Source organism: Maribacter spongiicola (assembly GCF_004364165.1).
GTDB classification, from domain to species: domain Bacteria; phylum Bacteroidota; class Bacteroidia; order Flavobacteriales; family Flavobacteriaceae; genus Maribacter; species Maribacter spongiicola.
The window spans coordinates 1,153,156-1,383,841 of record NZ_SOAY01000010.1 but is presented as its reverse complement, the minus strand read 5'-3'; the positions used below and the strand labels follow the sequence as shown (position 1 = coordinate 1,383,841).

Annotated in this window: 227 protein-coding genes, 2 tRNA genes, 1 other RNA gene and 2 pseudogenes (2 of these 232 running past the window's edge); 78 read left to right on the top strand and 154 right to left on the bottom strand. The window is 35.4% G+C overall.

Annotated elements, in window-relative coordinates; genetic code table 11:
- Nucleotides 1-746: the 3' portion of a DMT family transporter gene (locus CLV90_RS06490; protein ID WP_243835274.1), read on the top strand. It extends 85 nt beyond the left edge of the window; only the last 746 of its 831 coding nucleotides appear in the window; the start codon falls outside the window, past its left edge; the stop codon is at nucleotides 744-746.
- Between the two features lie 62 nt (nucleotides 747-808).
- Here the strand turns inward: CLV90_RS06490 and CLV90_RS06485 are convergent, their stop codons facing one another.
- Nucleotides 809-1,003 carry a hypothetical protein gene (locus tag CLV90_RS06485; RefSeq protein ID WP_133686653.1) on the bottom strand — a complete coding sequence of 65 codons (195 nt, stop codon included), beginning with the start codon at nucleotides 1,001-1,003 and terminating at the stop codon, nucleotides 809-811.
- A gap of 268 nt (nucleotides 1,004-1,271) precedes the next feature.
- Here CLV90_RS06485 and CLV90_RS06480 point away from each other — a divergent pair, with 268 nt between their 5' ends.
- Nucleotides 1,272-1,808 carry a lipid-binding SYLF domain-containing protein gene (locus tag CLV90_RS06480; RefSeq protein ID WP_133686652.1) on the top strand — a complete coding sequence of 179 codons (537 nt, stop codon included), beginning with the start codon at nucleotides 1,272-1,274 and terminating at the stop codon, nucleotides 1,806-1,808.
- Between the two features lie 59 nt (nucleotides 1,809-1,867).
- Here the strand turns inward: CLV90_RS06480 and CLV90_RS06475 are convergent, their stop codons facing one another.
- Together CLV90_RS06475 and CLV90_RS06470 are read right to left on the bottom strand one after the other, a co-directional pair.
- Complete coding sequence (locus CLV90_RS06475; protein ID WP_133686651.1) at nucleotides 1,868-2,686, bottom strand: SDR family oxidoreductase; 819 nt, start codon at nucleotides 2,684-2,686, stop codon at nucleotides 1,868-1,870.
- Between the two features lie 220 nt (nucleotides 2,687-2,906).
- The gene (locus CLV90_RS06470; protein WP_133686650.1) at nucleotides 2,907-4,082 is read right to left on the bottom strand and encodes an aldose epimerase family protein; all 1,176 of its coding nucleotides are present in this window, start codon (nucleotides 4,080-4,082) and stop codon (nucleotides 2,907-2,909) included.
- A 376-nt stretch (nucleotides 4,083-4,458) separates the two neighbouring features.
- On the opposite strand from CLV90_RS06470, the gene CLV90_RS06465 reads away from it, so the two are divergent.
- Both CLV90_RS06465 and CLV90_RS06460 read left to right on the top strand, forming a co-directional pair.
- Nucleotides 4,459-5,151, top strand: a complete 693-nt coding sequence (locus tag CLV90_RS06465; RefSeq protein ID WP_133686649.1) for an NUDIX hydrolase — start codon at nucleotides 4,459-4,461, stop codon at nucleotides 5,149-5,151.
- Nucleotides 5,152-5,223: 72 nt separating this feature from the next.
- Nucleotides 5,224-6,246: a LacI family DNA-binding transcriptional regulator gene (locus tag CLV90_RS06460; RefSeq protein WP_133686648.1), complete on the top strand. Its 1,023-nt coding sequence runs from the start codon at nucleotides 5,224-5,226 to the stop codon at nucleotides 6,244-6,246.
- A 57-nt stretch (nucleotides 6,247-6,303) separates the two neighbouring features.
- Here CLV90_RS06460 and CLV90_RS06455 read toward each other — a convergent pair whose 3' ends face one another.
- The 4 genes from CLV90_RS06455 to uxaC all read right to left on the bottom strand — a co-directional run bounded on the left by CLV90_RS06455 (nucleotide 6,304) and on the right by uxaC (nucleotide 10,515).
- Nucleotides 6,304-7,599 carry a TRAP transporter large permease gene (locus CLV90_RS06455; protein ID WP_133687038.1) on the bottom strand — a complete coding sequence of 432 codons (1,296 nt, stop codon included), beginning with the start codon at nucleotides 7,597-7,599 and terminating at the stop codon, nucleotides 6,304-6,306.
- Nucleotides 7,599-8,057, bottom strand: a complete 459-nt coding sequence (locus CLV90_RS06450; RefSeq protein WP_243835273.1) for a TRAP transporter small permease — start codon at nucleotides 8,055-8,057, stop codon at nucleotides 7,599-7,601. The genes CLV90_RS06455 and CLV90_RS06450 overlap by 1 nt, the downstream gene beginning before the upstream one ends.
- A 5-nt stretch (nucleotides 8,058-8,062) precedes the next feature.
- Nucleotides 8,063-9,040: a TRAP transporter substrate-binding protein gene (locus tag CLV90_RS06445; protein WP_133686647.1), complete on the bottom strand. Its 978-nt coding sequence runs from the start codon at nucleotides 9,038-9,040 to the stop codon at nucleotides 8,063-8,065.
- A 71-nt stretch (nucleotides 9,041-9,111) separates the two neighbouring features.
- Nucleotides 9,112-10,515 carry a glucuronate isomerase gene (gene uxaC / locus CLV90_RS06440; protein WP_133687036.1) on the bottom strand — a complete coding sequence of 468 codons (1,404 nt, stop codon included), beginning with the start codon at nucleotides 10,513-10,515 and terminating at the stop codon, nucleotides 9,112-9,114.
- A 565-nt stretch (nucleotides 10,516-11,080) separates the two neighbouring features.
- Here uxaC and CLV90_RS06435 point away from each other — a divergent pair.
- The gene (locus CLV90_RS06435; protein ID WP_133686646.1) at nucleotides 11,081-11,302 is read left to right on the top strand and encodes a hypothetical protein; all 222 of its coding nucleotides are present in this window, start codon (nucleotides 11,081-11,083) and stop codon (nucleotides 11,300-11,302) included.
- Nucleotides 11,303-11,434: 132 nt separating this feature from the next.
- Here CLV90_RS06435 and CLV90_RS06430 read toward each other — a convergent pair whose 3' ends face one another.
- From CLV90_RS06430 to CLV90_RS06410, 5 genes are read right to left on the bottom strand one after another with little or no spacing between them, the layout of a single operon-like run.
- Entirely contained in the window at nucleotides 11,435-11,710 is a 276-nt protein-coding gene (locus CLV90_RS06430) for an ATP-dependent Clp protease adaptor ClpS (protein ID WP_133686645.1), read from the bottom strand.
- Between the two features lie 20 nt (nucleotides 11,711-11,730).
- A complete protein-coding gene (prmA, locus tag CLV90_RS06425) occupies nucleotides 11,731-12,567 on the bottom strand; it encodes a 50S ribosomal protein L11 methyltransferase (RefSeq protein ID WP_133686644.1) in 837 nt (278 codons plus the stop codon).
- 15 nt (nucleotides 12,568-12,582) lie between these two features.
- Nucleotides 12,583-13,332, bottom strand: coding sequence for a triose-phosphate isomerase (gene tpiA / locus CLV90_RS06420; RefSeq protein WP_133686643.1), 750 nt, complete (start codon nucleotides 13,330-13,332; stop codon nucleotides 12,583-12,585).
- 39 nt (nucleotides 13,333-13,371) lie between these two features.
- A complete protein-coding gene (locus CLV90_RS06415) occupies nucleotides 13,372-14,469 on the bottom strand; it encodes a BT_3928 family protein (protein ID WP_133686642.1) in 1,098 nt (365 codons plus the stop codon).
- Nucleotides 14,470-14,477: 8 nt separating this feature from the next.
- Complete coding sequence (locus CLV90_RS06410) at nucleotides 14,478-15,023, bottom strand: DUF1599 domain-containing protein (protein ID WP_133686641.1); 546 nt, start codon at nucleotides 15,021-15,023, stop codon at nucleotides 14,478-14,480.
- Between the two features lie 103 nt (nucleotides 15,024-15,126).
- On the opposite strand from CLV90_RS06410, the gene folP reads away from it, so the two are divergent.
- The 3 genes from folP to CLV90_RS06395 are packed head-to-tail and all read left to right on the top strand — an operon-like array spanning nucleotide 15,127 to nucleotide 17,588.
- Nucleotides 15,127-15,951 carry a dihydropteroate synthase gene (folP, locus tag CLV90_RS06405; protein ID WP_133686640.1) on the top strand — a complete coding sequence of 275 codons (825 nt, stop codon included), beginning with the start codon at nucleotides 15,127-15,129 and terminating at the stop codon, nucleotides 15,949-15,951.
- 54 nt (nucleotides 15,952-16,005) lie between these two features.
- A complete protein-coding gene (locus CLV90_RS06400) occupies nucleotides 16,006-16,791 on the top strand; it encodes a diadenylate cyclase (RefSeq protein WP_133686639.1) in 786 nt (261 codons plus the stop codon).
- Complete coding sequence (locus CLV90_RS06395; protein ID WP_133686638.1) at nucleotides 16,791-17,588, top strand: DUF3667 domain-containing protein; 798 nt, start codon at nucleotides 16,791-16,793, stop codon at nucleotides 17,586-17,588. Before CLV90_RS06400 ends, CLV90_RS06395 begins: the two co-directional genes overlap by 1 nt.
- Here the strand turns inward: CLV90_RS06395 and CLV90_RS06390 are convergent, their stop codons facing one another.
- Both CLV90_RS06390 and truA read right to left on the bottom strand, forming a co-directional pair.
- Nucleotides 17,589-19,355: an ABC transporter ATP-binding protein gene (locus CLV90_RS06390; protein WP_133686637.1), complete on the bottom strand. Its 1,767-nt coding sequence runs from the start codon at nucleotides 19,353-19,355 to the stop codon at nucleotides 17,589-17,591.
- On the bottom strand, nucleotides 19,348-20,097 hold the full coding sequence (truA, locus tag CLV90_RS06385; protein WP_133686636.1) for a tRNA pseudouridine(38-40) synthase TruA: 750 nt from the start codon (nucleotides 20,095-20,097) through the stop codon (nucleotides 19,348-19,350). The genes CLV90_RS06390 and truA overlap by 8 nt, the downstream gene beginning before the upstream one ends.
- A gap of 135 nt (nucleotides 20,098-20,232) precedes the next feature.
- Between truA and CLV90_RS06380 the strand changes: the two genes are divergently transcribed.
- Nucleotides 20,233-20,727 carry a metallophosphoesterase family protein gene (locus CLV90_RS06380; RefSeq protein ID WP_133686635.1) on the top strand — a complete coding sequence of 165 codons (495 nt, stop codon included), beginning with the start codon at nucleotides 20,233-20,235 and terminating at the stop codon, nucleotides 20,725-20,727.
- A 44-nt stretch (nucleotides 20,728-20,771) separates the two neighbouring features.
- On the opposite strand, the gene CLV90_RS06375 is transcribed toward CLV90_RS06380, so the two are convergent.
- The 3 genes from CLV90_RS06375 to CLV90_RS06365 form a co-directional block, all read right to left on the bottom strand.
- On the bottom strand, nucleotides 20,772-21,632 hold the full coding sequence (locus CLV90_RS06375; protein WP_133686634.1) for a hypothetical protein: 861 nt from the start codon (nucleotides 21,630-21,632) through the stop codon (nucleotides 20,772-20,774).
- Nucleotides 21,633-21,749: 117 nt separating this feature from the next.
- On the bottom strand, nucleotides 21,750-22,247 hold the full coding sequence (locus tag CLV90_RS06370) for a DM13 domain-containing protein (protein WP_133686633.1): 498 nt from the start codon (nucleotides 22,245-22,247) through the stop codon (nucleotides 21,750-21,752).
- 264 nt (nucleotides 22,248-22,511) lie between these two features.
- Nucleotides 22,512-22,922 (bottom strand): DUF4293 domain-containing protein, encoded by a 411-nt coding sequence (locus CLV90_RS06365; protein WP_133686632.1) that lies wholly within the window; start codon nucleotides 22,920-22,922, stop codon nucleotides 22,512-22,514.
- 195 nt (nucleotides 22,923-23,117) lie between these two features.
- Here CLV90_RS06365 and rho point away from each other — a divergent pair, with 195 nt between their 5' ends.
- Both rho and CLV90_RS06355 read left to right on the top strand, forming a co-directional pair.
- On the top strand, nucleotides 23,118-24,764 hold the full coding sequence (rho, locus tag CLV90_RS06360; protein WP_133686631.1) for a transcription termination factor Rho: 1,647 nt from the start codon (nucleotides 23,118-23,120) through the stop codon (nucleotides 24,762-24,764).
- Between the two features lie 192 nt (nucleotides 24,765-24,956).
- A complete protein-coding gene (locus CLV90_RS06355; RefSeq protein ID WP_133686630.1) occupies nucleotides 24,957-25,634 on the top strand; it encodes a hypothetical protein in 678 nt (225 codons plus the stop codon).
- A gap of 932 nt (nucleotides 25,635-26,566) precedes the next feature.
- Here CLV90_RS06355 and rpsT read toward each other — a convergent pair.
- From rpsT to proS, 4 genes are all read right to left on the bottom strand, one after another.
- The gene (gene rpsT, locus CLV90_RS06350) at nucleotides 26,567-26,818 is read right to left on the bottom strand and encodes a 30S ribosomal protein S20 (protein ID WP_036152561.1); all 252 of its coding nucleotides are present in this window, start codon (nucleotides 26,816-26,818) and stop codon (nucleotides 26,567-26,569) included.
- A gap of 47 nt (nucleotides 26,819-26,865) precedes the next feature.
- Nucleotides 26,866-26,937: transfer RNA gene (locus CLV90_RS06345), tRNA-Glu, on the bottom strand.
- A 41-nt stretch (nucleotides 26,938-26,978) separates the two neighbouring features.
- A tRNA-Glu gene (locus CLV90_RS06340) sits at nucleotides 26,979-27,050 on the bottom strand.
- A gap of 78 nt (nucleotides 27,051-27,128) precedes the next feature.
- Nucleotides 27,129-28,604 (bottom strand): proline--tRNA ligase, encoded by a 1,476-nt coding sequence (gene proS / locus CLV90_RS06335; protein WP_133686629.1) that lies wholly within the window; start codon nucleotides 28,602-28,604, stop codon nucleotides 27,129-27,131.
- A gap of 138 nt (nucleotides 28,605-28,742) precedes the next feature.
- Between proS and CLV90_RS06330 the strand changes: the two genes are divergently transcribed.
- Entirely contained in the window at nucleotides 28,743-30,056 is a 1,314-nt protein-coding gene (locus tag CLV90_RS06330; RefSeq protein WP_133686628.1) for a hypothetical protein, read from the top strand.
- A 33-nt stretch (nucleotides 30,057-30,089) separates the two neighbouring features.
- Nucleotides 30,090-31,595, top strand: coding sequence for an OmpP1/FadL family transporter (locus CLV90_RS06325; protein ID WP_133686627.1), 1,506 nt, complete (start codon nucleotides 30,090-30,092; stop codon nucleotides 31,593-31,595).
- A 48-nt stretch (nucleotides 31,596-31,643) separates the two neighbouring features.
- Here CLV90_RS06325 and CLV90_RS06320 read toward each other — a convergent pair whose 3' ends face one another.
- Complete coding sequence (locus CLV90_RS06320; RefSeq protein ID WP_133686626.1) at nucleotides 31,644-33,080, bottom strand: T9SS type B sorting domain-containing protein; 1,437 nt, start codon at nucleotides 33,078-33,080, stop codon at nucleotides 31,644-31,646.
- Between the two features lie 124 nt (nucleotides 33,081-33,204).
- A complete protein-coding gene (locus CLV90_RS06315) occupies nucleotides 33,205-35,007 on the bottom strand; it encodes a T9SS type B sorting domain-containing protein (protein ID WP_133686625.1) in 1,803 nt (600 codons plus the stop codon).
- Between the two features lie 134 nt (nucleotides 35,008-35,141).
- Here CLV90_RS06315 and folE point away from each other — a divergent pair, with 134 nt between their 5' ends.
- The gene (gene folE, locus CLV90_RS06310) at nucleotides 35,142-35,822 is read left to right on the top strand and encodes a GTP cyclohydrolase I FolE (RefSeq protein WP_133686624.1); all 681 of its coding nucleotides are present in this window, start codon (nucleotides 35,142-35,144) and stop codon (nucleotides 35,820-35,822) included.
- A gap of 14 nt (nucleotides 35,823-35,836) precedes the next feature.
- Nucleotides 35,837-37,315, top strand: coding sequence for a cysteine--tRNA ligase (gene cysS, locus CLV90_RS06305; RefSeq protein ID WP_133686623.1), 1,479 nt, complete (start codon nucleotides 35,837-35,839; stop codon nucleotides 37,313-37,315).
- Between the two features lie 2 nt (nucleotides 37,316-37,317).
- Here cysS and CLV90_RS06300 read toward each other — a convergent pair whose 3' ends face one another.
- Nucleotides 37,318-38,241: an AraC family transcriptional regulator gene (locus CLV90_RS06300; protein ID WP_243835272.1), complete on the bottom strand. Its 924-nt coding sequence runs from the start codon at nucleotides 38,239-38,241 to the stop codon at nucleotides 37,318-37,320.
- Nucleotides 38,242-38,436: 195 nt separating this feature from the next.
- Between CLV90_RS06300 and exaC the strand changes: the two genes are divergently transcribed.
- The 7 genes from exaC (at nucleotide 38,437) to CLV90_RS06265 (ending at nucleotide 44,237) form a co-directional block, all read left to right on the top strand.
- Nucleotides 38,437-39,960, top strand: coding sequence for an acetaldehyde dehydrogenase ExaC (gene exaC, locus CLV90_RS06295; RefSeq protein WP_133686622.1), 1,524 nt, complete (start codon nucleotides 38,437-38,439; stop codon nucleotides 39,958-39,960).
- Nucleotides 39,961-39,972: 12 nt separating this feature from the next.
- A complete protein-coding gene (locus tag CLV90_RS06290; protein ID WP_133686621.1) occupies nucleotides 39,973-40,347 on the top strand; it encodes a DUF779 domain-containing protein in 375 nt (124 codons plus the stop codon).
- Between the two features lie 102 nt (nucleotides 40,348-40,449).
- Nucleotides 40,450-40,683 (top strand): membrane protein insertion efficiency factor YidD, encoded by a 234-nt coding sequence (gene yidD, locus CLV90_RS06285; RefSeq protein WP_407943373.1) that lies wholly within the window; start codon nucleotides 40,450-40,452, stop codon nucleotides 40,681-40,683.
- A 318-nt stretch (nucleotides 40,684-41,001) separates the two neighbouring features.
- The gene (gene lgt / locus CLV90_RS06280) at nucleotides 41,002-41,964 is read left to right on the top strand and encodes a prolipoprotein diacylglyceryl transferase (protein ID WP_133686620.1); all 963 of its coding nucleotides are present in this window, start codon (nucleotides 41,002-41,004) and stop codon (nucleotides 41,962-41,964) included.
- A gap of 2 nt (nucleotides 41,965-41,966) precedes the next feature.
- A complete protein-coding gene (locus tag CLV90_RS06275) occupies nucleotides 41,967-42,458 on the top strand; it encodes a DUF192 domain-containing protein (protein ID WP_341777683.1) in 492 nt (163 codons plus the stop codon).
- A 31-nt stretch (nucleotides 42,459-42,489) separates the two neighbouring features.
- Nucleotides 42,490-43,014 (top strand): GNAT family N-acetyltransferase, encoded by a 525-nt coding sequence (locus CLV90_RS06270; RefSeq protein ID WP_133686619.1) that lies wholly within the window; start codon nucleotides 42,490-42,492, stop codon nucleotides 43,012-43,014.
- Entirely contained in the window at nucleotides 43,011-44,237 is a 1,227-nt protein-coding gene (locus CLV90_RS06265) for an ATP-binding cassette domain-containing protein (protein WP_133686618.1), read from the top strand. The genes CLV90_RS06270 and CLV90_RS06265 overlap by 4 nt, the downstream gene beginning before the upstream one ends.
- A 74-nt stretch (nucleotides 44,238-44,311) precedes the next feature.
- Here the strand turns inward: CLV90_RS06265 and secDF are convergent, their stop codons facing one another.
- From secDF to CLV90_RS06250, 3 genes are all read right to left on the bottom strand, one after another.
- A complete protein-coding gene (secDF, locus tag CLV90_RS06260) occupies nucleotides 44,312-47,290 on the bottom strand; it encodes a protein translocase subunit SecDF (protein ID WP_133686617.1) in 2,979 nt (992 codons plus the stop codon).
- Between the two features lie 109 nt (nucleotides 47,291-47,399).
- Nucleotides 47,400-48,017 carry a hypothetical protein gene (locus CLV90_RS06255; RefSeq protein ID WP_133686616.1) on the bottom strand — a complete coding sequence of 206 codons (618 nt, stop codon included), beginning with the start codon at nucleotides 48,015-48,017 and terminating at the stop codon, nucleotides 47,400-47,402.
- A 136-nt stretch (nucleotides 48,018-48,153) separates the two neighbouring features.
- On the bottom strand, nucleotides 48,154-49,080 hold the full coding sequence (locus CLV90_RS06250; protein WP_133686615.1) for a malate dehydrogenase: 927 nt from the start codon (nucleotides 49,078-49,080) through the stop codon (nucleotides 48,154-48,156).
- Nucleotides 49,081-49,370: 290 nt separating this feature from the next.
- Between CLV90_RS06250 and CLV90_RS06245 the strand changes: the two genes are divergently transcribed.
- Nucleotides 49,371-49,748 carry a hypothetical protein gene (locus CLV90_RS06245; protein ID WP_133686614.1) on the top strand — a complete coding sequence of 126 codons (378 nt, stop codon included), beginning with the start codon at nucleotides 49,371-49,373 and terminating at the stop codon, nucleotides 49,746-49,748.
- Between the two features lie 183 nt (nucleotides 49,749-49,931).
- Here CLV90_RS06245 and CLV90_RS06240 read toward each other — a convergent pair whose 3' ends face one another.
- Nucleotides 49,932-50,948, bottom strand: coding sequence for a DUF6588 family protein (locus tag CLV90_RS06240; RefSeq protein WP_133686613.1), 1,017 nt, complete (start codon nucleotides 50,946-50,948; stop codon nucleotides 49,932-49,934).
- A gap of 71 nt (nucleotides 50,949-51,019) precedes the next feature.
- The gene (gene gyrB / locus CLV90_RS06235; protein WP_133686612.1) at nucleotides 51,020-52,960 is read right to left on the bottom strand and encodes a DNA topoisomerase (ATP-hydrolyzing) subunit B; all 1,941 of its coding nucleotides are present in this window, start codon (nucleotides 52,958-52,960) and stop codon (nucleotides 51,020-51,022) included.
- 418 nt (nucleotides 52,961-53,378) lie between these two features.
- On the opposite strand from gyrB, the gene CLV90_RS06230 reads away from it, so the two are divergent.
- Nucleotides 53,379-53,564, top strand: a complete 186-nt coding sequence (locus tag CLV90_RS06230; RefSeq protein WP_133686611.1) for a CsbD family protein — start codon at nucleotides 53,379-53,381, stop codon at nucleotides 53,562-53,564.
- Nucleotides 53,565-53,645: 81 nt separating this feature from the next.
- On the opposite strand, the gene asnB is transcribed toward CLV90_RS06230, so the two are convergent.
- The gene (asnB, locus tag CLV90_RS06225; RefSeq protein WP_133686610.1) at nucleotides 53,646-55,319 is read right to left on the bottom strand and encodes an asparagine synthase B; all 1,674 of its coding nucleotides are present in this window, start codon (nucleotides 55,317-55,319) and stop codon (nucleotides 53,646-53,648) included.
- Nucleotides 55,320-55,564: 245 nt separating this feature from the next.
- On the opposite strand from asnB, the gene CLV90_RS06220 reads away from it, so the two are divergent.
- Nucleotides 55,565-56,104, top strand: coding sequence for a DUF2911 domain-containing protein (locus CLV90_RS06220; RefSeq protein ID WP_133686609.1), 540 nt, complete (start codon nucleotides 55,565-55,567; stop codon nucleotides 56,102-56,104).
- Nucleotides 56,105-56,170: 66 nt separating this feature from the next.
- Here the strand turns inward: CLV90_RS06220 and CLV90_RS06215 are convergent, their stop codons facing one another.
- From CLV90_RS06215 to CLV90_RS06200, 4 genes are all read right to left on the bottom strand, one after another.
- Complete coding sequence (locus CLV90_RS06215; RefSeq protein ID WP_407943372.1) at nucleotides 56,171-57,796, bottom strand: amidohydrolase; 1,626 nt, start codon at nucleotides 57,794-57,796, stop codon at nucleotides 56,171-56,173.
- A 99-nt stretch (nucleotides 57,797-57,895) separates the two neighbouring features.
- A complete protein-coding gene (locus CLV90_RS06210; RefSeq protein WP_133686608.1) occupies nucleotides 57,896-58,324 on the bottom strand; it encodes a hypothetical protein in 429 nt (142 codons plus the stop codon).
- Between the two features lie 81 nt (nucleotides 58,325-58,405).
- Nucleotides 58,406-60,220 (bottom strand): DUF885 domain-containing protein, encoded by a 1,815-nt coding sequence (locus CLV90_RS06205; RefSeq protein WP_133686607.1) that lies wholly within the window; start codon nucleotides 60,218-60,220, stop codon nucleotides 58,406-58,408.
- A gap of 77 nt (nucleotides 60,221-60,297) precedes the next feature.
- Nucleotides 60,298-61,059, bottom strand: a complete 762-nt coding sequence (locus CLV90_RS06200) for an NYN domain-containing protein (RefSeq protein ID WP_133686606.1) — start codon at nucleotides 61,057-61,059, stop codon at nucleotides 60,298-60,300.
- Between the two features lie 317 nt (nucleotides 61,060-61,376).
- Here CLV90_RS06200 and CLV90_RS06195 point away from each other — a divergent pair, with 317 nt between their 5' ends.
- The gene (locus CLV90_RS06195) at nucleotides 61,377-62,159 is read left to right on the top strand and encodes an NIPSNAP family protein (RefSeq protein WP_133686605.1); all 783 of its coding nucleotides are present in this window, start codon (nucleotides 61,377-61,379) and stop codon (nucleotides 62,157-62,159) included.
- Here CLV90_RS06195 and CLV90_RS06190 read toward each other — a convergent pair.
- From CLV90_RS06190 to CLV90_RS06175, 4 genes are all read right to left on the bottom strand, one after another.
- On the bottom strand, nucleotides 62,156-63,262 hold the full coding sequence (locus tag CLV90_RS06190) for an OmpA family protein (protein WP_166638541.1): 1,107 nt from the start codon (nucleotides 63,260-63,262) through the stop codon (nucleotides 62,156-62,158). The genes CLV90_RS06195 and CLV90_RS06190 overlap by 4 nt on opposite strands.
- A 130-nt stretch (nucleotides 63,263-63,392) precedes the next feature.
- Entirely contained in the window at nucleotides 63,393-65,405 is a 2,013-nt protein-coding gene (locus CLV90_RS06185) for an NHL repeat-containing protein (protein WP_133686603.1), read from the bottom strand.
- Between the two features lie 155 nt (nucleotides 65,406-65,560).
- Nucleotides 65,561-67,312 carry a TonB-dependent receptor gene (locus CLV90_RS06180; protein WP_133686602.1) on the bottom strand — a complete coding sequence of 584 codons (1,752 nt, stop codon included), beginning with the start codon at nucleotides 67,310-67,312 and terminating at the stop codon, nucleotides 65,561-65,563.
- Nucleotides 67,313-67,343: 31 nt separating this feature from the next.
- Complete coding sequence (locus CLV90_RS06175; RefSeq protein WP_133686601.1) at nucleotides 67,344-70,361, bottom strand: tetratricopeptide repeat protein; 3,018 nt, start codon at nucleotides 70,359-70,361, stop codon at nucleotides 67,344-67,346.
- A 155-nt stretch (nucleotides 70,362-70,516) separates the two neighbouring features.
- Between CLV90_RS06175 and CLV90_RS06170 the strand changes: the two genes are divergently transcribed.
- The 4 genes from CLV90_RS06170 to CLV90_RS06155 all read left to right on the top strand — a co-directional run bounded on the left by CLV90_RS06170 (nucleotide 70,517) and on the right by CLV90_RS06155 (nucleotide 75,336).
- Nucleotides 70,517-71,200 (top strand): cell division ATP-binding protein FtsE, encoded by a 684-nt coding sequence (locus CLV90_RS06170; RefSeq protein WP_133686600.1) that lies wholly within the window; start codon nucleotides 70,517-70,519, stop codon nucleotides 71,198-71,200.
- A gap of 12 nt (nucleotides 71,201-71,212) precedes the next feature.
- Nucleotides 71,213-71,689 carry an SRPBCC family protein gene (locus CLV90_RS06165; protein WP_133686599.1) on the top strand — a complete coding sequence of 159 codons (477 nt, stop codon included), beginning with the start codon at nucleotides 71,213-71,215 and terminating at the stop codon, nucleotides 71,687-71,689.
- A gap of 54 nt (nucleotides 71,690-71,743) precedes the next feature.
- On the top strand, nucleotides 71,744-72,556 hold the full coding sequence (locus tag CLV90_RS06160) for an amidohydrolase family protein (protein ID WP_133686598.1): 813 nt from the start codon (nucleotides 71,744-71,746) through the stop codon (nucleotides 72,554-72,556).
- A 149-nt stretch (nucleotides 72,557-72,705) separates the two neighbouring features.
- On the top strand, nucleotides 72,706-75,336 hold the full coding sequence (locus CLV90_RS06155; protein WP_133686597.1) for an MGH1-like glycoside hydrolase domain-containing protein: 2,631 nt from the start codon (nucleotides 72,706-72,708) through the stop codon (nucleotides 75,334-75,336).
- A gap of 2 nt (nucleotides 75,337-75,338) precedes the next feature.
- Here CLV90_RS06155 and nhaD read toward each other — a convergent pair whose 3' ends face one another.
- From nhaD to CLV90_RS06135, 4 genes are read right to left on the bottom strand one after another with little or no spacing between them, the layout of a single operon-like run.
- Entirely contained in the window at nucleotides 75,339-76,643 is a 1,305-nt protein-coding gene (gene nhaD / locus CLV90_RS06150; protein ID WP_133686596.1) for a sodium:proton antiporter NhaD, read from the bottom strand.
- Between the two features lie 9 nt (nucleotides 76,644-76,652).
- The gene (locus CLV90_RS06145) at nucleotides 76,653-77,720 is read right to left on the bottom strand and encodes a mandelate racemase/muconate lactonizing enzyme family protein (RefSeq protein ID WP_133686595.1); all 1,068 of its coding nucleotides are present in this window, start codon (nucleotides 77,718-77,720) and stop codon (nucleotides 76,653-76,655) included.
- Complete coding sequence (locus tag CLV90_RS06140; protein WP_133686594.1) at nucleotides 77,717-78,790, bottom strand: DUF1611 domain-containing protein; 1,074 nt, start codon at nucleotides 78,788-78,790, stop codon at nucleotides 77,717-77,719. Before CLV90_RS06140 ends, CLV90_RS06145 begins: the two co-directional genes overlap by 4 nt.
- A gap of 8 nt (nucleotides 78,791-78,798) precedes the next feature.
- Complete coding sequence (locus CLV90_RS06135) at nucleotides 78,799-79,860, bottom strand: pyridoxal-phosphate dependent enzyme (protein ID WP_133686593.1); 1,062 nt, start codon at nucleotides 79,858-79,860, stop codon at nucleotides 78,799-78,801.
- Between the two features lie 266 nt (nucleotides 79,861-80,126).
- On the opposite strand from CLV90_RS06135, the gene CLV90_RS06130 reads away from it, so the two are divergent.
- Entirely contained in the window at nucleotides 80,127-81,032 is a 906-nt protein-coding gene (locus tag CLV90_RS06130; RefSeq protein WP_133686592.1) for a serine hydrolase, read from the top strand.
- Nucleotides 81,033-81,060: 28 nt separating this feature from the next.
- Nucleotides 81,061-83,880: a hypothetical protein gene (locus CLV90_RS06125; protein WP_133687031.1), complete on the top strand. Its 2,820-nt coding sequence runs from the start codon at nucleotides 81,061-81,063 to the stop codon at nucleotides 83,878-83,880.
- 5 nt (nucleotides 83,881-83,885) lie between these two features.
- On the opposite strand, the gene CLV90_RS06120 is transcribed toward CLV90_RS06125, so the two are convergent.
- The 5 genes from CLV90_RS06120 to CLV90_RS06100 form a co-directional block, all read right to left on the bottom strand.
- Entirely contained in the window at nucleotides 83,886-84,431 is a 546-nt protein-coding gene (locus tag CLV90_RS06120; protein WP_133686591.1) for a cupin domain-containing protein, read from the bottom strand.
- A 74-nt stretch (nucleotides 84,432-84,505) separates the two neighbouring features.
- Nucleotides 84,506-85,318, bottom strand: coding sequence for a helix-turn-helix domain-containing protein (locus CLV90_RS06115; protein ID WP_133686590.1), 813 nt, complete (start codon nucleotides 85,316-85,318; stop codon nucleotides 84,506-84,508).
- An 85-nt stretch (nucleotides 85,319-85,403) separates the two neighbouring features.
- The gene (locus CLV90_RS06110) at nucleotides 85,404-88,031 is read right to left on the bottom strand and encodes an MGH1-like glycoside hydrolase domain-containing protein (RefSeq protein ID WP_133686589.1); all 2,628 of its coding nucleotides are present in this window, start codon (nucleotides 88,029-88,031) and stop codon (nucleotides 85,404-85,406) included.
- A 322-nt stretch (nucleotides 88,032-88,353) separates the two neighbouring features.
- Nucleotides 88,354-88,728: a VOC family protein gene (locus CLV90_RS06105; protein WP_133686588.1), complete on the bottom strand. Its 375-nt coding sequence runs from the start codon at nucleotides 88,726-88,728 to the stop codon at nucleotides 88,354-88,356.
- 36 nt (nucleotides 88,729-88,764) lie between these two features.
- Nucleotides 88,765-89,673, bottom strand: a complete 909-nt coding sequence (locus CLV90_RS06100; RefSeq protein ID WP_133686587.1) for an NAD(P)/FAD-dependent oxidoreductase — start codon at nucleotides 89,671-89,673, stop codon at nucleotides 88,765-88,767.
- A 175-nt stretch (nucleotides 89,674-89,848) separates the two neighbouring features.
- On the opposite strand from CLV90_RS06100, the gene CLV90_RS06095 reads away from it, so the two are divergent.
- A complete protein-coding gene (locus CLV90_RS06095) occupies nucleotides 89,849-90,223 on the top strand; it encodes a Fur family transcriptional regulator (protein WP_133686586.1) in 375 nt (124 codons plus the stop codon).
- 23 nt (nucleotides 90,224-90,246) lie between these two features.
- On the opposite strand, the gene CLV90_RS06090 is transcribed toward CLV90_RS06095, so the two are convergent.
- From CLV90_RS06090 to CLV90_RS06070, 6 genes and pseudogenes are all read right to left on the bottom strand, one after another.
- Nucleotides 90,247-90,564, bottom strand: coding sequence for a hypothetical protein (locus CLV90_RS06090; RefSeq protein WP_133686585.1), 318 nt, complete (start codon nucleotides 90,562-90,564; stop codon nucleotides 90,247-90,249).
- Nucleotide 90,565: 1 nt separating this feature from the next.
- Nucleotides 90,566-91,852, bottom strand: coding sequence for an APC family permease (locus CLV90_RS06085; RefSeq protein ID WP_133686584.1), 1,287 nt, complete (start codon nucleotides 91,850-91,852; stop codon nucleotides 90,566-90,568).
- Nucleotides 91,853-91,876: 24 nt separating this feature from the next.
- A pseudogene (locus CLV90_RS19530) lies at nucleotides 91,877-92,083 on the bottom strand (GNAT family N-acetyltransferase); the annotation flags it as partial.
- The gene (locus CLV90_RS19525) at nucleotides 92,080-92,424 is read right to left on the bottom strand and encodes a GNAT family N-acetyltransferase (protein ID WP_279586543.1); all 345 of its coding nucleotides are present in this window, start codon (nucleotides 92,422-92,424) and stop codon (nucleotides 92,080-92,082) included. The gene CLV90_RS19525 and the pseudogene CLV90_RS19530, both read right to left, overlap by 4 nt.
- A 59-nt stretch (nucleotides 92,425-92,483) precedes the next feature.
- Complete coding sequence (locus tag CLV90_RS06075) at nucleotides 92,484-94,754, bottom strand: ATP-binding protein (protein ID WP_133686583.1); 2,271 nt, start codon at nucleotides 94,752-94,754, stop codon at nucleotides 92,484-92,486.
- A gap of 251 nt (nucleotides 94,755-95,005) precedes the next feature.
- Nucleotides 95,006-96,148, bottom strand: a complete 1,143-nt coding sequence (locus CLV90_RS06070) for a histidine decarboxylase (RefSeq protein ID WP_133686582.1) — start codon at nucleotides 96,146-96,148, stop codon at nucleotides 95,006-95,008.
- Between the two features lie 168 nt (nucleotides 96,149-96,316).
- Here CLV90_RS06070 and CLV90_RS06065 point away from each other — a divergent pair, with 168 nt between their 5' ends.
- Nucleotides 96,317-96,769 (top strand): Lrp/AsnC family transcriptional regulator, encoded by a 453-nt coding sequence (locus CLV90_RS06065; RefSeq protein WP_133686581.1) that lies wholly within the window; start codon nucleotides 96,317-96,319, stop codon nucleotides 96,767-96,769.
- A 54-nt stretch (nucleotides 96,770-96,823) separates the two neighbouring features.
- On the opposite strand, the gene CLV90_RS06060 is transcribed toward CLV90_RS06065, so the two are convergent.
- From CLV90_RS06060 to CLV90_RS06030, 7 genes are all read right to left on the bottom strand, one after another.
- The gene (locus CLV90_RS06060; protein ID WP_133686580.1) at nucleotides 96,824-97,468 is read right to left on the bottom strand and encodes a hypothetical protein; all 645 of its coding nucleotides are present in this window, start codon (nucleotides 97,466-97,468) and stop codon (nucleotides 96,824-96,826) included.
- A 3-nt stretch (nucleotides 97,469-97,471) separates the two neighbouring features.
- Nucleotides 97,472-97,714, bottom strand: coding sequence for a hypothetical protein (locus tag CLV90_RS06055; protein WP_133686579.1), 243 nt, complete (start codon nucleotides 97,712-97,714; stop codon nucleotides 97,472-97,474).
- Nucleotides 97,715-98,070: 356 nt separating this feature from the next.
- Nucleotides 98,071-98,838: a DUF6090 family protein gene (locus CLV90_RS06050; RefSeq protein ID WP_208295099.1), complete on the bottom strand. Its 768-nt coding sequence runs from the start codon at nucleotides 98,836-98,838 to the stop codon at nucleotides 98,071-98,073.
- Between the two features lie 299 nt (nucleotides 98,839-99,137).
- Complete coding sequence (locus CLV90_RS06045; RefSeq protein ID WP_133686577.1) at nucleotides 99,138-99,791, bottom strand: hypothetical protein; 654 nt, start codon at nucleotides 99,789-99,791, stop codon at nucleotides 99,138-99,140.
- Nucleotides 99,792-99,872: 81 nt separating this feature from the next.
- Nucleotides 99,873-100,556 carry a haloacid dehalogenase type II gene (locus CLV90_RS06040; protein WP_133686576.1) on the bottom strand — a complete coding sequence of 228 codons (684 nt, stop codon included), beginning with the start codon at nucleotides 100,554-100,556 and terminating at the stop codon, nucleotides 99,873-99,875.
- A 52-nt stretch (nucleotides 100,557-100,608) separates the two neighbouring features.
- A complete protein-coding gene (locus CLV90_RS06035) occupies nucleotides 100,609-101,685 on the bottom strand; it encodes an L-dopachrome tautomerase-related protein (RefSeq protein WP_133686575.1) in 1,077 nt (358 codons plus the stop codon).
- A gap of 333 nt (nucleotides 101,686-102,018) precedes the next feature.
- A complete protein-coding gene (locus CLV90_RS06030) occupies nucleotides 102,019-103,107 on the bottom strand; it encodes an endonuclease/exonuclease/phosphatase family protein (RefSeq protein ID WP_133686574.1) in 1,089 nt (362 codons plus the stop codon).
- Between the two features lie 846 nt (nucleotides 103,108-103,953).
- Here CLV90_RS06030 and ypfJ point away from each other — a divergent pair.
- Nucleotides 103,954-104,850, top strand: a complete 897-nt coding sequence (gene ypfJ / locus CLV90_RS06025) for a KPN_02809 family neutral zinc metallopeptidase (protein WP_133686573.1) — start codon at nucleotides 103,954-103,956, stop codon at nucleotides 104,848-104,850.
- A gap of 36 nt (nucleotides 104,851-104,886) precedes the next feature.
- Here ypfJ and CLV90_RS06020 read toward each other — a convergent pair whose 3' ends face one another.
- The 11 genes from CLV90_RS06020 to aceB all read right to left on the bottom strand — a co-directional run bounded on the left by CLV90_RS06020 (nucleotide 104,887) and on the right by aceB (nucleotide 114,359).
- Entirely contained in the window at nucleotides 104,887-105,237 is a 351-nt protein-coding gene (locus tag CLV90_RS06020; RefSeq protein ID WP_133686572.1) for a DoxX family protein, read from the bottom strand.
- A gap of 29 nt (nucleotides 105,238-105,266) precedes the next feature.
- Complete coding sequence (locus CLV90_RS06015) at nucleotides 105,267-105,932, bottom strand: peroxiredoxin-like family protein (protein WP_133686571.1); 666 nt, start codon at nucleotides 105,930-105,932, stop codon at nucleotides 105,267-105,269.
- Between the two features lie 18 nt (nucleotides 105,933-105,950).
- Nucleotides 105,951-106,598 (bottom strand): DsbA family oxidoreductase, encoded by a 648-nt coding sequence (locus CLV90_RS06010; protein WP_133686570.1) that lies wholly within the window; start codon nucleotides 106,596-106,598, stop codon nucleotides 105,951-105,953.
- 51 nt (nucleotides 106,599-106,649) lie between these two features.
- Entirely contained in the window at nucleotides 106,650-107,309 is a 660-nt protein-coding gene (locus CLV90_RS06005) for a hypothetical protein (RefSeq protein ID WP_133686569.1), read from the bottom strand.
- 74 nt (nucleotides 107,310-107,383) lie between these two features.
- Nucleotides 107,384-107,698 (bottom strand): EthD family reductase, encoded by a 315-nt coding sequence (locus CLV90_RS06000; protein ID WP_133686568.1) that lies wholly within the window; start codon nucleotides 107,696-107,698, stop codon nucleotides 107,384-107,386.
- Nucleotides 107,699-107,765: 67 nt separating this feature from the next.
- Complete coding sequence (gene gap / locus CLV90_RS05995; RefSeq protein ID WP_133686567.1) at nucleotides 107,766-108,761, bottom strand: type I glyceraldehyde-3-phosphate dehydrogenase; 996 nt, start codon at nucleotides 108,759-108,761, stop codon at nucleotides 107,766-107,768.
- Between the two features lie 57 nt (nucleotides 108,762-108,818).
- Nucleotides 108,819-109,553 (bottom strand): SDR family oxidoreductase, encoded by a 735-nt coding sequence (locus CLV90_RS05990; protein ID WP_133686566.1) that lies wholly within the window; start codon nucleotides 109,551-109,553, stop codon nucleotides 108,819-108,821.
- Nucleotides 109,554-109,717: 164 nt separating this feature from the next.
- A complete protein-coding gene (locus tag CLV90_RS05985; protein WP_133686565.1) occupies nucleotides 109,718-110,269 on the bottom strand; it encodes a carboxymuconolactone decarboxylase family protein in 552 nt (183 codons plus the stop codon).
- Nucleotides 110,270-110,343: 74 nt separating this feature from the next.
- Nucleotides 110,344-110,907: a TetR/AcrR family transcriptional regulator gene (locus tag CLV90_RS05980; protein WP_133686564.1), complete on the bottom strand. Its 564-nt coding sequence runs from the start codon at nucleotides 110,905-110,907 to the stop codon at nucleotides 110,344-110,346.
- 149 nt (nucleotides 110,908-111,056) lie between these two features.
- Nucleotides 111,057-112,688, bottom strand: a complete 1,632-nt coding sequence (locus CLV90_RS05975; protein ID WP_133686563.1) for an isocitrate lyase — start codon at nucleotides 112,686-112,688, stop codon at nucleotides 111,057-111,059.
- A gap of 72 nt (nucleotides 112,689-112,760) precedes the next feature.
- Nucleotides 112,761-114,359: a malate synthase A gene (gene aceB / locus CLV90_RS05970; RefSeq protein ID WP_133686562.1), complete on the bottom strand. Its 1,599-nt coding sequence runs from the start codon at nucleotides 114,357-114,359 to the stop codon at nucleotides 112,761-112,763.
- A 127-nt stretch (nucleotides 114,360-114,486) separates the two neighbouring features.
- Between aceB and CLV90_RS05965 the strand changes: the two genes are divergently transcribed.
- Nucleotides 114,487-115,965, top strand: a complete 1,479-nt coding sequence (locus CLV90_RS05965) for a helix-turn-helix domain-containing protein (protein ID WP_133686561.1) — start codon at nucleotides 114,487-114,489, stop codon at nucleotides 115,963-115,965.
- Between the two features lie 36 nt (nucleotides 115,966-116,001).
- Here CLV90_RS05965 and CLV90_RS05960 read toward each other — a convergent pair whose 3' ends face one another.
- Entirely contained in the window at nucleotides 116,002-117,264 is a 1,263-nt protein-coding gene (locus CLV90_RS05960; protein ID WP_133686560.1) for a serine hydrolase, read from the bottom strand.
- A complete protein-coding gene (locus CLV90_RS05955; RefSeq protein WP_243835271.1) occupies nucleotides 117,264-120,239 on the bottom strand; it encodes a PEP/pyruvate-binding domain-containing protein in 2,976 nt (991 codons plus the stop codon). The genes CLV90_RS05960 and CLV90_RS05955 overlap by 1 nt, the downstream gene beginning before the upstream one ends.
- Nucleotides 120,240-120,455: 216 nt before the next feature.
- Between CLV90_RS05955 and CLV90_RS05950 the strand changes: the two genes are divergently transcribed.
- Nucleotides 120,456-120,761 carry a hypothetical protein gene (locus CLV90_RS05950; RefSeq protein ID WP_133686559.1) on the top strand — a complete coding sequence of 102 codons (306 nt, stop codon included), beginning with the start codon at nucleotides 120,456-120,458 and terminating at the stop codon, nucleotides 120,759-120,761.
- 139 nt (nucleotides 120,762-120,900) lie between these two features.
- Nucleotides 120,901-121,650, top strand: coding sequence for a polyphosphate--glucose phosphotransferase (ppgK, locus tag CLV90_RS05945; RefSeq protein ID WP_133686558.1), 750 nt, complete (start codon nucleotides 120,901-120,903; stop codon nucleotides 121,648-121,650).
- An 83-nt stretch (nucleotides 121,651-121,733) separates the two neighbouring features.
- Here ppgK and CLV90_RS05940 read toward each other — a convergent pair whose 3' ends face one another.
- From CLV90_RS05940 to CLV90_RS05915, 6 genes are all read right to left on the bottom strand, one after another.
- Nucleotides 121,734-122,633 (bottom strand): DUF6503 family protein, encoded by a 900-nt coding sequence (locus CLV90_RS05940; protein ID WP_133686557.1) that lies wholly within the window; start codon nucleotides 122,631-122,633, stop codon nucleotides 121,734-121,736.
- Between the two features lie 35 nt (nucleotides 122,634-122,668).
- Entirely contained in the window at nucleotides 122,669-123,457 is a 789-nt protein-coding gene (locus CLV90_RS05935) for an SDR family NAD(P)-dependent oxidoreductase (RefSeq protein ID WP_133686556.1), read from the bottom strand.
- Between the two features lie 292 nt (nucleotides 123,458-123,749).
- Complete coding sequence (typA, locus tag CLV90_RS05930; RefSeq protein ID WP_133686555.1) at nucleotides 123,750-125,552, bottom strand: translational GTPase TypA; 1,803 nt, start codon at nucleotides 125,550-125,552, stop codon at nucleotides 123,750-123,752.
- A 105-nt stretch (nucleotides 125,553-125,657) separates the two neighbouring features.
- Entirely contained in the window at nucleotides 125,658-126,203 is a 546-nt protein-coding gene (locus CLV90_RS05925) for a hypothetical protein (RefSeq protein ID WP_133686554.1), read from the bottom strand.
- Nucleotides 126,204-126,255: 52 nt separating this feature from the next.
- Nucleotides 126,256-126,837: a hypothetical protein gene (locus tag CLV90_RS05920; RefSeq protein ID WP_208295098.1), complete on the bottom strand. Its 582-nt coding sequence runs from the start codon at nucleotides 126,835-126,837 to the stop codon at nucleotides 126,256-126,258.
- An 89-nt stretch (nucleotides 126,838-126,926) separates the two neighbouring features.
- Nucleotides 126,927-127,493, bottom strand: a complete 567-nt coding sequence (locus CLV90_RS05915; RefSeq protein ID WP_133686553.1) for a hypothetical protein — start codon at nucleotides 127,491-127,493, stop codon at nucleotides 126,927-126,929.
- Nucleotides 127,494-127,576: 83 nt separating this feature from the next.
- Between CLV90_RS05915 and kdsA the strand changes: the two genes are divergently transcribed.
- Both kdsA and CLV90_RS05905 read left to right on the top strand, forming a co-directional pair.
- On the top strand, nucleotides 127,577-128,395 hold the full coding sequence (kdsA, locus tag CLV90_RS05910; RefSeq protein ID WP_133686552.1) for a 3-deoxy-8-phosphooctulonate synthase: 819 nt from the start codon (nucleotides 127,577-127,579) through the stop codon (nucleotides 128,393-128,395).
- 55 nt (nucleotides 128,396-128,450) lie between these two features.
- A complete protein-coding gene (locus CLV90_RS05905; RefSeq protein ID WP_133686551.1) occupies nucleotides 128,451-128,690 on the top strand; it encodes a hypothetical protein in 240 nt (79 codons plus the stop codon).
- A 29-nt stretch (nucleotides 128,691-128,719) separates the two neighbouring features.
- On the opposite strand, the gene CLV90_RS05900 is transcribed toward CLV90_RS05905, so the two are convergent.
- Nucleotides 128,720-129,100, bottom strand: coding sequence for a DUF1801 domain-containing protein (locus CLV90_RS05900; protein WP_133686550.1), 381 nt, complete (start codon nucleotides 129,098-129,100; stop codon nucleotides 128,720-128,722).
- Between the two features lie 135 nt (nucleotides 129,101-129,235).
- Here CLV90_RS05900 and CLV90_RS05895 point away from each other — a divergent pair, with 135 nt between their 5' ends.
- Nucleotides 129,236-129,880: a DUF1361 domain-containing protein gene (locus CLV90_RS05895; protein ID WP_133686549.1), complete on the top strand. Its 645-nt coding sequence runs from the start codon at nucleotides 129,236-129,238 to the stop codon at nucleotides 129,878-129,880.
- A gap of 51 nt (nucleotides 129,881-129,931) precedes the next feature.
- Nucleotides 129,932-130,840, top strand: a complete 909-nt coding sequence (locus CLV90_RS05890; protein ID WP_133686548.1) for a phospholipase A — start codon at nucleotides 129,932-129,934, stop codon at nucleotides 130,838-130,840.
- A 145-nt stretch (nucleotides 130,841-130,985) separates the two neighbouring features.
- Here the strand turns inward: CLV90_RS05890 and CLV90_RS05885 are convergent, their stop codons facing one another.
- Nucleotides 130,986-132,191 carry an NAD(P)-dependent oxidoreductase gene (locus CLV90_RS05885; protein WP_133686547.1) on the bottom strand — a complete coding sequence of 402 codons (1,206 nt, stop codon included), beginning with the start codon at nucleotides 132,189-132,191 and terminating at the stop codon, nucleotides 130,986-130,988.
- 176 nt (nucleotides 132,192-132,367) lie between these two features.
- Between CLV90_RS05885 and ssrA the strand changes: the two genes are divergently transcribed.
- Nucleotides 132,368-132,767, top strand: a transfer-messenger RNA (tmRNA) gene (ssrA, locus tag CLV90_RS05880).
- Between the two features lie 180 nt (nucleotides 132,768-132,947).
- On the opposite strand, the gene CLV90_RS05875 is transcribed toward ssrA, so the two are convergent.
- Entirely contained in the window at nucleotides 132,948-133,352 is a 405-nt protein-coding gene (locus CLV90_RS05875; protein WP_133686546.1) for a response regulator, read from the bottom strand.
- 578 nt (nucleotides 133,353-133,930) lie between these two features.
- Here CLV90_RS05875 and CLV90_RS05870 point away from each other — a divergent pair.
- The 4 genes from CLV90_RS05870 to CLV90_RS05860 all read left to right on the top strand — a co-directional run bounded on the left by CLV90_RS05870 (nucleotide 133,931) and on the right by CLV90_RS05860 (nucleotide 136,904).
- Nucleotides 133,931-134,161, top strand: coding sequence for a hypothetical protein (locus tag CLV90_RS05870; RefSeq protein ID WP_133686545.1), 231 nt, complete (start codon nucleotides 133,931-133,933; stop codon nucleotides 134,159-134,161).
- 394 nt (nucleotides 134,162-134,555) lie between these two features.
- The gene (locus tag CLV90_RS19205; protein WP_166638540.1) at nucleotides 134,556-134,732 is read left to right on the top strand and encodes a hypothetical protein; all 177 of its coding nucleotides are present in this window, start codon (nucleotides 134,556-134,558) and stop codon (nucleotides 134,730-134,732) included.
- A gap of 285 nt (nucleotides 134,733-135,017) precedes the next feature.
- Nucleotides 135,018-135,224 (top strand): hypothetical protein, encoded by a 207-nt coding sequence (locus CLV90_RS05865; RefSeq protein WP_133686544.1) that lies wholly within the window; start codon nucleotides 135,018-135,020, stop codon nucleotides 135,222-135,224.
- Between the two features lie 315 nt (nucleotides 135,225-135,539).
- Nucleotides 135,540-136,904: an exonuclease domain-containing protein gene (locus CLV90_RS05860; RefSeq protein ID WP_133686543.1), complete on the top strand. Its 1,365-nt coding sequence runs from the start codon at nucleotides 135,540-135,542 to the stop codon at nucleotides 136,902-136,904.
- Nucleotides 136,905-137,253: 349 nt separating this feature from the next.
- Here the strand turns inward: CLV90_RS05860 and CLV90_RS05850 are convergent, their stop codons facing one another.
- Genes CLV90_RS05850 through CLV90_RS05825 form a run of 6 tightly spaced genes read right to left on the bottom strand, consistent with a single transcriptional unit; the run spans nucleotide 137,254 to nucleotide 143,746 of the window.
- Nucleotides 137,254-138,663 carry an MBL fold metallo-hydrolase gene (locus tag CLV90_RS05850; protein ID WP_133686541.1) on the bottom strand — a complete coding sequence of 470 codons (1,410 nt, stop codon included), beginning with the start codon at nucleotides 138,661-138,663 and terminating at the stop codon, nucleotides 137,254-137,256.
- A 55-nt stretch (nucleotides 138,664-138,718) separates the two neighbouring features.
- Entirely contained in the window at nucleotides 138,719-140,467 is a 1,749-nt protein-coding gene (locus CLV90_RS05845) for a SulP family inorganic anion transporter (protein WP_133686540.1), read from the bottom strand.
- Between the two features lie 55 nt (nucleotides 140,468-140,522).
- Complete coding sequence (locus CLV90_RS05840) at nucleotides 140,523-140,867, bottom strand: TfoX/Sxy family protein (RefSeq protein WP_133686539.1); 345 nt, start codon at nucleotides 140,865-140,867, stop codon at nucleotides 140,523-140,525.
- A gap of 3 nt (nucleotides 140,868-140,870) precedes the next feature.
- Nucleotides 140,871-141,644: an SOS response-associated peptidase gene (locus CLV90_RS05835; RefSeq protein WP_133686538.1), complete on the bottom strand. Its 774-nt coding sequence runs from the start codon at nucleotides 141,642-141,644 to the stop codon at nucleotides 140,871-140,873.
- Between the two features lie 28 nt (nucleotides 141,645-141,672).
- The gene (locus CLV90_RS05830; RefSeq protein WP_133686537.1) at nucleotides 141,673-142,458 is read right to left on the bottom strand and encodes an aldose epimerase family protein; all 786 of its coding nucleotides are present in this window, start codon (nucleotides 142,456-142,458) and stop codon (nucleotides 141,673-141,675) included.
- Complete coding sequence (locus CLV90_RS05825; protein ID WP_133686536.1) at nucleotides 142,451-143,746, bottom strand: M20/M25/M40 family metallo-hydrolase; 1,296 nt, start codon at nucleotides 143,744-143,746, stop codon at nucleotides 142,451-142,453. The genes CLV90_RS05830 and CLV90_RS05825 overlap by 8 nt, the downstream gene beginning before the upstream one ends.
- 132 nt (nucleotides 143,747-143,878) lie before the next feature.
- Here CLV90_RS05825 and CLV90_RS05820 point away from each other — a divergent pair, with 132 nt between their 5' ends.
- Nucleotides 143,879-144,121, top strand: coding sequence for a type II toxin-antitoxin system ParD family antitoxin (locus CLV90_RS05820; RefSeq protein WP_133686535.1), 243 nt, complete (start codon nucleotides 143,879-143,881; stop codon nucleotides 144,119-144,121).
- Nucleotides 144,108-144,401 carry a type II toxin-antitoxin system RelE/ParE family toxin gene (locus CLV90_RS05815; protein WP_133686534.1) on the top strand — a complete coding sequence of 98 codons (294 nt, stop codon included), beginning with the start codon at nucleotides 144,108-144,110 and terminating at the stop codon, nucleotides 144,399-144,401. The genes CLV90_RS05820 and CLV90_RS05815 overlap by 14 nt, the downstream gene beginning before the upstream one ends.
- Nucleotides 144,402-144,410: 9 nt before the next feature.
- Here CLV90_RS05815 and CLV90_RS05810 read toward each other — a convergent pair whose 3' ends face one another.
- Nucleotides 144,411-145,652, bottom strand: a complete 1,242-nt coding sequence (locus tag CLV90_RS05810) for an ABC transporter permease (RefSeq protein ID WP_133686533.1) — start codon at nucleotides 145,650-145,652, stop codon at nucleotides 144,411-144,413.
- A 3-nt stretch (nucleotides 145,653-145,655) separates the two neighbouring features.
- On the opposite strand from CLV90_RS05810, the gene CLV90_RS05805 reads away from it, so the two are divergent.
- Nucleotides 145,656-146,891 (top strand): exo-beta-N-acetylmuramidase NamZ family protein, encoded by a 1,236-nt coding sequence (locus CLV90_RS05805; RefSeq protein ID WP_133687029.1) that lies wholly within the window; start codon nucleotides 145,656-145,658, stop codon nucleotides 146,889-146,891.
- On the opposite strand, the gene CLV90_RS05800 is transcribed toward CLV90_RS05805, so the two are convergent.
- The 4 genes from CLV90_RS05800 to CLV90_RS05785 all read right to left on the bottom strand — a co-directional run bounded on the left by CLV90_RS05800 (nucleotide 146,880) and on the right by CLV90_RS05785 (nucleotide 149,726).
- Nucleotides 146,880-147,734: a sterol desaturase family protein gene (locus CLV90_RS05800; RefSeq protein WP_133686532.1), complete on the bottom strand. Its 855-nt coding sequence runs from the start codon at nucleotides 147,732-147,734 to the stop codon at nucleotides 146,880-146,882. The two genes, CLV90_RS05805 and CLV90_RS05800, sit on opposite strands and share 12 nt — an antisense overlap.
- Before the next feature lie 194 nt (nucleotides 147,735-147,928).
- A complete protein-coding gene (locus CLV90_RS05795; RefSeq protein ID WP_133686531.1) occupies nucleotides 147,929-148,429 on the bottom strand; it encodes a hypothetical protein in 501 nt (166 codons plus the stop codon).
- 55 nt (nucleotides 148,430-148,484) lie between these two features.
- On the bottom strand, nucleotides 148,485-149,183 hold the full coding sequence (locus CLV90_RS05790) for a tRNA-uridine aminocarboxypropyltransferase (protein WP_133686530.1): 699 nt from the start codon (nucleotides 149,181-149,183) through the stop codon (nucleotides 148,485-148,487).
- Between the two features lie 51 nt (nucleotides 149,184-149,234).
- Entirely contained in the window at nucleotides 149,235-149,726 is a 492-nt protein-coding gene (locus tag CLV90_RS05785) for a YkgJ family cysteine cluster protein (RefSeq protein ID WP_133686529.1), read from the bottom strand.
- Between the two features lie 75 nt (nucleotides 149,727-149,801).
- Here CLV90_RS05785 and CLV90_RS05780 point away from each other — a divergent pair, with 75 nt between their 5' ends.
- Both CLV90_RS05780 and CLV90_RS05775 read left to right on the top strand, forming a co-directional pair.
- Nucleotides 149,802-150,515: a class I SAM-dependent methyltransferase gene (locus CLV90_RS05780; RefSeq protein WP_133686528.1), complete on the top strand. Its 714-nt coding sequence runs from the start codon at nucleotides 149,802-149,804 to the stop codon at nucleotides 150,513-150,515.
- Between the two features lie 45 nt (nucleotides 150,516-150,560).
- Complete coding sequence (locus CLV90_RS05775) at nucleotides 150,561-151,472, top strand: hypothetical protein (protein ID WP_133686527.1); 912 nt, start codon at nucleotides 150,561-150,563, stop codon at nucleotides 151,470-151,472.
- Nucleotides 151,473-151,488: 16 nt separating this feature from the next.
- Here CLV90_RS05775 and CLV90_RS05770 read toward each other — a convergent pair whose 3' ends face one another.
- Nucleotides 151,489-152,121 (bottom strand): 7-carboxy-7-deazaguanine synthase QueE, encoded by a 633-nt coding sequence (locus CLV90_RS05770; RefSeq protein ID WP_133686526.1) that lies wholly within the window; start codon nucleotides 152,119-152,121, stop codon nucleotides 151,489-151,491.
- A 171-nt stretch (nucleotides 152,122-152,292) separates the two neighbouring features.
- Between CLV90_RS05770 and CLV90_RS05765 the strand changes: the two genes are divergently transcribed.
- From CLV90_RS05765 to CLV90_RS05740, 6 genes are all read left to right on the top strand, one after another.
- The gene (locus tag CLV90_RS05765) at nucleotides 152,293-153,798 is read left to right on the top strand and encodes a helicase HerA-like domain-containing protein (RefSeq protein ID WP_133686525.1); all 1,506 of its coding nucleotides are present in this window, start codon (nucleotides 152,293-152,295) and stop codon (nucleotides 153,796-153,798) included.
- Nucleotides 153,799-153,801: 3 nt separating this feature from the next.
- Nucleotides 153,802-154,356 (top strand): hypothetical protein, encoded by a 555-nt coding sequence (locus CLV90_RS05760; protein ID WP_133686524.1) that lies wholly within the window; start codon nucleotides 153,802-153,804, stop codon nucleotides 154,354-154,356.
- Nucleotides 154,357-154,421: 65 nt separating this feature from the next.
- The gene (locus CLV90_RS05755) at nucleotides 154,422-155,261 is read left to right on the top strand and encodes an alpha/beta fold hydrolase (protein WP_133686523.1); all 840 of its coding nucleotides are present in this window, start codon (nucleotides 154,422-154,424) and stop codon (nucleotides 155,259-155,261) included.
- 57 nt (nucleotides 155,262-155,318) lie between these two features.
- Nucleotides 155,319-155,570 carry a DUF7218 family protein gene (locus CLV90_RS05750; RefSeq protein WP_133686522.1) on the top strand — a complete coding sequence of 84 codons (252 nt, stop codon included), beginning with the start codon at nucleotides 155,319-155,321 and terminating at the stop codon, nucleotides 155,568-155,570.
- Nucleotides 155,571-155,572: 2 nt separating this feature from the next.
- A complete protein-coding gene (locus tag CLV90_RS05745; RefSeq protein WP_133686521.1) occupies nucleotides 155,573-155,998 on the top strand; it encodes a VOC family protein in 426 nt (141 codons plus the stop codon).
- 10 nt (nucleotides 155,999-156,008) lie between these two features.
- Complete coding sequence (locus tag CLV90_RS05740) at nucleotides 156,009-156,851, top strand: transporter substrate-binding domain-containing protein (RefSeq protein WP_133686520.1); 843 nt, start codon at nucleotides 156,009-156,011, stop codon at nucleotides 156,849-156,851.
- 4 nt (nucleotides 156,852-156,855) lie between these two features.
- On the opposite strand, the gene CLV90_RS05735 is transcribed toward CLV90_RS05740, so the two are convergent.
- Nucleotides 156,856-157,827, bottom strand: a complete 972-nt coding sequence (locus tag CLV90_RS05735; protein ID WP_133686519.1) for an aldo/keto reductase — start codon at nucleotides 157,825-157,827, stop codon at nucleotides 156,856-156,858.
- A gap of 69 nt (nucleotides 157,828-157,896) precedes the next feature.
- Between CLV90_RS05735 and CLV90_RS05730 the strand changes: the two genes are divergently transcribed.
- Nucleotides 157,897-159,414: a hypothetical protein gene (locus tag CLV90_RS05730; protein ID WP_133686518.1), complete on the top strand. Its 1,518-nt coding sequence runs from the start codon at nucleotides 157,897-157,899 to the stop codon at nucleotides 159,412-159,414.
- Between the two features lie 5 nt (nucleotides 159,415-159,419).
- Here CLV90_RS05730 and CLV90_RS05725 read toward each other — a convergent pair whose 3' ends face one another.
- Nucleotides 159,420-161,153 carry an alpha/beta hydrolase-fold protein gene (locus tag CLV90_RS05725; RefSeq protein ID WP_133686517.1) on the bottom strand — a complete coding sequence of 578 codons (1,734 nt, stop codon included), beginning with the start codon at nucleotides 161,151-161,153 and terminating at the stop codon, nucleotides 159,420-159,422.
- Nucleotides 161,154-161,247: 94 nt separating this feature from the next.
- On the opposite strand from CLV90_RS05725, the gene CLV90_RS19200 reads away from it, so the two are divergent.
- Nucleotides 161,248-161,415 (top strand): hypothetical protein, encoded by a 168-nt coding sequence (locus tag CLV90_RS19200; RefSeq protein WP_166638539.1) that lies wholly within the window; start codon nucleotides 161,248-161,250, stop codon nucleotides 161,413-161,415.
- Between the two features lie 51 nt (nucleotides 161,416-161,466).
- Here the strand turns inward: CLV90_RS19200 and CLV90_RS05720 are convergent, their stop codons facing one another.
- From CLV90_RS05720 to CLV90_RS05710, 3 genes are all read right to left on the bottom strand, one after another.
- A complete protein-coding gene (locus tag CLV90_RS05720) occupies nucleotides 161,467-162,351 on the bottom strand; it encodes a bifunctional 5,10-methylenetetrahydrofolate dehydrogenase/5,10-methenyltetrahydrofolate cyclohydrolase (RefSeq protein ID WP_133686516.1) in 885 nt (294 codons plus the stop codon).
- Between the two features lie 45 nt (nucleotides 162,352-162,396).
- Entirely contained in the window at nucleotides 162,397-163,734 is a 1,338-nt protein-coding gene (gene ffh, locus CLV90_RS05715) for a signal recognition particle protein (RefSeq protein ID WP_133686515.1), read from the bottom strand.
- 233 nt (nucleotides 163,735-163,967) lie between these two features.
- Nucleotides 163,968-165,740, bottom strand: a complete 1,773-nt coding sequence (locus tag CLV90_RS05710) for a hypothetical protein (RefSeq protein WP_243835269.1) — start codon at nucleotides 165,738-165,740, stop codon at nucleotides 163,968-163,970.
- 91 nt (nucleotides 165,741-165,831) lie between these two features.
- Here CLV90_RS05710 and CLV90_RS05705 point away from each other — a divergent pair, with 91 nt between their 5' ends.
- From CLV90_RS05705 to CLV90_RS05695, 3 genes are all read left to right on the top strand, one after another.
- Complete coding sequence (locus tag CLV90_RS05705; protein ID WP_133686514.1) at nucleotides 165,832-166,359, top strand: RNA polymerase sigma factor; 528 nt, start codon at nucleotides 165,832-165,834, stop codon at nucleotides 166,357-166,359.
- A 232-nt stretch (nucleotides 166,360-166,591) separates the two neighbouring features.
- Nucleotides 166,592-167,503, top strand: coding sequence for a FecR family protein (locus CLV90_RS05700; protein WP_133686513.1), 912 nt, complete (start codon nucleotides 166,592-166,594; stop codon nucleotides 167,501-167,503).
- Nucleotides 167,484-170,003, top strand: coding sequence for a TonB-dependent receptor (locus CLV90_RS05695; RefSeq protein ID WP_133686512.1), 2,520 nt, complete (start codon nucleotides 167,484-167,486; stop codon nucleotides 170,001-170,003). The genes CLV90_RS05700 and CLV90_RS05695 overlap by 20 nt, the downstream gene beginning before the upstream one ends.
- Here the strand turns inward: CLV90_RS05695 and CLV90_RS05690 are convergent.
- Nucleotides 169,994-170,911, bottom strand: a complete 918-nt coding sequence (locus CLV90_RS05690) for a Brp/Blh family beta-carotene 15,15'-dioxygenase (RefSeq protein ID WP_133686511.1) — start codon at nucleotides 170,909-170,911, stop codon at nucleotides 169,994-169,996. The two genes, CLV90_RS05695 and CLV90_RS05690, sit on opposite strands and share 10 nt — an antisense overlap.
- A gap of 77 nt (nucleotides 170,912-170,988) precedes the next feature.
- Here CLV90_RS05690 and CLV90_RS05685 point away from each other — a divergent pair, with 77 nt between their 5' ends.
- Nucleotides 170,989-171,726, top strand: coding sequence for a bacteriorhodopsin-like (locus CLV90_RS05685; RefSeq protein ID WP_133686510.1), 738 nt, complete (start codon nucleotides 170,989-170,991; stop codon nucleotides 171,724-171,726).
- A 73-nt stretch (nucleotides 171,727-171,799) separates the two neighbouring features.
- Here the strand turns inward: CLV90_RS05685 and argS are convergent, their stop codons facing one another.
- On the bottom strand, nucleotides 171,800-173,581 hold the full coding sequence (argS, locus tag CLV90_RS05680; RefSeq protein ID WP_133686509.1) for an arginine--tRNA ligase: 1,782 nt from the start codon (nucleotides 173,579-173,581) through the stop codon (nucleotides 171,800-171,802).
- 116 nt (nucleotides 173,582-173,697) lie between these two features.
- On the opposite strand from argS, the gene CLV90_RS05675 reads away from it, so the two are divergent.
- The 3 genes from CLV90_RS05675 to CLV90_RS05665 are packed head-to-tail and all read left to right on the top strand — an operon-like array spanning nucleotide 173,698 to nucleotide 176,076.
- On the top strand, nucleotides 173,698-174,123 hold the full coding sequence (locus tag CLV90_RS05675) for a hypothetical protein (RefSeq protein WP_133686508.1): 426 nt from the start codon (nucleotides 173,698-173,700) through the stop codon (nucleotides 174,121-174,123).
- 1 nt (nucleotide 174,124) lies between these two features.
- The gene (locus CLV90_RS05670) at nucleotides 174,125-174,637 is read left to right on the top strand and encodes a DUF1648 domain-containing protein (protein ID WP_133686507.1); all 513 of its coding nucleotides are present in this window, start codon (nucleotides 174,125-174,127) and stop codon (nucleotides 174,635-174,637) included.
- Nucleotides 174,637-176,076: an SDR family oxidoreductase gene (locus CLV90_RS05665; protein WP_133686506.1), complete on the top strand. Its 1,440-nt coding sequence runs from the start codon at nucleotides 174,637-174,639 to the stop codon at nucleotides 176,074-176,076. Before CLV90_RS05670 ends, CLV90_RS05665 begins: the two co-directional genes overlap by 1 nt.
- 12 nt (nucleotides 176,077-176,088) lie before the next feature.
- Here CLV90_RS05665 and CLV90_RS05660 read toward each other — a convergent pair whose 3' ends face one another.
- The 41 genes from CLV90_RS05660 to rpsL all read right to left on the bottom strand — a co-directional run bounded on the left by CLV90_RS05660 (nucleotide 176,089) and on the right by rpsL (nucleotide 204,211).
- Entirely contained in the window at nucleotides 176,089-178,263 is a 2,175-nt protein-coding gene (locus tag CLV90_RS05660) for a xanthine dehydrogenase family protein molybdopterin-binding subunit (RefSeq protein ID WP_133686505.1), read from the bottom strand.
- 3 nt (nucleotides 178,264-178,266) lie between these two features.
- The gene (locus CLV90_RS05655; protein WP_133686504.1) at nucleotides 178,267-178,758 is read right to left on the bottom strand and encodes a (2Fe-2S)-binding protein; all 492 of its coding nucleotides are present in this window, start codon (nucleotides 178,756-178,758) and stop codon (nucleotides 178,267-178,269) included.
- A 9-nt stretch (nucleotides 178,759-178,767) separates the two neighbouring features.
- Nucleotides 178,768-179,379, bottom strand: coding sequence for a hypothetical protein (locus CLV90_RS05650; RefSeq protein WP_133686503.1), 612 nt, complete (start codon nucleotides 179,377-179,379; stop codon nucleotides 178,768-178,770).
- 90 nt (nucleotides 179,380-179,469) lie between these two features.
- Nucleotides 179,470-180,399, bottom strand: a complete 930-nt coding sequence (ctlX, locus tag CLV90_RS05645) for a citrulline utilization hydrolase CtlX (protein WP_133686502.1) — start codon at nucleotides 180,397-180,399, stop codon at nucleotides 179,470-179,472.
- A 42-nt stretch (nucleotides 180,400-180,441) separates the two neighbouring features.
- On the bottom strand, nucleotides 180,442-181,356 hold the full coding sequence (locus tag CLV90_RS05640) for a dimethylarginine dimethylaminohydrolase family protein (protein WP_133686501.1): 915 nt from the start codon (nucleotides 181,354-181,356) through the stop codon (nucleotides 180,442-180,444).
- A 93-nt stretch (nucleotides 181,357-181,449) separates the two neighbouring features.
- Entirely contained in the window at nucleotides 181,450-182,736 is a 1,287-nt protein-coding gene (locus CLV90_RS05635) for a citrate synthase (protein WP_133686500.1), read from the bottom strand.
- A gap of 114 nt (nucleotides 182,737-182,850) precedes the next feature.
- Complete coding sequence (locus CLV90_RS05630; protein ID WP_133686499.1) at nucleotides 182,851-184,386, bottom strand: glycogen synthase; 1,536 nt, start codon at nucleotides 184,384-184,386, stop codon at nucleotides 182,851-182,853.
- A gap of 118 nt (nucleotides 184,387-184,504) precedes the next feature.
- Nucleotides 184,505-185,797: a phosphopyruvate hydratase gene (gene eno, locus CLV90_RS05625; protein ID WP_133686498.1), complete on the bottom strand. Its 1,293-nt coding sequence runs from the start codon at nucleotides 185,795-185,797 to the stop codon at nucleotides 184,505-184,507.
- 102 nt (nucleotides 185,798-185,899) lie between these two features.
- The gene (gene carA / locus CLV90_RS05620) at nucleotides 185,900-187,027 is read right to left on the bottom strand and encodes a glutamine-hydrolyzing carbamoyl-phosphate synthase small subunit (RefSeq protein WP_133686497.1); all 1,128 of its coding nucleotides are present in this window, start codon (nucleotides 187,025-187,027) and stop codon (nucleotides 185,900-185,902) included.
- Nucleotides 187,028-187,122: 95 nt separating this feature from the next.
- The gene (gene rplQ, locus CLV90_RS05615; RefSeq protein ID WP_133686496.1) at nucleotides 187,123-187,653 is read right to left on the bottom strand and encodes a 50S ribosomal protein L17; all 531 of its coding nucleotides are present in this window, start codon (nucleotides 187,651-187,653) and stop codon (nucleotides 187,123-187,125) included.
- A gap of 59 nt (nucleotides 187,654-187,712) precedes the next feature.
- Nucleotides 187,713-188,705 carry a DNA-directed RNA polymerase subunit alpha gene (locus tag CLV90_RS05610; RefSeq protein WP_133686495.1) on the bottom strand — a complete coding sequence of 331 codons (993 nt, stop codon included), beginning with the start codon at nucleotides 188,703-188,705 and terminating at the stop codon, nucleotides 187,713-187,715.
- Nucleotides 188,706-188,722: 17 nt separating this feature from the next.
- Nucleotides 188,723-189,328: a 30S ribosomal protein S4 gene (rpsD, locus tag CLV90_RS05605; RefSeq protein ID WP_133686494.1), complete on the bottom strand. Its 606-nt coding sequence runs from the start codon at nucleotides 189,326-189,328 to the stop codon at nucleotides 188,723-188,725.
- Between the two features lie 89 nt (nucleotides 189,329-189,417).
- The gene (gene rpsK, locus CLV90_RS05600) at nucleotides 189,418-189,810 is read right to left on the bottom strand and encodes a 30S ribosomal protein S11 (protein ID WP_027064807.1); all 393 of its coding nucleotides are present in this window, start codon (nucleotides 189,808-189,810) and stop codon (nucleotides 189,418-189,420) included.
- A 9-nt stretch (nucleotides 189,811-189,819) separates the two neighbouring features.
- Nucleotides 189,820-190,194: a 30S ribosomal protein S13 gene (rpsM, locus tag CLV90_RS05595; RefSeq protein WP_133672059.1), complete on the bottom strand. Its 375-nt coding sequence runs from the start codon at nucleotides 190,192-190,194 to the stop codon at nucleotides 189,820-189,822.
- Between the two features lie 2 nt (nucleotides 190,195-190,196).
- On the bottom strand, nucleotides 190,197-190,313 hold the full coding sequence (gene ykgO, locus CLV90_RS05590; RefSeq protein ID WP_013305171.1) for a type B 50S ribosomal protein L36: 117 nt from the start codon (nucleotides 190,311-190,313) through the stop codon (nucleotides 190,197-190,199).
- Between the two features lie 8 nt (nucleotides 190,314-190,321).
- A complete protein-coding gene (gene infA, locus CLV90_RS05585; protein WP_013305172.1) occupies nucleotides 190,322-190,537 on the bottom strand; it encodes a translation initiation factor IF-1 in 216 nt (71 codons plus the stop codon).
- Nucleotides 190,538-190,540: 3 nt separating this feature from the next.
- Nucleotides 190,541-191,884, bottom strand: coding sequence for a preprotein translocase subunit SecY (gene secY / locus CLV90_RS05580; protein ID WP_133686493.1), 1,344 nt, complete (start codon nucleotides 191,882-191,884; stop codon nucleotides 190,541-190,543).
- Between the two features lie 14 nt (nucleotides 191,885-191,898).
- Complete coding sequence (gene rplO, locus CLV90_RS05575) at nucleotides 191,899-192,351, bottom strand: 50S ribosomal protein L15 (RefSeq protein ID WP_133686492.1); 453 nt, start codon at nucleotides 192,349-192,351, stop codon at nucleotides 191,899-191,901.
- Nucleotides 192,352-192,364: 13 nt separating this feature from the next.
- Nucleotides 192,365-192,544, bottom strand: a complete 180-nt coding sequence (rpmD, locus tag CLV90_RS05570; protein WP_133686491.1) for a 50S ribosomal protein L30 — start codon at nucleotides 192,542-192,544, stop codon at nucleotides 192,365-192,367.
- 10 nt (nucleotides 192,545-192,554) lie between these two features.
- On the bottom strand, nucleotides 192,555-193,079 hold the full coding sequence (gene rpsE / locus CLV90_RS05565; RefSeq protein WP_058103817.1) for a 30S ribosomal protein S5: 525 nt from the start codon (nucleotides 193,077-193,079) through the stop codon (nucleotides 192,555-192,557).
- Between the two features lie 9 nt (nucleotides 193,080-193,088).
- The gene (rplR, locus tag CLV90_RS05560) at nucleotides 193,089-193,445 is read right to left on the bottom strand and encodes a 50S ribosomal protein L18 (RefSeq protein ID WP_133686490.1); all 357 of its coding nucleotides are present in this window, start codon (nucleotides 193,443-193,445) and stop codon (nucleotides 193,089-193,091) included.
- Between the two features lie 11 nt (nucleotides 193,446-193,456).
- Entirely contained in the window at nucleotides 193,457-193,999 is a 543-nt protein-coding gene (gene rplF / locus CLV90_RS05555; protein ID WP_133686489.1) for a 50S ribosomal protein L6, read from the bottom strand.
- Nucleotides 194,000-194,018: 19 nt separating this feature from the next.
- Entirely contained in the window at nucleotides 194,019-194,417 is a 399-nt protein-coding gene (rpsH, locus tag CLV90_RS05550) for a 30S ribosomal protein S8 (protein ID WP_133686488.1), read from the bottom strand.
- A gap of 66 nt (nucleotides 194,418-194,483) precedes the next feature.
- On the bottom strand, nucleotides 194,484-194,753 hold the full coding sequence (gene rpsN, locus CLV90_RS05545) for a 30S ribosomal protein S14 (protein WP_133686487.1): 270 nt from the start codon (nucleotides 194,751-194,753) through the stop codon (nucleotides 194,484-194,486).
- A 1-nt stretch (nucleotide 194,754) separates the two neighbouring features.
- Nucleotides 194,755-195,306, bottom strand: a complete 552-nt coding sequence (gene rplE, locus CLV90_RS05540; RefSeq protein WP_133686486.1) for a 50S ribosomal protein L5 — start codon at nucleotides 195,304-195,306, stop codon at nucleotides 194,755-194,757.
- 2 nt (nucleotides 195,307-195,308) lie between these two features.
- Complete coding sequence (gene rplX, locus CLV90_RS05535; protein WP_133686485.1) at nucleotides 195,309-195,623, bottom strand: 50S ribosomal protein L24; 315 nt, start codon at nucleotides 195,621-195,623, stop codon at nucleotides 195,309-195,311.
- A 13-nt stretch (nucleotides 195,624-195,636) separates the two neighbouring features.
- Complete coding sequence (gene rplN / locus CLV90_RS05530; RefSeq protein ID WP_027064819.1) at nucleotides 195,637-196,005, bottom strand: 50S ribosomal protein L14; 369 nt, start codon at nucleotides 196,003-196,005, stop codon at nucleotides 195,637-195,639.
- A gap of 3 nt (nucleotides 196,006-196,008) precedes the next feature.
- Nucleotides 196,009-196,266 carry a 30S ribosomal protein S17 gene (rpsQ, locus tag CLV90_RS05525; RefSeq protein ID WP_027064820.1) on the bottom strand — a complete coding sequence of 86 codons (258 nt, stop codon included), beginning with the start codon at nucleotides 196,264-196,266 and terminating at the stop codon, nucleotides 196,009-196,011.
- A 12-nt stretch (nucleotides 196,267-196,278) separates the two neighbouring features.
- Nucleotides 196,279-196,470 carry a 50S ribosomal protein L29 gene (rpmC, locus tag CLV90_RS05520; protein WP_027064821.1) on the bottom strand — a complete coding sequence of 64 codons (192 nt, stop codon included), beginning with the start codon at nucleotides 196,468-196,470 and terminating at the stop codon, nucleotides 196,279-196,281.
- Between the two features lie 12 nt (nucleotides 196,471-196,482).
- Nucleotides 196,483-196,911, bottom strand: coding sequence for a 50S ribosomal protein L16 (rplP, locus tag CLV90_RS05515; RefSeq protein WP_027064822.1), 429 nt, complete (start codon nucleotides 196,909-196,911; stop codon nucleotides 196,483-196,485).
- Nucleotides 196,912-196,931: 20 nt separating this feature from the next.
- Nucleotides 196,932-197,648 (bottom strand): 30S ribosomal protein S3, encoded by a 717-nt coding sequence (gene rpsC, locus CLV90_RS05510; protein WP_133686484.1) that lies wholly within the window; start codon nucleotides 197,646-197,648, stop codon nucleotides 196,932-196,934.
- 1 nt (nucleotide 197,649) lies between these two features.
- Nucleotides 197,650-198,057 (bottom strand): 50S ribosomal protein L22, encoded by a 408-nt coding sequence (gene rplV, locus CLV90_RS05505; protein WP_133686483.1) that lies wholly within the window; start codon nucleotides 198,055-198,057, stop codon nucleotides 197,650-197,652.
- Nucleotides 198,058-198,060: 3 nt separating this feature from the next.
- Nucleotides 198,061-198,339: a 30S ribosomal protein S19 gene (rpsS, locus tag CLV90_RS05500; RefSeq protein ID WP_133686482.1), complete on the bottom strand. Its 279-nt coding sequence runs from the start codon at nucleotides 198,337-198,339 to the stop codon at nucleotides 198,061-198,063.
- Nucleotides 198,340-198,353: 14 nt separating this feature from the next.
- A complete protein-coding gene (gene rplB / locus CLV90_RS05495) occupies nucleotides 198,354-199,178 on the bottom strand; it encodes a 50S ribosomal protein L2 (RefSeq protein ID WP_133686481.1) in 825 nt (274 codons plus the stop codon).
- 9 nt (nucleotides 199,179-199,187) lie between these two features.
- Entirely contained in the window at nucleotides 199,188-199,478 is a 291-nt protein-coding gene (rplW, locus tag CLV90_RS05490; RefSeq protein ID WP_027064827.1) for a 50S ribosomal protein L23, read from the bottom strand.
- A gap of 4 nt (nucleotides 199,479-199,482) precedes the next feature.
- Entirely contained in the window at nucleotides 199,483-200,115 is a 633-nt protein-coding gene (gene rplD / locus CLV90_RS05485; protein ID WP_133686480.1) for a 50S ribosomal protein L4, read from the bottom strand.
- A 5-nt stretch (nucleotides 200,116-200,120) separates the two neighbouring features.
- The gene (gene rplC / locus CLV90_RS05480; RefSeq protein ID WP_133686479.1) at nucleotides 200,121-200,738 is read right to left on the bottom strand and encodes a 50S ribosomal protein L3; all 618 of its coding nucleotides are present in this window, start codon (nucleotides 200,736-200,738) and stop codon (nucleotides 200,121-200,123) included.
- Between the two features lie 144 nt (nucleotides 200,739-200,882).
- Nucleotides 200,883-201,188 (bottom strand): 30S ribosomal protein S10, encoded by a 306-nt coding sequence (rpsJ, locus tag CLV90_RS05475; protein WP_007094989.1) that lies wholly within the window; start codon nucleotides 201,186-201,188, stop codon nucleotides 200,883-200,885.
- 9 nt (nucleotides 201,189-201,197) lie between these two features.
- Nucleotides 201,198-203,330 (bottom strand): elongation factor G, encoded by a 2,133-nt coding sequence (gene fusA / locus CLV90_RS05470; RefSeq protein WP_133686478.1) that lies wholly within the window; start codon nucleotides 203,328-203,330, stop codon nucleotides 201,198-201,200.
- Between the two features lie 6 nt (nucleotides 203,331-203,336).
- Entirely contained in the window at nucleotides 203,337-203,813 is a 477-nt protein-coding gene (rpsG, locus tag CLV90_RS05465) for a 30S ribosomal protein S7 (protein WP_133686477.1), read from the bottom strand.
- A 23-nt stretch (nucleotides 203,814-203,836) separates the two neighbouring features.
- Entirely contained in the window at nucleotides 203,837-204,211 is a 375-nt protein-coding gene (gene rpsL / locus CLV90_RS05460) for a 30S ribosomal protein S12 (protein ID WP_027064832.1), read from the bottom strand.
- A 400-nt stretch (nucleotides 204,212-204,611) separates the two neighbouring features.
- Between rpsL and CLV90_RS05455 the strand changes: the two genes are divergently transcribed.
- The 6 genes from CLV90_RS05455 (at nucleotide 204,612) to rlmB (ending at nucleotide 214,273) form a co-directional block, all read left to right on the top strand.
- The gene (locus CLV90_RS05455) at nucleotides 204,612-207,842 is read left to right on the top strand and encodes a SusC/RagA family TonB-linked outer membrane protein (protein WP_133686476.1); all 3,231 of its coding nucleotides are present in this window, start codon (nucleotides 204,612-204,614) and stop codon (nucleotides 207,840-207,842) included.
- Nucleotides 207,843-207,854: 12 nt separating this feature from the next.
- Entirely contained in the window at nucleotides 207,855-209,522 is a 1,668-nt protein-coding gene (locus CLV90_RS05450) for a SusD/RagB family nutrient-binding outer membrane lipoprotein (RefSeq protein ID WP_133686475.1), read from the top strand.
- An 11-nt stretch (nucleotides 209,523-209,533) separates the two neighbouring features.
- The gene (locus CLV90_RS05445; protein WP_133686474.1) at nucleotides 209,534-210,460 is read left to right on the top strand and encodes a hypothetical protein; all 927 of its coding nucleotides are present in this window, start codon (nucleotides 209,534-209,536) and stop codon (nucleotides 210,458-210,460) included.
- A gap of 170 nt (nucleotides 210,461-210,630) precedes the next feature.
- Nucleotides 210,631-212,037, top strand: a complete 1,407-nt coding sequence (locus CLV90_RS05440; protein WP_133686473.1) for a PQQ-dependent sugar dehydrogenase — start codon at nucleotides 210,631-210,633, stop codon at nucleotides 212,035-212,037.
- Between the two features lie 78 nt (nucleotides 212,038-212,115).
- Entirely contained in the window at nucleotides 212,116-213,462 is a 1,347-nt protein-coding gene (locus tag CLV90_RS05435) for an arylsulfotransferase family protein (RefSeq protein WP_133686472.1), read from the top strand.
- Between the two features lie 76 nt (nucleotides 213,463-213,538).
- Nucleotides 213,539-214,273 carry a 23S rRNA (guanosine(2251)-2'-O)-methyltransferase RlmB gene (gene rlmB, locus CLV90_RS05430; RefSeq protein WP_133686471.1) on the top strand — a complete coding sequence of 245 codons (735 nt, stop codon included), beginning with the start codon at nucleotides 213,539-213,541 and terminating at the stop codon, nucleotides 214,271-214,273.
- Nucleotides 214,274-214,280: 7 nt separating this feature from the next.
- On the opposite strand, the gene CLV90_RS05425 is transcribed toward rlmB, so the two are convergent.
- On the bottom strand, nucleotides 214,281-215,027 hold the full coding sequence (locus CLV90_RS05425) for a rhomboid family intramembrane serine protease (RefSeq protein WP_133686470.1): 747 nt from the start codon (nucleotides 215,025-215,027) through the stop codon (nucleotides 214,281-214,283).
- Nucleotides 215,028-215,165: 138 nt separating this feature from the next.
- Between CLV90_RS05425 and CLV90_RS05420 the strand changes: the two genes are divergently transcribed.
- Nucleotides 215,166-216,443, top strand: coding sequence for a replication-associated recombination protein A (locus CLV90_RS05420; RefSeq protein WP_133686469.1), 1,278 nt, complete (start codon nucleotides 215,166-215,168; stop codon nucleotides 216,441-216,443).
- Here CLV90_RS05420 and CLV90_RS05415 read toward each other — a convergent pair.
- The 7 genes and pseudogenes from CLV90_RS05415 to CLV90_RS05385 all read right to left on the bottom strand — a co-directional run bounded on the left by CLV90_RS05415 (nucleotide 216,440) and on the right by CLV90_RS05385 (nucleotide 222,066).
- Nucleotides 216,440-217,342, bottom strand: a complete 903-nt coding sequence (locus tag CLV90_RS05415; protein WP_133686468.1) for a hypothetical protein — start codon at nucleotides 217,340-217,342, stop codon at nucleotides 216,440-216,442. The two genes, CLV90_RS05420 and CLV90_RS05415, sit on opposite strands and share 4 nt — an antisense overlap.
- Before the next feature lie 77 nt (nucleotides 217,343-217,419).
- On the bottom strand, nucleotides 217,420-218,862 hold the full coding sequence (locus CLV90_RS05410) for a DUF5723 family protein (protein ID WP_133686467.1): 1,443 nt from the start codon (nucleotides 218,860-218,862) through the stop codon (nucleotides 217,420-217,422).
- Complete coding sequence (locus tag CLV90_RS05405; protein WP_133686466.1) at nucleotides 218,859-219,404, bottom strand: hypothetical protein; 546 nt, start codon at nucleotides 219,402-219,404, stop codon at nucleotides 218,859-218,861. The genes CLV90_RS05410 and CLV90_RS05405 overlap by 4 nt, the downstream gene beginning before the upstream one ends.
- 52 nt (nucleotides 219,405-219,456) lie before the next feature.
- Nucleotides 219,457-220,146, bottom strand: coding sequence for a YjjG family noncanonical pyrimidine nucleotidase (locus CLV90_RS05400; protein WP_133686465.1), 690 nt, complete (start codon nucleotides 220,144-220,146; stop codon nucleotides 219,457-219,459).
- Nucleotides 220,139-221,434: a polysaccharide deacetylase family protein gene (locus tag CLV90_RS05395; protein WP_133686464.1), complete on the bottom strand. Its 1,296-nt coding sequence runs from the start codon at nucleotides 221,432-221,434 to the stop codon at nucleotides 220,139-220,141. The genes CLV90_RS05400 and CLV90_RS05395 overlap by 8 nt, the downstream gene beginning before the upstream one ends.
- Nucleotides 221,435-221,596: pseudogene (locus CLV90_RS05390) on the bottom strand (JAB domain-containing protein); the annotation flags it as partial.
- Nucleotides 221,597-221,826: 230 nt separating this feature from the next.
- Nucleotides 221,827-222,066: a helix-turn-helix domain-containing protein gene (locus CLV90_RS05385; protein ID WP_133686463.1), complete on the bottom strand. Its 240-nt coding sequence runs from the start codon at nucleotides 222,064-222,066 to the stop codon at nucleotides 221,827-221,829.
- A gap of 65 nt (nucleotides 222,067-222,131) precedes the next feature.
- On the opposite strand from CLV90_RS05385, the gene CLV90_RS05380 reads away from it, so the two are divergent.
- Nucleotides 222,132-222,722 (top strand): hypothetical protein, encoded by a 591-nt coding sequence (locus tag CLV90_RS05380; protein WP_133686462.1) that lies wholly within the window; start codon nucleotides 222,132-222,134, stop codon nucleotides 222,720-222,722.
- A gap of 207 nt (nucleotides 222,723-222,929) precedes the next feature.
- On the opposite strand, the gene CLV90_RS05375 is transcribed toward CLV90_RS05380, so the two are convergent.
- A complete protein-coding gene (locus CLV90_RS05375; RefSeq protein WP_133686461.1) occupies nucleotides 222,930-223,295 on the bottom strand; it encodes a helix-turn-helix domain-containing protein in 366 nt (121 codons plus the stop codon).
- A 319-nt stretch (nucleotides 223,296-223,614) separates the two neighbouring features.
- Between CLV90_RS05375 and CLV90_RS05370 the strand changes: the two genes are divergently transcribed.
- The 3 genes from CLV90_RS05370 (at nucleotide 223,615) to CLV90_RS05360 (ending at nucleotide 226,849) form a co-directional block, all read left to right on the top strand.
- Complete coding sequence (locus CLV90_RS05370) at nucleotides 223,615-224,874, top strand: tyrosine-type recombinase/integrase (protein ID WP_133686460.1); 1,260 nt, start codon at nucleotides 223,615-223,617, stop codon at nucleotides 224,872-224,874.
- A complete protein-coding gene (locus tag CLV90_RS05365; protein WP_133686459.1) occupies nucleotides 224,867-225,832 on the top strand; it encodes a tyrosine-type recombinase/integrase in 966 nt (321 codons plus the stop codon). Before CLV90_RS05370 ends, CLV90_RS05365 begins: the two co-directional genes overlap by 8 nt.
- Nucleotides 225,833-225,943: 111 nt before the next feature.
- Nucleotides 225,944-226,849, top strand: a complete 906-nt coding sequence (locus CLV90_RS05360) for a site-specific integrase (RefSeq protein ID WP_243835268.1) — start codon at nucleotides 225,944-225,946, stop codon at nucleotides 226,847-226,849.
- Nucleotides 226,850-227,384: 535 nt separating this feature from the next.
- On the opposite strand, the gene CLV90_RS05355 is transcribed toward CLV90_RS05360, so the two are convergent.
- From CLV90_RS05355 to CLV90_RS05345, 3 genes are all read right to left on the bottom strand, one after another.
- Nucleotides 227,385-228,482 carry an adenylate/guanylate cyclase domain-containing protein gene (locus tag CLV90_RS05355; protein WP_133686458.1) on the bottom strand — a complete coding sequence of 366 codons (1,098 nt, stop codon included), beginning with the start codon at nucleotides 228,480-228,482 and terminating at the stop codon, nucleotides 227,385-227,387.
- 544 nt (nucleotides 228,483-229,026) lie between these two features.
- The gene (locus CLV90_RS05350; RefSeq protein ID WP_133686457.1) at nucleotides 229,027-230,283 is read right to left on the bottom strand and encodes an alpha/beta hydrolase-fold protein; all 1,257 of its coding nucleotides are present in this window, start codon (nucleotides 230,281-230,283) and stop codon (nucleotides 229,027-229,029) included.
- 81 nt (nucleotides 230,284-230,364) lie between these two features.
- A protein-coding gene (locus CLV90_RS05345; protein WP_208295097.1) for a leucine-rich repeat domain-containing protein crosses the window boundary here: on the bottom strand, nucleotides 230,365-230,686 show its end. It continues 590 nt past the right edge of the window; the window shows 322 of its 912 coding nt (coding positions 591-912); the start codon falls outside the window, past its right edge; its stop codon occupies nucleotides 230,365-230,367.

Genomic DNA, 230,686 nt, shown 5'->3' with positions numbered 1-230,686 from the left:
CCACCTTTGAAATCGTATTTTTTAGAACCATAGGGTCACTAGTTCTTGCTACAGCCTATATTTTGATAAAGGGCATACCTATACTAGGCAACAATCGTAAATTCATGATGTTTAGAGCATTTGCCGGCATAATAGCTATGAGTTTATTCTTTATGTCATTGAAATATTTACCTGTCGGTACCGCTGTATCCCTAAGATACCTTGCACCTATCTATGCCGCAATTTTTGCTGTTTTCTTACTCAAAGAAAGATTAAAACCTATTCAATGGTTTCTATTTCTATTTGCTTTTGCAGGAGTACTGGTTTTAAAAGGATTTGATCAAAATATAAACACTACAGGTTTACTTCTAGTTTTAGCTGCTTCTGTGTTTAGCGGTTTAGTATATGTAATTATTAGAAAAATAGGCAATAGCGACCATCCTTTGGTAATCGTTAACTATTTTATGTTCGTTGGTACTATAGTTGGCGCACTTTTAAGTATTAATAACTGGGTAACACCAATGGGTAGTGATTGGCTTTTACTTTTAAGCTTAGGCGTATTCGGTTTTTTTGGTCAAGTATTTATGACCAAAGCCTTTCAGATAGCTAAAACAAATTTGGTAGCACCTCTAAAATATATTGAAGTGATATTTACTATTATGGTTGGCATTTTCTGGTTCGGAGATATTTATTCTCTATGGAGTTTATTAGGCATATTAATGATTGTTACCGCGTTAATCACTAACGTAATAATTGGAAAAAGATAGCTAAAAAAAAAGCTACCAATTACGATGAATTGGCAGCCTATAGTTATGGTCAGAAATTTCAATTATTTGCGAGCGGTATCTTGCTCAGCTAGGCTATTATTTACATCTTTCAATGAATTAACAATAACAGAATTAACCTCTCCTTCAATTTCTTCTGAATAGTTGAAATAGTAGATGGCAGTAATCATCAATGCAAATGCTATTAAAAAGTTTGCAATCATCTTAGAATCTAAAAAGTTCTCGTTATTCTCCATCATCTTGAGTTTTAATATTTGATGAATATAGAACATCTAAATTAAATTAACAAATTTTTAAGAAATCGATTTGTAAGATAATCTCCATTCAATGAAACAGTTATGACATCATTAAAATTAAAATTTTCTAAATTTAACTTACAATTAACTGATTCACATATATTTAACACCTTTTTGAATCAAAATTTATAGGTTTTAAGACAATCTAGACCCTTACTTAAATCTACCTTTGGTGTAGGAAAAAAATAATTAATTATAAAATCTAGAACAAATGAAAATTTTAAAATCAATAACAGCAGTAGCCTTTTTATTCTTAGCTGTTGGTGTAAATGCACAAAATACGAAGGATAAAAAAGTTATAAAAGATGCTGACAAAGCAAAAGAGAAATTAATGACTATGGAAGTTGGTTTAGACCAGTTCTTCACTAACTCTGCTGGGTATGTAATATTCCCAAATGTTGGTAAAGGTGGTTTTATCATAGGTGGAGCATCAGGTAATGGTGTAGTTTATGAAAATGGAGCAAAAGTAGGAATGGCAGATTTGAAAAAATTAAGCGTAGGTTTACAAGCCGGTGGACAAGCGATTACAGAAGTTATATTTTTTGAAACAGCAGGTGATTTGGCTGAGTTTAAAGATGGAGATTTTGAATTCTCGGCAGAAGCTTCAGCTGTTGCTTTAAAATCTGGAATTGCAGTAAATGCTAAGTATAAAGACGGAGTCGCCGTTTTCGCTTTACCAAAAGCAGGATTAATGGCAGATGCATCTGTTGGCGGACAAAAATTTGATTACAAGCCAATGATGAAATAATTCATCACTACATGATATAAATAGAAGCCACCCAATTGGGTGGCTTTTTTAGTTTTCATTTACCCATTCGCAGTAAACCCAGGGTAACAGGTCATGCCGCCATCTACAAAAATAGTGGTCCCGTTGATGTATTCAGATTCATCTGATGCTAACCAACTAGCCACACTACCAATATCTTCTGGCACTCCTATTTGTTTATAGGGTATTAATTTCAACATGCCATCTCTGCCCTCTTGGGTACTCCACACATCCTTATTGATATCTGTTTTTATGGCACCTGGTGCGATGGAGTTACATCGAATTCTATCTGGACCATATTCTTGACAAATGGTTTGCATTAACATGACCAATCCGCCTTTTGAGGCTGCGTAGTTTGCATGACCTGCCCACGGGATAACTTCATGAACAGAACTCATATGAATTATTTTCCCTAACGATTTAGAAACCTCTGGGCGCATTCCTCTTCTTTTAAATTCAATAATCGCTTCTTTAGCACACAGAAACTGACCGGTAAGGTTTACATCAATGACTCTTTGCCAATCTTTCAATGGCATTTCATGAAGTGGGTGATCCAACTGTAAGCCTGCATTGGCAACACAAACATCTACAGTACCAAATTCAGATACCGTTTTCTTGAACATGTTTTTAACCTCATCTTCTTTACTAACATCACATTTAACTACAATGGCATTGCCAGCATCTGAGCTTTTACTGATCCAGTCTGCAACCTCTTCAGCTTCTTCTTTACTACTATGGTAATTAATAACAATATTGGCACCTTCCATTGCCATAGCTTTTGCAACGGCTTCGCCGATACCATCGCTAGAGCCAGTGACTATACACGTTTGCCCTTCTAATCTTTTATTTGGTTTTTGCATGATGTTTCTTTTTAGATGAATAAATATATCTTGTATTCATGATTTTAATTATCTCAAAAACCAAAATTACTAGCACAACGAATCCATGTAAAAATTACAACTTACAAAAGGAAATTACGGTAGAAATAGAAAAATTTCTCCATTTAGGTATCTCAAAATACTCACTAAAATTATCGTAGTACTACAAACTACAGCAACAATCTAATTTCAACTGTGCTACCTATTTTGCGGAAAATTTAAAAGTTGTTTTAGTGATATACTTTTCACCTGGTTTTAGTATTGTACTTGGAAATTGCGGTTGATTTGGAGAATCCGGATAATGCTGTGTTTCAAAACACAATCCGCTTCTTTTTGCATAAGTACCACCACCTGGCACAGGTAAAGTTCCGTCTAAAAAGTTACCTGTATATAATTGCATACCAGGTTGATCGGTCAACACTTCCATTAAGCGCCCAGACCCAGCGTGATATGCTTTTGCAACAGAACGATATCCTTTTTCTTGACTATTAAGCACCCAACAATGATCATAACCTGCCCCTAATTTAATCTGTTCATTATCTGCATTAATTGCATCACCTATAAATCGCATCTTTCTAAAATCAAAAGGAGAATTTTCTACAGAAGCCAAATCACCTATGGGTATTAGTGCTGGGTCAACAGGCACGAATTTATCTGCATCAATTTCTACTTCATGATCTAAAATTAATTCAGAAAAATTTCCTGATAGATTAAAATAAGAATGTTGCGTTAAATTAACAATTGTAGTTTTATCTGTAGTAGCTTCATACAAAACATCTAAACTATTGTCTTTATTTAATGTATAGGTTACTGTTATTTTTAAGTTCCCAGGAAAACCCTCTTCCATATCTTTACTTAGGTAGCTTAATGTTAAAGAGACAAACGAATCTGATTCTTTTACCTCTTCTACTTCCCAAACAACCTTATCAAACCCCATTAATCCACCATGTAAAGAATTTTCTCCATTATTCTTTGCCAAAGTATAATCTACACCTTCTAAACTAAATTTTCCTTTTGCAATTCTATTTCCATAACGACCAACAAGAGCTCCGAAAAAAGGGTTCTCTTTTTCATATTGCTGAAGGTTGTCAAAACCAAGAGTTACATTTTTCATATTACCTTCAGAATCGGGAGTAATAATTTCTGTAATTATACCTCCGTAAGTAATAATAGTGACATCAATACCTTCTTTATTTCGCAGTTTAAACTGGGTTACTTTTTCATTATTAGTGGTTATACCAAAACTACTTTTCTCGATTTGCATGACACTTTCTTTTTTCGTGACTACGTTATTCTTTTCTTTCTCGTTACAAGACAAATACGCTATCAAAATAATTAAACTTACTATTGAAAGTATGGTATGTTTTACTAATCTCATACTATTTTGGCTTGATGAATTTTAAATATATCGATAAACTTTATTTTGACCTAAATACATTTAATTCTTCATGATAGATTATAACAAGTTAGTTTGAAAAGATTATAAATTAATTTAAGTTCATTAAAAATTTTTGAAATTAGATAAAATACACTAATGAAGTAATACTCAAAATTTGATGCGCTCTGTATTTTACACTTACTGACGTAATATTACAACAGCCTTTTGTTAAGACTTAATTCTGCAATACACATCAAAAAATTCATTAACCTATTTAATAATAGGTAACTATATAAAAAAATGCGCAAACCTTTTCGCATTTAAAACAGTTTTGTTTGATTCAATCTTACTAATTTAGGCACGGAAAAATTAAAAAATGGTTTTGAATAATTATTGCAAAGAAGACAAAGTCTTACTTGCTGTAGATTGTATTATATTCGGATTTTATCAAGAAGAATTAAAAATTTTACTGGTTCAAAGGGACTTTGAACCAGCAAAGGGAGAATGGTCCCTTATAGGCGGATTTCTTAAAAAAGAGGAAGATTTAGATGCAGCAGCTACAAGAATTCTTAACCATTTAACGGGTTTGAATAATATTTACATGGATCAGGTTCACTCGTATTCTAAATTAAACCGCGACCCGGAAGAAAGAACTATATCGGTATCATACTTTGCGTTAATTGATGTTGCACATCATTGTAAAGATCTTTTAAAGCAAAACCCAATTAAATGGTTTGATCTTAAAGATTGTCCTGAATTGATTTTTGACCATAATGACATGGTAAAAGATGCTCTCAAATTACTTCAAAATAAAATTAGCAATAAACCCATCGGATTCGAACTTTTACCCGAAAAGTTTACCATGCGCCAACTTCAAAAAATGTATGAGGCTATTTTAGATACTGAATTGGATAAAAGAAATTTCATCAATAAATTTAATTCTTTCGATCTTTTAAAGAAAACGAACGAAAAAGATATGAGCTCTTCTAAAAAAGGAGCTTTTCTATTTGAAGTAGATGAAGATAAATATCAAAAGAAAATTGAAGAAGGTTGTAGTTTTAAAATTTAATAAAGCTATAAATTTTATAGCCGTTTAAATATGCCTTATAATTCAATATCGTAAATTAGCCTACACTTATCTATGAGCAAGAAAGCTACCATTTACGATATTGCAAAAGAGCTGAATATTACCGCAGCCACTGTTTCTAGGGCTTTAAACAATAATCCTAAAATAAGCGAGAAAACTCGTGATCTTGTTCTAGCCGCAGCAACAAAATTAAATTACAAACAAAATAGGCTTGCGGTGGCACTTAAAAGTGGTAAGAGTAACAACGTAGGCGTCGTTGTACCTTTCATTAATAAAAACTTTTTTGCCTCTGTAATTCGCGGTATTGAAGAAGAACTCTACCCTAAAGGATTTCACGTTATCATCTCTCAAACCCATGAGGAAAATGATCGTGAAAAAAAGATTATTCAAAATTTGATAAATGCTCAGGTCGATGGCATTCTAGTGTCTACCTCTTTTACAAATGAGAATAAAAATCAATTACATCAGGTTTTAAAAAAATCTTCTCCCTTCATATTTTTTGATCGTGTTTTACATTTTGATGATATAAGTACGGTAACCATAGACGATTATCAAGGTGGCTTTGATGCAACCGAACATTTAATAAACCAAGGCTGTAAAAAAATAGCCCATTTTAATGTAAACCAAAATATTGAACTGTATAATAACAGGTTTAAAGGCTATAAAGATGCACTTTCCAAACATGGTATAGCTTATAATAGTGACTACGTAATTACGATAAAAAACGATATGGAAGCAGGTAAAGAAGCTGCTGAAAAACTCATGAACTTACCTGTACCACCCGATGCTATTTTCTCTTCTACAGATAATGGATTGTTGGGAGCTGTAAAATACCTACAGAGTATAGCTGTAAAAATACCAGAAGATTTTTGTGTAGTAGGATTTAGTAATGAACCCTTTACTCAATTTTTAGAACCCTCTATTAGCTCTGTAGATCAGTCACCCGTAGAAATGGGAAAAATGGCTGCAAAAGTATTCTTAGAGCAGATAGAAAGTAAACAAGACGTGAAAATTCATAAAGACGTTGTGCTACCTGCTAAATTGATTGTTAGAAAATCATCTAACAAACACAAGTAAATTATAATTACATCTACCTACAATTTCAATTCAGCTTTTAATAATAATAGCGCAATGCTACAAATCAAATAAACTTGGTAGCCATAAGCTCAATTCCGGAATATAAGTAACTAAGAATAGCGCAACAATCATTGCTATAAATAACGGCAGCAAGGGTTTAAAGACCTTTTCTATAGTAGTTTTAGCCACACCTACCCCAACAAACAACACCGAACCTACAGGCGGTGTGCACAAACCTATGCAAAGATTCAATACCATGATGATTCCGAAATGTACTGGGTCTAGTCCTAATTTTGTAACGACAGGTAAGAATATCGGAGTAAAGATTAGCACGGCTGGAGTCATGTCCATAAAAATACCTACAAACAATAAAAGCAAATTGATAATCAAAAGAATGACAATCTTGTTATCACTTAAACTTAAGAGTCCGCTGCTAATATCTTGCGGAATATTTTCATAAGACAATGCCCAAGACATACACATAGACGAACCGATGAGTAACATAACTATTGCTGTAGTTGCTGAAGAATCTAATAATATTTGCGGCAATTTCGGCAAGGTAATCTCCTTGTATATGAAACCAAGAATTAAACTATATAATACTGCAATAGCAGATGCCTCTGTAGCTGTAAAAATCCCCGTAACTATACCTCCTATTACTACTACAAGCATAAAAAGGCTAGGCAGAGCATCAATAAATGTTTTACCTACTTGTTTTAAGCTGCTGCGTTTACCAACTTTATATTTCTTCTTTTTTGCCCAAAAAGATGCTACAATCATAAGAAATAGTCCTGTCATAATTCCGGGGATATATCCTGCCAAGAACAATGCTGCAATAGATGCGCCACCACTCGCCAAGGAGTATACAATTAATACATTACTAGGAGGAATTATTAAACCTGTTGTAGCAGAAGTGATATTTACAGCAGCACCGAATTCTTTAGAATAGCCTTCCTTTTCCATCTCAGGCCCTAAAATGCTTCCCATTGCAGATGCAGATGCCATTGCAGAACCCGCAATTGCTCCCATTAACATCGCTGCTATGACGTTTATTAAAGCCAATCCGCCAGGAAAAGAACCTACTAAAGTCTTTGCAAAAGCAATAAGTCTATGGGCTATACCTCCTTTATTCATGAGTTCTCCCGATAGTACAAAGAAAGGAATTGCCAATAAGGCAAAACTATCTAAACCGGTTGCCATACGCTGCGATACCGTAGTGAATGCCGGCATTGCCGGTATACTCACCAACATGGTCAATAAAGATGAAATGGCGATACTCCAAGCTACAGGTGTACCTATAGATAACAAACAAATAAAGCTTATTACTAAGACAAGAATAGGTAGATGCTCCATCATGAGTTGCTGTTTTTTAGGTCAGATATTTTGTAATACATAATTAACAAACCACTAATAGGGATTATGAGATAAACTAGTGCCAATGGTAATTGTAATGCTGGTGATTGTTGCCCTAAAACATAAGAGATATAGACCAACCTTGACCCGCCAATTACAAAAGCGAAAAAGACAAATAATATAATTAAAATGGTTACTATTATCTTCAATTTCTTCTGTGTTTTCTTACTCTGTCGCAATGGTAAAATATCTATAGCCACATGCAGGTTTCGCCCAGATACATATGCAGCACCAAGAACGCCGATCCAAATCATAAGATAACGAGCTAATTCATCTGTAAATGAACTCGGGTTACCGGTTACATATCTTGTAAATACTTGCCATAATACGTTTATGACCATAACCGACATGATCAGTACCAATGTCTTGCCCAAAACGGAATCTATTTTGTTTCGCATAGTAATTAGTTGGTTTCTTGAATTTGTTTGATAAGCGAATACATTTCCTTATCCTCTTTATATCCTTCAAAAATGCTTTTTACTTTTTCCGCAAAAAGTGTTTTATCTGGTCTGATGATTTGTACACCTGCTTTCTGAACTTCTCGCAAAGCTTCCTCTTCTGCTTCTGCCCAAAGAATACGCTGATATTTAACCGATTCTTTCACCGATTCATTTAGCCACTTCTTTTCTTGTTCGTTCAGCTTATCATAGACATAAGTCCCAATTAATAAAACATCTGGTAGTACTGTATGTTCATCTAGTGAATAATATTTACAAACTTCATAATGTCTGGACAGGTAAAAACTTGGCGGATTATTCTCTGCCCCATCAACAACACCTTGCTGTAAAGAGGTATACAATTCTCCCCATGATATAGGTGTAGGAGAACCACCTAGCGCTTTCACCATATTTACGGCAGTTGCACTTTCCATCACTCTTATTTTTTCACCGATAAGATCATCTGGTTTTTCAATAGGCTTATTCATGGTATAAAAACTACGGCTACCGGCATCATAATACCCTAAGCCTTTTAACCAATATTTCTCACCTTCGTTTAAAAGCATTTCACCAATTGGTCCGTCAAGAACATCAAAAGAGTGTTGACGATCTCTAAAAAGAAATGGTAAACCTAGCACCTTCATTTTAGGTGCAAAGTTCTCTAAAACGCCTACAGAAACCTTGGTCATATCTAAGCTACCGATCTGTAAAAGTTCAAGACATTCTCTTTCGGTACCCAATTGTTGACTAGGGTAAATTTCAAGTTTCAATTTACCACCAGACCGCTCCAACAAATCTTCACCCATTTTCACCATCGCCTTGTGTACCGAATGGCTAACATCTAGACCATGACCTAAACGCAATGTCTTTACTTCAGTCTGTATTTCACAACCTAAAAAGGTTAAGACCATAATAAAGAGCGATAGTATTTTTATACTTTTCATAGTGTTAGATTAAACGGCTTTTGATTTCCGTAATTTTTAAATGAACAACTTCTGTCTTAGGGAACGAGGGATTAAAATTTGAAATATTCCTTTGCATTATTATAACTAATATCTTGTATAATTTGCCCCACCAATTCAAAATCTTGGGGTAATTCTCCTCGTTGCATTTCTTGACCAAAAAGATTACACACAATTCGTCTAAAATATTCATGCCTAGGGTATGAAAGAAAAGATCTTGAATCTGTCAACATCCCTATAAAACAACTAATTAATCCCATATTAGACAATGCATTGAGTTGTCTGGTCATACCATCTTTTTGATCCATAAACCACCAACCAGAACCAAACTGCATTTTACCTTTTACCTTACCATCATTGTAATTACCGATCATTGTCGCTAGAACTTCATTATCTGACGGATTTAGATTGTATAATATAGTTTTAGTAAGCTTGTCTTTAGAATCTAAAGCATTTAAAAAGCTGGAAAGGGTTCTTGCCTGAGAATAATCTCCGATAGAATCCCAACCTGTATCCGGACCTAAAATACGGGTCATTCTTGCATTATTATTTCGTAATGCGCCAAGGTGAAATTGCTGTATCCATCCACGAGAATGGTATTGTTCACAAAGAAATAATAATATCGCAGTTTGAAATTTCTCATCTTCCTCTAAGGACAATTGCTTTTTCTCTTTTCTTTTTTGAAAAATGTTTTCAATTTCAGCATCTGTAAATGTTCTAAACGGAACATAGCTTAAGCCATGATCGGATAGTGTACAACCATTTTCAGCAAAATAATCTAACCTTACAGAAAGCGCATCACACAAAGATTTATAAGAGTCGATGTTTACGTTACTAACAGCAGAAAGTTTTTCTAAATATTCAAGATATATATCATTAGAAATAACTACAGCTTTATCTGGTCTAAATGCTGTACTCACTGTTGTATTGAAATTACTATTCCTTATTTTAACGTGATGATCTAAGCTATCAATAGGATCCTCAGTAGTACAAATAACCTCTACGTTCATCTTTTTAATTAAACTTTGACAGCTATATTCTGAAGTTTGAAGTTTTGCGGTAGTCTCATCATAAATATCACTAGCTGTATCGGCATTTAATAACAAATCAATATCAAAATAACGTTGAAGTTCTAAATGCGTCCAATGATACAATGGGTTTCTCAATGTATAGGGCACCGCTTTACCCCATTCAAGAAATTTCTCTTTATCTGGAGCGTTACCTGTAATGTACTTTTCATCAATACCAAATGTTCGCATCGCACGCCATTTATAATGGTCGCCATCATTCCAGATTTTTGTTAGGTTTTCAAACTGACGATTATTTGCTATCTCATTCGGAGGTAAATGGCAATGGTAATCTATGATAGGCATTTGAGAAGCATAATCATGAAAAAGCCTTTGTGAAAATTTATTTTCCAGCAGAAAATCATTAGTTATAAAGGTTGTATTTTTCACCATAGCATTTCTAGTTATTTTTGGTTCTGATTACATAGAGAATTTCACCATTCTATGACTATAATTCTTCAAAATTCAATGTGATTATATTAAAAAGCTGGTAATTTTATGTTCAACATTAAGAATTAAAACAAACACAACATATAATAGCACATCTTTTACTAGTTCTACAATTGCATAAAATGAACTTGAAAATAATAATTGAAGATTAATTAAATTTTATGCAATCGATTACACAAATATATCGAATTTTAAATATTTAGCAAGTAAACCAATTAAAATTTACATTAATAATCAATTTGCACACTTCAAATTGGGCGATTTACAAATTAAAATGAAAAACTCTTGAATGAAACACAATGTAAATGATACAAATTCGAAAAAGGGACAAATTTTACAAAATGAAAAGCTAAAATTTACATTAGAACAGAAAATTACTCTCTAAACACCCCATTTACGTTAAATTGTTCATAAATACTATTATCTAATTGCCCTATAAGCATATACAATTGACAAAGAATTGCGTAATTTGAATATTATGTTAACTTTGAAAAAAAAGCAGCACATGGAGTTACTTGAAAAAGCTCAGGAATTTATAGGTCGGAAAATGAGTAATATGTCTACTAGTGACCGAGTAGAAGCGTCGAGAGAGGCAAAAGCACTTATTTTAAGTATTAATGAAATATATAAGGAAACTAAGGATTCTTCTTTGATGGATGTAATGAAAGAAGTTACAGTCAAAAAGAAAAAGATTGAAAAACGATTGAACGGAGTACCTTTAGTATAAGTTTGATTACTGTAAAACTTTTTGAAATTTCTTTTAAGAGTTTAATTGAAATAAAAAAATCCCTTGAACATGGTTCCAGGGATTTTTTTATTTCAATACTATTTTACACTACTATAAATTATGAAGCCTGATTTAAACAATTTCTGCACTTAGTCCCGCTTGTAATAATTTAGAACATTGTGGTTTCAATTCTTCATACTCACCAGTCTTAACCGTACACTTACCTTTGTAATGCACTATTAAAGAACATTGTTCAGCCTGTTCTGGTGAATGCTCACAAACAGACATTAATGTATTTATAACATGGTCAAACGTATTGACCTCATCATTAAAAAGAACGATTTCATTTTGTTGAACCGTTTCTTCTTCTAAAAGTAATTCTTCGGAAATTTCTTCTCTTGTGCTCATCATATTCCAATTAATACCTTCTAATTTACATATTTTGCGGCAACCCAATTATTACGTTCAAGGTTTTTTTCGAATTTTAACGCTAAATCAGCGCATTTTTGCGAAATCATTTCTAAGTCTTCAGTATAAAAACCACTTAATAACAAAATACCACCTGCATTTAAAGATTTCACATAGCTCGGTAAATCTGCTAACAAAATGTTTCTATTGATATTTGCAATGATCAAATCATACTTCTTCCCCTCTAGTAATGCCACATCACCTTCATAAACAGCAATGAAATCCATTTTATTACGCTCAACATTCTCCTTCGCGTTTAAATAACACCAATTATCAATGTCGATGGCATCAATAGTAGTAGCTCCACGCATACCCGAAAGAATCGCTAAAACCCCTGTACCACTACCCATATCTAACACCGTTTTACCTTTTACATCTAATTGTAAAATATGCTGTAGCATCATATGGGTTGTTTCATGATGACCTGTACCGAAACTCATTTTAGGTTCAATAACAATGTCATAATCTACATCAATAGCCTCATGAAAAGGGGCTCTTATCATACAAATATCATCAACAATTATAGGTTGAAAATTTTGCTCCCAAGTAGCGTTCCAGTTCTCTTGCTCTATTTCTTTATAATCGTAAGTAAATGCATATCTCGGATTCTGTAGTAGTGGAAGATCCGCTAACATACTTTCAGACCAATCAGTTTTTTGAATGTATGCCAACACATCATCATCTTCTTCAACAAAACTTTCAAAACCAGCTTCACCCAACTCTGCAATGAGAAGGTCTGAAGCCGGATCTTTAGGTTTTACCGTAAAACGGTATTCAATATATACTGTATCGCTCATTTTTAAATACTTCGCTTAAATAGCTTTAATAATTGCAATAAAATCGTCGGCAACTAATGAAGCACCACCAATTAAACCACCATCAACGTCTGGTTTAGAAAAAATCTCTTCTGCATTACCTGGCTTAACACTACCACCGTAAAGAATAGTTACATTATTAGCTATAGTAGCATCAAATGCTTCTGAAATAGTTTTACGAATAAATGCATGCATTTCTTGCGCTTGTTCAGGAGAAGCAGTCTCACCCGTACCAATTGCCCAAACTGGCTCGTATGCCAAAACAATATTAGTCCAAGCTGATGGCTCTAAATTAAATAGTACATTCTTTAACTGACTTTCAACCAGTTTAAAGTGATTTCCAGATTTACGATCTTCTAATTCCTCACCGAAACAAAACATAACACGTATACCTTTGTCCAAAGCGGTTGCTACTTTCTTTGAAAGAATTTCATCATCTTCTCCAAAATAAGCTCTTCGTTCGGAGTGACCTATAATTGCAGTATCAATACCAATATTCAATAACATATCTGCAGAAATTTCACCTGTAAAAGCACCACTTTCTGCAAAATGCATATTCTGTGCGATAACTTCAATTTTAGAACTTTCTAAAGCACGTACGGCACTAGCCAAGTTTACATATGTTGGTGCAACCATAACCTCTGCATTCGTATCTGGCAATTTTGCCGCCAACTCTGCCAAAAGTGTTTCAGTCTCTGCCAAATTCTTGTTCATTTTCCAGTTACCTGCTACTATCTTTGCTCTCATGTTGTTTTTTTTCTAATTATACTATTTCAGTTTATTATTTTAATTGAAGATTAAATCTTCTAAGTCGTTGTAATGTACTTTCTGTTTTATGGTTCCTTTTTCTAGAACCAACACTCCGGGGTTTGATCTTACAATAGTTTTCAGTGTCGTCTCATCGGTAAAGTAAAAATCAAAACCTAGGTTGTTCTCTTTTACTAAAGCATCAGTTTGATCTGGGCCAGAGGCTGACATACCTATAACTTTATATCCAGCTTTTATAGCCTTGTCGGTTACTGTTTTAATATTCTTGAATTTTTCTAAATTCGATTTTCTTAAATCGTAGGCTATGACCATAACCAATTTAGGTTCTTGTAATAAAGAAGCGGCAAAATCTTCACCTTCTTGCTCTATGGTAAAATCATGAACTGGAGGTTCATAACCAGCCTGAATCTCTTCGGTTTCAACATCTATAAACTCACCATCTACAGTTGGGTAATCTCCTGTAGTCACATGAATTTCTTCAGTACCATTTACATCAAACTTCCATCTGTATTCGAAAATAGCTTTTGGGGCATCATCTGGTGTACTCATACCATCTTCGATGTTCTTACCTATTTCATAAGGTCTAAAATCTATTACTGGCAAGTGGTTTAATACATAATACACGTAACCAACACAAGCAAAAAACGATACTGCTAGAACTGTCGTCAAGACTTTCGAATTTACCAACGGTGTTATATATTTTCTACCGGCATATATAATTAAAATAAGTACTAACAGCACTACATCTTTGGTAAAAGACTCCCAAGGTGTCAGCTTTATAGCATCACCAAAACAGCCACAATCAGTTACTTTATTGAAATAAGCAGAATAAAAGGTTAAAAATGTAAAGAACACAATCATGGCAATCAGCGTCCATATGGTAAATTTTCGTTTGTATCCCATTATTAGCATAACACCAACCATGACCTCAACAATCACCACTAAAATTGAAATTGCCAAAGCAAAAGGAGTTAGAAAAGGTAAGTCTAATACTCCCTGGCTAAAATATTCTTCTAACTTAAAAGAAAACCCAACAGGATCATTCAGTTTTATAAATCCGCTTATAATAAAAAGTATACCAACAAAAATTCTTACGACACCTACTAAATACTTCATTCTTATTATTATTTTGATTCTGAACCTAAATGTATCAATGCAAAAACCGCATAATTAATCATGTCTTGATAATTGGCATCTATACCTTCGCTTACCAAGGTTTTGCCTTTATTATCTTCAATTTGCTTAACACGAAGTAATTTCTGCAAAATTAAATCTGTAAGAGAACTCACTCTCATATCTCGCCAAGCTTCACCATAATCATGGTTCTTGTTTAACATCAATTCTTTGGTAATCTTAATATGCTTTGCATATAATTCTACCGCTTTTTGGGTATTTAAATCGGGTTGATCTGCAACACCCAGTTCTAATTGAATTAATGCCATTACCGAATAATTGATAATACCGATAAACTCTGAACGTTCACCTTCATCAACCTTACGAACATCGTTCTCTTGAAGACTGCGTATGCGTTGTGCCTTAATAAATATTTGATCTGTTAGCGATGGTAATCTTAAAATTCGCCATGCGCTACCATAATCTGTCATTTTTTTCTGGTACAGATTTAAACAAACCTCAATAACCTCATCGTATTCCTTTGCCGTATCTAGCATGTAATTCTATCTAATTTGTGTAAATTTCGCTTAAAAAATTGGAACCATCAAGATTGACGGTTTAAACTTGGAAAATGCCACAAATTCCTTTTAAAAATTGATAATGACGATAAATTGCAACGGTAAACTTTTATCATTAGAGCAGCCCAAGGTAATGGGTATTTTGAACGTTACTCCCGATTCCTTTTTCGACGGCGGAAAATACAAAAACGAAAAGAGTATACTAAATCAGGTTGAAAAAATGCTGAACGAAGGTGCTAGTTTTATTGACATTGGCGCTTATAGTTCAAGACCAGGTGCTTTAGAAGTTGATGAAGCTACCGAGTTAAAACGGATAGTACCAATTGTAAGTTTAATTCTTAAGAATTTTCCAGAAAGTATACTCTCTATTGATACGTTTAGAAGTAGTGTTGCAAAAGCATGTATTGAAAATGGCGCTGCCATAATTAATGATATTTCTGCGGGATTGCTGGATGATAAAATGCTAAGTACTGTTGCAAAATTACATGTACCATATATTATGATGCATATGCGTGGCACACCACAAAACATGCAGCAACAAACAGATTACAAAGATATTTTGAAAGAGGTTCTTTCATTTTTTTCTGAAAGATTGGTGGCTGCTAAAGCATTAGGAATAAAAGATATTATCATTGACCCAGGTTTTGGCTTTGCAAAGAATTTAGAACAAAACTATGAGCTTTTGAATCAAATGGAAGTCATGAATATCATTGAACACCCAATATTAGCAGGAATTAGCAGAAAATCAATGATTTACAAAACATTGGACACCACTGCCGACCAAGCATTAAATGGCACAACGGCATTACATATGGTCTGCTTGCAAAAGGGAGCAAAAATATTACGAGTTCATGATGTTAAAGAAGCTGTGGAATGCGTAAAACTATATGAACAATTAAATGCCTAAGTTTATATTAATTTGTTGTTATCAATTTTCTTAATTTTACTAAAACGGTACTGATTGGATTTTTTAAATTTTATTGACTTTAAGATTACAGATGTTTTAGACATCATATTTGTTGCCGTACTGCTATACTACATCTACAAACTAGTTAGAGGATCGGTTGCCATCAATATTTTTATCGGTATTGTTATCGTATGGGCTTTTTGGAAACTGACCGAATTGCTAGACATGCAGATGATCAGTAGTATGGTCGGTGCATTTATGCAAGTCGGACTTATTGCACTGATTATAGTTTTTCAGCAAGAGATTAGAAAGTTTCTTTTAATGATCGGCTCTACCAATTTCGCGAACAAGAGAAATTTTGTAAAGCATTTTAAATTCTTAAAGCAAGAAGGCTTATCGACAGACACAGATGTTGATGCCATTTTAAAAGCATGCGAAAAAATGGCTAGTACCAAAACAGGTGCTATTTTGGTTATTGAACGTAGCAACTCCTTAGATTTTATAAAGAGTACAGGCGATCGAATGAATATTGAAATTAACCAACCTATTCTTGAAAGTATCTTTTACAAGAACAGTACACTACATGATGGAGCGGCTGTTATTGTTGGTAATTATATAGTTGCTACGAGAGTAATTTTACCAGTTTCTAACGAGCGTAATATTCCGCTGCGTTTCGGGTTACGACATAGAGCTGCTGTAGGAATAAGTGAAAAGACCGATGCCTTAAGTATTGTAGTAAGTGAAGAAACCGGATTAATCTCTTATATAAAAAACGGAGAATTTGTGCTGTACGATTCCATCACCCAATTAGGGAATATGCTTAAACAAGATTTAATATAGTGGAATGCAAAAACTGCCATACCAACCTAAGAACCGATTTCAGTTATTGTCCCGATTGTGGTGCTAAGGTAATTCGAAACAGACTTACGGTCAAGAATCTTATTAGTGATGCCACTGAACGTTTTTTCAATGTTGACAATACCTTTCTTATCACCTTTAAACACCTTTTTACAAAACCAGATGAAGTTATTGGTGGGTACATTAATGGTGTTAGAAGGAAATACTTAAACCCTATCAGCTATTTTACAATAGCCATTACTTTTGGAGGATTATTTGCTTATGTATATTCTGAGTTTTTCCCAAATGCTCTAGATTTTGATTTTCTTTATAAATCTGGAGATTCAATTACCGAAGCAGAAAAATTAGGACAGGATTTTCAAAAACAATGGAATGCTTACCTAATAAAATATCAAAGTCTCTTTTACATGGCTATGCTGCCATTTTTGGCATTAATTTCTAGACTAGTGTTTATCAATAAAAAGCAATTTAATTTAAGTGAGCATTTTGTAATTAACATTTATGCTTACTCACATTTATCTATAATTATAAATATTGCCTACTTACTGACCATTTGGAACTCTAAAATTATTTATTATGTTTCTATGGGTAATATGATATTCCAAATAGGATTCTTTACTTGGGTATTTTACAAACTATTTAATCTGACCATAAAGCAAACCATATTAAAACTATTTCTGTTCCTAATTTTAATAGGCATCTTATTTACAATTATTACAATTGGTATAGGCATTTATTTAGCTTTTTTCACTGATACCTTTCAGAAAATGGCTCCATAATTAAGCTACCTCCTCAGCTAAGAACTGAGCTTCATAAAGATTACTATAGTAACCACCTTTTTTAAGCAGTTGTTTGTGTGTACCTGTCTCTACAATATTACCGGCATCCATCACAATAATTTTATCGGCTTTTTTAATAGTAGCTAAACGGTGGGCAATAACTATTGAAGTTCTCCCTTGCGTAATTTTATCAGTCGCCGACTGAATTAACTGCTCAGAATACGTGTCTACAGATGATGTAGCCTCATCTAAAATTAGAATACTGGGATTACTCACATAAGCTCGTAAAAATGCAATTAATTGACGCTGACCGCTTGAAAGCATGGTACCTCTCTCTTTTACATTATACTGATAACCGCCTGGCAAACTCGTTATAAACTCATCTACACCAATAGCTTTAGCTGCATTCTCTATATCAGAAACACTTATTGCAGAGTTTTTTAAAGAAATATTATTTGCAATCGTATCTGCAAACAAAAAAACATCTTGCAATACCACCGCTATATGCGAACGTAATGAAGACAAATTGTACTCTTTAATATCTACACCATCAACCAAAATAGAACCAGAGTTAATCTCGTAAAATCTATTCAATAAATTAATAATTGTACTCTTACCTGCACCGGTAGCACCTACAATAGCAACTGTTTCTCCTGCCTTTACATCAAATGAAATTCCGTGTAAAACCTCTTCATCTTCCAAGTACCCAAAATGAACATCATCAAATTTGATATCGCCATTAACTACATCTTTCTCAAAAGAACCTACATTTTGAATATGACTATCGGTATCTAAAATTTTAAAAACTCTGTTCGCGGCAACCATCCCCATTTGTAGGGTATTAAATTTATCTGCAATTTGACGAAGTGGTCTAAAAAGCAAATCGATCAACATAATAAAAGCGAAAATAGTACCAGCTATATCCGTAGATATATTAGCAACATTTTGCAATCCGCCATACCAAACAATTAATCCTACGGTAAGTGAAGAAACAATTTCAGCAATCGGGAAGAAAATGGAGTTATACCAAACTGTTTTCAGCCAAGCTTTTTTATGCTTTTCGTTAATTTCCCTAAACTTATCGCTCTCAATTTTTTCACGAGTAAATAGCTGAACTATTTTCATACCCGTAATACGTTCTTGCACAAAAGAATTCAGATTAGAAACCTCTGCCCTAACTTCTGTAAAAGCTACTTTCATAGCTTTTTGAAACCATCTTGTAGCGTACATTATTATAGGTAATAGGGCAAAAACTATTAAAGCGAGTTTCCAATTTATGAATAGCATAACAATGGCAGCAACTACCATTTTCAGCAAGTCTGCAACAATAACGAAAAAACCTTGACTAAATATCTCGCCAATTCGTTGCATATCTGCAACAGCTCTCGTTACCAATACGCCCAACGAAGAATTATCAAAATACTTCATTTTAAAAGAAAGCATTTTCTTGAAGAGACTTATACGAACATCTTTAATAACAGATTCGCCTAACCAGTTTGCATAATAATTAAAAGCCAATTGACAAATTACTTGACCAAGCAACACCACCAACATAGCAATGGTTAAGTAAAGCAACATTTCTGCATTGCTTTCTTTTATGGCTTCATCAATAATTTTCTTTACAATTAAGGGAGTAAGAATCGCAAAACAAGACAATAATATGGCAGCCAAAGCAACACCATAAAAAGTAATCTTGTACGGTTTTGTATAGGCGAGTAAGCGTTTAAAAAGACGAGTGTCAAATGCTTTGCCAGAATCCTTATCCATTCTTTAAAATAGTATTGGGGTAAACAATAGAGGTCAAATATAATCCTTTTGCAGGAACAGAAACGCCTGCTTTTGTTCTATCCTTGCTTTTTAATATGGTATTAACATAGTCTGCAGGGTATTTACCCAATCCTACATTAATTAATGTTCCAACAATGGCCCGAACCATATTACGCAGAAATCGATCTGCTGTAATCGTAAAAATAAGCTTATCATTTTTTAGCTCCCATTTTGCCTCTCTTAGGTCGCAAATATTAGTATAAACATCTGTATTCGACTTAGAAAAACATTCAAAATCTTTTTTACCCAACAACAACGCTGCAGCACTATTCATTTGCTCTATATCTAGGTCTTTCTTTACAAAATGAGCTAAATCTGTAGAAAAAGGATCTTTCTTTTTATCGATATGATATTCATAAGTCCTTGCCGTAGCATGAAAGCGTGCGTGTGCATCATCTTCTACTTCAAAAATTCGATCAACCGCAATATCGTTTGGTAAGAAAGAATTTAATCTAAAAATATATTCAGGAATATTCTCAAGAACATCAACATCAAAATGGGCGTACATTTCTTTGGCATGAACACCAGTATCTGTACGACCTGCACCCATAAGCGAAACAGGCAAGTTTAAGAGTTTAGACATGCCGTTCTCAAGCACTTCTTGAACAGTTATGGCATTAGGCTGATTTTGCCAGCCATGATAAGCTTTACCGAAGTATGAAAATTGAATGAAGAATCTCAAAAGTATGTGCTAGTTTTGTACTTCGCAAAGGTATTAAAAAGGATACGTTTTAACATTCGATCCAGCAAAGTCAAATAAGAATATTAGTTGCTCGATAAAACGAATATATTTCCCCAATCAAATTGAATTCTAAAAATGACCAAAATCCTCTTACTTTCTGATACTCATTCTCATATTGACGATGCCATATTAAAGCATGTAAAATGGGCAGATGAAGTATGGCATGCCGGTGACATAGGGTCTTTAGAGGTTACCGATGCCATTGCTAAATTAAAACCTTTAAAAGGGGTGCATGGTAATATTGACGACCATATAATTCAAAAAGAATTTCCTGAGAACAACCGTTTTTTTTGTGAAGGCGTAGATGTTTTTATAACTCATATAGGAGGATACCCACCTAAGTATAATATGAGAACTCGAGATATGATCAGAGATAATCCGCCGAAATTATTCATTTGTGGGCATTCGCATATTTTAAAAGTAATGATGGATAAGAAATTGGGAGTATTGCATATGAACCCAGGAGCATGTGGAAAGCACGGTTTTCACCAAGTACGCACCATGTTACGTTTTGTTATAGAAGGTGATAATATTAAAGACCTAGAAGTTATAGAGCTAGGAAAAAGATAAAAATACAGGATGTTCCTCTCTATCCACATCCTGTATTCAGCTAATCAATATTCAAACGAAACGCCTAAAGAAAATGTACCACCATCATAAATATTCTTACGCTCAACTAAAAAGCCAGCATAATCAGAATATTGGGCGACCACATTAAAATGATTAGTTACTTTATACATAGAAGTGACACCATAATTGGTAAAAGTAGTACCCTCGCCAAACAAGAACGATCCGCTTTGCACATTGTTTTCTGAAGATAATCGCTCTTGAATTTTTAGCTTACCGATTAGGTAGAGTTTGTCAAAAAACAAATGACCCAGTTCTACCCCAGCCTGAAATTGATTACTAAAATCTTCTGTTCTAAAATTAACACTTGAGAAAGCAGAAGCGTAAGTTTTACCATTTTTAAAGCCGTGCGAAGCCGCAAGGGTTGTCCACACATTAAACTCACCATCAGAAATTGGCAGGTTAATTTCATCAAACTCACCAAGTGCATTCGCATTCTTAGATTGTGCAAAATTACTACCATCGTTAGTCGGTATATCTAATGCTACTTGCAAAGACAACGGGAAGCTTTTTAATAGTTTATACTTTACCCCTAATTGAATATTACCTACACCGCCAACAGTTTCCGTCGTACTAAAACTGTTTAAACGTACCAATGGCAAATCAACAATCGCCGTAAACCTATCTGAAATTCCGTATTCACCATAAATTAATAGTGCACTGGTATTAAAAGTACTTCCTTGATCAGCCAATCTACCTTCTGTAGTATAATACTTATTTGACGAGAAATGTGCCGCCGATGCCTGAAGATAAAATCCTTTAGTCTCTCTTGTCCATCCACTTTGCGCTTGGGCATAAAAAGTGAAGACGCAACAGCATATAAATATGATGTTTTTTATTTTTTTCATAATTCTGTTATATTAAAGTAAAGCGGGTTGTTTTAAACCACATAATAAAAAAAGCCTTTGGGAGACATAGAAAAACAGAATCATGTGTCTCTATTCCCAAAGGCAGTAAAAATTATATTAGTTTAAAGCAACATTACCAAATGGTATGTTAGCTGTAGCACACCAAAGAACAATGTGTGTATATTTAGCATCGGGTGTTTCGCTCAATTTAATAAACATCTCACCGTTATCGGCTACATTACCAATAAGCATTAAATCTGGATTTCCGTTAGCTGGATCTGGCGTAAAAACTGCAGAAGTCGATAAAAAGATACCAACTGTACCAGTACCTAATTCAGTAGTAAAATCATCTCCAAAACGAACAAAATTTGTATCATTGGTATCGACACCTACCTCTACTAAGCCTTGTGTTGGTGTACCACTCTCTGCAACTAGGTTACCACTTAAGGTTACCATTAAATCGCCGACAGGTAATGACGAATCTACTTCTACCGTTTCTGTTTCAACTACAGTTTCAGTAACTGTCACTACTTCACCATCATCATCTGAACAACTGATAAAGAAAGTTGTCATAACACTAGCTAATACTACAAGAGTAAATTTTCTGTTTTTCATAATCGTAATTTTTAAAATGTTTAGTTTATAAAACAGTGTAACTAACGACTATCGTTAGCCTTGCTGTTTCTTGGGACAAACATAGAAATGTGGTATCACGAAGAATTCAAGAAAAAGTAAAGAGTGTATCACAGCAGATAGAAAAACTGCGATGTTTCTGTGATAATTAAAGAAAGGTGTGTTATTAGTTTAAAAAGTAAGGACATAAAAAAACCCGGAAACTACCCCGGGTTTTAACGCACTAATACTACTAAGATTATAGGTTTAACGCAAGCGATCAACAGATTTTACAAGATCTTCATCCTTTTTTATAGCCTTGTTAGCAAGAACCAAAAAAATGATAGAAAATACTGGAATCAGCATCCCAATACCCTTCTCAGAAACCAAAGTCTCTCCGGATAAGTTTAGTGATCGGTAAACGAAAAATCCTAATAAAAAAACATTCAATATCATGTTCAGCCTGTTTATTACAAACTGAGATTTTCTATTTTTAAATTGTACCATAGCCCATATTGCTAGAACAGTACTTACATAAAAGGCAATAGAAATAAGCATTTCATTATTTGCAAATACTTCAGTACCATCTACATGTATCCATAGGTTAAAGAAGAACGGTAGAATACCCGTAAGTATTGCTACAACTATCAAATAAAGGCTCTGTATTCTTTGAATCATAAATTAATTACCACTTTACACTGCAAAAATACATGTCTTTTCAAAAAATATACCCCTTTTATTCAAAATAATTTGTAATATTGCTACGTTATCACGTCATAACACCTACCAATCAAGGAAAACATTCCTATAGATTATCCAAATTAATATTTACTTCTTACAATACAAACTACTTATAATTTATTCTACTACTTAATGTTTGAGATTTCAGATTTAAAATCAAAAAAGCTACCTGAATTACAGGAAATTGCGAAAGGACTTAAGGTTCCCAAATTCAAAACCTTAAAAAAACTAGATTTAGTTTATCAAATTTTGGACGTACAAGCTGCGAATCCGAAAGTTGCTGCGGCGATTGCTCCTGCAACCACGGAAGTAGCTAGTAAACCTTCTGCAGAAAAACCGCATCCGAAGCCAAAGCCAAGACCTAGACCTCGTGTTGAAAAAAATACGAACAAAGAAACTAAAGCTCCAGAAAAAGTGGCTGCAGAAAAGGTGGCACCTGCAAAGGTCAATGTAGCTAAAACAGAAAATTCTCAAGAAAGTGTTTCTAAGGAACCTGTTGAACAAAAAAGGCCAAGACCAAGACCAAAAGCTGCAAACCAGCCTAACAAAAAGAATTCGCCTCAGAACAACAATCATAAAAATAAACCTAATCCGAGACCGACTCACGACAAAAGTAATTTTGACAAAGATCTAAAGAATAGGTATAAAGAACCTGAGTATGAGTTTGACTCTATTATCGCCAGTGAAGGTGTTTTAGATATCATGCAAGATGGATACGGATTTCTACGTTCATCTGATTACAACTACTTATCATCACCTGATGATATTTATGTTTCCCAATCGCAAATACGTCTTTTCGGATTAAAAACAGGAGATACCGTATTAGGTAACGTAAGACCCCCAAAAGAAGGAGAAAAGTATTTTCCACTTATTAAGGTGAATAAAATTAACGGAATAGACCCACAAATAGTTCGCGATCGTGTGTCATTCGAGCATTTGACTCCGTTATTCCCACAAGAAAAATTTAATTTGGCAGAACGCCAAAGCTCAATATCGACGCGTATTATCGATTTGTTCTCCCCTATCGGAAAAGGACAAAGAGGTATGATCGTATCTCAACCAAAATCTGGTAAAACCATGCTTTTAAAAGATATTGCCAATGGTATTGCTGCGAATCACCCAGAAGTTTATCAAATTATATTATTAATTGATGAACGACCAGAAGAGGTTACCGACATGCAACGTAATGTACGCGGCGAAGTTGTAGCTTCAACTTTTGACAAAGAACCAACAGAGCACGTACGTGTCGCTAATATTGTTTTAGAAAAAGCTAAGCGCTTGGTAGAGTGTGGTCACGATGTTGTAATTCTTCTAGATTCGATTACACGTTTGGCAAGAGCATACAATACAGTACAACCAGCATCTGGTAAAGTATTAAGTGGTGGTGTCGATGCCAATGCTTTACACAAGCCAAAAAGATTCTTTGGTGCTGCCCGTAATATTGAAGGTGGTGGTTCTCTTACGATAATTGCTACTGCATTGACAGAAACTGGATCTAAAATGGACGAGGTTATTTTTGAAGAATTCAAAGGCACAGGTAACATGGAACTTCAATTGGATCGTAAGATTGCAAACAGAAGAATTTTCCCTGCCATTGATCTTACATCTTCTAGTACACGTAGAGACGACATATTATTAGATGAAGCGACGCTACAACGCATGTGGATCATGCGTAAGTACCTTGCAGACATGAACCCGGTAGAAGCGATGGAGTTTATCGAACAACGCTTTAAACAAACTAAAAACAACGAAGAGTTCTTGATGACTATGAATCAATAGACCAATTCTAACAAATAATTTAAAATCCCGATTTTTAGATAAAATCGGGATTTTTTTTGTTTTAAGCATTCTTATTGATGCTCAATACATTATACCCACCGCTATTATTTTTTTAATATCTTTAACATGTTAGAAAAGAACTCTCCCCCAGTCTTTTACCAATTTTCGTATTACTAATTTAATCCTTAGAAAATGAAAAGACCGACCACTATCATCAGTAAAATATTATGCATAATGCTGATTTCATCAGTAATTGGCTGCAATCAACAGCAGAAAGAAAAGAAAGATGAAATTATTGAGCCAACAATTGTCAAAGCTCCAGACCACATCATTTCATTAAAACAAGCTGATGCAATTTATGATAACTACTCCCAACATAGGGTACAAATTATTGAAGATTACGAAAACCAAAAAAGACCGACAGAAGAAAAATTTGAAGCATCTCGTTTTGTAGATTTTGACTACGAAACACTCAAACAATATATGGCTTATTTAGATCAAGAGGCAGCTGCAGCTGGTGTTCACAAGATTACCAAGCTAAGATTATATTTTGCCAATTACCCTAACGAAGAAAAATTTTCAAACGGAAAACCGGTTATACACAAAAGACAGAACAGCATATTTATGGTACCTACACTAGAAGATGGTGGTATTAATTATGGCTTCTATATTGGTGAAAACGGCAAAGCTGAACTTATTAAAGACTGGAAAGCCAATATGAAAGACGGTTTAGGAAACCACATTAATAAAAAAGAAAACGCTTATGCAGGTTTCGCTCCTACTTTCACTTTAAACTCCAGCCTACAAGGCAGCAAAAGTCTTGCTTTTAATTTCGGACAAGGTGGACCGCCTCCAAAAACTGACTTTTAATCCATAATTCATGAAAATTTGGACTTTTGTTCAGGAGAACTATTATATGCTAATATATGCGTTGACCCTGTTTGTCTCACTATCGACTTACCGTAAGTATTACGACACAGCGCTAAAGTACTTTCCAATGATAATTACCTACACCCTACTTAATGAAATACTGGGTTATCTCGTTAGAACTTATGATGATATATCATTTTTCAACGAAATGAAATACAGCAATTATAATGATGTTATTTACAATATATACGCCATTATCTTCTTTTGCTTCTTTTATCACGTTTACCGGAAGCTTATAGCAAATGTCAAGTATAAAAAGTGGATAACCTACGGAACTTTTATAATGCTAACGAGCTACGTTATTAGCGCACAATTTCAAAACCCTTTAGACACAAATCTTTTTTATGCGCTAGGTATTGGATCTTACATTTTAGTGTTTTGTGTTGCGTTGTACTTTAAAGACATAAAAGAAAAAAATCATAATTTAATACAACCACACAATTTAATGTTTTGGGTAAGCATTTCATTAATTTCATTTTACTCTGTATTTCCCATTATATACATTATAGGTTACACTGACTACCAAATTTGGGAAACTTACGGGTTGCGATCAATTTTAAGAGCTCTTATTGTTATTATGTATTCTTTGTTAATCGTAGGGTTTTTAAAGGGCAGAAGACTTGCGTTTAAATAAAAATTTAGAAATGCTAACTATTTATTCTTTACTCGAAATGTCTTGTTAGTTTTTGAGAATACATAATAGCAAAATTACTTCAATGCAGCGAGGTAGTTATGTACATCTGAATACTTGGTGGTCACCTTTACCTTACATAGTAAGATTTCGAATCTTGATGCTATGTCATTATTAAAAAAATAGCAACAAAAAAAGCCTTCCAAATTGGAAGGCTTTAAAATATTATAATAGCAGAAATTTACAACGCAGCTACGTGCTTTGCCAATTTACTTTTTAAGTTGGCAGCTTTGTTATCATGTATAATGTTACGTTTAGCTAAACGATCGATCATACTAACAACACTTGGAAAAAGAGCCTCTGCATCTTTCTTAGATTCTTCTGCACGCAATCTTTTGATAGCATTACGTGTAGTTTTATGCTGATATCTGTTACGCAAGCGAACCGCTTCGTTTCTTCTAATTCTCTTTAATGCCGACTTGTGATTTGCCATTTTATTCTTTGTTATAATATTTTCGGATTTACATCCATTTAATTTTGTAGTCCGTAGGGGAATCGAACCCCTGTTACCAGGATGAAAACCTGGCGTCCTAACCCCTAGACGAACGGACCATTATGTCAATACTTGGAAATACATCCAACGGTTTAATTAGTAGTCCGTAGGGGAATCGAACCCCTGTTACCAGGATGAAAACCTGGCGTCCTAACCCCTAGACGAACGGACCATACTTTGCGCAATTGCGGATGCAAAAATACAAATATTTTTTACTATCACAACACCTACTTATTATTTTTTAAAAAAATTAATAAGCTTTAGCAAATAACACTCTTTTATTTGACGGTTTACCCGTTACCATACAAGTACCTTCTTCTTCTTTTGCATCGATGGGAATGCAACGTATAGTTGCCTTTGTCTCATTTTTAACACGTTCTTCAGTCTCTTTACTACCGTCCCAATGTGCAGAAATAAATCCACCTTTTTCTTTTAAAACTTTTTTAAATTCATCGTAAGAATTTACTTCAGTAATATGATTAGTTCTATAATCAAGTGCTTTTTGGTACATATTCTGCTGAATATCTTCCATCAAAAACTCAATTTTAGCAACAACATCTGTTGCCGCAACGGTCTCTTTTTGCAAAGTATCTCTTCTAGCCAGCTCATAAGTACCATTTTCAAGGTCTCTTGGTCCAATGGCCAACCTTACCGGTACTCCGCGAAGCTCATACTCATTAAATTTAAAACCAGGTTTGTGCGTATCTCTATTATCAAATTTTACAGAAATACCCTTAGCTCTTAATTCTTTCACTAACGGATTAACCGTCTCAGAAATTTGATCTAATTGGTCTAATCCTTTATAAATTGGCACAATAACAACTTGTATAGGTGCCAATTTCGGAGGAATCACCAATCCGTTATCGTCACTATGTGTCATGATCAATGCCCCCATTAATCGTGTTGAAACTCCCCAAGAGGTAGCCCAAACATATTCTTTACCACCCTCTTTAGTTGCAAATTTAACATCGAAGGCTTTTGCGAAATTCTGACCTAAAAAGTGAGAAGTACCAGCTTGTAACGCCTTACCGTCTTGCATTAAAGCTTCAATACAATACGTTTCAATAGCACCTGCAAAACGTTCGCTTTCTGTTTTAGTACCTTTTATAACAGGTACCGCCATATGGTTTTCTGCAAAATCGGCATAAACGTTCATCATTTGTTCTGCCTCTTCAATTGCTTCTTTTTCGGTTGCATGCGCCGTATGGCCTTCTTGCCATAAAAACTCTGCCGTTCTCAAAAACAATCTCGTACGCATTTCCCAGCGAACAACATTTGCCCATTGATTAATAAGCAATGGTAAATCTCTATAAGACTGTATCCATTTTTTATAGGTATCCCAAATGATGGTTTCAGAAGTAGGTCTAACGATTAGTTCTTCCTCTAATTTAGCATCTGGATCTACGATTATACCGCTTCCGTCCTCAGCATTTTTTAACCTATAATGCGTAACTACAGCACATTCTTTAGCAAAACCCTCAACATGGCTTGCCTCTTTACTTAAATATGATTTAGGTATAAACAACGGAAAATAAGCATTCTCATGACCAGTTTCCTTAAACATCTTATCTAAACCTGCTTGCATTTTCTCCCAAATACCATAACCATATGGTTTAATTACCATGCAGCCTCGTACACCAGAGTTTTCGGCTAAATCTGCCTTAACCACTAATTCGTTATACCATTTGGAATAATCCTCGCTTCTCTTCGTCAAATTTTTACTCATTATCTGGACTTTGGCACAAATTTTGTGAATATTAGTATATAATAATTGAGTAAAACTAGTTATTTTTAATATGTTCAACAATATAATTTTGATCCGATGATATATTCTATACCCCACAACAAACTTCGAAACATAACAATGTTGGTAACCTTAGCTGTTATTACAGCTTCTTGCGGTTCATATCAACAATCATCTTACTACGATAATGATGGCATTTATCCTGATGATGCTTCAACTACGGTAGAAAGACAACCTCAACAAAGAAATTATACACAGAATAATCCTGAAACGGATACTTATACGAACTATTTTGGTGAAAAAGCAAATCAATATGGCGAAATATTAGATGAAGAAATTTTTACTGATGTAGATTCTTATTCTAGTAATGATTTAAATCAAGATGTTCAACAAGATCAATTAACAGATTATTACGCCACTGCAAATGACTATGAAGGTTATGGCAGCTGGGGAAGTAATAATGCTGATGTAAGCATTTACATTCATAATAACGGATGGAATAACTGGAACAACGGTGGTCTTTACGGATGGGGCTGGAACAATGTTGGTTATGCAGGTTTTTATGGTAGTGGCTGGGGTCAACCATGGGGATGGAATAGATGGAACAGATGGAACAATTGGGGTTATGGCGGATTCGGATTCGGTTGGAACAACTGGGGATATGGCGGTTTTGGTTTCGGATGGAATAATTGGGGCAATGGTTGGAATAACTGGGGATATGGTAATGGCTTTAATTATGGTTATGGTTATGGTTACGGTAACAGATATTATAATAGAAACAACCGTTTCACGAACAGAAGCTATGCAGTTAACAATTCAAGAAGAGGAAATTATACGAGAACAAATTCAAATAACAGCGGCATCTCTTCAACAGCAGCAAGAGGGCGTTCCAATGTAAATACAAGAGGAGATTCACCAAGATATAGAAATAGTACTGCACGTTCAACCACAGCTAGAAGTTCGGCAAACACACGTAGTTCAAGAACTTATTCTGGCAATTCGACTACAAGAAGAACCATAGGGGTAGATCAAAACAGAGCCTATAGAACAAGTAGAAGCACAAGAGCCATACCAAGATATAGTAGCTCTTCAAGAAACTATAGCAGCAGATATAGTAGCAGCCCTAGAACTTATAGTTCTGGCACGGCAAGATCAAGCAGCAGAGTTGCGGTACCAAGAACTTCCACTTACAGAAATTCTGGAAGCAGCTCAAGAAGTTATTCTTCAGGTAGAAGTTCTGGCAGCAGTTCTAGAAGCAGTAACTACAACTCTGGCAGAAGTAGCTCTAGAAGTAGCAATTATAGCTCCGGCAGAAGTAGCTCAAGCGGTAGTTCTTACAGAAGCTCAGGTAGCAGCTCTAGAAGTTCAAGCAGCGGTTCTTCATCAAGATCCTCTGGCTCTTCTAGTAGAAGTAGCAGCCGTGGAAGAAATTAAAATTTAAACTTACCTTAAAATTGAATCATTGCTATGAAAAGATATTTAACTTTTGTATTACTAGTGGCATGTGCTGTTGGTAGTGCACAAAACATAAACGAAGCCTTGCGATATGGCACAGAAAACCTTCAAGGTACTGCCCGTTTTCAAGCTATGGGTGGCGCATTTGGCGCATTAGGCGGAGATTTATCGTCATTGAATGTAAACCCCGCAGGGTCAGCAGTTTTCAATAATAGCCTTTTTACAATTTCGGGATCAAACTACAATACAAGTAATGATGCCAGCTATTTTGGTAACGTTTTAAATACTAAAGATAATAACGTCGAATTGAATCAATTAGGTGGTGCATTTGTATTTAAAAATACAGATTTAAATTCTGATTGGAAAAAATTTACCCTGGCTTTCAATTATGACTTGGTAAATAATTTCGACAATGAATATTATGTATCAGGTCGTAGCAATCAAGGTATAGATAGTTATTTTTCTGAATATGCACAGGGTACACCATTTGGATCTATTCTTTTACAAGACAACGAATTTCTAGAAGAAGCATATCTTGATATTGGTTCAGCACAAGGTTTTAGAGACCAACAAACATTTTTAGGCTACTATGGTGGTATTCTTGATCCAGAAACTGAAGATGACAATACTACAAGTTATACTAGTAACACTCTTTATGATACCGTTGATCAAGATTTCTTAAGAAGAACTACTGGTTACAATAGTAAGTTCACCATTAACGCAGCTTCACAGTACAAAGAGAATATTTATTTGGGAGCTTCTTTAAATTTTCACAGCGTTCTTTACACACAATATGATCAATTTAGTGAAGGTGGGTACTTACCCAATTCTGAAATTCAGAGAACAACTTTTGACAACTATCTACAGACAGAAGGTAATGGCTTCTCTTTTAGTTTAGGCGCAATTGCGAAATTGAATGAGAATGTACGATTAGGTGGTAGTTACCAATCGCCAACTTGGTATCATTTAGAAGATGATTTTTCTCAACGTATAAATTCAGATTTAGCTGATGAAGATATTAATTTCATCAATTTTAATGTGGTGAATTTATTCGAAAGATATACAATTAAAACTCCGGCTAAGGCTACGGGTAGCTTAGCTGTAATATTTGCAAAAGACGGATTATTAAGTTTCGATTATAGTTACCAAGATTTTTCAAATTCAGAGTTAAGACCTTCAAACGACCCTAGTTTTCAGACCGTGAATTCTCAAATTGCGAGTGATTTAGGTGCTGTTTCTACATTTAGACTTGGTGGTGAGTATAGAATTCAACAAGTAAGCCTAAGAGCAGGGTATCGATTTGAACAGAGTCCGTATGCAAACGGAAACACCATTGGCGATTTAAACGCTGTTTCTGGTGGAATTGGTTATAATTTTGGCGGAAGTAAATTAGATTTTGCTTTAAGCCGCTCTCAACAAGATATTAGCGAAAGACTATTCAATGCTGGTATTATGACACCTGCCATAATAGATAGAAGTATGACCAATGCGACATTGAGTTACACGATAAATTTTTAGAATTAAAAAAGTAGGTATAAAAAAGGGGAGCAATTTGCTCCCCTTTTTTTATCTTTTTAATGAAAAATGTGTCTTTCTGGTTTTTGCTACTAGTAGATTATCTTCCATATCACCATATTCAAAACGAAACCAATAATCTGTGGAAGTCATTTGCTGTCCGTTATAATTTCCGTCCCAACTATCATTTGCGCCAAGCTGCTTTAACAACTTACCATATCGATCAAAAATATATACAACAGGATTGTTTAGTGTTTCAATTCCCTCTACATTCCAATCATCATTTATTCCATCACCATTTGGAGTAAAAAATTTAGGATATCCGACTACCAAGAACTCTATAGGATCGGTAATTCCGCATCCGTTCTTATCATTAATAATAACCGTATTCAATCCCGGAGGTACATTCATAAATACAGCATCATCTTGAAAAGTTCCGTCGTTAATGGCATATTCATAATCTCCATCACCTTCAATAAAAAATTCAATATTATTTTGATCAGGATCAATAGATAGGTTACTATCCAATGTTTCTACACGGTCTAAAATAGGTGTTCCAAAAAAGGTGACTAAAACCCCACTATCATCAGCCACTGTTGGTGGTGTACCGGTTATGGTAGTAATTGTAGCAAAATATCGACCAGAATTAGGACTAATAATAACCAATTCCGCTCCAAAATCACCAGAACCGGATAGGGTATCATCTACCACCCCATCATCTTCATAATCAACCGTCCACTCTACGCTAGCAATATCCGCCCCTGCAGGTGAATTTAATGCACTAATCGTTATTGGGTCATCACCCTCACAAGCAATGATATCCAATCCTAAAAACTCGTCACGCAAAGTACAATCTAAAGCAGTTTCTTGACTATCGTTTACTGAACTACCTGTAAAGGTTAGCATAAAAGGTTCAGGGTCTCCGGTAAAATTATCGGCAAAATTATTTATCAATATGTAATAAATTTCACCAGGTATTACATCCAAATACTCATCATAAGTGTTCTGACTACCCGTTAATGATGCACGACCTTCTTCACCGCTTTCAGGGTTAACCCCTAGTCCCGTAAAATTAGTATCGTTAACCTCATAATTACAACGAATTGGTTGTGCTGTACCATTACTAATATCGGCACAATCTACATCTGGACCATAAACAGCAAAATCCCACTCGGCAGTTGGTGTAGAGCCCGAAGTTGCCAAAGCTTCAATATCAAAACCTACTTGACCACCTGTACCAGCCCTAAAAACGAACCAAGAAGTATTAAACTCAATATTTGCGTTAGAAAGACTACCTTTCTCTAAACAACCAGTTTGCAGTATTACGTCTGGATCAAAATCATCAACATCACCAGTTCCACCGGCAAGACCCATAATAGGTTGATCGGCACAAACTGGTATTGCCGTTCTACAATCGGCTGAATTTTGTGCAGTTAAGTTCCAATAAAAAAGAAACAAACAGCATATAGAACAAAGAAGTGTTCTCATAAAAGTGTAGCTTATTAGTATACGTGATGTATATTATAACTACACATGACCTGCTTTAGTATCTTATAACGGATATTCTTGCGTTTAATCGATAAAATACACTTTTTACGCCTAAAGAATAGGCTTAACGCTTTAAAGAGAAGTGATTATTGATATAAGATGCGTTTGTATTTTCGCCTAAAGAATTGGTGTAGGTAAGTTTGAACCAATAGTCAGATTCTGGCAATAACGTACCATTAAAAGAACCGGACCAACCCGCTGAATTTTCGAATATTTGATACAGTAATTTACCATAGCGGTCATATATCGTTATCACAGGATTATCTAGGGCTGACAAGCCGTCTACTTTCCAAGTATCATTTACGTTATCTCCATTGGGAGTAAAAAACTTTGGAAATCCGACCACTACAATATCTCTAGAATCAGCACCACAACCATTGACATCACGAACTGTAATCGTGTGTTCACCAGGGAATAGATTATTGAATACTCCGCTATTCTGTGGCGTTTCATTATCAACTTGAAACTCAAAATCTCCATTCTCTTCTAGATAAACATTGACCACATTCGAAGCATCATCTTCATATTCAATAGTAATATCTGAAATTATTGGCGGACTAGAAAAAACCACAGTAACCGACCTAACAGTTATACATTGTATTGATCCTTGAATATTAGTCACAGACAAGGTGTATACACCCGGCTCTGCAACTGTAATTAAAGAAGTGGTTTGCCCTGAGCTCCATTCATACGTAAAATCGCTATCCGGTATACGCTGCCCTATAGTTACAATAGGTTCGTCGCCACAAATAAATACTTCTGTCTCAAAATCTAAAACAGGTAATTCAATTCCGTTTACCTCAAAAGTTTCAGAAGCATCAAAGCACATTGAGTTTTCTATTGATGTTGTTCTTACATATATCGTTTGCAAAACTTGTGTTGGAATAAATTCTTTTGAAAGTGCGTTGGCACCATCAAAAGCATCCTCAAAGCTTTCATGATATGACACTCTAAAATCTAACGGACTCTGAGACCCTAAAGCCTCAGCATCTTTAGCATTAAAATCAATAGCTGTGCCATCTAAACATGCCGTTTCATCTTCTAAAGAAAAGGTTTCTGGCGAAGGTGCATAAGCGACTTGGGTTTCGCTAATTAAATTATTACCTAAAGGTCGCACTACTAAAACACGGTACATACCAGAAACAGCAATAGAAAGTTCTGGATCATTTTCCCCAGGCATGCGTTGATAACCTGTACCAGCATCTAAGTACCACTCATAATCTAAAGCATCGATAGTGGTCGCATCTAAAACTACCGTATCATTATCACATGCTATAATTGGTGGGCCTAATAAATTATCTATAATATCACAATCTAGAGCAGAATTTGGAAATTCAACAAATATGTTTCCTGAAAACTGAATAGAAAATCCTGAATTATTGTTACTAAAATTATTGATCATCAATAGATATTCTTCCCCAGGTTCAACACCTAACCAATCATCATACTGTATATTATCTATGCCTGTAGGATCTTCTCCCACCCCTATAAAACTACTATCATCAGAATTATCGAAGTAATTACATCGAACAGGCTCACCTAATGAATTACAATCATTTGTTCTATATAAGGCAAAATCCCAATCTTCTGTAGTATCAAATCCGATATTGAAACCTAATTGACCTATTTCACCTATCTTAAATTTGTACCAAGCAGAATTTGTTTCTATAGTACCACTACCTTGCGTAATACAGCCAGATATAGTAGCTCCGTTGAAATCATCGATACCGTACCCATCAGTACCACCGTTTACCGGTGTATTATAACAAATAGGTACAGCATTGGAGCAATCGGCAGCTACTTGCGCAAAACAGGCGAAGATGCCAAAAAAGCACATTAATAAAATCGATATACCATACTTGATCATAGGGAACTTCTGATTTGCAAAAATAAAATTAACCAGACCTTAACGTTATGGCTAATTTATGTTGTGTAATGCCCGTTATTAGTTATAAAGTGGCACATATTGTATATCTTTGCAGCTTCTAAAAGATTGAAAAAATGAAAATTGAGGATACACTGGAAAATCAATTTGATGAATTAGGAAACGATCACATTTCCACATCAGAAGATACTCCATTACGTTCAGATGCTTTTGATTTGGATGATGCCGAAAAAATTGAACGCATTCGCGAAAACGTACGCGAAATCATGCTTACGTTAGGTTTAGATTTAACCGATGATAGTCTGAAAGGAACTCCGAATAGAGTTGCTAAAATGTACGTGAACGAAATATTCGGTGGCTTAAACCCTGCTAGAAAACCTAAAGCTTCTACTTTTGACAATAAGTACAAGTACGGTGAAATGTTGGTTGAAAAGAACATTACTTTATATTCTACTTGCGAACATCATTTACTACCTATTGTAGGTCGCGCTCATGTTGCCTACATCTCTAACGGTACCGTTGTAGGTCTCTCTAAAATGAACCGTATAGTTGATTACTATGCCAAACGTCCTCAAGTTCAAGAGCGTTTAAACATTCAAATTGTCAGAGAATTACAAAAAGCCTTAGGTACTGAAGATGTTGCTTGTGTTATTGATGCAAAACACCTTTGTGTAAATTCTAGAGGAATTCGAGATATTGATAGTAGTACCGTTACTGCCGAATACGGCGGTAAATTCAAAGAAGAATTGGTACGCCGCGAGTTTTTGAACTACCTTAACCTAGACACTCATTTTTAATAGCATATAGCTTCATGCAATTGTACGAAAATCAGGAAATTAAAGTATACAATTCCTTATCAGGAAAAAAAGAAGTTTTCAAACCCATAAACGAAGGCCATATAGGCATGTATGTTTGTGGACCAACCGTGTACAGCAATGTACATTTAGGAAACTGTAGAACTTTCATGTCTTTTGATATGATTTTCAGATACTTTAGACATCTTGGCTACAAAGTACGCTATGTTCGTAATATTACCGATGCCGGCCACTTAGTTGATGACGCGGAAGATGGCGAAGATAAAATTGCAAAAAAGGCAAGATTAGAAAAACTAGAACCAATGGAAGTTGTACAGCGTTATACTGTAGACTTTCATAATATATTAGAGAAATTTAATTTCTTACCACCTAGCATTGAACCCACTGCTACAGGTCATATTATAGAACAGATTGAAATAATTAAGGATATTCTTGAAAAAGGATTTGCCTATGAAACTAATGGTTCTGTATATTTTGACGTCGCTAAGTTCAACCAAGAGTATGAATACGGTAAATTAAGCGGCCGTAAGCTTGAAGACATGATCGCTAATACTCGTGATCTTGCTGCTCAAGACGACAAGCATAATCCTCAAGATTTTGCTTTATGGAAAAAAGCAGAACCACAGCATATCATGAGATGGCCATCACCATGGGGCGACGGTTTCCCAGGATGGCATTTAGAATGTACCGCCATGAGTACAAAATACTTAGGTGAAACATTCGATATACACGGTGGTGGCATGGATCTTAAATTTCCACATCACGAATGTGAAATAGCTCAGGCCGAAGCTTGTAATGGTCAAAGTCCTGTAAACTACTGGTTACATGCCAATATGTTGACCTTAAACGGAAGAAAAATGGCCAAATCTACTGGTAACAGTATTTTACCAGGTGAGATATTTTCTGGTGAAAACGAGATTCTTAGCAAACCCTTCTCCCCTTCTATGGTGCGTTTTTTTATGATGCAGGCACATTATACCAGTATTTTAGATATGAGTAATGATGCATTATTGGCATCTGAAAAAGGTTTCAATAAATTGATGGAAGCTATTAATTCACTAAAATCTTTGAACACCGGTAAGACTACCGATTTTGATGTTGCAGCTTGGAAAGCATCTTGCTATGCTGCCATGAACGATGATTTTAATTCGCCCATCTTAATTGCGAAACTTTTTGATGCCGTTAAGCACATTAACCTTATTAAAGAAGGTACTGAATCTATTACCGTAGAAGACAAACTTGAATTGGAGAACACCATACACGGTTTCGTTTTTGATGTTTTAGGTTTGGAGAATAAAAGTAGTTCTGATGCCGATACCGAAAAATTAGGTGGTGTAGTTGAGTTATTAATCGAATTACGTAAATCAGCAAGGGAGAATAAAGATTTTGCCACATCTGATCAAATACGTGATCAATTAGCAGCACTAGGTATTCAATTAAAAGACGGTAAAGAAGGTACTACGTATAGTCTTTAAGTTTAATCTAAAAATCTAGATTTCTGAATTTTAGACTGGTATTCACCAGGAGCTATCTGTTGCCTTGTTTTAAAAACTCTATTAAAGTAAGATCTACTTTCAAATCCGCAATCGAGATATACATCTTTGATGCTACGCTTGGGATCTTGCAATAAACCAACAGCTAATTTTATGCGCTCGTTATTTATAAACTCTACCGGAGAGATACCCAACTCTAGTTTAAAGGTTCTATAAAAATGAGACGGACTCATACAAGCTATCTTGCTAAGACTATCTACGCTTAGAGATTTATGTACATTATCTCTAATGTAACGTATAACTTCTGTTAGCCTACTTTCTTTTTTAACCGATAAAGTAGCATTGCTATAAATTTTTCGCTCATTAGTCTGTAGAATTCTAATGATTAATTCACGCAACATATTATCTACAAACAAATCTTTAGATGGGTGCTCTTCAGAAAACAGAAATAAAAGCCGCTGTATAATTTGAAATATGCCTCTGTCATTTACAAAATGGAAATTGTAATCCATTAATTCCCATGCATCCTTATTACTTTTAGGCATGTTCTCATTCATGAATTGCAATACCTTATTTATTTTATCCTCAGAAATAGCCATTGCCAAACATCTAGTTGGGTTCTTCGCCATTGCTTCGGGGAAATCAATACACATACCTTCATTCGCCGGTAAAACCAAAGATTCACCTGGCAAAAAATCAAAAGATTCATAATCGCGCAAGTGCATGATCTTCTTTCCTTGAATCATACTCGCCAAAACAGGCTGTTCAAATTTTAAAAGAACACTTGCAGCTTGCTCATGAGTTTCAAAAACATGCATAGCCGCATTATTCATCGTATAAGAGGTTTGGTTCTCTACCATGGTCTCTAAACGTCTTCCTTTTAAGAAATTCTCAGCTAAACGAATCACACTTATATTGATTTAATTTTAAGGAATTTACAAAAAAATATACTTAAAAAAATCATAATATCATTAAATGATAGAATAGTTCACACTATTCGTAGAATGCGTCAGATAATTTCAAAAACTGAGAAGTACATTTAGAATATCGTATCGGTAGTACCTATATGAGCTTACTTCTATTATTAACTTAAATCATATACTATGAGCACAACAGAGACTGTAGAAAAAGACGTACTTCAAAAACCCGAATTCAAAAACCAATATGAAAACTTCATTGGCGGTAAATGGGTTGCACCAAGCAAAGGAGAATATTTTGACAACATCTCACCAGTAGATGGTAAATCATTCACCAAAATACCTAGATCTACCGCAGAAGATATTGATATGGCAATTGATGCCGCTTGGGTAGCAGCAAAGTCGTGGAACGCATCTTCAGCAACAGAAAGAAGTAATATGCTTTTGAAAATTGCCGATAAAATTGAGCAAAATTTAGAAGTACTGGCAAGGGCTGAAACTTGGGATAATGGTAAAGCAATTCGCGAAACCCGTGCTGCCGATTTACCTTTGGCAGTAGATCATTTTAGATATTTTGCAGGTGTAATTAGAGCAGAAGAAGGATCGGTCAGTGAACTAGATTCTAATACAGTTGCACTAAACGTCACCGAACCATTAGGCGTCGTGGGTCAAATTATACCATGGAATTTTCCCTTATTGATGGCCACTTGGAAATTGGCTCCGGCTCTGGCTGCCGGTAACTGCGTAGTTTTAAAACCGGCAGAACAAACACCTGTAGGTATACTAATTTTAATGGAAATCATTGAAGGCATACTACCTGACGGTGTTTTAAATATTGTCAACGGATTTGGTGCCGAAGCAGGTAAACCTTTAGCTTCTAGCCCAAGAATTGACAAAATTGCTTTTACCGGAGAAACTACAACCGGACAATTAATTATGCAATATGCATCTAAAAATATTACTCCCGTAACCTTAGAATTAGGTGGTAAATCTCCGAATGTATTCTTTGAAAGCATTATGGATGCCGATGATGAGTTCTTTGACAAGTGTCTGGAGGGTGCCAATATGTTTGCTTTAAACCAAGGCGAAGTTTGTACTTGTCCGTCTCGTATGTTGGTGCAAGAAAGTATTTACGATAAGTTTATAGAACGTGTAATCGAACGTACCAAAGCTATTAAAATGGGACACCCATTAGACCCTAACACTATGATGGGCGCACAGGCTTCTAACGACCAATTTGAAAAAATTCTTAATTACATACAAATAGGTAAAGAAGAAGGTTGTGAAGTTCTAACTGGTGGTGAGCAAGCATATAATGAAGGTTTAGAAGGCGGCTACTACGTTCAGCCGACGATTCTAAAAGGCAATAATAAAATGCGTGTTTTTCAAGAAGAGATTTTTGGACCTGTACTCTGTGTAACTACTTTCAAAGATGAAGCAGAAGCGATTGAAATTGCAAATGACACTTTATATGGTTTAGGTGCCGGCGTTTGGACAAGAGATACACACCAAGCATATCAAATTTCTAGAGCTATTAAAGCAGGTAGAGTTTGGGTAAACTGCTATCACTTATACCCTGCACATGCACCTTTCGGTGGATACAAAAAATCAGGTATTGGTAGAGAAAACCACAAAATGATGTTGGCACATTACCGTCAAACCAAAAACATGCTTATCTCTTATGATAAGAAAAAAATGGGATTCTTTTAAAAACGAATTACGATGGAAACAAAGAGAGTATTGGTAACCGAAAAAGCGGCTGAAATAATAGCTCAGCTGAAGGACAAACATGGCGAACTCATGTTTCACCAAAGTGGTGGTTGTTGCGATGGCTCTGCGCCGATGTGCTTTGAAAAAGGTGAATTAATGCTCGATGACAATGATGTTTGCCTAGGCAGTATTGAGGGTTGTGACTTTCATATGTCAAGAGACCAATTTGAGTATTGGAAACATACTCAACTCACAATTGATGTTACGCCAGGTATAGGTTCAAGTTTTTCATTAGAAATACCCATGGGCATTCGATTTTTAATCAAATCTAGATTGTATTCTGAAGAAGAAGCTGAACATTTAGAACCGATTAGAATTGGATCCTAAAAGCAATGAGCAATAGATACAAGTCCTGATGTTTTTCATCGGGACTTGTTATTTACAACCGTTACTAGTTTTGTAGTAAATTTGTGTTATCAAATTATCACCGTGAAAATTTCATTAAAAAAAATTCTGATTGCCCCTTTCGTATTTCTAGTTCGTTTTTACCAACTAGCGATATCTCCATACACACCTGCGACCTGCAGATACTCCCCTACGTGCTCTCAATACACCTTAGAAGCATTAAAAAAACACGGTTTATTTAAAGGAGGATGGATGGCGATTAAACGTATTTTCAGTTGCAACCCTTGGGGCGGAAAAGGATATGACCCCGTTCCTTAAATAAAGTTCAAGTTCAATACGCAAATTCAAATTCAAAAGTCAAGTTCAAGTTCAAGACGCAAGTTCAAGTTCAAGTTCAAGGCAAAAAAACGCTAGTTAAAATTAAAAGTTCAGTTGGAAAAAATTTTTGACATAGTCAAATTAAAAAATCTCTTTTCTAATATCTAATTTCTCTACTCTATATTCTATTCTCTAATTTCTATCTTCCCTTTTCTATAATATCTTAACCCTCTTTTAACTAAACGCAAAACCGATTTTCCAATTCTAAAGCCTAGGGAGATTTCTATTTTATTATCTTAGCCTTTCAAAATTTAACACATGCATTTCTTAGGAATTACTTGGAATCCGAATGAAACACTTTTCAACATCGGATTCATACAAATAAAGTACTACAATCTTCTTTGGATAACCGCCTTTGCTTTAGGTTGGTTTATCATGAAAAAGATATTCCTCAATGAGAAAAAATCTGTCGAGCAACTAGACTCCCTTTTCATATACACAGTTTTAAGCACCATGCTAGGTGCCAGATTAGGTCATGTATTTTTTTACGATTGGGCATACTATTCTAATCACCTTATAGAAATATTAATTCCTGTTCGCGAAAGTGCTTCTGGCAGTCTATTGTTTGGTTTAATAGATGGTTATGAATTTACAGGATTTGCCGGTTTAGCCAGTCACGGTGCTACAATAGGTATTATCATAGGTACCTATTTATATACTAGAAAATTTCCTGAATTTAAAATGCTCTGGATATTTGACAGAATGGTCATACCTGTTGCTATTGGTTGTTTTTGTGTACGTTTAGGTAACTTTTTCAATTCTGAAATCAATGGTAAAATTGTTGATGAGAATTTCATCTTCGCTACTAAATTTATTCGCGATTCAGATGATTTACACCCATCAAAAGCATTGAGCATTACACAAGAAAAAACTTTAAATGCCGCATATGCAGCGATTGAGAATAATCCGCAGTTTTCCCAATATTTAGCTGAAATACCATATCGTCATCCGGCACAATTATACGAAGGTATAGGCTACCTCTTAATATTTGTTCTACTATACTTTCTGTACTGGAAAACTGATAAAAAGAATAAGCCAGGGTATTTATTTGGATTGTTTTTTGTGTTATTATGGACCGTTCGTTTCTTAGTTGAATTCGTAAAGAAAAGTCAGGGCGGATTCGAAGAGTCTTTAGGATTACTATCAACCGGTCAATGGTTAAGTATTCCTTTTATCCTAGTTGGATTATACTTTATGTTCAAAAAAACTAAAACTGCATAATATTGAAAACGATACATAAAAGTTCGGTTATTCTAATGGTTGTTGCACTACTAGCTTTGTCTTGTAAAGAAGAACCTAAGAAGACTATTGCTACGCAAAGTATAGATTTCACTCATGAAGGAGATATAACCATATTTTTAAATACAAGTGATACCGTAAAAACCAAATTCAATATTGAGTTTGCAGAAACTGATTATGAAACCCAAACCGGACTCATGTACCGAAAGGGAATGGATAGTAACCAAGGAATGTTATTTATTTTCCCTGACGAGAGAATGCATTCTTTTTACATGAAGAATACAGAATTTCCCTTGGATATTATTTACATAAAAGAAGATTTAAAGATTGCTAGTTTTCAAGAAAATGCCCAGCCACTTAATGAGTCTGGGCTAACATCACAAGTTCCAATTAAATACGTTCTTGAAATTAATGGTGGTCTAGCACAAGAACTAGGGCTATCTATTGGTGATAGTATAAGTTTTAGCAGAAAATAAATTACTGCCTGTTATATTTTATTACAATTTAATGCCAGACTACGTATTATTTAATGAGGAATCTGAACGCTTAATTTTTAAAGAAGTACAGCAATCAGATTTCGAAAGCTGGCTATCCTTTCATGAAGAACCTTTAAGTAGTCAATTCTGGACAGGGTTACCATCTGACCCCAAAGAAGCTTGCCAACAACAATTTAATAGAATCTTTGAACGCTACAATGACAACCTGGGCGGCATGAATGCACTATTCCTAAAAGGCACCAATACTTTAGTAGGTCTTTGTGGTTTGTTGATACAAGAAGTTGATGGTAAAAAAGAATTGGAAATAGGGTATTCTATACTACCAAAGTACTGGCGACAAGGCTTTGCGTTTGAAGCAGCCCAAAAATGCAAACAAGTAGCTTTTACTAAAAAATGGGTAACTAGTTTAATATCGATCATACAAGTTGACAATATTCCGTCGCAGAAAACAGCATTAAAAAACGGCATGTTTTTAGATTTTACGACTACCTACCACAACAATACAGTTCATATTTTTAGAATAAATGCATCATGAATCATTGGGTAATTTACTTAGATAACAATTCTGATAAAAAAGGCTTCATTAAAGATTTTCAGCGTGGTATTATACCTTTAGACCTTAAAGAATTCAATGATAAAACTGGTAGCTTATTTTCAGCTTTCACGTTGGATAAGCTTATTGACGAAGAAGATAAACACGACAGGAAAATTATTAGCTCTGAACATCAAGCGCTAGAAACTATGTCTAGTGGTGAACAAAAAAGAGCGTTGCTACATTACTTGCTGAGCGAAAAACCAGATTTTATCATTTTAGATAATCCTTTTGATAATTTAGATATCGAATTTCAAGAAGCATTAAAAACGATACTTAAAGATCACTCTAAACACATTTCATTTATTCAGTTAGCAAGTCGAAAGTCAGACACGCTATCGTTCATAAATTGTTTTGGAAATTTGAATAAGAATATATTCGCCATCACCGAGAGTACATCCTCAAATGATTACGAAATCCATAGTGCTTTCAATGCAGTCAGTATTCCGCAATCTAACACGACATACCCAAATATTGAATCTCCGCTAATCGATTTTAAAAACGTCAGCATATCCTACGGAAATAAAAAAATATTGAATGCTATTAACTGGACCGTAAAGAAGGGAGATTTTTGGCAATTATCAGGCACCAACGGAAGTGGAAAATCAACTATACTCTCCATGATATTCGGAGACAACCCTAAAGCATTCGGTCAAGAAATCTATCTATTCGGAAATAAAAAAGGAAGTGGCGAGAGCGTTTGGGATATAAAACAAAAAATAGGCTATTACGCACCTGCAATGACACTAAAATTCAATGGCAAGCATTCTATTGAAAACATGTTGATTTCAGGCTTAAACGATTCTGTAGGGCTTTATACCATCCCAACAGAGCTACAAAAGAGAGTCATTAAACAGTGGCTACTCTTATTAGATCTCTATCCTATAAAAAATAAATATTTCAATACGCTGTCAACAGGTCAGCAACGATTAGTAATGACGGCACGTGCTATGGTCAAAAGACCACCAATTCTAATTTTAGATGAGCCTACGGCAGGCATGGACGATGAATCTGCTAGCCTATTGGTTTCATTAGTTAACAAATTTGCCAATGAAACAGATACCGCAATAATCTTCGTTTCACATAGAAAAGAAAAAGGTCTTAAACCCAAACAGACTTTAGACCTTATACCCAGTGAGCATGGCTCATCGGGAATCTTTAAATAAACGCAAACCTTTTTAAAACAAAAAAGCCGTTCATTTCTGAACGGCTCTTTCTCTATTTGAGTTAGTTATATTATCTACTCTTCTTTAACTACCTCACCAGAAGTAATTTTCTTGCTCAATGCATCGAACATTACAGGAGTTGCAATAAATATAGATGAGTATGTACCCACAACAACACCAACGATCATTGCAAACATAAATCCTCTTAGCGACTCACCTCCAAAAATGAAAATTGCCAATAACACCACCAATGTTGTTAATGAAGTATTCAAAGTTCTACTTAATGTACTATTAATAGCGTAGTTAATGTTAGTACCGCCTTTCCAGCCGCGTTCTGATAACGTTTCACGAATACGGTCAAACACTACCACGGTATCGTTCAACGAGTAACCAATTACGGTCAAAATCGCCGCAATAAATGCTTGATCAATTTCCATGCTAAAAGGCATTAGTTTACCGAATATGGAGAATACACCTAGCACAATCAATACATCATGGAATACTGCAGTTACAGCACCCAATGAGAATTGCCATCTTCTAAATCTTAATAAGATATAAAGGAAAACTACAAGCAATGAACCTAAAATTGCCAAGAATGCATTTTTCTGAATATCATCTGCAATTGTTGGTCCTACCTTTACAGATGCTAAAATACCAACTGCCTCTTCATCTACACCACCTAATACAAAAGCTTCTTTACTAAAACCATCTGGCAAATATTTTTGAAGCGAAGCATATAGTTTATCTTGAATTTCAGTATCTACTTCGATACCTTCTACATCTACTTTATAAGGAGTTGTAATTTTTACTTGGTTAGACTCACCATATGTTTTCACGTTTGTTCCGCTACCAAATACAGTATTCAATTCTGATGTTATTTCAGAAGGATTTACAGGGTGCTCAAAACGTACAGTATACGAACGTCCACCAATGAAATCTACACCTTTTTGTAATCCTGGTCCTGCTAACAATGAAAATAACCCAACTGCTATTAAAATTCCAGATATTACATAAGCAATTTTTCTTTTGGCCAAGAAATCAACATTGATTCCCTTAAAAAGGTTTTTAGTAATACCAGTAGAGAAATCTAAGCTTCTACCTTTTCCACTAATATACCAGTCGATTAATAAACGAGTAATGAATATTGCAGTAAATAAAGATGTTACAATACCGATAAGTAATGTAGTTGCGAAACCTTTAATAGGACCTGAACCAAATATGAATAAGATGATTGCAGTTAAACCGGTTGTAATGTTCGCATCTAAAATAGAAGACAATGCATTACCAAAACCGTCAGCAACAGCTTGACTCTTGCCTTTACCTTTTGCCAACTCTTCTTTAATACGCTCAAAAATAAGTACGTTAGCATCGACAGACATACCAAGTGTTAAAACGATACCGGCAATACCAGGTAAAGTTAATACTGCATTTAAACTAGTTAAGACACCAAATATCAATAAGATGTTCAACATTAATGCAATATCAGCAAATACACCTGCTTTACCGTAATAACTAATCATCCATAAAAGAACAATTACAAAAGCAATTAAAAATGACATAAAACCACTATCAATAGCTTCTTGACCTAATGAAGGACCAACAATTTCTGATTGAATAATTTCTGCAGAAGCAGGTAATTTACCAGCTCTAAGTACGTTAGAAATATCTTTAGTTTCGTTTACTGTAAAGTCACCCGTAATTTCTGAACGCCCACCAGATATAGGACCTGAAGAAACACCAGGGGCTGTATATACCTTGTTATCTAAAACAATAGCAATACCAGTCTGGTTCGTGTAAGCATCACCAGTTAATTTTTCCCATTCTTTAGCACCTTTGGTATTCATGGTCATAGAAACGGCAGGCTTGCTGAACTGATCGAAATCTGCTCTTGCATCACTTACTACATCACCACTAATTCTAGGCGTACCATCGCGGTTAGATTTTAACGCGTATAAATCTATAACTTCAGTTTCTTCTGCAGATGGTCTTTCCCATACAAATTTTGTAAACTGAATATCAGCAGGCAATAACCTTCTAATTTCTGGCATTCTTAAGTAAGAACCAATAGTTGCCGTGTCTTTTATAGCGGCACGAAACATTGCGTTTGATCCTGGGTTAGCAGGAATCAATAATTCGTATAAAGGATTAACCTGTGTAGCCAAATCTAAAGAATCAGCAGAAACATCAGACAATAAAGAATCCAACTCAGTCTCTGCTTTAATTTGTTCTGGTTGCTTAACCTCAACTATTGTTTTTAATTTCTCGTTCGCTTGAATAAGGAATGTACTAAAACTAGTATTGCTTTGCTTGTACGTTTCCCAAAATTCTAATTGAGCAGTACTTGATAATAAATCTTGCGCACGAGCGATATCTCTAGCACCTGGCAATTCAACCAAAATACGACCAGAGTTACCTTCTCTTTGTATGTTTGGCTGTGTTACACCAAAACCATCGATACGTTCTCTTAATACTTCAAAAGCAGAAACGATAGACTCATCAATTTTTCTACGAATGATAGGTTTAACCTCATCATCAGACATTTGAAAGTTGATTTCATCACTAAGACCTTTGTTAGCGAAGATATCTGGTGAAGCTAATTTAGTATCACCTTTAATATTATCGAAAGCTTCAAAAAATAAATCGATATACGTGTCATCACTATTACTAGCAGCAGCATCTGCATCAGCTAGTGCTTTATTGAATATTGGGCTCTTGGTATTATTAGCCAACCCTTTAAGAATATCTTTAATAGAGATTTGCAATGTAACGTTGATACCACCTTTAAGGTCAAGACCTTTATTTAGTTCTTTCTTCTTTGCTTCATTGTAATCGGTAAAGCCAAAAATTGGATTACTCCCAATAGAATCAAGATAGCTTGCTGCCATCAATTCTCTTTTTGCTACATAACCTTCTTCTGATTCGGATATACGGCTGGTAGCGAAAGTATTCGCTTCTTTCTCTACTTTACTTGTAATGAAAGTATAGGATAGCTGGTAAATACTAACTAACCCAAATAATAAAGCAAAAAGCTTTATAAGTCCCTTGTTTTGCATTTGTAATAATTTAATTTATGTTGATTATTATTTTGAATATTTTAAAAATCTAAGTCAAATGAAGTCTACCTATAGTAAATACGTTGCTTAGAAATATTTTTGAATGGAATTAGCTATTCCCATATACATAAGGGCCTGCCCTTACTTCTGGTATTGTTCGTGAAGTATTATCTATTGCTATTGCAATAATTCTATTAATCTTATAAGCGGTATCTACAATTGCATCTTGCTCAAAAAGTATGTTTTCACTAAATGGTAAAACTACCGGATGAGAAAACGTTTTAACATCATGCTTTTGAGATGCAACAAGCGTAGCGTTTATGGTAACACCATTATCAGCTTGCTGATGAAGGTCTGATACTACTAAATTATATTTTTCTGGTAATTGTTCTTTTGGATAATCTGAAGGAAGTTCTTCTTCATTCGCTAATGATAGTTGGTTTTCTTGAGAAAGAAACTTCTTAACACTATCAGCATCAACATCACTATAATAACGGATGCTTAATTGCCTACCATCATTTTCAATAATTTGAACAGCATCAACACCTAAGACCTCTAGTTTCTTGGTAATAACCGCCAAAATTTCATCATGAGCAGTTTCTGAAGCTAATTCTACATCTGCAAATTGTAATAAAATTTGTTGATTAGAAGCTTTCTTTTGCTCTTGACATAGCCCCAATAAGGCTAGAATAATAAATAAAGTACTTACGCACCATTTTGAATTCATGCGGCAAATATAAAAAGAAAGATTATTCTAGGTGGTATAATTTTATAATATATGATTCTGACGCCTACCTTATTAAAATAAAAAAGCCTTTATAGTTCAACTATAAAGGCTTCTCATATATTTATGTGTGTATGCACTAGAGCTCTAAAAGTCCGTTTGTTTTAGAAACACCCTCGGCACTTTCTTTCATTTTAGCTTTTTCGGCATCACTTAAAGGAATATCAATAATCTTTTCGATACCATTTTTCCCTAAAATTACCGGTACACCAATACAGATATCTTTTAATCCGTATTCACCATCTAACATCGTTGAACATGGAAACATTTTCTTTTGATCACAAGCAATTGCCTGAACCATAGAAGAAACTGCCGCACCTGGAGCGTACCATGCGCTAGTACCTAATAATTTTGTTAAAGTTGCACCACCTACTTTAGTATCATCTGCAACTTGTTGTAATCTATCTTCAGACAAGAATTCTGAAACACGAATACTGTTTCTGGTTGCGTGAGAAGTTAAGGGCACCATACCAGTATCACTATGACCACCGATTACCATACCGTCAATATCAGAAATAGGAGATTCCATAGCTTCTGCTAAACGGTATTTAAAACGAGCGCTATCTAAAGCACCGCCCATACCAATAATTCTATTTTTAGGGATACCAGTAGTTTTGTGTACCAAATAGGTCATCGTATCCATTGGGTTACTTACTACTATAATAATAACATTTGGTGAATGCTTTAAAAGGTTGCTTGATACCGTTTTTACGATACCAGCATTAATACCTATTAATTCTTCTCTAGTCATTCCTGGTTTTCTTGGAATACCAGAAGTAATTACAGCAATATGGCTATCGGCAGTTTTAGCATAATCATTTGTACTACCCGAAATCTTAGTATCAAACCCCATCAATGATGCAGTTTGCATCAAATCCATAGCCTTCCCTTCAGCATAACCTTCCTTAATATCCAAAATAACCACTTCTGACGCAAAATCTTTAATGGCAATGTATTCTGCACAACTAGCACCTACTGCACCAGCACCTACAACTGTAACTTTCATTTATTTCTATTTTATGAATTATTATATATAAAATGGTACGTCCACTTTATGTTTATTGAATTTTCACTCCAAAAATAGGTATTTATTGACGAAATATGCTATTGAACTATTGATTTAATTAGCCCTGAAAGCCTTTAAAAACATCGATAAAATGCAGGTTTTGTTAAAAAAAATTGCGCTTTAACGAAGATATCGTGAATTAGTTACCGTACATCGAATTAAAGTAATAACCCAATATTAGTCACGTTAAATACTGTGGATCCCAAATCCAAAATTAAATTAACCTACTTATGACTAAGAAGTTCCTCTCTTTGTTGGCCATATGCGCCATAGTGTTTTTTGCGAACTGTTCTCGCATCGAACAAAACACCGATCCCATTATAGGGATATGGTCACAATCCGAATTAATAGTAACTGAAAGTTCTGCAAAACAGACTATTAGAAAAGAATGGATTTTCAATGATGTTTTCTTAGGAAGGTATCATGAAATAAAAGGCTCTACTATTACCTTAAAAACAGATTTCAACTGGTCCAAACAAGATGACATTTATACAGTAGAGTATAAAGGTCTTGACGGCAAACCCAACAATATAATCACTATTAAATCTACTGATGATGGTTTTTACCTTCAAAAGAAAGATGGCGCTACATTGGCAATAAGGGAATAAACGATTTTAACAGGGCCATGGGAAAAAGGCTGTCCGGAGGGATCTGGGCAGTCTTTTTTATACCCATTGTTGTTCTAAAACAGCTTTTAACAAGTATTACCTACGCTTTTTTAAAGCACAAAAAAAGGTCCGACGGAATTAGAGATAATTCCTATCGGGCCTTTTAAAATTTAAAACTTCTCATTATCTAAAACCGAAGTTAATACCCACTGTAGCGGTATTAAACTCTCCTAAATTGTATTCCGCATTCAATCTAAAGAAACCTAATTTAAGTTTAGTACCTACCGTGCCTGTAACACCATTAACCTTCTTTGTAATCGAAAAAGGGTCTACATAAGTTTCGGAAGCAAAAGGTCCACTAGTCACTCTATACGTTCCCAAAACATCTGTTACAGATTTACCGGTAATATAATTGACACCACCATAAAAATTAATGATCGGTAGTTTAGTCGATACCACCGCACCAAAAGCCCAACTACTAATTTCTGCCTCTATACGCTGATCCTCACCATCAATTAATTTGGCATTTGATAAATCATAATCACCGCTAATATTGGTATACCCAATAACTACCGAAATAGCTACAGGTAAAATCTTATCTGCAGGTAATAGTTTAGTAAAGTCATGTTGAAGACCAACACCAAACAATCCTATAGATGCATCTTCATATTCCATTTTAGGAAGGAATCTTGCTTTTACCTCGGTACCCTTAAACAAACCTACACTTGCCTGTACATATCCTGTAGGAATAAAATCGATACCTTCACCAGATAGTCCAGATGGCAACTCAAAAGTCTCACGTACCGTTACTCCTAACACCTCACCTTCTACAAATACTTCTGTACCAGAAATATCACCTAAAGCTGTTGAAACCGCTCTTGCCACACCAGGATTATCTACAAAATCTAAATTTTGATAATCATTAGGGTCCAAGATAAAAGTCTTCTTATCCTCTTTATTCTTAAATCCAGTAATGTTACCAATAATCGAAATTTCAAATCCCCCTAACGGTTTCGAATTAGCAGAATTATACCAGCCTGTAGACATGCTGTAAACAACACTTTCAGAAAGCGGAGCCATATAATCTGTTGTAAATGTTTCTGCATCTTCAACACCTGCTGAAAGCACATTGTTAAAATCTGCTTGAGCAGAAGCAGTCAAGCACGTACCAACAAAAATAGTAGTCAATAGATTTTTCATATTTCTAATTTTACCTAAAACTAAAAAACCTGCGCTGTAGGCGCAGGTTTTTGTTGTGTAAACTGTATTTTCTATGTGTCAATGTTCGCATAAACAGCATTTTTCTCAATAAATTCTCTTCTAGGCGGTACTTCATCGCCCATAAGCATTGAGAAAACACGATCTGTTTCGGTCGCATTATCAATTTGTATTTGACGAAGTGTTCTAAACTCAGGGTTCATAGTTGTATCCCACAATTGCTCAGCGTTCATTTCACCAAGACCTTTGTATCGTTGAATACTTACACCACCACTGTAGCTATCTGCAATTTCGTCACGCTCTTTATCACTCCAAGCGTATTGTTTTTTCTGACCCTTTTTAACTAAATATAAAGGCGGTGTAGCGATATAAATATGTCCGCTCTCAACCAACTCCCTCATGTAACGGAAGAAGAAAGTTAAAATTAAAGTTTCAATATGACTACCATCGACATCGGCATCACACATGATAACTACCTTATGATATCTTAATTTAGAAAGGTTCAATGCCTTACTATCTTCTTCGGTACCTATGGTAACCCCCAAAGCAGTATACATATTCTTTATCTCCTCGTTTTCAAAAACCTTGTGTTGCATGGCTTTTTCAACGTTCAAAATCTTACCTCTTAAAGGCAGAATAGCTTGAAAATTACGATCACGACCCATTTTGGCGGTACCGCCTGCCGAATCTCCCTCGACAAGAAATATTTCACATTTTTCAGGATCTTGCTCAGAACAATCCGATAATTTACCCGGTAAACCACCACCGCTCATTACATTCTTACGCTGCACCATTTCACGCGCTTTAGAAGCGGCATGTCTAGCTTGGGCAGCTAGAATTACTTTTTGAACGATAATTTTAGCATCGTCTGGGTGCTCTTCAAGGTAATTTGTCAACATTTCTGAAACCGCTTGACTAACAGCTGCAGAAACCTCACGGTTACCTAATTTTGTTTTTGTTTGACCTTCGAACTGAGGTTCTGAAACTTTTACAGATATTATCGCCGTTAAACCTTCACGGAAATCATCGCCCTGAATTTCGAATTTCAATTTATCCAGCATTCCAGAAGCATCGGCATATTTCTTCAACGTAGATGTTAAACCTCTTCTAAATCCAGATAAATGCGTACCACCTTCGTGGGTATTAATATTGTTTACGTAAGAGTGTAGATTTTCTGTATAACTCGTATTATAAATCATTGCTACTTCAACAGGAATATCATTCTTTTCCCCTTCCATTGCAATGACATCTTTAATTAAAGATTCACGGTTACCATCTAAAAACTTAACAAACTCTTTAAGACCTTCATTAGAATAGAAAGTCTCACTAACAAACTCTCCTTTTTCATCTTTCTGACGTTTATCAGTGATGCTAATCGTTACCCCTTTGTTCAAAAATGAAAGCTCACGCATTCTATTTGACAAAGTTTCGTAGCTATATTCAATTGTTTGTTGAAATATAGTATCATCTGGATGAAAAGTCACCTCAGTACCTCTTTCCGTTGTTTCCCCAATACGTTTTACAGGATATAGCGCTTTACCTCTAGAGTATTCTTGCTGCCAAATAACACCGTCTTTAAATACCTTTGCGGATAAATGGTCTGACAGTGCGTTAACACAAGAAACACCTACACCGTGAAGACCTCCAGAAACTTTGTAAGAATCTTTATCGAACTTACCACCTGCACCAATTTTGGTCATTACCACTTGTAATGCAGATACACCTTCTTTTTTGTGAAGATCAACAGGTATACCCCTACCATTATCTCTAGTGGTTACAGAATTATCTTCGTTTATGGTTACACTTATGGTGTCGCAATGCCCACCCATAGCCTCATCAATAGAGTTATCCACTACTTCATATACCAAGTGGTGCAAACCACGGACCCCAACATCACCTATATACATGGATGGACGCATACGTACGTGCTCCATACCTTCTAAGGCCTGAATACTATCGGCCGAATAATTTTTCTTATTTGCTTCTTCGCTCATAAAATTTAGGTTGTTTTACTTCAAATTTTGCAATCTTACAAATATACGCAATACCCCATGAAATATAGCCTTTCTAGCACTTGCAAAGCGTAAGTTATCAACAATGATTGTGGAAAATTAGAGTGTTTACCTTAAAAAAGCAGAATAGGCATACCTGTTGATGCAACATTTTATTAACGACAAATTTGAATTACTTCAATTAGCCTGATAAAATTTAGCATATATAAATTCATAAGATGAATTAGAAATAGAAGAACCCTCATTAAACCATGCATTTTATTTGCATTTCATTAACATTTTCAAGTAGAATTAACTGCATTAAAATCAATGTGTGCGCTATCGATTAAATCAAGCTTTTATTAAGATTTCCTTTACATATGACTTTTAACTTAGCTATATAATCTTAAAACAATATATCATGAATGAAGAACAATTTAAAGGGAAATGGAATATAGCAAAAGGGAAGCTTAAACAACAATATGCAGACCTTACCGATGACGACCTAACATACGCTGAAGGTAAATCTGATGAGTTATTAGGTAGAATTCAAGAAAAGACTGGAGAGTCTAAAGAAAAATTAAAGAAAATGATAAACGATATATAGTTTATCTAAAATCTAAAAAAAGTAACCCCGTCTACAAAATAGACGGGGTTTTTACAATAGATAAAATGACTAATTCAAACCCTATTGTTTAATGTATGCTTCACTGTGCACGTTGGCTATTGCTCTACCAGAAGGGTCATTCATATTTCTAAATGCTTCATCCCATTCTAAAGCTATAGCAGTACTACAAGCTACACTTGCTTCTTGTGGTACGCTTAATGCTGCTGCATCACTAGGAAAATGCCCTTCAAAAATCGTTCTATAATAATACTCTTCTTTGTTTAACGGTGTATTGATAGGAAAACGAAACGCCGCATTCTTTATTTGCTCGTCGGTAATCTCGTTGTTCACCAATTCTTTTAAGGTATCGATCCAACTGTAACCAACACCGTCGCTGAATTGTTCTTTTTGTCTCCAAGCAACACTTTCAGGAATCATATCTTCAAACGCCTTACGAACTACCCATTTCTCCATACGTTCGCCGTTAATCATTTTATCTTTAGGGTTGATGCGCATAGCAACATCCATAAACTCTTTATCCAAAAATGGTACACGCCCTTCTATTCCCCAAGCAGCTAAACTTTTATTAGCTCTTAAACAATCATACATATGTAACTTACTTAATTTACGCACAGTTTCTTCATGAAACTCTTGTGCATTTGGGGCTTTATGAAAATACAAGTACCCTCCGAACAGCTCATCTGCACCTTCACCAGACAATACCATTTTAATACCCATCGATTTAATAACCCTTGCCATTAAATACATAGGCGTAGAAGAACGAATGGTCGTAATATCATAAGTTTCTATGTTATAAATAACATCTTTTATAGCATCTAAACCTTCTTGTATAGTAAACTTAATTTCGTGATGTACGGTACCGATATGATCAGCAACTTTTTTTGCAGCTGCCAAATCTGGTGAACCTTCTAAACCAACAGAGAACGAGTGTAATTGTGGGTACCATGCATCTACAGTATCACCACTTTCAACTCTTTTTTGCGCGTATTTTTTAGCAATGGCAGAGGTTACAGAAGAATCCAAACCACCTGATAACAATACACCATAAGGTACATCAGACATTAATTGTCTGTGAACTGCAGCCTCTAAAGCTTCTTTAACTTCTTGAATGCTTGTTGCGTTATCTTTAACGGCATCATACTCCATCCAATCTCTAGTGTACCATTTTTTTAATTGACCATCAGAACTATGTAAATAATGTCCTGGAGGAAATAATTCTATTTTAGTACACGTACCTTCTAACGCCTTTAATTCTGATGCTACGTAGAACGTTCCGTTTTTATCCCATCCCATGTATAAAGGAATAATACCCATATGGTCACGAGCAACAAAATATTCATCTTTTTCAGCATCATAAATAGTGAAACCGAAAATACCGTTCAATTCATCTAAGAAGTCAACTCCTTTTTCTTGATACAAAGCCAATATTACCTCACAGTCAGACTCTGTTTTAAAATCGTATTTGCCTTCAAATTGCTTACGTAACTCTCTATGATTATATATTTCACCATTAGCCGCAAGTATCAATTTACCATTCGGACTCAATAATGGCTGTTTACCAGAAGCCGGATCTACAATAGCCAAACGCTCATGCGCCAATATGGCTTTATCATCTGCATAGATACCACTCCAATCTGGACCTCTATGTCTTATTTTCTTCGACATTTCTAAAAGTTGAGGTCTAAGTACATCGGTACTTTCCTTAACATCAAATGCACATACTATTCCACACATAATCTAATTATTATATCATTTCGAATACAAATATCATTTTATTGTTTCAATTAACAAACACATATGTATATTATACTTACATATTGTAATAATAAAATGTATTTTAAGTTCTATTTGACATATATAGCATCTAATTCATCTTTAAAACGTGATGAAATGAAACAATTAAAAATTTAACTACTTTTTATTAATAGTACTGTAAGGAACTGCTTAGTTTTATGACCTAGAAAACCAAAATAATGATTATGAAAAAAGTATTTACACTTGCAACACTTATGTTCGCCTTAGTTTTAACAACTTCGGTATCGGCTCAAGACTTTTCTGGAATCGACAAAAGCCCTATGGATATGGCTGCTTACCCTACAGATTACAAAGTATCTGAAAAGGCAGTTCGTATTATTTACGGAAGACCACAATTAAAAGGTCGTTCTATGGAAGAATTAGCTCCAACAGGAAAAGTATGGAGAACAGGAGCAAATGAAGCTCCTGAAATTACATTTTATAAGGATGTAAAATTCGGCGGTAAAGATGTTAAAGCTGGAACCTATTCTTTATTCACGATACCTGGTGCAGATGAATGGACAGTTATTTTGAATAAAAACTTAAACCAATGGGGTTCTTATTTCTACGATGAAGCTTCTGATGTTGCTCGTGTAACTGTACCTAACGGTTCTGATGATGCGTCGCTTGAAGAATTTTCTATCGCTTTCAAAGAAGCTAACGACGGTGCTCAATTAGTAATGGGTTGGGACAAAACAAGAGTTGCTGTTCCAATTACTATGTAATTAGAAACACGATATAATAAAAAAACCTCGGTCATTGACCGAGGTTTTTTTTTGAACTTTTATCTTTTATCGAACGATACCGTTTACAAAAGTCTGCTCGGCACGAATAGTAGGTATTTCTTCGACCGGTACTGTCATCATATCTTTATCATAAATGACAAAATCTGCGACCTTACCAGGTTCTATACTCCCTTTTTCGTTTTCTTCAAAATTGGAATACGCTGCCCAAATGGTCATTCCTTTTAAGGTTTCTTCTCTAGACAAAGCTTCTTCCATTTGAAAACCTCCTTTTGGGTATCCGCTTGTATCTTGTCTTGCTACTGCTGCATAGAATGTCAAAAACGGACTCACATTTTCCACCGGAAAATCGGTACCTAGTGCAATTGTTCCTGCTTTCTTCAATAATGTTTTGTAGGCATAAGCCCCTTTTACTCTTTCCCCTAAACGATCTTCTGCCCAATACATATCGCTAGTGGCATGTGTAGGTTGTACAGACGGGATAATACCATCTGCAAAATAATCGAAATCGCCCTCGGTCAATACTTGTGCATGTTCAATTTTCCATCGTCTATCAGACTTGCCTTGCAATACGTTTTTATAAGCTCTTAATACGGCAATATTAGCAGAGTCGCCAATGGCATGTGTATTCATTTGATATTCTGAATTCGCCAGTTTTTTAGCCAAAGCTTCGATATCTGCAACGGGAGTAATCATCGCCCCGAAATGCTCTGGCAAATCACTATATTCTTCTTTTAAAGCAGCTCCTCTAGAACCTAAAGCTCCGTCACCATATACTTTTACAGATCGCACATTCAATCGATCTGTTTTTATGGGTCCTTTATTTATAAAGTAATCTACATCTTTCTTATTGTTACTTACCATGGCGTAAATTCTAATAGATAATTCACCTGCCTGCTGTAAGCTATCAATCAACTCAATAGTGTTTCGGTCTAACCCTGCATCATTTACAGTTGTTAGTCCATGGTTCAGGCTAATTCTTTCCGCATCTTTTAACGCCCTAATTTTATCTTCTAGAGACGGTGCTGGCATAATACTATCTATAAGTGACATTGGGTTATCGACTAAAATACCGGTAATACCAGAATAGCCATTTTCCCATTTTTTTACAATTTCACCACCCTCAACCTTGGTGCCCCAGTCTATACCTGCCATGTCCAATGCTTTTTGGTTCACCAAATATGCATGACCGTCTACACGTTCTAATGCAACGGGTATATCAGGAAAAATGGTATCTAACTGTGCTTTTGTCGGAAATTCTTTTATTTCCCAATCATTCTGATCCCAACCTCTACCTCTAAGAAAAGACTTTGGGTTAGCTGCATGAAAAGCTTGAACGCGCTCCAATACTTCATCAAAGCTTTTAGTACCGACTAAATCTACCAATTGCTGGGTAAGTCCTAATCCGTAAAAATGGCAATGGGCATCTATTAAACCTGGTGTTATTGCTCTACCATCGGCATCGATTATTTGGTCTGATGTATAAACATCACGAATTTCTTCTGTAGTACCAACAGCAATAAACTTACCATCTTGCACAGCAAATGCCTGAGCTTCAGAAAAAGCATCATCTACAGTATAGACTTTTGCATTTACGATTACAAGGTCGACTTTCTCTTTCATGAGTTCGCAACCAGATAATAATACGAGTAAAATTGGAAGTAGTTTTTTCAAAACAAAAATAGTTAGTTAGTAAAATCGTCAAATAAGGCTATAAGTACCTCTTTAAATAATTACTGAAAACTAAGTATTTTTTTGGAAAGATTTAAGTCTTTATTCAACCGGTTTTTGGCGAACACCCAAAATCTCACTGGTACCAATGGCAGAATAAGTTTCTCCCATAATTTTATCTTCTTCTACCATTAGTACAAAAGAAACGCGCTTTAAGCCTTCAAAATTCACATTAAAATTAATACCCTTATCACTTGCTACCACATCTTGACCAGTAAGCATACCGGTACTTAATTTAACAGCTACCTCATAAGAATCTTTATTCTTGGTAATAAAAAACACCCCTTTTTCATACGGCGCATCTACATTAGACATACGATAATTCCATACTCCTAACACAGCGTCGTTCACAACTGTTTGTCCTATAAGTTGTTGACTAGTTATTTCTGTAACATCTAATTTTACTGCAGAAAAGGAACAAAAAACTAAAATCAATAGTGCGGATTGAAGTATAAAATGCGTGAATTTCATTAATGGTGGTGTTTAAGTATCTATCCTAAACGTCAATATTATATTAATATTTTAAATAATTGTCAGGCTTTTACTACGTTACTATTCTTGCTGAGCAATCCAATAATTTATTTTTTCTTCCAACAAGATCAAAGGTAAACTACCTGAGTCTAAAACTTGACTATGAAATTTTCTAATATCAAATCTATCTCCCAAGGCTTTTTCAGCCTTCGTTCTTAATTCTCGAATCTTTAATTGACCTATTTTATAAGATAAAGCTTGCCCTGGGGTTGCCATATAACGCTCTATTTCAGCAATAATACTTTCTTCAGATTCAGCTTCATTATCCAATGAATATTGAATGGCTTTTTCTCTAGACCAACCTTTTGCATGAATACCTGTGTCGACTACTAAGCGAATTGCTCTATGCATCTCCATACTCAACATACCGAAGTACTGATAAGGGTCGGTGTATATCCCTAATTCCTTTCCTAAAGATTCCGCATATAACGCCCAACCTTCTACAAATACACCCATACTCTCAGGATGCAAAAACTCCGGAAGTTCATTATTCTCTTGCTGTAAACTTAATTGAAAGTGATGCCCAGGTATGGCTTCATGTAAAAACAAAGCTTCATCATGCACCATATTATAACTCTTCACATCAGGAATAGGGACATAGAAAATACCCGCTCTCGACCCATCTTTTGATCCTGGCACATATTCTGCACTTGCCGATGCTTCTCTAAAAGCTTCTGTTCTGCGCACATTAAAACCAGCTTTTGGCGTTAGCGCAAACAAAGAATCTATACGTAAAGCAATACGGTCATTTATCGCATTAAAACTTTCAATGACTTCTTCTGGTTTTGAAAAAGGCATCAGTTCTTTTTTATTACGCAGCGAATTGAAGAATGATTTTAAATCGCCTTTAAACCCTATTTTATTTTTTACTACTTCCATTTCTTTAGAAATACGAGCTACTTCAGACAAACCTAATTCATGAATTTCATCAGCATTCATGTTTGTAGTGGTGTGCAATTTTATTAAATATTGATAGGTTTCTTTTCCGTTGGGAAGCGCTAACAATCCGTCTGTATCTCTACAAGCAGGTAAATATACCTCGGTTAAAAACTGATTTAATTCTACATATTTAGGGGTGAGTTTTTCTTGAATGAAATCTTCATAATTACTTTGTAGAATGTCCATATCAACATCAGAAAGTCCGTCTGGGAAATTCATTATTGGCTGATAAAACAGATTTTCTTCAAGCGGAACATCAATAAACGACTGTATCTGTGGCATCATTTTTAAGGTCAGCACTTTTGGTATCACCACCCCTTTATCCATACCAATCTTCATCTTCTCAATAGAAGTATCTAAAAATATCAAGTAATCTTCTAACCTACGTAACCAATTATTATAATCGTTAATACTATTAAACGGCTGTACACTTGTACCACCCGCCAACTGAGCAACATACAAATGCAACGATTGTATTTGAAAAAGTGGCATTAACTCAAAATTTGGCAAATCGTAGATGGGCGAAGCAACGGTTACTACGGGGTTCATAACCCCTTCTAACTTCACCGTACAATCCCACTGCATAACACGCATGCTCATATAATCGGCAGCACTAACGTTTGTGGAATCGTATTTATTTAATTCATCTAAAAAATAAGAGTATCGATCTTTTAAATGTAAAATATAATCGTCAGAAATATAATTGGCTATAGTATCATTATATGCCGAAAAACCAGCTTTGGTAGCTTCTATAGGGTTGATGCTTTTCTTAAACTCATAAAACTCGGTAAAAACTTCTGCAATAGGTTTCGTTGTGGCGGTCTGTTCTTTTTTTGGAGCTTCTTTGCATGAAGTAATTACAGCAACGAATAATACAAGCCAAAGTGTACGAATCATAATAGTAGAATTTGTACTGAAAAATACAAAACTAATACTATGCAATGAAGTCTATTTTACGGAATATCAGAAAACGTTTACTTTTTGGATTTAGAATTCGCCTTCTCCTTAATTTTTACGTAAATCAATTTTTTACGCCCCTTAGAATCTTCTCTTCTTTCTATCTCAAAATGAGGAATAGAATTAATTAGCGGAGTCAATTTTTGAAAGCCGTAGTTACGAGAATCGAAATTTGGCTGTTTCTTCTGTAGCAAGCTACCAACATCACCTAAAAATGCCCAACCGTCATCATCAGCAACATCGTCAATAGTTGTTGAAATAAAGCGTAATGCTTTAGGTGTAATTTTATCGACCGTATTCTTTTCTGCGGGAGTTTTATCTGTAGCATCTGATGTTTCTTCTTCTGATCTACCTTTAAGAATTTCTATATAAATGAATTTATCACAAGCTACGATAAAAGGATTAGGAGTTTTTCGCTCGCCAATACCAAATACCTGCATACCTGCTTCTCTTAATCGTGTAGCCAAACGCGTAAAATCACTATCACTGCTAACAATACAGAATCCGTTGACCTTACCGGCATACAGAATATCCATAGCATCTATAATCATGGCAGAGTCTGTTGCATTCTTACCTTGCGTATAGCCGTATTGTTGAATAGGTGTAATGGCATTTTCAAGCAGTACATTTTTCCATTTTCCTAATCTTGGGTTGGTCCAATCACCATAGATACGTTTTATTGTAGGGTTACCGTATTTAGCAATTTCTTCCATCATTTCTTTTACATAGGCAGACGGTATATTATCACCATCTATCAATACTGCTAAATTCAAATCCATTTTTGTAGTGTTTTATGTAAAGATAAATTGATTTCTACTTGAACAGCAAGATGTTAACCAATAAAGTTAAAAATGATTTTTTTTACTGTCGAATATCACCTTTTCTAAAACTGATAATTAAAAAAGAAAAGACTCGATAAACGTATTTTGATTCCTATATCAAAAATCAAATCATCAATTAGAACAACAAACATGAAAAGGGTTCTTTGGTAAATTTAACAAGGTGTTTAACATAGAAATGTTGTAAGCAATAAAGTCTAGTATAGCATTCACTTAATTTATCATTAACTTGTTTACCGAAAAACAAATCAGAATACATGAAAAATAAATTCCCTATACCAATACTTCTATTTTTGCTTGCAGCAATAACTTCTTTTTCAAGCTTAGCACAAGAAAAAGAGTACTACGAACTAAAAACCTACACCATTAAAAGTGATACACAAGAAAAAATGGTCGATGGCTATTTAGAGAACGCCTATATGCCTGCTTTAAAAAGAATGGGTATTGATAATATCGGAGTATTCAAAGTTAGACCCGACAAGTTTAAAGCCAGTGATAAAATTTATGTGCTAATTCCATTTCAATCTTTGGCTGAATTTGATAAGCTAGAAGCCATGTTGGCGGTAGACAAAACCCATCTTTCGGCTGGCGCTGCATATATACATGCCACTCATGATAAAAAACCATATGATAGAATAAGTTCAATACTACTTCGTGCTTTCCCAGATATGCCTAAAATGAAACCTAGCGAAGTAGAAGGTGAACGAGCTGACAGAGTATATGAACTAAGAAGCTATGAAGGGCCAACGGAAGCCATGTACAATAGAAAAGTAGACATGTTCAATGAAGGCGGAGAAGTAAAACTTTTTGAAGATTTAGGATTCAATGCCGTTTTTTATGCCGATGTCATCTCTGGTGATAAAATGCCCAACCTAATGTACATGACAACCTTTACAAATATGAAAAAGAGAGATGCACTTTGGAAAGACTTTGTTGATTCTGACAAATGGAAAGAAATATCTGTGATGGATAAATACCTAAATACGGTCAGTCATGCAGATATTGATTTATTGTACCCAACCGAGTATTCTGATTATTAATCGGTTTTACTCAATATAAATTCTACACGCCGGTTGAGAAATCTACCGGCTTCTGTTTCGTTGGTAGAAATTGGTTTCGAGCTACCAAAGCCATGAGCCGTAATTCTGTTTTTATGTATTCCGTTTTCAGTCAAATAGGCAACAACTTCGTTAGCTCTCCTTATTGATAATCGTTTATTAAAAGAAATTGATCCAACAGTATCGGTATGCCCTAAAATTTCAATATCAATAGCTGTATTCGTTTTTAAATAAGAAAGCAGCGACTCCATTTCTTGCTGATGTTCTCCTCTAATTTTAGACTTATTGGAATTGAAATAGACATCTTTAAATACATGTATCCTATCCAATTCATATTGTTTAAGTACTGTAACCGCTGAGTTTTGAAGTTTCGATTTCACGTTCGATACCGAAACCATATCTAAATAGTAATAAGATCCTTTGGTTATTTTTCTTTTCGTTTGATATTTCTGTGTCCGTTTGTTGTTCTTAAAATTACCGATAATCATATAGTTTTCGGTACCAGCAGCTTCAAACTCCGTAGTCAGTTTCACCCATTTAATTTCATCTGAATAATATTTGGAATAGGATATTTCTAGTTCTTCGGATACTTCTCCTTTCATCTTAGAAAAATGCAAACCAGATAACACCTTGGTAGTTTCTACGGCTACAGGAAACTCAGCAAACCGGATGCCAAATTCTTTTACAGCGAAATCTGACCGTTCTGCCAAACTTACATAAAATGAAATGGCGTACCGTTCACCTTTTTTCAATGTTGAACTCAGTCTTGCTTGAATATATTCCCTGTAATCGTTGGGTGCATACATATAGAAACCAACATAACCCTCTCCGAAATCTGCAGGTTGTTCCCCATTGAAATTTACAGGAGTTCCCATGGCGACACTGCAACCATTGAAATAATCTGTAGAACCCAATGTAGGCATATTCCAGTCTAAAACATCCTTTTCAAGATTACCCAGTTTAACCGGACAATCTCTATACTTTTCAAAGCTCGGGTTCACCACCAAATTTTGTCCGAATCCGCAAAAATGAATACAAAGCATCAGTATGCTTATAATTTCGAAATGTGGTATTCTAGTAGACATGTGCATTGTACAGAATCTCTAAAATACAGAATTCTTCTAAAATTGTATTATTGGTCTAAATTCAAAAATCCCTCCTCATTACTGAGAAAGGATTTTTGTAACCAAACAATCTAACCTAAACTTATTTTTTTTAGTTGTTATATAAGTATAATGAAGCAGCAGACATTAAATCATTACTAATTGCTGGTGCCACATTACCATTTGCATTCAGAGCATCTGAAAAGGCTAGAACTTTGCCATTACCAATTTCTGCAATAAATACTGTTTTTGTTTTGTGGTCATATGCAACATCAATAGGATTACCCATTTCGGTCATAGAACCTGCAACTCTTGTTTGATCAGAAAGTGCTAGAGTTCCGCCGTTATCCAAAGCAGCCAATTTTCCGGCAAAATCTTGAGTCACTTGAAAACCGCCATCTGTATTTGCATCTGCAGCATCACCTATATCGGTCATTACTAATACGTCATCAGCCTCGCTATAATCGATACCATGAGTTCTTATGATACCATCAACTGTAATTCTTTTAGTTGGTGTAATTGCACCATCCGCAGAAAAGGCAGTTAAGAAATTGTCATACACAGCCAAATCACTTGTAGAATCTACAACAGCTAATAAGGTGTTACCCATAAAAGTGATTCCCCATGTATTAAAGCCAGCATCAAAAGTGTTTAACAAACTAAAGCTAGAACCATTGTATTCATATACGTAAAACTTATTTTCTGTATTACTTGAAACTACCACCTTGTTACCAAAAACAGCAATCTCTCTAGGGCTAGCCAATTCGGCACCACCAGCAAAATCAGCAACGATATTCGCTAAATCTGTAACAGCAGCGAAACTACCGTAATACTCCAATGCCATACCTGATCTAGAAGCTTGTATTAAGGCATCGTTCATTGCATTATAGTAAATACCCTCTGTGGCATCTGAACCTGTAGCGATGGTTTTCGTCAAAACTCCCGTACCATTATACACACTAACATTTCCATTTGCAGTACTTGTTACATAAAGTCTAGTTGCTCTAGCGGCACTAGAATCTCCTGTATTACCATCAGTTTCATCACTACTAAATTGAATAGATGATGCCATTGCCAAATCTTTATTGAAAGACGGAGTTAAGTTACCACCAGAACCGATAGAAGTAAATCCTAATACTTTTCCGTTTCCAATTTCAGAAACATATACGGCATTGGTTTCAGAATCATACGCAACATCAATAGGGTTACCCATTAAGGTAGAAGAACCTGCAACTCTTACTTGCATACCGATCGGTAATAATTCGCCGTCTGACAACGAATCGAACTTAGCGGAGAAATCAGAAATAATGTGAAAACCACCATCGGTATTTGCATCTGCAGCATCACCGATATCGGTCAATACCATAACATCATCAGCACCTTCATAAGTAATACCATGTGTTCTAACAATACCTTCAATAGTTACTCTTTTTGATGGTCTTAAAATGCCGTTTACAGCGTTAGCAAGAAAATCATAATACACCGCTAAATCTCCTGTTGTATCAACTACAGCATATAAATCATCGCCTTTAAAAGTAATACCCCAAACTGGGAAGGGAACCTCAACTGTACTGGTAAGTGTAAATCCGCTTCCTGTGTTTTCATACACGAAGAATTTGTTAGCACCATTATCGGCAACTACGAAAGAAGATCCGCTAACCGCTAATTCTCTAGGACTCTCCAAATCTGCACCACCTGTGTAAGAAGCGGCAACTGCATCGCCATCCATTATAGTGCTTACATCTGCAAAACCTTCTAATTGCAAGGCACTTCTAGATGCTTGAAAAACTACATCTGCTGTAGCATCATAATAAATACCTTCGGCAGCCGTAGTTGTTGTCATTAAGGTCACCAAAGAATCTCCGGTTACACTATATCTTGAAATGTTTCCATTATCGTTATTGGTTACAAAAAGATCTGTTCTACGACCTAAAACCGTCATACCTTCTCCGCATGGCTCGCACATAGAACCTCCACAGTCAATGCCGGTCTCGTCACCATTCATCTCTCCATCATCACAAGTGGCTACTGGCGTACCATCTACCATTGCGTCGTCGTCGTCACTACACGAGGCAAAAAATAATGCTCCCGATAAAATTGCTAAATAAATTATAGATTTTTTCATATTGTATTTTAGGTTTTATTAGTTGAACCACCAATACCTACGAAGTAATCTAAAGAGGGTTTGGATTTAAATGTTAAAATTAGAATCCAAAACAAAATGCCCAAGTATTAGTTTCCTCTAATACTTGGGCATTTTAAATATGTTTAAGCTGTATTCTAGAAATCGAACTTATACGTTGCGCCTCCCAAAACTTGAATACCCTGAACTTGAAAATTTGCCCAACGTTGGTAATCGTTATTAGAAAGGTTAGCTCCCTTTATAAAGAAAGACCATTGATCTGTGTAGCGATAACCGATATGCGCATTGGCATCGAAAAATCCGTCTAAAGTAATGATTGTAGCAGGAATTCCATTACCCGGAACCACTTGAACACCCGTTGGCAAGAAATCTTCACGCTCACCAACATAAAATAGGTTAACACCTGCATACCACTTTTCACCTATTTGGTAATCCATAAACAGTGATCCTTTTAAATTTGGCAAGTTCCACGCTGGGTTACCGGTTTCAGTACTGTAATCATACACCTCAGCATTTACACCTAAAGTAAAATTACGGTTTACATCAATATTCAATTCTCCGAAAATACCCAAGGTCTTAATATCATCATAAAATACTTGAAATGAATTTCCTAAGAAATATCCGTTAGAATCGCTTCGCGAATCATTTACCGAATTCAATATAAATAGTGGCTTTCTATTCTCTGCAGCATACGAACCTTTTAAATTATAGCTCAAATTTGGTAATAACTGACCTTTAAAACCTACATAGGCATTGTATTGACTATCGGTCGGTGCTATGTTCAATGTGGGTGACACAAACGGATTCGCCTCTACATAATCGTAATATGAATTTTGTTTCAACTCCCCTGTTACTCCTCCATAGGCAATTACAGATTCATCTAATAATCTATACGATGCTGTTACCGCAGGGTAGATATAAAAATTGCTTTCGCTATTCTCTAGATCCATACCGTATACTAAATTTACACCTAGGTTCAATGAAAGATCATCACGAAGCATTTTCAAAGACGGATTAATACCCGCTTGCAATTGGCTATAATTAATTGGCACAGTATTTACCGAGGCATCGCCCCAATCATTGGCAAAACTACCCCCTACATAATCAGCTTTCACCTTAACATTCAAAGCTTCTTCATTCAAAGGAAACTCAAATCCGGAGTTAAAAATAATTCTATTCTCACCTGAGCTTAAAGCATCAAAAAATCTACGGTATTTTAAATCAGCTCTTTTAAAGTAAGCGTCCTCTATATTAATATGACCACCAACTTCGCCCATGTAGTAATTTTGGCGTTCGTTAATTCCGCTTAATTCCGTTTCGCTGAACCTACCTGGTTCTACTCCGTACCAATTATACAATTGATGTTGTAGCCCAATTGCAGCTCCCCAATCTAAATCTCGATCACGTTTCGCGTAAGATGCATCTAATTTGGTATCATAAAATGTATCATTCAGTTCCACACCATTGATGCCACCGCGAGAAGACAAATGATTAAAACCAATATCAAAATTCTCATCTCTATTAATGGTTCTGCTAGTATAAAATTCACCTAACACATTACCATAAGATCCTGCACCTAAAGAGGCATACGAATTATACAATACTGGTGGTGGCAACCTTTCTACCTTAGATGCCGTGCCTTTGTTCGGTGTAAATGTAGATGCCACAGGTACCGAAAAAATACTATAGTTAATAGGTTTCTTCTGCAAAACAATAGAGTCGTTCATATTCGGAACCGACTTAATTTTAAAAGCATCTGAAACAGTTGGCGTGTATGCTTTAGTAACCGTTACGGTTTCTGTACCCAAATCCTTTTCCTCTTCTTGAGCAAAAACAACCTGAAAGCCAAGTGTTAAAAATATAAGCGCAAATATATGTTTGTTGTACATAGGTGTTCTTTTTCTGGTGTACGTAAATTTCTTAATTAGGATCAACCGATGAGTTACTTTTCGCCTCTTTCGATTTAATGATTGCAAGCTCTGCTCTTGCCTCGGCAACAATTTCTGGGTATTGACTAAAATTGGTAATTACACTTTCTAGAATGTAAGTTGCCTGGTAGGCATCATTTAAGGCATAATAGTTTTTAGCCATCAATACTAAACCTTTACCACCCCATTCTTTGTAAGCCGCATAATCTTTAGCCAATTTTTGCACTGCAATATTAGAGTTCTCGTAAGACCCCTCTTTATGCTCAAAATAGGCGTTATAATATAATGCTTCTGCAGCTGTTGCGCCCGATGCAATTTTCAACACTTCGGCATAAGCAGATTTTGCTTTCGCCTCATCGTTGGTTGCAATGGCCGATCTAGCGATCATAATATGCGCATCGCTCTTAATTCTGTTATCAATGTTTGAAGTTGCTAATACCTTATCAGCATATTCTATAGTCTTCGGATAATTCTTTTGTCCGTAATACCCTTTCATTAAGTTAGAGCGCGCAAAAGTTCTGTTCTGCTGAATGTTCGCCTGACTCTCTAACTTTAACAAATATGGTAAAGCAATGCCGTAATCATCTTTAGAGATATACACCTCACAAACACGCGTTAATGCCTGTTCTGCATATTCGCTAGTACTTCTATCGGCAACATACTTGTAATATGGTAAAGCCGATTCTTTTTCTCCTTTTCCGAAATACAATTGTGCTAAGCTAAAATTGGCGTCAACCGCATGTAAACCAGTTGGGAATATTTGAATGTAATTTTTATATCCTTTAATAGCGGCATCAACATTACCTTCTAAATTCTGCTTTTGTGCAGCATCGAAAGTGGCGTTGTCCAATTCAGCATCGGTAACCTCAACGAAATCGAGCGTGCGTACCCACTCTGCATATTCATTTACCCGACCCATATCTACATATACCAGTTTTGCTGTTGCTACAGCTTGTATGGCTTCTTGTGTTTTTGGAAAATCGCGAACAACCGTTTTAAACTTCGCCAAAGCAGCTTCGTTTCTAGCGGCATTATAATTTACCAATCCCTGCCTCATTAATGCCTGTGGAACCAATGAACTGCCTCTGTATTCACTGATCAAACGATCGTAAGCTTCCAGACCTTTATTCTCTTGCCCTTGCGAAACATAGGTATTACCTAATTCGAATAAGGCATCATCCTTAAAACTTGATCGAGGGTACTGGCTTACAAATTCCTCTAAGTTTTCTATTTTGCTCGCACCTCTATCCACATAACCATAGCTCATTGCTTTTTGGTAGAATGCATAATCTTTCTCTGGTCCGGTTAATGCCAGTGCTTTGTTATACGTTTCTATAGCAGGCCAGTATTTACTGGTAGCGTAATAACTATCGCCTAATCTTAACAAGCCATCATGTAATTTCTCTACTTCTGCATTGCCATTGGTAGTAAATGCGTTGAAAAAGGTAATGGCATTGTTATAATCTTTCTGTTTAAAATACCCGTATGCCAAGTTGTAATCAATATCTGCATACATTTCTGTATTTTTTGCCGAGGTATTACTTTTAAACGCGTTATACCCTTTTACGGCTTCGGCAAAACGATTGGACAGGTAATCAGATTCCGCTTTCCAATAATTGGCTCTTGCTTTGAACAGCATATCTTCTGCACTGCCCAACGATTTACCAAAATTCTCTGAGGCGGCATTATAATCGCCTTCCATAAAAAGTTCGATACCTCTGTAATAGGCTACTTTTTGATAGACCGATTTACTTGCGTAATTTTTATTCTCTTCAAGCAACTTCATCGCTCCGGCGAAGTTCTTTGACGTTATATATGAATCTACCAATAAGGTCTGCATCTCATCTTGGTGTTCATCTTTGGGATACGTTTTTAAATAATTCGTAATTACCTGCGGCACCGGCTCATAAGCATTACCCACTTCATAACTCAAACGCGCATAATTCAAAAATGCATCTTTCTGTATCTCGGCGCTATAGTCCATTTGAGAAGCATTACGGAAAGCATTTAAAGCTTCCTGCTTTTTATCCAACTTCAAATAACATTCTGCCAAATGATAATATGCATTTTGTGCAACGCTATTAGTACCACCAATAATTTTATTGAATTGAGCAATGGCGTTGGCATAATCTCCGCCTTTGTAATAAGCATAACCTAAGTAGTAATAATCGGTATTGCTCCATTTACCACCTTTACCATTGTACTCTGTTAAATACGGAATCGCATTTTCGTACTGCTTTAAATTAAAGTAGCTCTCCCCTATTATCTTATTTAATTCAGAGACTTCTCGTCTGTCAGCTTTTGTCAGTTGTTTTTTAGCCAAAGCAATCGCCTCTTCGAATTTACCCAACTTAAAATTCATATCAGCCTGGTAATAGCTCAACTTCTCCTCCAATACATCTTGATCCGTAATCTGATCAAAACGTTGGTTTGCAGTTTCGTAATCATCTTCTTGATATGAAATATACCCCAAGTAATATTTTGCTTGAGAACCGTAGACTTGAGAAGTCGTTACTTTTTCAAGGTACTTTTCTGCTTCTTTTGTTTTACGAGATGAGAATAAAGAGTAGCCGTAATTGAAGTTAAACTTATCCATCTCGCCACGAGAAAGTGAGTTCTGATCCACCTTGTCATACCATTTCAAAGCATACGGATATTTACCTGTTTGAAAGTAATATTCTGCCACATCGGCAAATGCTGAATTACGCTTGGTAGAAGTTGGGTATTTCTCCACGAAATCTTCCATCAAACGGTCTGCACCCATCTGGTTTAAGCGTACTGCCGCATTAGCTGCATAGTATGCACTATTGGCAGCGGTCTCCTCATCTTTTGTAGTCACTTTGACCTTCTCAAAAATGGTCTGTGCCGCTTGGTATTGTTCGTTGTTGTAAAGCGCGAGCGCGTCTTGGAATGCTTTCTGTTCGTGGGTATAGATCTTCGTCTCTTGGGCATTGGTCAATGCGACCAAACCGAATACCATAGGAATAAAAGCGATGAATTTTTTAAGCATAGTGTTCTCTTACTATTTAGTAGTACCGTTATCACATGTGATAACGGCAAAAATTGTACCTAAGTATGTGTAATACCCATGCAAAAGAAAAGATTTTGAAAAAGGGTTCTCTAATATCAGATGGAACTTATTACTTTTATATCAACATTTGCGTTATGGAAGAGATTGTTTTAGAACTTAAGGATGCCTCTATTTTTCAAAAAGAGAGCTTGGTGCTGAGTGAAGTGAGTTTAAAAATTGCAAAAGGTGAATTCGTCTACCTTATCGGCAAGACCGGAAGTGGCAAAAGTAGCTTCATGAAAACACTATATGGTGATCTACCCTTGCAAAAAGGTGAAGGTCATGTTGGTGAATTCAATCTTAAAACCTTAAAAGAGAAAGATATTCCGTTTTTACGAAGGAAACTGGGTATCGTTTTTCAAGATTTTAAGCTGCTACCGGACCGAAATATCAACCAAAATATGTTTTTTGTTTTGAAAGCTACTGGTTGGACGGACAAGGCAAAAATGGATACTCAAGTATCTAATGTACTTGAAAAAGTAGGTATGAAAACCAAGGGCTTTAAATTTCCGCATGAACTTTCTGGCGGAGAACAACAACGTATTGCCATTGCCCGTGCTTTATTAAATGACCCAGAATTAATTATTGCCGATGAGCCTACCGGAAACCTTGATCCACAAACCAGTGTAGAGGTCATGAAGGTATTGCAAGAAATCAATAAAGCTGGCAGAACCATACTAATGGCAACCCACGATTATGCATTGATTTTAAAATTCCCTTCTAAAACCATTAAGTGCGATGCCAATAAGGTATTTGAGGTGGTGCAGAGGGCGGTTTAGATATTTGAATATATGCCAAAGATTGAGCTTAAGACAGAGATAAATGCAAAGAAAGAAATTGTCTTTGACTTATCGCGAAGTATCGATCTTCATAAAATTTCTACAGAACATACAGATGAAGAAGCTATAGCAGGAGTTACTAGCGGACTAATTGGTTTAAATGAATGGGTTACTTGGCGCGCTAAACATTTTGGAATTTACCAAGTTCTAACCTCTAAAATAACCGAATTCGACTACCCTAACTTCTTTTCTGATGAAATGTTAAAAGGCGCTTTCAAAAGCTTCAGGCATGAACACCATTTTGAAAACACTGTCGATGGAACTTTAATGGTTGACTATTTTGATTACCAATCACCATTGGGTTTTTTAGGGAAAATCGCAGATTCGTTTTTCCTGAAAAAGTACATGACAGATTTGTTAGAGAAACGAAATTCTACAATCAAAGAATTTGCTGAATCAGGTAAGTGGAAACAATTAATTGAAGAATAATTAGTATACTCATAAACCTAGAGTTAGCTTTAAATTAGTATAAATACATATTACATGATCATAGACGTACATACCCACATCAACAACTATCATGAAGATAGAGTGGTTTCATTAAATGAAAGTTTAGACAAGCTTTCTGAGAATATGGCAGCGAATAATATTGATTATTCTTTGGTGCTTACCTCTTACAAAGTAAATGAACACCGACCGAGTACCAAACAGGTGGTAGAAGCGATAAAAGGTTACAACAATTTAGGTGTAGTGTCGGGTATCAGCTATTTACATTACAACCACAGAGATGTCATTGAGATTAGCGATTATCTTGAAAAAGGATTCATTAAAGGCTTAAAATTTTATCCGGGTTACGAGCCATTTTATCCGAATGATATTCGCTTTAAACTAATGTATGAAATGGCGATCGAGTATGATGTACCTGTCATGTTTCACTCTGGTGACACGTATGCCCCTACCGGAAAAATAAAATACTCCCACCCTATTCATATTGATGATTTGGCGGTTGATTATCCGGAGTTAAAAATCGTGATTTGCCATGTGGGTAATCCTTGGATTAAAGATTGTATGGAGGTCGTTTACAAAAACAAGAACGTTTATGCAGATATATCAGGGTTGGTATTAGGTGACTTCTCTGATAAATTTGAACGCTACATGAAAAAGGAAATAGAAGAAATGATCACCTATGCTGGTGACCCACGATATCTTCTTTATGGAACGGACTGGCCCATTTCTAACATGAAATCGTATTTGAAATTCATGAATCAATTAGACTTAACTGACGAAAAGAAAGAACTAATTCTCTGGAAAAATGCTGCTGAACTTTTTAAGATTGATGTAAGTAAGCTGAAATAGCTCTTGGTTTGGTTTTGGCTTTTGGCTTTTGGCTTTTGGCTTTTGGCTTTTGGCTAAATAAAAAGTAAATTTCAACTAAGATATTTTTATAATAATATGATCACCGCGCACAGCGCTTAGTGCATAAAGTACCACCCAAAAAACAATTCATGAAAAACCCTGAAAAAGACCGTTTAGCCCAACAACATACCAAAGAAAAAGACTGGTTAAAATGGGGTCCATATTTAAGTGAACGCCAATGGGGTACGGTACGTGAAGATTATAGTGCAGGTGGCGATGCTTGGAACTATTTTCCGCATGACCATGCCAGAAGTCGTACTTTTAGGTGGGGCGAAGATGGTATTGCAGGTATTAGCGATCGTTATTGCAACATGTGCTTTAGCATCGGTTTATGGAACGACAAAGACCCTATTTTAAAAGAGCGCCTTTTTGGGTTAACAGGTCCGCAGGGTAACCATGGTGAAGATGTAAAAGAGCTATATTACTATTTAGAAAATACGCCCTCGCACTCGTACATGAAATATTTGTACAAGTATTCGCAGAAAGAATATCCGTACAATCAATTGATTGAAGAAAACCAAAAACGGAATAGGAAAGAGCTGGAATTCGAGTTATTAGATACCGGTATTTTCGATGACAACACCTATTTTGACGTTAGCACAGAATATGCAAAAGGTGATGAAACCGATATTTTTATTCAAATTACCATTACAAATAGAAACTCAAAACCAGCCCCTATAACATTATTGCCACAAATGGTGATGCGTAATCATTGGTCATTTAAAAAAATGCCAAAAAAACCGACCATCACTCAAAAAGGGACAAAAGCTAACCCATTTGTTCACATAGACCACCCTTATGTAGGTAAGTACAATCTTTATTTTCAAAAGGCAGCGCAGTTATTCTTTACAGAAAATGAAACTAATAGAGAAAAGGTTTATAAGGATAAGAATGATCATCCGTTTAAGAAAGATTTGTTCCATACCGCTGTCTGCAACAATGATTTTGAGTTAGCAACAAAAAATAATTCAGGTACTAAATTTGCGCCGTTATATCAAGTCATTTTAGATGGTGGAGAATCAAAAACATTCCAACTTCGTTTAACCGAAGAAACACTTGACACACCATTTTCAGACTTTGATTCCATATTCAAAAAAAGACAAAAAGAGTGTGCTCAATTCTATGATGAAATAGCCCCTAAAGCTACCGAAGACCGAAAGGCTATATTAAAACAAGCTTTTGCAGGTTTACTTTGGACGAAGCAATATTACAATTACGAAGTTGAAAAATGGCTAGATGGTGATTACAAAACCACTCCGCCGCCAAAAGAAAGATTAGAAGGTCGTAATAGCCATTGGAAAACATTGCGTAATCACGATATACTTTCTATGCCAGATGCTTGGGAATACCCGTGGTATGCTGCGTGGGATTCTGCATTTCATTGTGCATCGTTCGCCTCTATAGACCCAGAGTTTGCGAAAGACCAGTTGCTATTGTTCACCAAAGAATGGTACATGTCACCTAACGGACAGATACCAGCTTATGAATGGAATTTTAGTGATGTGAATCCGCCAGTTCAAGCATGGGCAACTTTACAAATTTATGGTACCGATAAATCTATAACCGGCGTACCAGACATTAAGTTTTTAAAACGAATGTTCAATAAACTATCGCTCAACTTTAATTGGTGGGTAAATCGTTTAGACAGAAATGATAATAATGTTTTTCAAGGCGGATTTTTAGGACTTGATAATATTGGAGTTTTTGATCGCAGCCATGGTGTACCCGGTGGTGGTATATTAGATCAAGTAGATGGCACTGCTTGGATGGCCATGTACAGCTTGAATATGCTTGAAATTAGCTTGCGTATTGCCGAACATGACAATTCTTATGAAGATATGGCAACGAAGTATTTCGGACATTTTGTATTCATTGCAGAAGCTTTGAACAAAATGGATACTGATAAGGCCAACACTTGGGACGATGCCGAAGGTTTCTTCTATGACCGTTTAATTTTACCTGATGGGCAATCCACTACTATAAAAGTGAGATCTATAGCCGGCATGTTGTCACTGGCAGCTGTTCTTACTATTAAGAAAAGTGTACTAGATAAATTCCCGAAATTCAAGGCAAGTGTTCTTTGGTTTAAAAAATACCGTGCAGAAACACTTAAATATGAGGTGATACAGCAGTATGAAGAAAATGGGGACCTTTTATTATCATTAGTGCCAAAAGATAGAATGCAAAAATTGGTGGCAGCACTTTTAGATGAAAAAGAATTTTTGAGTGAATTCGGTATTAGATCCTTATCGAAGGTGCATGAGAAAGCATATCAAATTCATATCGCCGGAGTAGATTATTCTATCGATTACGAACCTGCAGAATCTACCGTATCGCTCTTCGGCGGTAACTCTAACTGGCGCGGACCAATTTGGATGCCCATGAACTACTTATTCATTCAGGCATTACGTGAATACCAATGGTATGATGGTAATGATTTTCTTTTTGAATACCCAACAGGAAGCTCGAAGTTGCTCAATCTAAAACAAGTGAGTGATGAATTAAGCAAGCGTCTTATAAAGATGTTCGAAAAAGATGCCAATGGTAACCGTGCGATCAACAAGAACTATGAGAAATATTACCAAGACCCTAATTTTAAGGATTTGATTTTATTCTACGAGTATTTTCACGGAGAAAACGGTCGTGGATTAGGTGCAGCCCATCAAACAGGTTGGACGGCCTTAGTCGCCAACCTAATTGAACAGCTAGACGAAAAATAGTTCTAATTCACTATCATAAAAGTTAAGATACCGGCAACATAGCCAATAAACGCCAGCAACGATATATTCTTTAGGTACCACATAAAATCAATTTTAAGGATGCCCATTATGGCAACACCTGCTGCTGATCCAATGATAAGAATACTACCGCCTGTACCTGCGCAAAAAGCCAGCAGTTCCCAGAAATCAGAATCTGGCGGGTAGGTTTCTAAACTATACATACCCATGGTACCAGCAACCAATGGCACGTTGTCTACAATCGAAGACAAAACTCCTATGATGGAGTTAACCGCATAGATGCTCTCAAAATTAGCATCTAACAAGCGTGACATGTCGGCTAAATGTCCGGCGGACTGTAGTGCGCCAACCGCCACTAATATCCCTAAAAAGAATAGAATACTAGGTGTATCAATTCTTCTCAATACATTAGAAATTGCTAAGGTTTTCTTCTCTTCTATAGTCTTGTTTCTGTGTAAAATTTCTGTAGTTATCCACACGATACTCAACCCTAACAATACCCCCATAAATGGTGGCAAGTGGGTAATAGTTTTAAATATAGGTACAAATAACAAGGCGCCAATACCTATAGAAAATACAAGATTTTTATCAAAATTACTCACTTCAAATCCGTGAGAATGAACATCATCAATTTCTGTAGATTTAGCGATATCGCCTTTAAACCGAAATGAAATAATTGTCAATGGCACTAACAAACATACCAAACTTGGTAAGAATATTTCTTTAATAATATGCATAGCGGTTACTTGACCGCCTATCCATAACATAATGGTAGTAACATCACCAATAGGTGACCATGCCCCACCCGCGTTCGCCGCTATAATTAGAAGACCTGCAAACATCCATAAATCTTTCTTTTCATGTATAAGTTTACGAAGTAATGCAGACATTACAATTGCCGTAGTAAGGTTATCTAGAGCAGCAGAAAGAAAGAAGGTCAATAGACACAATATCCACAATAACTTCACACGATTGGTGGTCGTGATCCTATCGGTAATTACTGAAAACCCTTCATGAGCATCAATAATTTCGACAATGGTCATAGCACCTAACAGAAAAAATAAAATTTCTGCAATTTCGCCTAAATTCTCCCGTAGACTTTCGGTTACAAAATGAATAGATTCATCACCTGGCATATCGGCGATGAACACATCTCGTCCTAAAATATAAATAACCCAACACAAGGTACCCGTTAATAAAGCAGTGGCAGCCTTATCAATTTTGACGGTGTGTTCTAATGCAATAAAAAAATATCCAACAACAAAAACAGCAAGTAGCGTTAAATACATGGCGAATAATTAAAAGTTAGCATCAGAAAAACCTAAACCGTATTCTTCGGTAGGGTATAAAATTCCTTTTTCCAATCTAAATATAGAATGATAAGGATCATCAATAATATCTAAATGTCCGTCTAAATCGGCATACACAATATTCGGTCTAGAAAGTGCAAAATGTAATCCGGCAGCGATACCCAATCCGCATTCATCTATACAACCTACCATTGCGTCTAATTTAGCCGCTTTGGCAACGGAGTTGATATGCATACCTACCCAAATACCACCTACTTTCTGTAGCTTAATATTCACCATATCTACACGCTCGTTCTGTGCTAGGCGAAAAGCATCGGTCAATGTTTTTAAGCTCTCATCTGCCATTACGGGTATACTCACCAAATCGGTTACTTCGCCCAGTCGTTCTTCTGCTTCTACTTTTGTAGGTTGTTCAAAAATTTCAATACCTATAGCAGCTGTAGCCTTTACAAACGCAACAGATTCTTTAACAGAGTAGCCCTGGTTACCATCGAAACGTAATTCGATATCAGGGTATTTCTCATGAATCAATCTCATTTTGGCAATATCTTCTTCAAGATCAGAACCGCCCTTTATTTTTAAAATTGTAAAACCTTGTTTCACATATTCACTGGCATACGACAACGTATCATCGATACCCATAATACCAATAGTAATACTGGTAGCAATGTGATTACGAAAACCGCCTAAAAATTTGTATAAAGGCACCTCAGCTTTTTTAGACATAATGTCGAACAAGGCTAAATCTACCATTGCCAATGCCGATGACCTTTTGCCCAATAGCTCTTTTAATTCTAATAACAATAAGGCGTAAGTAAAAGGATCTTTACCCAATAAATAAGGAATAATAATATTCTTTATAGCTTGGGTAACATCACCTGGCGATTCATTGGTAACCACAGGATCAGGTGCTGCACAACCATAACCCACAATTCTGGTATCGGTTTCAACCTTTAAAATAAAATTACTGGTACGGTCAATCGTTTCGTAAGCAATAGTATAGGGGTCTGATAGTTTAAGATCTAAACGCTCAAAAGAAATATTTGTTATTCTCATTTAATTTTCTCCATTAGAAGTGCGATCAAATCATCTGCCCCGTATTCTAGCACATCAAAAGCGGGAAGTTTTGTTTCTAAGGTAATAGCCTTACAAACATCAAGTATTTCACTTTTATCCATGTCTTCATGATTTATGGTAATCGCAATCACTTCTTTACCAGAAATAACCTGAATAGCATTTATTTGCTCTTCTAGCGAGTGCATTTTATAACCAGGGAATCCGTCGTACTCTACTCTTTTTGGTGCATGTTGCAGAATTACATAATCTGGTCTACCGGCAGCAAGAATTTCAAATCCGCCTGGGTAAGCAGGGTTCATTAAACTTCCTTGCCCTTCAATAACAATGACATCTGGATCTTCATTTTTAAAGGCACTTACAACGGCATGTTCAATTTCACCTGAAACGAAATCGTTTATACAACTATCCATCACCATACTATATTTAGCACCTTGCATCCATCCTGTTTGTCCGGTACCGATCATTTCTGCTTTTTTACCTGCATTACGAAATGCATGAACCAAAATCCAAGCAGTAGTCCGTTTACCCAAAGCAGAATCCGTTCCTAATACCGCTAATTTTAAGCAGTCAACTTTTTCAATATCACCTGTAAAAAAGTGTAATTGATCACGATCGGGCGTTTTTCTAATATCTCTGATCTTCACATTCTTCTCTTTGGCCAAAGCCACAAGTTCGGGATCATTGGTCAAGAAATCATGTAAACCGCTATCAACGTTCCACCCTTGTTGTAACGCTGCTTTAATGGTCGCTTTGGCAACTTGTGGCAACCTACCGCCATCTGGCGCAAGACCGATAACCAAATAACTTGGCATATTATTACTTGCCGTAAGTGCTACAATGGCAGCTTCTAAATCTTTATAAACAGGAATACCGTTCGGCCTACCATCTAAAACATCACCGGCATCTCTACCCGCATATTTCTCATCTAAAACACCCACAACTTCATAACGCTCGGTAAAGCGAACCAGCCCATGGGCCGTTTTACCATTCGGAGTATTAAATGCTCCCTCACAATATACCAGTGCTTTACCGTCAATAACTTTTTTCATCTATTTATTTAATTTTTTGCTGTGAGCACTGCCACGAAGCGGTCAGGCTCAAAATTCATTTTTTCGTCTAATTGTAGAAGTCCGATCAAACCCGCTGTCGATGCCGGTAAAATTCGAAATCCTTCCTTTTTATATAAAAGAGAAGTCATCTCTTTTAATTTTTTATCACTAATATTAAAAGCTTCACCTTCCGATTCTTTCAAAGCATATAATGCCTCTTCCCCATCGAAACTATGCCAGTTGATTAGTGGTTCGTTATATTTCGTTTCTTTAATTGCTGCCGGATTCAAATCTTTACAATGATCCAATCCTAACAAAAAGGACTCCACGATCGGGTTCTTATGAGATGATGATGCTGCAATCATTTTAGGTATACGAGAAGTCTTCCCTCTTTTATACAGATTTACGAATCCCCTATAAATTCCTGCAAACAATGTTCCGTTAGAAACAGGTACCGCACAGTATTTTGGCGCATCACCTAAATCTTCGAAAATTTCTTGAGCTATTAGAGCATAGGCAGATATTTGTAGCGGAGTGTTGGCGCCACCAGGGTTGGCATCGTACCAACCATGTGCTGCCGCCAATTTAGAGCTCTCGGTAACTACATCTTCATAACTACCAGGAATACGAATAATCTCTGCGCCCAGACTTTCCATTTCAACCACTCGATCGGTATGGTAACTTTCTGGAATGTAAATTTTACAGGCAATACCTGCTAGATCAGATGCCAGAGCCATTGCCACCCCGTAATTACCACAAGTGGCTAAACTTACAACAGAAAATTCGCGGCGAAGGGCATCATAAAGTTGAGCAAAGGCAATGCGATCTTTTTGCGTTCCCGTAGGGTTGTCGCCTTCGTATTTAAGGTAAAGCTGACGTACATTGAATTCTCGTTCTAAAGTTTTAGCACGGTGCAAACCCGTATCGCCCACTTCTAAACTTATAATATCTTCAAAACACTCTAACCGATCTACTAAAGATTTACTAGTATCTTTAACCATATGGCTAAGTTTACGTGCCTCTACGGACACTTTATTTTCAGCAGTTTTTACGCCGTCTTTAAGATTCATAAGCTATGTTATATTCTATTTTTTAAGGTACAGCATTTATATTAATAATCCTTTTTATAGTATCGTAAACTTTATATTAAAAAAAGGCACGCATAGGTAGTATATAATATGAAAGTATTTAAAAAATTAACACAGAATTTTACGCTATATATGACGACAAGGCGTATTTGTTACATTATTTAAACAGTTTCAAATAGCAAAAATTAACATTTTACTAATCTGTGCATAACCTAAATTTGACTACATTTTTAAAAACACAAAAATCAATGAGATCAACCCAAGTCTTTTTTCTTTTTTCTATCCTATTTTGCGTAAATGTTTTTGCACAAAATGAATTACCTATTCGCATAGATAATGCAAAGATCAAACCTTTACAAAAATTACTAGATAGTTCACTGCAAACCAATTTACGTGATGAATTGGCATCTCACCCAGAATGGAACGATCTTATTATACAAAAGAAAATGGCGGTAGGTCTTGTTGACCTTAGCAACCCAGAGCAAGTTCGTTTTGCCCGTGTAAATGGCAATCATATGATGTATGCCGCAAGTTTACCTAAAATAGCTATTCTTTTGGCAGCTATGGATGCTATTGAGAAAGGTGAATTAAAAGAAACCGCAGAAGTTAAAAAAGATATGCGCCTAATGATCAGTAAATCTGACAATGCCGCATCTACCAGAATGATTGACCGTGTAGGCTATGATAAGTTAGAATCGGTAATGACAGACCCTAAATATGCCTTTTATGACGAGCAAAAAGGAGGCGGACTCTGGGTTGGTAAACGTTATGGCGGTGGTGGTGACACCAATCGCGAGCCACTTAAAAATTTAAGTCACGCTGCAACGGTAACACAAGTTTGTAGGTATTATTATTTATTGGCGAACGGTAAACTAGTAAACCAAAAACGTTCGAAACAAATGTTGGATATTATGGAGGACCCAGAGTTGCACCATAAATTCGTAAACACTTTAGATAAGATTGCACCTAAAGCTAGATTGTTTAGAAAATCAGGTTCATGGCGCACCTACCACTCCGATTCTATATTGGTTTGGGGCGAAGATAGCAACCGAAGATATATTTTAGTAGCCTTGATCGATGATGCCAATGGTGAACAAATTATTAGAGATTTAGTGAAACCAATTGAAAAGGTGCTAAAAAAGCCAGTACTTTAGGTCTTGGAATACAGATTTCCATTTCTTGATGGTAGAAAAACTCATTAAAAAAATATTCGATGTACGTGAAGGCGAGTTCAAAGTATCACTTTGGATGCTCGCCTACATTTTTTTGGTCATCGCCGTTCTGCTTATTATCAAACCTACGGTCAATGCCCTTTTTCTATCAGAATTAGGCATTGAACAATTACCATTTGCCTTTTTATTGGTAGCAATTACCGCAATTGCCACTTCATATTTCTATTCAAAAGCAGTAGCAAAATTTCAGCTCAAAAAAGTAATCGAGGTTACTATTATCAGTTCTATTATTATATTAATAGGCTTGGGCATACTGCTTTCCCTAGATGTCGTGAGTGGCGTGCTATTGTACTTCTTTTATATATGGGTGGCTATTTATGCTGTATTGTCTGCATCGCAATTTTGGGTATTGGCAAACTTAGTGTTCAATATTAGAGAAGCCAAACGACTGTTCGGCTTTATTGGGTCAGGTGCCATTATCGGTGGTATTTTCGGCGGATATCTCACCTCTATTCTAGCCCCACTAATTGGTAATGAAAACTTAATGTTCGTTGCCGCACTGCTCTTATTCTTCTGCATACCATTACTTGGAAAAATTTGGAACATAAGAGTACTGAAAAATGGTAGCGTAAAAAAACACAAGTCGGCGACCAATATTTCAGAACCGCCCATAAAACTCATATTAAAATCTAAGCACCTTACCTATATCGCGAGTATTGTTGCGGTGAGCGTGGTCGTTGCCAAATTGGTAGATTACCTATTTAGTGATTTTGCCTCATCTGCTATAACCGATGCCGATGACCTTACTGCCTTTTTTGCTTTTTGGTTTTCGACCTTCAACCTATTATCGCTTGTTATACAGCTATTCTTTACGCATAGAATTGTGGGTATTTGGGGCGTTGGTTTTTCGCTTCTTCTATTACCCATTGGTATTTTCGGCGGAAGCATTTTGTTTCTTCTATTACCCGAACTTTCTGCCGTAGTGGTTATTAAGGCGATGGATGGTATACTAAAACAATCTATACATAAAAGTGCTTCGGAATTATTGACCCTACCGTTACCCTTCGATTTAAAAAACAGGACAAAATCGTTCATCGACGTCGTTGTAGACAGTTTAGCCACAGGTGTTGCCGGATGCCTTTTAATTTTCGTAGTGCGTGGTCTAAATTTACCGTCATTCTACATTGGTATTTTAATTATCGCCTTGGTTTGTCTTTGGTTGTACTTTATTTACAAAGTTAGAATAGAATATTACAAAACCTTTAGAACCAATTTAGAGGTGTTGACAGATAGTGGTAAGAAGACAAAAAAAATCTCCCATTCAAAAGTATCTATAGTATCTGGCATGCGCACGGTATTTAAAAACGGTAGCGAAGAGCAAATACTTTTCATGCTTGACAAATTAATGGAGATCAATGACAAACGCTTTGCAGATGATGTAGAACTATTGTTAGAACACCCGAACAATAAAGTAAAATTATCGGCCATACAGAACTTGTACTTTTTAAACTCTAAAAGTATGACTGCCGAGGTCTCTGAACTATTAAAGATCGACGATCGAGAATTGACCATTGCAACCTTGGCTTATGTATTAAGTTTCGCGCATAAAGACAAATCGTATGTGTTCGATGCTTATTTAGAACATTTAAATGAGCGAATTGCCATGGCAGCATTGTACTGCTTGGCGAGAGCTGCAAAAAATAATTATTCTTTAAAACAACGTTACGCTTTACTAGACCGCATTTCTGCGGTGTTAAAAAATATTGAAACCAACGAGAAAGATGTATCGTACGTAGAAGCGGTTATCGAAATATTAGGTGTGGCGAATATGCCCATTTTCTATAACAAACTTGTTGCCTTTTTAAAGCATGATAATGTAGAAGTAGTGATGACAACGATAAAGGCAATCGGTACCGCAACAGACCCTACCATGGCGCAATATATCATTCCATTTATTGAGCAGAAAAAATACCGCCCTGCTGTTCTAGAAGGGTTTAAACTATACGGGCAACAGATTTTACCCGTGCTGCGCAAGAATGTACAAGAACGCCTGCAACCGTTATCTATATTGCGGTTTATACCTGCTGCCATGCAATCTTTCCATTCTAAAGAAGCTGTGCATCATTTATTGGCGATATTGACAGACAATGACCTTACGGTTCGTTTAGAAGTTGTTCGTGCACTGAGTGCCATAAGGGCAACTCATCCGCAGTTAAAATTCAATCGCTACAAAGTGGTCTCTGTAATTTTTGATGAATGTAAATTGCATCATCAGACCTTATCGTCTATGCATACCCAAATTATTATATCGTACCGAAATAGAAACAAATCGAAGAAAGAAATTGGCGATGCCGAACGAGATGCTAGAACCAGTTTGTTAGAATTATTGGAACGTCGTTTAGATTCGGGATTAGAACGTATTTTTAAGCTTTTAGGGTTGCGCTACCAGCAAAAAGATGTAGCCATTGCCTACGAAGGGTTATTGAGCGAGAAACAAGAAGCGCAGCATAATGCCATCGAATTTTTAGACAATCTTTTAACGGGAGAATTAAAACGTAAACTGTTACCGATTATTGAAGAATCTGCATTGGATATCTCATCTGAAGAAGAACTTCAAAAAATAAAACACAAAATACCCACAGAATTAGAATGCTTTAAACTGCTATTACAAGGCAATGACCTTAAAATTAAACTTGCCGTATTATACCTGATTACGCAACAAAAAGAACCCCGATATTTAAGTATTGTCGAAAGCCTTCTTAATGATGAAGATCCTAAAATAAGGAGTTTTGCACTAGAGGCATTTGAAGCTATAACTAAAAATACATAGTTTGATTATACAAAGGTGATTCCCTGCTTTGCACAAATTTCGGCTACCTTTTCAAAATCTGGTGGTCCAAGTGGTAATTCAGCGAGTTCTATAAACATCAATTCAATTCCCGCAGGTAGTGCAGAAGTAATCATTTTAGCTTTTTCCGTACCTACTACCTTCCAAGTATGTGGCACTCCTTTTGGGGCAAAAGCAATATCTCCTGTTTTTAATACTATAGTTTCTCCGTCAATAATAATTTCGACTTCGCCTTCAACGACCCTAAAAATTTCATCTTCTTTCGTGTGTACATGGGGAGGAATACCAACACCAGGTTCTACATTATCTACCCATTCAAATATTTGATTGTTCGTTTCTGTCCCCAGTAATTTATGCGTTTGAATATCCCCGATTACATCGAATACATCTCCATCTGCATCTCGAATTACTTTTGGTTCACTATTTGTTAAAAGCATCGTATCATCATCTTGTTTTTTACAGTATATAAACCCTGAAAACAATGCATAACTAATTCCTGCCCCCGATGTCTTAATAAAATTTTGTCTGTCCATGGTTATATTTTAATACCAAAGTAGGTATTTAGTATCCCCACTAAAATGTGAAAAACACGGTATAACCCTAGAATTTAGGAACTCATACTCTTTCTTAAGATAGATGGCGTTGCACCTGTATGAGTTTTAAAAAAATAACTGAAATAATCTGGCGTTGAAAACCCGAGATCATAACTTATTTCTTTTATGGTTCTATTAGTGAATTTTAAAGCATAACGTGAACGAATTAGCAACTGCTCAATAATAATACTTTTAGAGCTCACGTTCAGCACTTCTTGAACACACTCGTTTAAATATTTGGTGGATATATTTAAGCGTGAGGCATAATAACCTACTTCATGAGAAGCTTCGATATTTTGATCAACTAACTGCTTAAAAGAATATACAATATTCGCTTTGGTATGATTCATTTCAATGATAGACTTGATGTTACATTGACCATCACAGTACACAAAGAAGGTATTCAATAAAGAAATCAAAGCATCTTCTTTATTGTTTAAGTGAGAACCTAAAAGCTCATCTATCATTTCCAAAATAGCTTGAGTTCTTTTCTCGATACCAGGACTCAATTTAAACAATGGAATGGTATCAGTGTTAAAGAGCCTGACTTTATTGATGTGCAGTTTACTCAATAAAGGATGACTTAATACCTCTTGCGATAATTGCAATAAATAGCCTGCATTTTCAGCATCTTCTTTGACATACAATTTCCATTGCACTTTTTTATCCAAGAAAAAAATAGAATTTGAAATATTAGCGTAAAGAACACCATCTATTTCAATTCCTTTTATTTCATCTTTGATCCAGCAAACGGTATAGTCAGAAATATTAGATTCGTGGGAAACATTTTTGACTATTTTCGATATGTTTATGGTATCGTTTTTCATCAGTAAAATGTTGATTTAATAAAAATGGCTATGTAAAAGCACACAGCCAATTATCTAATATACAATATTTTACAATACATTAAAACTATGAGTTATCTTCCAACTCCATAATCAGATTAGCTACCAATGCAGTCCACCCGGTTTGGTGTGATGCTCCAAGACCTTTACCGGTATCCCCGTCAAAGAATTCATAAAAGAAATGCTCCTTTTTAAAATGTTCGTTTTTTGTAAACACTTTTTGGTCATCATCTGAGTGATACACAAATTTACCATTGGCATCAGGTCCGAACAATTTAATCAATCGTTTAGAAATCTCATTTGCAATCTCGTTCAAGTTCATTTTTTTACCTGATCCTGTCGGAAACTCATACACATATTCCTTACCATAATACAAGTAATATTTACGTAGCGACTGTACGATCATATAATTTAAAGGCAACCAAATTGGTCCACGCCAGTTAGAGTTACCACCGAACATATTAGAACGGCTCTCGCCAGATTCGTACTGAATTTGGTGATGCCCGTTATGCTGAAATATATATGGGTGCTCTTCATGATATTTAGAAAGTGAACGAATACCATAATCTGACAAGAATTCTTTTTCATCTAATAAACGAGCCAACAATTTCTCTAATCTAAAACCACGCATAATGGAGAATAGATAATTACCATCTGAATTAAATTCTTCAATATTCGAAATTAAGGACGCCAGATCTGGTCGTGTACGCACAATTTCTGCAGCTCGTACTTTGAAATTCTTTAGTTCATCGAATAAATCTTTATGAATAATCTCTACTGCGAACATGGGTATAATACCAACCAAAGACCTTACTTTTAATCTGTCGGTTTTACCGTTAGACATTTCTACTACATCATAATAGAAATTATCTTCATCGTCCCATAGCGAAATATCTTTTTGTCCAATATGATGCATTGCCCAAGCGATATTCAAGAAATGTCTAAAAAACTTGGCAACACTATCCTCATAATTAGGGTTAATGGTTGCCATTTCTAATGACATGCGTAACATATTCAAGGTAAACATTGCCATCCAACTAGTAGCATCTGCTTGTTGCATACGAGTAATACCTTCGGGCATGTGGTTACGGTCAAAAACTCCGATATTATCTAAGCCTAGAAATCCGCCTTCAAAAAGGTTGGTTCCACTTTTATCCTTCTGGTTTACCCACCAGGTAAAGTTCACCAATAATTTCTGGTAGGCTTTTTCAAGAAAATTAAAATCTCCCTTGCCGTTGCGTTTTTTGTCCTTTTCATAAACCGTCCACACTGCCCAAGAATGTACAGGTGGGTTTACATCGCTAAAATTCCATTCGTAGGCCGGTATTTGTCCGTTAGGGTGCATATAACTTTCCTTAAGCACCAACAGTAATTGCTCTTTTGCAAAATAAGGGTCAATTTCTACGAATGATGCCATATGAAAAGCAAGATCCCATGCGGCATACCAAGGGTACTCCCATTTATCTGGCATTGAGATAACATGACGATTGGTCAAATGCTCCCAATTAGCGTTTCTAGAATCTTTTCTATATGGCTTTGCTTCGCCCGGACCGCCAAAAAGCCATTTATAAACATCGTAGTAATAGAACTGCTTCGTCCAAAGTAAACCGGAAAAGGCTTTTTTGGCGATTTCTTGCTGTTGAACAGGTAGTTGTTTATTCAAGATATCCCCATAAAACTCTTCACACTCTTGAATTCGTTTTTCAAAAATAGCATCGTAACTTCCCCAAGGGTCGGCAAGTTTTCTTTTACTAAGGCGGACTTTTATTGTTTTCTCTTCTCCAGATTTTAGGCGGAGTTTATGCCAAACGGCGAATTTTGATCCTTTTTTATCAGGATTTACCGAAGCTTGCCCATCAATTACATGATCATTGATACCATCTTTTACATAATCGACCTCATTAGGTACACCGTAAATACGTTGGTTGTTCGTTTCGTTTTCACAGAACAGTTGATCACCATTTTCATGATAAAAATAGTAACGCCCATTTCGCGTGCTACGAGATTGTACCGAATTATCTGAAATAGATTTCATCTCAGGACGTTCAAACCTCTTATTATGTTTCCAGAAATTACGAAACCATAAATGCGGAAGAACGTGAATATTCGCAGCTCTCGGACCTCTATTTATAACTGTCACTTTCATTAGAATATCACCAACATCTTCTTTGGCATATTCAATAAAACAGTCGAAATACGTATTATTCGTAAACGCCTTGGTATCTAAAATCTCATATTCAGACTCCTCACGACTTCTACTTTTATTCTTTTTTACCAGCTCGGCATATGGAAACTTCTTCTGCGGATACTTATATAGATATTTGGCGTACGAATGCGTAGGCGTTGATACCTGATGAAAATAAAGTTCTTTTACATCTTCACCATGGTTACCTTCATCATTGGTTAAGCCGAACAGGCGTTCTTTTAAAATAGAATCTTTTCCGTTCCAGAAAGCAGGCGCAAGACATAGAATTTCTCTAGAATCGCAGAATCCGCCAATACCTTCTTCTCCCCATCTATAGGCATTACTACGTGCTTTGTCATGACCAACAAAACTCCATGCATGCCCTTCGGGACTATAATCTTCTCTTACCGTACCCCATTGGCGCTCTGCCAAATAAGGACCCCATCTTTTCCAGTTTTTATAATTATCCTCAACGGCTAATCTTTGTTCCTCAGCATTCTTATGGACCATAAAATCTTTTTCAATTATAACTATCTTCTTTCAAACTCAACTGCGCAAAGAGCAAATAAAAAGTTTGACAAATTTAATGTCCTACGAAAGACAAAACGTTAAAAATACTATTTGTTATAGTATAAGATTGATTAACGCATTCAACAAGTGAATAGTATTACTTAATCGCAACTATTCAACCAATTACATTGTTAACTTGTTAAAGTTAATACTGTTAAACTGTTAACCTCACAATTAATAATGCGGAAGAATATAGGCATTTTATAACATATTGTTATAAATTATATCGATTGACTTTAGAAAATAAAAAAAAGTGGTGAAATTAAATTCGCCAAGGGGGATTCAGTCTATTCTCACCACCATAAAATAATATAAGTTGATTACCGTCCAGGTCTTTTAAACGTGCCTCTCTCCACAACCACCTTTGATCTGTTGGTTCTTGATCAAATTGTATTCCGCTATTTTTAAGATGCTCGACCTTCTCATCAATATCATCACATTCAAAATAAACATATACACCATCTCCTTCAGGTAATTTAGCGACTAGGTGAATAGAAAAAGTTGAGTTCCCATCAGGACATTCAAATCTTGCATAATTAGGAAGCGATTTTACAATCAATTTTAATCCTAATTTTTCATAGAATGATATTGCTTTCTCGACATTTAAAGAAGGAACAGTTATTTGGTTTAGATTCATACAAGCAATATAAAATTATCACTTAAAACATAAAAACTAAAACTGCTCTTTAACCAATTCCATATTAATTACTGCACCTACCATAGTACCCGATGCTACAGAGTTTGCTAATGAACGCATCTTTATACTATTATCGCCACAAGCGAATACACCTTCAATTGTAGTTTTGTACATGCCATCAACCTGAATGTAACCTTCTTCATTTAATTCGCAACCCAATGCATCAGGTATATCGCTATGCTGAACAAAAGGCAAGGCAGCGTAGAGTACATCGTACTTTTCTTTACTTCCGTCTTCAAAAACGATATTGTTTACATACCCGTTCTCATGTTCAACCTCAACAATTTTCTTCTCTAGGACATCGATATTATTATCTTTTAATTTGCTCAATTGTTCTGAAGAAAAAGAAGCTGGCTCATTATTCAGTATACGAATATCTTTGGTAAGATTGTTTACCATAGGTGCTAAATGATAGGCGCGCTCACCGTTTGCTATAATACCTGTCTTTTTATTTCTAATCTCATAGCCATGACAATATGGGCAATGAACAACAGAGATACCCCAACATTCAGCAAAACCCTTTATGTTGGGCATGATGTCTTTAATGCCGGTAGCAAAAACTACTTTTTTAGCGGTATACGTTGCTCCCGTTACCGTGCTAACAGAAAAGCCATTTTCATTCTTTGAACCGCCAACTGCTTTGTCATCTATGAAGCTTACAGTCTCATATGCTAAAACTTGAGACTTTGCTATCGCACTAATCTCGCTGGGGGTTTTACCATCTTGTGTTAGAAAATTATGTGAGTGTGGTGTTTGCCTATTACAAGGCTTACCGCTATCAATTACCAATACTTTTCTTAACGACCTACCTAAAGACATCGCTGCTGCTAAACCAGCGTAACTACCACCTACTATGATTACATCAAAATTATTTGTTGCCTGCATATTCTTTTAATAAAATAGATTTAAATGAATTATTCCATTAATACTGACTAGTAAAACGCTACATGATTTGGCTTCACCTAACTCATTATTGCAACTCAATCGCATTAATAATTATCGGCAAATATATAAATAATTTGTATTATTGCAACTCAATCGCATTAAAAGATAATTTTATATGAAAAGAAGAAATACAGCAACAAAAGATGCCGTGCTTTCCGTTATAGAAACTTCTGGCAAAGCCATGAGTCAAACTGCGATTGAAGAGAAAATAGGTGTTGCCATAAACAGGGCAACTATTTACCGTGTTTTGAATCGTTATTGCGAAGACGGAATTTTACATAGAATTGCTGCAGACAATGGTAGGCAATATTTCGCCATATGTGTAAAGTGCGATAAAGCTGAAGAATCTCCACATCATTTTCATTTTAGATGCGAGAAATGTGATACTATAGAATGCTTGCCTATACCTGTTAATTTCGCTCTGCCCAAAGATTATCAACTAACACAAGTAAACTGTGTGCTTTCTGGAGTTTGTAAAGATTGCGCTTAATATTAGCTCATTAAGAAGTAGTGTTACCCACCTTGTCCGTTCTCTAGGTTGATAGAAAAATAGTAATCAACCACAGTATAGAGTATCAATACCAATAATTGAAGAATTAATAGGTAACCCGCTTTTTTCTTCAAGAAAAACAGGGTTGAAAAGACGATTAAAAACAAAATATTAATAGTCATAAAAATCGGGAAGATGACCTCTTTATAAAACCGGTCAAATTCTGTCAAATGATCATCTGGGAAACCTACCATAGCATTTGTATAATATAATAGACCAACTACAATCAGACTTATAAGAATACCAATACCAGCAAATTTACGCTCCCTTATTATTTGCATACTACACTACTTTAGTTTCTGTCTTTTTATAAACCAGTTCAAGAATAAAACAAAAAACAATAATACCCAATGCGGTTAACACCCCTACTTTATTCTCAGAAAACTGCTGAATAATTAATGTCGTAAAAGCCAATAAACAAAGTACACTCGCCAGCAAATGAACATAACTTCTAGATTCTAGTTCTTTGTGCCTTTTGTAACCAATATAATTAACGATACAAAAAATCAACAAAAAGCCTGCACTACCAGCTGTTGATATACTTTTCAGATTAAACAGATTAACCAATGCAATTGACAGCAATGCCGTTATTAAAAACCCTACAGGTTTACCCCAGAACATATGGCAAAAATACTTCGGCAACTCGTCGTCTTCTGCGATGTCATAATTAACCCTGCCACTACCTAATACAGTAGCATTAATTGCCGAAAAAGTAGAAATCAAAGCCGTAACGGTCATTACGGTAAAACCAATTTGCCCTAAAGTTGGCTCTGCAGCTTTTGCCAACACATAATCTTGGGCATCTGCTATTTGATCAAATGGCAAGGCACCAACGGTTACAATAGCAATTAGAATATACAATATGATTACAAAGCCAACAGCACCAAAATAAGCCTTGGCCGTATTCTTCTCTCTATCTTTTAAATCGGCTACGGAATTTGCAATTAATTCAAAACCCTCATATGCAACAAAAATGACCATACCACCAGAAAGTATGAGCATGGGGCTCTCCCAGTTTTCGGGTGATAATTGTTGTAAATTTTCTGGATGAGCAGATAACCCATAGAAACCTACACCAATAAATGCCACCAGAATACATAGTTTTATGATTACTGCCATAGACTCTATCTCACTAACCAGCTTAACGCTTAGATAGTTGATGAGCAGTGCAATTAGTAATATGGATGTTTGAAATATACGTGTGTCGATTTCTTTTGAACCTGAAACCGAAAGTAATTCGGTCGCATAGGATCCAAATGCCGATGCATAGAGTGCTAGCATAACAATGTAACTGATCCATAACAGGTTATTGATACCACCAGCGAAAATTCCGTTTCCAAAATGTTGATGTACAAACTTTACTGTACCACCATTTTCTGGATATTTCTTTGAAAGTTTAGCATACGAATATGCGGTTAGCAATGCAATTATACCTGCCCAAAGAAATGCGACCGGTGTTGCACCTTTAGCCAAGGCCACCGCAAGCCCAAGAACGGCAAAAATACCGCCACCGACCATACCACCTATTCCTATAGAGATAGCATCTTTGAGTCCGATTTTCTTATCCATTTTTCTGTTCTTTATATCATATTATTAATTGCGCACATCAGTTTCTAGAATGGCGTACTCAAAACTATCTGACCATCCGGTTTGCAACGGGAGAATCTTCCGCTTTCGACCTTCTTGTTTCATCCCTACTTTTTCCATCACTTTTGCCGAACCTATATTAGCTACTGCACAGCCTGCTTCTATTCGATGTAGCTGAAGCACATTGAATCCGTAGTTCAAAACCGATTTTAAAGATTCTGTTGCATAACCTTTATTCCAATAATCGAGATGTAATTTATACCATACCTCAGCCCTCTTATATTTTTAGGACCTAATCTTAATCCGAATAAACCAATAAATTCACCATTCGTTTTATGCTGAATAGCAAAGGTGTAATTTCTGATTTCTGTAGCGTTATTATCCTCAATCCAAGGTGTTATGACCTCGAGAGTTTCTTGTAAATTTTCAGGAATACCAAGAGTATTAAACTCGTCTGTTTCTGGAAAGGAATGTAAGCGATGAATAACTTCTACATCTGCCACCTCAATTAGCCTTAATTCTAATCGATCCGTTTGTATTTCGAGTTTATTCATTGCTGAAATGATTGGTATTGAAACTATAATTATACCTTCAAATATAAGTGTTGAAGATTTTAGTTAACAGGCAAATAAATGACAAAAGTAGAACCTTCGCCTTTCTTACCAATGGCATGAATATAACCATAATGCTTTTCAACTATCTTTTTACAAATGGAGAGGCCGATACCTGTGCCAGAATATTCGTTTTTTGAATGCAACCTTTGAAAGACCTCAAAAATATTACTAGCAAACTCAGGCTCAAACCCAATACCATTATCAATAAATGATATTTTGTAATAGTACTCTGAATTCTTACTAAAGTTTTCTCTAATTTCTGAATTACGCACTTTTTTAGAGCTAATGATTATTTTGGGAGCTACATCACTTTTGCCGTATTTGATAGAATTACTGATCAAGTTCGTACATAATTGCTCTATCTTAAAAGGTATGCCCTGAATAATTGGCAAATTCTTGTATGAAATAGAAGTATTCGTTTCTTTAATGAGCTGCGATAGTTCATCTTCGATTTTTAGAACAGTTTCATTCAAAGAAATACGCTCAAATTCTGAGTTAATTTTATCTATTCTTGAGTATGAAAGTAAGTTCTGTATCAATTCTCGCATTCTAAAAGTACCGGATTTTATTTTTCCGAAATAATTTTGAATACTAGCGGGCATGCTTTTTTCACCCTCATCTTCTATTCGAGAAATAAACATTTGAATTTTACGCAAAGGCTCTTGTAGATCATGACTTGCCACTCTATTAAAAGACTCTAGCTCTTCATTACTATGCTTCAATTTTTCATAACTATCAATAAGCGCCCTATCTTTTTCTACACGGGCGGTAATATCCTGCACAATACCCACCGAAACAGGTCTATTATCTATTTCAACATATTTGCCTTTTAGATCTAAATGTTTTACCCCTTTTTCTATAGTTTGCACACGATATGCAAAAACAGTAGATGCACCTTTCTCTATGTCGTTAGTACTTAAAGATTCGAAAATGGCAACATCATCTGGGTAAACAAATTCTTTATAAGAGTTAAAGGTTACCTCAAAGCTATTGGGCTCGACCCCAAGAATTCTATAAAAATTATCAGAAACCGTTGCTGTACCGTCATCTAAATACCAAATAAAACTACCGACACCAGCTACATTTTCAGCTTCTTTAAAAATGGTATTCTGTAAACTAAGATTATCATTGAGCTTTTGAAGATTTTTTTCTGCCTCTTTAACCTTTGTAGTATCCCAAGCGGTATTTGTAATTCCGTTAGCAGATTTTACAATGGTATTGAAAATGTATTTTTTTTCACCCTCGAAGGTATACACACTTTCATGCTCTTGAATATCGCCGCTTACATAACATTCTTTCATTAAAGCAAAGAGTCCATTCTCCAAAACCATTGGGTACATCTCTAACAAAGAACTGCCAATAATATCATCTTGTTCTGACCCTGTTACTTTCTCAATAGCATTAGAAGTATACCTAAATTGAAAATCGACAATGTTCTTATGTGCATCTAGTATAGGTTCAAAATGGCTAATAACATTGTTCGAACTTTTATAGACACCCTTTAAAAATTCTTCTGTTTCTTGTAATTTTTTATTCTGAATAAAAACCTGACTATTTACTTCTTGGATTTCACCTTTCTGCTTGTATATACTTATAAAGCCGATTAAAAAAATACCCAATGCCGTTAGCGCAACTAATAATGATGACATTGGCGTTAAGAACGATTGCGAGGTGTATTCCTCTTTACGCGAAACCATTAAATAGTTCTCTTCAGCGAGCATTCTATCTTTTATGATCTGAGACTCCGCCACAATTTTCGAAATCCGCTGATGACGCTTATAGCGCAAACCGTTATAATTAATAACAATACTATCTTTTACTTGTATACTATCAGGAGCTTTAGTATCATCATCAATGGCGGTAGTATCTATTTCAACCTTAATTTTATCTCGTAAAAGTTGTAACGCCTTAACGCGTTCTTGTTGGGCATCGTTGTCTGTAGTAAGTGTATTCAGCCTATCTAAAGACTGACCCATTTCTGTGACCACAATGACAGAAAGATTACTCTCTTCGGCTCCAAAAAGTTTTCTAAGCTGAATGGCCTCTACTTCTAAAAATTTAGAAGAAAGTTCTACAATGGTATGCTGTACCTCAAGCGTATGAGAAACCAAGTCTCCTGTTTTATGAAGTCTATTCACTTGCTTGTACCCTACACTAACTGTGTACAATAACAAGGCAATTGCCAAAACCAATAAAATAACATAGGTTTTTGTGGAACCAATAAAGGACTTTAACTTCATCATGGTCTCTCTAGAAAATAAGCTTGCCATTTTTAGTAACAGGTTTAAAGGGGGTATTACCGATCATTAAAATTTCAATGAATGAATATACCTCATTTTGGCATGATCATATTCAAATTTTCAAATAAATATGAAAATGAATTTGCATAACTTTCATATCTGCTGAAATACCACAAACCACCTGCGAGAATAGTGTAGTGAAGAATTCGAAATTCAATCAAAAGAAAATCCCCATTACGATGATCATCGAAATGAGGATTTTTAAATTATAAATTTTCTATTTAATCTTGAAGAGCCAATGCATCTTGTTCTTTTTCAGCACTTTTCTTCTGCTCCTCTACTATGTCTTGAATAAACTCATCTATTTGATCTTTTGTAACATTAGGCATACAAATAACATGGGTAATATCATCGGTCGCTAATTGCCATTTCTTTTTAATGGCATCGGCAACTTTAGGCAGTACAACGGTAATAGCCCCTTCATTCTTCCATGCATTAACGCCTATTTTTAGCAGCTCTTGCTTACAATATTCGGCAGTTTCTAAACTATGACGGTAACGCTCTTCTAAACCTTTAACGCCCATTTTCTTTATGGCGTACCACAGAAACAGTGGACTATGTCCGTTTCTTGATCCTGTAATGGTAGTGTCTAACGAGCCTATATATGAAATACCCCTTGCTATTCGATCTCGTAATGAGCGTTTAGCAATAATGACACCTGAAGGAAACGGAGACCCAATAAATTTATGACCACTGATTGAAATACTATTTGCACCATCTTGAAAATCGAACGGAATACGAGGCTCTATAAAAGGTCCGTAAGAACCTGCCAAAGCAGCATCGCAATGTATATAGTGATTTTGAATAGCCAATTTCTTTAAAATTCTTTTCACCTTAGAAACATCATCCTTAGCTTCGGTCATTGTCGTACCAAATGTGGTTAGAATAATAGCCGGTTTATCTCTGTTCAATTGCAAGGTATTCTCTAAATCATCATAATCTAGCTCGCCATTCTCTTGTGCCCTAATCGTAATACTTGGTAAGTTCAATAAATGAATATTTTTCTTTACACTGTAATGTGTAGATTCAGAAAAATATACCATTGCCTTTGGATGAGATTCTCTTGCCAAATACAAGCCGTACAAGTTACTTTCAGACCCACCATTTGTTACATACCCCCAAAAATCATTAGAATCTGCTCTGTATAATTTTGCAAAGAAATCGACCACTTCACGCTCCATTTCATGTGTTTGAACCTTATACGTATTATCTTCATAAGGATCACCTACGTTATTTATAGGATGCTTTAAAAACTCGTATAATCTTGAATAATCAAAATCTTTTGCAACTGGGTAACCTATAACCCTATCTTTCTCTTGAATTAGCTTGGTTAACAGCTCATCTATCTGTTGTTCATTATTCATATTCGCTTATTTAAGTACACGTATTTTAATACTGTAAAATTACAATTACTAATAATAAATTACTCTATATAAACTAAATACAGAATATTGAACTGATATACTTAATTTTACAGTTTTAAATAACTGTTTAATTCATTATTGATTTAAATAAAAGAAAAATAAACTGGTATGGATACGATTGATGGTAAAATATTGATGCAACTTCAAGAAAATGCAAAGCAAAATACTAAAGAAATTGCGGCTAAAGTAGGATTGAGCGTTACTCCTACTTACGAAAGAATTAGAAAGCTAGAACAGCAAAAAATCATTAAAGCCTATGTTGCCTTACTAGATAGAATGAAAATTGAAAAGAAATTAATCGCCTATTGCCAAGTGACCTTATCGAAACAACAGAAGAAACTGGCAGACAGTTTTAAAGAGCAGATTTTATTATTACCCGATATTATGGAATGCCATCAAGTATCTGGTAATTTTGATTACTTGTTGAAAATCGCTTTAGATGATATAGCGGAGTTTCATGAATTTATGAATGAAAAACTGTCTATTATTGACGGTATTTCTACCATACACAGCTCGTTTGTATTGAATTCTGTAAAAGATAGCACTGCTTATAATTTGTAACAAAAGGGAGAAAGAAGAGCTAAAGAGTTATAATGGCTGATTTGTTAACCTCTTTTAGTCTTCAATTACGGAAAAGATCACCTCTTTAAATTCCTCAGAGTCATCAACATCAAAAGGAATTGGTTCAAGATACGCGTGAAATTCATCATATATTTCTCCGGTCTTTTTTTTGATTTTATAGCTCGACTCTTGAGCATCAGATACTACTTCAATAGCATAAAAGTCCACATTATCACGAATTATCATATCATCTTCAAATCCATCTAAATTACCAATCGCTTGTTTTACAAAACTGATATGCTTTTTGATATCTTCTGTTAAGTTGAAATAAGGAATTGCTCGTTCTGTGGTAAAATTGTAAGGATTAGCAACGGAGTTTTTATATGTAGTTTGCGTAGTAATATTCACCCCTACATCAAAATAATTGATCTTATTTATAGGAAGGTATTTATATTGATTTCTAAACGAAACATAAACTTCCTCGCCATTTGACAAGACCGTAGCTGATGTAAAGTTTTCAAGACTTATAGAACCGCCAATTGAATTTAAGGCTGATGCTACTATAGCATCTTTACCCAATTTAAGTATCTCTGTAACCTCTTTCGACATTTTAGGATTTTTTTCTTGCGTTTGCTGCGCATGACAAACTGCAGCTGTTTGCATTAATAAAATAAGAATAAGGCTTGTGATAATTTTCATGTCTTATTCTTTTATTGAAGGGTTATCTAATTCACTATTCCCTACGTTGTAATTAGTTCTTTTTTTTGCCATTTCGTTTATGGCGAACCCAATTACCCAAAATAAAAATCCAATGAATTTTAGAAATTGATAGTCCGATAGAATTTCAGACATTTCTCCATTAGAAAGTCGGGAGCCTATTCTTGCTAGCACTCCAATTCCGAAAAAAATATATCCAATAATTTTAAAAATTTTTCCAATATTCATAAAAGAGAAGAAGTTTACTACTTATTGGTATAAAAAAGAATCTATTCGTTACAATTTTCGAAATAAAACTTGCTCAAACAAATGCTATCGTTTGTATGTAAGAATGGTTGCGAGTTATCTTACGCGAATTTTTAGAGGAAAATGAGCTACGGTAAACTTGTAACTACCTAGAGTTAAGTCCAAAATTGAGCAATTGTATTAATACTACTTAAGCATGATTCACATCATATTGCTGGTATATTCAGCAAGAAGAATAGAGAGAATTAATGTTATAGATTCTCTTAGCCTAAAAAGTTATTGTCTCAGGCTAGAGAAGAATTTGGTTGATTTTATCTCGGTTCTTTTATGTGCTTTCGTTATTTTTCAAGCTCTTGCTCAATTTCTTTTATAATGGTCTCAATTTCAGTCTTTAAACGTCCAAATAACTTTGATCCATTCGTTACTCTAGCCGATAAATAGTAAGCTAAAAGATAATTTTCAAATTCAGCTGATTCGAATATTTGTTTGTTATCTATCTTTTCGGAAATTGACTTGAAATCAAAATCCATATATCCTATATCCATCACGAGTTTTCGTATACTTCCTTTTTTATAAAAAATAGTACGTAAATTTTCTTCTGTGAAATCCATTGCATTTAACTGAATGTTTAAATAATCCAATGAGCTATTAAAAGAGGCTATATTTTGTCTTAAACTTTTATTCAAAAGGATATTGAGCTTACCTGAACTAATGATATCTTCTAAAACTCCTGTTGCAGGTATATAGCTAATTGAACTACCGAAAACAGGAGCGAACTTTTGAGAAATCCTCTGACTACTGACTGTGTCAAGCACATTTTTGTCAAATAAATTTAATAGATATTCAAGTGACGCTATACGTTGCTCATTTTCTTGAATAGAAGCATTTATTATATTCAAGTTATTTGTAAATTCTGTCTGTATAGATAATAAATATTCTTTCTCTAGACTTCTTTGTTCGTTGTAATTATTGTTATTATTAATCTGTAAAGCTATTAAAATACCAATAACAACAAGTATAATTTCTCCAACAGCATAAAGCAGATATTTACTGAATTTATTTTCAGTCAACATTTTTCGTCTAATTTTCCTAAAGAATTTTATCATTGATGTGGTTGGTTTTAATGAAGCGCAACATGCAAAAAATTGCAATCGATGTAATAACTAAGAAAGATACAATTTTCAATTAAAATCTATCTATATAGTTGATTTAAAAGCAAATAACACTTGAGTAAAAAAATATATTAACTGCATATTCTTAAAATTATATATTTTTTGATGAATCAAAAAAAATCAACACCTCAACATTACAAATAATGTTTTAGCCTTAAAAATAGCTCATAAAAAAACAGCCAGTATTTAAAAAATACTGGCTGCTTTCAATTAAAAAGGTAAATTAAGTTATACTACTCCTCCCCTAACTCGGTAATTTTCTTCTCGTATAGCTTTTTACTCTCTACAACGGCTACATTCAATTCTTGCATAATGCCATCTACACGACCTTCTATGCTTTTCATTTGATCATTGATGTTATCGAAAGAATTTAGCGCAGCTGCTACTTCTAATGCTTTTACCACCTCAACGGCATCGCCATGTAACAGTCTTAATTTATCTATAGCTTGCGAAGTGTTCGCTAAAGTACCGTTATATCTGGTACGGGCTTTTTCTATGGCACCTAATAGTGTTTTCTTACTCTTTTCATCGCTTAGGCTATTGGTCTGTGTTTCCATAGCTGTAAATAGATTAGCAGCTTTCTCTTTTAAATCTTCGTATTCTTTGTTCAAATTCTGAACACGACGATCTACTTTCTCCCAATCGCCATACACTTTGGCAAATTCTTTATCTTCATTTTTAGTGTCTTCTAACGCGCTTTTTAATGCATTTAAAGATTCTAGTCCTTTATTTACATTTTTATTGGCGGTCTCTTTTTTATTCTCAAAAGAGTTTACTTGAGACTTAAATTTGTCTTTTAAACGAATAAGATCTTCGGGACTTTTATCTTTCCAACAAGAAGTTAGGGTAAGTGCAATTAGGGCAACAAATAGCGTTCTTTTAAACATGTACTACTTTCTTTAGTTAATGGTACGCCAAAGATACATATTCTAAGATGCTTTAGATTTGAAAATGAAATGGTCAAAATTTTAGTTGTAGGTCACTAAAATATCTGCTGCTTTTTTCAAGTCAGGCGCTACAATTTCTGTTTTTGGTGCTAACGGATATTCTTGTTGACCAGGTCTGCCAATAAAGGCTGCACGCCACCCTGCCCAAAGTGCACCGGCTACATCCCAACCGTGGGCTGCTATGAGCATACATTCCTCCAGTTCTACGCCCATTTGTTTTGCTCCCCATGCGTAGGTCTCCGTAAAAGGCTTAAATTTTCCGGTTGGCTCTACACTTAGCATTTCATCAAAATACTCGATTAATCCGGCATATTCAAATTGCTTTTTTAATCCGCCTTTAGATGAATTGGTGAAGGCTACTAATTTGTATCCGGCATTTTTCAACTGTGTAAGTGCTTCTTTTACTTCTGGGTGCGTGGGTAAATTACCCATGGACTCAGCAATAATTTTGCGTGCCTCTTCTTCCGATATGAAAATATCAACATTTGCTGCCACCATTTCTAATGCGGCGGCACCAATATGCCCGAAGGGTTTGTATTGACCACTTGCCGAAGTCACTAATGAATATTGTAACATGGTCGTAAACCAAAGGGAAAGCAAATCTTCTCTTCCGCCTAAAGCTCCCCCTACTTTCTTTTGAACTTTTGTAAGATCCAAAAGCGTTTCGTTCACATCAAAGAATAATACTTTAGGTTTGGTTTTCATATTATGAAGATATTTAATATTTACTTTCGGTTTACTCTTGAAGCATCAAAAACTAATTTGCTAATCCAATTTTGTTAATGGTAAATTCCATTTCAGAAATATCAGTAGTTACTTCATTAATCCTAGAGTTGGTAAAATATAAATAACCCTGGAATATACTAAAAGTATCTGCCCATTTTATGGCATCACCTTCCACTAAAGTATGTATACTACCGTCTGGTTTGCGATACATAATTTTATTGTGTTCTAGATCGGCATAATATAAGTTTCCGTTTTCATCAAAAATCATTCCGTCGGGCGCAGATGTTTTGGTTTCAAAAGTTACTTCATTTTCAATATCTTTTTCATTGTCTAAAGTGAGTGCTTTTGTGGATATGCTATATAGACTATACCCCGAAAGGGCGTGATAGTATAGCTTGTGATTCTTAGTATCTAAAGCAATTCCATCTGAATTTACAGAATTTGTCCATTTCTTATTCTCAAAAGTTAAAAATTCCACTTCCGCTGCTGTAGAAGAATGGTTATCTAAAACTCTAGTGAACTTTTTAGTTTTTACATCTAAAATGACCAAACCAGAATTACCGGAATCTGTGAAGTAAATTTTGTTGTTCTTTTTATCAAGACGTAAGTCATTGATATAAGAATTAGCATGGTAAGCGTCTTCGTTTAAAATATAAGTGTGCTCTAATTCTTTTGTATTTATATCAAAAACAAAAACTCTAGGTGCATCTAAAACTTCTTGAAAAAGGGGACTTCTAGTATCTAAAACATAGATAAGATTATCGTATACAACAACAGATTGTACACCTATAAATTTATTCACCTCTATTTTGTCTCCTATTTCCCAAGAGTTCCACTCTTCATTTGGAAAGGGAGCGTTTGTACCATTTATTATTTCTACTACAGAATTTTTAACTCCTTTTCTCCATCTAGGAAAATTCGCAAAAATACGCCCATCATTACTCACGCTAACCCCTGTTACTTGTTGCCCTTTAAAAGAAACTATTTGTATGATTTTCTGCGTTTCCGTTTGTGCTATGACAGGGGTTGATTGTGATTTATTTTCTGTTTTTTCTTTGCAAGAAAAAAGTAAAACAAACAGAATAATGATATAGCTGAGATTTTTCATGATTTCAATCTTTTAAATAAGTACAAATTTACAAAAGCCAATATATTATAAGTAATTGGCTTTACAGATGGTTTTAATTTCATAGAGAGTATCTCTACATGAAAATCAGAATACAACTGTATGTATAGCAACAACCATCTTTATAATAATGGTTAGATTACCTAAATAGAATACTTTTGGCTTTTGGCTTTTGGCTTTTGGCTTTTAATAAATTACAAATCCCCTTATAAAAAATATAAGATTCTATTAAAGAGACATATAATTTGAGTTAATAAAAAGACAACAAATTATTTTTTAAAAAAGATAATTCGCATTAATTAAACTATAAAAATTTCATTTCTCTTGCTCCTGATTTTCTTTTTCTATTTGCTCATAAGCCCTGTTTAATTCTTCTTTTGTTGGTTCTGGCAACATTTGTTCTTTTGCCAACTGTGGCTCATAACTGAACTTGGTAAAAAATGGAAAATGATCAGAGCCATTATTATCCCCGAGTTTAACATCTAAAATCCTAAAATCTGGAGATGAAAAAATATGGTCTAGCGGCCAACGCATAATCCAACTCTTTGCATTGTACGTACTAAAAAATCCTCGTCCTTTCCTTAAATCTAATAATCCGCTTACTTTCTGAAATAGCTCTGTAGTCTCTGACCAAGCTACATCATTAAAATCTCCCATAACAATGACAGGAAATTTCGATTCTCTTGTAAGTTTCGCAATTTTCATCATTTCTGCATCTCTATCAACAGAGGTAGGATTATGTTGTGGCGTTGGTGGTGCAGGATGTATGGCGAACAATTGAATAGTATCTTTAGATTTCAAAATTATTTTTGAATGTATAGAGGGGATAGTGTCTTCTACTAAATATCTTACGCTAGGTTCTAAAAGTTCTAATTTGGAATAAAGGAGCATGCCATACGTATTACTTAAAGGAACTTCCACCTTATACAAATATTCTCGACTTAAAGACTTTGAAAATGCTTGTTGCCATGTTTTATCTGTTTCAGTAAATAATAAAATATCGGCATCAAATTTTTTAGCTTCATCAACAACAGAAACTTTATTATCATTTTTCTGTAATACATTTGCTGTATAAATATCGAATGTGGGTTTACTTTTGGAGCTACTTTGGAAAATCTCTTTTTTTGCAAATATAGTATATGGGTATACTTTTGCCATTTGAAATACAAAACAGCCGGCCAGGACAGTAACGAAAAGAATGTCGACTTTACTTTTTAAATTAAATCTAAAAAAATAGAGTAATAGTGCCAACATAGTCAAAACAGTTAATTGAAGATGTGGAAAATCAAAAACCCTAACTGTCCAGTGATCGGCTGCGATAAAAGGAAAGATGGTCAAAATTATTGCCAGCACAGCAAAAACTCGTAAGAACAATCTTAATTTTAATTTACTACTTAAATTCATAACTACATTTTTGGTGGTTGGTTTTACTTTATTTAGATAAAAGTGAATTGCGTCTTAGAAAATTCTCACAGGGTAAATTTTTAAAGGTTTAGTCCATTAAATTATCAATATGTACATTCTGATCTTGTTATAATTACAATCTTTTTTTGTCTAATATCAAATCCTGAACTAGTACTAATAAAAAAGGGACTTATATTAGTAAGCCCCTAAGTCATTAAACTGCACATAAGAACACTAACCATTATTATTACAACATATGCAGTTCAATTATTTGCAATTTTAATATTTAACGACCAACCTTATTATCTATATCCAAAAATAAATTGACCCTGAATATGATTAAAATTATCATTAATGGATATTCGTAAAAAATGAATTTATTCTGCACTTTGTTTTTATATGGCATGTACGAATATTTCAAAACATACTTTATAAATATTTTATTGGTCAAATTTTAAAATTACTTCAAACAATACACCACAAGTTCGATCACGATATAAGCAATATTTAAATTAAATGCATGCACTACCAATATGGTTAGTTATAATCTGCTTTGAGCACTTTACAGGAAGTAGGTTTTGTAATTTTAATGCTGAATAATTGAAATATATTTAACAATGGAACTAATGATATTAATCATGCCATTCGATACTAACACATCGATTTATTTAAAGAATCTAAAAATGGATTTGTAACCTTTTAAGTAGTGTATTACAACTAAAACTAATTTAGGTCTTGAAAATAAATGGTAAACGATACAATTTGAATATTCATCGGTTAATACTGGGAAGAATGATAATTGAAAGGCTTTCAATATTAAATACTAATTTTTAAAATAAGAATACTATGAAATGGCAAGGTAGGCGTCAAAGTTCAAATGTAGATGATCAGAGAGGTCAATCTAGTTCTAGAAGGAGTTTTAGTGGATTTAACCCTACACTACTCGCTCCAATAATAAAAATGCTTTTTTCAAAAACTGGCTTAATTATCGCTGGACTCTTCTTAGCATTTGTATTCATAACCGGTAACAACCCGTTAACCTTAATAAGTAACTTTTTAGGCGGCAACAGTCAGACTGTTTCTACAGAATCATATCAAGGTACTGAGATAGAGAATCAGCAAGCTGAGTTCAGTGCAACTATTTTAGCCAGTACCGAAGATGTATGGAATAGCCTTTTAGATGATTACCGCGAGCCTACTTTGGTTCTTTTTACAGGTTATGTATCGTCTGCTTGCGGCTCAGCCTCAAGTGCAACAGGTCCTTTTTACTGCCCTGGCGACGAAAAATTATATCTCGACTTAAGTTTTTTCCAAGATATGGAACAACAAATGAATGCACCGGGCGATTTTGCACAGGCTTATGTTATTGCACATGAAGTTGGACATCATGTTCAAAAACTAATGGGAATAACCGCCAAAGTCGATAGACTTAGAGGACAATTAAGTGAAACAGAATTCAACAAATATTCTGTTCGTTTAGAGCTACAAGCAGATTTCTTTGCAGGCGTTTGGGCAAATCGTTCACAAAGCATGACGCAAATGATGGAAAAAGGTGATCTTGAAGAAGCCTTAAATGCTGCAAATGCTATTGGCGATGATCGCTTACAAAGACAATCAACTGGCAAAGTTGTACCTGACTCTTTTACACATGGCACTTCAGAGCAGCGCATTAGATGGTTCAAAAAAGGTTTTGAGACTGGTGATATTTCTCAGGGTGATACTTTTAGCGCAACAGTACTTTAATTAACCAAGAACAACACACTATTTTTTTTAAAATGACTATATCCTTTTGCTAAAGATATAAGAAACTACCAATGCTACCCAAGCAATTACAGCTGCCATTTGTTCGCCGTCACTTACCATAATGTGTGCAAAAAATGCCAAGGTAACCGCAAAGAAAAATGCAGAGTATGCCCATTCTTTAATATGATGAAACTTAGGATTCCAAATTGCAAACAACCCTACCAACTTTGCCGTAGCGTACGGATATATTAAATACGTTGGGTAGCCCAAACTCGTAAAGGCTCCCTTAATATATTTATGATTAAAAAAATACATGCCTGCAGAAAACAGCATTACCAAGGTAAAAATACCAGTGGCTACGTAATAAATGATTTTGTTCGTTTTCATATTTATTGGTGGTTTAATTGGTTACGCGGTTATTGGTTCAACTTATTTAAAGCCGATACTATTTCCGATACTTCTGCGCGTTTTCTATAGTCTTCATCTAAAAAAGCATACTGTATTACCGCATTGGTATCAATCACATAAGTCGCAGCTAACGGAAGTTCATTAGTATCATCGCCGTTTACTTCGCTTAAACCAAAACCGGCTTCATAAATACTAGCTACATCATCGGTTAACGTATAGACCACTCCGTATTCTTTACCAACTACATTACCAACATCACTAAGGACGGTAAATTCTAATTTGTTCTTTTCTGAAGTGGATAAAGAGTTATCTGGCAACTCTGGTGTAAGTGCGATCAATGTTGCTCCTGCTTTTTGAATTTCTGGCAATTTTTCTTGTAAATAGTGCAGTGTGATGTTACAATACGGACACCAACCACCTCTATACCACGTTAAAACTACTGGTCCGTTTTTTAACTCATCATATAACGAAACCGATTTGCCCAACGCATTTTTCAAAGTGAAATTAGGCGCTTTACTATTGACATTCAGTGCATTTTCTAATACTCCCGATGCGGCAACACTTAAAATACCCTCAGCATATACCTGCTTTTTCTCTTCTGTAAATTTCGCAGCTGCTTCTTGGCGTTTTACCGATAACAACGCATCTAGTTCGCCTTTATTTGTTGTACTCATAATAGACCGGTTTTTATTTTATTTCTCGGCAATTAGCTCGCCAAGTATTTGTTTAAATGTAGCAACAGGCTGTGCTCCTGTTACTGCACTTTTCATATTAAAGACAATTGTAGGTACAGAATTGACACCCATATTCTTCCATTCCCCTTGTTTGTTTCTTACCTCAAATCTAGCTTCTTCATTATCTAACCTAGCCAATGCTTCATCTGCATTTAAACCTACAGCTATCAAAGCTTCTTTTAATATTGCTCTGTCAGACACATCTTTTCTTTCACCAAAAAACGAATTCATTAATCGTAATTTCAGTTCGGTCTGCTTGTCAAATTCTTTTGCATACTCTAATAATACATGGGCATCAAATGTATTAGCCATGCGCATTTCATCAAAATAATCGAATTTAAAGCCAAGCTCCTCTCCTATCTCGGTCATGTTCTGTTGCGACGCTTGTTGTTGCTCTAACGTAGAACCGTATTTTTCTGTAATATGCTCGGTTACATTTTGTCCCTCAGGTGGCATACCTGGGTTCAGCTCAAAAGGTTGCCATTCAATCTCTACTTGATCTTCAATACCAAGTTCCGTAATTGCTTTCTCTAAACGTTTATACCCAATAGCACACCAAGGGCATACTACATCAGATACAATATCTATTTTTAATTTTTTACTCATAATTACTTCTTTATGATTATTATTTTTTATCCCGTGTAAAATTCACCATCACTATTTACTAATAACAGTAGTGTTCAGATAGTTTTCTTCTCGCTCTTGATCTTCAATATGTTTTTCTTCGGATGTCATATTCAATACCATCGAATTCACGATCCTACTTTTACTAAAGTCTTGCTCTACAATAACCGCTTTATGATACACGCCTAAGGTTTCTGCCGAAAGCTTAGGGGTACTATTATTCATGATTACAATATGATACGCTTCTTTGTCAAAAGACTTCAATTTCGTTGTAAATGGTGCCAATAGTGATTCGTTTTCTTTAAACACAGGAGTGAAATTGGCTAAATAATCTTTATCCTTTTCTTTTGCAAGCGCATGATAATCGGCAATATGCAATTCACTTTCTATTACGCTAGGTTCATAACCTAACAAAAGAAAAGATTGATGTGCCGCATTATCTACATGAAAAGGAGTATTTACTTGCTGATCAAAACGAACCAACCAATGGTAACTTAATTTTTTACCAAAGTTGGTTTCGCTCAATTTTGACAGTTCTTTTTTAAGCCCAGTTAAAATAGTTCTAAATTCTAATGGTGTTCTATTCTTACCTAAATCAAAATGGTAATAACCCGGTTTATCGGTATCTGTTCTAAAAACTGCATGGAAACACTGTTGCGCCAATTTTTCAATAGATACATCTGTATTTTCCATATATGTATATTTAACTGATTATTAAAACTATTTACCAACTACCAAGCAACTAATTGTACTGATTCACAATCAGTTTAGAAGGATACCAAGTCGCTAATCTGTATTTCGCCCTGTACATTGGTATAGTTCTTTACATCATCTGCAAATGTTGCCGCATGTGGACCAAAGGCTGCTTGAAAAGAAGCTACATCGTCAAACTTTAAATGTGCAATGGCTACATATGGTGCAGCTTCGCCAGGTGCTCTGCCGCCAACGCCTAAATCTAATTCCAATTCTTTCATTGCACTGCCCACTAGTTTTTGAACCATTGGCAAGTGTGTGTTTTTATAATATTCTGCATCGAACTTTACACCTTCGCTGTTCGGATACATTACTGATACCTTTATCATGTTATACCTTTTTTAAGTTGAAAAAAGGTAGCTATACCTCATTCGAAAGAATAGCTACCTCGTTGTTTTATTTAATTTCTGCCAAAATTTGACGAATCATTTGATTGGTGAATCCCCATTCGTTATCATACCAGGTCATCACTTTTAATAAATCGCCATCTACCACTCTGGTCATACCCAAATCTACAGTAGACGCATGCGGATTCTTTACAATATCCGATGAAACCAAAGGCTGATCTGTAGTGTCCAGAATATTTTTATACCTGTCCGTCGCCGCTTCCTCTTTAAAAATTGCATTAATCTCTTCGGGAGTTACGTCGCGTTCGGTAACAAAAGTTAAATCTGACATTGACCCGACCGGAATTGGAACACGTAGCGCAACACCATCGAACTTACCGGCAAATTCTGGCAAAGCTTTGGTGGTTGCAATTGCCGCACCTGTAGATGTCGGTACAATATTGGCTGCACCAGCACGACGCATTCTCATGTTCTTTTGTGAAGGCGCATCAACAATACCTTGAGATGCCGTGTAGGCATGCACAGTAGTCATTATCGCTTTTTTAATACCAACTCTACGCCCAAGAACTTCTACTACGGGACTAATATTATTGGTGGTACAACTAGCACATGAAAATATATTAGTTTCACCAGCTTCTGTGTTTACACCATGTACTACCGTTGGTATATCTTCACTCTTAGTAGGTGCTGATATAATTACCGATTTGGCACCTGCTTTAATATGTTTTTTGGCATCTTCACTTTTGGTGAAGAAACCGGTACTTTCAATGACGACATCAATTTCATGTGATGCCCAAGGTAAATCTTCAGGATTGCGTTGCGAGTTGTATTCTATTTTCTTTCCATCTACAATTAAGTTGTTCTCATCATGAGAAACCTCTTTTTCATAAATTCCATAAACCGAATCATACTTTAATAAATAAGCTATATTCTCTATGGAAACAATATCGTTTACCGCTACTAAGTTTAACTCTGGAGTATCCAAAATTACTTTTAAAGAAGCGCGACCTATACGCCCCATTCCGTTTATTGCTATTTTTTTCATTTTGATGTATTTAGTTTATTAAAAATTCTAACTACGTTTAGCACCTTCTATTTACAGTTATTCATTTAAATCTGCCAAAACTATATTTTCTGCAAAGCCTTGGTAAGCACCTTCAAATTGTTTTGCCATAGCATCTGGAAACAAATGAAAATCACCTGCAGCCAATGCTGTTACTATACCTTCAGATATTTCTGAAGCTGCCGCACCTTCTTCAAAACCTGCCGCCTTACCCATATCTGTCATTACTGGACCTGGGTGTACGCTTAAAATATGAACACCTTTCGTACCTAGGTCTGCACGCAAACCTTGGGTCAATGAATAGGATGCCGCTTTTGACGCAGAATATGTAGATAACTGAGGGAAGTTTTTTATAGATGCTATAGAGTTCAACTGTACCAATGCTCCTTTTTTATTCTCTAAAGTTTTGGCAAAAGCATTAGCTACACGTAGTAAACCAAATGCATTCACCTCTAATTGCTTGGTAAAATCTTTTTCTACGTCAACACCAATTGTTCCGTAAGATTCACCAATACCTGCATTGTTTACAACAACATCAACGTCATTTGCTTTTTGGGCTAAATCTTGAATGGATTGTGTATTTGAAACATCAGCTTTTATCGTAACTACTTTGTCTCCGTATTTATCTTCTAATTCTTTAGTAGAATTGGTATCACGTACAGCTAAATAAACTTTTTTAGCTCCGTGATTAATAAATGACTCTACAATAGCCTTACCAATACCTCTGTTGGCACCTGTTACTAAAGCTACTTTATTTTCTATAGTTGTACTCATAATTAAGTTTATTTTAATGTTACTCGATAATCAAGAATTAAATTCTTCGAAGCATGTATCGAAGTGATTTATTTGTTGTTGAGAACTAAATAACCTTCCGCCCAAAGACAGAAGGCTATCATCAATCACTCAATCAACATATGGTTTCGGGGAAAATGAAACCTCTATTTTTTTGACCATGCAAACTTTTGAAAAGCTGCATCTACTGGTGTATTAGCAATATGGTTTGTATAGTTGCTAATTACCTTTTGAGATAATCCTAAAATAATTTCCAACACTTGAGCTTCACCATAACCAGCTGCATAAAAAGCATCTAAATCTTCTTTTGATACATTACCACGGTTACGTACAATGCTTAAAGTAAACGTACGTAAAGCTTCTAATTTCGCATCTGCCAAAGGAGTTTCGTTACGTAAAGCCTCTGTAATAGCATCATCCACTTTCATCATTTTAGCGATACCTGTATGTGCCGGTACACAATAATGACATGCATGCTCAACATTGATCGTTTGCCATACTACAGTTAACTCGTCTTCGTTGAAAGAAGTCTCAGTAAATAACTGATGTAATGTTTGGTACGCTTCTAATAATTTTGGCGACGCTGCCAAGACCCCGTGAAGACCCGGAATCATTCCGTATGCCTTGTTAGAGCTTTCTAATAATGCTTTGCTACCTTCTGGTGCAGACTCGATATCGTGTACTTTTAAAGTTGTCATAATCTTATTGTTTTTATTAATTATTATATTTATGTTAAATCTAAGCAACTGCTTAGTTATTGTTCAAAAAAAACCTACAGGTGTAAAAATGTCATTTCAATAATTCCTTTTAATGTCTCTTCATTAAAAACCTTTGATGAAATCGATAGACCTAAAAGAGCGTTCATTAAATAGTCTGCTTGTGCTTCTATTTCTTTTACATCCCTTTCGTCGTCTTGTTTTAAATTCCTTACAAACAACTCTCTAATATTTAAAGAAAAGCGTTTTAATGCCGCCATAATTACGGGGTTGGAATCTTCTTTTATTTCGTTTACCGTATTGGTAACCAAACACCCTTTAAAGATGGCGCCTTCTCTAGAGAACTCAAGAAAATCTAAAAAATATTCTTTAATACCAAGCACACCATTATTAGATTTTTCTAATGTATCGATAATGCTTTTTAATTGGGTATTATAGAATTTTATACTTTCTAAAAAAACTCCTTCTTTGTTTTTAAAACTGGCATAAATAGAGAATTGGTTTATACCCATTTCTTTCTCTAACATACGAACCGATGTACTTTCATAGCCATTACGCCAGAATAAGCGCATTGCCTTTTCTATGACTTCTGTTTCGTTATATTGTTTTTTACGTGCCATTATTTCTAATTACACTGCAAAACTAAGCAAGTGCTTTGATATAAAAAAACTTTTAACTTTGATTTAGTACTTGATAGCTATACCAAATAAAAAAATGAGCCAACCCGGAGGCTGACCCATTTCAGGAAAAGTAGGCGTACAGTTTGTTTTTAGGATAACACTCCTACTTCTTTTTCTACCTTTTTGCTTTTAGATCCTGCATCAAACTGGTTAGACGTATTCTTCTCGCCACCTGCTTTTAATGCCTTATCACCAGCAAAGAAAGATTTATGATCGTCACCTAGATCAGACCCAGCCATTCTCTGATGTTTTACACAAGAAACACCTTTACGGATTTCTTGTCTTTGTACACCTTTTACGTATGCCAACATACTTTCTTCACCAAAATAACCTTTAGTAAGATCGCTCATATGTAACGCTGTAGTATGATATGTCGGTAATGTAATCAAGTGGTGGAAAATACCAGCATCTCTTGCTCCATCTACTTGAAAACTTCTAATTTTCATATCTGCACGGAAAGACAATTCTGAGGTATCATATTCCTCTGCCATTAAATTATTTCTATCATATTCCGTCATATTCTCACCTTCCGCAAGCATTTCATCATATACCTGCCCACGGAAATTCAATGTCCAATTAAAGGATGGGGAATTATTATATACCAATTTTGCATTAGGTACTACCGCTCTAATTCTATTTACCATATGCGCAATTTGCTTTACATTAGGCGTAGGCGTCTCAATCCAAAGAAGATCTGCACCGTTTTGCAAACTGGTAATACAATCTAACACCACCCTATCTATATTAGTGCCGTTTCTAAATTTATATAATCCGTTAGGCAAGCGAATTGGGCGCACCAATTTACCGTCCCTTTTTAATAGGACATCATCTTCACGAGCCTCTGAAATGGCAATTTCCTCTGCCTCAACAAAAGCTAAATATTGTGAAGCTAAATCACCAGGCTCTTGACTTACCGGCAACTTTTGTGTAAGTCCCGCACCTTCAGAATCCGTTCTGGCTACGATTACCCCATCGTCAATTCCCAATTCAATAAAAGCATATCGTACTGCATTTAGTTTTGCCACGAAATCTTCATGAGGTACGGTTACCTTACCATCTTGGTGTCCACATTGCTTAGCATCTGACACCTGATTCTCAATTTGAATGGCACATGCACCCGCTTGAATCATTTTTTTAGCCAATAAATAAGTAGCCTCTTCATTACCAAAACCGGCATCTATATCTGCAATTATAGGTACAATATGGGTTTCATAATTATCAATTTCATCCTGTACATCTTCCCCATTCTCCAATCTTCTGAACAAATCGTTCAATTCTATAGCATCTGCCTGGCGTAAAAAATCATAGATTTCTGCAATTAAACTGGAAACCGCTGTTTTTTCGTGCATAGACTGATCAGGTAACGGTCCGAATTCTGAACGTAAGGCTGCCACCATCCACCCAGAAAGGTATAAATATTTTTTACTGGTAGTTTTGTGGTGTTTCTTCACTGCAATCATTTTTTGCTGTGCCACAAACCCGTGCCAGCACCCTAAAGATTGTGTGTAATTAGATGAATCTGCATCATACTCCGCCATATCTTTTCTCATAATGCCCGCTGTATATTTAGCAATATCCAATCCGGTTTTAAAACGATTTTGAGCGACCATTCTAGCAGCATTTTCTGGGTTGATATCATTCCAAGTTGCTCCGTACTTTTGCTTTAAGTTTCTTACAGTCTCTAATGCCGAACTGTACTTGTTTTGATCTAGATTTTTCATAATTTTGAACTACGTTATTTATTATTGATAATGAGATCCTGCACATTGTTGCCGCAATGGCAGGATCGTTTTTTATATGAATTTGTATGCCGGTAAGGTTAAGAATTCCTCGAAATCATCTGATACCACCAGTTTATCAAATAGCTGTATTGCCAATTCAAACTTGCTATTTTTCAGGTTGTCCTCACCCACTTCGGTTATTAATTTTTCAACTTCGTTTTCGAATATTTCTATATACAATTCTATAGTCAACTTACGGCCATCGGCAAGAATGACTTCATTCTTCAACCACTGCCATACTTGGGTTCTAGAAATTTCTGCCGTTGCGGCGTCTTCCATTAAGTTATAAAGTGCAACCGCGCCATGCCCTCTTAACCAAGCTTCAGTATATAAAATACCCACATTGATATTTTTCCTTATTCCAGCTTCTGTAATAGTTCCTCTTGGGATTTCAACAAGATCTTCCTCCGTCACTATTACATCTTCACGTAATACATGCATTTGGTTTGGTGTAGACATATGCTTATTAAACTCGTTCATGGCTACCTCAACCAAAGCAGGGTGAGCAACCCATGTACCATCATGACCATTTTGTACTTCGCGCTCTTTATCTTTTCGCACTTTCTCCAAGGCTTCTGCATTTGCCTTATCATCGTTCTTGATAGGAATTTGAGCAGCCATACCGCCAATAGCAAGTATGCCACGCTTATGACATCTTTGAACAACCAATTTTGCGTAGGCGTCCATAAACGGAGTGGTCATTGTAACCTGATCTCTATTGGGTACCACAAAACCAGGGTGGTTTCTAAACTTTTTAATGTACGAGAATATGTAATCCCAACGGCCGCAGTTTAGCCCTACAATATGATCTTTCAATTCAAAAATGATTTCGTCTAATTGAAAGCTAGCGGTAATGGTTTCTACCAAAACAGTTGCCTTAAATGTACCTTTAGGCACGTTTAAATACTCCTGGGCAAATTCAAAAACCTCGTTCCACCAGCGCGCTTCTGTATAATGTTCCAATTTTGGCAGATAGAAATAAGGTGCCGTGCCATTGTCCATCATCGTTTTGGTATTATGAAAAACATACAATCCAAAATCTACCAAACTTCCTGAAGCCTCTTCATCATTTACCAATAAATGTCTTTCATTAAGGTGTAGACCTCTTGGCCGTACCAAAAGCACTGCCGTTTCGTCCTTTAATTGGTATGATTTCCCTCTTTTAGTATCTGTTAAACAAATGGTCTTAGTATTGGCATCCATTAAATTTTGTTGACCTTCAATACTATTTTTCCAACTGGGAGAATTACTGTCCTCCAAATCTGCCATAAAGGTTTTAGCTCCGGAATTTAAAGCGTTAATGATCATCTTACGATCTACCGGTCCAGTAATTTCTACCCTTCTATCCTGTAAATCTTCCGGGATTTTACCTGCAGTCCAAACACCCTCACGAATAGATTTTGTCTCTTTAGGAAAATGGGGAAACTGACCACTATCAAAGACTTTTTGCTGGACTTCACGGTTTTTCAGTAGTTGTAATCTTTTGTCGTTAAAGTTCTCATGAAGCGCTGTTAGGAATTCTAAAGCACTGTCTGTTAGAATCTCAGGATAGTAATGATGTACCTGATTTGCGAACTGAATTTTCGGATGTTTTAAAATCGTGTTTTCCATTATTAAAAGTTTTTGTTGACACAATGATAAAACAAAATACTTTACAAAACAAGCGAACGTTCGCTAAATAGATAAAATTCACTTTTTTTCTGATGTACGCAAAATGTAGTATCTTTAAAATCTCAATATGGAACAAGAATATATAAAACTCATTTTCGGCTTAAAACTCAAGCAAATACGGACAGATAAGAATTTGTCCTTATTTGGATTATCTAAAATTTGCGGATTATCAAAATCGTATTTAAACGAAATTGAAAAAGGAAAAAAATATCCGAAGCCAGATAAAATAATTCTTCTCGCAGAGAAATTAGACGTGCCTTACGATCAAATGGTCTCATTAAAGCTGGATAAGAATTTGGCACCTATTGGCGATTTACTACGGTCAAAAATTTTAAAGGAAATACCTTTAGAGCTATTCGGCATAAAAGAGAGCGACCTTATAGATATTGTTGCTACGGCACCCGCGAAGGTCAATGCCTTTATAAGTACCATTATAGAAATAGCACAGCATTATAGCTTTAGTAGAGAAAGCTTTTACCTTGCTTCTTTACGCTCTTACCAAGAAGCCAACCATAACTACTTTGATGACATAGAGCAGCAAGTTTTAAAATTTGCCAAAGCATACCATATCGATTTATCCAAAACACTTTCTTCAAAAGATTTAGAAGAGATTTTAATAGAAGAATATGGATACATTATTAACAACGGAGAAATAGAAAAATACGAAGCTCTAGAAAACTTGAGATCTCTTTTTGTTCCAGAAAATAAAACCTTATTACTATCTGCGGACATTAACGAAGCTCAGCGCGCTTTTATTTACGCCAAAGAAATTGCTTATAACTTTCTTGCATACACAGATAGACTGTATTCTTTTCCTTGGATAAAGTTTGAAAATTTTGACCAAGTCCTAAATAATTTTTACGCCTCTTATTTTGCCGGCGCATTGATAATTCCAAAAACGCTTCTTGTACCAAAAATAGAAGAGGTATTTTCAAAAGAGACTTTTGATGCCAAGAAATTCTTATCCCTTATAAATGGCTTTAATGCTTCTCCAGAATCGGTTTATCAGCGTCTTACAAATATTCTACCTAATTCCTTCAATATCCAAAACCTCTTTTTCTTACGGTTTACACACAGATTAGGCAGTAAAAAATACCATTTAAAAAAAGAGTTGCACCTTTCTCATCAACATTCACCTAGAGCTAATGAAACAAACGAGCACTATTGCCGCCGTTGGGTATCGTTAAAAGTTCTCAACGATATTAAAATGAGCCAAAAAGACCATGAATTTGATTGTCAAATTTCTGAGTATGATGGCGAAGACAATAGCTACATTGTTTTCTCTTCTGCAACAAAAGACCCGTTCAAGGATAATCAATACAGAAGTATCAGTATTGGTCTGTTGATGAACAAACAACTTGCACGCAAAATCAAATTTCTGGATGACCCAAAATTCAAGTCTCAAAAGGTCGGAGTTACTTGCGAGCGTTGTGCTATCAAAAACTGTAAGGAGCGTCAAAACACTGCTATGGTTCTAGATAGAATCGATAAAAACAAAAAGGTGGAATCTATTGTAGAAGAGTTGCAGGCCAAATTTAAATCCTAACTAAACCCAGCTGCAAACCTTACTTAGTAAATTCACTTATCCCTTTCGTATAATTTTATCAATATTACCCGCTAAATACATGTGATCACTGGCGGAGTTTTTACGGAGTACGTTTGTCATTAGCACCACCATATACCTGCAATTATCTGGATGCTCAACAATGATAACCGAGTTCATAAAATTAGTTACGTTCCCCATATATTTACCACATGCCTCCCCTTTGCTTCTATCGCATTTGTATAAAGAGCCCGATTTAAAATACACAGCTGCCTCTTTCAATGCTGGAGATTGCGCGTAACGAATTCTACGATCGGTCATATACATTAATCGCTTCATTTCTAAACTAGAATCTTCATCAACCACTTTACCTTGCTCTAACTGTACCAAGAATTTCATTAACCCTTGTGGTGAACCTATACTACCACCTTTATCACCAACATAGGTATTTGCTCCTCTAGTGAAAAAACTACCCAATCGCCATTCATCTGATGTAATACCTAACTCACGCAGTGGCAAGTTGACAACATCATTACTTAAATCGGTCAAGTCTTTTCTTGGTGTTTCTTTAAAATAAGCATCTGCTTCTTCTTGGGTCAAATCTGGATACTTCTCTCCGAATGCCGCCATTAATAATACCTCTCTCCAAACAATACTTGCTGCACCGTTGTTACTTACAGATAACATGTGATCTGCCCATTCATATAATGAGAACACGTCGCTAGCAATTACCTGGCGTTTTACCAAGGTATTCTTTTCAATATTGTAGATAGGAATGGTGTGTTCATCAGTTAATCCCCAAACTCCAGCTTTTACAGATTTGTTCTTTAGCAGCTCTGTTCTTTTTTCGAATGAATCCGGATAAATTTTCTCTAACTGTGTAAATAATCCTAATAAGACCGCCAATTTACCAACACTACCTGGCTGATAGCCTGCAGTCTCATTTCGTTCGGCATAACGTACATTCTCAGGGTCAGAAATATCTAAAACAGTAAGGGAATAACTCTTATCCAATCCTCGGAACAATGCACTAATTTCTTTCTGAAAATCTTCGTTCACCTGCATTAATCCCATAGCGCTGTCATTCTTTCTTGATAGCAAGTTCAATTGAATATCGCTGTACGATTTCATGGCACCGGCAGGTAATACAGATACATCTTTGACCTCTCCGTTTTTAATCATCTCTAAACGCTTTAAACGTTTAATACCTGTACGTTCGTAACCGTCAATTGGGTAATATTTGTATGTTGTAAATGCAGATGCACTTAATACAACAATTAGTAACACTATAATTTTCTTCATTATAATTTTGTAGTTAAAGAGATTTCTTTCTCTGTATTAATTTTCGGGGTGATGGATTCTAGATACCCAGAACTCAAGGCTTTTTTATTCTCAACGAATGGCCTTATTTGAAACAACCATAATTTATCTTCTTTGAAACCAAGCTCCACATCATAAGCACCTTCGTAATCTGAATTTGTTTCTTTAGGCAAGGTCTCTCGAATGGTTTTTGTCAAGGTCTTAATATCTTTCATATTCCTTTCATTTACCACCCGGTTTTGAAACGTCGCAACTTTCTTGCCAGTTCCGCCAGTTACAGGTAAAGTAGTATACATTGGCTCGCGTGCCGGTGCTAATAAACGATAGCCATTACCATCATATATCGTATAGGTTTCTGCGGACTGACCATCTACGGCGCCACCTGCTCCTCTACTAAAAGCAACAGTTAAATCTTTGTCGTTACCAGAATTAATCCCCTTTGTAATTAATACGCCAGAGTAATCTACATCTACACTTGGTATCACCAAAATGGAAGGAAATACATTCTCAGGATTCAACAAATACACTTGTCTCCATTTAAAGCTACGTTCGGTATATGGCGAAGCCCACACATCTTTTATGCCTTCTAAAACTTTCTCTTTATCCAATACATTAAAAAGTGTCAGGTTTAATCCCGCACCAGTAAACTCCTTCAAATCCTCCATATTGGTATCGCTACGCAGGAACACGGGTATTTTTCCGAAGTCCGACCCAAGAACAGATTTGAATTTGGTTTCAAGCTGATTCATAAAATCTTCTTTCAACGGCATTTTTTTAATAGCACCTCTTAAGGTCTCTAATTGACGTAATTGATAATTCTCAACTTCTGGCTCCGGCACATCTGCATTTCGCATACGCTCGGCTTCTTTGAACATGGCATTCAAATATTCCCAATACGAGTTATTTTCACCAGGCATTTGCTGATCCATATGATCTCTGAAAATTCCGAACGGAATCACCAATCCCTCAACCACTTGCTCAGGAAACATCTTTTTCAACTGACCTAAGTTAGCCGCTTTTGGTCCGCACAAAGCTCCTGAATCACTGGCATCAACATCACGCATGTTCAAAACACCGGTATTGCATAATTGAATTTTCTCAACTGGCACTTCGATCTTATCAGTATTACGTTTTTTCTTTATAAATAGTCCGCGTTCTTGATCCGTCATCTGAGATTCTGGTTTCAAGATTACATTTCCTTTATTAGATACCGCATAGAATACACGGTCGCCACTATACTTTTTTAAACTCTGAAGATTTTGATCAGATAATGCAGCATTTGGTATACCTAAATTACGTGCCAATAATTGCACGTGCGATACCATATTCCCTTCAGCTACAGTAGCAATACCCGCAACAGGTTTTAAATCTGACGGTGAACGTTGAAAAATATAAATTTTATCTGCAGATACTTCAACATCTTCAGACGAGCCATCAACAACAACCAACTCCCCAAAAGCATAGCCAGGGTTCAATCCTCTAAAAGTACTTTGGTTGGTAACATCCATAACTTTATTGGTCAAGGCAGATTCTTTTGAAATAAAATCTCCCAATTCCCCAACGCTTTGTCCTAAATGCAATGCTACCGAACCTCTAATTCTATCATCGATAAAGGCATAAGTCTTTGGTTCGAACGTAGTATATGTATTTACAACTTCTTGGTAATTCGCTTTTACCATAGCAGCACTCCACTCTACCGCTGCTCTAGCTGTTTCTAATACCTGCGTTAATTCTGCCAAGCTTAATTGATCTTGGTTGAATTTACTAAGGGCACCAGAAATCTGTTCCCATTCCCACAGTTCTAAATATCCTGCACCCACTGATGCCGTAGTCAATGCACAAATTTTTTCTAACTGTCCGCTTACAGTTGTAGGTTCCCAATTAGGTGCGTTTTGAAATAATAGCTCTTCTAACTTTAAAGAAATATCAAGTAATTGTAATCGTGCTAAAGGTCGCTTCTCGGTTAGCAACTCTTCTCTGATTTCTAAAAGTAACTGTGCCGTTTCATTTACTGAATACGAAGGCGTTTCATTATTCGCCCTACCATCTACAAATGATTGTACCTTATCACCTAATATTGTTCCTTTCACCAGTTTTGATTTATTCAATAATGATTGAACATCTACTGGTTTAAAAAACGTATTCATTGTAGCTACAAGTCCGTCTAACTTTTTATTCAAATCGGTAGTGAACGATTTTTGATTTTTAGCTTTAAAATCGATTACTTTTTGAATATCTGATTTCTCGGGCTGACTATGAATTTTTGTTCTTAGATCCATAAAAGGAACGAACAAATCTGAAATCACTTTAGATTCGCTTCGCATGAGCTGTGCTACATTATCATCACCGTTATGCGGAATATCTTTTAATGACTGACGAATAAAATAGAAGTTATTGGCAACGACAGCATCTTTAGATAAAATTGATTTATAGAAATCGATTCCCCAAGCTTCTTCATCCTCTACTTGAACGGAACCTCTATAAAACTGTCCTTTTTGATTGATCCATCCATCATCGACCAAACGCAAATATTTATCTAACTGATATTGTTTTAAACGAGAATGGTTGTGGTCGGTATCCCAAAGTTCATCAATAGTCGTATAAGCCAAAATCTGACCTAAATAAATATGATTGCTTTTACCTAATGTAACTACTTCATCTTTATAACGGGCATGCTGCACCCCGGGACCAATATTATCAGGACACGGGTCTTTAGGCTGCCGTATACTACCATCGGTACAAAACCATCGAATGTCTTTATATGGTCCACGTATATCGTTCTTATATTTAATAACCAAAGCTTCGATTTTATCTGCAGCTATTGGAGATTGCGCTTGCGAAGTATATATAAATGCAAAAAGCGCTGTAAAAAGTATACCGAAAAAGGATTTTAATTTACTGTTCTTCAATTGAATAATATTGGTTTGTTTGCCAAAGGTAGTATGTAATTGTACCAATACACCAAGTTAAAGTCAAATTATTTTAACACTATAAATTAAAAATACAAGACTGACCTACAACGATTTAAGATTAAAAAAAAGTTTCATAATAAATTGATAAAAAAAATCGTTATTCAACTATTTAGATTTCATTTGTAAGAACTTTTCAAGACCAAAAAACGGATTTGAAAATTGAGACAAAAAAATCTATACTTAACTTAACAAGCAAAAAAAATGAAATCAATTTTAATAGTATTGTTCGTTGCAGTTTCTTCATTGACAACCTTTGGTCAAGATACCAGCACTATGAACGGAACGTATGAAGGCTATATTAATGGCGCATATGTTTTTTCTGATAATGAAGGGAACACTGCAGAGTTCAACGATATTACAGATGATGTTGCGAATGAATTCGATTTAAACAGTCAAAAATTTGTTGGTAAACAGTTTACCATCACATTCATTGTTGATTCTGAACTAGACGAAGACGATGAAGAAATTCAAGTTAGCACAATAGTCGAATTGCTAATGCCAATGTAAAAAACAGAAAGGACCTAATTAGGTCCTTTTTTTATGCCCAAATACGAATGGTAATTAAAGTGTAGATCGAACAATAATAATCGCACTTCAAAGAGCCGATTCTTTTTCGTTTCTTTGTAATCCCATAATAAAATATAAAATGACTTTACTAGGTATTGATGTAGGTGGTTCTGGTATTAAAGGAGCGTTAGTTAATTCGGAAACAGGAGAAATGATCTCTGAACGTTTTAGAATAGTCACTCCCATACCAAGAACACCAGAGGCAATGACCGATGTAATTGCTCAGATTGTTACCCATTTCGACTATAAGGGTAAAGTGGGCTGTGGTTTTCCAACAATTATTAAAAACGGAGTCTGTAAAGCAACCGGAAATCTTCATAAAAGCTGGTTAGGTATAAATGTTGAGGAATTGCTAGAAAAGAAAACCGGACTAGATTTCACCGTAATCAACGATGCAGATGCTGCAGGGTATGCTACCATGAACTATGGTATTGGTAAAGGAGAAAAAGGTTTTGTTGTAATGATTACTATTGGTACCGGTTTAGGTAGTGGTGCTTTTTTAGATGGTAGATTGATCCCAAATTTTGAATTAGGTCAGATACCTTATAAGAAATATTCAAAAATAGAAAAGTGGGCAGCAGGGTCTGCAAAAGATCGCGAAGGCCTAACCTATAAAAAATGGGGAAAAAGATTTAATACTTTTTTAGAATACGTAGAATTGATCGTTTCACCAGACTTGATTATTCTTGGTGGCGGAGCTTCAAAAGATTTTGAAGAGTTTAAATCAAAGATCAATATTGAGACTAAGGTTGTCGCTGCAGAGCTTCAAAATAATGCCGGTATTATAGGTGCTGCGGTCGCCTCTCTATACAAGACAAATAATAAATAGAAACGGTGAATTAACCACATAAATTAAAAAAAATCCCAAAGACAACTTTGGGATTTTTTTTTGTGCTGACCATTTAAAGAATACTAATCTAAAATCTTAGCATCTGCAGGAGCATCAAAAAAGTCTTTAGGCAATTCTTTTTCAAAGGATATGTCAGTGAAATCGATTTTAGTAATATAATCACCTGGCTGATTGTTTTTAACCGTCCAGTACGTTTTAAATCCGCCTGGCATGGTAATACCATCTACCGTCTGTTCTCCTACAAACTCCGTGAATTTTTCCGGAGCATGACCACCATCTTTAAAGTACTCAGGGTAAGAAACAATATATCTCATAACCGCTATTTTGCTTGTCTCTTTATTTACATAAAGAATATAGTAATCATCGGGTGCATCACCTGTCTCGGCATCAAAAGTTACTTTGACAACATTATAATCTTGACCTTTAAATTTCTCAGCATCGAGCAACTCTAAGTTCACCCCTTCACCACTCAAAACAAACGGATGCCCAACAAACCATAATGGAGTTAGGGCCCAGAACTTAGTGTCATACGCAAATGCAGTACTATCTTTAGCCATTATCCAGGCTTGTTCACCTGTCCAACCAAATTTCGCAGAACTATCGGTAGCACTGGTATGCACAGATCTGTTGCTCCACGTATCAACGGTTTGGTAACTATCTCTAGCTGTTTTACCATCTAGAGGCTGATAATTGAAACGAAAAGTTATCGGTCCGTTCGAGTACCAAGTATCCAATCCGCCATGAGCTTCCATTGCATTCCAAATTACTTTTCCTGCATCTGAAGTGTTTAGTCTATCTTTTGTTTTGGAAACTCTAGAAGACACCCAAGAATCTGGATAAGCAATTACATTAGTTTCAGCCACCACTTCTTTAGCGGTTTCAGTTGTTTTTTTAGGAGTTTCTTTACAGGATACAATAACTGCAAATAATGATAAAAGCGAAAATTTGTAAAGTAATTTCATAGTTGTGTGCCGCTTTATTTATTTCCTAATTTTGATCACACGGCTTTATGATCTAAACTAGCCATTTTACGTTCCTCGTAATTCTCGGCTACCTGCTTATCTAACTCTGCCGGTGCCTCAAAATTTAAGGTATTTTCTTTAAGTCGGTCATCACCACCAAAAATAACTTGAATCTCCTTATTAAATAACCCTTCTAAAGAACGTTGGGCCACATACTCAGGTGCATCCATCTTTCTACCTTTAAATTTTTGCATCATTTCGGTATCTGTAGCAGTTGGAAAAGCACATGTAACAGACACTTTAAAGGGTGCCAATTCTCTACGCATAGAATCTGAAAACTGACGAATAGCCGCTTTTGTGCTACCGTAAACTGCATAGAATGGCATCCCAATTAATCCCAATCCTGATGAAATATTTAAAATATATGCATCTTCAGAAAATTTCATTAATGGAATGCAATACTTGGTCAATAGCATTACTGCCGTAAGGTTAACAGCAACTTGATCATACAGATCTTCATCTTGAATATCCTCTAAAGGACCCGCAGCTACGATACCCGCATTATTAATAAGGATATCTAAATGTCCCCATTTATCTTCTATACGTGCAGCAGCATCTTGTAAAACTTCAATATTGGCTACATCGCCTGCAATTCTTATAAATGTTACTTCTGGATATTCTTCTGAGAGTTGTTTTAGGTTCTGTTTATCACGAGCAATAACGGCAATATTGGTTACTCCGCCATTTATAAGTTCTTGAACCATACATTTTCCGATACCACGAGTACCACCCGTAATAAGTACATTTTTACCTTTTAGTTGCATAATAGTGTTCGTTTGAGTTGCGTTTAAATTCCACTTTAAATTAAATAAAATTCAATGTGAAAACGAAGAAAAACGAAGGATAGCTATATTATTAACGAAGTAGGAAAATCTATCCTAATTTATTGCATTTTTCTTAACCATTAGATCCTTATACACCATTTACATACCTGAAATTCAAAATATATAGAGGACTACAAATCAATAGTTAGCCATGAGAATCAAAAAAGCCACCCAATTGGGTGGCTAAAATTCTATAAAGCATAAAAAAGCCCCTAAAAAGGGGCTCTATTATTTATGCTATTTTATTTCTCTTACGATCATTTTCAGTCAAATAGATTTTACGTAAACGTAAATGTTTTGGTGTAACCTCAACATACTCATCTTTTTGAATGTATTCTAATGCTTCTTCTAAAGAAAACTTAATTGCCGGAACAATTTTAGCTTTATCATCAGCACCAGAAGAACGAACGTTAGACATTTTTTTAGTTTTTGTAATGTTAACGGTCATATCATCTCCACGAGAGTTTTCACCGATAACCTGACCTTCGTAAATATCTTCTCCTGGATCAACGAAGAACTTACCACGATCTTGTAATTTATCAATAGAATAAGGAATTGCTTTACCTTTTTCCATGGAAACTAACGAACCATTCTGTCTTTGAGGAATATCACCTTTCATTGGCTGATACTCTAAAAAACGGTGTGCCATAATAGCCTCACCAGCGGTAGCGGTTAATAATTGGTTACGAAGACCGATAATACCACGTGATGGAATTTGGAACTCACATAACATACGCGCACCCTTAGCCTCCATTTTAGTCATCTCACCTTTACGGATGGATACCATTTCAACAGCTCTACCAGAAACTTCTTCAGGTAAATCAATAGTTAAATGCTCGATAGGCTCGCATTTTACACCATCAATTTCTTTGATAATTACTTGTGGCTGACCAATTTGTAATTCATAACCCTCACGACGCATTGTTTCAATAAGTACCGAAAGGTGTAATACACCACGACCAAATACTAAAAACTTATCAGCACTATCCGTTGGATTAACACGTAAGGCAAGGTTCTTTTCTAATTCTCTAGCCAAACGATCTTTAATATGTCTAGAAGTAACAAATTTACCATCTTGACCAAAAAATGGACTGTCGTTAATAGTAAACAACATACTCATTGTAGGTTCATCAATTGTAATGGTCTTTAATGCTTCAGGATTTTCTAAATCAGCAACAGTATCGCCAATTTCGAAACCTTCAACACCCACTAGAGCACAGATATCTCCCGTTGCAACAGCTTCAACCTTCTTACGACCTAAACCTTCGAAAACATAAAGCTCCTTGATTTTAGATTTTACGATACTACCATCGCGTTTTACCAAAGAAATTTGTTGTCCTTCTTTTAAAGTACCTCTTTGCAATCTACCAATAGCAATTCTACCAGTAAATGAAGAGAAATCTAAAGAAGTGATCAACATTTGAGTATTCCCTTCTTTTGGTTCGAAAACAGGAATATGCTCAATAACCATATCTAATAATGGCTCAATGTTGGTAGTTTCGTTTTTCCAATCATCACTCATCCAATTGTTCTTTGCAGAACCGTACACTGTAGGGAAATCTAACTGCCACTCTTCAGCACCAAGTTCGAACATAAGATCGAAAACTTTTTCATGTACTTCTTCTGGAGTACAGTTTTCTTTATCTACTTTATTGATTACCAAACAAGGCTTTAAACCAAGATCGATCGCTTTTTGAAGTACAAAACGTGTTTGTGGCATAGGCCCTTCAAAGGCATCAACCAATAACAAAACACCATCTGCCATATTCAATACACGCTCAACTTCACCACCGAAATCGGCGTGACCAGGAGTATCAATAATATTTATTTTAGTATCCTTATATATAACGGAAACGTTTTTGGAAGTAATGGTAATACCACGTTCTCTCTCCAAATCGTTATTATCCAAAATTAAATCACCTGTATTCTCGTTTTCACGAAACAAGCTACAGTGGTACATTATTTTGTCTACCAAGGTGGTCTTACCGTGGTCAACGTGCGCAATGATCGCAATATTTTTTGTAGTAGTGGACATAAGGTCTTATTTAAGCGTGCAAAGATACTTTAAATAATGATAGCTGCACTTAAACTTATGTTATTTTTATCTTATTGATTTTGAGAGAGTTCCATAATACAAATCTTACTTTTTTCTACCACCAATAACCCAACCAAGTCTAGCATCAATTAAAATACCCGCATCTGTATTAAATTCATTCACAAAAACACCTGGTCCGAAAGCCAGGCTAAAGTAGAATCCTTTCTTATAAGTACGCTGTAAACCATACACTAACGCAGCGTTATAATAGTAGTCTGATGTGTATTCTAAATCACCAATAATAGGTGTCCCGAATTGAAATTGATTTAAAAAACTAATATAGTTACCTGTGTTACCTGATATATTTTTACCTTTTCTAAGCCTTCTATCAAAATTGATGTACTGCCTAACATCTGCTTCCAAGCCAGGATATAATCCAAAATTGGTATCTCTACCTGACCCTCCATTAAGTGCAAAACCTAAAAAAGCCTCTAAATTTAATGTTGTCTTAGCACCAATACCCAGTTCGTATGAAACCCCTGGCGCTAATAAATTAGCTTTAAAGAGTCCGTCTTCTACTAATTGACCAGATTGTGCATTCATGTAGAAAGCGGAAAAAATAATAACGGAAAGAAGGGTGATTTTTTTCATGATTTTAGTTGGTTTGATTTTATTGGGGATGTATATCAACTATTAGACCAGTTTAATCAAAAACCGGTTTTGTAGATTTTCGTTTTGTTGCTACCCAACCAAATTTAAAATTCACTAGCGGACCATAACCATCTGGTATACCATCGCCTTTATAAAACCCTGCGCCCAACTCTGCGTTGAAATTGAAGCCTTTTGGGTATGTACGCTGAACGCCATATACCATACCATAGAACCCTAAATTAAAATCGCTCGGTCCTTCAATATTTGTAGAAAGGCGTAATTGTGAAAAGAAAATGGCCTGTGCCGCGGCAATATAGTTACCAGAATTACCCGATACATTTTTGTCGCGATCAATACGCCTTTGAAAATTATGATAATAACGGTATCTATTATTTAAGGCTAAGCCATACGCATACCCTTCGCCATAAGTAGCAGCACCCAAACCAACATCTACTGAAACAGATTGATTTCTAAAGATGCCAAATTCGTAGCTTATACCCGGATTAAAAAGGTCGAACTTGAATTGATGCTTTTCTAGGTTAACGATACCAGAACCTTTTTCGGCTATGCCCTTAATTTGAGAGAACCCAAAATGAACGAATAATAGAAATGCAAAAAGTGTAATTTTTCTCATTTGTTTAGATTGAAGTTGCATTTAAAACTACATGTTTATAAAAAGGTACCCACCTGATTTATAGAAATATTAAGAAAATACTTACGAAATTAACGACCTACACACCATCGTTTTTCACTAATGATAAAGCCAATGCTTAAGTTCGCCACCGGATAGATTCCGCCTTCGAACTGCCCGTCATAATACGCCGCACCGACATCTACAGAAAAGTTGAATCCGGAATCAAAACTGCGTTGTATACCCGTCACCAAACCTGCATAACCAAATGCGCCTTCTACATTATCATTGGCAATAGTTCGCGAACCCGGAAAGAAAACCGCTACAGCAGGTGCCACATAATTTGCAGAGTTGCCATATATCTGTTTTCTTTTACGCTGACGTTTTTCAAAATTATAATAGTACCGATATTGACCTGCTACGGCAGGAAACACTCCAAATTCACTATACACATCTTGCAAAAGAGGATCTAAAGCCACTTGAATTCCAGCTTTAATATCAAGGGTTGTATTGATGCCCAAAGCCATTTCATACTCAAGACCGGGATTAATTAGATTGATCTTCACTTGTCTTAACTCGCAGTTTTTACCAAACTGGGCATTGACATTAACAGTAATAAACACTAGTAAAACTATAATTAGAAACGGTTTGATGTTCATTTCAATTTGGGGTTTCGACAATCTTATCTTAAAAGAACAGTAAGCTTCTTAAAATAGTATCTTTGTTTAAAAATATTCGACGAATGAACCTATCGCTTATACCCCAGATAAAACATACCGACAGTAATAACTTTTTTCTTCTATCTGGACCTTGCGCCATTGAAGGGGAAGACATGGCTATGCGCATTGCAGAGCATATAATTACCATAACCGACGAGCTTAAAATACCTTATGTATTTAAAGGAAGTTTTAAAAAAGCAAATCGTAGTCGTTTAGATTCATTTACGGGTATTGGAGATGAAAAGGCACTAAAGATTCTACGTAAAGTTTCTGAAACATTCAAAGTACCAACGGTAACCGATATACATACAGAACAAGATGCTGCCATGGCTGCAGAATATGTAGATGTACTTCAAATTCCTGCATTTTTAGCACGCCAAACAGATTTAGTTGTTGCCGCTGCTGAAACAGGAAAAACGGTCAACATTAAAAAAGGACAGTTTATGAGTCCTGAAAGTATGAAGCATGCCGTAAATAAAGTTACCGAAACCGGAAACCAACAAGCGATTATTACCGACCGTGGCACCATGTTCGGTTACCAAGATATGATCGTAGATTTTAGAGGTGTACCTACCATGAAGCAATTTGCACCTGTTGTTTTAGATGTTACGCATTCTTTGCAACAACCCAATCAAACATCTGGCGTAACAGGTGGTAGACCAGCTTTAATTGGTACTATGGCACGTGCAGGTGTTGCGGCAGGCGTAGACGGACTCTTTATAGAAACACATTTCGATTGTGCGAATGCAAAAAGTGACGGAGCCAATATGCTAGATTTAGGATTGATGAAAAAACTATTGACAGATTTAGTAGCCTTGAGAGCTGTTATTAATGAGTTTTAAATCTTGACTATTTATTGCATTTAATTAGAAAAATATTGATAATTGAAAAAATACGATGGATAAAATAAAACTAACTTTAGTTATCTTACTATTGTTTTCTATAGAATGTTTTAGTCAACAAACAGGAAGTACAGGTATAACGCAAACTGCAGTTAATAACGGTATTGGAATTGGAAGCGCAATTGCAATTGTCGTTTCGTGGGATAGGAATAAGTCAATTCTTTACGCATTATTACACGGAATATTAGGCTGGCTCTATGTGATATACTTTGTAATTGTTCGTGAAAAAGAATAAGTAAGTTTTATCCGTATTAACATTAATAATCAAAGCAAATCTTTCTGCTTATAAAACCCGTTCTTACGAACAGCATAAGCATCCTGTAAAACATCCACTAAAATATCGTTATCAATATCTTCTAGTGTAGCGTAACGCAATGAACGCACTACTTTTCTATTTTCAGAAATTAGTACGTTCAAATGTTTTGTAAGGTGTGCAGAGTTCCAAAAAGCGATATCTACAAACTTTTTTTTGTGCGATGCATTCAAATAACAAATGGGAGATTTACCGATATAAAAACAGGGTATATTCCATTTGAATTTCAGTTCAATCTCGGGCAAAGTGGTTTCAATCATCATTTGCAGATGCATTAAAATTCCTCTGTAGGGTTCTGGCTGATTGAAAATATAGTCTTCTGCTGGTTTCATGATACTAAAAATACAAAATATAGGTTCATTATCACCCCATTCCTAAAAGGTTTTAAATCATAAAAATTAAGGAATTTTCTTACAATATTTTCAATTCAATATCGTTATTGATAAGACCCCAAATCACTCATTACCATGAATCTAATTGCTACAAGAAGTTCTATATTTCAAAATAGAATTATTCAACTCACAACCTTAGCCGGAGTATTATTAGCCTATAGGATTTACATTTCCGGTACCACAGATTTCCTGTTCATGTTCTGGAATTTGTTCTTGGCAGCAATTCCCCTTTTTGTATCTAGGCAGTTAATGGCAAATGTGCGTTTGGGGCAATCTAAAATATTGCGATATTCCTTATTCTTTCTTTGGGTATTGTTCTTACCAAATAGTCCGTATATCATCACAGACCTCATTCACTTAGACAACTCGGCAGCTACCATTTGGTTAGATATGCTCATGCTTTTCATTTTTGCTCTTAGCGGTTTATTGTTAGGCGTTTTATCTATGATAGACGTGTTCTCATATTTACGCAAACACAACCATCCTTTTCTTGCTAATATGATGTTATTGGGTGTTTCCTTATTAAGTGGTTTTGGAATATTCCTTGGTCGTTTTCTACGTTTTAACTCTTGGGATATTATTGCCAGACCACAACTACTTATGCAATGCATATTTAAATCACTCTTACTTTGGAACGCTTGGTTGTGGATTATTGGTTTTGGAGCTTTCATCTGGATATCTTTTTGGGTTTTAAAACCCTATTTGAGAGGAAGTAGATAATTCTACCTGTTCTATTGCTTAATGATTATTTTTGCTGCTTAATTAAAACATATGGGCAGGCATTCATTAACAATAGGAGTTTTACTTATAATCTTACTGTTTTCAAATTGTAAAGTTTTTGCTCAAGACAGCGAAGATGACAAGTGGTATTTCAACAACAGTAAAAGCTTAAGCGAATTATGGGAGCTCGATGATGAGCACCAACGTGGTACGTTCATTCTTACTTCTTATAAACCTATTTATATAACTGCCGCAAAATTTTCTACCAACCCCAATGAATTTCCGGTTGCAGAAAATTCAGATAAAGTTTTAGATGAACCCAGCAGTTTAAATGCTGTGGAATCAAAGTTTCAAATCAGTCTAAAAACCAAGATTTTTCATGGTATGTTCGATGGCAAAATGGACCTTTGGATGGGCTATTCGCAGACCGCTTATTGGCAAATTTATAATTCGGAGCGTTCAAGACCATTTCGAGAATTGAATTATCAACCAGAAATCATAGCCAACTTTCCCATTAAGTTTCCCATTTTGGGCTTTGAGACCAAAATGATCGGCGCAGCTATTATTCATGAATCTAACGGACAGTCAGACCCCATTTCCAGAAGCTGGAACCGTATTGCTTTTCATGCCGGATTTGAAAAAGGAAACTGGCAGGTAATGCTAAAACCTTGGATTCGTATTGGAAGTAAGATTGATGACAACGAAAATATATCTGACTATATAGGGCGTGGTGAAGCTGATATCACATATGATTGGGGTAGACAACGTTTTAGAGCCATTGCCAGACATTCTTTGAATTTGGGAGATAAAAGTCGTGGGAGCTTACAACTCAATTGGTCTTTCCCTATTTTCGAAAATTTCAATGGTCATTTTCAATTATTTGATGGCTACGGCGAAACACTTATTGATTATAACCACAGACAAACTACATTTGGTATTGGGGTTTCGTTGATCAATTAAGGGTTTATAATTCTAGAAAAATCCTAGCTTAAACTTTTACATATAATTCAATGAAAAATGAACACATATTATCTATTTTTCCAATACTTTTTACTTGTATGTTTTATGTAGAAACTTATATTAAATTTTAAAAATAAAATAATATCTACTCTTTACCATCAACATAATCTTGCAAGTAGGCGTAACGTTCCGTCAATTTACCATTTTGGGTCATTCTAGCTCTTTCTAGAACTCCGTCTTTATCATTATTAAAAAACGCAGGAATAACATTTTTTATAAAAGCATCACCAAAACCTTCACTTGCATCTCTAGGCAATTCGCACGGCAAATTATCTACTGCCATAACCGCAATCGCATCAACATTTGTAAAATCGATTTCAGATTCAGATTCAGGGTTATACCCGTAAATTGGATCTGCAATCGTTGAGGGACGAATGGTAGAAGCTACCGGTCCGTCAATATCGCAGCTAATATCTGCAACTACACTAATTTTAAAATTTTTATTCTTGGCATCTTCCCTAGTAAATAAATAGGGAGCACCTTGACCGAAGAAATGACCGGCAATATAGAAATCGGTCACCTTGGCAAATCTAAAAAAGTTAGATTTATATTCCCCTGGGTTTGCGAAAAAGTCGGCTTTATTACCACGAACTCCATCTTTACGTTTGTTATATTCGCCAGCATCAATTTGGCAATATACAGGCTCATTGAATGTCTCTTCTAGGTATTCGGTAACATTCACTCTTCTCATTCCCATACCGTCTAACATTTCTCTAGCGCCATTACCAACCCTACCTCTACCGGTAAGCAGTACTTTGATTGCAGGTAATCTTAACTTTTTAAGTTCATTTATTAAAGCTTCTTGATCTTCTAAATCGTTGGCTTTTGGCAATTGAAACAAACCAAATTTGAGTCCGTATGCACGAAATCCGTTATAGGCACCCACAATACCAGCGTATCTACCAAAGGCAACAACACGTTGTTCTTGCTTGTTGGTAATTACCTCATGGTCGTACATTTCAATATTCTTCGCTAATATAGCTTGAAGCAAATCTCTATTATAAGGTTGCTTTTTAATGGTATGTGAAAAGAAAAAGTACTTTTTATTCGGAATTAGCTCATCTATCGGCACCTCTTTAACACCTAATAGCACTTCGCAATCATTCATTTCATCGGCTACGGATACGCCCAAAGCTTTATAGGCATCATCGGCATACGCTCTAATAGGCGAAGGTTCTACAATAATTTCAGCCTTAGGAAATGTATTTAAGACTTTTTGACATGCTTTTGGAGATAGAACAACACGCTTATCTGGCGGATTCTTACGTTCTCTAATGATTCCGAACTTCATATGGGTTTGGTATAAATATTGCACTAAATTATGCAATTAGAAACACTTGGCTTCGGTCAAAATAAAAATTATAAGGGTTCGTAAAGTTTTGTTAGCTTTGCTGCCCACTATTTAATAGTTGCATTCGATTGAATTGATACAGCTATTATTTAGATTAGGAAGTTCTTTTACATATTGGGGCCGACCGGTTTTGACAGCGAGACCAGTTGGAATGTAAGCATGTCGAGCGCTGGGAAACAGCTCGTTAATCTCATTTTTCACACTTTTAATTGGCGAAAATAATTACGCTCTTGCCGCTTAATCTGAATTATAGTAAGATTAGCCTCGTCCCTACCAGGTAGGGAAGCGAGATGTTCCTGAATAGCCCTTGTTGATGGCGATTCTTATAGGAGCACCAGAAAAGTCAACATAAGGGTGTCCGCTCACTTTGGCGACACCACCAAAATCTTAAGAAGATAAGTGTGTATTGGGCGGTTTCTGGTCAGGTACACATCGAAAATTAATCAGATTCTAAGCATGTAGAAAGCATTTTAATTGCTTGTTTGGACGAGGGTTCGAATCCCTCCGGCTCCACGATCACCCACAACTATAATGTGGATGAAAATATAAAATCCCATCAAGTTTACTTGTTTGGGATTTTTGTTTCTATACTCCAAGGCTATTTTAAGCCTTGAAAGTTGTATTTGCAGAATGGATGCTTTTGGGAACACTGTAAAGTAATCCTCTGGTTTTTCACTTTAAAACAATTGGTACTATTTATACAGCTATTTTACTCATAGCAATAATTTCATTCAAATTTTTAGCAATTAAAGGTTTCGAAATAAAATCGCGAACCAATTCATAACTCCTACCTTTTTTAATTTCAGAAGCATCAAAATGCGAGCTGACAATAAAAACCTGAGGCTTGTTATCAAAGATTAATTTATGAAATTTATCTAAAAACTGCCATCCGTTCATAACTGGCATGTTTAAATCTAGTAGAATAATATCGGGCATTCTCTGCCCATTTTTCAAAAGAGAAGTTAAATTCGTTAAAGCTTCATAACCATCTTCATACACTAGAATATTAGCACTCACAAAATTATTGTGATTCAAAAGAATTTTAGTGCCATAAACACAAATGGGGTCGTCGTCTATAATACAAACTGTGTCAACTTTCATAGCAATTTATTTTTTGATACTAGATTATACTTTGAAATATTGTTAATATATTTAACAAGATAAAACTTACAAAATATTTTCAAAGAAAACTAATATTTAGCAGAAAAACTCGTTTTCATGTCGTATGAATACGAAGTATAACGCCTAAGAAACAACCATCGCAATATTTCCAGTATTAAGTTATAAAAAATACGAATAATTTGAAAGAAATTCTAAAAAATCAGACATTGGCTATCAATACGATTAGAAATATTTATTTCATAAAAAGGTGATTCTTTTTCAATAAAACTAACTTAACGTTAAAATTAAATTCTAATACCTATAAATAATAGTATTACTCTTCAATTGTTATCAAATTTTACAAAATAATAAATTCAAATACAGAAGACTACAACAGCTTTTAAAATTAGCATAACATACCATCTTTTTTAAACAGTTAAGATATCAATATAATCACTCTATAGATATCTATGAGATTCTAATAATCTACATTGTAATCAACTTGCTCGTATCTGTTTAAATCTTTTAATAGATGGCATCACTTTTTTTTCTATTTTTGGAATCTACCATAACCACCAATGACCGAAAATATTAGACAGATGTTCAGTAAAATGAACGACGAAACTCGCGAAGAAGCCCTACTACTTTTAAAGTCAGAGTTTAATTTAGAAAGCACCAAGTTCGTTAAGAAAAATTGGATTATAGGTGGCCGCATTCCTGAAGAAAACCAAGAGCGTATTGTTCAAATCTTCCAGAATTTGTTACGCGTACAGATTTTAAGAATTAAGGAAATGAAAGTTCAATTCTAACACCTATTTACCCTAAAACTATATTCCACCATTATTTTGAACATAAATAAACCGACACATAATGAGGATGCGCCGGTTATTCAACTAACTCAAACTTATTCTAAACTCACCGCAAAGATGCATTCATATATTAAATTGAAGTTTACCTTAACATCAAGGTAAGTTTAAATTCTTTGTATGCTGTAAAGTCTATTTTGCACTCTACTTTCCTCCTTCTTTGACAAGTAGAAATATCCATCATAGTTTCATTTCCTTTAATATACCCTTTATTGGGTATTGTTTGGATGTACGCCTACTCCTATTTTTAACCAACATATACTATGGTACGTTAAGTGAATTGTTTGTTGTAAAAAATCTGTCCGCCCCACAAGAGGGCAGATTTAAATTAAAAAATATGCAAAGGCAAAAAGAAGAATTACAAATTTTGGCAAAGTTGAGCGAACGAAAAATAAAATCGTTGAAGACAAGCTATGAACTTACCGAATCTGAACTTTTATTAATTATTAGGCTACATTATAAATACGAACATGGTAAAAAGACCGATGCTTTTAAAACATTGAACATTTTTTAGACCAAGCCCTTCATGGAAATTGTTAATCGAAATCGGGGGAACTAGAATAACAACAAAAATGAAGGGCTTGGTTTTTACTTATTTTATTAAAAAATCAGATATTCTTACTTAACATATAAGTAGATACGCTAATAAAGAGACCTCTTTTTGTTATCAACAATAGGTGTTAATAACATTCGCGTGCATTTCATCGAATAAAACGAACTTTTCATCGTTAATGAATAAAGTTTAAATATTTTCGAAATGCGCTAATAAAATAGCGAGATAACTTTTATTACCAATTACATGAAATTTAATACTACCAAAGCCTTTTTCGTCCCTTTAGCAGCCGTTCTTTTTCTTTTAAGTTTATCATCTTGCGGTAAAGATTACGACCTTGTATCAGAATATGTTGTACGTGATAACACTGAGAAATCAATCTCAACTAGCTCATTGAACACTGATTTAGGTGTAGCTGCTATCAACCTTGACAAGGTAAAAGAAAGTAACTAATACTATTTTCTCCTATATCATTTAAGACCTACCAACACGCTTTGAATTTTAAAGTGACACTATTTATTTAATATTGCTAGTTTTAAAATTTTAAATGAGCGAATATCTTTTAACTTTCCATCAGTTCTCTTCTCGAGCAATTATTTTTCGAAAATTATTTTGAAATACATATTTGGCGATTCATTTTATACGCAATCGGCAGTACATCTCTCTAATTCAATTACTTCCTCAATAATATCTAGATATACCTGACCGTAAATAAAATGATACTGCATTTTCTGCTAACTTTGCAGTTCTAAATTCATTCTTCACTTTTTGTATACAATAATTGACATAGAAACTACCGGAAACGGCATAAAGGGTAACCGAATTACCGAAATTTCCATTTTTAAATATGATGGTCATGAGGTTATTGATGAGTTTACCTCGTTGGTAAATCCGGAATGTCCGATTCCTACATTTATAACCGGACTCACTGGCATTGACGATGATATGGTACGAAATGCTCCGTTATTAGAAGAGCTGATTCCGCAGATTGTAGAAATTACCAAAAACACCATTTTTGTAGCCCACAGTGTCAATTTCGATTACAATGTCATTAAAAATGAGTTTAAATTATTGGGTCATGATTTTTCTAGAAAGAAATTATGTACCGTTCGTCTTTCAAGAAAATTATTGCCTGGCTACAACTCCTACAGTTTAGGTAAATTAACGGCTGCCTTAGGTATTCCTTTAACCGATAGACACCGCGCAAGAGGTGATGCCCATGCCACGGTACTTTTATTTCATAAATTACTGAGAGCTGAAAATGCAGATTCCGTTTTTAAACAATTTTTGAATTCAAAATCTCAAGAAGCTACTTTACCACCTGGATTACCAAAAGAAGAATATTTAAAACTGCCGACTACTGCGGGTGTATATTACTTTAAAAACAGTAAGGGTAAAATTATCTATGTTGGTAAAGCCAAAAATATCAAGAAAAGAGTGCTTGGTCATTTTTATGATAAAAAGACAAAAGAAATTACCCTCTGTGCAGAAACTAGATCATTAGATTTTGTGGAAACCGGTAATGAACTCATTGCCTTACTGAAAGAATCTGCCGAAATTAAACGCCATTATCCTAAATATAATAGTGCACAAAAAAGGTCTATTCAACAATACGGCATTTTCACCTACGAAGACCGAAACGGCATTATACATCTAGCTTTTAATAAAATAAAGATGACTCCGAATCCGGTTGCTATTTGTTATAGTCCGACCGAGGCCAGACAGTATTTAGAAACCCTGTGCAGCACTTTCGAGCTTTGCCCTAAGTATTGCCATCTGCAAGAGAATGTGGCTGTATGCTCGCACTACAAAATCAAACAATGTATAGGTATTTGCTCTGATCTAGAAATGGTTACAGCATACAACCAACGGGTTATTGATGCCTTACAAAGCATTAAAGAAGTAGAAGCTACCCTTGTTATTAAAACCAGTGGCAGAACTATGGAAGAAAACGGATTTGTTATCATCAGAGAAAATAATTATGTTGGTTACGGCTTTGCCCCTACCGATGTTGCTATAGCGCAAATTGAAGACCTTGAGATGTTTATTACACCACAAAAAAATACGCTGGAAACCCAGCGTATTGTTGAAAGTTATTTGAGAAAAAATCCTGAATCAGCCATTTCTATTTAAAGACATCGGCAGTTTTATTTATTCATTTTCTTATACATCCTAATTATAAAGAGTAACCACACCATAAATATGATGGATACTACAATTGAATAAATTAGGACGAATTCCACTATTTTTTATATTTTAAGTAGTTCATAAAACCAAGAATGGTCGGTGCCCAAAATGCTATAAAAATAGCATCGAGTTTCTTACCTGATAAAAAGAGAACCTCCGAGACGACAATTATAGAAATTACAACTAACAGCATCATAATATTCATTATGCCAACTCGCTCTATAAAATTTTTTAACATAGCTCTAATTAGAATCTATTAAATATACTAAACTAATTGTAAACGAAACCTTCGTTTTTACAACGTCGTCGGACAAACGTAATCTGTCTTCTTCAAATCTTCATTTTTAAGTGCTCCATATCCGCCTTTTACATCGATAAAATTGTGGATGCCGCGACTCTTTAAAATAGATGAAGCTATTACAGAACGGTATCCGCCAGCACAATGCACTAAAAATTCTCCCTTCTCAGGAAATTCAGATAAATGCTTGTTCAATTCGCTCAAAGGTGTATGAACAGCACCTACTAAGTGCTCACTTAAGTATTCGCCATCTTTACGCACATCGAAAATTTCAATATTATCCTTATCGATAAGAGTTTTGGCTTCGGATGCTGTAATAGATGTTATTTGGTCAATTTCTTTTCCAGCCGCTTTCCAAGCTTCAATTCCGCCTTTTAAATATCCAATAGCAGAATCAAAACCTACACGAGATAATCTCGTAATCGCTTCTTCTTCCTTTCCTTCCGGTATCACCAATAACAAAGGTTGTTTGGTATCAGCAATTAAATCGCCCACCCACGGAGCAAAATCACCATTAAGTCCGATAAATATTGATCTCGGCACATGACCTTTTACAAATTCATCTTGATGCCTTACATCTAATACCAAGGCTTCAGTATCGTTCGCTGCTTTTTCAAATTCGTCGGGAGACAATTCAACATTACCGCGATCAAGCACATCACCAATATCTTCATACCCTTCCTTATTCATCTTTACATTTAAAGGAAAATATTTAGGTGGTGGCAACAACCCGTCAGTTACTTCTTTTACAAATTCTTCTTTGGTCATATCAGCCCTAAGCGCGTAATTCATATTTTTCTGATTACCCAAGGTATCTACCGTTTCCTTCATCATATTCTTACCACATGCAGATCCTGCACCATGAGCCGGATACACAATTACATCATCTGCCAACGGCATAATTTTAGTACGCAGACTATCGAACAAGGTACCTGCCAGTTGCTCTTGTGTCATATCAGCAGATTTCTGAGCTAAATCTGGTCTACCAACATCACCTAAAAACAACGTGTCTCCTGAGAAAATTGCATGGTCTTTACCGTTTTCATCACGCAACAAATAAGTAGTACTTTCCATAGTATGCCCAGGAGTATGCAACACCTTAAATATAATCTTACCCAATTGAAATTCTTGTTCGTCTTCAGCTATAATAGCATCGAAAGTTGGATTAGCTGTTGGTCCGTAGATAATTGGCGCTCCTGTTTCTTTGGATAAAGTGACATGACCACTAACAAAATCCGCATGAAAATGGGTTTCAAATATATACTTGATCTTGGCATTGTCGTTTTTAGCTCTCTTCACATACGGACTCACCTCTCTTAACGGGTCAATTATTGCTACTTCACCATCACTCTCAATATAATATGCTCCCTGAGCCAAACAACCTGTATATATCTGTTCTATATTCATACGATACTATTTTTAATGTTCAAAAACCTCTTCACCTTTAAGGTACGAGATTTATTTAATTTAAGCCTCTTTTAGATTTGGCCATTCTACTATTTTCGTAAGCCACTTTTGCAGCCAGTAATGAAATCTCATTGGGGTCGTCAAAGAAATCAACCGCTTCTTTCGTTTTTACAAATAAAAACTCTCGTTGCAATTCTTTAATGATTCCGGTATTAAATATGATATCTCTTGTAGGTCCAATAGCTCCAGCAATGTAGAACTGAAATCCCCTATCTCGAATATCATGTATCAATTTCGTAAGCATATCTGCTGCGGTAGCATCAATATAATTTATAGCCTCTGCGTTCAAAATTATCCCTTTCAACTGCGGTCCTTTTGCCCTAATATGTTTTAATAATTGCTTTTTAAAATAGGCGGAATTTCCAAAGTACAATTGCGAATCGAAACGCACTATTAATAGATCATTTCGTACCACTACCTCATCTGCAAAACGGATGACATTTTTATAGTAGTCAGAATTACCAATATTGCCTATCTCTACAAAATGTGGTTTAGATGTTCTATATACCATCAGCAATAAAGAACACAGCACACCAATTAAAATACCTTGTGTAATACCCACAAACAGTGTGATTATAAACGTAATCAACATTATAAAAAACTCATCTTTTCTATTGAGCCATAAATGTTTGAAGTAAGCGATATCTATGAGTTTTACTACCGATACCATAATAATACTTGCCAAAATTGCATTAGGCAAATATTGAAATAAGGGCGTTAAAAACAACAAGGTCAGCACCACCAATACAACACTGAATATTGCTGAAAGGTTTGTTTTTGTACCAGCATCATAACTAATTGCCGATCTAGAGAAACTAGCCGTCACCGGATAGCCTTGAAAAAAAGACCCCACAATATTTGACGAACCAATAGCAATTAATTCTTGATTTGCCTGAATAGTATCTTCACCCGTTTTATCTTCGATCGCCTTACCAATAGAGATAGCCTCTAAATACCCTACCAACGCCAAAGCAATCGCTATAGGCGCTAATTGTTTCATATTCTCTATATCGATTGTTGGTAAAACAAAAATTGGCAGACCGCTTGGCACGCTACCTACCAGTTTAATACCAAAAACGTTTAACTGAAATAGGTATACCGCTACAATACCGAGTACCACAATAATTAGAATACCAGGTATATTTCTATTCCATTTTTTAAAACTAAGTAACAGTGCTATACCCACCAGACCTATACTGAAATCCACCCAATTGATTTCGCCTAGTTTATAAAAAATATTGAAAATAGTTTCATAGATCTTATTGCTGCCTGGCACAGAAACACCCAATAAATGTTTCAACTGACTTAGCACTATAATAATCGCTGCCGCGGATGTAAAACCACTAATTACGGGTTTAGAAAGAAAATTGACCAAAAAACCCATACGAAATACACCCAACAAAAATTGAATGCAACCTACCATTAGGGTAAGTAATACGACCATTATAATGTAGTTTTCTACACCGGTTATTGCCAATGTCCCTAAACCTACCGCTACCAATAACGAATCCATCGCAACAGGCCCAACAGCTATTTTTCGTGATGTTCCTAAAAGTGCATAGGTAAGTATCGGAAATAAAGAGGCATATAGACCATGAACTGGCGGCAACCCTGCAATCATTGCATACGCCATACCTTGTGGCACCAAAACGATACCAACGGTTAAACCAGCCAACAAATCTTTTATAAAGTAAGCTTTTTTATAGGTTGAAACCCATTCCAAAAAAGGAAAAATGTTTTTCACTCTGTAAATTTAATCATTCTAAAGGGCATGGAAAGCAGATATTAGAATCATTACTTTATACATTTAATAGTCTGTTGAATTCCAAAGCTTGCGCAACCCAAAAATCAAGATCATCTTCGGTGTCAAATCCGTCAGGACCTATAAACAGAAAATCGCGTAAGGGTTTGCCCGTAAAGTCCATTGGTCTGCTGCCCGGTTTATTCAGTAATTCTTCATAATTCAATTTACCAACACGCACCATTAACTTATCTTCTTCACTTTTTTTGTCGAACATAATACCAATACACATTTTGCCATTGACCATAAAGGTGAGACCGCCCATCATTTTCTTTTCTTCCAATTCGCCTTTTCCTTTAAGACGTGGTCTTACCCTATCTGCTAAATACTCGCTGTATGCCATAGCTTAAAAATTAAGTTCTTCCGGTTCCAATTCTGTATAAACTACTTCATCTGAAATTGATGCTATATTACCTGCATAGTTTTTGCCGCGCAGTTTACCCACTGTGTGCGCTTTTAATTCCAGATCATTATCATTATTTAGCAGTGTAGTCAGTTCCTTTTCAAAATCTGCATTTGATGAAAGCCATTGCTCTTCCAAATCTTCAGAAAGCATTAAGGGCATACGTGGTTCTTTCAATTTAGCGTTATTATGAATTTTAGACATCATGCCATTACCTACAGTGGTTACAATTGAAAAAGACTTGATGGTACCGCCGTGTTCAGGATGTATCCATTCAGACCATAATGCAGCCAAGGCTAAAGGTTGATTATTTTTTCGGTGGATGAAAAACGGATACGTGTTATCGTTATAATGGTGATGTTCGTAAAAGCCGTCAACATAAAGCATGCATCGTTTTTCGTTCGCAGCATCTTTAAAAGCAGGTTTCTCGAAAATGGTTTCGACCCGAGCGTTTAAGGTACTGTTCCAAATTTTCTTTTGTTGTTCAGCACTATTCACCCAATGTGGAATCAACCCCCAGGTAGCCACAATAGGATAAAATGGATCATCATTAGTATAAATTAAAACCTCAGGATGTGAAAACCCCGATGCATGGTGAAGCGGCAAATCGGTCAATGGCCCCAATTTTTCAACAATCTCTTCGATAGCTTTTAAATCTTGACTTCTCTTTGCCCTTTTTAACTGTGCCTCTAAGCTGGTTTTTACATCATAACACATGCACTATTCTTTAGCGATGAATTTTAATTTACAAAGGTTTTAACGTAACTGTGAAAATTGCAGGTTCCTTCTTTAAAACCATAAAACCTTCTGCCAAATTATCTTGTTCAACCGCATACGGATAAAAAGTAATTGGTTCTATGCACACCATATTCGGCACCTCCGTCCAAAGCATAAAATGACTAAATCCTTCAGATGTTATTTGAAGTGATTTCTCATCTTTTAAAGTAATTACATCGGTATTTGGCACTTGTAATGCTCTACTACCAACTTCCATAACTTCAGGTATAGTAATATTTTGTTCTCCAGCAGAAATAATAGCATTATCGCTATGCAACATAAACGCTGGGTGATAACCCAACATAAAAGGCATGCCTTCTTCCCCTGAAATTGAAAAGGTAACCACCAATGAATTGTCTATTAATTCAAGTGACTTTATAAACTCAAAATCGTAAGGCCAGCTCAGTTTTTCTGCGGTAGATTTTTTAGGATACTTTGAATTTAAAACCTCGGTATTTGCCGTATATTTTTTAGAGAACACAGCTTTACTTGCTGAGCTTTCTACTAACTTATATTTCATTTCACGTAATAGACCGTGCTGATCTTGAGTTGCGAAACCTTTGGGAGTTTTTACTTTAAAATCTGCCTCATTTGTTGGTCCGATCAACGGGAACATTTCAGTATCTACACTACGCCACCCAGGGTTTCCCTTTTGGTGCATGAATTCATAACCAGAAACTTGGTATCCTACCAGTTCGCCAGCTTCAATTTTAACCTGTTGACCACCTACTTCTAATGTTGTTATATTACTCATTTATCAATCTATAAATTAATAATGCTGTTCTTTTCGTTAATGCTTCAATAGTATTCAAATTAACGGTTTCTTCGGGAGTGTGGGCTGCATTTCCCATAGTCCCCAATCCGTCTAGGCAATCTACATATTCCGCCACAAAAGAAGTATCTGCCGCACCTCTTTTACCTGGGTCGTATGCTAACACTTCACCTTGCTTTAAATCTAAACTTACTTTGTTCAATTTTGTCAATAATGCCTTATTCCCTTCCGTAGGTTGCATTGCGGGGTAACTATCCTTAAATGTAACAGTTGCCGATGTTTGCGGTAAATTATTAGCAACTACAGCTCGCATATTATCGCGGGCACGTTCTTTTTGTTCTTCGGATATAAATCGTAATCCGCCACGGACTTCCGCTTTCTGCGCAACGACATTTGTCTTACCAAAAACGGTCCCCTTACTGGTCATTTCATCAAACTCCACAAAAGTACCACCGACTAAAGTCCCGGGATTAAAGGTCAATAAATCTTCTCCTCTTACATCGGTGTAAAATCCGTTTAAAATTCTAGACATTTCAAAAATGGCTCCTGCGCCAGTATCTTCACTAAAAATACCAGATGAGTGTGCTCTCTTACCCTCTACCTCAACTTTCCACCCAGAAGAACCTCTACGGGCAACGGTTGCATAATTGAATCCGGTGGAGTTTTCAAAACCTAGACCGATATCACTTCTTTTGGCAGCCTCAATTAAATCGTGTCTACTTTTTTCTAGCGGACTACCTGTGCTTTCTTCATCACCCGTAAAGGCAACAATAATTTGAGCATCAATCAGCAATCCGTTTTGTTGTAGTGCTTTTAGTGCATACAGCACGATAACATCGCCACCCTTCATATCATTACCACCTGGTGCGTGTGCGCTAGAATCGTTCACCATTTCAAAAGTTTGAAACGGACTATCTTCTTCAAAAACCGTATCTAAGTGACCAATAAGCAACAACTTTTTTCCCTTGGTGCCTTTTATTTCTGCAAACAAGTGTCCCGCTCTATTCATTTCTTCGGGCATAGGTATCCAAGTACTTTCAAAACCGATATCAGTAAATGCGGTAGCAAACTCTTTTCCTACCATTTCAACACCTTTAAGATTTAAGGTACCACTATTGATATTCACGACTTTTTCTAGAAATGAAATTGCCTCAGCATTATTTTGCTCGATAGCTTTTACAACCTTCTTCTCGTTCTTTGATAGTTTCTGTGCATTGACGCCTGTCAATAAAAACACAGCAATTAGGGTAAGTAGTAGTTTTTGATGCATGTGGTCTGTTTTACATCAAATTTACCAAAAACACTTAATTTATAACGAGAATAAACCACTTACTATGTTAAGCGCTAGAGCAAAATAAAATATGGTGCGAATAATTACTATATTGCACCATAAGCAATGATTATGGCAACGATACGAAAATCTATAACCTTTACCAATCAGCAAGACAATTGGATAAAACTAAAAGTCGAAAATGGCGATTACACCAATGACAGTGAATATATTCGAGATTTGGTCAGAAAAGACCAGCAAGAAAACATGAAATTAGCCGAATTAAAAAACGCCATTGATGAAGGTTTGCAAAGTGGAAGAAGTTCTCTAAAAATCAGTGATATTATTGAGCAAGTAGATAATGGCAAACTATAATTTATCTACAAAAGCGCAACACGATTTAATTGCTATTTATAAATACGGAATTAAATTTTTCGGGCAATCGCCGGCAACTACATACTTGCAAGAATTAGAGAACTTTCTAATTGAATTATCAGACAGACCTGCATTGGCAATAGATGCTTCAACCATAGCCAACGGGTTAAAATTCTATAATTATAAAGCCCACGTCATTTTCTATCAATTCGAAAATGAAAATGAAATCTACGTTCTAAGGGTTCTTGGAAAGCGAATGAATTTTATTGAACACCTTTAATTAGGTAAACTACTCGAATCGAATAGCTTTTACCGGTGTAATTCTCGTAATAATATATGACGGGATCAAAAGCATCAACAGACACAGAAACAATACACCAGTATTTAAAAGAAGAATTGTCCAAAGATCTATGCTTACCGGTATGTATTCTATGTAGTATTCTTTCGGGTTCGGGAATTTAAACACCCGAAACTTCTCTTGAATAAAAATAATACCTAAACCAATAAGGTTACCCCAAAATAAACCAACAATAATAAGGTAAGCGGCATTGTATAAAAAGACTTTTCTTATACTCCAGTTATTAGTACCCAATGCTTTTAAAATACCGATCATTGGTGTACGTTCTAATATTAAAACGAGCAATGCGGTAATCATATTGATACCACCAACTATAATCATGATCCCAATGATAAGGGCGATATTAAAATCGAACAAGCCTATCCATTCAAATATCTTGTAGTACTTATCTTTTATAGTTCTATTATCCAATGTGGAAAATGTTTTTGACCTTATCTCTATATTTTTCTCGTCTATATCATCAAAACTCTCTAAGAATACCTCAAAATTACCTATCTCGGTATCTTTCCATTTATTCATGCGCTGAATATGGCGTATGTCTGTAAATATATAGAGTCCGTCAATTTCTTCAAATCCGCTATCGTAGATTCCGGTGATGGTGAATTTTCTTTGGTTAGGTATTTTATCAGCGGCATCATCTCGCAGAAAAAAAGTAAAGAAAGAATCTCCCACTTTTAAGTTCAAACGATTTGACATTATTCTAGAAATAAGCACATCAGAATTTAGCTCTCCCGAATAATCAGGTAAAACACCTTCGATCAAAAACTCATCGAACGGTTCCCAATTATATTCTTTGCCGACACCCTTGGCTATAATACCCTCAAAAGTTTCTTCGGTACGAATAATGCCCGCCTTGGTAGCTACGGCTTGAATATGCACAATGCCATCAACCATTTTGAAGTCCGGATAAAACTCTTGCTCCGTACTCACGGGCACGACAGAAACTTCAGAATTATTATTATCGTAATTATAGATTTGTACGTGACCGTTGAAAGCAGTTATTTTCTCACGTATTTTCTCTTTTAATCCCAGTCCTGTAGCAATAGCGACCAACATCATAATCACCCCGATTGCAATTGCTGCAATGGCTATTTTTATTATCGGTGCAGATATACTAATTTTATGCTCCTTACCCTTTATAAGCCGTTTGGCGATAAAATATTCTAGATTCAAATGATGTTATTTTTATCCAATTTCAAAAGTACAGTTTTATTATGGTTTTTGGTATTGGCTACCTGCGGAAACGAAACCAAAAAGCAAGCCATTACCACATCAACAACCGATGAACCACAAATTGAGCAAGAAGCAAAAGAAATTGTGGTCGCCGCTAACCGAACGGAAGCATATCTACCACTTTTGAAAGGAAAGAAAATAGCCGTTGTCGCCAACCAAACCAGTGTTATATTTAAGTCTGGCGGACACACCCACTTGGTAGATAGCTTACTTTATTTAGATGTAGATATTAAACACGTATTTGCACCAGAACATGGTTTCAGAGGCAATTTTGATGCAGGTGAGCATGTAAAAAATAGTACAGACGTAAAAACAGGATTAGACTTAATATCGTTACACGGTAAAAACAGAAAACCAAGTCAAGAGCAATTAGAAGGATTAGATTTGGTGTTATTCGATATTCAAGATGTGGGCGCTCGTTTTTATACCTATATCTCAACCATGCAATTGGTGATGGAAGCTTGTGCCGAAAAAGGAATTCCTATTATAGTGTTAGACAGACCAAACCCGAACGGACATTACGTAGACGGACCAACTATGGAAGCAGCACACACTTCTTTTCTAGGGATGACAGAAATTCCGTTAGTATACGGAATGACCATTGGCGAATATGCCAACATGATCAATGATGAACTATGGTTAGAAGGTGATAAAAAAGTAGATTTAACGGTGATCCCTTTAGAAAACTGGACGCATGATATGTTTTATAGTCTACCAATTCGACCTTCTCCAAACTTACCTAATGACACCTCTATTACTTTATACCCAAGCTTGGGAATGTTCGAAGGCACCAACATTAATGCAGGTCGTGGAACGGAGTTTCAGTTTCAGCGCTACGGAGCTTCATTTTTAGATTCGAAAGTGTATGATTTCACCTATACTCCTGAACCCAATTTTGGTTCTAAATACCCAAAGGAAGAAGGGAAATTATGCTACGGAAAAGACCTATCAAAAACGGAGCGTATGAACGAGGTAACGATGGATTACATTATAGATGCCTATACCAATTCGGTTGACAAGAGTAAATTCTTTATCACCAGCGGATTCACTATTCATGCAGGTAACGACAGACTACAAAAGCAAATTGAAGCCGGAGCCACCAATGCCGAAATAAAAGCGACTTGGCAAGCAGACATTGAAAAATTTAAAAAGATAAGAGCAAAGTATTTACTTTACTAAAGGCTGTTCACCAGCGATATCAGTGGTTGGTTTTCTATACCCAACAAAAGGATATTTCAACAACGAACTTATTTGACCATTCGCCACTTCATCGGGGAAGGTGTCTACACCGTAGATGATTTTCTCTCTATCTAAATGCATATAAGTACCGAATAAACGATCCCACCACGAGAATATATTACCGTAATTAGAATCTGTATATGGTAATACATAATGGTGATGCACTTTATGCATGTCAGGAGAAATAAGCACATAGCTTATAGCCTTATCTACACCCTTTGGTAGTTTAATATTGGCATGGTTAAATTGAGATAAAACAACAGAAAGACTTTGGTACAACATGATAATACCCACCGGCGCACCAACTACAAAAACACCTACTAAAGTAAATATATAACGAATGATACTTTCTAACGGATGATGTCTGTTCGCAGTAGTCGTATCTACATTATGATCCGTATGATGTACCAAATGTACCATCCAAAAAGGTTTTACTTTGTGCTCTACTAAATGAGCCGTGTAAGCCCCAATTAAATCTAACAGCGCTACACCCAAAAATACATATGCCCATAATGGCATTTCTGGTAACCAATTAATGATTCCGAAATCATTGGCAACCGCCCAATCAGAAGTTTTTAATAACAAAAATGCCAGCGGGAAATTTATAACTATCGTAGTCAGTGTAAAAAAGAAGTTAGGCAGCGAATGCTTCCATTTATTATAGCTTCCATTAAACAGCGGTACGATACCTTCTAGTATCCAAAAAAAAGTAATTCCACCAACTAAAATAAGTGATCGGTGAGCTGCAGGGATTGATTCGAAATATGTTATAATATGTTCCATTATAAAAGTGAGTTATTTAAGTTATAAATATGCGACACAGAACTTGAACTCAAAATTAAAGTATCTACAATTAAATATGTAAATTCTGACAAATTCGCAAACAAACACTCAATATAATAAACTTTTACTTAATTTTAAGCTGCAAAATTTGATTATTAAGAAATCATAAGTCAATTACGCATAAGCATAATAGATTACAAAAGGGTAAACTTTATTGAATCCATCACCCTCCAGGTATCTTGTATTTTATATACTTTTTTCAAAACAATCAGAAACTTCTTGTCCTTATTTGAACACTCTAAGGTTATACTTCCTCTTTCAATAGGCACATTATTATCAGGATTACTCTTAAAACTTACTTTTTCTAAAATGATATCTTTCCACAACACACCGAACGAGCGACCTCTTTCACTCACTCTTCTATAGTTTTCAATAGCTTTATTTTCAAAATTTAAAATTATAGCATCTACAGACGGAACATTATCATTAGGTTGAGTTTCTTTAACTATAGGAATAAGATATTCAACTTCGTTTTTAGTAGGCAGTACTTTTAGAAATTCTTTCTCACTCTGCTCTTTCAGTGCATTAAACACTGTATTTACAACCTCAATATTTAGAAAATCTTCTTGTGAAACAGAAGTATAGGTCACCAAAAAGGTAATCATTAATAAAGAAAAATTAAGAATACGTTTCATTAGAATAGTTTTGGTTAAATAATTTATCTGAGTTTTATAGAAAAAACTATATCACCTACTCCAACTCAAAAACAACATTTCTTTCCTTGTTATTCTTATACATCGTCTTCGACCCAATCTCTCTGTTCGCAGTTGAGTTATAGTTTTTATTATCCGGATTTAGAATATAGTCGAGTTGATGTTCGATCATCTTTTCAAACGGGACTAGGAAGTCCGTCGTATTGCATTGTTCCACTCCACCTTTGTCAAGCAAGTTTAATACTGTATAAACCGATTCAATAGTACTAAGGCAAAGCGCCTCTGGCTGCTGCTTGATTATAAATTTGGATGCTATACTATTATCAAAACTTACCCGATTTAATTTTTGCAAGTTCGTACTTAGCTTAAGCATTTTACGGGCACAGGGCCATGTACCATCGAGAATGAAGAGGTGAGGATTTTTACCCATAAAAGAATTCATTTCTGAACCATTTCTCTGAGATAAGTTAAAACTGTCTTTACCAGGATAGAGTAAGAAAGAACTACTTTTCTCATCGTTCAATATTTCATTGACACGCTCATTATTACTAAAATCGACACCAACTATAATTTCTGAATTCTCAAGCTGAAGATTCGTCATGCACCCAGTTCCATTTTTTTCTTTCTTGTACTCTTTTGGGTGCATCAAAATAATGAAACGCGTATTGGTTTTGACGGTACTAATATGCTTACAAATACAGGTACTAGAAGGTCTCATACATTTGTAACATTTCATTCTTGAATTATTTATTTCGACTTGCAATATGAAATTCTATTGTTTTTCTACTTAGTTAATCAACTTCTTCATTTCCTCCACAATATTAAAAGCAGCTGGGCAAATAGCTACATTTTTTAGGGTAAGATTACTTATTTGCTGAAACTTCTTTCGATCTGTATGCGGAAACTCGCGACAAGCTTTTGGGCGTACATCATAAATAGAACAGTAATTATCCGATCCTAAAAAAGTACATGGGGTTTCTTGTAGCACAAAATCATTTTCTTCATCTACCCGTAAATAGGTTTCGATGAATTTCTGGGGTTTCATTCGAAACGACTTTGAAATACGCTCCACATCTGCATTGGTAAACAACGGTCCGGTAGTTTTACAACAATTGGCACAGGTTAAACAATCGGTACGCTCAAATTCAGCCTCATGGAGTTCTTGCATGATATAGTCCAGATTCTTTGGCGGCTTCTTTCGTAGCTTGACAAAGAACTTTTTATTCTCGTTATGTTTTTCTTTTGCCTTTTGCGGCAATTCTCGTAAAACCTCTTCCATGTGCAAAATTAATTCTTCAAAACTAGCGAAGTAGTACCAAAAAGCTAGACTTTTGCAACTAGAAATACAAGAATTTTGAACAACGACATTTTAGGCACGGCACTTTTAGATTATCAGAACGGAAACTACACTGAGGATATTAACACATATTCATCACTACTTGAAGATGATGTTTTACCGCTACCCTATATGTTCAGGGGTTTTAAAGAAATGCCCGAGCTAGAGCAAAAGGCGTTACAATTATGTAAGGGCAACGTACTTGATGTTGGCTGTGGTGCTGGTAGTCATGGACTGTATTTACAAGAAAAAGGTTTTTCGGTTATAGGGCTAGATGCATCAAAAGGCGCAATTGAAGTAAGTAAATTACGCGGACTCAAAAAAAATGCACACTGCGAACTACTAAAATACGAAGGTGAGCAATTCGATACCATTCTAATTTTAATGAACGGCGTTGGTCTGGCAGGAACACTAGCCGGATTGGAAGCTTTTTTCTCTAAATTAAAATCGCTCTTAAAAGACGATGGACAAATTCTATTAGACTCAAGTGACATTATTTATATGTTCGAAGATGACGAAGATGGTGGTTATTGGATTCCCGATAACGTTAATTACTACGGTGAAGTAAGCTTTGAAATGGAATATAAAGAGGAAAAGAGTACATCTTTCCCTTGGTTATATGTAGACTACAACACGCTACAAAGAGCAGCAAATTATAGTAATTTAACATGTGAGCTTGTAATGGAGGGCGAACATTACGACTATTTAGCAAGATTGACGCAAATGAAGTAATAGCGACTCTTTTTTTTCGTTATGCTATTTGTACAAAACAATTTTATGAATAAGTTCAAAAGTTTATTGCTAATTGGTATTGTGGCATTTACCGTTTCTTGCTCTAAAAGTTCTTCAGATTCTGATGGTGAAAATTCAGAAGCCAAAGTTGACAAGGCTGCTAATTTACTGGCAACAGGAGATTCTGCCAATGACATTCTCTCTAACGATACCTACGATAAACTTCTAATTGAAATAGCATATGTAACAGGTTTTAAACCGACCGAAGCTGCAATGACAGATTTTACAGCCTATCTAAAAGAGCACACCTTCAAAGAAGATATTGAGTTAGTATATAAAGAATTATCTAGTCCGTCAGAAGATGAGCTTACACTACAAGAAATTGCAGATTTAGAAACCTCGAACAGAACAGCCTTTAATACCGGTAGCACATTGGCTATCTATATTTACTTTGCAGATGCACCAGCAGAAGGTGATGATCTAGAAGGCGGACTTGTAACGTTAGGTGCTGTTTACCGCAACACGTCTATGGTTATACATGAAGCTACCGTAAGAGATTTAGCTAGTTTAAGTTCTTCTATTAGCGAAGCAGAGGTAGAAACGACCACTTTAAACCACGAATTCGGTCACCTATTTGGTTTGGTCAATTTAGGTTCTGATATGGTAAATGACCATGAGTCTGAATCTGAAAACGAAGACGGACAATTAGTTCCTGATAACCATTGCAACCAAGCTGTTTGCCTTATGCGTGCAGAATTACAATTCGGTGGTTCTTCTGGTAAATCTTTACAATCAAATACTCTTGCGCAATACGAAGACGGCGTAAAATCTGGCTGTAGATTATCTGGCACAACCGTTTTAAGCTTACTACAACAACAGCATACTGCTAAAACTACAAACACGGTAGCTTTAGATGCCGAATGTGTATTAGATATTCAAGCTAATGGTGGTCGTTAATTATGAATTCTATTATTTAAGGGATATTCAAATACTTATGCGTTTGTAAAGACACTTTCCATTTTGGGTTGTTCATTACATAGTCAACAATCATAGGTACCACTTTATCTCGAACACTCCATTCTGGCTGCAAGTATAAAATGCAATTGGTGTTGGTTTTCGCAGCTTGCTCTTCAGCAAAAATTAAATCGTGCTTGTTATAAACAATAACTTTAAGCTCATGGGCTTCTTCGTAAATACGACCTTCAGGTAATTTATTCTTCTTAGGTGAAAGACAGATCCAATCCCAATCGCCAGAAAGTGTATAGGCACCAGAAGTTTCAATATGTGTTTTTAGACCTTTTTCCTTTAATGCCTTTGTAATCGGGTTCATATCCCACATTAAAGGTTCTCCGCCTGTAATTACAATAGTATCAGAATATTTAGCGGCATTATCAACAATTTGCTCAATGGCAGTAGGCGGATGCGTTTCTGCATTCCAGCTCTCTTTTACATCACACCAATGGCAACCAACATCACACCCGCCAACACGAATAAAGTAAGCTGCAGTTCCTTTATGAAAGCCTTCACCCTGTATGGTATAAAACTCTTCCATTAAGGGTAAATACACCCCTTTATTCACTTTCTCCAATACCTCCTCATTTTTCATTCGGCAAAGATACGTTTTAGTTGACAAATTCTATTAGAAGTACGTACCGGTAAATTCTGTACTCAGGCGCGTACTGTTCGTACGTCAAATGTTAAAAAGTCGTGATATTTAAGGCTACACATGTTTTTAGGTTTGGTTAAAAATCCCCTATTTTTATCGAAAATATATAAAATGGCCGGTACCGAAGATTTTTTTGAGCATATAGAAAAGGGATATGCTACGAAAGGCGATTACATTAATATGGGCGCAGCCATGCTAAATGGTGAAGCTGTTACTAATGCATTCGTAAAAATTCCGTTAAAAACTTTAAACAGGCACGGGCTTATTGCAGGTGCAACGGGTACTGGTAAAACAAAAACATTGCAAGTGCTTGCAGAGAATTTATCTGAAAAAGGTATTCCTGTAATGCTGATGGATTTAAAAGGAGATTTAAGCGGATTGGCACAACCTAGTCCCGGTCACGCTAAAATTGATGAACGCCATGCTAAAATCGGTTTCCCTTTTGTAGCAAGTAGCTTTCCTGTTGAGATACTTTCGTTATCTGAACAAGATGGTGTAAAGTTGAGAGCCACGGTTTCTGAATTCGGACCAGTATTATTATCACGTATACTTGACCTCTCTGAAACGCAATCGGGTATTGTTGCCGTAGTATTCAAATACTGCGATGACCAAAAAATGCCATTGCTAGATTTAAAAGATTTCAAAAAAGTATTGCAATATGCAACAGGAGCCGGTAAGTCAGAATTCACAAAAGAATACGGTCGTATTTCTACAAGTTCTACCGGTACCATTCTTAGAAAAATTATTGAATTAGAGCAACAAGGTGCCGAATTGTTTTTCGGTGAAAAATCTTTCGATGTAAATGACCTTACCCGTATAGATGAGCAAGGTAGAGGCTATATTAATATTCTACGCCTAACCGATATTCAAGACAGACCTAAGTTATTCTCTACATTTATGTTGAGTCTATTGGCAGAAATATATGACACCTTCCCAGAACAAGGTGATAGCGACAAACCAGAATTAATCTTATTTATAGACGAAGCACATCTTATTTTCAAAGAAGCTTCAAAAGCATTATTAGATCAAATAGAAAGTATTGTTAAACTGATACGTTCAAAAGGTATTGGTTTGTATTTTGTTACCCAAAACCCAACAGATGTGCCAAATGATGTATTGTCGCAATTAGGTTTAAAGGTGCAACATGCATTAAGGGCTTTTACCGCTAGAGATAGAAAAGCAATTAAATTGACGGCAGAAAACTACCCCGAATCTGAGTTTTACGATACCAAAGAAGTACTTACCTCATTAGGTATTGGTGAGGCTTTGATATCTGCCTTAGATGAAAAAGGTAGACCTACGCCACTTGCGGCTACATTACTACGTGCACCTATGAGCCGTATGGATGTCTTGACCGATAAAGAATTAAAAGAGGTAAACGATAGATCATCACTAGTAAAAAAATATGGTGAAGTAATTGATCGAGAAAGTGCTTATGAAATCTTGAACGAAAAGATTGAGGAGGCAGAAAAATTGGCGGAAAAAGAAAAAAACAAACCGGCTGCTAGAAAAACATCTAGTAGAACAAGCACAAGACAGAATCCGGTATTAAAAGTATTAACAAGTGCCACTTTTATAAGAGGTGTACTTGGTGTATTAAAAAAAGTGATGAGATAGCATATGAATTTTAGATATACCCTTTTATTAATTTTCTGCTGTGGTTTACTGGTAAATTGCACAGACGAGAAGAATACAGATTTTCAAATATCTGGCGATCAAGTTGGTAGATTATCCAAGCAAAGCTTAGCACGTGATATTGAATTAATATTCGAAAAAGACTCGGTAGTTCAAGATACCGTCAAGCTAAATTTCGGTAATGGAGCCAGTAAAATAAAAATTTACGAAAGAGGTGGTGCTTTACTATTGACCTTAACACCAAATAACGATAGCATCGCTACTATACAGAACGTTATCATCAATGATGACAGATTTGTGACGGATAAAGGCATTTCTAAAGTAAGTACTTTTAAAGAGATACGAGAAAACTATCCTATTAAAAAGATCATTACATCTATGAACAATGTGGTGATTCTATTAAAAGACAGTGATCTATATTTCACCATAGATAAAAAAGAACTACCTGAAAGCCTTCGATATAATGCCAACAGTACTATTGAAGAGGTACAAATACCAGATACTGCAAAAGTAAAATACATGATGGTCGGTTGGGATTGATATTCTTAAAACCCTAAAATTTGATATCCTTCGGATATTTTATATACATTTCAAAATTTTATCAGGTGCCCGTATTCCTTCAAAAGCTCATACCTAAATTAATCGGATTCTACTTTAACATCCTTGTCTGGTTTTCTCCAAAGAAAGCCGCTTACAAGGCTTTTTTAGTATTTATAAAGGTTAGAAAAGGTAGTGTACTACCAAATCAAAAAGCATTTTTAGACCAAGCTAAACTAGAGGTATTATCGTTAGATGAAAATGAAATTCAAGTTTACAATTGGCGCGGAAGCAAAGAAACCGTTTTACTAGTACACGGTTGGGAAAGTAATACCTGGCGTTGGCATAAACTCATAGAAAGATTACAAAAAGCAGATTATAATATCATTGCTTTTGATGCGCCCGCACACGGGTATTCCTCAGGTGGCAACCTTCATGTACCTTTATATGCCGATACCGTGCAACAAGTATTGACCAAATACAGACCAACTACTGTTATTGGACATTCCATGGGTGGCATGACCGTTTTATACAATGAGTCTTTACACCCAAACAAAACCATTGAAAAAATAGTGACCATTGGTTCACCATCAGAGTTTCATGAGATACTGGCGCATTATAAGAATTTACTAGGTTTCAACGATAAGGTTTTAAAAGCATTAAAAGACTTAGTGTACAACAAATTCAAATTTACGGTAGAAGAATTTTCAAGCTCCAAATTTGTTCAGAGCAACATAAAGAAAGGCTTACTCTTTCATGACAAGTTTGATAAGATTGCTCCCTATCACGCGTCGGTCGATGTGCATAAACATTGGGAAGGAAGTGAATTGGTAAGTACAGAAGGTTTAGGGCATTCTATGCACCAAGATGGCGTAAATGATAAAATAGTTTCTTTTTTAGAAGGATAATTTCCGATTGTATACAGCACACCCAAAAGTCACTTTTTATTTAATTTTAAAATAAAAATGGCAAAGTCAAACAACATACCACAAATACAGAACGAAAAACAATACGAAGCTTTAGTAGACAAAGGTTATAGTAAAGAAAAAGCGGCACGTATTGCAAATACTAAAGATGCGGGAAAGAAAGGCGGTAAAGCTTCAACCTATGAAGAAAGAACCAAAAAGGAACTTTATGACCAAGCTAAAGAAATTGGTATCGATGGACGTTCGAAAATGAGCAAAAAAGAGTTAATTTCAGCCTTAAGAAATAACTGATTATGCAAAATGTAACACCTTTCCATATTGCCATTCCCGTTCATAATTTAGCGGAATGCAGAACTTTTTACAGAGATATTTTAAATTGTGAAGAAGGTCGTAGTAGTGACCACTGGGTAGATTTCAATTTATTCGGACATCAATTGGTGATTCATTACAAACCTAAGTCAGAGACTGAAAGTGTGCACCATAATCCCGTTGATGGTCATGATGTTCCCGTACCGCACTACGGAGTAGTATTACCCTGGGATACGTTTCAAAGTTTTTCAGAAGAGCTAAAATCCAAAGGTGTAACATTTGTTATTGAACCTTATGTACGTTTTGCAGGTAAAGTTGGAGAACAAGCTACCATGTTTTTCTATGATCCCGCCGGCAATGCTTTAGAATTTAAAGCTTTTAAAGATATGGAGCAGTTGTTTGCCAAATAGACCAATACCTATGTTTAAATCTTTTGACCACTATTTAAAAATATTATTATTTACTATAGTAATCTGCTTTGAAATAGGATGTAGCCCAAAACTATCCAATTCAAAAAAAAATTATACTGATAGTAGTATTGAAAGTGGTTCTGATATACTAAATAATATTTACCAAAAACAAACTTTAAGAGTTGGTACAACAGGAGATTTTAAGCCTTTTTCATATATAATAGATTCAACCGGCAACTATACCGGAATTGATATAAAAATGGGAAAGGATTTAGCAAAGTCTTTAGGTGTAAAAGTTGAATTCATTGAAACTAGCTGGCCAACACTAATGTCAGATTTAATGGAAAATAAATTTGACATTGGTATGTGTGGAATTACAATTACTCCTGAAAGAAAAAAAACATCCTTTTTTAGTATACCAGTATATTCAAGTGGTAAAGCTGCTATTACTAGAGATGAGAATGCATTAAAATATAATTCAATTGAAAAGATTAATAACAAAGAGGTAAGAGTTATATTTAATCCAGGTGGCACCAATGAAGCTTTTGCAAGGGCAAACTTCCCAGAAGCTACCCTAATTCTTAACGAAGACAACTTGAGTATTTTTCAAAAATTGGTAGTCAATGAAGCAGATGTTATGGTCACCGATGCGATTGAAACATTAATTCAACAACAAATTCATAAAGAACTAGCTGCTGTAAATCCAAATGCCCCATTCAACAGTTTTGATTTTGGATATCTTCTTCCAAAAGACAGCATATTTAAAACTGTAGTAGACAACTGGCTTTTAGAAAAGAAAAAAGATAGCTTACTTATTAAGTTACTTCATAAAGAAATTAACAAACATCAATAAATCATTACTGCGACCAAGAAGTCGGTACTCTATCCCAACGGTGCTTTTTTAATTCTTCATACAGCTCATTAGACAACAATTTACCATCACTAGCAGCTGTATTCGCCAATACATTACGTTGCTTACGCATACCAGGTATGGTAGTACCTACATCATCGTTCATTAGTATAAAACGAAGTGCCATTTCAGCCATGGTCATACCTTCAGGAATCAATGGTCTTAAAGCATCAGCATGTTTTACAGAAGAAATCAAATTCTCAGGTACAAAATAGGTGCCACGCCAATCGCCTTCGGGGAACGTAGTTTCTTTCGTCATAGTTCCTGTCAATGTACCTTCATCAAAAGGCACACGTGCTATGGTTGCAATATCAAGCTCTTTGCATAACGGAAACAGCTTATCTACTGGCGCTTGATCGAATATGTTGTAAATGACCTGTACAGCATCTAATAATCCTGTTTTTAAAGCTTTGATTCCATTTTCCGGCTCCCAACGATTCATACTAATGCCCATTGCTGCAACTTTGCCCGAAGTCTTTAGATCTTCAATAGCGCGTTGCCATTCTTCTCTGTCGCTCCAACCGTCATCCCATGTATGAAATTGCATGAGGTCTATTTGCTCCAGACCCAAATTCTTTAGCGTCTTATGCGTGTATTCCATAATATGTTCTGTCGGATAGGAGTTCTCAAAAGTATATTCAGGTTTTGCCGGCCACTGAAAGTTTTTTGGTGGAATCTTACTTGCTGTATATAACTTCTTAGAAGGATGTCTTTTTACCAACTCCCCAAGCAACTCCTCACTATGTCCTTCTCCATAACCCCAAGCGGTATCAAAGAAATTGACTCCGTTTTCAACTGCTAAGTCCAATGATTTCGCAGATTGAGCATCGTCACTAGCCGTCCAACCAGCCATTCCCCACATTCCGTATCCTACTTCACTTACTTGCCAATCTGTTCTTCCGAATCTTCTGTATTTCATATGATAAACTTAATCAATGAAAATAATAATTTAAAGGTTTCGTTATAATTAAAATCTAACTTTTCTTGTATGTTGAAATTAAGAGTTTTCTACAGAATTATATTTTCACTATTATTTTGTACTTGGATTAGTTGCGATGATGAGTCAACAGAAGGAATGATTGAACAAGAAATGATTAATAAACCAGTTATTTCTATTTCGGAAAATCTTAGTTATGTTGAAATAGAAACCAATTTCTTGATTACAATTGAATCTGATTATAATGTACAAACTGAATTGTATATCGATAATCAAGAATTAATTTCCAGTACTGAAAAATCTTTTGAATATACAATTGACCCTTTTCTATTTAATATTGGAAATCATATTTTAAAAATCAAATCCACAGATTCTCAAAACCAAGAAACATCATTCGATGTTAACATAGAAATAAAAAAACTTCTTTTTGAAGACCAGACATTCTACCAAAAAGAAAATCCACTTCAGGGTTTGAGATATATTTCTATACATAATCAATCTGGAATTCTAATTGACATAAAACAAATAGAAGGTATAAATGATGGTATATTCTACACCGACAATAATTTTATTAAAGAAGATTTAATAGTCACGAGATATGAACTTCCTACATTATTTAATGGGTTTTATCAATTGTTATCCTTTGTTGATATAAAACCAGGTACTGTTGTCAATGCAGATTACAACTTTAATAGTCCATATTTTTTTCCAAAAACTGAGTCTTTAAATTTCACTTCAGAAATAACACCGGCACTAATTGCAAATAATTTCAATAGCACCATCGTGAGTCGAGACAACTCAGAATACGTTTTAATATATTCATTGGCTCAAACTAAAAACTTCCTAATAACTACCTCTTCTGATAACCTAAACACTTTTGACGATTTTAAATATTTCTTTATAGATGACATAAACAAAACCGAATATGTCTTAGGTGATTCCAAATCACTTACTAACATTGAAGAACTTGAAATACCAGTTTCGTCAAATTTCAGATTAAATTTATATGGTTTTATTGATAATAATGATTTCCAAAATAATAAATTCTACGAAGCATTTGTATCGCGAAATGCAAACAATAACATTATTGAAATACCACTTATTGATGAATTTGAAATTAATCAAGCTAGATTAGCATATTCAGAAAATAGTAGTGAAATATTCATAAATCAGGATATAACCAATAAGAAAATTGAGTCTCCGAATGTTAACATATTACAAGGTGGTAATACCGTAAATATTTCTGGAGAGTATGATTATTTAGGCTTAAATCTTATACTTACAACCCCCGATTTATCAAATACCGTAAGCTGGAGTATTATAACTTCTGAAAAAGATAATATTGACATACTTCATAAAACTATCGAAATACCCGAAATAATAAATGAAACATTATTAAATCTCGGGATAAATATGAATTTTAATGAAACATCCGACCAAAGTAAATTCTTAACCTGCACCCTTTACAAAAATTACGACTATACTTTTAATCAAAATCAATTAATTACTCAGCCAAATTATTCTTCAAATCGCGATGGATTTAGCTTTAAAAAAACACTAAGTTTTTAATAGATCTACTTATACCTCCAACTTGTCAAATCTGCCCCTTTAGGAGCACTTTTCTCTATACGCTCCATAATCTTAGGCACGTACATGCTGTTGTATCTTAAACGGGTAATAGCGTTAGGTTGGTCTGGATCGCCGTTCCAACAATGTTCATCTCGATCTCCATATTTTACTTCCCCTTCATAATAAGGATCCGTAGTACTTTCCAAGAAATCTTCCATCAAGTAGACAGCATTGTTTAGATAGTAATTATCCATATCGCCACAATAGATATGAATTTTCCCTTTTAGGTTATCACCCAACTTATCCCAATCGCGTTCTAGAATATGACGAAGATCGAAATTCTCTTTCCAGTATTCGGCTACCTTAGGATTGATATCGCCGGTCTTTTTATCCCAAATCCGCTCTGGGTAACCATCATCACCTTGCGGAGAATAGGTTGCTTCCCAAATATCCCATTGTTGTCCGGATCTCGATTTATCTCCCAACACCAATTCTAAATGATTTCCTTGTTTTAAGGTAGATTGTATTTGCCCTAGATAATTACGATGCGATGGTACTTCTAATGTTTTGTGTGCACTCTTATAGAAATATGCGTTTTCATCTTCATAGATATTCGTTAAGGTATATGCTCTAAAATCTATAGGATCTGGGCATGCCGCAAAGCAACCATTATACTCATCTGGGTATTTTACTTGTACTGCCAAAGCTTCCCAACCGCCGGTTGATCCGCCATAAAGAAAACGGGACCACCCCTCGCCCATTCCTCTGAACTGCTTTTCTATTTCAGGGATTAGCTCATAGGTAATCGCATCGCCATATGGACCTTGATTAGCAGAGTTTACCGCATAAGAATCATCATAATATGGTGTAGGATGTTGAATTTCTATAATGATAAAACGAGGGAAATCTGGTTCGTTCCATCGCTTATAAAAATTATAGGCTTCTTGCTGTTCAATAACATTATAACCTTCTAAACTAAATCGTTCAGAATATTCTGGTTTCATTTTAGGATCTGGAGGCGTAGTTCTGAATCCGCCAAAATCGGAAGGAAAGTGTCCGTGAAAAACCATTAAAGGATATTTAGCTTCCGGATGTTCTTCAAATCCTTTTGGTAATAATACATGAGCGCCTAAGAAAATATCTCTTCCCCAAAACTCGGAAAGTTTTTCTGACTTCACCTTTACGTGTTTTATCCACTTGGTATCTTCTGGTTCTGCAATTGGCGCAATCACTTGATTCAAATCTACCGACACATTTTCGAAGCCGTTACTTGCAACTCGAATTTTAAAAGGCTTACTATATAAATTACCCGGGGATTTTTGCCATTGCTGTCCCTCGCCATTATCCATCGGCAACTTAACTGTATGACCGGTAGACAAATTAAAAGTTTCATACACGTTTAAAAGTGCCTGAACATTATATTCCCCTGGTGGGACATCTTTTAAACTTTCGTACGGATAACCGAATACAGTTTCATCAAAAGTCAACACAGAATCTTTAGCCCAATTCTCTACATTCATACCGAAAATGAGTTGCGTGTTGAGTCCGTCATTAATCTGAAACCTTGGTTCATTGCTATCGTCGGAAGATAGCATAAGCAGCAAACGACCATCTTTTGCCAAAGAATCTACCTCAGCTGAATAACTTACATTGATGGTAAACTTACGCTCTAATTTAGGAGGTTCTGAACACCCCATTACAAAAGCTACGACCACTAGAACCAAAAGAATTTTTCTCATAAGGATAAATGTTTCACAAAAGGTACAGTATTCTATAATCACATCAAATACCAAGACTAAAATTTCAACGTTTTATACTCATAACCTTTTTGTCTTGCACCCTAAAACCTACGCTATTAAAAAATTATTATACACCTTATTAATCGGAGTTTCGATAACATTAGTAGCAAGTTGCGATTATGATGATAGCAACGACATCGACATCTTAACACCGAATGACACTACTGAAACGGGAGTAACCATCAAGAAATTACCGGCATAAAAAAAGCCTTACAATAGTATTGCAAGGCTCATTTTATAATCTTAAAGAAAATTAGTTTCTACTTCTATGTCTCTCACGAGCTAACAATGTATTTTTCAACAACATTGCAATCGTCATAGGACCGACACCACCAGGTACAGGAGTAATAAACGATGCTTTTTTACTTACATTTTCAAAATCAACATCACCAGTAATATAGTATCCTTTTTCTCTAGTCTCGTCTGGTACTCTAGTAATACCCACATCGATTACTACAGCATCATCTTTTACCATTTCTGCTTTCAAGAATTTTGGCACTCCTAATGCAGAGATAACAATATCTGCTTGAGAAATAATCTGCGTAATATTTTTAGTGTGACTATGGGTAAGTGTAACGGTAGAGTTACCTGGCCACCCTTTTCTACCCATTAAAATACTCATTGGTCTACCTACAATATGGCTACGACCAATAACTACAGTATGTTTACCTTTAGTATCTACTTTGTAGCGCTCCAGTAATTCAAGAATACCAAACGGCGTAGCAGGTATAAACGTACTCATATCTAACGCCATTTTACCAAAATTGGTTGGATGAAATCCGTCCACATCCTTATCTGGATCAACGGCCATAATCACCTTTTGGGTATCTATTTGCTCTGGTAAAGGCAATTGAACAATAAAACCATCGATATCATCATCAACGTTCAATTCTTTAATCTTGTTCAATAATTCTTGCTCAGAAGTGGTACTCGGCATTTGAATTAAAGTAGATTCAAAACCGATACGCTCGCAAGAACGTACTTTACTACCTACGTAAGTTAAACTAGCGCCATCACTACCAACAATAATCGCTGCTAAGTGTGGTACTTTTTCACCACGTTCTTTCATCTTGGCAACCTCTGCCTTGATCTCTTCTTTTATTTCGTTGGATACTTTTTTACCATCCAATAATTCCATGCCAGCTTCCTTTAAGTTATGTTGTTTGGTTGTGTATTTCGGTATTTATTTCATTCCTTTCATGGCACCCATCATCTGCATCATCTTCTTACCGCCGCCACCTTGCATCATTTTCATCATCTTGCTCATTTGATCAAACTGCTTTAAAAGCTGATTGATTTCTTGAACTTCTCTACCTGCACCTTTTGCAATACGTTTTTTTCTACTTGCATTTAATTTAGAAGGCGTAGAACGTTCTTCTGGAGTCATTGAATAAATAATAGCTTCAATATGCTTGAAAGCATCATCATCAATATCCAAACCTTTTAAGGCTTTTCCTGCACCAGGAATCATCCCCATAAGGTCTTTCATATTACCCATCTTCTTGATTTGCTGAATTTGACTCAGAAAATCATCGAATCCGAATTTATTTTTGGCAATTTTCTTTTGAATCTTTCTAGCTTCATCTTCATCAAACTGCTCTTGAGCTCTTTCAACAAGTGATATTACATCACCCATACCCAAAATACGATCTGCCATACGTGATGGATAGAAGATATCGATAGCTTCCATCTTCTCACCGGTACCAATAAATTTAATTGGTTTATCTACCACAGATTTAATAGAAATAGCGGCACCACCACGGGTATCACCATCTAGTTTGGTTAAGATAACACCATCAAAATTCAAGATATCGTTGAAGGCTTTTGCCGTATTCACAGCATCTTGACCCGTCATAGAATCTACAACGAACAAAGTCTCTTGCGGCTGAATCGCTTTATGAATGTCAGATATCTCTGCCATCATTTTCTCATCTACAGCTAAACGACCAGCGGTATCAATAATAACTACATTATGCCCTTCTGCCTTTGCCTTTGCAATACCTGCTTGAGCGATAGAAACTGGATCCGTATTTTCTCTATCAGAATATACAGGAACATCAATTTGCTCACCAACAACATGCAACTGATCTATTGCTGCCGGACGATAAACATCACAAGCAACCAATAATGGTTTTTTAGATTTTTTAGTTTTCAGGAAATTTGCAAGCTTACCAGAAAAAGTAGTCTTACCAGAACCCTGCAAACCGGACATTAAAATAACAGACGGATTGCCAGATAGATTAATACCTTCAGACTCACCACCCATTAATTGGGTAAGTTCATCTTTTACAATCTTTACCATTAACTGACCAGGTTGTAACGTGGTCAATACATCTTGCCCCAATGCCTTTTCTTTTACCCTATTGGTAAATTCTTTAGCTATTTTAAAGTTAACATCCGCATCCAATAAGGCTCGGCGTACTTCTTTGGTAGTCTCTGCAACATTAATTTCTGTAATCTGACCATGTCCTTTTAGTACATGTAAAGCCTTATCTAGCTTATCGCTTAAATTATCGAACATTCTTTTCTTTTTTAAGGGGTTACAAATTTAATAATATCAGCGTAAATTCAGTAGCATGTACCATAAAATAACAAAACAAAAGAGCACCCATTGAAAAAATGGATGCTCTAAACTTAGTTGTGGGGCAAAAAAGGAATTACATTTTCATAAACTCCTGAACTAAAACCTCCATCAATACCGCCAACGAGGCCCAACTCTTTACTGTTGGCGGCATATTTCTGGATGTTTTACTTTTATTCTCTTTCTAAAACCAAATGATCATATAAACCTGTATCATTTTCATGCTTAAGCTCAATTCTCATTTCATCTATTTCTAATATCTGATAATCATTTGCCAACGGCTCGTAATTACTACCTTCTTCGAAAGAAATAATCATTTCTAACTTACCGCTAAATGTATTTCTATATACAAACCACATGCCATTAGTTAAAACAACACCATTAGGGTTTCTAATTTCTAGGCTTCCGTCATTTGCTAGATAAAATGAATCGTTCACAAAAAGCTCAGTAGACTCATCATTATTTTCTGCGAAGTAAGCGACATCCCATTCCGTATTATTGAATATGCTTTTAATGAATGTGATATCCTCCTCTTCCTCGTCATCATCAACACATTTTTTAACGATTACCAATTCATAGAATGTCTCTTCTACATTAAACTTTATAATTCTATCTTTTAAATCGCTCAACAACCACTCAAAACTCACTGCACCTTCATCACCTATAGTTATAGCTACTACAAAACGCCCTTGTGCATTGGTAGTCATAGTCCAAGTACCTTCAGAAACCGTAGCATTGTTAGTAAGTGTAATAACTCCTTCTGTTTGAAACTCAAACTCACCACCTAATAATCTATTGACTTGTTCACCGTTGTTCTTTACTCTTTTAATGACCCAAATACAATCTCTTAAAGTCTCACCTATACTTCCTGTGGTTAACTCCAATAAGTCTTCTTCACAGAATTGCTTCATGATTATTCGGTTACCATCACCACTGAATAACTTGATTTTATCATATCCTAAATCGTAGACATTCCATTCTAAATTGAAATCGGTAGAATTCTCGAATTCCATAGTAAGTTTTGCACCATCATCGCCAACGGTTGTTGTCCAAGTACCTTGAACTACAGTTGCACCGTTAAACCCAGTACTTACCGTACCATCTTCTTTAAAGTTTAAAATGTAGTTTACGTATTGCGGAGTCTGGTCAACATTGTCTCTTTTAAATTCTGTAACAAACCATACACACTCGATCAATTCTTCATTTAACTCATCTTTGTCAAAGTCATCATCGTTGTAATCATCGTCGTCATCTTCATCACAATCATCTTTTGCATTCTCAATAGCAATTGCCAATTCTTGATTGCTTTCTACTACAATAGTAGTTTGGTCATGTAATTCTAACGTCACGGGAAAATCAAAACTTATTAAACTATCATCTCCCAAATCTTTAAAGAACAAACGTAATTCACGATCACTTGTAACCTCAACAGTACTGGTCTGCTCTAAGTTGACATTAAAGGTGAACATCGTCATAGGATACACAAAATCTATACATTCTATATCTTCATCTTCGCCGCCTTCTTTACAATCTGCAGCTAATGAACGTAATTCGTCTAACCCGTTGATGGTAAATTCAGAGAAGTCGCCCGCAGTAATGGTAACAGGGAAAATGATATCTAGAAGATTTTCATCATCATCTATACTATCAAAAATTTCTTCTATCTGCTCAATATCATCTTCAGACTCAATGGTAAGTGTTATTCCGTTTACCTTAACCGTATATGGAAAATTGATTTGAAAACAACTTGTACCATCAACGATATTATCGCAAGAACCATCGTTAGAACTGGTACGTTGAATTAAATCTGCTGTAGCAGAATTTGCTGTAATTGCAGTTGGCTCTTCTCCGTTATTAATTTCTTCGATCTCATCTTGACAAGCAGTAAAGCTCAGCGCAATTGTTAGTAGGCTAACATACATTGCATATTTAAAAATCTTTTTCATAATGACTTGGTATTGTTTGTTATTATGTTTCTAAAACAACCGACTTTAAAAATACCCTACCTTCTTTTTTATTTTTTTTCAAATATCTTTGATGAAAAGCAATCTATTGAAAGCAGACCAACAACTAAATGTGTGCGAAGAACAGGTTTACAAAAGTGTTTTTAACGAAACGTCTAAATCCATCTTCAATTATATTTATTACAAATTTGGTAATGAAGAGAAAGCAAACGATGCTGTACAAGAAGCATTTGTAAAGCTATGGGAGAATTGCGCCAAGGTGGCACCGGAAAAAGCAAAATCATATTTATATACCGTTGCCAATAATCTATACCTAAATGTTATTAAGGCAGAAAAGGTTCGTTTAAAATATGCCGATGCTACTTTAAAGACTACTAATGAATCTCCGGAATTTATTATGGAGGAAAATCAGTTCAAAGAAAAATTAGACAACGCTTTGAATAGTCTGCCAGAAAATCAGCGCACTACTTTTTTATTAAATAGGATTGATGGAAAAAAATATACCGAGATTGCAAAAATGGAAGGCGTAAGCGTCAAAGCAATCGAAAAAAGGATGCATTTGGCATTGAAAAGTTTAAGGGAACAGATTGATGGAATATAGGTTAGTGAGTTAGTGAGTTAGTGAGTTAGTGAGTTAGTGAGTTAGTGAGTTAGTGAGTTAGTGAGTTAGTGAAAAAACTTTTTACATTTCAATTAAACAACACAACTACTTAATACTTTGTACTCAGTACTTAGTACTTAGTACTTAGTACTTAGTACTTAGTACTTAATATAAAAGTAAAAAAGTAGGGTAATCTAATACTCAGTTGTTATACTAATACAAAGCTAAAAATATGCAAGACAATTACTTAGCAAAATGGCTTAATGATGAATTGACGGAAGCTGAACTGGCTGAGTTCAAGAAGTCGGAAGCTTATGATACATATCAGAAAATTAAGGAGTCGGCGGCACAGCTAGAATCTCCTGAATTTGATGTGGATAAAGCATGGGAATCTATTGAAGAAACGAAGTCCGTAGAAGAAACCAAGGTATTTATCTTATCTCCATTCAAGAAGTTTCTTCGTGTTGCCGCTGTAGTTGCCGTGTTACTTACCGCGTCGTTCTTTTATTTAAATACTTTGAACGAATCTTATACAACGGAATACGCCGAAAACAAATCAATCACCCTACCAGATACTTCTGAAGTTATATTGAATGCCGAATCTGAATTGGCTTTCAGTGAAAAAAAATGGGATACCAATAGAAATGTTGATTTAAAAGGAGAAGCTTATTTTAAAGTAGCCAAAGGAAAAAAGTTCACCGTAGAAACGGCTGAAGGATTGGTAACTGTTTTAGGAACTCAATTTAATGTAGAAACAAGGGAAGATTATTTTGAAGTCACCTGTTTTGAAGGCTTGGTAAGTGTCACAATCAACGGTGAAGAAACCAAACTACCTGCAGGGAATTCATTGCTTGCAATAAACGGAAAAAGCACCATGTCTAAAGCTATCGTAGATGGCAAACCTTCTTGGTTGTCTAAAGAAAGTTCTTTTACAAGTATTCCATTACATTATGTCTTAGATGAATTGCAACGACAATTCAATGTTGAGATTACGGCAAAGGATATTGATACCGCACAGCTTTTTACAGGCTCGTTTAGCAATGAAAATTTAGACCTTGCCCTTAAAAGCATAAGCGTTCCTTTACAAATTAAGTTTAACTTAGATGGGAACAAAGTGCTGTTCTATGCTGAAGAAGCACCTTAATACTCTTATCACCTTATTTTTCTTACTGATTTTCAGTGGGGCGAGCTATGCTCAAAATACAACAAATGACAGTACCTCGCTTCGCGATTTCTTATCTGGACTAGAATCTAAATTTGATATAAAATTCTCTTATGCCGATTCCGATGTTGATACTGTCTACATCACAAAACCAACATCCAATGATCTTGATGAAATTCTCACCGAATTAAGGGAAGTAACGGGAATAACCATCAACAAATTAAACGACCGTTATTACACTCTAACCAAAACTACCACGATTTCTATCTGTGGTTATGTTTTCGACAACTTTCAAGAAAACAATATACCCGGTGCCACAGTTGAAATTTATGAATCTAACCTCTCTGGAGTTACAGATGAAAATGGTTCTTTCAGCTTTGAAAATGTTCCCATAAATTCATTAGTCTACATAAAACATCTTGGTTACAAGCCCATTTTTATTGAAGCGAAAGAACTTTCAAAAACTTCCGATTGCAAAACTATTGCTATGGCGCTCAGCTACCAAGAGTTAGATGAAGTAATTGTAACGCAGTTTCTAACCATAGGATTAAATAAACTTAACAACGCAGGTTTTGAATTGAGTCCCGCGGAATTCGGAATTCTACCTGGAGTAAGCGAACCAGATATTCTGCAAACCGTTCAAGCTTTACCGGGAATTAAGAGTGTTGATGAAACGGTATCTGACATCAATATACGAGGTGGCACAAATGACCAAAATCTTATTCTGTGGGACGGAATTAAAATGTACCAAACCGGACACTTTTTCGGGTTAATATCAGCATTCAATCCGTATGTAACAGAAAAAGTGACCATCATCAAAAATGGTACATCTGCCATGTATAGTGATGGTATTAGCGGAACTTTGAGCATGCACACCAAAGATGAGTTACCATTAAACATTTCCGGTGGAGCCGGATTCAATTTAATCTCGGGCGATGTTTTTGGTGAAATTCCCATTCAAGATAACATGGCATTACAAGTATCTGCACGTAGATCATACACCGATTTTTTGAATACTCCCACGTACACTACCTTCTCAGAAAAGGCATTTCAAGACACCGAAGTAAATAGTGAGAGCGAATTCTATTTCTATGATCTCACGGCGAAGTTTATGTATGAAATCAATCCGTATCAGAAAGCAAGTGTGAGTTTAATTAACATGAGCAATAATCTTAATTACATTGAAACAGCTAACGATACACTTGCTCCAAACAGAAGTAATCTGAATCAGGATAATTTTTCTATTGGTGCTGAATTACAGAGCCAATGGACAGATTATTTTTCATCTCAACTTAGCATCTATTACACGCAGTATGATTTGGATGCCCTATCCATATCTAACAATGATGCCCAGCAGTTAGAACAGAATAATCTAGTAAAAGAATCAAATATCAAATTAACTACCAACTATAACCTAAGAGAGAACCTAGCTTGGATGAACGGTTATGAATTTACCGAAACAGGAATTGAAAATACTACCAATGTTAATCAGCCACCATTTGCCAGTAATATAAAAGGCGTAATTCGTAAACACGGGTTATTCAGTGAAATATACTATAGCTCAGAAGATGAGAAATTAACTGGGTTTATTGGTGGAAGATTGAACTATATCGAAAACTTGGATACCTTTCAAGAATACATCTTTGAACCTCGAATTAATGTTAGTTATGAGCTACTGCCGCATTTTAAAACCGAAGTATTAGGCGAATTTAAAAGTCAGGTTACCAATCAGATCATCGATTTGGAACAGAACTTTCTAGGTATAGAAAAAAGAAGATGGATACTTTCTGATGGTGACGCCTTACCCATCACCAAAAGCAAACAGGGATCTATTGGTTTTAATTATGATACCAATAAATTATACGTAGGCATAGATGCTTTTTACAAAGAAGTAAATGGTATTAATGTATACACCCAAGGTTTCCAAAATCAGAATCAGTTTGATGGTGAAATTGGCTCGTACGCAGTTAAAGGAGCCGAGTTTTTAATTAATACAAAGAATAACGACTATAGCGCATGGCTTAGCTACACCTTCAATAAAAACGATTACACATTTGATATCTTAAATCCAGCTACATTTCCAAACAACTTAGATGTTAGACATGCTATCACCCTTGCAGGCAATTACACCCTAGGTGATCTTAAATTAGGAATAGGTATTAATTACAAATCTGGAAAACCATTTACCCGACCAGATGAGAGTGACCCCATAAATGCTAATGTTTTTCCTACTGAAATAAATTACGAAGAACCTAATAGCAGCAGACTACCCGAATATTTCAGGGCAGATGCATCAGCAAATTACACCTTAAAAATGGGCGATAAAATGAATGCTATTTTTGGCGTATCAGTATTAAATTTCACGAATAGACAAAATACCTTAAACACCTATTACAGGCTGCAAAATGGTAATACTATTGAAACTATTGAACGCTTATCATTAGGTATTACGCCCAATGCTAGTTTTAGGATTCAGTTTTGATTTTGATTTAACTTTTTAATCACCAATACATGAGGAAAGGTTATAGCAGCCAAAAAAGAGAAAAAGAAAGCTAAAGACTTTTCAAAGTTATCTCTAAAAATAAATAGCAAGAAAAGTAGTCCCACAACAGAAATTAACCAATATGGTAATGATGTTACCACAAATGAACGAAAGGAACTTTTATTAATATGACCATGCAAAAAGAATATCTGATCATAAAGGGAGGGAATGGAATGCCAAAGGATGAAATATATAGTAAAACCCCATAACAAAGAAGCTGTTTTAAAAACCACAAAAAATATTACTATAAAAAACAGCTCCTTTATCGGGTAAATTTTCAATTCTTTCTTCAATATTAAGATGATACTAAAAGCCAATGTACTTAAACCACTAATAAGTAATCCAATTTCAAATATAGATTTAGGAACAGAGTAACCTATTATATTTTTAATAATCTCGACTGTTGCCATATAATTTGAACTAAAAAGGAGGAAAAGAATAAACGTACCATAGGTGAAATAAAGGCCACTAATTGTAAAAGATGCTTTAATGGTCTTAGAAATAAAATGTTGTTCTCCAAAATGATAACCACTAAAAAGCACAAACACAATTAACGCTAGGCTTGGCACTAGATAAAAAATTAATATACTGCCAAATACAAAAACTACATAATACAAAAGAATCTTGAAATAATTTCGAGTTAATTTCTTCTTAGTATCAGTCCTCTGAAGCAGAGTAAGGTCATTTGCACCATGTAAAATTCCAAAAGAAAGAATAAAAATATAGGCCATAACATGCTCTATCATGTCTTCAAAAATAACCGCCAACCACAATGAAAAGAACGTGGCTACAATAGTTATGCTTTCTAACTTGATAAAATCAGTATGCTTATTTTTTATTTTGTTCAATATTTTAACATTTTAGTTAAACAAATACTGTTTAATCTTTTGTAAATTTACTTAAACAATTTATAAAAACTTAAACTATGGAACATTTTATTACTTCAATTTCTCTGGTTTCCAAAATGGCACCAGATGATTATGTAGGTTTTACCTTTTTTATTGGATCTATGGCTATGATGGCTGCATCTGCTTTCTTTTTTCTTTCATTGAGTCAATTTGATTCTAAATGGAGAACATCAATCTTAGTTTCTGGTATAATTACATTTATTGCCGCAGTACATTATTTTTATATGAGAGATTATTGGGAGGCTTTTGGAGAGTCACCAACTTTCTTTAGATATGTTGACTGGACATTAACTGTACCACTAATGTGTGTAGAGTTCTATTTAATTCTTAAAGTAGCCGGCGCTAAAAAATCACTACTCTGGAAACTAATTTTAGCTTCAGTAGTAATGTTAGTAACAGGATACTTTGGAGAGGCAGTTTACACCACAGGTAGCGGACCAGCTGTTTGGGGATTAATCTCAGGTCTTGCGTACTTTTATATTGTATATGAAATTTGGTTTGGTTCTGCAAAAAAATTGGCAGAGCAGGCAGGTGGGGCCGTACTAACCGCACACAAAACTTTATGTTGGTTTGTACTTGTAGGATGGGCAATTTATCCACTGGGTTACATGGCAGGCACGCCTGGATGGTATGATGGACTCGGAGACTTAGGTCTTAATATGGATGTTATCTATAACATAGGAGATGCAATAAACAAAATAGGATTTGGTCTTGTTGTGTATAGTGCAGCAGTTACCGCAAAAAAAACTGCATAATATAATAGCAACATATTTAGTTGGTTAATAATTATAGTTGCTATGAAAAAGATCGCTTCGGCGATCTTTTTTTTTACATGCGCTCAGGCACTTCAACACCCAATAATTTGAATGCATCTTGTATAACCTCAGCAACTTTTTTAGATAACTGAACACGTAAAACTTTCTTCTCTTCGTCAGACTCGCCAAGTATAGAAACTTGCTGGTAGAACGAATTAAATTCCTTCACCAAATCATAAGTATAATTCGCAATCAATGCCGGACTATAATTCTCCGCAGCTAACTGAATGATATCTGGGAAGATTTGAAGTTGTTTAATCAACTCCTTTTCCTTTCCGTGTAATTCCGTAACCTTGGCATCTTTAGAAATATCGATACCCATACTTTCTGCCTTCCTTAAGATAGACTGAATACGAGCGTAAGTATATTGAATAAACGGACCAGTATTTCCTTGAAAATCTACAGATTCTTCAGGATCAAATAAAATTCGTTTTTTAGGATCTACTTTTAATATGTAGTATTTTAATGCACCTAAACCAATCATTTTATAAAGCGATTGCTTTTCGGTTTCATTATAATCTTCCAGCTTACCTAATTCTTCAGAAATTGTAGCGGCAGTTTGTGTCATATCTGCCATAAGATCATCGGCATCAACAACAGTACCTTCTCTACTTTTCATTTTTCCGCTTGGTAAATCTACCATCCCGTAACTTAGATGATGTAGTTTTTTAGACCAAGAGAAACCTAGTTTCTGTAGTATTAAGAACAATACTTTAAAGTGATAATCTTGCTCGTTCCCTACAGTATACACCATACCATTTACATCTGGGTGGTCTTTTACACGTTGTATCGCAGTACCAATATCTTGGGTCATGTAAACCGCAGTACCATCTGAACGAAGAACAATCTTCTCATCTAAGCCGTCTTCGGTTAAATCTATCCAAACACTACCATCTTCCTTTTTAAAGAAAACACCTTTTTTTAATCCCTCAGCAACTACATCTTTTCCTAAAAGGTAAGTATCACTTTCATAATACAGCGTATCAAAATCAACTCCTAAATTCTTATACGTAACCTCAAAACCTTTGTACACCCAACCATTCATGGTTTTCCAAAGCGCAACCGTTTCTTCATCGCCAGCCTCCCACCTTAAAAGCATATCTTTTGCTTCCAGTAAAATCGGAGCTTCTTTTTCGGCAACTTTTACGTCAGTACCTTCAGCTACTAATGTCGCAATTTGTTCTTTGTACGCTTTATCAAAAGCAACGTAATAATTACCAACTAGCTTATCTCCTTTAAGACCTGTAGACTCTGGCGTTTCTCCGCTTCCGAACTTTTGCCAAGCTACCATACTTTTACAAATATGAATTCCGCGGTCATTGATTATTTGTGTTTTGTAGACTTTCTTACCCGATGCCTTTAAAATTTCAGCAACAGAATATCCTAATAAATTATTACGAATATGCCCAAGGTGCAATGGCTTATTAGTATTTGGCGAAGAATATTCTACCATAACCGCATCATCAGACTCCTTTACAAATCCGAAATTCTCCACTGAAGAAATCGAATTAAAAAAATCTAAATAGAAACCATCGTTAATAACGATATTCAAAAATCCCTTAATCACATTAAAGCCAGCAACAGCATCTACATGCTCCTCTAAGTATGCACCAATCTGCTCACCAATTTGAACCGGATTCCCCTTTACCACGCGCAACATCGGGAAAACCACAATAGTGACATCGCCTTCAAAATCTTTACGTGTAGGTTGAAATTCTACATTTGGCAATTGCTTGTCAAAGATAGATTGAACCGCTTCTTTTACTTTATCTGATAGTACCTCTTGAATATTCACCAAAACGTTTAATTAAGGCTGCAAAACTAATCATTTTTTAGGCTTTTAAGGTAAACAGATGCGGCATTCATTCGCCTTTTCGCTAACTTTAATAAAAACACAACAATCAAATACGCATGCTTGTAAATGTATCTTACAATAATAAAGAGATTATCAAAAAAATAAATGAAGAAGTGGGTACGCCTTTTACATTAAAAGAACGATGGGCATTGGGCGGCATTGGCTCCCCAAAACTCATTATTACCGATACTAGTGTAGAAATTAGAAATTTATTGATTTTAGATAATAACAGAGATATTTGTAATATAGAAATGAGACCTAAAGGTATTATTGTCGGTTTTCGCTCTTTGTTAGAAAGCTATGCTTTGATTATACCCTACTACAAACTCACCCTTTATAAAGGAGAAGCATCTGTTTATTCCATTTATAGAGACCATCATTTTATTAAAGTTGAGTCTGACACCAAAGCAGTACAGAAATTCTTTAAAAAACTAGTGGGCTATAAAGCTGATAATGCACCAACCGCTATAGAAGATTTATAATATGTTCGCAGATTCACCCAAATTAGATATAAAACTTACTAAAAAGCAACAAAGGCAAATCGCTTTAGGATGGATTATAATTGCGGTGAATTTTTTAATTGCTGGTGTTTTTTACCACGATTTACCAGATAGCATTCCTACACATTTTAATTACAAGGGAGATGTTGATGGTTATGGAGACAAAGATTCAATTTGGACCCTTCCTTTAATAATGGGATTAACCTATGCCCTTTTAGCTTTAATCATAAAAAAGGTAAAGCCATGGAATATGAATTACCCGGTTAAAGTAACAGAGAATAATGCCCCAGAAGTTTATAAAATGTCTTTGCAAACATTGATATATATAAACTTATTAATATCAATCATAGCTACTCCAACAATAGTAGAAATTATTTTACTTGCTCATAAAATCGACTTAGGTTTTAAAATATCAAGTCTATCTATAATTATTGTAGCCATGGTAACACTACTACCAATTTATTTCATTTTTAAGATGTTCAAAATAGCTAAGTAATGAAGATACTACTTACAGGAGCCAATGGTTATATAGGTATGCGTATTTTGCCGCAGCTATTAGAAATGGGTCATGAAATTGTTTGTGCGGTACGAGATGAAACCAGACTTTCTATAGATAAAGAAACCAGGCAGCAAATAGATGTTATTGAAATTGACTTTCTAGAGGAACCAAAAGAAAATGTAGTACCCAAAGATATTGATGCCGCCTATTTTCTAATTCACTCCATGAGTTCTTCAATACAAGATTTTGATGAAATGGAGGCAAAGACGGCTGAAAACTTCAATAAACATGTTGCCGACACTCAAATTAAACAAGTAATCTATTTGAGCGGAATTGTGAATGACAACAACCTTTCTAAACACTTACAATCTAGAAAAAATGTAGAAGATATTTTATATCAGGGCGACTTCAAATTAACGGTGTTAAGAGCAGGTATCATTGTAGGATCCGGCAGTTCTTCTTTTGAAATTATTCGTGATTTGTGTGAAAAATTACCTGTGATGGTTACACCGAAATGGGTATTGACAAAAACGCAACCTATTGCCATACGTGATGTCATTACATTTCTAACAGGTGTATTAGGGAATGAAAAAACGTATAACGATTCTTTCGACATTGCAGGTCCTAATGTAATGACCTATAAAGAAATGCTGCATAAATACGCAGAAGTCAGGGGGTTCAAAAACTGGATTTGGACCGTACCCGTAATGACCCCAAAACTGTCTTCGTATTGGTTATATTTTGTAACCTCTACCTCATATAAATTGGCATTGAATCTAGTGGATAGTATGAAGATCGAAGTAGTCGCAAAAGACACTCGATTACAAGATATTCTTGACATTACTCCCCACACCTACAAAGAAGCAATTGATTTAGCCTTTAAAAAAATTGAGCAGAACTTAGTAATAAGTAGTTGGAAGGATAGCATGATCAGCGGGCGATTTGTCGATAATCTTGAAAAGCATATACAAGTTCCAAAATTTGGAGTACTAAAGGATTATAAACAAGTAAAAATTTCGAATCCCGAGAAAGTATTAGAACGCATTTGGAGTATTGGCGGTGAAACCGGATGGTATTACGGCAACTGGCTTTGGAAAATACGCGGATTTTTGGATAAGCTTTCTGGTGGTGTGGGTCTACGACGTGGAAGAACACATCCAAACAAAATATTTGCTGGTGATTCGCTAGATTTTTGGCGGGTACTATTAGCAGATAAAAAAGCAAAACGACTACTGCTATTCGCCGAAATGAAATTACCGGGCGAAGCATGGTTAGAGTTCAAGATTGACGAGAATAATGTGCTACATCAAACCGCAACATTTAGACCACGTGGCTTACGAGGTAGATTATATTGGTATAGCATAGTGCCGCTCCACTACTTCATTTTTGGTGGAATGATCAAAAATATCGCTAATCAGAAAAATACTAATCAATAATCAGAACTTCTATTAAGCCTTCTTTGAAATCTTTAATGGCAATTCAGTTAATCGTTCTCCCGTTAAGCGTCTAACTGCATTGGCAATCGCGGCACCAATTGGACCCAGAGGTGGCTCCCCTACTGCACCTGGTGTATCTTTACCTTGCAATAAAACTACATCAATTTCTTTTGGTGCATTCTTCATCAATGCCATTTGATAAGGTCCGTAAATTGTTGGCGTTAATTCTCCGTCCTCCACAAACATTTGCTCGTAAAGTACGGCACTCATTCCCATAATTATACAACCTTCGCATTGTGCACGAATTTGATCAGGATTAACGGCCAAACCTGGATCCATAGCAATCGTTACCTTATGTACTACAATTTCACTATCTACGATTGAAACCTCCGCTACCTGTGCGCAGGGTGTATTTGCATCTATAGAAGCAGCAAAACCCATAGCACGACCATCTTTTACTTCTTCGCTATAATTGGCTTTTTCGGCAGCGGCTTTAATTACATTTTTTAAACGGATGTCAATTGGTTCATCTGCAATTTGATGCAATCTAAAATCGACCGCATTCTTATTTGCTTTTAACGCCATTTCATCCATAAAACTTTCCATTGCGAACGTATTTGCTAATAACCCCAAACTACGCCACCAACTGGTAGCAAAAGGCAATGCTACGTGCCAACACTCCGCTTTAAAATTAGGTATAGCGGTGTATTGAATGAATCCGCCGCGAATAGCGCCAACATCTGCACCCAAAAAGTTGGTAAGTGCATTAGGTATTAGAGCAGAATCGGTGGCAACATCGCCACTCACGAACTGATGTTCAAGACCGTCTAAATAACCCTGATCATTTAATTTTCCTTTAACAACATGATGTGTTGGTGGTCGAAACATATCATGTTGAAATTCTTCTTTTCTACTAAAAAAATATTTAACAGGTTTACCTACGGCTTTTGACATTATTGCAGCCTGCACAGCATGTGGTGTATGCAATCTTCTACCAAAACCACCACCTAAATAGGTAGGTATTACATTGACTTTTTCTACATCTAAATCTAAACGCTTTGCCACCTCTTTTCTAGTAAGACCCACAACCTGAGTCGATATCTTTATGGTCGCAGTATCACCATCTACAAATGCAACAACACCATTTGGTTCAATTTGAGCATGTGCCCCAATTGGACTTCTAAATTCTAAAGTGACTACTTCATCTTGATTACCAAAAGAGTCTCCGTTCTTCTGTATCACCGAAGACTTTCCGTTGCCGACAGTCATCATTTTTACGATTTCCTCGGTATTTAAATTGTCATAACTATCCCAAGTAACATTGATAGCATCTTTAGCACGCTCAGCTTCAATCATAGAATTTGCCACTACACCCACAAAATCATCCTCAACGATAATTTTAATTACTCCGGGCATATTTTCTGCCGCAGAAGTATCTGCACTGACAAATATTGACCCAATTTTTGAAGGTCTTACCACGGCACCATAAAGCATATCAGGCATTTCAGCATCCATCCCGAATATTGGATCTCCGTATACCTTCGCATCCAAATCAACCCTAGCTACAGGTTGACCTATGTATTTATAATCTTTAGCATCTTTTAATACAGGAACATCTGGCACTTCCCAATTCTCGACTCCCTCAGCAGCCTGAGCGTAAGTCAATGTTTTTCCATTACCCGATATGATTCCGTCTTCAACAGAAAGTTGATCAACGCCTACATTCATTTTAAGAGCAGCTTCTTTTAAAAGCATTACCCGAAGCATGGCAGAAAGTTCTCTAAGCGGTTTCCATAGTCCAGAGATAGAAGTACTACCACCAGTGGCAAAACTATCTACATTACCAGTTGATGAAGCTGCATGCACTACTTGAATCTGATCCATAGATACAGACAATTCTTCGGCAGCCATTTGGGCAATACCAGTAAATGTACCCTGCCCCATTTCCATTTTGGGAGAATGTAATAGGATGTTATTATCAGAAGTTACCTCGAACCAAACCATCGGTTGGTCAATATTATCTAGATAAGGAGCTTCAAGTGAATTAACCACGCCTAAAATTTGACGTCTTATCGGGCTTCTAAATAAGTAGGCTCCAATGGCGACAACACCTATGGTTCCTAATCCGCCCTTGACTAAGAATTTCCTTCTAGACACCTTCTTTGAATCACTTCGTTTACTAGCCATCGATTATGCCTCTTTAGAATCATTAGTTAATTTCTCAGCTTGCAAATCAGCCGCCTTATGTATGGCTTTTCGCATTCGGTAATAGGTACCGCAACGACATATATTTATAATATTCTTATCAATATCTTCATCTGTTGGTTTGGGCACTTTGTTTAACAACGCAGCCGTTGCCATCATAAAACCTGGTTGACAATAGCCACATTGTGGTACAATTTCCTCTATCCAAGCTTGTTGAACAGGATGCGGATTTTCTCTATCTCCTAACCCTTCTATTGTAGTTACTTTTTTTCCTTCCGCAAATTTTACGGGATAAGAACATGACCTGACCGCTTCACCATCTACATGCAAAGTACATGCTCCACAGGCAGCTTTTCCGCATCCGAACTTTGTACCTTTTAAATCTAAAGTATCTCTAAGGACCCAAAGCAAAGGTGTATTCTCATCTGCTATATCTACGGTTTTTAGAACACCATTTACAGTCAAGGAAATTTCCATAAAATTTTATTATTTAGAAGGTATTATTGCTCCGTTAGCAAACCAGATTTCAACAGCTTTCTTAAATTCTTCTTTTGAAACTGGCGGTATCGTTCTTGGCTCACCATCTGCATCTACACCTGGTTCCCAAGCCCAAAGCACCAAATCATCTTCGGTCATATGCTCAATAAGTTCTTGATGACTTCGATTGCCATTCATGCTTTTATCAAGTAAACGTTCTGCTATTTGTGCGCGAGTGAGTCCTTCCCAAGCCATTGAAGCTGGTGCCAATGCCCAATGAGGAGCACCCGGAACACCCGAATTTAAATTATTTTCAGATTGATGACATGTATTACAGCTCGTTGCTTTAAAACCATGATCATCTTCACCTCTAGCCATACCAAAATAATGCGGATGACTAGTATCGCCCTGTTTTGGTATATGATCACTAGGATGACAATTCATACAACGTTGATGCGTTAGTACATCCATCACCTTGTTATATGAATCATCAGATTTTGCCTCTCTTATTACTTCATTTTCTAAAGATGAATAACCAGATATTTTAGGAGAACTTGCAAATACAAGTATAGCTCCAACAACAAAAAGTGATACAAAAATATAAAATGGTTTCAGCTTCATAATCAAAACCTGGTTTCTATGAAGATAACAAAAGGCTTTGACTTTTATTAATCCATTTAAACAAATAATCAACTAGGCAAGCCAAAGAAATTATTTCTTTGGAAGAAAAACCTCTGCCATCATACAACGAGCACTACCGCCACCACAAGTTTCAATAGTATGTAATGAGCTATGTAGAATTGCACAATGATTTTCAATCTGCGCTATCTGTTCTGGTCGCAAACTATCATAAGCTGCAGAACTCATAACCATATACCTTTTGTCTTCACTACCTAAAACCTGAAGCATATTACCAGCAAAATGATGCATTTGTTGTTCGGTTATAACAATCACTTCCTTACCATCTTTTTTAAGGTGGTCCAACACATTTTTTCTTTCCTTCTTATCATCAATAGAATCTGTACAAATGACAACGAAATTTTCTGCCAAAGCCATCATCACGTTTGTATGATAAATAGGTAATCGCTTACCGTCAACAGACTGATTAGCTGTAAAAATCACTGGAAAAAAATCAAAATCTTCGCAAAACTCAATGAACAAATCTTCATCTGCACGTTCAGATAATGCACAATATGCCTTTTTATTTACTCTATCTATTAATATGCTACCTGTACCTTCAAGAAATAATTCTTCTTCTTCAGCAGAAGTATAATCTATAACATCATTGATCTTAAAACCGCTTTGTTCTAAGATTTCAAAAATATCCTCTCTACGTTCATTTCTTCTGTTCTCAGCAAACATTGGATAAACACCGACTGTTCCGTTTGAATGAAATGAAATCCAGTTATTAGGAAAAACACTATCCGGAGTGTCTGGTTCATTAGTGTCTTGAACAACGATAACATTAACTCCTTTATCCTTTAAAGCGGATACAAAGGCATCAAACTCTTCTTGAGCTTTCTGATTTATCTCTTGATTCTTCATATCAATATCTTCCATAAAATAGTTATTGACAGCGGTCTGCTCGTTCATTCTAAACGACACCGGGCGAATCATGAGTATGGTATTTGTTATTTGCATAGGGGTACTAATTAAATTTTTCTTTTTTATAAATCTTTAAAATTAAGCTCTAATTAAAGGCAAGGTACTACAACGCAACAGCCCTTCTTGCTTTGAAATTTCGGCATAGGCAATTTCTTCTACCGTAAAACCTTGTTCACGTAACCAATTATTAAGACGCGTGAAATTACGTTCGGACACTACAACATCCGGTGAAATAGAAAATACGTTACTATACATATGGTACATTTCATTGGCATCTATTTCGAAGATATTTTCTTTTCCAAAGAAATCTACCAACCATTGGTACTCCTCTTCTACCAGAAATCCGTTTTTATGTAATATTGCCTTCCCTTTTCCTAAAGGTTGAAAACAGCAATCTAAATGCAATGCATTTTCTTGCGCAACAGTATTAGACTTTCTTAATTCGAAGGACTTCACTGTTTTGTTTGGAAATTGTTTTGTCAAATACGCTACGGCAGCTTTATTAGTTCGAGCAGTTATATAAGAGGAATAGTCAGCAGCTGTATAGGTGCCTACAAAAATATAATCGTTCCAAGGCATTACATCACCACCTTCAACATGAACGTCATCTGGCGGTGTTAAAATATTTTCATCATCGATTTTATCCAAAACATGCAAAATCGCTTCAACCTCTTGTTCGCGATCAGGTAGTATATTTGCTTTGATAAGCTTGTTTTCAATAACAAAAGCAATATCTCTAGTAAATATTTGGTTACAGTCTTCAAGAACCTCAGGTCTAAAAACCTTAACATCATATTTCTCGAATACTTTTCTAAAACCCTCCATCTCAGCGACCATATCTGCTTCAACCGGATACGTACCCGCTTTAATATGTTCTATTGATTTTGGATCATAAGCCTCTTCAACGGTAGGTGTTGGTCCAGAGCTTTTAGCAATTCCTAATACGACAGATTTTAACCTTGAAACTTCATCGTTAATATTTAACTGTAACATAAATTTATATTTTAAAATGAATTAAAAAATGGCACAAAAAAAAGCCCCTTTAAAATTAAAAGAGCTTTTTGTTTTTTTGATAACGGTAGCAATCTACCTCTTGTCGAGTTCGACAAAAGGTCTTAAATTTTCACCTACATAAACTTGTCTTGGTCTACCAATAGGCTCGCCGTTCAATCTCATTTCTCTCCATTGTGCGATCCAACCTGGCAATCTACCTAAAGCAAACATTACCGTAAACATTTCTGTTGGTATACCTAAAGCTCTATAGATAATACCAGAATAGAAATCTACGTTTGGATATAATTTTCTATCAACAAAATATTGATCCTCAAGTGCTTCTTTCTCCAAACCTTTTGCAATAGCAAGAATAGGATCATCGATACCTAAATCTGACAATACTTCATCGGCAGCTTTTTTAATAATTTTAGCACGTGGGTCGAAGTTTTTATACACTCTATGACCAAAGCCCATTAATCTAAAAGGATCAGATTTATCTTTAGCCTTCGCCATATATTTTTTAGTATCGCCACCATCTGCTTCGATTGCTTCAAGCATTTCTAAAACAGCTTGGTTAGCACCACCATGTAATGGACCCCATAGTGCAGAGATACCTGCTGATAAAGATGCAAATAAACCAGCATGCGAAGAACCTACGATACGTACGGTACTTGTAGAACAATTTTGCTCATGATCTGCATGTAAAATCAATAATTTATCTAAAGCTTCAATAATTAATTTGTTCGATTTATACTCTTGATTAGGACGTTTAAACATCATTTTATGAATGTTCTCCACATACCCTAAACTATCGTCACCATAATCTAATGGAAGACCTTTCTTTTTACGCAACGTCCAAGCTACAAGAACAGGAAACTTAGCCAGAATACGCACAATTGAGTGATACATAGCATCGTCAGAACTTACATCTACTGTCGACGGGTTAAAAGCTATTAAAGCACTTGTTAAAGAAGACAAAACTCCCATTGGGTGTGCAGACTTTGGAAAACCGTCCAAAATCTTTTTCATCTCTTCATCTACATGAGATTCATCCTTAATGTCTTTGTGAAATTTCGCTAGTTCTTTTGCGTTTGGCAATTCACCAAAAATCAATGCATATGCAACTTCTAAGAAATCTGCTTTCTCAGCTAATTCTTCAATTGAATATCCTCTATAACGCAAAATTCCTTTCTCACCATCTAAAAAAGTAATGGCGCTTTCACATGAACCTGTATTTTTATACCCTGGATCAATAGTTATAATTCCATTGGTAACCGAACGCAAAGTAGCGATATCAATTGCAAGTTCGTTTTCGGTTCCCTTAACAACAGGAAACTCATATTTTTGACCATTATATTCTAAAATAGCTTTGTCTGACATTTTTAATTTTTACATTTTAAATACTCTCGTAAAGTTAACAAAACAAGAGTGGTTTACCAATTTCAAAAATCTGTTTTGGGTAAAATTAACAATAAGTTCTATGAATAGCTTTCATTACAACAGATAAAGTGAAGTGTAATATTCATCTAAAGATTTTTCCCAGGTAAAACGAGCCTTTTTTGCATTGGCTTTTATTTTTTTCCAGCTTTCTTTATCATGTTCCCAAATGGTCAAAGCCTCATCGAAACTTTTTACCATATTACTAATTTGTTCATCATATGAATTACCACTAAAAGCAAAACCGGTTTGTAAATGCTCAACAGTATCTTTTAATCCGCCTGTATGATGCACTAAACAAGGGTTCCCGTTTCTCATGGCTAGCATTTGACTAATACCGCATGGTTCGAACAAACTCGGCATAAAATATAAATCTGTTTCTAAATACATAGAATCGATTAAATCTTCAGACTGTCCATTTGTAAAAACAAAATTCTTGTGGTGATAGCTCATATGACGAAAGAAATCTTCATAATCGGGATCACCTGTACCTAATAAGATAAAAATACCTTCTATTTCATCTAACCTGGCTAAAATTTTCTCAAAAGCTTCAGGAGAACGCTTTAGGAAGTAAAATTTCTGTTCAGTGAGTCTTGCGACACTCGACACAATAAATTTTGGTTTGTTACCAACATATTGCATAATTTTCTCACCAGTATGGGCAAGAAAATCTGCTTTATACTTCTTTGAATTTTCTTGAAGCCATCTAAAAATAGCTTTTACCGTATTTCTATATAACAAACCTTTTTCTGCAACTCTAATATTATCGTAATTACTGGCATTTAATATTCCGAAAAGGCGTCCCTCATTATTCGCTTTAATTAAATCATTCTCCAAACTTTCGCCTCCTATAAACTCCGGTCTTCTACTTGGCAACAGCACATCTTCTTTATAAGATGGCGAAACCGTATGAACAGCATCGGCGAAACGAATACCCACCGCCATTAAATTAATGCAATCTTGATAGCGAGGATCCATCAAAGCTTTATGGTCCAATTGAACTTCTGGAAACCAATGACTTACAGATGCGTAATTATTATAAAAAGGGCGAATACCTTGTATAGCCAGATTATGAATCGTGTATACATATCGCATTTTCTTTAAATCTTGATAATTAGGATGATATGTTTTTATAAACAAAAGTGCAGCAGAATGCCAGTCATGCATATGCACTATGTCTAAATCACCAAAAGCACCAACCTTAATAGCCTCTGCCGTAGCAGTGCAGAATATTATAAACTTTATAAAATCGTTAAAAAATGGCTCGGTAGGGTCATCATGATAAATATGGGCAATACCACCTTCTACTATTTCAGCATGGTGAATTACATAATGTGTAATATTCTTATCTATCCTTTTTGGTACAACTTCATACAATTCTGCTGTATAAGGCATACCTCTAAGACTAAATTCAAGTTTAGTCTTAAAAATTCCATTTTTATGTAATCTTGAATAGGCGGGTACCACCACGTGAGCTTTATCTCCTCGTTTCGATATCTCTCTGGGCACATCTCTTACAACATCACCCATTCCACCTGCTTTACAATCAGGAATGGCATCGTTCTCTGCGGAAACAAAAAGAAAATTATTCATACGCTAACAAAGAGGTATTATTAATGGTTTATTCTCAAAAGGTAGTTAAAGTTTTGAAGTACGCCAAAAAAAAAAGCCTTTCTCTAGAGAAAGGCTTAATTATATAATCTTTAAAAAATTATCCTAATTTAAATGCTTTTTCTTGGGGATAATAAGCAGTACTACCCAACTCTTCTTCAATACGAAGTAGTTGGTTGTATTTTGCCATACGATCTGATCTAGAAGCCGATCCTGTTTTAATTTGACCTGTATTCAATGCTACAGCCAAATCAGCAATAGTATTATCTTCAGTTTCACCAGAACGGTGAGACATTACAGATGTATAACCGGCATTTTTAGCCATGTTTACCGCAGCAATTGTTTCTGTTAAAGTTCCAATTTGGTTTACTTTAATTAAAATTGAATTGGCAATTCCTCTTTCGATACCAGTAGATAGGCGCTCAACGTTAGTTACGAATAAATCATCACCTACTAGCTGAACTTTATCTCCAATTTTATCGGTCAAAGATTTCCAACCGTCCCAATCATTTTCATCCATACCATCTTCGATAGAGATAATTGGGTATTTAGCACTTAAATCTGCTAAGTATTGCGCTTGTTCTTCAGAAGTTCTTATAACACCAGATTCACCTTCGAATTTAGTGTAATCATATTTTCCATCAACAAAAAATTCTGCTGCGGCACAATCTAAAGCAATCATTACATCATCACCTAAAGTATATCCTGCATTTTTAACTGCTTTTGCAATCGTATCTAAAGCATCTTCAGTACCACCCGCAAGGTTTGGTGCAAAACCACCTTCATCACCTACAGCCGTACTAAGACCACGATCATGTAACACTTTTTTCAAGTGATGAAAAATTTCAGTACCCATTTGCATTGCATGTGAAAAGCTTTTGGCTTTAACAGGCATCACCATAAATTCTTGAAATGCGATAGGAGCATCTGAGTGAGAACCACCGTTAATAATATTCATCATTGGTACAGGAAGCGTATTAGCACTTACCCCACCAATATATCTAAAAAGAGAAAGTCCTAATTCATTGGCAGCAGCTTTTGCAGCGGCTAATGACACCCCTAAAATAGCATTTGCTCCTAATTTCGATTTATTTGGTGTACCATCTAAATCGATCATAGTTTGATCCAAAAGATTTTGATCAAAAACACTCATTCCTAAGATTTCTTCTGCAATAATACTGTTTACATTATCAACAGCTTTAGTTACGCCTTTACCCATGAAAGCTTTACCACCATCGCGTAATTCAACAGCCTCATGCTCACCAGTAGAAGCACCAGAAGGTACCGCTGCTCTTCCCATTACTCCATTCTCGGTAATTACATCTACTTCAACTGTTGGATTCCCTCTAGAATCTAAAATTTGTCTTGCGTGAACATTTAATATAATACTCATTTATACTCTTTTTTTAGTTGTTTGTTTAAAAAGTAAAGATACAAAAGCATGCATTTAACTAGCTTGTTCGACCCTTACATTTGCCAATTAATTAATGTTTATTTAAACTATTTCGTTATGTTTTGAACAATTCTCAATTAATTTAAAAAAATCATCAAATAGGTAATCTGCATCATGTGGACCCGGACTTGCTTCTGGGTGATACTGAACAGAAAATACATTTTTATTTTTCATACGAATACCAGCAACTGTCTTATCATTAAGATGTGTATGCGTAATCTCTAGATTTGCATTAGCCTCAGTTTCTTCTCTATTAATAGCAAAGCCATGATTTTGAGAAGTAATCTCGCCTTTACCAGTAATAAGGTTTAATATTGGATGGTTAATACCTCTATGACCATTGTGCATTTTGTAAGTAGAGACTCCGTTTGCTAATGCCAACACTTGATGACCCAAACAAATTCCAAAAAGAGGTTTATCTGTTTGAATCATTTTTTTAACTGCTGCAATAGCATCTACCAAAGGCTCTGGATCTCCAGGTCCATTAGAAATGAAAAAAGCATCAGGATTCCAAGAAGACATTTCTTCAAAACTACTGTTGTAAGGAAACACTTTTACATAAGCACCTCTTTTTACTAGGTTACGTAATATATTCTTCTTGATACCGATATCAAGCGCTGCTATTTTAAAATCTGAGCTTTCGTCACCAACAAAATATGCTTCTTTCGTAGAAACTTTAGAAGCCAACTCTAAACCCTCCATACTTGGCACTTCACTCAAACGTCTTTTTAAGTCTTCGATATTATCTATATCAGTTGAGATAACGGCATTCATTGCGCCATTATCTCTAATATAGCTAACTAATGCTCTAGTATCTACATCAGAAATAGCAAACAAGTCATTCTTATCTAAAAAACCTTGCAAACTATCATCAGCTAAAGGTCTAGAATATTCATAACTGAAATTTCTACAAACCAACCCTGATATTTTAATTGACTCAGATTCTATTTCATCTTCATTTACTCCATAATTACCAATATGAGCGTTGGTAGTTACCATTATTTGTCCAAAATAAGATGGATCTGTAAATATCTCTTGGTAACCTGTCATTCCTGTATTAAAACATACCTCCCCAAAAGCAGTTCCTTCTTTGTCTCCAACAGATTTACCATGAAAGATTGTACCGTCTGCAAGTAAAATAATTGCTTTTCTCTTTGCCTGATATTTCATTTTAGTCTTATAATTTATTTCGTTCACAAAAAAACATAAAAAAAGGATAAGCTAGAAAGCTTATCCTTTTTCATTATTAATATTTATCGACAATTTTATTCCTTAGAATCATCTGTCTTAGCTTCTGTTTCAGTTTGAGCTTCTTCAACCTTAGTTTCTTTCTCTGCAGAAACAACTTCAGCATCACCACCAGATCTTCTACTTCTTCTAGTAGATTTCTTTTTAGGCTTACCAGCATTGTATAATTCGTTGAAATCAACCAATTCAATCATTGCCATATCAGCGTTATCTCCTAAACGATTCCCTAACTTGATAATTCTAGTGTATCCACCTGGTCTATCAGCAACTTTTTCAGAAACAACACTGAATAATTCAGTTACTGCATACTTATCACGAAGATTCTTAAAAACGATACGTCTGTTATGAGTACCTTTTTCAGCACTTACATTATTCTCAGCTTTTGATTTAGTAATCAAAGGCTCAATAAATTGTTTCAAAGCTTTCGCTTTAGCTACCGTAGTGTTGATTCTTTTGTGTTCGATCAAAGAACAAGCCATGTTTGCTAACATTGCTTTTCTGTGAGCTGTTTTTCTACCTAAGTGATTAATTTTTTTACCGTGTCTCATGTTCTAATTTTATCATCTTGCTACCAAACTCGATAGAACGAGGAGCAAAATATGATTATTTAATCTTTATCTAATTTGTATTTTGATAAATCCATACCAAAACTTAAACCCTTGTTAATCACAAGTTCTTCAAGCTCTGTTAAAGATTTTTTACCGAAGTTTCTAAACTTCATTAAGTCATTCTTATTAAAAGAAACTAAATCTCCTAAAGTGTCAACTTCAGCTGCTTTTAAACAGTTTAGTGCACGAACAGAAAGGTCCATATCAACTAATTTAGTTTTTAATAATTGTCTCATGTGTAAAGACTCCTCATCGTAAGTCTCTGTTTGAGCTATTTCATCAGCTTCTAACGTAATACGCTCATCAGAGAATAACATGAAGTGATGAATAAGAACTTTAGCAGCTTCAGTTAAGGCATCTTTTGGATGAATAGAACCATCTGAAGAGATTTCAAAAACTAATTTTTCATAATCGGTCTTTTGCTCTACACGAAAGTTTTCGATGCTATACTTTACATTTTTAATAGGTGTAAAAATAGAATCAACAGCTATTGTACCTAACGGTGCACCGGATTTTTTATTTTCCTCTGCAGGAACATAACCTCTCCCTTTTTCAATAGTAATTTCCATATTGATGCTAACTTTAGCATCCATATTACAAATTACTAAATCAGGATTCAATACTTGATATCCAGAAATGAACTTTTGAAAATCACCAGCAGTTAATTGATTCTTTCCGCTTACAGAAATTGAAACAACTTCAGCCTCAGAATCTTCTATTTGCTTCTTGAAACGAACTTGTTTCAAGTTTAATATAATCTCTGTTACATCTTCAACAACGCCAGGTATTGTAGAGAATTCATGCTCTACTTTATCTATCCTAACAGAAGTAATTGCATGACCTTCTAAAGAAGAAAGCAATACTCGTCTTAATGCATTCCCAACAGTTAATCCATAACCAGGTTCCAAAGGGCGAAATTCGAACTTCCCTTCGAAATCAGAGGAATCGATCATTATTACTTTATCGGGTTTCTGAAAATTAAATAATGCCATAATTGGATCGGTGTTGTTTATTTAGAGTATAACTCCACGATTAATTGTTCTTTGATATTTTCAGGAATTTGCATTCTTTCGGGAATAGTAACATAAGTACCTTCCTTTTTTTCGCTATTCCATGAAATCCACTCATAAACTGCGCTATTTGCAGTCAATGAATCTTGTATAGTTTGTAATGACTTAGATTTTTCTCTAACACCAACAACATCTCCTGCTTTTAATGAATAAGAAGGTATGTTTACCAGCTCACCATTAACCGTAATGTGTCTATGAGATACTAATTGTCTTGCACCGCTTCTAGTAGGAGAAATTCCCATTCTGAAAACCACGTTATCTAAACGAGATTCACATAATTGAAGTAAAATTTCACCAGCAACACCTTCTTTTCTCTTAGCAGTCTGGAATAAGTTTCTGAATTGTTTTTCTAAAATACCGTAAGTATATTTAGCTTTTTGCTTCTCCATTAATTGAACAGAATACTCAGATTTTTTACCTCTTCTTCTGTTATTACCGTGTTGTCCTGGAGGGTAATTCTTTTTTTCAAAAGATTTGTCATCTCCGAAAATTGCTTCGCCAAATTTACGGGCGATTTTTGATTTTGGTCCTGTATATCTTGCCATTTTCTTTTAATTTGAAAGTGAGACTATGAATTAAGGCTTATCCTTCGATAATCGTAATTACACTTTCGGTGAAATATATTAGTAATTAATTAAACTCTTCTTCTCTTAGGAGGTCTACATCCGTTATGAGGCATTGGAGTAACATCAATGATTTCTGTTACTTCGATACCAGCGTTATGTAATGATCTAATAGCAGATTCTCTACCATTACCTGGACCTTTTACATAAACCTTAACTTTTCTTAAACCTGCTTCATGAGCTACTTTAGAACAATCTTCTGCAGCTACTTGCGCAGCATATGGAGTATTTTTCTTAGAACCTCTGAAACCTAATTTACCAGCAGATGACCAAGAGATAACATCTCCTTTTTTATTAGTCAAAGAAATAATGATGTTGTTAAAAGATGCACTTATATGCGCCTCACCAACAGAATCAACTATAACTTTACGTTTCTTGGTAACTTTAGTACTTGCCTTTGCCATACCTAATTATTATTTAGTTGCTTTCTTCTTGTTAGCAACTGTTTTACGCTTTCCTTTTCTAGTTCTAGAGTTATTCTTAGTACGTTGACCTCTTAAAGGCAAACCTGACCTATGACGAATACCTCTATAACAGCCAATATCCATTAAACGCTTAATGTTCAACTGAGTTTCAGAACGTAATTCACCTTCGATTACGAATTCAGAAACAGCTTCTCTAATGCGACCTATTTCATCATCATTCCAATCAGAAACCTTAGTATCTTCGCTAACTTGGGCTTTACTCAATATTTCTTGTGACCTACTTCTTCCAATTCCAAAAATGTAGGTTAAGGCGATTACGCCTCTCTTTTGTTTTGGTATATCTATACCTGCGATTCTTGCCATAATTACCCTTGTCTTTGTTTAAATCTAGGATTCTTTTTGTTGATTACGTACAACCTGCCTTTTCTGCGAACAATCTTGCAGTCGGCACTTCTCTTCTTAACTGATGCTCTTACTTTCATCTTGTATCTTAGTATCTATATGTAATTCTTGCTTTTGTAAGGTCATACGGACTCATTTCCAATTTAACCTTATCTCCAGGTAATAGTTTAATATAGTGCATACGCATCTTACCTGAAATATGCGCTGTTACCACATGTCCATTCTCCAATTCTACACGAAACATTGCATTTGATAATGCTTCGATAATAGATCCATCTTGTTCTATTGCTGCCTGTTTAGCCATAAATTATGCTACTTTTCTATTTTTACCCGTTTTCATTAATCCATCATAATGTCTATTCAATAAATATGAATTAACCTGTTGTACAGTATCAATAGCTACACCCACCATAATTAAAAGGGACGTACCACCATAAAATAAAGCCCAACCAGCTTGAACATCCATTAACTTAACAACTATCGCCGGTAAAATAGCCAGCAAAGCTAAGAAAATAGATCCAGGTAACGTTATTAAAGACATAATCTTATCCAAATAATCTCCAGTTTCTTTACCAGGACGTATTCCTGGAATAAATCCACCACTTCTTTTAAGGTCATCTGCCATTTTATTGGTAGGAACAGTAATTGCAGTATAAAAATATGTAAAGATTATAATCAATATAGCGAATAGTAAGTTATATGCCCATCCGAAAATATCACTGAACTGTACTTGCATCCACTGTCCAAAGGCAGTATCATCAAAAGCACCTCCGATTAAACCTGGCACGAACATAATTGCTTGGGCAAAGATTATAGGCATTACTCCAGAAGCATTTAACTTTAAAGGAATATATTGCCTAGATCCCATTATGTTCTTTTCATATCCACCAGAAGCGGTACGTCTTGCATATTGCACAGGTATTTGTCTTGTAGCCATTACTAATAATATACAAGCCAAGATAACTAAGAACCAAATGATCACTTCAATTAAAATAAACATTAAACCACCATTATTATCAGTTGTTCTTGAAATAAATTCTTGAACAAAAGACTGTGGCATTGTTGCGATGATACCAATCATAATCAATAATGAAATACCATTACCAATACCTTTATCAGTAATTTTCTCACCTAACCACATAGCGAATACGGTACCAGTTACCAATATAATAACAGCAGGAACCATAAAATCTAATCCTTTACCTAATAAAAATGCGCTATCTCTTACACCGAATGCTTCTAATCCGTATAGATATGCAGGAGCTTGAACAATACATATACCGATGGTTAACCATCTAGTAATTTGATTAATTGTCTTACGACCACTTTCACCTTCTTTTTGCAACTTTTGAAGATAAGGTATTGCTATACCCATCAACTGAACTACAATAGACGCTGAAATATATGGCATGATACCCAAGGCAAAAACAGAAGCATTAGCAAAAGCCCCTCCTGTAAATGCATTTAAAAGACCAAATATACCTTGATCAGTACTATCTGTCAATCCACCTAATTGTGTCGAATCAATACCCGGAAGTACAATTTGACAACCAAAACGATAAACCAACAAAAGACCCAGGGTAATAAGAATTCTATTTCTTAGCTCTTCTATCTTCCAAATATTGGATATTGTATCAATAAAATTCTTCATGCTCTCGTTTATGCTTACAAACTTATTGCTTCACCACCTGCTGCCTCAATAGCTGCTTTGGCAGATGCTGTAAATTTATGTACTGAAATTTTTAGAGGCGCTTTTAGTTCACCGTTACCTAAAATTTTCACTAAATCATTTTTACCGACTAAACCATTCTCGATCAAAAGATCTAACGAGACTTCGTTAGTTAGAATCTTATTATCAACAAGTTCCTGCAATTTCTCTAAATTGATACCTTGGTACTCCTTACGATTAATATTCGTAAAACCAAACTTAGGTACACGTCGTTGTAAAGGCATTTGACCACCTTCGAAACCAATTTTCTTAGAATAACCAGATCTTGATTTTGCTCCTTTATGACCTCTTGCAGCTGTTCCTCCTTTTCCAGAACCCTGACCTCTTCCAAGGCGTTTTCCGTCTCTATTTACTGAACCTTCTGCAGGTTGTAGATTATTTAAACCCATTGTATTCTAATATTTAAGCTTCCTCTGTGGAAACTAAATGTTTAACTTTATTTATCATTCCAAGAATGTTCGGTGTATCATCGTGTTCAACAACCTGACCAATTCTTTTTAAACCAAGAGCCTCTAAAGTTCTTTTTTGATTTTGAGGTTTCTTAATTCCACTTTTTCTCTGTGTAACCTTAATCTTTGCCATAATTTTCCTCTTAACCTTTAAATACTTTTTCTAGAGAAACACCTCTTTGTGTAGCAATAGTCTTTGCATCTCTAAGTTGTAACAAAGCATCGAATGTTGCCTTTACAACGTTATGTGGATTGGATGATCCTTGAGATTTAGATAATACATCATGAACACCTACAGATTCTAATACAGATCTTACAGCTCCACCAGCAATTACACCAGTACCATGAGATGCAGGTTGGATATAAACCCTAGCTCCACCAAATTTACCTTTTTGTTCATGAGGTAGTGTACCCTTATTCAAAGGAATACGTACCAAGTTCTTTTTACCATCTTCAATTGCTTTAGCGATAGCCGTTGCAACTTCTTTTGATTTACCTAAACCGTGACCTACAACACCATTTTCATCACCTACAACAACAATTGCAGAAAAACCGAATGCTCTACCACCTTTTGTTACCTTGGTTACACGTTGAATACCAACTAATTTATCTTTTAAATCTAAACCACCTGGCTTAACAGTTTCTACGTTTTTATATTTTTGGAACATACTAGTATATTAGAATTTTAGTCCTGCTTCTCTTGCACCATCAGCTAAAGATTTTACTCTTCCATGATACAAATTACCACCTCTATCAAAAGCTACTTTATCTAAGCCTGCTTTTACAGATTTCTCAGCGATTGTTTTACCAACAAGAGCAGCAATCTCGGTTTTATTTCCCTTTACTTTTGCGATATCCTTATCTCTTGAAGAAGCAGATACTAAAGTGACTCCGTTAACGTCGTCTATAACTTGAGCGTAAATTTCGCTGTTACTTCTAAATACAGATAATCTTGGTCTAACTGCAGTTCCAGAAGAAACCTTACGTATTCTACGTCGGATTCTTAATTTTCTTTGTGTTTTTGATAATCCCATAATATCCTTTATTAAGCTGATTTACCAGCTTTTCTTCTTAATATTTCACCTACAAACTTAATGCCTTTCCCTTTGTAAGGCTCAGGAGTACGGAAAGATCTAATCTTTGCTGCTACATGACCAACCAATTGTTTATCATGTGAAGTAAGTTTTACTATAGGATTCTTACCTTTATCAGATACTGTTTCTACCTTTACCTCTGGGGCAATATCGAAAACAATATTGTGAGAAAAACCTAAAGCTAAATCAAGTTTTTGACCTTGATGACTTGCTCTATAACCTACACCTACTAACTCTAACTCTTTAGCCCAACCTTTAGAAACACCTTCAACCATATTAACGATTAGTGATCTGTATAAACCGTGCTTTGCTTTGTGCTCCTTAGAATCGGAAGGTCTTGTTACTAAAACCTCACCTTCTTCTACTTTAATCAAAACTCCCGAGAACTCTTGAACCAACTCACCTAACTTTCCTTTAACAGAAATGATATTGTCGTTAATTTCAACTGTAACTCCCTCAGGAATTGCGACTGGATTATTACCTATTCTAGACATTTTCTAAATCTTTAATCAATTAATAAACGTAGCACAAAACTTCACCACCAACTTTTTCTGCCTTTGCTTGCTTACTTGTCATTACACCGTGAGATGTAGAAACAATTGCAACACCTAAACCATTTAAAACACGAGGTAAATCTTCGTTACCTGCATACTTTCTAAGTCCAGGCTTACTGATACGCTGTATTTTCTTGATAACAGGTTCTTTTGTAACCTTATCGTACTTCAAAGCTATTTTAATAGTCCCCTGTACTTTGCTCTCTTCGAACTTGTAACTTAAAATATATCCTTGATCGAATAATATTTTAGTTATTTCTTTTTTTAGATTCGACGCAGGAATTTCAACAACCCTATGTCCCGCTCTACTCGCGTTTCTAACTCTCGTTAGGTAATCTGCAATAGTATCTGTTACCATATGTATATAATTCGGAAACGGTTTTCAGCACTTAAGCTAAACCTGAATCCATTAATAATTTTATCCTTACCAGCTAGCTTTCCTAACACCTGGTATTAAACCGGCATTGGCCATCTCTCTGAATTTCACCCTTGAAATACCAAAAGTTCTCATATAACCTTTAGGTCTTCCAGTTAATTTACATCTATTATGTAAACGCACTGGAGATGCATTTTTAGGTAATCTCTGTAATGCCTCATAGTCACCAGCTTCTTTTAAAGCTTTACGTTTTTCAGCATAAACTGCTACAGTTCTTTCCCTTTTTCTCTCACGGGCTTTCATTGATTCCTTAGCCATACTAATTCTTTTTAAAAGGTAAACCTAATTCTGTTAATAATGATTTTGCTTCTTTGTCTGTTTCTGCAGAAGTTACAAATGTAATATCCATACCGTTAATTCTATTGATTTTATCAATATTAACCTCAGGAAAAATAATTTGCTCTGTTACACCAAGATTATAATTTCCACGACCATCAAAACCTGTAGCTTTGATTCCTTGAAAATCTCTAACTCGTGGCAACGCAGAGGTAACCAAACGATCTAAAAATTCGTACATACGCTCACCTCTCAAGGTAACTTTAGCACCAATTGGCATGCCTTTTCTTAATTTAAAGGCAGCAACATCCTTCTTAGACATTGTAGCAACGGCTTTTTGACCCGTTATCATAGTCATTTCATCTATTGCATGGTCAATAAGTTTCTTGTCAGCAACAGCAGCTCCTACACCTCTACTCATTACTATCTTCTCTAACTTAGGAACCTGCATTACATTACTGTAACCAAACTCTTCGGTAAGGGCAGCTACTATTCGCTCCTTATACTCTTTCTTTAATCTTGCAACGTATGCCATAACTAAATTACTTCATTGGATTTTTTGGAAACCCTAACTTTTTTACCATCCTTCATTTCGTAACCTACTCTCGTTACCTCGCCAGACTTGCTGTCGATTAAACCTAAGTTAGAAATATGGATTAAAGCTTCTTTTTTTACAATACCACCTTGAGGATTTTTAGCACTAGGCTTCTCATGTTTAGATACCATATTGGCACCTTCAACGATGGCTTTATTTTTCTCAAGATCCACACGCATCACTTTACCTTCGGTACCTTTATGGTCACCAGCAGTAATTCTTACTGTATCTCCTGTTTTGATTTTTAACTTTTTCATCTTGTCCGTTATATTATAATACCTCTGGGGCCAATGATACAATCTTCATGAACTGCTTATCCCTAAGCTCTCTTGCTACAGGTCCAAAAACACGAGTTCCTCTCATTTCTCCGGCAGGATTCAATAAAACACAAGCGTTATCATCAAATCTTATATAAGACCCATCAGGTCTTCTCACCTCTTTTTTTGTACGAACTACAACAGCAGTTGAAACCGCACCCTTCTTGATACCTCCGTTTGGAGTTGCCTCCTTAACAGTAACAACAATTTTGTCACCTATTGAAGCATATCTTCTTTTGGTACCACCAAGAACACGGATAGTTAAAACTTCCTTTGCTCCTGTGTTATCCGCTACTTTTAGTCTAGATTCTTGCTGTAACATAACTTATTTAGCTCTTTCTAAGATTTCTACTAATCTCCAACATTTGGTTTTACTCATAGGACGAGTTTCCATGATCTTTACAGTATCACCAATGTTACAATCGTTCTTTTCGTCATGTGCAACATATTTCTTAGTCTTCAAAACGAATTTACCGTACATAGGATGTTTTACTCTCTTCACTTCAGCAATAACAATAGATTTCTCCATTTTATTACTAGTGACAACTCCTACTCTCTCTTTTCTTAAGTTTCTTTTTTCCATAAAGCCCACCAATTATTGGTTTTCCCTATTAGTTAATTCAGTGGCTAATCTTGCTACCGTTCTCCTTACTTTTCTAATCTGAAGTGGATTTTCTAACGGAGTTACAAAATGTGCCATTTTCAAATCTGCATGTTGCTTCTTGTACTCGGCAAATTTCTCCGTAAGTCCTTCTACAGACATTTCTTTAATCTCTTGTTTTTTCATTATTCCTTACGTTTAATTTCCGCCCTCGTAATCTCGAGCTACAATGAATTTTGTTTTAACAGGAAGTTTTTGAGCCGCTAATCTTAAAGCTTCTTTTGCTACTTCCATAGGAACTCCGGCCACTTCAAACATTATTCTACCTGGTTTAACCACAGCTACAAAATATTCTGGCGCACCTTTACCTTTACCCATACGTACTTCTAATGGCTTTTTCGTAATCGGCTTATCTGGAAATATTTTAATCCACAATTGACCTTCTCTCTTCATAAATCTAGTAGCAGCAATACGAGCAGCTTCTATTTGGCGTGAAGTCAAAAATGTAGCATCATCAACATTCTTTATACCGAACATACCATTTGAAAGTTGGTGTCCTCTACCAGCAAGACCTTTCATACGGCCTTTCTGCATTTTACGGAACTTCGTTCTTTTCGGTTGTAACATTACTTTAGTTCTTTAAAAAATTACTTTCTACGACGTTGTTTTCTTCCACCTTCTTGCTTACCGCCTTTAGCAGAATCTTTTTCCATTCCTACTAATGGTGATAAATCTCTTTTACCATATACCTCACCTTTCATAATCCAAACTTTTATACCAAGTTTACCATATGTTGTTTGAGCTTCCTGTAAAGCATAATCAATATCTGCTCTAAAGGTCGATAATGGAATTCTACCATCTTTATATGATTCTGAACGCGCCATTTCAGCACCATTCAATCTACCAGAGATTTGAATCTTTATTCCCTCAGCATTCATACGCATTGCTGCGGCGATTGCCATTTTTATTGCTCTTCTAAAAGAAATTCTACTTTCTATTTGACGAGCAACACTTGCTGCTACTAAATTTGCATCAAGCTCAGGTCTTTTTATTTCAAAAATATTGATTTGAACCTCCTTACCGGTGATCTTCTTCAACTCTTCTTTTAACTTATCAACTTCCTGACCACCTTTACCGATAATAATACCAGGTCTTGCAGTAGTTACAGTTACAGTGATTAATTTTAGAGTACGTTCAATTATAACTCTTGAAACACTAGCTTTAGAAAGTCTGGCATGAATATACTTACGTATTTTATCATCCTCAGCCAATTTATCTCCGTAATCGTTACCACCATACCAGTTAGATTCCCAACCTCTAATGATTCCTAGACGATTTCCTATTGGATTTGTTTTCTGTCCCATCCTAGTTTTCTGTTATATTTTTTGACCCCAAAACCAAAGTAACATGGTTTGAACGTTTTCTAATTCTATGTGCTCTACCTTGTGGAGCAGGACGCAATCTTTTAAGCATTGCACCACCATCAACTCTAATCTCAGCTACAATTAAATCAGCATCTTCTAAACTTGCCTCTTCATTTTTTGCTTGCCAGTTTGCCAAAGCTGAAAGTAACAATTTTTCTAACTTTCTAGAAGCTTCTTTAGGGTTGAACCTTAAAATAGCTAAAGCTTGCTCTACTTTTACACCACGAATTAAATCAGCAACTAAACGCATCTTTCTAGGTGAAGTAGGACAGTTATTCAATTTTGCGAAAGCTACCTTCTTCTTATCAGCCTTAATTCTTTCGGCCATCTGTTTTTTACGAACTCCCATAGCTTACTTTTTTCCTTTGTTTTTCGCCCCTACATGACCTCTAAAAGATCTTGTTGGTGAGAATTCCCCAAGTTTATGTCCTACCATGTTTTCTGTTACAAAAACAGGTACAAATTGTTTTCCGTTATGAACTGCTATCGTCATCCCTACAAAATCAGGAGTTATCATAGAAGCTCTAGACCAGGTTTTAATTACCGCTTTTTTACCGGATGATACACTTTGCTGGATTTTCTTCTCCAAGCTATAGTGAACGTAAGGTCCTTTTTTTAGTGAACGTGCCATTTCTTTCTACTTTTTTATTTCTTTCTACGTTCTATTATATACTTGTTGGTGCTCTTGGTCTTAGAACGAGTTCTGTATCCTTTAGCAGGTATACCGTTTCTCGATCTTGGATGACCACCTGAAGCTCTACCTTCACCACCACCCATTGGGTGATCGACAGGGTTCATCGCTACAGGTCTAGTTCTTGGTCTTCTTCCCAACCATCTACTTCTACCAGCTTTACCTGATACCAATAATTGATGATCTGAATTAGACATAGCCCCAATAGTTGCCATACAACCTGAAAGAATTAATCTTGTTTCACCAGATGGCATTTTAACAGTAACAAACTTACCGTCTTTTGCCATAAGTTGAGCAAAAGTACCAGCGCTACGTGCCATAACTGCACCTTGCCCAGGTCTCAACTCAATACATGAAATTATAGTTCCTAAAGGAATCTCACTCAATGGCATTGCATTACCGATCTCTGGAGCAACAGCTGAACCAGAAGAAACCTGCTGATCCACTTGTAAACCATTCTGAGCGACTACATAACGCTTTTCACCATCTGCATATTCCAAAAGAGCAATAAATGCAGTTCTATTTGGATCGTACTCGATAGTTTTAACAGTAGCAAGCACATCTTGCTTATCTCTCTTAAAATCTATTACACGATACCTTCTTTTATGACCTCCACCTTTTTGGCGTATGGTCATCTTTCCTTGACTGTTTCTACCTCCCGACTTTTTTAACGGAGCAAGCAAGCTTTTCTCCGGCTTATCAGCAGTAATGGCGTCAAATCCATTTACTACTCTAAAACGCTGTCCTGGAGTGATTGGTTTTAATTTTCTAACTGACATTTCTTGTCTTTATAGATTACTGTAAAAATCGATAATATCACCTTCTACCACATCAACAATCGCTTTTTTAATCGCATTTGTTTTACCATGTTGTACACCAGTTTTTGTATATCTGGATTTTCTTGAAGGACCGTAATTCATTGTACGAACCTTCTTCACAGAAACACCATAAGTAGCTTCAACCGCATCTTTAATCTGCAACTTGTTAGCCTTAGGGTTAACCACGAATCCATAACGGTTATTCAACTCGCTATCAGCAGTCATTTTTTCCGTTATAATTGGTTTTATTAACACACTCATGATATTATTGTTTATTTAAGTTCGATTCAATTCCTTCTAAAGAGCTCTCTAACAATACCACGCTATTAGCATGAAGAATTTTGTAAGTACTTAATTCTGAGTTAGTTATAACTTCTGAGCCTTTAAAATTACGCGAAGACAAATATACACCTTTATTTGAATCACCCAACACTATTAAAGACTTTTTATTCTCAAGACCTAAGGTCTTTAAAACATTAATAAAATCTTTAGTTTTTGGAGTATCAAAATCGAAGTCTTCAACTACTAAAATTGCATTCTCTTTAGTCTTTAAAGAAAGTGCAGATTTTCTTGCCAAACGCTTCAAGTTTTTATTTAACTTCTGGGTATAATCCTTAGGTCTTGGACCGAATATTCTACCACCACCTCTGAATATCGGTGATTTAATACTACCTGCTCTCGCAGTACCAGTACCTTTTTGTTTTTTAATTTTTCTCGTACTACCAGCGATCTCAGCTCTTTCTTTAGCTTTGTGCGTTCCCTGTCTTTGATGAGCCAAATATTGCTTAACATCTAGGTAAACTGCGTGATCATTAGGCTCTATAGCGAAAACATCGTCAGAAAGGTTTGCCTTTCTACCTGTGTCTTTTCCTTTAATATCTAAAACTGCTATTTTCATTACATCTACCTTTGTATAGTTACATAAGCATTCTTATGGCCCGGAACACAACCTTTTACTACTAAAAGATTCTTTTCTGGAACTACTTTTAAAATCCTAAGGTTCTGAACCGTTACACGATCAGTACCCATTCTACCGGCCATTTTCATACCCTTAAATACTCTAGCTGGATATGATGCAGCACCAATAGAACCTGGAGCTCTAAGTCTATTATGCTGACCATGAGTTGCTTGACCAACCCCAGCGAATCCATGGCGCTTAACAACACCTTGAAAACCTTTACCCTTAGATGTTCCAACAACATCTACGAACTGACCTTCAGCGAAAACATCGACACCTACAGTGTCACCTAATTTAAATTCACCTTCAAAATCTCGGAATTCAATGACTTTTTTCTTGGGAGAAGAACCTGCTTTTTTAAAATGGCCTAATTCAGCCTTAATAGCACGACTTTCTGCCTTGTCATCGAAACCAAGTTGAAGGGCACTATACCCGTCGACCTCAATGGTTCTGACTTGGGTAACTACACATGGTCCAGCTTCAATAACGGTACATGGAATGTTTTTTCCATTCTCGTCAAAAATACTGGTCATGCCTACTTTCTTTCCTATTAACCCAGACATACTTATTTATATTAATTATTACTTATTAAATTCATTGTAAAAAAATAGGGTCAAAATAATTTAACCCTAAATTATTTTTTCCGTTTTTCCCTCGCACGCAGCTCAGGACATGTAGTCTAGCCTATAAATAGGATAGACATTGAATTATACCTTTATCTCAACTTCAACACCACTTGGAAGTTCTAACTTCATAAGTGCGTCAATAGTTTTAGATGAAGAGCTATAAATATCCAATAATCTCTTATAAGAACTTAATTGGAACTGCTCTCTTGATTTCTTATTCACGTGAGGTGAACGTAAAACCGTAAATATCTTTTTATGTGTTGGTAAAGGAATTGGTCCTGTTACAACAGCACCGGTAGTCTTTACCGTTTTTACAATCTTCTCAGCAGACTTATCTACTAAATTGTGATCGTAAGATTTTAGCTTTATTCTAATTTTCTGACTCATGTCCTAAATTTATGCTGTTATACCTTTTGCTGCTTTGATAACTTCCGCTGAAATATTGGAAGGTGTCTCTGCATAATGTGAAAATTCCATTGTTGAAGTAGCACGACCTGAAGATAATGTTCTAAGAGATGTAACATATCCGAACATTTCAGATAATGGTACAGTTCCTTTAACAACTTTGGCACCAGCTCTATCGCTCATATTACCAATAGTTCCTCTACGTCGGTTTAAATCCCCAACGATATCACCCATGTTTTCTTCTGGAGTAATAACCTCTAACTTCATAATTGGCTCCATAATTACAGCACCAGCAGCTTTACCCGCAGCTTTGTAACCCATTTTTGCAGCTAACTCAAAGGAAAGCGCATCAGAATCCACAGCATGGAAAGAACCATCTTTAAGTATCACCTTCATAGAATCCATTTCATAACCAGCTAAAGGCCCGTTTTGCATTGCTGCAGCAAAACCTTTCTCAACAGATGGAATAAATTCTTTAGGAATACGACCACCTTTTATCTGATCAACAAACTGAAGTCCTTCTCCTTCGAAATCTTCATCAGCAGGTCCCATTTCGAAAACAATATCACCAAACTTACCACGTCCACCAGATTGCTTTTTATAAGTTTCTCTGTGTGAAGCTGTTTTGGTTAAAGCTTCTTTGTATTCTACTTGAGGCTCACCTTGATTAACCTCTACTTTAAATTCTCTTCTTAAACGATCAACAATAATATCTAAGTGTAACTCACCCATACCAGATATAATAGTCTGACCTGAAGCTTCATCAGTTTTCACTTGAAAAGTTGGATCCTCCTCTGCTAATTTAGACAGAGCCATTCCTAACTTATCTACATCAGCTTTAGTTTTAGGCTCAACAGCAATACCAATTACCGGTTCCGGAAAGTTCATACTCTCTAAAACAATTGGATGCTTCTCGTCAGACATAGTATCACCAGTCTTAATATCCTTGAAACCTACGGCTGCACCAATATCACCAGCTTCTATATAATCAATAGCATTTTGTTTATTAGAATGCATCTGATAAATACGAGAAATACGTTCTTTTTTACCCGAACGGTTATTCAATATATATGAACCGGCATCTAAACGACCAGAATACGTTCTAAAGAAAGCTAATCTCCCTACAAAAGGATCAGTAGCAATTTTAAAAGCTAATGCTGAAAAAGGTTCCTTTACACTCGGCTTACGTTTTTCAATAACACCGGTATCAGGATTGGTACCCTCTATCGCTTCCTTATCCATTGGAGAAGGTAAATATCTACAAACAGCATCCAATAAAAATTGAACACCTTTATTTTTAAACGAAGAACCACAAATCATAGGTATGATTGCACGATCCATTACAGCAGCCCTTAAAGCAGCATGAACTTCCTCTTCAGTGATAGAATCTTCATCTTCGAAGAATTTCTCCATCAAATTCTCATCATATTCTGCAACAGCTTCAATTAAGGCAGCTCTATACTCCCTTACTTCAGCCTTCATATCTTCAGGGATATCAATCACATCAAAAGTAGCACCAAAGCCCTCTTCGTGCCATACTATAGCTCTGTTTTTTGCTAAATCAACAATACCTCTAAAATCAGACTCATCGCCGATTGGAAGTACTATTGGAACCGCATTTGAACCAAGCATTTCTTTAACTTGCTTACAAACCATAAGAAAGTTAGAACCCTGACGGTCCATCTTGTTCACAAATCCAATTCTTGGAACTTTATAATTATCAGCTAACCTCCAGTTAGTTTCCGATTGAGGCTCAACACCATCAACAGCACTAAACAAAAAGACCAACCCATCTAAAACACGTAATGAACGATTCACCTCAACAGTAAAATCAACGTGTCCAGGGGTATCGATAATGTTAAAATGATAATCCATTGCATCGGCAGTTGGTTCACCATTTTCTTTCGGGAATTTCCATTCACATGTAGTAGCAGCAGAAGTAATAGTAATACCTCTTTCTTGCTCCTGCTCCATCCAGTCCATAGTAGCTGCACCATCATGAACTTCACCTATCTTATGACTAACTCCTGTATAAAAAAGAATACGCTCGGTCGTCGTGGTTTTACCAGCATCAATGTGAGCTGCAATACCTATATTTCTTGTATATTTTAAATCTCTTGCCATTTCCGATTAGAATCTAAAGTGAGAGAATGCTTTGTTTGCTTCAGCCATCTTGTGCGTATCAGTTCTTTTCTTAACTGCCGCACCTTCTTCTTTAGCAGCCGCTAATATTTCACCGGCCAATCTTTGAGCCATACCTTTTTCGTTACGTTTTCTTGCATAACTAATCAACCATTTCATAGCTGTTGATATTTTACGGTCTGGTCTAATTTGCATTGGAATTTGAAATGTTGCACCACCAACTCTTCTACTCCTAACTTCTACGTGAGGCATAACATTACTTAATGCGTCCTTCCATAGCTCTAAAGCCGTTTTCTCTTCATCGGTCTTCTTTGCATCTACGATATCTATTGCATCGTAAAAAACACCAAAAGCAACTGATTTTTTACCGTCCCACATCATCATATTGACGAAACGTGTCACCAACTGATCATTAAATCTTGGATCTGGTAAAAGTGGTCTTTTCTTTGCCTGTCTTTTTCTCATTACTTCCTTTTAAACAAGTTTAATTAATTCTTAGGGCGTTTAGCACCATATTTAGATCTACGTTGTGTTCTACCGGCCACACCTGCTGTGTCCAATGCACCACGTACAATATGATACCTAACTCCTGGTAAATCTTTAACTCTTCCGCCTCTTACTAATACTATCGAGTGCTCTTGAAGATTGTGACCCTCTCCTGGAATGTAAGCATTTACTTCCTTACCGTTTGTTAACCTAACCCTTGCTACTTTTCTCATAGCTGAATTTGGTTTCTTCGGTGTGGTAGTATAAACACGTGTACAAACACCCCTTCTTTGAGGACACGAATCCAAAGCAGCCGATTTACTCTTCTTAGTAATCGTCTCTCTTCCTATTCGTACTAATTGTGATATTGTTGGCATACTATAATAATATATAAAAATTACCCCTACTTTAAGGGTCGGCAAATGTAGTAATATTTCACTAACATTCAAACCAAGATGCATTTATTTTTATTTTTTTTTAATTCTACAACTATTATCCAGAAATATCGATTGTTGCTGTGCTCTTAAAAATAACACAAATATCAAATCAATACAGATATAATTTAAATTGAATAAATAGCAGCTTTTTCTGATATTTTCTACAGAATTACGAATATGACAAAAAAATACCTATCGAATTATATAACTTTAAATATGGATCGTGTTTTATCTGTAACTTCTAATTTTACAACATCTTCTTAAAGTTTTATTAAAATTCTCTTGCTTTATTAACACATTATTGTGATGTTTGCTGCTAGCTAATTCAAATAATTTAAAAATGAGAACAAAACTAAATGGATTGTTAACGCTACTACTAGCGTTAGTTGTGCATATTTCTTTTGCACAACAAAAAACAGTATCCGGTACGGTTACTGATCAAGGAGGGCTTCCTTTGCCCGGTGTTAACATTGTAGTCGAAGGTACCACAACTGGTACACAAACTGACTTTGATGGTAACTTTTCAATTTCAGCCGCTCAAGGTCAAACATTATTGTTTACCTACATCGGACAGAAAGCAGTTCGCCAAGCAGTTGGGGCATCAAGTACTGTAAATGTAACTATGGAAGAAGATGCCCAAGCACTTGAAGAAGTGGTTGTTACCGCGCAAGGTATTAAAAGAGAGAAAAAGTCTCTTGGTTATGCTGTATCTTCTGTAGGTGAAGAAGACTTGGAGCAAAAAGCAGAAGGTGATGTAGGTAGAGTACTTAATGGTAAGGCTTCTGGTGTTTTAATTAATGCTGCCAGTGGTGTTTCAGGTTCTGCTACTAACATTATTATTCGTGGTTTTACCTCTATTTCTGGTTCTAATCAACCTTTATTTATTGTTGATGGTGTTCCTTTTAGTTCTGATACTAATGCACAAGGTTCTGCCATTGATGGGAACGTAGGTTCTAGTAGATTTTTAGATTTAGACCCAAACAACATTGCTAATGTAAACGTATTAAAAGGTTTAGCTGCGGCTAACTTGTATGGTACTGCTGGTAGAAATGGTGTTATCTTAATTACCACCAAAGCAGGTGCTGCAGGAACAGGTAAAAAGAAATCTGAAATAACGGTAACATCTTCTGTTTTCTTTAATCAAGTATCTACATTGCCTGATTATCAAGATCAGTATGGTAATGGTTTTGATCAAGCTTATGGTGCTTTTTTTAGTAACTGGGGACCTGATTTCGGTATAGATGAACCTGGTAGTTTTGGATCTGCTTACGCGGGTACAACAACTGACGGTACAATTTTAATTAATCATCCGTATTCTGTAAATGCAGGTGTTAGTGCTGCTTTCCCTGAATTTCAAGGTGAAACATATGAGTACAAAGCATATGATAGTGTTAAGAACTTCTTCCGTACAGGAACGGTTACCAACAACTCAGTAAACGCAACTGGATCTTCTGAAGATGGAAAAATTTCTTATAGCGCCAGTCTTGGTAATTTAAGTGACCAAGGTTTTACCCCAGGCAACAAATTACAGAGAACTACTATTAGTGTTGGTGGTAAAGCTGAATTAAGCAATAAATTTACTGTAAACGGTACGATGAACTTTACTAAAAGTGATGTAAAATCGCCTCCAATTTCTGCAAGTTTAGGTAATGGTTCTACAGGTGCGGGCGCATCCGTATTTGGTCATTTATTCTTTACTCCAAGAAGTGTTGATTTAATGGGTCTTCCTTTTCAAAGCCCTATTGATGGCAGCAGTGTTTACTACAGAGGTGGTAACGATATTCAAAATCCAAGATGGACTGCAGAAAATGCATTTGCCAACCAGGTAACAAATAGAGTTTTCGGTAGTGCTCAATTCACATATAAAATTAATGACAACATTAACGCCTTTTTTAGAACTGGTATTGATTTCTATACAGAACGTAACGAAATTGGCCAAAACAAAGGTGGTGCTGAAGGATACATACAAGGTAGATACCAAACATATGATAACAAAAACACTATTTGGGATCATACTGCACAAATTAATGGTATGTGGCAATTAACTGAAAAGTTAGACATGAACGTTAACTTAGGTGCTACTTCAAGAAGAACAGAATTCTCTAGACAAGGGGTTACTAGTGATCAACAGTCAATTTTCGGTGTGTTTAAGCATTATAACTTTGCTACTCAATCATCTTTACTGAATTCAGTAGGCGATCCATTACAAAGCGACCGTACACAAAATATCATGGGTGTCTATGCACAAGCTGAATTTGGTTATGACAATTTTGCTTATTTAACTTTAGCAGCTAGAAATGACTGGGTATCGAATTTTATTGAAAATTCAATAACTTACCCTTCTGCGAGTTTATCTATTTTACCAACTGCTTTAATCGATGGCTTACAATCACAAAACGGACTTAATTTCCTAAAATTAAGAGCAGGTTATGGTACTTCTGCAGGTTTCGCCACAGGTTACCCGGTAGCTTCTAAAGCGGTACTAGATACTAGAGACTTCCTTCTTGGTGGTAATTTGGTTTCATCGATCACTGTTGATGATGACCTAGCAAACCCAGGTCTTACCCCAGAATTATTAACTGAAGTTGAATTTGGAGTTGAATCAAGATTTTTAAATAATAGAGTTTCTTTAGATGTCTCGGTTTATAAAAAATCTACTACTGACTTAATATCTGAACAACCTTTAGATCCATCTACGGGTTATGCTACAACCGTAACCAACATTGGTGAAGTTCAAGCGAAAGGTATTGAATTAGATTTAGGTGTTTCTTTATTCCGTAGCGAAAATCCAGGTAGTTTTAGCTGGGACGTAACTGGTAACTTCACTGCAGATGAATCTACTGTAATCGACTTGGGTGCTGATACCGATAACATTAACATTGGTGGTTTATTCACTGATCTTTCTAACTTCGCCGTACCTAACAGACCTTTTGGTGTAATTTTAGGAAGTAGAGTATTAAGAGACGATAATGGTAACAAAGTAGTTGCAAGTACAGGTAGTTATGTAGAAGAAAATGGATTGTTCGAAATAGGTGATCCTAATGCAGATTGGAGACTTAACGTAAGTAATGGTTTCAATTACAAAAACTTCTCTTTTAACTTCGATATTTCTTACAGACATGGTGGTGATGTATACGCTAGTACGATATCAGCACTAGTAGGTAGAGGTTTAACAACAGATACCCAAGATCGTGTTTCTACTTTCATTTTACCTGGTGTTAAGGCAGATGGTTCAGTAAATGATATACAAATCAACAACTCGGATTATTACTTCAGTAACGTTGCATTCGGACCAAATGAACTACAAGTTTATGACGGTAGCACAATTCGTTTAAGAGAATTAAGATTAGGTTATTCTGTACCTAGTAAAGCGTTAGAAAAGACTCCTTTTGGTTCTTTAAGCGTATCTGTAAGCGGACAAAACTTATGGTTTAGAGGTATCAATGTTCCTAAAGGTGTAAATTTTGACCCTGAAAATCTTGGAGTTGGTGTAGGTAATGCACTTGGTTTTGATTTTATCAATAGCCCAGGTTCTAGAAGATTCGGTATGTCTGTAAAAGCAACATTTTAAAAAATTAAAAAAATGAAAATATTTATTAAAAACGTAGTTCTAACTTTATTCTCCGCTGGGCTTGTCCTTTCGTGTGAGACTACTGAACTTAATTTAGTTACTGACCCAGATGCGGTTAGTCCTGAACAAGCAACCCCAGATGGATATCTGAACAAGGTTCAAGAAGAATTCGCAAGATTCAACGAAGATGTAGGTTTAAATTCTGCTGCACTAGTGAGAATGGAAAACATGGGTACACGTTTGTACCAACAAGCATACTCTCCCGCCTCACAAGATGGCGAATGGGAAACTGCATATTCCTCTATGTTAACCGATATTAGAGCAATGAACATTTTAGCCGAAGAAGCTAATTTCAAACGTCATATCGGTATGGGACAAGTATTTGAAGCATTTACCATGGTAACTCTTGTAGATATGTATGGTGATGTTCCGTACTCTGAAGCAGTTCAAGGTATCGACAATTTAAATCCTGCACCAGATGCCGGTACTTCTATCTACGCTGCTGCCCTAACTCTTTTAGATAGTGCTATTGGTAATTTTAGTACTACCGATAACGCTGCTGGTCCAGATGTAGATTTCTATTACGATGGTGACTGGGATAAATGGATAAAATTAGCTAACTCATTAAAACTTAAAATCTATGCACAAACTAGATTAGTAGACGCTAGTGCCGTTAGTTCTTTTAATGCAATTATCACAAGTGGAAACTACATTACATCTGTTTCAGAAGACTTTCAATTTACTTGGGGTTCTAACGTTGTAAATCCAGATTCAAGACATCCAGATTATGGTGATAACTATACTCCACAAGGAGCCGCAGATTACACTAGTAACTGGCTAATGAATTACATGGATAATGATAAAACTTCAAGTGACCCAAGAATTCGTTACTATTTCTACAGACAATCAGCAACTACACCAGGTGCAGCTGACTCTGATGGACCTAACCAACAAACGCTATCTTGTAGTGTTGAACCTATACCTCCTCATTATGTAGCCGGTGGATTTACATTCTGTAATTTACCAAACGGGTATTGGGGTAGAGACCATGGAGATGACGATGGTACACCTCCTGATGGTCAATTAAGAACTACTTACGGTGTTTATCCTATTGGTGGTGAATTCGACGACAGTACTTTCGAAGCTATTGATTTAGGTTCTGGTGCAGGTGGAGCTGGTATTACACCAATTTTCTTAGCGCAAACTGTTGATTTCTTAAGAGCTGAAGTTGCTTACGCAACTAATAATGCTGCTGGTGCAAAAACATTTTTAACTAACGGTATTCAAAAGTCAATGGATAAGACCTTAGCTTTTGGAGCTTTAGACACCGGAGCTGATTTATCTCTTGCTCCAACTGATACAGATGTTGCTGATTATATTGCTGAAGTTGATGATCTTTATGAGGCTGCCGTTGGTGATGAAAAATTGAACATAATTGCAAAAGAATTTTTCGTTGCATTATTCGGTAATGGTATTGATGCCTATAACTTCTACAGAAGAACTGGATACCCAAGTGACTTGCAAGCAGACAGAGAACCTGAACCTGGCGCATTTGTAAGATCATTTCTTTATCCTGCAGTTTATGCAAATAACAACAACACTGTTACACAAAAAGAATCAGTAACCGTTAAAGTTTTCTGGGATAATAACCCTGATTCTGGTTTTCCATTATCAAACTAAAAAAAAGAAAAATGAAAAGATATATTAAAAACTTATTAATGCTTTCGTTGGTAACCACAGGTTTCTTAGCCTGTGAATCTAGCAACAAGACAATTGATGATGTCTTCGATGAAGTAACCCGTGGTGCTGTATTTAGATCGACTACTCCAGCCACTGAGATAGCTGCACAAGAACTTAGCTTCTCAGACCCAACTGCATCAGTATCAACTACATTCGAAGTAGAAGACAATGCACAAGGAGGTCTATTACAAGATGTTCAAGTGTATAGCGCATTCAATAGTGCTGCCGATCCTTCTACTTCTGTTGCAGAGGTTTTAATTAATACTATACCTGCTTCAGCTTTCACAACGAATGATGATGGATTACCAAGCACTACTGTTACATTTACTTTAGGTGAATTAGCTGCAGCCTCAGGCTTAACAGCAAGTGATTACACGGGTGGTGACTCTTTCACTATAAGATATGTATTAAATCTTACAGATGGAAGAGCTTTTACCAGCACTAATTTGAATAGTACCGTATCTGGCGGGTCTTATTTTAGATCTCCTTTTACCTATACCATTCCATTAGTTTGTCCTCCAATTCCTCCAACTCCTGGAACGTGGACAATAAACATGGAAGATGCTTACGGAGATGGATGGCAAACAGTAGGTAACGGTGGTCCTGGTATTACCATTACCTTAAACGATGGTACCGTATTTGAAGTAGGAATGTGTTCACCTTATGAAGCTTCACCTTATGATTGTACGCCTGGTGATGCCAGCGCTTCAACAACTATAGATATTCCTGTAGGAACTACAACTGCAGACTGGGTATTTCCTGGTGACACCTATGGTGAAATATCTTTCACAATAGTAACGCCTAATGGAAATGTAGCTGCTGACTCAGGATTAAATCCACCTGCTGGTGCAATCGCAATTGATTTCTGTGTTGACTAAATTCTTAGTTAATAAATAATAAAAAGGGTGTAAACTTGGTTTACACCCTTTTTTCATTTAAACCATTTTCAATTGAAAAGGTTTTATTATATTGAATATTCTAAAAAGTATTCAATCTTACAGCAAATCTATATTTCTGTTTTTATACAAAAATAAACCTCATAAAAATAATGACGCGTTATCTACTTCTTTGTTTCGTATTACTTCAAATTTCATGTAAGAATAATTCAGATAAAAAAAAAGTAAATCCTGTTATAACTATTGAGACAACTAAAGTATTAAACGAAGATTTGGTGATCAATGGCGACCTTTTTTTTCCAGAAGGTTTTTCTGCTATAGTAGTTGTAGATAGTATTGGACCTTCTAGACATATTGCAGTTAATGCAAACGGCGACATTTATGCCAAATTAAGAGAGCCAAATGGAACAAATGGCAACATGGCATTACGGGACACATCGGGTAATGGAGTTGCCGATATAAAACAACGATTTGGCAACTATCCAAATGATGGAACATTCGCTACAGAAATGCGCATACATAATGGCTATTTGTATTTTAGTTCTGAACAAGTAATTTACCGGCAAAAATTAAACACAAATCAACTAATTCCTGAAGGTAACCCTGAAGTTATACTAACAGATTACTTTCCTAAAAGATGGCACAATGCCAAATCATTGGCTTTTGACAAAAAAGGAAATATGTACGTAACATTTAGCGCACCTACCAATGCGTGTGAAGATCCTAATTCTGTTGGTCAAATTAAAGGAATGAACCCGTGCCCTGGTGTTGAAGTTCTTGGCAGTATTTGGAAATTTGATGAAAACAGATTGAACCAATCTCAACAAGATGGGCAATTGTATGCCACCGGAATACGAAGTATGGTAGCCATTTCTTGGAACGATGAAGACAATACGCTGTATGGTTTACAGCACGGTCGTGATTACCTGCATAATCATGCTCCACAATACTTCAGCAAATGGGACCAAGCAGTGTTACCTTCAGAAGAATTTATGAAAATTGAAGAAGGAGATAATTTTGGTTGGCCATATAGTTATTATGATCATTTTAAAAATAAAAAACTAATTGCGCCAGAATATGGTGGTGATGGTAAAAAAGAAGCTACTGACTATAAAAATCCTATCATGGGCCTGCCTGCACATTGGGCACCTAATGACCTTCTATTTTACAAAGGTGATGCGTTTCCTGAACGATATAAGCAAGGTGCATTTATTGCTTTTCATGGATCTATGAATAGAACTCCTTATCCACAAGCAGGATATATTGTTGCATTCATTCCTTTTAACAACGGAAAACCAACAGGTGAATGGGAAGTGTTTGCAGATGGTTTTGCAGGAAAAGATACCATTGTAACAATGCCAGATGCAAAATATAGGCCCATGGGTTTAGCTGAAGGACCTGATGGATCACTTTTTATATCCGAATCAAAACAAGGTAAAATATGGAAAGTATCTTTTAATGGCAATAAATCTGAATTTGGTGAGGAACAATTACAGGAAATGGAGAAAGCTAAATCAAAATCTTATTTGAAAATTCCTGAAAAATTAAAAAACCACTAACTATTCATAACCATTGGAACTTACTATTACAAAACAAAAAATTGATATTATCTTGTAACAAAAAAAAGAAAATTACTTATGATTAAGTTAAACATTACAGATTTAAAAATTACCCTTTTCTTTTTATTATGTACCGTAGTTTCATCTTGTTCTAATGATAATAACAGTATTGAAATCTCTGAAGAAGAAATTGAGAACCCAGAAACTACCGAGGAAGAAAATGAAGAAACACCTATTGATTCCGTACAAACATTAACGGGAGAATTAGGTACTGTTACCTTTTACAACCAAGCACTAATAGAAGACCATTATATTCTAGTAAATGATGCCGCTGCAAATAGTGTATATCTAATGGATAAAAATGCGGACTTAATTTATAATTGGCCATTAGGTGATCGCAAAATTGGTAATGACGTTATTTTATTAAATGATGGTACATTATTAGCCTCACTTGAATCTGACAATCCGGAGTTTGCATTTGGAGGTCAAGGGGGAATAATACAAATTATAAATAAAAACGGAGAAGCTATATGGAACTTTGATTATTCGAATACGGAACATAGATCTCACCATGATGTTGAACTATTACCAAATGGAAACATATTAGCAATTGCATGGGAGAAAATGTCAGCTGAAGAAGCAATTGAAAATGGTTATCAACTTGACAATGCCATTTATCCTGAATCAATAATAGAAATAAACCCAACCACCGATGAAATCGTATGGGAATGGCATTCAAAAGACCATTTAATTCAAAATTTTGATGACACTAAACTTAATTTCGGCAGTGTTGAAGAAAATCCGCAATTAATTAACCTGAATTATGTCAAAGCCACAAATGGTAACATTATGCACGCTAATGGTATAAGCTATGACGACTCGAATGATTTAATATACCTCAGTGTCAACTATTACAGTGAAGTTTGGGTAATAGATCATTCTACAAATAGCAATGAGGCGATATCTCACTCTGGCGGCAATTTTGGAAGGGGTGGTGATTTGGTCTACAGATTTGGAAACCCTACTACACAAAATGATAATATTACAGAACGACTGTTCGTCAACAATCATTATCCTAATCTTTTTGAACCGGGCAAGATACTTGTTTATACAAATGGTGGTGATTTAGAGCAATCTACAGTCTATGAACTTCAACTACCAGCTGATTTATCTCAAAACACTATACCTGCTCTTAATCAACCAGAAGTACTTTGGAGTTTTACCGACCCAGAATTGTATGCGCCTAAAGTATCAGGAGCTGTTCGTCTACCAAACGGTAACACATTAATTACCGAAGGTGACTTTGGTATTTGGGAAGTTACCCAAGAAGGTAAGATTGTTTGGAAATTTTCTGCGCAAGGTTTTTTCTGGAGGGCATACCACTATGCAAAAGACCACCCCGCAATCTTGGCTATTGACCTGTAAATTTTTAAAAAATAATTAATCTTATTATTTAAAACCGCCCAACAAATGTTGGGCGGTTTTTATTTACCTTTGCCCCATGCAAAAAACCACTCAAATTTATGGTCTAAGAGCCATTATAGAAGCTGTCAATTCTAATGAAGAGATAGATAAGGTATTTCTTCAAAAAGGTCTTAAAGGAGACCTTATGAAAGAACTGGAAGGTATATTGCGTCGAAATGAAATCAATATGGTCTATGTGCCTATTGAAAAATTAAATAGGCTTACCAAAAGTAACCATCAAGGGGCTGTAGCTAACATCTCCCCTATCGCATTTCATACCCTTGAAGATTTGGTTGAAAAGGCAAATGCAAAAGAAGGTCCGGCTTTATTTTTATTACTAGATCAATTATCAGATGTACGTAATTTCGGAGCTATTATTAGAACTGCCGAATGTACGGGTGTTGATGGTATTATAGTTCAAAAGAAAGGTGCCGCTCCTGTAACTGCAGATACCATTAAAACTTCTGCTGGTGCCGCATATAGAGTGCCGATTGCAAAGGTTGATCATTTAAAAGATGCCGTTTTCTATTTACAGGCATCGGGTATTAAAATTGTATCGGCTACAGAAAAAACAGATGATTCTGTTTATGATGTTCCATTTACCGATTCTATTGCTATTGTTATGGGTGCTGAAGATCGTGGTATTACACCTTCTATTTTAAAAGCATCTGATTACAGGGCTAAGTTGCCATTACTTGGTGAAATAGAATCATTAAACGTTTCTGTGGCATGTGCCGTATTTTTATACGAAGCAGTTCGCCAGCGTTTGTAATTCAACATTATATTTTCGATTCATTTTCAGGATTTTCTTTAAAGATGTAGTTAATTTTTAAACTACTTTCTTCATCGGTATCTTCCTCCGTTGGTAATTCTCTAAAGTTTCCATTTTCATCAAAATATTGCAAGAACAGGTCATCTTCCTCTTTAAAGTCTTCCTTTTCCCATTCATATTTTTTGGTTGGTGGTATGCGTGCTTTCACGACTTTAGCTAAAAACAATCCGGTTAAGAAACCTCCTAAATGTCCTTCCCAAGACATTCCTTCTTTTACTGGAAATATATACCAGAGCATGCTTCCGTAAATAAAAACAACAATCAACGAGAGGGCTACCAATCTGAAGTAAGAACTAAATATCCCCTTAAAAAAAATAAAGCTCGCTAGCACATATATGAGTCCGCTTACACCAATGTGGTACGATGTACGTCCAATCATCCATGTTAAAAATCCTGATAACAGTATTCCGTATAAAACTACTTTCCAAGCGACATCTCTATAAAAATACCATAAGGCTGACAATAGAATTGCTAATGAAATAGTGTTGTTATATAGGTGCTCTAGAGAACCATGAATAAACGGACTAAACACTACACCACGTAAACCAAGTAGTGTTCTGGGCATAATCCCAAACTCATTAAAATTAACCCCTAAACTCAATTCTACCCAATATACGCCCCATATTAAAATCATTGCTAATAGCGGAATAGCAATTACTTTATTTGAAAATTTATAATGTCCCATTTCAGACATGAGCTAGATTTTGTATTTGAATAACAATTATACTACCAACGTTTACAAATTGGTCATATTGTCACTCCAATCCTTACTTAACAATCAATTGGCACTTTACTTTTTTATTCTCATTTAAGTTTAGTATACTTTTGTACTATGAACGAACCTTTAGCAGAACGCGTACGGCCTAAAACATTAGACGAATATATTAGTCAACACCATTTGGTGGGTGAAAAGGGCTCGCTAACGAACCAAATAAAAAAGGGTATTATTCCGTCATTAATACTTTGGGGACCTCCTGGCACGGGTAAAACTACCTTAGCTAACATTATTGCTGAGCAAAGCAAAAGACCCTTCTATATTTTAAGTGCCATCAATAGTGGTGTAAAAGACATTCGGGAAGTAATCGATAAAGCGAAGCAAGCTGGGGGATTATTCACTGCTAAAAACCCCATTTTATTTATTGATGAGATACATCGTTTCAGTAAATCTCAACAAGATTCTCTTTTGGCAGCTGTTGAAAAAGGATGGGTTACGTTAATTGGTGCTACTACAGAAAACCCAAGCTTTGAGGTAATACCTGCCCTACTCTCTCGTTGTCAGGTCTACATTTTAAATGCCTTCGGAAAAGATGATTTAGAAAACCTGATAAAAAGGGCAATGGAGAAAGACACATTGCTAAAGTCTAAAAAAATCGAACTTAAAGAAACGGAAGCTTTGTTACGTTTATCTGGCGGTGATGGTAGAAAATTACTGAATATTTTTGAGCTTGTAGTTAATTCTGAAGCAGGTGACGACATTGTCATCACCAACGAATTGGTATTATCTAAAGTGCAGAAAAATACTGTGCTGTATGACAAAACAGGTGAGCAACATTATGATATTATATCGTCTTTTATAAAATCTATTAGAGGGAGCGACCCAAACGGAGCCGTTTATTGGTTGGCTCGAATGATCGAGGGTGGTGAAGATGTAAAATTCATTGCCCGTAGAATGCTTATTTCAGCATCAGAAGATATCGGTTTGGCAAATCCAACGGCTTTGGTGATGGCAAATACCACCTTTCAAGCTGTTACTGCTATTGGTTACCCCGAAGCGCGTATAGTATTAAGTCAATGTGCCATTTACCTTGCGACCTCAGCAAAAAGTAACGCTAGTTATATGGCAATCGGTAAAGCGCAACAAGTGGTTAAACAAACTGGGAATTTGACTGTACCATTGCCGCTAAGAAATGCACCTACCAAATTAATGAAAGATTTGGGTTACGGACAAGAATATAAATATGCCCACGATTACCAGAACAACTTTGTAGATGCCGAGTTTCTACCCGATGAAATTAAGGGTACTACCTTCTATAAACCTGGGAATAACGCCAGAGAAAAAGCCCTTAGCGATTTTCTAAAAAACCGGTGGAAAGCGAAATATGACTTTTAGAATTTGATATTCAGTTCTTCTAGAACTAGTTTATCATTTTCATAATATTCAAAAATCCAGTTACCCTCTTTTTGGTATACCATACCATTTTGGGTATCGGTTTTTGCCATAAAGACATTGTCAGCTGAGCTTTTTAATAAATTCATTCTAACCTTAGGCGAGCTATCTACCAACTGATATCCATTATCGGTTGCCTGAGCATACCACATATCTTTAGATGAAGGCTTTTTAACCTCTAGACTTTTGAAAGCAGGCTTCTGAGTTTCAGTCTTTTTAATGTTGGACTCAACTGGAGTATTATCTTTATAATACTGTGTTTTCTCCGTTTCTTCAGAAATTACTGTAGGCGCTCTTTTTACGTTTACTTCTTCTGCTGCCTTTTCTACTTGTAAAACCTTATGGGCTTTAGACTCATCTAGCTTTTTAACGTCATTTCGAAAATTAACCGTAACAGCTTCATCCTTTTTTTCTTTGGCTGTGTAATTATAATTCATACCATTAAATGAGCGCATAGACTCTCTAATAGCTTCGCTATAGGCTGCCTTATATTCCTTTTCTTTACTAATGCCCTGCATGGTGCTAAAAACGATTTTGTCATTACAGTCCTTTAAGTTGATGATAGTCTTTGTAGAAAACATACTACTATCATCTTGCAAATCTGCCACAACACCTATACATCTATTAAATTTCAAATCTTCAGGTAATTGGTCGTCATATACCGTAACAAAACCTTTACCGGTAAAAAGATATTTTATCAACGTACTTGTTTGGTGTTCGTTCATATTTTTAAAAGCATCAAACTTTTTTGGAACGATGATATATTTATAATCATCTAAATCAGTTTGTGCGAAAGAAGAAAATCCTATAAAAGTGAATACTAAGGCGATAACTATTTTCAAAACGTTGTAAATTTTAAATTCACGGTAATATATGAAAAAAGCATGCCAAAAAAATAAAAAGTAGCGAAGAAGATATACTACTTATTACGCCCCCAAGAAATAATATTCAATCCGAATTGAAATGAAGCGTAGTTTGTTGCCGCTATATTATTATAAGATAATAAGTTATCTGCCATAAGATAAAAGTTGACAGGTCCGGCTTGCAGGTTCATACCCAAACCTACATTAGTAGAACTGAATTTATCTACGGTATATGTTCCTTTAAGTGCTAAAACATTACCTATTCTGCGCATATAAAAACCGGTCAGAGCCATTTGCGGACCTCTTGGTCGATTAATCATATATAATTGCCCACCCACAGAATTTCGATACTTGGTACGCAATTCGCCACCACCAGAAGATCCGGCTGTACAATCGCAACTTTGAGACCCACCGTTACCTACAGGCTCACCAAAATCATTTCTTATAGAAGCATATAGTTTTGTGGGTCTAAACGAGATATAACTACCTGTATCGGTCTCAAAAGGCACTGCCTCCTCAATTTCATCGACTAAGTCTTGCCAAAAATCCCTATCCAAGCTTGCAAAATTGTCTAAAACATCTATTTCAATACCTTCCACAGATGTATTTCCTTTTAGGCTATAGCTTTTAGAATCACCAGAATGGTATATAAACCCTACATCCAATAAACTACCGGTAACGGTAGTACGTTCAGAAAGGTGATATGTAAACCCAACATCTACCCCCAAACCTAAATCACCACCAAAAAGTGCTCTACTAACAATTTCATTTGCAAGAGCATCATCATTATTGGCATCTCTTAAACTTCGCAGTCCAGATGTGCGTAAAAGCAAATCAGCATTTAAATTCGAAGCAATTAAATTGTTCTGCCCTTCTACATTGGTCAAATGCCCATTATTGGTTGAAGAACTATAATCTGCAATGGCCGAATACAATTTTCCTCTTGCACCAATGGTTAGGTTACGATCTATTTTTTTATTGATACCGAAATGAAAAACATTCACCAAAGAACCACGAACCTTCAAATCGCCCAAATCATATCTTCTACCCAATTGATCCGCATTACCGTCATATAATAGGTATGCATAATCTTGTGGCCAGTAACCTATATTATCAAACTCAAGATATCCGCCAAATGAATAAAAAACATTCGGATTCTCACTTCTGAATCCGCCATTCAAATAATCCATTTGTATCGTTGTACTTAACTCATCTTTAGGAGTAAGAACATCTAATGCACGCTCTCTAAATTTTATATTAATATCAATGCCATCATTGGCAAAAATATCATTGACGGAAATAGCATTAGAACCACCATAGCCAGAAATACCTGATAATAAAGGTACACCTGCGTACCATTTAAAATCAGATTCTACACCGGGGTTTATAGAAAGGGATTGTGGTATTTCATTAAAATCATAGAGAATTTGCTTATTCTGAGCTGTTAGACTCAAAGTAAGCAATACGCCAGCTATAAAAAAGCAATGGCATAATCTCATCGTATATCTAAAGTAAATTGAGCGCTAGAACGAAGCACTATTGCAGGATCTGGCAAAGTAGAAGAGCTACTGTTATCACCTAAATTTATAGCTGTCAACCTTATTTCTGAGGTCGCTTTTATAATATCTAGGCTTTTACCTGTTGTCCCATATGCTACATCTCGTTGTAGAATAGCCGTTGGTGCAGCATCCATACTAAAAACTTCGGTATCCAATACATTTTCGGCTTCGTCTAAAAACTCTAGTCTAATTTCTATAGGTTTACTGGTCGTATTCTCTAACTCGTAAGTCAGCACTCCTGCTAGAACCCTTTCTGCAAAAAAAGGTTCTTCGAAAGCATCAAAATTAAAATCTTGAGTAAAAAAACTTAATCCTTCTACCCTATTAATCAATGTCTCTTGAGCCTTTACATAGAAAATACTTGTTTCATAACTTGGGGTAATAGCTAAATCATCTATTTGGTCAAAATCTTGTTCTTCTGAACAAGACGTTACCAGTAGCAGACCTACCAAAACCATTACCAGAATACGTACCCCTTTCATCACCTCTTCATAGATTAAAACATATAGACAGATGTCTATAGTAATAGTAACTCTATAAAAGGGATTTTATTTCTTGCAAATCGTAAATAATAGGAGCAATATTGTGACTTTCTTCTTTGTGGGCGTTAAAGTGTAAGGTATAAAAACCTAAAGATTTGGCACCCATGATATCTGCCTCTAAACTATCACCGATCATTAACGACTTTTCTGGCAACACACCAGCCTTATCTAAAGCCAAGTTAAAGATGACCGGATTAGGTTTTTTAGCACCCGCCATTTCAGAGTCTATAACCTGATCAAAATAACTATGAATACCAGAGTTTCTAAGCTTCTTATCTTGAACTTCTTGAAAACCGTTGGTAATAATGTGTAGTTTATATTTAGGTTTTAAATAATCTAACACCTCAATAGCATTAGGAAAAAGAGTGTTGAATGAGGATAAATGATTAATATATTCTTCGGATAATAAATGAATTAAATCATCAGTAGCAGGATGCCCCATAGTATCAAAAACCGATTTAAGGCGTTGATACCGTAATTCGGATTTTGTTATTTTATCTTCTCTAAACAACCTCCAAAATTTAAGGTTTGCAGGTACATATACTTCTAGGAAATCTTCTAAGTCTACTTCAACTTTTTGCTCGTTGAATATCTTATTAAATGTAAGTGCCGAGTTCTGATCAAAGTCCCAAAGGGTATGGTCTAAATCGAAAAAAATATCTGTTACTTTACCTTTAAACATGTTGTTGTTTTATTACTTCGGTGTACACATTCATCCAATCTCTATCTTCTTTATTACCTAAAACCTCATTAGAGAACATCGTAATAAGCGTACCATTAACTTTTCTAACCTCATTAGTAATCATTTGCACCTGACGCAATACTTCTTGGTCTTTCTTAATTTTTGAAAGTGATATATCATGAATCGCAAACGGATGCACTTTTATAGGCTGCTTTACTTCTAATGGAATATCATAAAACTGAAATGGTGTACAGGTGCCTGCCCTAAAACCAAGTTCAAAGGTATACCCCATAGTGTAGTCATTGGTAAATTCTGCCGCAATAAGATTACGATACGTTTGAGGCACATCGACCCTATTATATCGCATTTTACAATTGTTTACAGGTCTATTAATGACCACTTCTAAATTAGATTTTTCTTTCTTTAATAGTTCTAGATCAGAAAATGAACTATAGCTTGCCGCCAATGATACTGGCACGTAATCAGCTACATATTTTATAAGCGACTTAAATTTAATACTGTTGATAGATACGTTTTTATCATACTTTGAATAATCTGCATACTGAAAAAAGAAATTACATTTTACATTATACTTCTTATGCAAGGCAATTAATTCAGCATAATTATCATAGGGATCTTTCTGTCTATTTAAACCTACTGCTATACGGTCATAAACTCTTTTAAATTTGAATCTCCCAATGTCCATTAGCATGCCTACCAAACCGCGAACAAGACCTCTATTCGCATAACAGTGTGAAGTTGCTACGTCAATTACCGATACAAAATCATAGGTTTTACCCTTATATTCCAAATCTGGAAAACGTTCTTTTAACGCATCCAATAATTTAAGAGCCCAAATATCTACCACGGGTTTTTGAAGGAATCCGTTTTGGAAGGCGATACTATCTTTCGGAGAAAATCTACCATGAATATCCTTTACATGCGGCAGGTATTCTTCATACCTTGAAAGCAGAAAAAAACTAGCGGCAAAAATATCAAACGGTAGGTTACTACGCTCCCCTGCTTGAAAAAAACAAGGTTCATCTTCCCAAGCTCCAATATTTAATTCAATATCATTAATACCTTGTTCAAAAAGCAACTCGTTACTACGAACAAAAAATTCGTTTTGTAGTGGTTGTTTTGTATACGTTATTTTTGGTCCGGTATGCTTTATAAACTCCTCTACCTTAGTGGTAAAATCAAGCTCAATGCCTAATATATTCACAAAGATATGCCTCATGATATAGGTAAGACGTGGTGTTATTTTATGTGTATATATCAATAACATCTATAGAATTTTTTCATCTGCAAAGCTATAGTAACTTTTTTGGGTAATGATCAAATGATCCAACACTTTAATATCTAAAGTTTCGCTTGCAACTTTTATTTTCTGGGTGATCTGTTTGTCCGCAGCACTAGGTCTTAATGTACCAGATGGGTGATTATGAGCATTATGTAAATATTCGCATAATGTGCATTATGCAAAGCTTTATATTATGTAAACAAAATTTTAAAACACCCACACCTTAAGCCTTAGCCAAAAAATAACTTTGCATAATTCTTTAAAGATATAAAAACATCGATTAAGATTTTAATTAAGACCTCTGGAATGACTACTACCCAAGTAATGTATAATACAAAGCTTTAGCATATAAATTGAAAACATAAACTCAAGAAATTTTAAGTTCTGCCATGTTTTTGAACATTTTTAAAGAAATCTACTAAACTGACCTCAAAATACTCACATAACCGTTGTAGGGTAGTTATAGTGAAATTCACATGGCCAGCCTCCATTCTTGAAATATGAATACCAGTGTCGTTGTATACATCTTCTTGGGTCAACCCACGGGAATGCCTGATTTTCTTCAGAACTGCGGAGATTTGAAGTAATAATAAATCGTTATGTAATTGACTTCCCATAGAATGATGGAAAGTCTTAATATTAAATCATTTTTATAATGACATATATGTCATTATATTTATGAATGCGTTCAACCGATTATAAACAAGAAATTTTAATTTCCACCGAACTTCCTGAGTCATTGATGGTTCTGATAATCAAATATTGGGCTTTCGAAAATGATGATTTCAAATACAATCTTTTAGATTTTATTGATTTTAATCCATTTGAAGAATCAAATGAAACTTTAGATAAAATATTAATCAATTCTAAATGCCTAATAACTTTAAATAGCTGTCAACTTTGTAATTCTTACATAAAATATACGGCAAAAAATAGAGAGGACTACTACGAACTGATCCGTTTAAATCATAAGGTTTGTATACACTGTAAAGAATTTTCAGTAAATTATAACAATAAATCAATTAATTACAAAACAGTAGAAATAGCACTCAAAGAATTATCAGAAACTGAGTTAAAAGTGCTTGTTGGAATCGTACAACTCAAAAGTAAAACACTTATCTATCGGCATATATTCAATAACGATTTAGAAGATTCGAACATTTGGGGCATAATCAATGTTCTGCAACGTAAAAAATTAATCTCAATAGATAGGGATGACAATTGGAAAATTAAAAATTTCAACTACAACCAAAAATTAAAAAAATTAATATAATATACCGGTATATTTAGAACAGGCCATTAATTTGAACCTTATAAAATGCTTTAATATAAAATATAAGAAGTTTTAGAATTGTCCGATACGATTTAAACTGTATGTGGTATCATGTTCTTATGCCATTAGGGGTATCTAAAGATAAATTTACCAGCGGTATGAAGAAAAAATAATCAATTAAGCAAAAGGATTTTTAGTGTCTAGAATTTAAGAATAGGAATCTTCAGACTCATTGTAAACCATTTTGGTTTGTGTATTTAAATACAGACCTCTCAATATCTTTCTTAAAACCAGTTTATCCTCCGGGTTTATCAAAGAATCCCTTAACCTTTGGTAGTCGGCGTCAAGTGAAGAATTTGAAACTTCTGTAAGATTGGAAAAATACTCAGAATCCACACCTAAGCCATTAATTATTTTATTAATAATTCGTTTGGTAGGCATATGGTCACCTTTTTCATATCTAGCAACTTGAGCCTGACTTATATCACAAATCTTGGAAAGTTCAGACTGAGTGTACCCTCTTTCAAGTCTTAATTCTTTTAATTTCTTTCCAAAATAACTTTCGTTTGTCATTTTTATTGTTATTTTTGATATAATTATTTTACATTATATCATATTTTTACATAATTATACATTTAAGTGAATTATGTTAGATGTAAATGTCGTACGATAAAATATCGTGCGATAAAATATATTTCAATATAAAAATATTTGTATACAATTATATTTTATACAGATATAATTGTATACAAATATATTTTATACAAATATAATTTCTTGATAGTACCGAAAATTTTTTGGATTAATTATATGCAATTTAGTCATATACCAAATGAATGTAAAAATTTGAACCATGAAGTTTATTTCTTATTAATTAAAACCCACGATTAAAATGAGAAAGAAACTTTTAGATTTTATAGCACTCAGAAAAAATGCCGCTAATCATCTTGAGAAAGAATTAGGTTATGCTGTAAAAACAATCTTAGGTTATGAAAGGCACTGGAAACAGCTACAAGAATTTATGTATGAAAATAAAATACCTCTCTACAATCAAAAAGTGGGCAACGCCTTTCTAAAGTCATACTTTCTTATCGCATCTGATTATTCTAAACAAACATCCATAATAGCAATTAGAATTCTTACTAAATACCAAAATAACACCCTAGAACATACCCGTAAACTACCCGATAAATATCCGCTTACTTTTGATGGGCCTATTGGCACCATTATATCATCTTTTATTTTTTATCTAGCCTCGAAAGGAAGATCTAGAAGCACCCTACACAGTCATCAGAGGGTCCTGTTCGATTTTAATAAATATTGCAAGACCAAAGAAATTAACAATGTTGACAAAATAGATATTGCATTTTTGCTTACTTATATAAATCAAATGCACTGCCCGTTTAAATCTAATATGACAATTGCGATTACAGCAATTAGAGGTTTTATAAAATTTTTATACGAAGAAGGTTATCACACCAGAGATATTTCTAGAAAAATACCTAAGGTAAAACACGTTTCTCGACCTAAAATATCCTCTGTTTATAGTAAGAAAGAAATGAAAATTCTTTTGGAATCTATTGATAGAACCACATCCCAGGGAAAACGTAATTATTTAATAATAATGCTTGCTAGTAGATATGGCTTGAGAGCAAGTGACATTTGCAATTTGAAATTTGAAAATATAGATTGGGAAAAAAATATAATTACTATAGTTCAGCATAAAACCTTGAATGAACTTAGTTTGCCATTGTTATCTGACGTAGGAAATGCAATTATAGACTATGTTAAATATGGCAGAAAAAAATCTGGCGAAAAAAAATTTATTTTACTTCTTGCAAGACCACCATATGGCAAATTCACAAATTCAAATACTGTAACACATATAGTGCAAAGGGCAATAATTAAAGTTGGTTTGAGAACTAAGAATCGCAAATTTGGACCGCATTCACTAAGACATAGTTTAGGTTTTGAAATGCTTCAAAATGCTACTAGTATCAATGTAATAACCCAAATTTATGGGCACTCCAGTCAAGAATCTTCCAGGTACTATCTTAGAATAGATTTAAAATCCATGCTTCCATGTACTCTTTCTGTACCCCAAATATCAAAAGAATTTTACTATCAAAGAGGAGGTATTTTTTATGAATAGAAATTATGTTAGTATTTATGGTGATTATATTACAAAATACATAGAGTATAAAATAAAAATGGGTTATAAGGCTAAAAAAGATGCCTACATGATGTTTCAGATTGACAAATTTGCTGCTGAAACTAATCAACAGAGTCCAGGAATTACTAAGGAGTTCGCCGAACTATGGGGTGAACAAAGACCTCATGAATCAAAACGATACAGATATTTAAGAGTTGCAATGCTTGCCAGATTATCCAGCTTTATTTCTGATTTGGATATTATTTCATTTCAACCGGTACTTCCTCCTTACCCCCCTAGTGATTTCGTACCTTATATTTTTACCCAAGCTGAAATAAACGAACTATTTAAGTATTGTGACCTTTTAAGGTTAAAATTAAGAAACCCAAATTATCTATTGTTCAATATGCCAATGCTATTGAGAATTTTGTATGCGACCGGAATACGTATTAGCGAGGCAAAAAACCTTCTAATTGACAATGTCAATACAATCGATGGCTTTATAAAGATTGAAGATTCTAAAAATGGTCAAGAAAGGTTAATTCCAATTTCTAAATCGTTGATTCAAGTTTGCAAATCTTTTAAAGAGGAAAGAGCAATTTTTCTTGGAAAACAAAATAAGTCAATATTCTTTTTCTCTAGCAAGGAAGGAGAAAAACTAGACGGCGGAATTCATGATTACTTCCATCAATGTTTGGACCAAATGAAACTTCAAGGAGCAACGAAGAGTGGCTATCCTAGAATACATGACCTTCGGCATACTTTTGCTGTTACTTCAATGGCAAAGATGGCAAAACAAGACATTGACATGTACGCTTCATTACCAATTTTATCGACATACTTGGGACATATGTCTATTAAATCCACAAATACTTATATAAGGATTACTACCAGTATGTACCCTGAACTTATTGAAAAACTGAATATTAACTATATCGATATTTTTCCAAAAATTTAACGAACATGCGCACAACGGACTTTGCAGAACAGCTCTCAAAATACTTAATCAACTACCTACCAAACCAAAGGGGGGTTAAGCGGAAATACGATAACCTCATACTGCACAAGTATGGTGTTATTTTTAGATTATTTAGAAAAATATAAAAATCTAAACCCAGAAAAAATTTTAATAAAAGAGATTAAAGCAGAATTGGTAATCGATTTTCTCGAATATTTACAAATGGTAAGAAAAGTTAATAATTCAACTAGAAATCTTCGCCTAGCGGGTATAAAATCTTTTTTTAGGTTCCTTATGTATCAAAACATTGAAAGTTTATATGAAACACAGCGGATATTATCAATTCATACAAAGAAAACCAAAAATGATCTTGTCAAATACATTTCAAAAGACGCTATGAAATTGATAATGGAACAACCTAATTTAAATACAAAAAGAGGTGTTCGCCAATTGGCTATAATCTCACTAATGTACGATTCTGCAGCACGCGTTTCAGAATTGATAAACCTTACTCCTTCAATGTTAAGAATAGAAAACCCATCTACAATTAGAATAACTGGAAAAGGCAATAAGGTTAGATTAGTACCATTAATGGATGCTCAATTAATACATTTAAAAAACTACATTAAAATCTTCAACCTTGATAACCCCGTCAATCAATTACAACCACTTTTCTTTAATAGTAGAAGAGAAAAACTAACCAGAGCAGGTGTTACATATATATTAAGAGCAATGGTCAATAAAGCTAGAGTTAAAAATCCGGAAGTTTTTCCAGACAAAATATCTTGTCACACCCTTAGACATACTAAAGCAATGCATATGCTACAGGCCGGTTTAGAACTAATATACATAAGGGATATCTTAGGACACTCCTCCATTGAGACAACCCAAATCTATGCAAAGGCAGATACCTTACAAAAACGAATAGCCTTAGAGAATACCTATGAAAACCTATCTCCTGAAGAACCATTATGGGAAGGTAATAAGGGACTGATTAATTGGTTAAAAACATTTTAAAATAAACAATCCCAAACTATTCTAGTTTTACTATAAAGTAATAATTCTTAACCAATATATTACAGTTCTATAAATTATAGTTCTTTCAAACAGGCTCTTTTCAATAAGGACTGTATCTCACTTCCTGTAAATGGAAATTCAGCTATTTAGTATATCATTTAAATAGGTTGAATTATTATTTATCGCGAGCTTTTTTCAGAACTTACATATATAATCATGCCATTAACACAAAAAACATTTAGGATATAGAAGTTCGTCATACCCCGAACTAATATATCATATTAATAGATAAAAAAATTCAATTACTAATGGTATTTTTTGATTCATGATTGTTCGTTCACCAGAAGCTATTACAGAAGATGAAAAAATATAAATTTTTTAAACTGGATTATACTAACTTAGTATATAAATTGAAACTTTATGCCGAGGAATCTGCTAAATTTTATGTCATTTTGATTTTAGATTGATTTAATATTAGACGATAGGGTTAATTCTTTATTACCTATTGAATTTACGCCTATCCAATTCCAAATAATTATTCCGGTATCGTAAATAAGGGTATATGCTCTTTTTTTCCTTTTAATTCAACAACTCCCACCGAATTGATCTTAAATTCATGTTCAAGTTCTATAGATTTGATTAAATCTTCAGAAACTAAAATATCTACATTGTATGTATTACAAAGCCCTTGAATTCGAGCGGTCGTATTGAGCACATCTCCAGTAAAAATAATCTCTTTTTTAAGTGCTCCTATTTCACCAGTGGTAACCTGGCCCACATGAAGTCCGGCCTTAAAAGTAGGAATAATTCCAAATTTCGCTGTATACCAGTACGCTCTATTTTTAAGGGCTGCTTTCATGGCAAAAAAGCAGTTGATACAGTTATTGTTCTTGATTCCTTCTTCGTATTTCCAAGAAACTACGATTTCATCCCCGATATATTGATACACTTCTCCTGAGTAATCAACAATGGCATCCGAAAAATCGGAATAGTATGCCTTTAGTAATTCAAAATATTTGATGTGCCCCAATTGCTCAGCAATCGTCGTTGAGGATTTCATATCGGAAAACAAAAAAACGCGCTTTTCCTCAATGGGGCTGTGATATTTTCCAGTGAAGAAATTCATCAAAACCCCATGCCCTATGTTCGCGCTTATCTCGGAATAAAAAAGACTGATAAACAAACTGAAGGAAATCGAAACGATGGTGCTTGCAAATTCCAAGCTAAAGAGAAAGTCCGCCAATTTGTCCAAAACAATCGGGTCGAAAAGAAAAATATTAGATTCCAAAGAAGCCGCAATCGGATATGATATAAGGATAACCAATAGCAAGAAAATAGAGTAAAAACCAAACTTATAGGCGATTTTAATTAAAAAGCTATTTTTACAGAACAGGTTGCCCAGCCATACCACTTCAATCGCACCAACCAATAAACCAACAACAATGGTCGCTATGCTCGCAAAAAGAAAAACCTCTGGAGTCATCCTTATTACGGCAGATTGGTTCAAATTTCCTTCTAGTGCAACAGCCAACACGGCTTCCTGAGAGAAAAGGTTGACCCAACCTAGAACAAGCCAAATCACTCCGAATGGAGTGATACGTGAAATGTTTCTTTTTTCTTTTGGCGATAACATTTATAACTAGTTATATGAATCTCATTTTTTAAAATATTAATAAAGAACCCTAGGAAAATATTCCTTTCAATACCGGCTTGTTGTCAGCATATGCGTTTAGCTTCGATGGTTAATTTTCAACTTCAAATAGAAGACTTTCAACTAGAGTAAAAATAATTCATTTTAGTTTTTAAGATGATGCCAAGTAACTTTATTACCGTATATTTTCACCAGTTTTATAAAAACACTATTTACTTCACCAATTATTTTAGGAGAATAGTAGTCATTAATGATGTTGAGTTAATCGTTAATGTTCATTATAAAAGTTCAAAGTCAGCTTATGTTTTCAATTCTGTTTATCAGTTTTTCAACATTAGTGTTTGTAGGGTCTAATTCTATAGATTTCCAATAGTTAGCTTTTAATATGTTTTATATGCAGGATAACTTTTTTTTGTATGGTTAGTTGCCTGTTTGAACATCCATTTAGTAAAAAAAACGAAAGCGATAAAATTCTTAAGCAATTTTCCAAATAAGCACTTGACAAAGCAGTATACTCTAAAGGATTTCAGCCTTTACTATTTTTTTCTTTTAGATACTTAATTCTTTGGTTATGATTTTCTTCACCGCTTATTTCAAAAGCTTTGGTAACAAAATGTAACGCGTTTTTGTAATCGCTGTTTCTTTCAAAGTAATCCGCCATCGAATCATAAACGCTGGCACTTTTTGGATAAAATTTAATAGCACATTCAAAAAACATTTTAGATTTTTCTAATTGTCCCATATCTAAACTCATATGACCAAGCACAAGTAATAAGTCTTGTGGGTAAGGTGGAACAGGATAACCAAAATAATTTTTAAGTTTTTTGGCACGTATGTTTATGACGGCAGATAATTCTTCTTTTGAAGTGTCTAGAGAATTGAATTTATCAGTATGTTCCATCTGGTACCATTCAAAATCAAATATTAAACCATGCATTATAGAAGGAAATGCAATTGTTCCGTGTACATCATCAGGATAAAACCTCCATTTAAAGGTCAGCTCATTATTTTTGTTTTGTTTAACCATATTTGAAAAATTAATATTTGACCTTGCAAATAGTGTAAAATCTGATGTGTCTTTCATTACATTCTCTAAAGTAACTTCTGGGTTTTGCATATGCAATTGTTTGGCTAAAGACATTAAGAGAGATTTTCCTTTATAATTCTGATTTTTGAGTTTTTCTTTTGCCTGGTTTAGTAATTTTTGGTGATCCCAATCGAGACTTGGGTCAATGGCTAAATAATTTGAAAATAAATACGGATGATTAATCAGTGTATACATCGTGAATAAACCTCCATACGAATGCCCAATTAAAGTTCTGAAGCTAGTAACAGGATATTTATTTTCTACAAATGGAATTAGTTCTGTTTCAATGAATTCACTAAAATTAGCTGCTTTTCCATTTTCTTGTTCAAAAGGCATTCCATACATTTCCGTTACATTTGAAATTGTTAAATCACGCATCCTATTATTATTGTTTGAAATACCAACAATAATCATTTCAGGCATAAAACCGCCACTGTAAAAACTGTGAACACCATAAACAGCAGGTAAGAGCACTTCTCCATCCAATACATATAGTACAGGATATTTCTGGCTTGAAGTTGGATTGTAATTCGCAGGAAATTGCACATATATTTTCCTGTGTTCATTTAAACTTTTGGAATATATGCTATCTAAAATACCGATTTTTTGTAAAAATTGATTTTCTTGATTAGTTTGACTGATGGCAAACATTTGGAAAAAAAGTACTATTAGTAATAATATATATGTTCTATTCATGATATTTATATCTTATTGCGGGTAGTAAATACCTAATATTCAATTTAGCGAGCCTTTTTGGTAATTATCTGCAATGGCTTTTTAATTGCAATCATCATTTAGCTCTTGATGATCTGATTTAGAAATCTGTGGAATATTTTGTCCATCAAGAACTTTAATACATGACAGATTTGGATTTCTATCTACTTTCAAATCAATAAGGTTTTGATTAAAACTTACGTTTAACCTATCCAAGGAATTACTGGTGATATAAAGATGCGTTAGATTATGATTTTCTAAGAGATTTATAGTTTGCAGCTCGTTATCAGAAATCAGTAATGTTTCTAACTTTTTATTTGAAAACACCTCTAAACCTTGCAATCTATTTGATGTTAAAAGTAGGTTTTTTAGATTTGGAGCTGAA

Coding starts and splice junctions, on each gene's coding strand:
- CLV90_RS06220 (WP_133686609.1), top strand. CDS start 55,565: ATGAAAAAAGTATTTACACTTGCAACACTTATGTTCGCCTTAGTTTTA.
- CLV90_RS06330 (WP_133686628.1), top strand. CDS start 28,743: ATGTTGGTAACCTTAGCTGTTATTACAGCTTCTTGCGGTTCATATCAA.
- CLV90_RS06070 (WP_133686582.1), bottom strand. CDS start 96,148: ATGAATAATGAACAACAGATAGATGAGCTGTTAACCAAGCTAATTCAA.
- CLV90_RS06055 (WP_133686579.1), bottom strand. CDS start 97,714: ATGAATATTGGAAAAATTTTTAAAATTATTGGATATATTTTTTTCGGA.
- CLV90_RS05835 (WP_133686538.1), bottom strand. CDS start 141,644: ATGTGTTATGATGTAAAAACCAGCTTAGAGGCACAGTTAAAAAGGGCA.
- rpsM (WP_133672059.1), bottom strand. CDS start 190,194: ATGGCAAGAATCGCAGGTATAGATATACCAAAACAAAAGAGAGGCGTA.
- CLV90_RS05735 (WP_133686519.1), bottom strand. CDS start 157,827: ATGAAATACAGAAGATTCGGAAGAACAGATTGGCAAGTAAGTGAAGTA.
- rplX (WP_133686485.1), bottom strand. CDS start 195,623: ATGAAAAAGTTAAAAATCAAAACAGGAGATACAGTAAGAATTACTGCT.
- CLV90_RS05990 (WP_133686566.1), bottom strand. CDS start 109,553: ATGAGTACAACTATAGAAAATAAAGTAGCTTTAGTAACAGGTGCCAAC.
- CLV90_RS06240 (WP_133686613.1), bottom strand. CDS start 50,948: ATGAAAAATCTATTGACTACTATTTTTGTTGGTACGTGCTTGACTGCT.
- CLV90_RS05920 (WP_208295098.1), bottom strand. CDS start 126,837: ATGAGAAAAATTACACTTTTTGCATTTCTATTATTCGTTCATTTTGGG.
- rpsS (WP_133686482.1), bottom strand. CDS start 198,339: ATGGCACGTTCACTAAAAAAAGGACCTTACGTTCACTATAGCTTGGAG.
- CLV90_RS05975 (WP_133686563.1), bottom strand. CDS start 112,688: ATGAAAAATCTAGATCAAAACAAGTACAGTTCGGCATTAGAGACTGTA.
- CLV90_RS06095 (WP_133686586.1), top strand. CDS start 89,849: ATGAAAAGAAGAAATACAGCAACAAAAGATGCCGTGCTTTCCGTTATA.
- rplR (WP_133686490.1), bottom strand. CDS start 193,445: ATGGGATTATCAAAAACACAAAGAAAATTAAGAATCCGACGTAGAATA.
- CLV90_RS05720 (WP_133686516.1), bottom strand. CDS start 162,351: ATGGAATTATTGGATGGTAAAAAAGTATCCAACGAAATAAAAGAAGAG.
- CLV90_RS06470 (WP_133686650.1), bottom strand. CDS start 4,082: ATGAGATTAGTAAAACATACCATACTTTCAATAGTAAGTTTAATTATT.
- CLV90_RS06060 (WP_133686580.1), bottom strand. CDS start 97,468: ATGAAAATTATCACAAGCCTTATTCTTATTTTATTAATGCAAACAGCT.
- CLV90_RS06145 (WP_133686595.1), bottom strand. CDS start 77,720: ATGAGAATAACAAATATTTCTTTTGAGCGTTTAGATCTTAAACTATCA.
- CLV90_RS05685 (WP_133686510.1), top strand. CDS start 170,989: ATGGAACATTTTATTACTTCAATTTCTCTGGTTTCCAAAATGGCACCA.
- kdsA (WP_133686552.1), top strand. CDS start 127,577: ATGAACCTATCGCTTATACCCCAGATAAAACATACCGACAGTAATAAC.
- CLV90_RS05425 (WP_133686470.1), bottom strand. CDS start 215,027: ATGTCTGAAATGGGACATTATAAATTTTCAAATAAAGTAATTGCTATT.
- CLV90_RS06250 (WP_133686615.1), bottom strand. CDS start 49,080: ATGAAAGTTACAGTTGTAGGTGCTGGTGCAGTAGGTGCTAGTTGTGCA.
- CLV90_RS05765 (WP_133686525.1), top strand. CDS start 152,293: ATGGCCGGTACCGAAGATTTTTTTGAGCATATAGAAAAGGGATATGCT.
- rpsE (WP_058103817.1), bottom strand. CDS start 193,079: ATGTTCCAAAAATATAAAAACGTAGAAACTGTTAAGCCAGGTGGTTTA.
- CLV90_RS19525 (WP_279586543.1), bottom strand. CDS start 92,424: ATGAATAAACTCGAAATACAAACGGATCGATTAGAATTAAGGCTAATT.
- CLV90_RS05455 (WP_133686476.1), top strand. CDS start 204,612: ATGAGAACAAAACTAAATGGATTGTTAACGCTACTACTAGCGTTAGTT.
- secY (WP_133686493.1), bottom strand. CDS start 191,884: ATGAAGAATTTTATTGATACAATATCCAATATTTGGAAGATAGAAGAG.
- ctlX (WP_133686502.1), bottom strand. CDS start 180,399: ATGCAAATAACAAATACCATACTCATGATTCGCCCGGTGTCGTTTAGA.
- CLV90_RS06160 (WP_133686598.1), top strand. CDS start 71,744: ATGATCATAGACGTACATACCCACATCAACAACTATCATGAAGATAGA.
- CLV90_RS05370 (WP_133686460.1), top strand. CDS start 223,615: ATGAGAAAGAAACTTTTAGATTTTATAGCACTCAGAAAAAATGCCGCT.
- CLV90_RS05900 (WP_133686550.1), bottom strand. CDS start 129,100: ATGAAACCAGCAGAAGACTATATTTTCAATCAGCCAGAACCCTACAGA.
- rplB (WP_133686481.1), bottom strand. CDS start 199,178: ATGTCAGTTAGAAAATTAAAACCAATCACTCCAGGACAGCGTTTTAGA.
- CLV90_RS05420 (WP_133686469.1), top strand. CDS start 215,166: ATGAACGAACCTTTAGCAGAACGCGTACGGCCTAAAACATTAGACGAA.
- CLV90_RS06090 (WP_133686585.1), bottom strand. CDS start 90,564: ATGCAAATAATAAGGGAGCGTAAATTTGCTGGTATTGGTATTCTTATA.
- CLV90_RS05760 (WP_133686524.1), top strand. CDS start 153,802: ATGAATTTTAGATATACCCTTTTATTAATTTTCTGCTGTGGTTTACTG.
- CLV90_RS05750 (WP_133686522.1), top strand. CDS start 155,319: ATGGCAAAGTCAAACAACATACCACAAATACAGAACGAAAAACAATAC.
- CLV90_RS06210 (WP_133686608.1), bottom strand. CDS start 58,324: ATGAAATTCACGCATTTTATACTTCAATCCGCACTATTGATTTTAGTT.
- eno (WP_133686498.1), bottom strand. CDS start 185,797: ATGAGTATTATATTAAATGTTCACGCAAGACAAATTTTAGATTCTAGA.
- CLV90_RS06265 (WP_133686618.1), top strand. CDS start 43,011: ATGAATCATTGGGTAATTTACTTAGATAACAATTCTGATAAAAAAGGC.
- CLV90_RS06165 (WP_133686599.1), top strand. CDS start 71,213: ATGCCAAAGATTGAGCTTAAGACAGAGATAAATGCAAAGAAAGAAATT.
- CLV90_RS05450 (WP_133686475.1), top strand. CDS start 207,855: ATGAAAATATTTATTAAAAACGTAGTTCTAACTTTATTCTCCGCTGGG.
- aceB (WP_133686562.1), bottom strand. CDS start 114,359: ATGGAAAACACGATTTTAAAACATCCGAAAATTCAGTTCGCAAATCAG.
- CLV90_RS05885 (WP_133686547.1), bottom strand. CDS start 132,191: ATGAAGTTCGGAATCATTAGAGAACGTAAGAATCCGCCAGATAAGCGT.
- gap (WP_133686567.1), bottom strand. CDS start 108,761: ATGAAAAAAATAGCAATAAACGGAATGGGGCGTATAGGTCGCGCTTCT.
- CLV90_RS06050 (WP_208295099.1), bottom strand. CDS start 98,838: ATGATAAAATTCTTTAGGAAAATTAGACGAAAAATGTTGACTGAAAAT.
- ppgK (WP_133686558.1), top strand. CDS start 120,901: ATGACTTTACTAGGTATTGATGTAGGTGGTTCTGGTATTAAAGGAGCG.
- rpsN (WP_133686487.1), bottom strand. CDS start 194,753: ATGGCTAAGGAATCAATGAAAGCCCGTGAGAGAAAAAGGGAAAGAACT.
- CLV90_RS06475 (WP_133686651.1), bottom strand. CDS start 2,686: ATGCAAAAACCAAATAAAAGATTAGAAGGGCAAACGTGTATAGTCACT.
- CLV90_RS05395 (WP_133686464.1), bottom strand. CDS start 221,434: ATGTTATTGATATATACACATAAAATAACACCACGTCTTACCTATATC.
- rpsL (WP_027064832.1), bottom strand. CDS start 204,211: ATGCCAACAATATCACAATTAGTACGAATAGGAAGAGAGACGATTACT.
- CLV90_RS06065 (WP_133686581.1), top strand. CDS start 96,317: ATGGATACGATTGATGGTAAAATATTGATGCAACTTCAAGAAAATGCA.
- CLV90_RS06245 (WP_133686614.1), top strand. CDS start 49,371: ATGACTAAGAAGTTCCTCTCTTTGTTGGCCATATGCGCCATAGTGTTT.
- rpsD (WP_133686494.1), bottom strand. CDS start 189,328: ATGGCAAGATATACAGGACCAAAATCAAAAATCGCCCGTAAATTTGGC.
- CLV90_RS05915 (WP_133686553.1), bottom strand. CDS start 127,493: ATGAACATCAAACCGTTTCTAATTATAGTTTTACTAGTGTTTATTACT.
- CLV90_RS06180 (WP_133686602.1), bottom strand. CDS start 67,312: ATGTACAACAAACATATATTTGCGCTTATATTTTTAACACTTGGCTTT.
- rpsJ (WP_007094989.1), bottom strand. CDS start 201,188: ATGAGTCAGAAAATTAGAATAAAGCTAAAATCTTACGATCACAATTTA.
- CLV90_RS06200 (WP_133686606.1), bottom strand. CDS start 61,059: ATGGATTTGAATTTAGCAGTATTGATAGATGGTGATAATATACCGTCT.
- CLV90_RS06465 (WP_133686649.1), top strand. CDS start 4,459: ATGGTTTTGAATAATTATTGCAAAGAAGACAAAGTCTTACTTGCTGTA.
- CLV90_RS05825 (WP_133686536.1), bottom strand. CDS start 143,746: ATGCATCAAAAACTACTACTTACCCTAATTGCTGTGTTTTTATTGACA.
- rplC (WP_133686479.1), bottom strand. CDS start 200,738: ATGTCTGGGTTAATAGGAAAGAAAGTAGGCATGACCAGTATTTTTGAC.
- CLV90_RS06005 (WP_133686569.1), bottom strand. CDS start 107,309: ATGGAAAATACAGATGTATCTATTGAAAAATTGGCGCAACAGTGTTTC.
- CLV90_RS05400 (WP_133686465.1), bottom strand. CDS start 220,146: ATGTTTAAAGGTAAAGTAACAGATATTTTTTTCGATTTAGACCATACC.
- CLV90_RS05960 (WP_133686560.1), bottom strand. CDS start 117,264: ATGAAGAAAATTATAGTGTTACTAATTGTTGTATTAAGTGCATCTGCA.
- cysS (WP_133686623.1), top strand. CDS start 35,837: ATGCAATTGTACGAAAATCAGGAAATTAAAGTATACAATTCCTTATCA.
- CLV90_RS05705 (WP_133686514.1), top strand. CDS start 165,832: ATGAAAAGCAATCTATTGAAAGCAGACCAACAACTAAATGTGTGCGAA.
- ykgO (WP_013305171.1), bottom strand. CDS start 190,313: ATGAAAGTAAGAGCATCAGTTAAGAAGAGAAGTGCCGACTGCAAGATT.
- CLV90_RS06315 (WP_133686625.1), bottom strand. CDS start 35,007: ATGATCAAGTATGGTATATCGATTTTATTAATGTGCTTTTTTGGCATC.
- CLV90_RS06170 (WP_133686600.1), top strand. CDS start 70,517: ATGGAAGAGATTGTTTTAGAACTTAAGGATGCCTCTATTTTTCAAAAA.
- CLV90_RS05655 (WP_133686504.1), bottom strand. CDS start 178,758: ATGGAAATTTCCTTGACTGTAAATGGTGTTCTAAAAACCGTAGATATA.
- CLV90_RS06035 (WP_133686575.1), bottom strand. CDS start 101,685: ATGAAAAATCTCAGCTATATCATTATTCTGTTTGTTTTACTTTTTTCT.
- CLV90_RS06450 (WP_243835273.1), bottom strand. CDS start 8,057: ATGCGAAACAAAATAGATTCCGTTTTGGGCAAGACATTGGTACTGATC.
- CLV90_RS05865 (WP_133686544.1), top strand. CDS start 135,018: ATGAAATTTAATACTACCAAAGCCTTTTTCGTCCCTTTAGCAGCCGTT.
- tpiA (WP_133686643.1), bottom strand. CDS start 13,332: ATGAGAGCAAAGATAGTAGCAGGTAACTGGAAAATGAACAAGAATTTG.
- rpsG (WP_133686477.1), bottom strand. CDS start 203,813: ATGAGAAAAAGACAGGCAAAGAAAAGACCACTTTTACCAGATCCAAGA.
- CLV90_RS05730 (WP_133686518.1), top strand. CDS start 157,897: ATGTTGAAATTAAGAGTTTTCTACAGAATTATATTTTCACTATTATTT.
- CLV90_RS05935 (WP_133686556.1), bottom strand. CDS start 123,457: ATGCAACTAAAAGGTAAAAATGTACTTATTACGGGTGGTACTCGTGGT.
- CLV90_RS05840 (WP_133686539.1), bottom strand. CDS start 140,867: ATGGCATACAGCGAGTATTTAGCAGATAGGGTAAGACCACGTCTTAAA.
- CLV90_RS05925 (WP_133686554.1), bottom strand. CDS start 126,203: ATGAAAAAAATCACCCTTCTTTCCGTTATTATTTTTTCCGCTTTCTAC.
- CLV90_RS06125 (WP_133687031.1), top strand. CDS start 81,061: ATGGTAGAAAAACTCATTAAAAAAATATTCGATGTACGTGAAGGCGAG.
- CLV90_RS06460 (WP_133686648.1), top strand. CDS start 5,224: ATGAGCAAGAAAGCTACCATTTACGATATTGCAAAAGAGCTGAATATT.
- CLV90_RS05700 (WP_133686513.1), top strand. CDS start 166,592: ATGCAAGACAATTACTTAGCAAAATGGCTTAATGATGAATTGACGGAA.
- carA (WP_133686497.1), bottom strand. CDS start 187,027: ATGAAATATCAGGCAAAGAGAAAAGCAATTATTTTACTTGCAGACGGT.
- CLV90_RS05660 (WP_133686505.1), bottom strand. CDS start 178,263: ATGGCTAGTAAACGAAGTGATTCAAAGAAGGTGTCTAGAAGGAAATTC.
- CLV90_RS05905 (WP_133686551.1), top strand. CDS start 128,451: ATGGATAAAATAAAACTAACTTTAGTTATCTTACTATTGTTTTCTATA.
- CLV90_RS05740 (WP_133686520.1), top strand. CDS start 156,009: ATGTTTAAATCTTTTGACCACTATTTAAAAATATTATTATTTACTATA.
- CLV90_RS05665 (WP_133686506.1), top strand. CDS start 174,637: ATGAAGATACTACTTACAGGAGCCAATGGTTATATAGGTATGCGTATT.
- lgt (WP_133686620.1), top strand. CDS start 41,002: ATGCATTTCTTAGGAATTACTTGGAATCCGAATGAAACACTTTTCAAC.
- rplV (WP_133686483.1), bottom strand. CDS start 198,057: ATGGGAGTTCGTAAAAAACAGATGGCCGAAAGAATTAAGGCTGATAAG.
- rplN (WP_027064819.1), bottom strand. CDS start 196,005: ATGTTACAGCAAGAATCTAGACTAAAAGTAGCGGATAACACAGGAGCA.
- CLV90_RS05850 (WP_133686541.1), bottom strand. CDS start 138,663: ATGAATATAGAACAGATATATACAGGTTGTTTGGCTCAGGGAGCATAT.
- CLV90_RS05650 (WP_133686503.1), bottom strand. CDS start 179,379: ATGAAGCTGAAACCATTTTATATTTTTGTATCACTTTTTGTTGTTGGA.
- CLV90_RS06325 (WP_133686627.1), top strand. CDS start 30,090: ATGAAAAGATATTTAACTTTTGTATTACTAGTGGCATGTGCTGTTGGT.
- CLV90_RS05815 (WP_133686534.1), top strand. CDS start 144,108: ATGGCAAACTATAATTTATCTACAAAAGCGCAACACGATTTAATTGCT.
- CLV90_RS05805 (WP_133687029.1), top strand. CDS start 145,656: ATGTTATTTTTATCCAATTTCAAAAGTACAGTTTTATTATGGTTTTTG.
- rho (WP_133686631.1), top strand. CDS start 23,118: ATGTTTGAGATTTCAGATTTAAAATCAAAAAAGCTACCTGAATTACAG.
- folE (WP_133686624.1), top strand. CDS start 35,142: ATGAAAATTGAGGATACACTGGAAAATCAATTTGATGAATTAGGAAAC.
- CLV90_RS06320 (WP_133686626.1), bottom strand. CDS start 33,080: ATGAGAACACTTCTTTGTTCTATATGCTGTTTGTTTCTTTTTTATTGG.
- CLV90_RS06455 (WP_133687038.1), bottom strand. CDS start 7,599: ATGGAGCATCTACCTATTCTTGTCTTAGTAATAAGCTTTATTTGTTTG.
- CLV90_RS06255 (WP_133686616.1), bottom strand. CDS start 48,017: ATGAATTCAAAATGGTGCGTAAGTACTTTATTTATTATTCTAGCCTTA.
- CLV90_RS05360 (WP_243835268.1), top strand. CDS start 225,944: ATGGTGTTATTTTTAGATTATTTAGAAAAATATAAAAATCTAAACCCA.
- CLV90_RS06205 (WP_133686607.1), bottom strand. CDS start 60,220: ATGATTCGTACACTTTGGCTTGTATTATTCGTTGCTGTAATTACTTCA.
- CLV90_RS06075 (WP_133686583.1), bottom strand. CDS start 94,754: ATGGCAAGCTTATTTTCTAGAGAGACCATGATGAAGTTAAAGTCCTTT.
- CLV90_RS05710 (WP_243835269.1), bottom strand. CDS start 165,740: ATGAAAAAGATTTTTAAATATGCAATGTATGTTAGCCTACTAACAATT.
- CLV90_RS05800 (WP_133686532.1), bottom strand. CDS start 147,734: ATGGAACATATTATAACATATTTCGAATCAATCCCTGCAGCTCACCGA.
- CLV90_RS05640 (WP_133686501.1), bottom strand. CDS start 181,356: ATGTTACAGTTAAATATTAACGATGAAGTTTCAAGGTTAAAATCTGTC.
- CLV90_RS06010 (WP_133686570.1), bottom strand. CDS start 106,598: ATGAGTAAAAAATTAAAAATAGATATTGTATCTGATGTAGTATGCCCT.
- CLV90_RS06120 (WP_133686591.1), bottom strand. CDS start 84,431: ATGGACAGACAAAATTTTATTAAGACATCGGGGGCAGGAATTAGTTAT.
- CLV90_RS05965 (WP_133686561.1), top strand. CDS start 114,487: ATGGAACAAGAATATATAAAACTCATTTTCGGCTTAAAACTCAAGCAA.
- CLV90_RS05365 (WP_133686459.1), top strand. CDS start 224,867: ATGAATAGAAATTATGTTAGTATTTATGGTGATTATATTACAAAATAC.
- CLV90_RS06135 (WP_133686593.1), bottom strand. CDS start 79,860: ATGAATCTTAAAGACGGCGTAAAAACTGCTGAAAATAAAGTGTCCGTA.
- CLV90_RS06355 (WP_133686630.1), top strand. CDS start 24,957: ATGAAAAGACCGACCACTATCATCAGTAAAATATTATGCATAATGCTG.
- CLV90_RS06030 (WP_133686574.1), bottom strand. CDS start 103,107: ATGAATTTAAGTAGTAAATTAAAATTAAGATTGTTCTTACGAGTTTTT.
- CLV90_RS06290 (WP_133686621.1), top strand. CDS start 39,973: ATGGAAACAAAGAGAGTATTGGTAACCGAAAAAGCGGCTGAAATAATA.
- CLV90_RS06190 (WP_166638541.1), bottom strand. CDS start 63,262: ATGTCTACTAGAATACCACATTTCGAAATTATAAGCATACTGATGCTT.
- CLV90_RS06140 (WP_133686594.1), bottom strand. CDS start 78,790: ATGAAAAAAGTTATTGACGGTAAAGCACTGGTATATTGTGAGGGAGCA.
- CLV90_RS05830 (WP_133686537.1), bottom strand. CDS start 142,458: ATGAGTAATATAACAACATTAGAAGTAGGTGGTCAACAGGTTAAAATT.
- CLV90_RS06085 (WP_133686584.1), bottom strand. CDS start 91,852: ATGGATAAGAAAATCGGACTCAAAGATGCTATCTCTATAGGAATAGGT.
- rplO (WP_133686492.1), bottom strand. CDS start 192,351: ATGGGTTTAAATAATCTACAACCTGCAGAAGGTTCAGTAAATAGAGAC.
- CLV90_RS06485 (WP_133686653.1), bottom strand. CDS start 1,003: ATGATGGAGAATAACGAGAACTTTTTAGATTCTAAGATGATTGCAAAC.
- proS (WP_133686629.1), bottom strand. CDS start 28,604: ATGAGTAAAAATTTGACGAAGAGAAGCGAGGATTATTCCAAATGGTAT.
- typA (WP_133686555.1), bottom strand. CDS start 125,552: ATGTCCACTACTACAAAAAATATTGCGATCATTGCGCACGTTGACCAC.
- CLV90_RS19205 (WP_166638540.1), top strand. CDS start 134,556: ATGCAAAGGCAAAAAGAAGAATTACAAATTTTGGCAAAGTTGAGCGAA.
- CLV90_RS06110 (WP_133686589.1), bottom strand. CDS start 88,031: ATGGTCCATAAGAATGCTGAGGAACAAAGATTAGCCGTTGAGGATAAT.
- CLV90_RS05385 (WP_133686463.1), bottom strand. CDS start 222,066: ATGGGAAGTCAATTACATAACGATTTATTATTACTTCAAATCTCCGCA.
- CLV90_RS05870 (WP_133686545.1), top strand. CDS start 133,931: ATGACCGAAAATATTAGACAGATGTTCAGTAAAATGAACGACGAAACT.
- rlmB (WP_133686471.1), top strand. CDS start 213,539: ATGCAAAAAACCACTCAAATTTATGGTCTAAGAGCCATTATAGAAGCT.
- CLV90_RS05440 (WP_133686473.1), top strand. CDS start 210,631: ATGACGCGTTATCTACTTCTTTGTTTCGTATTACTTCAAATTTCATGT.
- CLV90_RS06430 (WP_133686645.1), bottom strand. CDS start 11,710: ATGAGCACAAGAGAAGAAATTTCCGAAGAATTACTTTTAGAAGAAGAA.
- CLV90_RS05980 (WP_133686564.1), bottom strand. CDS start 110,907: ATGGCACGTAAAAAACAATATAACGAAACAGAAGTCATAGAAAAGGCA.
- folP (WP_133686640.1), top strand. CDS start 15,127: ATGACGATAAATTGCAACGGTAAACTTTTATCATTAGAGCAGCCCAAG.
- CLV90_RS05635 (WP_133686500.1), bottom strand. CDS start 182,736: ATGTCAGACAAAGCTATTTTAGAATATAATGGTCAAAAATATGAGTTT.
- rpsQ (WP_027064820.1), bottom strand. CDS start 196,266: ATGGAAAAAAGAAACTTAAGAAAAGAGAGAGTAGGAGTTGTCACTAGT.
- CLV90_RS06410 (WP_133686641.1), bottom strand. CDS start 15,023: ATGCTAGATACGGCAAAGGAATACGATGAGGTTATTGAGGTTTGTTTA.
- rpsK (WP_027064807.1), bottom strand. CDS start 189,810: ATGGCAAAGGCAAGTACTAAAGTTACCAAGAAACGTAAAGTTATAGTT.
- CLV90_RS06155 (WP_133686597.1), top strand. CDS start 72,706: ATGAAAAACCCTGAAAAAGACCGTTTAGCCCAACAACATACCAAAGAA.
- rplF (WP_133686489.1), bottom strand. CDS start 193,999: ATGTCTAGAATAGGTAATAATCCAGTCGCAATTCCTGAGGGAGTTACA.
- CLV90_RS05775 (WP_133686527.1), top strand. CDS start 150,561: ATGAATAAGTTCAAAAGTTTATTGCTAATTGGTATTGTGGCATTTACC.
- CLV90_RS06370 (WP_133686633.1), bottom strand. CDS start 22,247: ATGAAAAACAGAAAATTTACTCTTGTAGTATTAGCTAGTGTTATGACA.
- CLV90_RS05350 (WP_133686457.1), bottom strand. CDS start 230,283: ATGAATAGAACATATATATTATTACTAATAGTACTTTTTTTCCAAATG.
- CLV90_RS06480 (WP_133686652.1), top strand. CDS start 1,272: ATGAAAATTTTAAAATCAATAACAGCAGTAGCCTTTTTATTCTTAGCT.
- asnB (WP_133686610.1), bottom strand. CDS start 55,319: ATGTGTGGAATAGTATGTGCATTTGATGTTAAGGAAAGTACCGATGTA.
- CLV90_RS05985 (WP_133686565.1), bottom strand. CDS start 110,269: ATGACAACTTTAAAAGTACACGATATCGAGTCTGCACCAGAAGGTAGC.
- rpmD (WP_133686491.1), bottom strand. CDS start 192,544: ATGGCAAAGATTAAGGTTACACAGAGAAAAAGTGGAATTAAGAAACCT.
- CLV90_RS05375 (WP_133686461.1), bottom strand. CDS start 223,295: ATGACAAACGAAAGTTATTTTGGAAAGAAATTAAAAGAATTAAGACTT.
- gyrB (WP_133686612.1), bottom strand. CDS start 52,960: ATGAGCGAAGAAGCAAATAAGAAAAATTATTCGGCCGATAGTATTCAG.
- CLV90_RS06230 (WP_133686611.1), top strand. CDS start 53,379: ATGAATGAAGAACAATTTAAAGGGAAATGGAATATAGCAAAAGGGAAG.
- CLV90_RS06115 (WP_133686590.1), bottom strand. CDS start 85,318: ATGAAAAACGATACCATAAACATATCGAAAATAGTCAAAAATGTTTCC.
- secDF (WP_133686617.1), bottom strand. CDS start 47,290: ATGCAAAACAAGGGACTTATAAAGCTTTTTGCTTTATTATTTGGGTTA.
- CLV90_RS05675 (WP_133686508.1), top strand. CDS start 173,698: ATGCTTGTAAATGTATCTTACAATAATAAAGAGATTATCAAAAAAATA.
- CLV90_RS06435 (WP_133686646.1), top strand. CDS start 11,081: ATGGAGTTACTTGAAAAAGCTCAGGAATTTATAGGTCGGAAAATGAGT.
- CLV90_RS05820 (WP_133686535.1), top strand. CDS start 143,879: ATGGCAACGATACGAAAATCTATAACCTTTACCAATCAGCAAGACAAT.
- rpsT (WP_036152561.1), bottom strand. CDS start 26,818: ATGGCAAATCACAAGTCGGCATTAAAGAGAATTAGAAGAAACGAAGCG.
- infA (WP_013305172.1), bottom strand. CDS start 190,537: ATGGCTAAACAGGCAGCAATAGAACAAGATGGATCTATTATCGAAGCA.
- CLV90_RS06175 (WP_133686601.1), bottom strand. CDS start 70,361: ATGCTTAAAAAATTCATCGCTTTTATTCCTATGGTATTCGGTTTGGTC.
- CLV90_RS05895 (WP_133686549.1), top strand. CDS start 129,236: ATGAATCTAATTGCTACAAGAAGTTCTATATTTCAAAATAGAATTATT.
- CLV90_RS05875 (WP_133686546.1), bottom strand. CDS start 133,352: ATGAAAGTTGACACAGTTTGTATTATAGACGACGACCCCATTTGTGTT.
- CLV90_RS06040 (WP_133686576.1), bottom strand. CDS start 100,556: ATGAAAACCAAACCTAAAGTATTATTCTTTGATGTGAACGAAACGCTT.
- CLV90_RS06365 (WP_133686632.1), bottom strand. CDS start 22,922: ATGATTCAAAGAATACAGAGCCTTTATTTGATAGTTGTAGCAATACTT.
- CLV90_RS06415 (WP_133686642.1), bottom strand. CDS start 14,469: ATGAAGTATTTAGTAGGTGTCGTAAGAATTTTTGTTGGTATACTTTTT.
- CLV90_RS05795 (WP_133686531.1), bottom strand. CDS start 148,429: ATGAAACGTATTCTTAATTTTTCTTTATTAATGATTACCTTTTTGGTG.
- CLV90_RS06445 (WP_133686647.1), bottom strand. CDS start 9,040: ATGAAAAGTATAAAAATACTATCGCTCTTTATTATGGTCTTAACCTTT.
- rplP (WP_027064822.1), bottom strand. CDS start 196,911: ATGTTACAACCGAAAAGAACGAAGTTCCGTAAAATGCAGAAAGGCCGT.
- CLV90_RS05670 (WP_133686507.1), top strand. CDS start 174,125: ATGTTCGCAGATTCACCCAAATTAGATATAAAACTTACTAAAAAGCAA.
- CLV90_RS06390 (WP_133686637.1), bottom strand. CDS start 19,355: ATGGATAAGGATTCTGGCAAAGCATTTGACACTCGTCTTTTTAAACGC.
- nhaD (WP_133686596.1), bottom strand. CDS start 76,643: ATGTATTTAACGCTACTTGCTGTTTTTGTTGTTGGATATTTTTTTATT.
- CLV90_RS05745 (WP_133686521.1), top strand. CDS start 155,573: ATGCAAAATGTAACACCTTTCCATATTGCCATTCCCGTTCATAATTTA.
- CLV90_RS05940 (WP_133686557.1), bottom strand. CDS start 122,633: ATGAAATTACTTTACAAATTTTCGCTTTTATCATTATTTGCAGTTATT.
- ffh (WP_133686515.1), bottom strand. CDS start 163,734: ATGTTCGATAATTTAAGCGATAAGCTAGATAAGGCTTTACATGTACTA.
- rplW (WP_027064827.1), bottom strand. CDS start 199,478: ATGAGTGTGTTAATAAAACCAATTATAACGGAAAAAATGACTGCTGAT.
- CLV90_RS05785 (WP_133686529.1), bottom strand. CDS start 149,726: ATGGAAGAGGTTTTACGAGAATTGCCGCAAAAGGCAAAAGAAAAACAT.
- CLV90_RS05405 (WP_133686466.1), bottom strand. CDS start 219,404: ATGAAAGGGGTACGTATTCTGGTAATGGTTTTGGTAGGTCTGCTACTG.
- CLV90_RS05435 (WP_133686472.1), top strand. CDS start 212,116: ATGATTAAGTTAAACATTACAGATTTAAAAATTACCCTTTTCTTTTTA.
- rpsC (WP_133686484.1), bottom strand. CDS start 197,648: ATGGGACAGAAAACAAATCCAATAGGAAATCGTCTAGGAATCATTAGA.
- CLV90_RS05950 (WP_133686559.1), top strand. CDS start 120,456: ATGAAATCAATTTTAATAGTATTGTTCGTTGCAGTTTCTTCATTGACA.
- CLV90_RS05890 (WP_133686548.1), top strand. CDS start 129,932: ATGGGCAGGCATTCATTAACAATAGGAGTTTTACTTATAATCTTACTG.
- CLV90_RS05380 (WP_133686462.1), top strand. CDS start 222,132: ATGCGTTCAACCGATTATAAACAAGAAATTTTAATTTCCACCGAACTT.
- CLV90_RS05725 (WP_133686517.1), bottom strand. CDS start 161,153: ATGAGAAAAATTCTTTTGGTTCTAGTGGTCGTAGCTTTTGTAATGGGG.
- CLV90_RS06185 (WP_133686603.1), bottom strand. CDS start 65,405: ATGAAAAAATCTATAATTTATTTAGCAATTTTATCGGGAGCATTATTT.
- rplD (WP_133686480.1), bottom strand. CDS start 200,115: ATGAAAATAGCAGTTTTAGATATTAAAGGAAAAGACACAGGTAGAAAG.
- CLV90_RS05790 (WP_133686530.1), bottom strand. CDS start 149,183: ATGAAATGTTACAAATGTATGAGACCTTCTAGTACCTGTATTTGTAAG.
- CLV90_RS06375 (WP_133686634.1), bottom strand. CDS start 21,632: ATGAAAAAAATAAAAAACATCATATTTATATGCTGTTGCGTCTTCACT.
- prmA (WP_133686644.1), bottom strand. CDS start 12,567: ATGAGCGATACAGTATATATTGAATACCGTTTTACGGTAAAACCTAAA.
- rplE (WP_133686486.1), bottom strand. CDS start 195,306: ATGGCATACGTTGCAAGATTAAAGAAAGAGTATAAGGAGCGAATAGTA.
- CLV90_RS05610 (WP_133686495.1), bottom strand. CDS start 188,705: ATGGCATTATTTAATTTTCAGAAACCCGATAAAGTAATAATGATCGAT.
- exaC (WP_133686622.1), top strand. CDS start 38,437: ATGAGCACAACAGAGACTGTAGAAAAAGACGTACTTCAAAAACCCGAA.
- CLV90_RS05695 (WP_133686512.1), top strand. CDS start 167,484: ATGCTGAAGAAGCACCTTAATACTCTTATCACCTTATTTTTCTTACTG.
- CLV90_RS05445 (WP_133686474.1), top strand. CDS start 209,534: ATGAAAAGATATATTAAAAACTTATTAATGCTTTCGTTGGTAACCACA.
- CLV90_RS06105 (WP_133686588.1), bottom strand. CDS start 88,728: ATGAATCTAAACCAAATAACTGTTCCTTCTTTAAATGTCGAGAAAGCA.
- CLV90_RS06195 (WP_133686605.1), top strand. CDS start 61,377: ATGAAAAATAAATTCCCTATACCAATACTTCTATTTTTGCTTGCAGCA.
- CLV90_RS06100 (WP_133686587.1), bottom strand. CDS start 89,673: ATGCAGGCAACAAATAATTTTGATGTAATCATAGTAGGTGGTAGTTAC.
- CLV90_RS06380 (WP_133686635.1), top strand. CDS start 20,233: ATGACCAAAATCCTCTTACTTTCTGATACTCATTCTCATATTGACGAT.
- ypfJ (WP_133686573.1), top strand. CDS start 103,954: ATGAAATGGCAAGGTAGGCGTCAAAGTTCAAATGTAGATGATCAGAGA.
- CLV90_RS06020 (WP_133686572.1), bottom strand. CDS start 105,237: ATGAAAACGAACAAAATCATTTATTACGTAGCCACTGGTATTTTTACC.
- rpmC (WP_027064821.1), bottom strand. CDS start 196,470: ATGAAAAAACAAGAGATTAAAGAAATGTCTGTAGAAGGACTTACGGAG.
- rplQ (WP_133686496.1), bottom strand. CDS start 187,653: ATGAGACACGGTAAAAAAATTAATCACTTAGGTAGAAAAACAGCTCAC.
- CLV90_RS05770 (WP_133686526.1), bottom strand. CDS start 152,121: ATGAAAAATGAGGAGGTATTGGAGAAAGTGAATAAAGGGGTGTATTTA.
- CLV90_RS06130 (WP_133686592.1), top strand. CDS start 80,127: ATGAGATCAACCCAAGTCTTTTTTCTTTTTTCTATCCTATTTTGCGTA.
- CLV90_RS05630 (WP_133686499.1), bottom strand. CDS start 184,386: ATGAATAATTTTCTTTTTGTTTCCGCAGAGAACGATGCCATTCCTGAT.
- rpsH (WP_133686488.1), bottom strand. CDS start 194,417: ATGGTAACAGATACTATTGCAGATTACCTAACGAGAGTTAGAAACGCG.
- CLV90_RS06000 (WP_133686568.1), bottom strand. CDS start 107,698: ATGATAAAGGTATCAGTAATGTATCCGAACAGCGAAGGTGTAAAGTTC.
- CLV90_RS06045 (WP_133686577.1), bottom strand. CDS start 99,791: ATGTTTAAAAGAACGCTATTTGTTGCCCTAATTGCACTTACCCTAACT.
- fusA (WP_133686478.1), bottom strand. CDS start 203,330: ATGGCAAGAGATTTAAAATATACAAGAAATATAGGTATTGCAGCTCAC.
- CLV90_RS05410 (WP_133686467.1), bottom strand. CDS start 218,862: ATGAGATTATGCCATTGCTTTTTTATAGCTGGCGTATTGCTTACTTTG.
- CLV90_RS06270 (WP_133686619.1), top strand. CDS start 42,490: ATGCCAGACTACGTATTATTTAATGAGGAATCTGAACGCTTAATTTTT.
- CLV90_RS05355 (WP_133686458.1), bottom strand. CDS start 228,482: ATGTTATCGCCAAAAGAAAAAAGAAACATTTCACGTATCACTCCATTC.
- CLV90_RS06015 (WP_133686571.1), bottom strand. CDS start 105,932: ATGAGTACAACAAATAAAGGCGAACTAGATGCGTTGTTATCGGTAAAA.